Genomic DNA, 224,722 nt, shown 5'->3' with positions numbered 1-224,722 from the left:
CCATGATCTTCAAAAGTGCCTGCTGCACGCCCTCGCCCGATACGTCACGGGTGATCGACGGGTTGTCCGACTTGCGCGAGATTTTGTCGATCTCGTCGATATAGACGATGCCGCGCTGGGCGCGCTCGACATTGTAGTCGGCCGACTGCAACAGCTTCAGGATGATGTTCTCGACGTCCTCGCCGACATAACCGGCTTCGGTCAGCGTCGTCGCGTCGGCCATGGTGAAGGGGACGTCGATGATGCGGGCCAGCGTCTGCGCCAGCAGCGTCTTGCCGCAGCCGGTCGGGCCGATCAGCAGGATGTTCGACTTCGCCAGCTCGACATCGTTGTTCTTGCCGGCATGGGCGAGGCGCTTGTAGTGGTTGTGGACGGCCACCGACAGCACGCGCTTGGCGTAGGGCTGGCCGATGACGTAGTCGTCGAGAACCTTGAGGATTTCCTGCGGTGTCGGCACGCCCTCGCGCGACTTCACCATCGAGGTCTTGTTCTCTTCGCGGATGATGTCCATGCACAGTTCGACGCATTCGTCGCAGATGAACACCGTCGGCCCGGCGATCAGCTTGCGCACTTCGTGCTGGCTTTTGCCGCAAAACGAGCAATAAAGCGTGTTCTTGGAATCACCGCTGTTGTTGCCGACCTTGCTCATTTTCCTGTCCTTTCATGGCCGCCCGCCGATGGTCTGGTTGAAAGGGCGCATATTCAATCTATCGCGGGAATCCGCTGACGCCAGTGCCCCGGCTCCCGCAACGCATTCCGTACGAAACACAAATCGGAAAACGGGGCAATGATTCGAACAACCCCACGCAAAGCTAAGCCGTCGAAAATCAACATAGCCTTAACGTAGGCAATTGCACCCGTCGAGGGAACAGCCAATTGTGGCCGAAATGCCGCAAGCTGCGCCAAAAGCGCGTAATCCCGCCACTCATTGCCACCGCGGGGCCACCGCGGGACTATAAGGCAATACCTTCGACCGGCTCACGTGACGAAATGACCTTGTCGATGAGGCCGAAATCCCTGGCCTCGTCGGCAGTCATGAAATGGTCACGGTCGAGCGTTCTTTCAATCTCATCGTAGCTCTTGCCGGTGTGCTTGACGTAAACCTCGTTGAGGCGGCGCTTCAGCTTGATGATATCCTGGGCATGGCGCTCGATGTCGGAGGCCTGGCCCTGGAAGCCGCCGGAAGGCTGGTGGACCATGATGCGGGCATTCGGCGTAGCAAAGCGCATGTCCTTGTGGCCGGCAGTCAGGAGCAGCGAACCCATCGATGCGGCCTGGCCGATGCAGAGCGTCGACACGGCAGGCTTGATGAACTGCATGGTATCGTAGATCGCCATGCCGGAGGTGACGACGCCGCCGGGCGAGTTGATATAGAGGTTGATTTCTTTCTTCGGATTCTCCGCTTCGAGGAACAGCAGTTGCGCGCAGACCAGCGTCGCCATGCCGTCCTCAACCGGGCCGGTGATGAAAATGATGCGCTCCTTGAGGAGCCGCGAGAAAATGTCGTAGGCCCGCTCGCCGCGATTGGTCTGTTCGACCACCATCGGAACGAGGTTCATGTAGGTTTCGACGGGGTTCTTCATGGACTATCCCTTTTTGAGGATGGGATTCCGGCGCCGGAGATTTGCAATCGGGCAGAATCGGTTCTGGATCGTTATTGTGTAAATAGGATGCCGGCTCACCCTAGCGCAAGGCCGCCTCTCCTAGCCATCCGGTTAAGTCGAATCAAGGTTTCCAAAGCAAGTTTCGCCCGTCGCCGTGCCGGCAGCCCTCTCCTGCCGTCGGAAGGTCGCTCATACCTGGCACGCGTTTAGCGTTTTCTTAACCGCATCGCTTAACGAAAAGTGGTGAAACCGCTTTTTCCAGCCACGGCTTACCCTACAATTCAACGTTGAACTCGCTTCATGCAGTTCAAACAGGGGGAGTGCGATGATCAGGAAAGCTGCTTTCTTGGCCCTCACCGGCATCACCGTTCTCGGCATGGCGTTCGAAACGGCTGCCGGCGGACGCGCGGTCGAATGCTACGAGCAGGTCAACAGGCCGGCCGTCTACGACACAGTTTATGAGGACGTGCTCGTCAGCCCAGCCGGCCAGCAGGTGGAATACGAGGCGCCAATCTACGGAACGCGCGAGCGCGTGGTGCAGATCGCGCCGGCGCGCGTCAGCTACGAGATCGTGCCCGCCATCACCCGCATCATCTACCGCTCCGTGAGGGTTGCTGACGGCGGCTATTCCTGGGAATGGCGCATCATCAATGGCCGCAAGGTGCTGTGCAAGGTCAGGCACAAGGCGCGCTATGAACGCGTGGCCGAAATCGTCGTGGTTGAGCCGGAACGCCGGCGGCGCGTTGTCCTCCCCGCCGAATACGAGAGCGTCGCCGAAGAGGTTCTGGTGCGGCCGGAGCAGCGGCGCATCATCGACATTCCGGCGTCATATCAGACAGTGGCTCGCCGGGTGGTGGTCAGGGAGGGTTCGTCGAGCTGGCGGCGCGTGCATATTCCGAGGAATTGCCGATACTAGGCGCTCAGGGCGCCTCGGCCCTGAGCCATTTCTTCAGGCCGTCGACATCGCCATTGCCGACCCAGGCCGCAACCTTTCTGCCGACTGCCGCGCCGAACTTGTAGCCGTGGCCGGAGCAGGCCGAGACGACCAGGCATTTGCCTTTCTGGTGGGCCAGGAACTTCTCGTCGACGGTGAAGGTGTAGGCGCAGGTGACCACTTCGGTGACCTCATACTCCTCGATACGGGCAATCGGCGGCGAAAACAGGTTGCGGATCGCCTCGCCTTCGCCCGGCACCGGCTGGCGGTTCCAGTCGGCATCGCTAGTCGGCACCCTGTGCAGGCCCGAGCCGAATTTCATGCCGGCCCCACCTGTCGGCGGGATTGCATAGCCGTCGACGCTGCCGCCGATGTCGAGGACGACCGGCGCTGCCTGCCACGTTTCTTTCAAATCCGCCGGCGGTTCGACATAGGCGAGCGCGGTACGCCAGGTTTTCAGTTCGCCGTCCAGTTCCGGGAACAGTTTCAGGACCCAGGCGCCGGCAGCGACTCCGATCCAGTCGGCCTGCATCGTTTCGCCGCTCGCAAGCACGACCTGTCCGGCGTCGGCGTCGATTTCGGCGACCTTGCTGTTTTCGTAGACATTGGCGCCGTTCGCGCGCAGCCACCTGGCGAGGCCCGAAGCGATCTTGCGGCAGTGCAGCGCGCCGCCGTCCGGCGAAAAATATGCGTAGCGGAACGAACCGGGCTGCAGGAACGGCCAGCGTTCGACCGCAGCGTCCGGCTCGACCAATTCGAACGGATAATTTCCCGCTTCCATGCCCTCGCGGTATTCCTCCGCCTCATCTCCCGGCTCGCGCGAAATACAGATGAAGCCGCGCGGATCGAGATGGCTTTCACCGAGATCGGCCCACATCTCGTCCCACGCCTCATAGGCTTCGGTGATCAACCGGCCGTAGCCCGTTCCGGCCCGGTAGGCGCGGCGAATAATGCGATGGTGGTCGCCGGAGGCGGCGAGCGGATTGGGGATCGATCCCTGCTTGACGATCGAGACGAGGTGACCAGCCTTGACCAGCGACCACGCCGTCGAAAGCCCGGCAATGCCTGCACCGACCACGATCACATTCATGAAAACTGTCCTTCCGCAACCGCTTCGGCGGCTCACCTCACGGGAGGGCCAACATACGGTCTGGCACCAGACTGGCAAGCCGCGCTAATGATCTGGCATGACCGAATTGAAGCCGCCCTACCTTGCCTTTGATCCAGCCACGCGCAGCCTGCGGCTCGATCCACACGAGCCGGCCTTTTTCCAGAATCCATACGAAGCCTACGCCTTCCTGCACGGTGCATCGAACGCCTTCTTCTGGGAAGAATTTGGCTTCTGGTGCTTTGGCGGCTTCGACGACGTCAACCGTCTGCTGCGCGATCGCCGCTTCGGCCGCCAGAACCCGGCCGGCATTCCGGACAGCCGAGGCATCGGCCAGGACCGTACGCATCTCAGCGCATTCGACGGCGTCGAGGCCAATTCGATGCTGGAGCTGGAGCCGCCTGTCCACACACGGCTCAGAACGCTGGTCAACCGCGCCTTCGTCTCGCGCCAGGTCGAGCGGCTCAGGCCGCGCGTCGAGGCGCTGGCCAACGAATTGATCGACCGTTTCGAACCAGGAGAAGTCGACCTGCTGCCGGCGCTCGCCGCTCCCTTGCCGATCACCATCATTGCCGAGATGCTCGGCGTGCCGGTCGACATGGGGCCGCAGCTGCTCGACTGGTCGCATCGGATGGTCGCCATGTACATGCACGGCCGCACCCGCAAGACCGAAGAGACGGCCAATCGCGCGGCGCAGGACTTTTCGGATTTTTTGCGCGGCTACGTCGCCAAGCGACGAAAGAGGCCGGGCGAGGATCTTCTGTCGCTGCTGATTGCGGCACAGGAGGACGGCCAGAAACTGTCGGAGGACGAGCTGGTATCCTCGGCCATCCTTTTGCTCAATGCCGGCCATGAGGCAACTGTCCACCAGACCGGCAATGCGGTGCGCTCTATCCTTGCACAAGGCGGCGACCCACGACGCTTCTTCACCTCGCCGGAAGCAACAGCCGCGACGATCGAAGAGTGCCTGCGCTTCGACGCGCCGCTGCACATGTTCACGCGCTACGCCTATCAGAAGGTCGAGGCCGGGCCTGGTATCGTCGTCCAGCCGGGCGAGACGATCGGTCTGCTGCTCGGCATGGCCAATCACGACCCGGTGGCCTTTACCGAGCCCTTCGCCTTCAGGCCGGGCCGCGCCGACCAGAAGAACGTATCGTTCGGCGCCGGCATTCATTTCTGCATCGGCGCGCCGCTCGCCCGGCTCGAATTGCAGGTGTCGCTGAAAACCCTGTTCGACCGGCTACCGCAGTTGCATCTTGCCGAACAGCCGCGCTTGCGCGACACCTATCATTTCCATGGGCTGGAAACGCTCGCCGTGCGCTTTTGAGCATTCGGTCCGGCAGGCTCAGCCGCAGGGGTGATCAAAGCTTGATCACATACTCCTTGCGAGTCGTTTCAAGCACTTCCCAGCTGCCCTTAAAGCCCGGCCTCAGCACGAAGCTGTCGCCGGCCCTGACGGTGCGCGCATCGGCGCCGTCTTCGGCGATCACCGAAACCCCTGACAGGATGTGGCAGAACTCCCACTCATCATATTCGATGCGCCATTTGCCTGGCGTCGCTTCCCAGACGCCGGCATAGAGGCCGCCGTCCTGTTCCTCGACATTCCAGGTGCGGAATTTCGGATCGCCCGAAATCAGGCGATCCGGCGCCGGCGCGCCAAGTTCCGGTTGGACGGTGTCGACGTCGACGGAAAGAAATTTCGGCGCGGTCATGGCGATCAAACCTTGGCGAGAGCCTGTTCCAGATCGGCGACGATGTCGTTGACGTCCTCGATACCGACCGAAAGCCTGACTGTGTCCGGCCCTGCCCCCGCGTTGATCTTCTGCTCGTCGGAAAGCTGGCGATGCGTGGTCGATGCCGGGTGGATGACCAGCGACTTGGTGTCGCCGACATTGGCCAGGTGCGAGAACAATTCGAGCGCTTCGACGAATTTGATGCCCGCCGCATAGCCACCCTTCAACCCGAAGGTGAACACCGCGCCGGCGCCAAGCGGCGAGTACATCTTCTGCAGCGCATTGTTCTTGTCGCTGGGCAGGCCGGGATAGGACACCCAGGCGACCTTGGAATGGTTGGAAAGCCATCCGGCGACTGCGGCCGCATTGTCGCAGTGGCGCTGCATCCTCAGCGGCAAGGTTTCCAGGCCAGTCAGGATAAGGAATGCATTGAACGGCGAAATCGCCGCGCCGATGTCGCGCAGGCCGAGCACCCGGGCAGCGATGGCGAAGGCGAAATTGCCGAAGGTCTCGTGCAGGACCAGGCCGCCATATTCGGGGCGCGGCTCCGACAGCATCGGATATTTGCCCGACTTCGACCAATCGAACGTGCCGCCGTCGACGATGGCGCCGCCGATGGAATTGCCGTGACCGCCGATGAACTTGGTCAGCGAATGCACGACGATGTCGGCGCCATGCTCGATCGGCCGCAGCAGATAGGGCGAGGCCAGTGTGTTGTCGACGATCAGTGGCAGGCCGTGCTTGCGGGCAACGTCGCCGATCTTCTCGATGTCGACGAAGACGCCGCCCGGATTGGCCAGGCTTTCGATGAAGATTGCCTTGGTCCTGTCGTCGATCTGGCTCTCGAAGCTCGAGATGTCATTGGTGTCGGCCCAGCGCACCTGCCAGCCGAAATTTTTGAAGGCATGACCGAACTGGTTGATCGAGCCGCCGTAAAGCTTTGTCGCTGAAACGAAATTGTCGCCGGGCTGCATCAGATTGTGGAAGACCAGCACCTGCGCCGCATGGCCGGAGGCGACCGCAAGGCCTGCCGTGCCGCCTTCGAGTGCCGCGATGCGCTCTTCCAGCACCGCCTGTGTCGGGTTCATGATGCGGGTGTAGATGTTACCGAACGCCTTCAGCCCGAACAGCGAGGCGGCATGGTCGGCATCGTCGAAGACGAAGGAGGTGGTCTGGTAGATTGGAGTCGCTCGCGCGCCGGTCGCCGGATCCGGCTTGGCGCCGGCATGGACGGCGAGCGTGTTGAAACCGGGCGTGCGGGCCATCGAAAACCTCCCTTTGAACCTTCTGAAAAGCGCGCCGCATTCTTGGCGGAGCCCGGTTCCGAATGCAAAGAAGAAAATGCCCTTCCCCGTGATAACGGCGGGCGGGCTGGCGGAAAAATACGGCAGAACTGGAAGATTATTTCTGGCGAACGCCGAAACTCTGGAATCCCGGGCGCATCAGCGGTTTCTTCGACGACAAGACGCCGGAATTGACGCCGGTCCAGCCGATCTCGCCGGACAGCTTGCCGTATTCGATCTTCGGGCAACGGTTCATCACCACCTTGATGCCGGCGGCCTCGGCGCGCGCGGCGGCCTCGTCATTGCGCACACCAAGCTGCATCCAGATGACCTTCGGCAGCGGATCGAGCCGCAAGACCTCCTCGACGATGCCCGGCACTGCCACGGAGCCGCGAAAGACGTCGACCATGTCGATTGGCTCTGGAACATCGGCCAGCCTGGCATAGGTCATCCGCCCGAGGATTTCCTTGCCGGCCTGGCCCGGATTGATCGGGAACACCGAAAACCCCTTGCCGAGCAGATATTTCAGCACAAAGTAGCTCGGCCGCACGTCATTGGCCGACGCGCCGACCATGGCGATGGTCTTCACCGAATTGAGGATGCCGGCGATATAGGCGTTGTCGTAGGCGTCGTGGTTCATGCCTCGTCATACAGCGCTTCGGAGTGAGGTGCCAACAGCTGAGCAAGTGGCTTGCAATGGGCCAGAGGGGAACCTCGTCAGCCGGGCAGCGAGATCGTTCCGTCTTCCGCAATCGGAAAGGCCGGATTGTGCGCGACTTCCCAGACATGCCCGTCGGCATCGGCGAAATATCCATACCAGCCGCCCCAGAATGCGCGGCCAGCCGGCTTGACGATACGGCCGCCGGCTTTCTCGGCCATCGCCAGCACTGCATCGACCTCGGTGTCGGAGCGGGTGTTGTAGGCGAGATAGACGGCCGACGGCGCCTTGGAGAAGGTAAGGCCCGAATCCTCTTCGGCGCTTTGCCGCGGGAACAGGCCGAGAATGGCGCCGCCCATCTGGAAGAAGGCAACGCCCTCGGTGATCCCGGCATGGCGCTTCAGGCCCATCGCCTCGTAGAAGCGCACGGCGCGGTCGAGATCGTCCGTGGCGATGGTGATGATGGAGATGCGCGGTTCCATATCCGCCTCCTATTCCTCCGGCCATTCCGGCTTGCGCTTGCCGATGAAGGCGCCGATGCCCTCTTCCGCATCGCGCGCCAGCATGTTCTCGACCATGACGCGCCCGGTGTAATCATAGGCCTCGGCCAGCCCCATCTCGGCCTGCTCATAAAACGCTTCCTTGCCGATCTTGACGACCAAGGACGATTTGGAGGCAATGGTTTGCGCGTATTTGGTGACGATTTGATTCAGATATTCGCGCGGCACGACGCGGTTGACCAAGCCGAATTCCTTGGCGGTTGCCGCATCGATCGTCTCGCCGGTCAAAAGCATCTCCATGGCGTGCTTGCGCGAGACGTTGCGCGACAGCGCCACCATCGGTGTCGAGCAGAACAAGCCGATATTGACGCCAGGCGTGCAGAAGGTCGCCTCGTGCGAGGCGATGGCGAGGTCGCAGCTGGCGACCAGCTGCAATCCGGCCGCTGTCGCCAGGCCATCGACTTCGGCGATCACCGGCTTAGGATGGCGAACGATCGCCTGCATCAGTGAAGCGCACGCGGAAAACGTCTTTTCGAAGAAGGCCCTGCCGCGATCGGCATCGGCGCGGTGCGCGCTCAACTCCTTGAGGTCGTGCCCGGCGCAGAACACTTTGCCGGTCGCCCCAAGCACGATGACGCGGACGGATTTGTCGGCCTTGGCGCGGTCGAGTTCCGCTGTCAGCGCCGCCATCGTTGCAAGCGAAAGAGCGTTGGCCGGCGGATTGGCGAGCGTCAGGCGCAGCACGCCGTTGTCCAGCCTGGAGACGACCGGCCCTTCGGCAACGGCAGGCTTGATGGCGACGATTTCGGCCATGATCGTTTCCTCTGCGATTCCGGATCGGCGATGAACTAATCTAGTATGCCGTCTCGCTTCGTCCAACTCCCTCGTCCGCTTCTGCCCTAATGAATGGCCGTTGCCAGAAACGCCACGTCGCGTTCATACAAGCAGGGCGCAAACCGGGAGACTGAAATGCCTGCCCAAAGCAATCTCCAGCCGGTGCTGACGGCTGCCGAAATCAACACGCTGATGGCGATCGTTTTCCCGCAGCTCAACGACCAGTTCACCTTCTATGAGGCGTTGGAGGTGTTTCCAGGCGGTTGTATCGTGCGACTCAATGCCGACGAGCGCCATTTGCGCCCCGGCGGTACCGTGTCGGGTTCGGCGCTGTTCACGCTGGCCGACATAGGCGGCTATGTCTGCGTGCTATCGCATGCCGGACCGGATGCGCTTTCGGTCACCACCAGCCTCAACATCAATTTCGTCCGCAAGGCCGAAGCCGGGCCGATCGACGGCCATTGCCGCATCCTGAAGCTGGGCAAGAGCCTGATGGTGTTCGATATCGACATCGTCGCCGGCTCGGATGGACAGACCGTGGCGCACGCAACGGGCACCTATTCGATCCCGCCAAGGCGGGTACCGGCCTGATGCTTTCTATGAATTTTTTGTTGATGTGTATATATGTGCGCACAAGTGATCTTTGCTTGAGCGTGACAGCCGCAAAATCGTGAAGCGTCTCAAGGATGATGGTTTCGGGCTGGTCTCCGTACGCGGCTCGCATCACAAGTTTCGAAAGGGCGAGATCGTGTTGATCGTTCCGCATCCGGAGAAGGATCTACCAACCGGTGCAGCTCGCGCCATCGCCAAACAAGCGGGCTGGATTTAGGTGACCTGAAGCGTCTTGGAGGCTGAGATGAAGAACTATTTCGCGTTGGTCGATAAAGATCCCAACAGCGCGTTCGGCATTCGCTTTCCCGACATTCCCGGCTGCTTTTCAGCCGCGGACGAGGCGGAAGACATCGTTCCGAATGCAGTCGAAGCGTTGCAACTGTGGGCGGAGGACATGCCTGTTCCCGAACCGTCCAGCCATGAGGCGATCGTCGCGCTTGCGGATGTACGCAAAGCACTTGCTGAAGGAGGCTATCTGGTCTCGGTACCACTCATCGACGATGACAGCGCCGTCGTGAGGGCGAATGTAACTTTCGAGCGCGGCGTCTTGCGGGCGATCGACGCCGCAGCGCGCGACCGAGGCATAACGCGATCGGCATTCCTCTCCAGCGCAGCTCGCAAGGAAATCGAGGCAAAGCACTGAACTCACCTGACACAGGGCCAAAAATGGCGATGTGGTAAAATCATACCTTTAACTCAAATCCTTGTTTTCATTTAAGTTTATCTTCCAGCAATCATTTCATGCGCCTTGACGCGATAACCACCCTCCCCTATAAACCGTGACGAAGCAGCGGCCCGCAAAGGCCGCCGTTTTGTTATTGGCGACAGCAAGTGCCTTTTGCCAATCCAAGCAACAAGAAACGCCTTCCCTTGTCGTTCGTGAATGGGGGAAGGTCCGAACCGAAAGCAACAATCCATGGCAACCTTTTCGCAGAAGCCTGCGGATGTGGTGAAGAAGTGGGTGCTGATCGACGCCGAGGGTCTCGTCGTCGGCCGTCTCGCCACTGTCATCGCCAATCATCTTCGCGGCAAGCATAAGCCCACCTTCACCCCGCACGTCGACGACGGCGACAACGTCATCGTCATCAATGCCGACAAGGTGGTGTTCACCGGCAAGAAGTTCACCGACAAGGTCTATTACTGGCACACCGGCCACCCCGGCGGCGTCAAGGAGCGCACCGCGCGCCAGCTGCTCGAGGGCCGCTTTCCCGAGCGTGTCGTCGAAAAGGCCGTCGAACGCATGATCCCGCGCGGCCCGCTCGGCCGACGCCAGATGAAGAATCTCCGCGTCTATGCAGGCACGGAACATCCGCATGTCGCCCAGCAGCCCGTTGTCCTCGACGTGGCCAAGCTGAACGCCAAGAACAAGAAGGTTTCGTAAGATGGCTGAGCTTTCCTCGCTCGCAGAACTCGGAACTGCCACCGGCAACACCAACACCCAGCCGGCAGCACCCGTCCATGTCCAGAAGCTCGACAAATCGGGCCGCGCCTACGCCACCGGCAAGCGCAAGAACGCCATCGCGCGCGTCTGGGTGAAGCCCGGCTCCGGCAAGATCGTCGTCAACGACAAGGTGTTCGCCGAATATTTCGCGCGTCCGGTCCTGCAGATGATCCTCAACCAGCCGATCATCGCCGCCAACCGCGCCGGCCAGTACGACATCGTTGCCACCGTCATCGGCGGCGGCCTTTCCGGCCAGGCCGGTGCCGTGCGCCACGGCATCTCCAAGGCGCTGACCTATTACGAGCCGGCGCTGCGCGCAGTACTCAAGAAGGGCGGCTTCCTGACCCGCGACAGCCGCGTCGTCGAGCGCAAGAAGTACGGCAAGGCGAAGGCCCGCCGGAGCTTCCAGTTCTCCAAGCGCTAAGCGCTGCGCAATTACACGCTATCGAAAGGCCGCCTCCGGGCGGCCTTTTCCATGAATGGCGGCAACCAATCACCGGCGGCAGGCGCGGCTCGCTCGCATCGTGGCAGACTTCAGGCCTTGATGAAGTCGATAAACGCCCGGAGCGGCGCCGGCACGAGGCGCCGGCCGGGATAATAGAGGAACGGCCCGGAGAAGCTCTGCCACCAGGGCTCAAGCAGCGGCTCGAGCGCCCCGCTCTCGAAATGAGGGCGTAGCCAATCCTCGAACAGGCTGATGATGCCGGTGCCGGCGATGGCTGCATCGACTTTGAGGTCCGTCGCCCCGCCCAGGGTCACGAGAAGCGGCCCCGTCGGGTCGACCCGCACCACCTCGCCGTCGCGCTCGAATTCCCACGGCGGCATCGCACGGCTGGCAAAGCGGCCGCGCAGGCAGGCGTGGCCGAGCAGGTCGCTCGGGTGTTGCGGCCGGCCATGACGATCCAGGTAGGCAGGGCTGGCGGCGGTGGCGAAACGCTGCACGCGCGGTCCGATCGGCACGGCGATCATGTCCTGCTCCAGGCGCTCGTCGTAGCGGATGCCGGCGTCGCAGCCGGCCGCCAGCACATCGACGAAGCTTTCCTCAGCGATCACCTCCAGCCGGATGCCGGGATAGGCGGCAAGGAACCGCGGGACGATGCTGGGCAGGACCAGCCGCGCCGCGCTGACCGGCACGTTGAGGCGCAACAAGCCAGCCGGCCTGTCGCGAAAGCCGTTCACCACGTCGAGAGCCGACTCCACCTCGGTCAAGGCTGGACCGAGCCGCGCCAGCAGGCCTTCGCCGGCCTCCGTCAGGACGACGCTGCGGGTCGTCCTGTTGAGCAGCCTGACACCGAGCTGCGTCTCGAGGCGGCGCACGGCCTCGCTCAAGCCCGACGCGCTGCCGCCGCTGGCGCGGGCGCCATCGCGAAAACCCTTGGCGCGCGCCACGGCCACGAAAGCGTTCAGATCCCCGAGATCGATCTTCATTGTTCGTCATTCCGCACAGCCTGTGCGGATTGTACCCAATTATCATGGGATCGGACAGCGTCTATCTGTGCGCCATCCCTGAAGGAGAAAGACCATGTCCAGTATCGACCAGTCCGGCACATTCATCCTCGGCGACCGCAAAGTCAGACGGCTCGGCTACGGCGCCATGCAGCTCGCAGGGCCCGGCGTCTTCGGCCCACCAAAGGACCACGACGCGGCATTGGCCGTACTGCGCGAAGCCGTTGCACAAGGCGTCAACCACATCGACACCAGCGACTTCTATGGCCCGCACGTGACCAACCTGTTGATCCGCGAAGCGCTCGCACCTTATCCTGACGACTTCGTTATAGTCACCAAGATCGGCGCCCGGCGCGGCCAGGGCGGATCGTGGCTGCCGGCCTTCTCGGCCCAAGAACTCACCCAGGCGGTGCACGACAATCTGCACAATCTCGGGCTCGACGTGCTGGAGGCGGTCAACCTTCGGATCATGTTCGACGCGCATGGCCCCGCCGACGGGTCGATCGAGGCGCCGCTTGCGACGCTCGCCGAGCTTCAGCGACAGGGCCTCGTGCGCCACATCGGGCTGAGCAACGTCACCGCTGCGCAGATCGCCGAAGGCCGCAGGATTTGCAAGATCGTCTGCGTGCAGAATCAGTACAATCTGGCGCATCGGGGCGACGATGCCTTGATTGACGATCTCGCCCGCGACGGCATCGCCTATGTGCCGTTCTTCCCGCTTGGCGGCTTCAATCCGTTGCAGTCGTCGACCTTGTCCAAGGTCGCCGCACGCCTCGGCGCCACGCCCATGCAGGTCGCGCTCGCCTGGCTGCTTCGCCGCGCGCCCAACATTCTTCTGATCCCAGGCACGTCTTCCGTCGCGCATCTCAGGGAGAACCTCGCCGCGGGCGATCTCGCGTTGCCCGAAGATGCGATCGAGGAACTGGACAGTATCGCCGGCAATGTCCCCGCTCACGCGTAGCGCCGCAATCGCTCTGGTTCGTGCCCGGCGTTAGTTAATGCTGGCCGTATTCGCCGGCTCGGCCGGGCGCTTCTCACCGGCGTAGGGCACGCGAAAACCGTTCGCCGCCAGCCAACCGATGGCCGCCTTCGGTTCGTCGGTCTGGATGATGGTGGCGCCGCGCTCGACCCAGAAGCCATAAGTCTCGCGCGGCAGGCCGGCCGCAACCGCCAGCTCGTCGCCGCGACCGCCGGCGAGGAAGCCGCCCGGCTTGTTGACGATGGCATAGGTGTCGGCCCAGATGTGCCAGTCGCCCCTCACCGCCAGCGCGCGCATGCGCGGGCTGAACAGCGGGCCGCCGGTCTCCGTCAGCGTCTCTGATCCCATGCGCCAGTTGATCATCTCGACTGCGCGCATCGGGAAGGCCCGGCTCAGTTCCTCGGCAAACATGGCGTCGCGAACCGCGTCATCGGCAATGATCGGCATGAACTGGAAGCCGCTGCCGATCTCGGCCATGGCAGCCTTGACCCTGGCGATCCTCTCCGCATTCCACAGGTTCTCTTTGACGATCACCTGTTCGGCCATGCCGAGATCGCGGGCGACGGCGACCATGCCGGCGAGGCTTCCGGTGTCGAGCTTGTTGTCGAGGTTGACGAGAATCCTGTCCCTGGTCGCCACCAGCATCTCGCGCAACGTCGAGACCGTCTCGCCCGTAACGGCGCCGGTGCCTTCGATCACCAATCGGCAGGTCTTGAGTTCGGCCAATGTGCGGTTGACCACCTCGCCCTTGCAGGTCGTGGTGCGGTCAAGCCAGCTGTCATGCATGACGACGAATTCTCCGTCCTTCGAGCGCCTGATGTCGACCTCGACGATTTCGGCGCCCATTGCGATCGACGCCTCGACGGCGGCGATCGAGTTTTCGGGATAGAGCGTCTTGCCGGCCTGCATGCCGCCGGCGCGGTGCGCGGCCACCATCACATGGTCGCGCCATTGGTTGGCGTGCTCGAAACGGTCGAGAATCTGCCTGGCGCGCGTTTCACCCGCCGATGCCTGGCCAAGGGAGACCGCCAGCGCCGCGGAAAGCAGAAGGCTCAGCCAAATTGTTCGCATGAGACAAGTCGTTCGCACGAGAATCGCTCCGTACCGGGATCGCACCCCGGTTAAGCGATGCCCGTGACAGGCAGGTGAACGAAGCCGGCTTCGCAAACGCAGGAAAATCAGATCAATGCCGGCCGAAGCAGCCGTTGGCGGCTACTTTCGGTTATTTACCAGGCAATCTCCGGGCCGGCCATGCGGGGTTCGCCTGGCGAGCAAGGATTTGTGACCGGATCGAATGGCCGTGATCCTCCGCAGGGGTCGCAATTCTGAGAATTATGTCCAATAAGGTTGCGCGTCGACGCACAGGAGATCGCTTCATGCCGCCAAGGACCATCGATCACGCCTTCACCACCCGCTCCAGGACAGGCGCGTCGTTCGAGCCGACCTATGCCGGCGCGCTGTCGTTCATGCGGCGCAAATATTCGAAGGACGTGAAGGGCGCCGATGCGGTGGTGTGGGGCATTCCCTTCGATGCGGCGGTCACCAATCGGCCGGGCGCGCGTTTCGGACCACAGGGGATTCGCCGCGCCTCGGCCATCCTCGACAACGATCCGCAATATCCGTTTTCGCGCGACCTGTTCGAACATCTCGCCGTGGTCGATTATGGCGACTGCCTGCTCGACAGCGGCAACCACCAGAAGACGCCTGCTACAATCGAGCGCGAAGCGGCGAAGATCCTGAAATCCGGCGCCTTCCTGCTATCGCTCGGCGGCGACCATTTCGTCACCTGGCCGCTGCTCAAGGCGCATGCCGCCATCCACGGCCCGTTGGCCCTGGTGCAGTTCGACGCACATCAGGACACCTGGCCCGACGACGGCAAGCGCATCGATCACGGCTCCTTCGTCGGCCGTGCGGTCAAGGAGGGCATCATCGATCCCGACCGCTCGATCCAGATCGGCATCCGCACCCATGCACCCGACACGTTCGGCATCAAGATCCTATATGGCCATGAAGTGGAGGAAATGCGGGCGTCCGATATCGCCTATGCCATCGTCGACCGTACGGGCGGCAAGAAGACCTACGTCACTTTCGACATCGATTGTCTGGATCCGGCTTTTGCGCCCGGCACGGGAACGCCGGTCGCGGGAGGCCCGTCTTCGGCAAAGATCCTGTCGGTGCTGCGCCAGATCAACCAGGTCGATATCGTCGGCGCCGACGTCGTCGAGGTTGCGCCAGCCTATGATCACGCCGATATAACGGCAATTGCCGGCTCGATGGTGGCCATGCACTATCTCGGGCTGCTGGCGGAACGAAAGGCCCGGCTCGAGGACATGAACCAGAGCAACCACAGCGTTGCCGGATTGAATCAGGCAAGCGGCATATAGCTTTGAGATAACAGGAATTTTGGCAGGCAATGAGACCGAAAATCTTCATCGACGGCGAGCACGGCACCACCGGTTTGCAGATAAGGGCGCTGCTTGCCGAGCGCGGCGACCTGGAAATCATCTCCATCCCGGCCGAACGCCGCAAGGAAACGGCAGCGCGCGCCGAGTTCCTCAATGCCGCCGATGTAGCGATCCTCTGCCTACCGGACGCGGCCGCTAAGGAAAGCGTTTCGCTGATCGCCAATGACACCACCAAGGTGATCGACGCCTCGACGGCGCATCGCGTCGCCGAGGGCTGGGAATATGGTTTCGCCGAAATGGACAAGGAACAGGCGAAGAAGATCGCTTCGGCGAAGCGCGTCGCCAATCCGGGCTGCTGGCCGCAAGGACCGATCGCGACGCTGCGGCCGCTGGTTGCGGCGGGGCTGTTGCCGGCCAATTTTCCGGTCACCGTCAACGGCATTTCCGGCTATTCCGGCGGCGGCCGGCCGATGATCGAGGATTATGTCGCCAAGGGCGAGGATGCGCCGGAATTCCTGCCCTACGGGCTGACGCTGCAGCACAAGCACGTGCCTGAGCTCAGGACCTATGCCAAGCTTTCGCACGATCCGATCATGCAGCCGGCAGTCGGCAATTTCGCGCAAGGCATGATCACCGTGGTGCCGCTGCAACTCGGCGGCCTCGACCATGTGCCGACCGGCGCCGAGCTTCATGCGGCAATCGCCGATCATTTCGCTTCCATCGATGGCGGCGTGGTCGAGGTGGCGCCGTATCTGCATCAGGAACGCATGCCCGACATCGATCCGGAGATCTACAACGGCACCAACCGGATGAAGCTCTATGTCTTTGCCAATGATAACAGGGCGCAGGCGCTGCTGATTGCCGTCTACGACAATCTCGGCAAGGGCGCCTCTGGCGCCGCTGTGCAGAACATGGATCTGATGCTCGGCCTTTGAATGGATGCGCCGAGATTTCCAAAGCGCTGGAAGGTCGGCGCGCCGGAGCTCATTGCCGAAACGTTCAGTAGCCGCATCTGGAAAGTTGTTCGCGAGGACGGCTCACCGGCAATCGTCAAGGATCTAAAGCCTTTCGACGATGTGGAGGACGAGTTGCGTGGCGAGCATTTCCTCGCCTGGCGACGCGGCGAAGGCGCGGTGCGGCTGCTCGGCCGCGACGGCCACCGCATGCTGCTCGAATACGCCGGCGAAATCTCGCTGTCACAGATCATTGCGGATCAGGACGACAATGCCGCCACCGCCATCGCGGCCGAGGTGATGACAAGACTGGTCTCGCCGTCGAAGCACGCCGCCCCGCCGGACCTTCAGCCGTTGCGGAGACGGTTTTCCAGCCTGTTCAAAAAGGCGAAGGCCGATCGCGCCGCCGGCGAAAAGAGCCTGTATGTCGAAGCTGCCGAAATCGCGGAACGGCTGTTGTCCAATCCGCACGACGTACGGCCGCTGCATGGCGACCTGCATCACGACAACATCATGCACGGTCCACGCGGCTGGCTGGCAATCGATCCGAAGGGCGTCCTCGGCGACCCGGGTTTCGATGCCGCCAACATGTTCTACAACCCACTCGACCGAGATGATCTTTGCCTCGATCCGAGACGGATCGCCCATATGGCGCAAGTCTTTGGCGCTACGCTCGGCCAGACGGGGCCTGCCGTACTGGACCACGCCGTTGCCTATGGCTGCCTGTCGGCTGCATGGCACCATGAAGATCGCAATGCGGTCGACGAAAACCGCGAGCTGGCGATTGCCGCGGCAATCCGGCGGGTGCGGCTCAGCCTCTGAGAGCGATCTCGTGGGGCAGCGGGTAAGCGCCCTTGGTACCGCGCCAATGCGCGGCGGCGAAGCCCAGCAGAACCAGCGCGAATGCCTGATGCGTCAGGGCCATGTGCAGCGGCACCTGCATCAATAGGGTGCCGATGCCGATCGACGCCTGCACCACGACAATCAGGAACAGCAGCGTCGCGCGTCGGGCATGCGTCGTGCCCGGCAGACGCCGGCGTGTCGCAATCATGTGCCAGAGCGCGACCGCGAAGATCGTGTAGGCGCCGATCCGGTGGACGAACTGCACCGTCTTCGGATTTTCGAAGAAATTGCGCCACGCCGGCTCGAGCAGCAGCAGGTCGCCAGGGACCAGCTTGCCGTCCATCAGCGGCCAGGTGTTGTAGCTCAAGCCGGCGTCAAGCCCCGCGACCAGCCCGCCGAGATAGATCTGGACGAGCGCCAGCAGCACCAGAAAGCCGGCCAGACGTTGCGTCGAGCGGTCGGCGGCAGGTTCCGAGTGCGGCGCCAGCCCACGCGCGACAACCATGGTCGCCGTGAAGATCAGCGCCGCCAGCGTCAGATGCGTCGCCAGCCGGTATTGGCTGACCGAAACCCGGTCAACCAGGCCGGATGCCACCATCCACCAGCCTATCGCGCCCTGCAGCCCGCCGAGCAGGAGGATGCCCGACAATCTCGTGCCGAGGCCCCGCTCAATGCGGCGCGTCACCCAGAAGAACAGCAGCGGCAGGGCGAAGACCACGCCGACACTACGTGCCAGGATACGATGCACCCATTCCCACCAGAAGATCGACTTGAACGCCTCGATGCTCATGCCCTTGTTGAGTTCGGCATATTGCGGGATCTGCTGGTAGCGCAGGAACTCCTCCTGCCACTCGGAATCGTTGAGCGGCGGGATGACGCCGTGAATCGGCTGCCATTCGGTGATCGACAGGCCGGAATCGGTGAGCCTCGTAGCGCCGCCGACCACCACCAGCGCAAACAGCACGAGCAGCACGACATAGAGCCAACCGCGCACCAGTGCACGATTGCGAAGGTCTCGATCGCGGGCGGCGAAGGGCGCGTCGTCGGATATGGCAGCAGCCATGGGTTTGTCCCGGCAGTTGAAGTCGCGGATTGGTGAACCATCGCAACCCGGCTTGCAAGGCCGGGCGACGCGGCACGCCGTCGCGCCGTTTCTGGCGGGTTGCGCGCATTCGCCGTTCGGCCTAAGCGATAGCGATCAACGAGATCGCGCCATGCCCATTCGCCTGAAAAAGCTGATCGGAAGCTTCCTGCTGGTAGTGCTGGTCGTCGTCTATGCGCTGGTCGCCTCGATCGTCGCGGTCGCCCAACTGTCGCAGTCCGGGCCGCTGGCGCACTTCATCTTCTTCCTGCTGAGCGGGCTTTTGTGGGTGCTGCCGGCGATGGGCATCATCAAGTGGCTGATCCTCGAGCCGCGGCCGAAGGGCCGAGGCAACAGTTAAATCGTCACCACCGTCTTGCCAGCATTGGCCAGCGGCGTCGTCACGCCCGACAACATGGTTCGGATGTGGGCGATGCTCTGATAGCGGCCGTTGACTGAAATGCGCGGCAGGGCATGCAGGAACCCGGCATGCTCGGCGCGCAGTACGCCGTGGCGGGTCGTCACCGCCGACGCATAGCCGGCATCGCGGACAAGGCCCACTTCGCGGCGGCCGACTGCGCTGGCATGACCGTAGGGATAGGCGAAATGGCGCGGCTCCTCGCCGAGTTTGGCCTGCAATATGCGCTTGACGTCGCCGATCTCATGCCGCGCGTCGCTCTCGGAAAGCCGCTTCAGATTGCAATGATTGACGCTATGCGCGCCGATCGTCACCAACGGGTGCCTGGCCATGGTGCGGATCTCGTCCCAGTTCATCAGCGTGCTCGGGCGCGGACCGCCCAACTCGATGCCGTTCGAGCGCGCCAGATCGCGCAACACCGCACGCTGCTCACGCTCGCGCACCTTCAGCGTCAGATAGGCGTGCAGGCGCGCATTGGCCTGGACCTTTTTTCCCAGGTTCGAGCAGTCGATCGTCACCGGGCCGTCCGGCGTCGTCAGCTTCAGGCGATCGCGCGCATTAACGATATCCTCAACCACGTCCCACCACAGATCGGCAGCGCCGTCGATCAGTCCAGGCGCGACGTAGATGGTGATCGGCGCGCCGTGCTTCTCCAACACCGGCAGCGCCTCGGTCATGTTGTCTCGATAGGCGTCGTCGGCGGTGATCGTCGCGAACTGGCCGTCCTTGTCGCCCGCCTTGATGCGCTCGATCGCCTCGTCCAGCGTGACGAACCTGTAGCCGTTCGCCTTCATATCGGCGATCACGACATCGAGGAACCCAGGCGCGATGTTCAAGTGCCGGTTGACGCCATTCGGCTTTTCCGGCGTCGCGGTGACCCGATGCAGCATCAGGATGACGCCAAGGCCGCCGATAAACGGCTTGGCCAGCGGCGCTAGACCGGAATAGCGGGCGAGATTGAGCGCCAGTTTGCGAATTGCCTCGCCCCCGTCGATCATTCATTCACCTTTTGCGCCTAAGCTCATCAAGCATGGAATGCGCCTGCGCGGACCCCCAATCGCGACGAATACGCCCTAAGGATTGAGGTATGGTTGACGCCACCGCGTCATTTGACGGCAATCGGCTGGCAAGCAGCGAGGCGTCGCCGTATACCTCGCCGGCCGGCAAAGCCGGCTTGTCGATCTCGGTTGCCGATAGGGCGGCGCTGGCGGCGTACGCCGAATTCTGCCGTTCGGCGCTTTTTGCCCCGGCGCAGAGCGCAGGCTGGATCCTGAACTGGGCCGCACATACCGGCGCCGACGTTGTCGTTGCGACGCTGCGCGCCGACAACAGGCCGGTTTTCTCGTTGGCGCTGGAGGTCACTCGCAGTGGAGCGTTCCGCGTCGCCCGGTTCATGGGCGGCCGCCATGCCAACGGCAATTTTGCCGCCGCCGACCCGCAATGGCTGGCGAATGCCGATAACGCGGCGATCCGTTCTATGCTGGCTGCGATTGCCAAGGTGCGGCGTGATATCGATCTTGTTGCGCTAGAGCGGCTGCTGCCCGATCTCGACGGCGTTGCCAACCCGCTCTCCGCCTTGCCGCATTTTTCGAGCCCCAATCTGTCTCTGGCCGCCGGTCTTGTAGGAGGGTTTGATGCATTGCTCACCCGCGTGAGCGGCAAGCGCAGGCGCAAGAAGCATCGCTCGCAGGCGCGCAAATTCGGGGCCGTCGGCAGCCATTGCCGCATCGAGGCGAGGACTGCGGACGAGGTGAACAGGCTGCTCGACGCCTTTTTCGAGATGAAGGAATTCCGCTTCCGCAAGATGGGCATCGCCAATGTTTTCGGTGAAGCGGAGGTGCGTGCTTTTTTTCGCTCGCTGTTTACCGACGCGCTCCAAGAGGAAGATCCGTCCTTCGTGCTGCATGGGCTGGAAGTCGCCGGCAAGCTTCGTGCGGTCACCGGATCGAGCCGCTCGGGCAAGCGGCTGATCTGCGAATTCGGGGCGATCGCCGAGGACGAGCTCGCACACACCAGCCCCGGCGACTTCCTGTTCTTCGAGAACATCCAGGAAGCTTGCGAGGCGGGTTTTGAAATCTATGATTTCTCGGTCGGTGACGAACCCTACAAGCGATTGTGGTGCGATGTCGAAACGCAACATTTCGAGGCGCTGGTTCCGCTGACGCTGAAAGGTCGCGCGCTGGCGCTGGCGCTCAGGCACGGCGCAAGCCTGAAAGCATTCATCAAGCACAGCCCAATGGTCTGGAAGCTGACCAAGCTGCTGCGCCGCAAGGCCGTGGGCCAGACAGCACCGGCCGCAGGCGAAGACGACAGCTGATTTCGATTTGAGAAAAATGCCTCAGGCCGCCGAGCGCCGTCCCGGCATTGGCCCCGGCGCCACATGGCCGATTGGCGTGACCAGCGTCAGGTCGGGATAGCCGCTCTCGATGAGCGCGACTGCGGCTTGCGTCACCTGGTCGTCCGGCTCCAGCATGGAGAGCAGCACCTCGGTGCCCTCGCCCACCAGGCGGCTGATGCCTTGCGCGTCGGCCGGCCCGCATTCGACCACAACCAGATCATAGGCCGTGGTTAGCGACTGCATGATGATCGGCAGCCGGTCGGCGGCGCGCATGGCACGGACCGGATCGGCTGTGCCGACGGGAATCACGTGGCAGTCCGAGTAGAGATCGGGGTGGATCACATCGCTGAACTGCGCTTGCGAGGCGAGCAGATCGGTGATGCCCGGAAACAGCCCGCTGTCCAGCATCGGCCGCGAGGCAGCACCCGAAGCGGTGAGATCAAGCAGCAGCACGCGTAGCCCAGCGTCGGAGACTGCGCGCGCCACCAGCACCGCCGAGGCAGCCGCCTCGTCGCCTTCCGGTGACACGAATATGGCCCGGGCTGCACCGGTGGCGATCAGTTTTTCCGCGGCCTTGTCGATGTCGATCTCGCCGAGGATAGAACGTGCCGGTTCAATGTCTCCAGCGGCCATTTCAGAGTACTCCGGTTCGATTTTCTCGGCAGCCGCTTCCGCCACCGCGAGGGGTTCCGGCTCCACTTTGGTTTCAATGATACTGTCGTCGTCGGTCTCATCGATCTCGGCGACTGCCGGTTCGGACCGCGCAACCGGCGGGTCGGGCTCGGCCGATGCGCGTTCGGCCTGGACAGCCGGCATCGCAACCTGCTCGATGTGTTCGAAATGGGCACCGGCGGCCGGACGCATGGCACGGCCGGAAAACAGTTCCTGCAGCAACGTGACGATCGCCATGATGAGCAACGAGCCGACAAAGGCCGCGCCGACAATCGGACCAATCTTGGGGAAATAGGGTTCGGTCGGCGCCCGGGCCTCCGAAAATAGGCGAGCGTCAACAGGTAGGTAGTTGCGATCCTTGCGTGCGGCCGCCTGGAGATAGCTGGACGAGTAGAGATCGAGTTGCTGGCGCTTGGTCGCGGCATCGCGCTGCAGCGCATCGAGTTCCACCTGCTCTTCGCCGGCGCGGGCGGACGCGGCCTTCAGCGTGTTGACGTCGGCCACAAGTTGAGCCTCGCGCGCCTTCGCCGTCTCGGCCTGCGCCATCAGACCCTTCATGATCTTTTCCGCTTCGTTGCGGATCTGGCGGTCGAGATCGGCGAGTTGCGACCTCAGCGCCCGGATGCGCGGATGGTTGTCGAGCAAGGTGGTGGAAAGGTCGGCGATGTTGTTCTTGAGTTCGACTTGGCGCTCGCGCAGGCGCTGGATCAGTTCGGACGACAACACCTCCGGAACGGCATCCAGTGAGCCGCCACTGCGCAACGCCCTGCGCACGCTGTCGGCGGTCGCTTCCGCTGAAGCGCGGTTGGCGCGCACCCGTGACAATTCGCTCGACAATTCGGACAGCTGCTGGGTGGCAAGCACCGAATTGTTGCCGCCCATCAAAAGATCGGACTGGGCACGGAATGCGGCAACCTTGGCTTCCGCCTCCTTCACCCGATTCTGCAGATCCGCGATTTCCGGCGCCAGAAAGTCGGTGGCGGCGGAATTCGATTCGAGCTTGGCGTTGCCCTTGGAGGCGATATAGGCGTTTGCAATGGCGTTCGGGATCGCGGCGGCAAGCTGTGGATCCTCCGACGAGAACTCGATTGCTATCGCGCGGGTTTTTTCGACGCCATAGACGTTGAGCTTCTCATGCATTGCGTCCAGCACGCGCTCTTCCAGCGGGATCTCGAAGGGATCGCTTTTCAAGCCAACGAGGACAAGGGCGCGGCTCAGCGCCGACATCTTCAGCGCCTCGTCGAATTCGGGCAATTTTGCGAGGTTGAGCTTCGCCGCTACCTGCTTGAGGATGTCGGGGGACGAGATGATCTGGACCTCGGTGGCCACAGCCTCTTCGTCGGGAATCGACCGCTCGTTGCCGTTGGCCCCGGCTGGCCGCGTGAACTCCGATTCTCGAGGCCCGATCTCCAGCTTGGCTGCCGCCTTGTATTCGGGCGTTGCAAGCCAGGCGAGCGCAAAGGCCAGGCCGGTTACAACCAGCGCGACGACAAGGATGCGCAACCAGTTTCGCGCCAGGCTGGCGAAAAGCTGCCTGAGATCGATGTCGACATCTGCGGCCGCGGATTGAACGGACATGCATCCCTGCTCCGGTACTGAGTCAGCATGCACCGTAAACAACTATGGTAACTCAGCCGTTAATATCGCGGTAAGAACCTGTTAGGCTCTACTAACAAGCCGCAAACAAGAGGCTGAAAACGATCTGGATTTGTCGATCCGGCCCGTATCGGCCGTGCGCCTTTACCGGCCATTAACCCTAACAGGATGATAACCGAGCTCGATCGTTAAGGTTTGCCGCAGAGTCGCCGGCTATTCAAAGGTACGTGTCCGCTCATGAAAAGCACTGCTCCCCTTTTCCGCGCGCTGCTTGCCGTATCGATGCTTTCGGGCTGCTCCAGCTACCGGCCGACGCCGGCCGCATTCCATGAAGTTCTCGACCAGCCCTATCGCCTCGGCGCCGGCGACCGCGTCCGTGTCACAGTGTTCGAGCAGGAAGGATTGACCAACACCTACAGTGTCGACCAATCCGGCTATCTCTCGCTGCCGCTCGTCGGCAACGTGCCGGCGCGCGGCCACACCGCCCAGCAGCTCGAGGGCGAGATCGCCGAGAAACTGCGCCAGGGCTATTTGCGGGATCCTGACGTTTCTGTCGAAATCGATCGCTACCGACCGATCTTCGTCATGGGTGAAGTGGGTGCGGCGGGCCAGTATTCCTATGTTCCGGGCCTGACCGTTCAGAAGGCCGTCGCCATCGCCGGCGGGTTCACGCCACGCGCCAACCAGGAGAGCGTCGACATTACCCGCGACATCAACGGCAAGGTGATAACCGGACGCGTGGTGACCTCCGACCCGCTACTGCCCGGCGATACAGTTTATGTTCGCGAACGCCTGTTTTGATGTGCTGACCAAGTGGCGGACACACTCAGGATCGTCCACTGCTTTCGCTCACCGGTCGGAGGCATCTTCCGGCATGTGCGCGACCTGACCGAGGCTCAGGTCGCCGCCGGCCATGCCGTCGGCATCGTCTGCGATTCGACGACGGGCGGCGATTTCGAGGAACGGCTGTTCGAACAGATGAAGGGCAGCCTGGCGCTCGGCATTCACCGCACGCCGATGCAGCGGCATGTCGGGCCAGGCGATCTCGCCTCGGCCCGGCGCACCTATAGGATTATAAAAGAATTGCGGCCGGACGTGCTGCACGGGCATGGCGCCAAAGGTGGCGCCTATGCCCGTCTGTTCGGCTCATTGTTGCGGGTATCCAGGTCTCGCGTAGCCCGCCTTTATTCGCCGCATGGCGGCTCGCTTCACTATGACGAGACGACCGCCATGGGGAAGCTGTTCTTCGCGCTCGAGCGCTTCATGGCTCGCTTCACCGATTGCCTGCTGTTTGTTTCCGATTATGAGCGACGGACTTATCGCAGGAAGGTCGGCGAGCCGCCTATTCCGAACGCTCTCGTCCACAACGGCCTGCGCGCCGCCGAGTTCGAGCCGGTGCGGACCGAGCACAATGCGGTTGACCTCCTCTATATCGGCATGATGCGAGACCTCAAAGGCCCGGACATCTTCATCGATGCGCTGGGGCTTGCCGCAACACGGCTCGGCCACCCATTGAAGGCGCTGATGGTCGGCGACGGCGACGACCTGCCGCGCTACCGCGCCCAGGTGAGTCAGCGCGGCCTGGACGTCGGCTTCCTGGCGCCGATGCCGGCCAGGCTGGCCTTCACGCTGGCCAAGCTGGTCGTCGTTCCCTCGCGCGCGGAAGCTATGCCCTATATCGTTCTGGAAGCGCTCGCCGCCGGCAAGCCGATCATCGCGACGTCGGTCGGCGGCATACCGGAAATCTTCGACACCGGCTCGCCTGCCCTGATCCGGCCCGACCCGCGCGAACTTGGCGACAAGATAAGCGCCGCATTGGCCGATCTCGACACCTACAAAGGCGTAATGCCCGGCATCGCCGACCTCAAGGCACGATTCGGCGCCGATGTAATGGCCGCCGAAATCGAAAAGGCTTATTTCGCCGCGCTCAAAAAATAGAGCTGTGCGCATCGCCATTTGGCCGGAGCCATGGCATCAACCGGTTTCCACCGGGCTGCTCCTGGTGAAAGCGTCTCCAAAGCCATCTGTTGTTTCAAGGGTTTCTTAGCTCTCTTTTGCTATTCACCTGAGGGAAACCTGCGGACGCCCCATGAACGAAATCGACCCCGCGCGCCGTTTTTCGCTAGACGCGGTGCGCAAATTCGACGCCCCTGCCGAGAACAACACGGCCGGCGGCATGAACGACGTCGCCCGCCAGGTCGCCTCGCAATACCGGCGCGATACGATGTCGCCGATCATGGTGAGCGGCGTCCTGCGCATGGTGGAATTCGCGCTGCTGTTGGTGTCAGGTCTTGCCGTCTATTTCTACTACGTCGGCTTTTTCAACTATCTTGCCTGGCAATACTCCCTGACGATCGCCGCCACCTCGTTCCTCGCGGTCGTTCTGCTCGACGTCACCGACTGCTACCAGATCGTCGCGCTGATGCGGCCGATCGCCAATTTCGGCCGGCTCCTGCTGGTCTGGGCCGGAACGTTCGCCTTGATGGCGCTCACCGCCTTCACCATGAAAATGTCGGAAGACTATTCGCGCCTGCTCTTCGGCACGTGGTTTGTTGTTGGCTTCGTGCTGATCCTGGGTCTCCGCCTGGTGATGTCGAAGCTGATCCGGCGCTGGGCGCGCGATGGGCGGATGGAGCGCCGCGCCGTCATCGTCGGTGGCGGCAAGGCGGCGGAGGTACTGATCCGCTCGGTCGAAAGGCAGCCCTACAACGACATCCGCATCTGCGGCATCTTCGACGACCGCGGCGACAAGCGGTCGCCGCCGGTTGTAGCCGGTTATCCCAAGCTCGGCACAATTTCCGAACTCATCGAATTTGCCCGCATCGCGCGCATCGACATGCTGATCGTATCACTGCCGCTGACCGCCGAATCGCGCGTGCTGCAGTTATTGAAGAAGCTATGGGTGCTGCCGGTCGACATCCGGCTGTCGGCGCATTCGAACGCGCTGCAGTTCAGGCCGCGCGCCTATTCCTACATCGGTTCGGTGCCGATGCTCGATATCTTCGACAAGCCGATCAACGACTGGGATTCGGTCGCCAAGCGCGCCTTCGACATCGTCTTTTCGATCATCGGCATCATCGTGTTCTCGCCGGTGATGCTGGCGACCGCGATCGCAATCAAACTCGACAGCAAGGGGCCGGTGCTTTTCCACCAGAAGCGGCACGGCTTCAACAACGAGATCATCGAGGTCTATAAGTTCCGGTCGATGTACACCGACAAGGCGGACCCGACGGCGAAGCAGACCGTGACAAAGAACGATCCGCGGGTCACCCGCGTCGGCCGCTTCATCCGCAAGACCTCGATCGACGAATTGCCACAGTTCTTCAATTCGCTGTTCGGGTCGCTGTCGCTGGTGGGTCCGCGCCCGCACGCCATTGCCGCGCAGTCGCACAACCTCCTCTACAATGAGGTGGTCGACGGCTATTTCGCCCGTCACAAGGTCAAGCCCGGTGTGACCGGCTGGGCGCAGATCAATGGCTGGCGCGGCGAGATGGACACCAACGAGAAGATTCGCATGCGGACGGAATACGACCTCTATTACATCGAGAACTGGTCGCTCCTGTTCGACCTCAAAATCCTGTTCCTGACGCCGATCCGCCTGCTCAACACGGAAAACGCATATTGAGCGCGACCACCTATGAATTGCCGGCGGCGGCGGTCAACGCCAAGCTGATCGCACTGATTGCGTCAGGGGCGGTTTTCCTCGGCGTCTTCCTGTCCGGCTTCGTCATTGCCGAGCCGGCGCCGTACGACGTCTATATGATCGGGCTGATCATGGTGTGGCCCTTGTTCGGAATGCGCATACAGCGCGCGGGGGTGCCGCTTCTGGTGCTGCTGTTGATTATGAACATCGGCGGCATGATCTCGATGACGCAGATGTCGGACCTCGCCGGCACGCCGCTCTATCTCGCCGTCTCGCTGTTCCTGGCCTTAACCGCGGTTTTCTTCGCTTCGGTAACGGCGGTCCGGCCCAGTCTCTATCGGGTGATCTTCGTCGCCTATGTGGTGTCGGCGGTGCTGACTTCGCTGGTCGGCATAGCCGGCTATTTCCATGCCTTTCCGGGAGCCGAGATCTTCACCAAATACGACCGCGCCGCCGGCGCCTTCCAGGACCCGAACGTGTTCGGGCCGTTCCTGGTGCTGCCGGGCATCTACCTGCTCTATCTGCTGCTTACCGGCTCGGTCGCGCGCATGCCTCTATTGGCTGTGCCGCTGCTGATTATCACCGCCGGCATCTTCTTTTCCTTTTCGCGCGGCGCCTGGGGCATGTTCGCCGTTTCGGCGATCCTGCTAACCGGTGCCTTGTTCCTGCAGAGCGCCAGCGGCAAGTTCCGGCTGCGCGTGGTCGTCATGACCATCGCCGCCGTCGGACTGCTGGTCATCGCAATGATCGTCATCCTGCAACTGCCGGGCGTCGCCGAGATGTTCTCGAACCGCGCACAGCTTGAACAAAGCTACGACACCGCCCGCCTCGGCCGCTTCGCCCGCTACACGATCGGCTTCCAGATGGCACTGGAGCATCCGTTCGGCATCGGCCCGCTCGTCTTCGGCAAGATGCTCGGCGAGGACACGCACGACATCTGGCTGAAGATGCTGATGGATTACGGCTGGCTCGGCTTCGTGTCGTTCCTGACGCTGACGTGCTGGACGATCGCCGCCGGCTTCCGCATTCTGCTGCGCGACCGGCCGTGGCAGCCTTATCTTCTATGCGCCTACGTCGCCTTCATCGGCAATATCGGGCTCGGCACCTTCATCGACATCGACCACTGGCGCCATGTCTACCTGCTGCTTGGCTTGATCTGGGGTGCCATCGCGCTCGAGTACCGCCACCAGTGGCAGCTGCGGGCGGCGCAGCGACCGGCAATGTCCGTTGCCGTTGCTTCAGGCAGGACAGCAACCGAATTCGGTTGACCGGAGCCGGTCTATCACGATACATCGCGACCGGTCCGGAGTGTAGCGCAGCCCGGTAGCGCACTTGACTGGGGGTCAAGGGGTCGTCGGTTCGAATCCGGCCACTCCGACCATTAAAATCCAAAGGCTTAGCCAGTTTTCCCCCAAACTGGCTGTACAGACAATAGCCGCACTGCAGCCAGCGCAATGTACGCAGGCGCGTGATCTCATCGAAGAATCGATCATGATCACTCGTGCGCGAGGCACGGAGGCTGGCGGCTAGCCAGAAGCCCACCGAGAAACCGCGCGACAGTGGCTAGGCGACGTTTGCTGCGTACGCCAACCTTTATCGTGAGCCCGTATTCCAGCTTCAATAAGAAAAGGTCCCGCCGCACATGCCAGAACGGCGGGACTCGATCAGGCGCCTTGCATCAGGCAGGGGTGACTCGGGGGTTTGGGCATGCCCGGTGCGCGCGGATCGTAGTGAACCCTAGGCCCATCAGCTGCAATGCGTCCACCAACCGTCGGTTGGAAAGAACTAATTCAATCCCGATGGCTGGCCTGGCCTGGCCTGAACAGGCGCGCTCAAGGCTCAGTCTCTCCCCGGGGAAGAGCTTTTTGATCAGGACAATCAGGATAGGGCAATTCTTCACACGGAGAGGGCCTGTGGCCAACTCTGCCATAATGTTCCGCGAGTTTTGCGAAACCGTAGGCGAAGGCGAAGAGAAGCGCGAGGATAACCGCTATTCGGACGGCCATGCCGTATTGTAGCAGGATCCTGGCATTGGAGCGCGCGGCGTTTTGGTACGTTTGAATGTTGAGTTCGAAAAAGGTTGGCTTTATTTGAATTGCCGTCGTCCGCAGTTGCAAGGGCGAGCGGACGCTACGAAGATGCCACGCGCTTTCGCCCTTAGGGGAGAGATGCAATGTCGCTTCAAGGGGTTGCCTGTCCTGCCGAGCTGACCATGTTGACCAAGGCACTTGATGCCCGATGCCGTGAACTAGGCCTCGCTGACGGCGATCCAGGCAGAGAAGTGCTCGGCCGCAGGGTGATGGATTTGTTCGAAAGTGGTCAGCTCAGCGCCGAAGACCTGAGACTGGCTCTGAGCGGCGAGATCTTTAACGCCAAAAATCCTCCGGCCGGAGCCAGTGGGCTTTGATACGGCAAGCGGCTATCCGCGCAGCCATTTGAATTACTGGGCCAGCGTGTGAACAAATGTGACTTGGCCGCTGGTGCCAGACGGGCTAACTTTGCCCATCGAACGAACGAGGAGAATGATCATGAAGACATTCCTCGCAATAGCCGCGGCACTGACCATGTCCATATCAGTTGCCTCTGCGGATTGCCCCGCGCATTCAAAGGTCCAGGCATCGGTCGACACGCAGACGACAGCGAGCGTCGAGAAGGCCGATATGTCGACTGCCACGGACGCTCAGACGATCAAGAAAGACGAGCCACAGAAGACCGAGTAGCGGTAACACTCAGCGGATCCCACGACCCGGATAAATGGCTACTGGCACACATCCACCCACTCGGCGTCGACGAGTTCGGCCAGGCGTTGCGGGCTGAGCCGTACGGCGGCATTCGTCGCGCCTGCCGCCGGGACGACCTCGTCAAAGGCGCGCAGCGAGATGTCGCAGTAAACCGGGAGCGGCGCCGGTAGGCCGAATGGGCACACCCCGCCGACGGGATGACCGGTCGCGGCAAGCACCTGTTCGGCATCCAGCATTCGCGCCTTGCCACCGAACCGGTCCTTGAATTTGCGATTGTCCAGCCTGGAGATCCCGCTGGCCACGATCAGCATCGTCTGGTCGCCGGCGCGCAAGCAGATCGTCTTGGCAATCTGCGCTGGCGCTACGCCATGCGCTTCGGCGGCCAGAGGCACTGTCGCCGAGCTGGCTTCCGTGACGATAACGTCGATGTCGGGCGCGTGTGCGTCGAAAAAGGCGCGAACGGATTCGAGGCTCATCTCCGGCAATTTCCGTCTGGCGTCGCCGTGGCGGCCGGCAAGTCCACTACGTGGGTGAAAAAACGAAGCCCGCCAGGGCGACCCATGGCGAGCTCGTGGAATAAAAGCATGACACGTCGCTACGACACGGATCGCCTTTTGGCAGGCAACACGGCTTCGTCAAACAGAGCGCTTTCCGGAAGTTGAAGCGCGGAGGCAATACGCCGACGTTTCGAAGGATCGGCATCCTTGCCGCTTTCGATGTCGGCAATCTCATAGGCTGCCAGCCCGCACGCCAAGGACAGCTCTTCGATGCTGTATCCACGGGCTTCCCGGGCGGTGCGGACGGCACTGCGTTCAGGCGTAACCGCGCTCGCCGCCAGGTCGGAGTAAGGTTCGCGTTTTGCTATTTGGGGCATTGGCAACTCCGTGGGATGAAAGAGTTAGATCAAATCATGTTGTTGCCTGAGACGATCGGGAGAATGCCCGCTCGCCGGTGATTTGCCAAGCATCAAAGATAGCGTCACGGCATCGTGAACCGACGCCGGAATCAATGGCGGATGCCGGTGCGCCGACATCCGGCCGGATCGTCGGCAGACACAGTTCGGAAACAAAATTCTACAGGCCGGAAAAACTGCCGAAAAACTCCAAGGCGATAGTCCCAACCGCACCGATCGGGTCACCGACCTGAATCGGTGACGCTTAAATTCCGCCTGCGCAAAAAGGAAACGATGTCATGAACAAGCCTCTTCTCTCCGCCCTTGGACTTGCAATCGCACTTGCCCTCTCGATGCCGATCATCGGCGCAACCAGCGCGAATGCAACGACGATGCACACCACCGTCAAGAAGCATCACCGCCATCACTACCATCACCGCGTCCACCACCACTATCGCCACCATCACAAGAAGGTTGTGGCGAAGAAGTACTGAAAACACCCTCGGTCGAACAACCGGCAATCAGGCGTTCTGGCCCTTGATCAAGGGCGGCACGCTTACCGGGTTTGCCGTGTCGGCGAAAAATGGCGGCGGTCCGCTGACCGCCGCCATTTGCTTATCTCAACGTGCCGATCTTGAACGCGCCCGCGGTGCTTGTTGCTGCCGGCCGCCGAGGAACAGACTGGCGACGAGCCCGACCACAACCAGTCCGACAGCGGCCGCCGTCGCCGGGTGATCTCGGGCGGTCTTCTCGATCGCCCGGCCTTGCCTTCTGATTGCCGGCAAGGCGTCGCCGAGGCGCTCAGTGATATCCGAATAATAATCCGATGCGGTATCGCGCCCGTCTTCGTAAAAGGCGCCGCCCCGCTTTAACACGGCTTTCTTCAAGGTGGCCAGTTCCCTGGTCAGGGCCGCGACCTGCTTGTTCAGATCGGTGTCGGAGATGCTCGAAAGCGATGGCATGACGTGCTTCCTTCATATGTAGAAGGAAGCCTAACGCATGACCCTGAAGACCGTTCCGGTCAGCCCGGCGGGCTCTAGCGAACCTGATCGAGCAGGCGCTTGCATTCCAGGAGGTCGAACAGCGCCTCCTGCAGCAATGCGCGATTGTCACGGGAAAGCTTTGACGTGTCCGGCGGAACCGGACCTTCCTCGTCGGTCTTGCCGATGCCGAAAAAACGACGGCTGGGTTTCACCCTCGGCTGGCCGACCAGCATTTCGTCGTCCGGGCCGCGCGGCTGCGCCGCTTGCGTCAGCGGTACCGTGTCGGCCTGTCGGCGCTGCGAGATCGCCTCGACCGCCGCCATGTCGCCATTGCCGACGGCGATCAGAAACTGGTTGCCGTTCTCGCGCAACAGCTTCTGCACGCCCTTGATTGTATAGCCCTGATCGTAGAGCATATGGCGAATACCCTTGATCAGTTCGACGTCCTGCGGACGGTAGTAGCGGCGGCCGCCGCCGCGCTTCATCGGCTTGATCTGGTTGAAACGCGTCTCCCAGAAGCGCAGCACGTGCTGCGGCAAATCCAGATCCTCCGCGACCTCGCTGATGGTGCGGAAAGCATCAGGGCTCTTGTCCATGGGCGAATCCTCACGCTAGAGCATGATCGCGAAGGCGGGAACCGGGTTCGGGGGACATTGCGCTTAACAAAGAGAGCAGCTTTCCGTCCCGCCGGAGCGGATCACACCCAAATACCGATCCGGCCTACCGAATCGCACCTTATTTCAGCGGTTTATGAAACAATATTCAAGCCCGGCGCAAAAGCAGGGCTCGTTTTTCAACCGAAGCCTGGGGCATGATTCTCGGCAAAGTGGATCGGGCGTCTACTTGCTGCCCTTGGCTTTGCTGTTTTGATGGGAGCGCAGGATACGGTTCTTCAGCACGTTCGACGACTTGAAGGTCATCACCCGGCGCGGCAGGATCGGCACTTCCTCACCGGTCTTGGGATTGCGCCCGATGCGCTCGTTTTTCGAGCGGACGTGGAAGGTCGCGAAGGACGACAGCTTCACCGTCTCGCCGCGAACGATCGCCTCGCAGATCTCATTCAGCACCGCCTCGACAAGCTCGGCCGATTCAGTACGCGACAGCCCAACCTTGCGGTAAACGGCTTCGGCGAGGTCGGCGCGCGTAAGTGTCTTTCCCCCCATACGAACCGTCCCATCAGCTCAAAAACATAAATCGATACAAGCAACGGCAGAACCTAAGTAATTGATCCGTCAAGGTCAAGGACCCGAACCCGATAGTTCGGCACTTACCAGCGGAGCAGGACGGCGCCCCAGGTGAAGCCGCCGCCCATCGCCTCAAGCAGCACCAGGTCACCCTTTTTGATGCGACCGTCGGCGACGGCCGCGGACAGTGCCAGCGGCACGGAAGCAGCGGAAGTATTACCGTGCAGATCGACGGTCACGACCACCTTCCGCTCCTCTATCCCGAGCTTTTTGGCCGAAGCGTCAATAATTCGTTTATTGGCTTGATGCGGCACGAACCAGTCGAGATCGGCGGCGCTGATGCCGGCCTGTGCGAACGTCGCCTCGATGACGTCGGTGATCATGCCGACCGCATGCTTGAACACTTCGCGGCCTTCCATCCTGAGGTGCCCGACCGTTCCGGTGGTCGACGGCCCACCGTCGACGAAAAGCTTGTCCTTGTGGATGCCGTCGGAGCGCAGGCTGGCCGCCAGAACGCCTCGGTCGGCGATGCCGCCTGCTCCCGTGCCTGCTTCCAGCACCATCGCGCCGGCGCCGTCGCCGAACAAAACGCAGGTCGAGCGGTCGTTCCAGTCGAGAATGCGCGAAAACGTTTCCGAGCCGATCACCAGCACCCGTCTGGCCAAGCCGCCGCGGATATAGAGGTCGGCGGTCGTCACTGCATAGACGAAGCCGGAGCAAACCGCCTGCAGGTCGAAGGCAAAACCGTGGTGCATGCCGAGCTTGTTCTGGATCTCGACCGCGGTCGCGGGAAAGGTGTTGTTGGGCGTCGAGGTCGCCAGCACGATCAGGTCGATGTCGTCCGCCATCAGGCCGGCGCTGTCGAGGGCTGCGCGCGCCGCCGCCTCGCCCAGCGAGGCCGTCGTCTCGTCGTCGGCCGCGATGTGGCGCTGGCGAATACCGGTGCGCTGGACGATCCACTCGTCCGACGTCTCGACCATGCCTTCGAAATCGGCATTCTTCATAATGCGGCGGGGCAGCGCGGCGCCCGTGCCGCGCACGACTGATCTGATCAATGCTCTTTCCTATTCCTTTGCGTCGATGACGACGTCGGATTTCCGGATTGTCTGGGCATTCGGATTGCGGGCATGGAACAGGTCGAGATCGGCTTCGATGCGGTCAAGCAGATTGTTGCGTACCATGTCGTAGCCAAGCTCGATCGCCGCCGCAAAGCCATCCGAATCAGCCCCGCCATGGCTTTTCACCACGATGCCGTTCAACCCGAGGAAGACGCCGCCATTGGAGCGGCCGACATCCATCTTCTCGCGCAGGCGATTGAAGGCGGTCTTCGCGAAGATATAGCCGATCCTGGCCATCAGCGTGCGGTTCATCGCCGCGCGCAGATACCCGGCGATCTGCCTGACCGTGCCTTCCGCCGTCTTCAGCGCGATGTTGCCGGCAAATCCTTCGGTAACGACGACGTCGACACTGCCCTTGCCGATATCGTCACCCTCGACAAAGCCATGGTAGTTCATCGAGGCCATGTTGGCCTCGCGAAGCATGCGGCCCGCCTCCTTAACCTCCTCCTGACCCTTGATCTCCTCGACGCCGACATTGAGCAGGCCGACGCTAGGCCGTTCGATGCCGAAAACCGAGCGCGCCATGCCGGTGCCCAGAATGGCAAAATCAACCAGTTGATGCGCATCCGCGCCGATAGTGGCGCCGACGTCCAGCACCACGCTTTCGCCGCGCAATGTCGGCCAGAGTGCTGCGATTGCCGGGCGATCGATGGTCGCCATGGTGCGAAGGCAGAACCTGGACATTGCCATCAGCGCCCCGGTATTGCCGGCTGAGATGCAGGCGTCGGCAGTGCCTGCCTTGACCGCCTCGACGGCCTTCCACATCGATGATTTCCAGCGGCCATGGCGCAGCGCCTGGCTCGGCTTGTCGTCCATCCGGACTGCGATCTCGCAGTGGATGAACTCGCTCACGTCCGCCAGCTTGGGGAATTTGGCGAGTTCGGGCCGTACCGCTTCTTCGCGCCCATAAATGACGAAGCGTATATCCGGACGGCGGGTGGCGACAGTCATGAGCGCCGGGATGACCACGCTTGGCCCGTGATCGCCGCCCATGGCATCGATGGAAATCCTGATCACGCGGTGTTCATCTCACGGTTGCTTGGCCAGCGGGCTTGCCAAGGTACGGGGCTCGCGAAGGTTCGGCGAAAATAACGGTTTTGGGCTGCCGCACAACCAACTTTTCTCAGATTGGATCAGCTATCAGGATTTTCCCAACAGTGATCTGAGCTTTTGCTGGAATTCATTCTCCACAGGCTCGGCATCGCCGGCGGCCTCCAGCGACACACCGGGCTTGCGCGGATAGGGATCGATCGCCAAGCCAAAGAACTGTTCGGCAAGCGCCCCGACGTCGATGGCGTCGCCGGAAAAGGTTTCCGGGCTGTCCGGCCCTTCGGCGTCGAGCAGGATCTCACCGCCGCCGTCGAAACCTTGCCGCCCGAGCTTGGATTGCTCCGGCAGGAACAGCGCTTCGACCGGCTCGTCGATATGCGCCTTGACCGGGTCGAGGGTGACGATGCAGGCCTGCGTTACATCGGCCTCGACATGGCCGCTGACTTTCACCCCGTTGCGCTTCCAAGGCTCGACCAGGAGTTCGGCGCGATAGTTTTCGACCGAAAGCAGCTCGTGCTCGGCGGCCAGCAGGGCGCGCTGCCCGGGGTCGGCATCGATCACCACCGGCAGCCCCTTTTTCGGCAGCCGAGCGACATTTGCCCGGAATGACACTGGGCTGTGGATATCAGGACGTTTCATCTTCGCCTCCACTTCGCCATCTTCATTCGGCCTGCCGCCGCTCAAGCGTTGGCCACCGGAAACACCACCGTGCCGGAAACGATCGATTCGGTCGGCTGTTCCGTGAGTTGCCTGGATGCATCGGCGGCATAGAGTGCCAGTTGCGACGCTTGCGGCCAGGCGCCGGCATCGGGCCTGACATTGCGGGCAAGGGCGGCGGCAAGTGCATCATGGTCATTTCGTTGCAGTGCATCGTCATAGGCTGCGGTGCGGCCGTAGAACATCTTCGCCAGTTTCCGCATGCGCTTCGGGACGCCGACGTCGCCAATGCCCAATTCCCGCAATGAATGTTCGACATCCATGAAGAACTCGTCGATCAGCACCTGCGCAACCTCTGCCGCCGCACCACCCTCGCCGCGCAACCGGTGCTGGAACAGGAACATGTGCAACGACAGCATCTCGAAGCGGCCGAGCGGCGTGTCCGGCACGTTCCAGGCGGAATAAAACACCGTTTGCCGCGCCGCCGCCACGATTTGTGCGTAAAGCGCCTCGGTGATGGCGCGGTTGGCATGTCGTTCGCGGCCAAAGAGGCGCTGGAACATTTGAGGGTGGTCTCCCGGGACCGTTTGTTGAAGTGGCCTTGTTGCATCGGCAAGCAAGCTGGTTTACCGGTTTTGCGGCCCAGCGCAAGTTGCGGCCAGCTTATGGAGTTGTAGTTGCGCGCGCTGAAATTCAAGTCGACTTTCCTGCCCAGGCCAGCCGGTGCGGTTTCGCTACTGGTGATCGCTGCGGCGCTTTCCGCCTGCAATTCGTCCAAGATGATCGGCGATCTCAATCCGAGCGAGACGCTGACGCAAGGCTACGTCATCGACCAGCAGGCGATCGACCTGGTGCCGGTCGGCTCAAGCCGCGAACAGGTGCTGCTGGCGCTCGGCACTCCCTCGACGAAGGCGACCTTCGATAACGAGGCCTTTTATTACATTTCTCAGACGCGCAAGCGCTATGTCGCCTTCGATAAGCCGCGGCTGGTCGACCAGCATGTGCTGGCGGTCTATTTTGGCGATGACGGGCGCGTCACCCAGATCGCCAATTACGGCTTGAAAGACGGCAAAGTGTTCGACTTCATCTCGCGCACCACACCGACCGGCGGCAAGGACCAGAACTTCCTCAGCCAGATCATCAGTGGCGCCAGCAAGCTGGCGCCTGGTGTTCCCGGCGCCAGCGGCGGCAGCACGCTCGGCGGCACCTGATCCACCCAGGGTGTCGGCTTCCTTCCGTTCCTTTCGCTTCCTGTAAGCGGCATATCTCAGGCAATGAAAAACCCGCGGGAGCGATCCCGCGGGTTTTTGTCTTAAGGTCGTAGCGACCGAGTTTAGCCGTGCGCGAGAACGGCCAGCAACAGCAGCGCGACGATGTTGGTGATCTTGATCGCCGGGTTGACCGCCGGGCCGGCAGTATCCTTGTAGGGGTCGCCGACCGTATCGCCGGTCACCGAAGCCTTGTGCGCTTCGGAGCCCTTCATATGCTTGACGCCGTCCTTGTCGACAAAACCATCTTCGAACGACTTCTTGGCGTTGTCCCAGGCACCGCCGCCGGAGGTCATCGAAATGGCAACGAAAAGTCCGTTGACGATGACGCCGAGCAGCGAGGCACCGAGCGCGGCAAAGGCGGATGCCTTCGAGCCGGAGATCAGGAGGACGCCGAAATAGACCACCAGCGGCGCCAGCACCGGCAACAATGACGGAACGATCATCTCCCGGATCGCTGCCTTGGTCAGAAGGTCGACGGCGCGCGCATAGTTCGGCTTCGAGGTGCCGGCCATGATGCCCGGATCCTCGCGGAACTGCTTGCGCACCTCCTGGACGATAGCACCCGCGGCGCGGCCGACGGCGGTCATGGCGATGCCGCCGAACAGATACGGGATCAGGCCGCCGAAGATCAGGCCGGCGACGACGTAAGGATTGGAGAGGTCGAAGGAGACGTCGCCCATGCCTTGGAAGTACGGGTATTTGTCGCCATTGGCGGCAAAGAACTTCAGGTCGTTAGAATAGGCCGCGAACAGCACCAGCGCGCCTAGGCCGGCCGAGCCGATGGCGTAGCCCTTGGTTACCGCCTTGGTGGTGTTGCCGACAGCGTCAAGCGCGTCGGTTGACTGGCGCACTTCCTTGGGCAGGCCGGCCATTTCGGCAATGCCACCGGCATTGTCCGTAACGGGGCCGAAGGCATCGAGCGCGACGATCATGCCGGCGAGGCCGAGCATCGTCGTCACCGCGATCGCCGTGCCGTAGAGGCCGGCAAGCTGGTATGTCGAGATGATGCCGCCGACGATGACGATCGCCGGCAACGCCGTCGCTTCCAGCGAGACCGCGAGGCCCTGGATGACGTTGGTGCCGTGACCGGTGACCGAGGCCTGGGCGATGGAGTTCACCGGACGCTTGTTGGTGCCGGTATAATATTCGGTGATCACCACGATGAGGCCGGTCACCGCAAGGCCGACGAGACCGCAGATGAACAGGTTCGTGCCGGTAATAGCCACGCCGGCGACGGTGCCGATCTCCCCCCAGCCGATACATGCCGAAGTGGCTACGGCAAGGCCGACAATCGACAGCAGCCCGGTGGCGATCAGGCCCTTGTAGAGCGCGCCCATGATCGAGCCGCTGGAACCAAGCTTGACGAAGAAGGTGCCGACGATCGAGGTGAGGATGCAGGCGCCGCAGATGGCCAGCGGATAGAGCATGGCCGCGCCGAGAACGGCGGTGCCACCGAAGAAGATGGCGGCCAGGACCATCGTGGCGACCACAGTCACTGCATAGGTCTCGAACAGGTCGGCCGCCATGCCGGCGCAATCGCCGACATTGTCGCCGACATTGTCGGCAATGGTGGCCGGATTGCGTGGATCGTCTTCGGGAATGCCGGCTTCAACCTTACCGACGAGATCCCCGCCGACGTCGGCGCCTTTAGTGAAGATGCCGCCGCCGAGACGGGCGAAGATCGAGATAAGCGAGGCGCCGAAGCCGAGCGAAACAAGCGAGTCGATGACGACGCGATCGTTTGGCTGCAGACCCATGAACTGGGTCAGGATCAGGTAGTAGATGGAGACGCCGAGAAGGGCCAGGCCAGCAACCAGCATGCCAGTGATGGCGCCCGACTTGAAGGCGATCTCGAGGCCGGCAGCGAGGCTGTTGGAAGCCGCCTGCGCGGTGCGCACATTGGCCCGCACCGAGACGTGCATGCCGATGAAGCCAGCGGCACCCGACAGAACGGCGCCGATCAGGAAGCCGATGGCGGCGGTAATCGAAAGCAGCCACCAGGCGAGCAGCAGGACCACGACACCGACGATGGCGATGGTGGTGTACTGGCGCGCCAGATAAGCCTGCGCGCCTTCGCGGATGGCCGCGGAAATTTCCTGCATGCGTGCATTGCCCTGATCGGCCGCGAGAACCGAACGTGTCGCCCAGATGGCGTAAAGGACTGAAAGCAGACCGCAGGCGATGACAGCTGAAATTATGGTCATTGCCGAATTTTCCTCGATTGGTGGCCCAAAAGAACCCCTCCCCGGGCCGTTGAGACAGGGGACGAATTTCCGCAACCGGAATCCGTCCCTTCGCAGCGGCTTATGCGAAACAGGGCTCGGAACGTCAAGATATTGTTCGGTTCTTGTCCGGCTTTCGCCCAAAAGATCCCGGGTTTCGTCCAAAAGGCTGGACGGCAGTACGCCTGTCGACACCGCCATCCGGTAAGATCGATTGAAATCGACGAAGGGCCGTCAAGCTTTGCGCGGGTCGCCGTCCGGCTGGACGACGAAGACCAGCACCACCAGCATGGTCAAGTAGAATTTGAACGCCGCCTCCTGACCATTCCATGTCGAAGACTGCCACATGGCAAACCACTCGCCGCCAACGACCATGAAACCGAAATACCAAACGAGGAAGCCCGTTGTGGCGGCAATGATGGCGAACTTCTTGGCATCGTTGAATGCCTGTCCGCTGGCGTTGCGCGCCTGCCAGAGTTGCCAGGCGGCGATCAGGTAGAGCAGGCAGGTCAGCGCCTCGCCAAGGATGATCAGCCAGTAGCCTGCCGTCCACAAGGCCGGGCTGGTGATCGAGCGGTACATCAGCGCATTGCCGGGAAAGGTCGTGTCCATACTCAGCACATGCTGGACAAAGGCGAAGTTTGAGCCGTAATCGGTGATGTTGCCAAAGGCGACGAGGAAGGCGAAAGCCGCCAGACACAAACACATGACGATCTTGGAGAAACGCGCGGTCATGGCAAGAACTCCTGCTGAAAGATCGGGGCATCGCACTCATCAATCGCCGAGTCCCGAAGATCGCGCAACGGGTGGCCCAGTGATCATCGTGCTCACAGCCATTGCGAGACATTATGCCGGCAAGCAAGACATTGCCGAGACTGTCGAAGCCCTCGATCTCGATAGCGATTGCGCTGTGGGCGACTTGGTCTCTGTGGTTGGAGCCGGGACACAGCACGATTTCGCCGTCATCCGCCGCCGCTGGATCGCCAGCGGGACGGGTATGGCACTCGAACTGACGCTTGATCATCCGGCGCGTTCGATCGGCCGCTGAAAGGAACGAAGCTCGCTCGGAGAGGCTTACTCCGCCTCGCGTCCCATGCGCCGCGCTGTGTAGCGCTCGATCGCCGACAGCCCGTCATAGATCAGTACGGCAAGGGCGGCGACGATCAGGCCGCCCTGCAGGATGAAGGCGAGGTTGTTCGACAGTAGGCCGGCGATGATCACCTCGCCCAATGTCCTCGCCGCGACTGTCGAGCCGATGGTCGCGGTGGCAAGGCTGATCACCACCGATAGCCGGATACCGCCGAGAATGATCGGCGCGCTGAGCGGCAGCTCGACCTTGACCAGCCTTTGCCAGCCAGTCATGCCGGCGCCACGCGCCGCCTCGACGACGTTGGCCGGCAGCGTCGTCAGGCCGGTCAGCGCGTTCTCGAAGATCGGCAGCAGGCCATAGAGAAACAGCGCAATCAGCGTCGGCTTTTCGCCGAAGCCGACCGCCGGCACGGCAAGCGCCAGGACCGCTACCGGTGGAAAGGTCTGGCCTATATTGACCAGGCTGCGCGACAGCGGCAGGAATTCGGCGCCGGCCGGCCTGGTGACCAGAATGGCGAGCGCGACCCCAACGATCGTCGCGGCAACCGTCGCGATCAGCACGGTCCGCAGATGCAGCAGCGTCAGCGTCAACAGGCTGCCCTGATTGTAGATTACCGGCGCATTGTTCTCTGTCAGCGGCTTCAGCAGCGGTTCGAACCAGCCGGGATTGGTGACGAAGGCGATAAGCAGCACCACCAGGGCAAGCCTGAGCAGTGATGGAAACCAAGCCTTTAAGCCAGCCTCTTTCATGCCGGTCTCGCCGCGCGCTTAACCAGCCCGTCCACCGTGACGCGGCCAAGCGGCTTGCCGTCGGTATCTGTCACCGGCAGCGCAGGGCGGCCCGACCACAGGAGTTCGGCGAGCGCGTCGCGCTGGCTGGCGTCACCGGGGATCGCCTCGCCTTCGGCGGTGCCGTTTTCCACCGCGTCGCGGACCCGGCCAAGCGACAACAGCCGGAACGGTTTTTCGCTGGCACCTACCAGGGTTTCGACAAACGCGCTGGCCGGTCTCGCCAGTATTTCGGCCGGCTCGGCATATTGCACCACTTTGCCGCCGTCCATCACGGCGATCTTGTCGCCCATGTGAACGGCCTCTTCCATGTCATGGGTGACCAGGATGATGGTGGTGCCGAAGCGCTTCTGGATTGCCAGCAGATCCTCCTGCGCCTTGTTGCGGATAATCGGATCGAGCGCCCCGAACGGCTCATCCATCAACAGCACGTTGGGTTCCGCGGCAAGCGCCCGAGCGACGCCGACGCGCTGCTGCTGGCCGCCGGAAAGCTCGTGCGGATAGCGTGGCCCGTAGTCTTGCGGGTCGAGCTGGTATAGCGTCATCAGCTCGTCGACGCGGGCCTTGATGCGGTTGGCGTCCCAGCCGAGCAATACCGGCACAGTGGCGATGTTCTGCGCCACCGTGCGATGCGGAAACAGGCCGTGGCCCTGGATGGCATAGCCTATGCTGCGGCGCAGCTCATAATCCGGCACCGAGCGGTTGTCGACGCCGTCGAGCTTGATCACGCCCGATGTCGGCTCGACCAGCCGGTTGATCATGCGAAGCAGCGTCGTCTTGCCGGAGCCGGAGGTGCCGACGATGACGGCGATGCTGCGCGGCTCGAGTACCATCGACACGTCGTTGACGACTGTCGTCTCGCCGTAGCGCTTGGTGATGCCTTCGATCTCGATCATGCCGTTTCAACCCTGCGCTTGCTGGCGCTCATTTCGATCACTGCATCGAGGATGATCGCGGCGGCGAAGGCCAGCGCCACCGTCGGCACGGCGCCGAGCAGCACCAGGTCCATCGCCGTCTGACCGACTCCCTGGAACACGAACACGCCAAAGCCGCCGCCGCCGATCAACGCGGCAATCGTGGCGAGGCCGATATTCTGCACCAGCACGATGCGGATGCCGGTGAGGATCACCGGGAAGGCGAGCGGAAACTCGACACCGAACAGCCGCTGGCGGTCGGTCATGCCCATGCCGCGCGCTGCGTCGTTGGCGGCACGCGGCACACCGGCAAGGCCGACCACGGTATTAGCCACCACCGGCAGCAGCGAATAGAGGAACAGGGCGACGAAAGCCGGCGCTGTGCCGATGCCGCGAATGCCGAGCGCGGCAGCACCCGGCACATGCGAAGCGACCCAGCCGAGCGGCGCGATCAAGAGGCCGAACAGCGCGATCGAAGGAATGGTCTGGATGATGTTCAGCACGTTGAGCACGCCGGCCCGCAATTTCTCGACGCGATGGCAGAGGATGCCGAGCGGCAGGCCGATAATCACCGCAGCCGCCAGCGAACCCAGCGCCAACGTCACGTGCTTGGAGCCTTCCGCCCAAAAACTATCGGAGCGATTGAAATATTCCTTGAGGATCGACAGGCTGTTCCAGCTTCCCGAGACGAGCAGCAGGCCGATTGCCGCTGCGGCGACAACAAGCACGCCGACCCGTGCCTGCGGCGACAGGTTCAGCCTTGTAAGCACGTCGGCGAGCAGAAGGGTGAAGGCGAAGATAAGCAGCCAGAATCCCGAAGCCGGCGAGATACGGGCGAAGGTGTTGCCGGCGGGCGTCAGGAAGCTGCCGGCAACGCCAATCAGCAGCGCCAGCGCCGCAAGTGCAACCACACTGGCGGCGAGGCGCAGAGCAAGCGGCGTTTTCAGCAGCGCAATGAGCGCCGCTGCGACAACAATCGCCATCAATAGCGGACCGACCGCCGCGGGCAAAGATTCGAGGATCGAGCGCGCCTCGCCGGGTACGATGCGATTGGCGCGGAAGGTGGCGAATGGCGCCGCGAAAGCCGCATAGGCCGATATCGCCGCGATGACCACGCCAAGCTTGTCGAACCGGATGCGCACGCCCTCCCCCATCGGCCGATCCGGCGCACCTTGAAGCGGAGCGCCGGAAATCGCCTTACTTCAGGAAGCCGTTCTTTTTCAAAAAGTCCTCAGCGACGCCCTTGACTGGCTCGCCGCCAACCTGCACGCGGCCATTCAACTCCTGCAGCGTAACGAGATCGAGCTTGGCGAAGACCGGCTTCAGCAGCGTCTCGATTTCGGGATGCTCCTTCAGCACCGCCTCCCGGATGATCGGCGCTGGCTGGTAGACCGGCTGCACACCCTTGTCGTCTTCAAGCACGACGAGGCCGGAGGGCGCGATGCCGCCGTCGGTGCCGTAGACCATGGCGGCGTTGGCGCCGTTGGTCTGGTTGGCCGCAGCGGCAATGGTCGCCGCGGTGTCGCCGCCCGACAGCGTGATCAACTGGTCCGGCTTCAGCGTGAAGCCATAGGTCTTCTGGAAAGCGGGCAGCGCGGCCTCCGAATTGACGAATTCGGCGGAGGCCGCCAGCACCACCTTGCCGCCGCCCAAGACATATTTGCCGAAGTCGGAAAGGGTGACGAGCTTATTGGTATCGGCGACCTCCTTGCGCAGGGCGATCGCCCAGGTGTTGTTGGCCGGTGACGGTGACAGCCAGACGATCTTGTTGGCGTCGTAGTCGAGCTTCTTGGCAGTCTCGTAGGCCTTGGCGGCGTCTTTCCACACCGGATCGTCGGCCTTCTCGAAGAAGAAGGCGGCGTTGCCGGTGTATTCCGGATAGATGTCGATCTCGCCGGCTGTAATCGCCTTGCGCACCACGGGCGTGCCGCCGAGCTGGATACGGTCGGTGGTCTGGATATTATTGGCGTTCAGCACCAGTTGGATGATATTGCCGAGCACGCCGCCCTCGGTGTCGATCTTCGACGACACCACCACCTGGGCACTCGCCGAGGCAAACGTAATTCCGAGCGCTAGTACAGCGCCGGCCAGAACCTTGATTGAAAACATCTCACAAATCCCTTGCTGTGAACCGGAATACGGCTGCCGCATATGAGCATGGCTTCGATGCCCCGTCGGGGTACACGGTTTCATAAGAGGGGGGATGGGCGCAATAATTTTGTTCGGATGTGAGTGAATCCGCTGCCGCGACGTCCCGACAGCGTGACGTCAGTTGGCCGCCCGCAAGCCCGTCATCTTCAACACGCCCAGTGCCACGAAGCACAGCGCGACGACCGGGAAAATCATCCAGTTCAGCATCTCCCAGCCCCAGGCATTGTAGACCGCGCCCGACATCAGCGAGGCGAAGGCGACGGAGCCGAACAGGACGAAATCGTGGAACCCCTGGACCTTGCCTTTTTCGGATGGCTGGTAGCTGTCGGCCACCATGGCAGTGGCACCGATGAAGCTGAAGTTCCAGCCAAGGCCGAGCAGGATCAGCGTCGTCCAGAACTGCCACAGTGCCAACCCCGACAGCGCGACTATGCCGCAGCCAATGAGCAGTACCAGGCCGATAGCCACGATCCGTTCAGCGCCAAAACGATGGATCAGCGACCCCGTGAAGAAGCTCGGCGCGAACATCGCCATGACGTGCCAGGAAATGCCGAGCGTGGCGTCGTCGGTCGAAAGGCCGCAGCCGACCATGGCCAGCGGCGCGCCGGTCATGACGAAGCTCATCAGTGCGTAGCTGCCGATGGCGCAAAACAACGCCGCGACGAAGCGTGGCCTGGTGACGATTTCTGAGAGCGGCCTGGCGTCGCCGTCGGAAATTTCCACCTTCTCGGTTGCCTTGGCTGGGATACGCAACAAAGAGAGAATGGCGGCGCCGACCGCCGCCAGCACCAGGATGGACGCAAACGAGCCGGCAAACTTCACCGGCGAGAACAGATCGCCGGTGAAGATGACGATCTGCGGCCCGAGTATGGCGGTGACGATGCCGCCGGCCAGCACGAAGGAGATAGCACGCGCCTTGAATTCAGGCGGAGCATTGTCGGCGGCGGCAAAGCGGAATTGCTGGACGAAGGCGCCCCCGATCCCGATCACGGCCAAGCCGAAAGCGAACAGCCAGAAGCTGGGATGAAACAGCGCCAGCGTGGCGATCAGGCCGCCAAGCGCTGTCACCGCCGTTCCGGTCATGAAGCCGTCGCGCTGGCCGAGCCGGCGGATGATCGCCGCGGCCGGCAGGGAACCGAGTGCCACGCCGACATTGAAGCCGGTGATCGGCGCGGTTGCCAGCGACTTGTCAGCGTCGAGCAGATACTGCCCGGCCAATCCGCCCATGGAAATGGCGATGGGTGCGGCCGAGCCAATGATCGCCTGCGAGGCTGCGAGGATGAAGGCGGTGCGACGCGCTTCCTTGCCCGCCTCAACGGCGACGACGGCGGTCATGAGGCGTCCTTGCCGCGGCCCTCGCCGCGCACCCGGCGCGACACGCGATCAAGCACGGCATTGACCAGTTTCGGCTCGTCGTCCTCGTAAAATGCCTTGGCGATGTCGACATACTCGGAGACGATGACCGCCACCGGCACGTCCTCGCGCTGCATCAGCTCGTAGACGCCGGCGCGCAATATGGCGCGCAATGTGGAATCGAGCCTCGATAGAGGCCAGTCCTCGGTCAGTGCCTGTCGGATGATCGGATCGATGGTCTTCTGGTGCTCGACGACGCCTGCAAGAATGGCGCGAAACCATTGCGCATCGGCTTCGCGATAGAGCGCGCCGTCGACTTCCTTTCCGAGCCTGAACGCCTCGTATTCGGCGGTGATCTCAAACACGCCGCTGCCGGCGACATCCATCTGGTAGAGCGCCTGTACAGCGGCCAGACGGGCTGCACCGCGCTTGTTGGCATGGCGACCCGCAGGCTGGCCGGGCGAAGCAGGTTCGCTCACGTTCGCTCTCCCAGCTGTTCCTTTAGAGCGATCATGGCCAGCGCCGCACGCGCCGCAAAGCCGCCCTTGTCGCCTTCCGAACGCCTGGCCCGTGTCCACGCCTGTTCGTCGTTTTCGGTGGTCAGGATGCCGTTGCCGATACAGACCGAATCCTGCACGGACAGGTCCATCAGGGCACGGCTGGATTCATTGGCGACGATCTCGAAATGATAGGTGTCGCCGCGGATGACTGTGCCGAGGGCGACGAAACCGTCATAGTTCGTCCCGCCCTCGGAGGCACCGTCGAGCGCGAAGGAAATCACGGCGGGGATTTCGAGCGAGCCAGGAACGGTGACGACATCGTATGTCGCGCCCGCTTCGTCGAGCGCACTGGTCGCGCCTTCGAGCAGCGCGTCGGCAAGATCGTCGTGAAAGCGCGCCTCGATGACAAGAAGGTGTGCCTTCTTCTTCGGACGGATGAACGCTTTGCCGTGTTGGGATGTGCCTGCCATAGATGTCTCCGGGGATCGCCGGTGACTTAGGCCGAAGCCGGTTTGATCGCAAGCGGAAGATTGCCGAAGGAACTTTCAAGGCCAACCCGGTGGCGGTGCATCAGGGAATGGGCTTTATGGACGACCGCCTCAAAGCCCCTCCTTCGCCGCCTCCATCAGCCGCGCGGCGTAGCGGGCCATGGTGTCGATCTCGAGATTGACCCAGTCGCCGACCTGGCGTTCGCCCCAGGTGGTGACGGTCAGCGAATGATGGATCAACAGCACGTCGAAGCGGGTGCCTTCGACCTTGTTGACGGTGAGCGAAGTGCCGTCGAGTGCGACGGAACCCTTGGGGGCGATGAATTTGGCAAGCCCGCGCGGTGCTTCCAGGGTAAAGCGCACGGCGTCACCCTCCTCCTTGCGGGCCACGATCTCGGCCATGCCATCGACATGGCCTGATACAATGTGGCCACCGAGTTCGTCGCCGATCTTCAGCGCCCGCTCCAGATTGATCCTCGTGCCGGATTTCCAGGCCATAGCTGTCGTCAGTCTGAGTGCTTCTTCCCAGGCCTCGACCTCGAACCACCGTGCGTTGGCGCCGTCTTCCGGCAGTCCCGTTACCGTCAGACAGACGCCGCCACAGGAAATCGAAGCGCCGATGGCAATGGTCCGCGGATCGTAGGCGGTGTCGATACGCAAACCGACGCCTTCCCTGAGCGGCTTCACGGCAGCGACGGTGCCGACATCGGTGACGATTCCGGTGAACATTAGTTTGGCCCCGTGAACATCAGTTCGGTCCTAGATGTCTCTTATCCATTCCGCATATGTGTCTTCGCCGAAACGCATGTTGCGCAATTTGCGAAATCCCGGCGGGATATTGTTGGCATCGATTGGCGATACAATGCCGCCCTCGCCGATCGCGTCCGGCCCCTGAAACAGCACGATACGATCGACCAGTTGTTCGTCGAGGAACGCCTTAGCCACCCTCGCCCCGCCCTCGACCAGGAGACTGGCCATGCCGAGCGCCGCCAGATCCTCGAGCAGTTCCGGCAGCGCAATATCGCCTTCATACGTCTCGATGCCGATAAAGCGAACGCCGGCGCGTTCAAGCGCGGCGCGCCGGTGCGGATCGGCCTCGGCGCAGGCAGCGATATAGAGCGGCACACGGTCGACGCCGGCGACCAGTTTCGAAGTCTCGGGTAGCCTGATCTGGCGGTCGAGCACGATGCGCGCCGGCGAACGGCTCTCCAGTCCCGGAAGCCTAACCGTCAGCGCCGGATCGTCCTCCAGTGCCGTGCCGATGCCGATCAATATGCCATCGGCTTCGGCGCGCGTCAGATAGACTTCGCGCCGGGCGATATCGCCGGTGATGGAGACCTGTCCCTCGCCTCTCACGCCGATCTTGTTGTCGCTTGAAAGCGCAAGCTTCAGGATCACTTCCGGGCGTTTTTTCAGAGATCGAATCAAATAGCCGGCCATCTGCTCCGCGGCATCGGCCGCCAGCACTTTTTCCACCACTTCGACCCCAGCGGCACGCAAGATTGCATAGCCCTTGCCGGAAACACGCGGGTCCGGATCGCTGGCAGCGCCGACCACACGCGCCACGCCGGCACTGACCAGGGCATTGGCGCAAGGCGGCGTGCGGCCGTGATGGGCGCAGGGCTCCAGCGTTACATAGGCGGTGGCGCCGCGCGCCAGTTCGCCGGCCTCTGCCAAAGCCTCGGTCTCGGCATGCGGCCGGCCGCCGACGGCGGTGACGCCGCTGCCGACGATCATCGGCCCGTTGCCGTCATCCCGTACGATCAGCGTGCCGACGGAAGGATTGGTCGAGGTCCGGCCGGCATTCTTGCGCGACAGCCTGAGGGCTGCCGCCATATAGCGGCGATCGAGGAGCTCTTGCTCAGCCGTGCTGCGTTCGGACCCTGCCATGCTCAGCTGGCGTCCTCTTCGCTCTTCAGCTCTTCGCCCCTGGGCTCGTCGGTTTTGAGCTCGTCGCCTTTGAGTTCGCCCAATACGTCGTGGAAATCCTTGGCCTCGCGGAAATTGCGGTAGACGGAGGCAAAGCGCACATAGGCGACATCATCGAGCGACTTAAGCGCCTCCATGACCAGCCGGCCGACTTCGCCAGAAGCCACTTCGGTCTCGCCCGAGCTTTCGAGCTGGCGCACGATGCCGGTCACGGCCCGGTCGATGCGCTCGGGATCGACATTGCGCTTGCGTACCGCGATCTCGACCGAGCGCAGCAGCTTGTCGCGGTCGAACGGCACCTTGCGTCCAGACTTCTTCACGACGACGAGATCGCGCAGCTGTACCCGCTCGAACGTGGTAAAACGGCCGCCGCAATCCGGGCAGACGCGCCGCCTGCGGATCGCCGCGCCGTCTTCGGCGGGGCGTGAATCCTTCACCTGCGTATCTTCGGACTGACAGTAGGGACAGCGCATGGAGGGCCTTCGGTTCGCGATTCTCGTGGAGCGAAAGGCTTAGAGGTTTTTGCCACGATGGCAAAGTATGGCCGATGACCGATCGCGCCTCAGAGATAGAGAGGGACGAGGAAAATTGCGAGAGTGGCAATCAGTTGGACGGCAATACGCCAATCAGGGAGCGACGTCGCCGGTCGGGAAGCCGCAGGACGTGCCGAGATAGCGATAGGCTTTGGTGAAGCCGTCCATCGATATGGTCGCGACCGGCTTGTCGGCGAAGCTGACATCGAGGGCGCTCGTACGGCGCATGGCACGCAGTATGGCAAGCGTGGTCTCGGGCTTGTTGTCCATCATCCACTGTCCGTCGGCGATAGGACGAAAACCAGCCTTGATCTTGTCGTTAACGTCGCGAAACACCGCCGGGACGTTGTCACCTTTGGGCAAGTCACTGTTTCTCACGGCGATGATGAGGCTCGGATAGCCTGCCGGTGGCAGTACGTCGCCATTCGAGATGGCCAGCGTAAGGGTGCCGCTGGTCCCGTTAGCGTCGAAAAAGACGGTCGAGGCGGCGCAGGTCTTGCGCACATCCTCACCGGTGTTGACCTCGTCCATCGTGGTGGACCACCTGCCGAAGGTCTCTGTCCTTGGCGCTGCCGGCGTCGGCTCGGTCTGCGCCAAGGCGAGGCCGGACAGCTGCAAAATGGCCGATGCCAGCAAGGCACCAAAGCCGGCGACACGGAAAGTTTGCATCATTGAGCTTCTCCGCAGGTGCCTTGCTGTCGCACCGGGATTGTCGCGCACATGGAGGACACTCGGCGTCGGTCAACCAAGATACGGGTAAAGCGGAAAACGATCCGTCAATGCCGCCACCTTGGTCTTCACAACTGCCTCGACGGCCGCATTGCCATCGTCGGAATTGGCGACTTTCAGTCCATCCAGCACCTCGGCGATCAGCTTGCCAATCTCGCGGAACTCAGCTTGGCCGAAGCCGCGCGTGGTGCCAGCCGGCGTGCCAAGCCGAACGCCCGAGGTGACGAAAGGCTTTTCGGGGTCGAAGGGGATGCCGTTCTTGTTGCAGGTGATGTTGGCGCGGCCAAGGGCAGCCTCGGCGCGCTTCCCGGTGGCGTTCTTGGGGCGCAGGTCGACCAACATCAGATGGTTGTCAGTGCCGCCGGAGACGATGTCGAGACCGGTTTCCTGCAGGCTGGAGGCCAGTGCCTTGGCATTGGCGACAACGCTCTCTGCATAGACCTTGAAGCTTGGCTTCAGCGCCTCGCCCAGGGCCACGGCCTTGGCCGCGATGACATGCATCAGCGGTCCGCCCTGCAGGCCGGGGAACACGGCCGAATTCATCTTCTTGGCAATGTCCTCGTCATTGCACAGGATCATGCCGCCGCGCGGGCCGCGCAGCGACTTGTGCGTCGTGGTGGTGACCACATGGGCATGCGGCAGCGGCGACGGATGCATGCCACCGGCGACCAGTCCGGCGATATGAGCCATATCGACCATCAGATAGGCGCCGATCGAATCGGCGATCTCGCGAAAACGCTTCCAGTCCCAGACACGTGAATAGGCTGTGCCGCCGGCCAGGATCAGCTTCGGCCTGGTCTCATGGGCGGTCTTCTCGATCGCGTCCATGTCGAGCAGATGATCGTCCCGGCGCACGCCATAGGAGACGACCTTGAACCATTTGCCGCTCATATTGACCGGCGAGCCATGCGTCAGGTGCCCGCCGGAATTGAGGTCGAGGCCCATAAAGGTGTCGCCGGGCTGCAGCAGCGCCAGGAACACCGCCTGGTTCATCTGGCTGCCGGAATTCGGCTGGACGTTGGCGAAGTTGCAGCCGAACAGCTTTTTCGCGCGTTCGATGGCCAGTTCCTCGGCGACATCGACGAATTGGCAGCCGCCATAGTAGCGCTTGCCCGGATAGCCCTCGGCATATTTGTTGGTCATGATCGACCCTTGCGCCTCGAGCACGGCGCGCGAGACGATGTTTTCCGAGGCAATCAGCTCGATCTCATGGCGCTGGCGACCGAGTTCGTTGCGGATCGCGCCGAAAATCTCGGGATCGGCATCGGCAAGCGTGGTTTCGAAGAAGGATTCGAATTTGTTCGACACTGCCGCTGCTGTTGCCATGGGCTGAAATCCTCAAGGTTCGGGGTCTGTCGCGCCATTAACACAGTTGCTTTCGGCCCGCCACGTTTGCTGCGCGAAATTTGCTGGCCGGATTGCGCCAGAGAGAGTGGCGGCCTCTATTTCCTTGCCCTGCTGAAGGGCCGGCAGGCTTCGGTGAGCGTGATCTCGGTGAACAGCGCCTGCGTCGTATGGTCGTTGATCTGGCCGGCGTGATGGCGCCGCGCACGCCGGCAACAGAGCCGGCGATCCGGACGCGCAGTCCGAACGGCTCGGCCTTGCGCTTGTGTAATCGCGCCGAGACGCGCGTCGCGATGTCGCCGACCCAGATCCACAGGAAGGGCAGCCGTCCGGCGATCGGCCCAGCGAAGCTTGTCGCGAAAGACCCGGCAACGAAAAAGGCCGCCCTTCCGGCGGCCTTTTGCAAATGAACTCAGCTGCTTAGAGCGCAGATGTGATCTGCAGCTCGTTGGCTCCGTCGAGGCCGTAAATGTCGTCACGAAACTGCACCACGCCCGGCCCTGTCGACCAGGCCGAGACGTAGAGAAAATAAACCGGCACCGGATTGGTAACCTGCACCGGCATGTTCTCCCCGGTCTTGATCGCCGCCTCGAAATGCTGGCGATCCCAGCCCGGTGTGTCGCGCAGAATCCAGGTGACGAGGTCGCGCACGTTCTGAACGCGCACGCAGCCAGAGGAATCGAAGCGCATCAGCTTGCCGAACAGGCTCTGCTGCGGCGTGTCGTGCATGTAGACGCCGTCCGGGCTGGGGAAATTGATCTTGACCGAGGCCATCGCGTTGCCGGAACCGGGATCCTGGCGGAAGCGATATTTTTCGGCATCGTCGGTCGACCAGTCGACCGTCATTGGGTCGACCTCGCTGCCGTCCGGCGCGAACAGGCGGATATGGCTATCCTTGAGATAGTTGGGGTCCTTCCGCATCAGCGGAATGATGTCCTTGCGCACGATCGAGACCGGCGCGTTCCAGTACGGATTGACGATGATTTCGTTGATCTTGGAATTGACGATCGGCGTCTGGCGATCGATCTTGCCGACGATTGCGGTGTGGCGCAGCACAACGCGGTCGTTCTCGACAGCCTCGATCTGCGCCGCCGGGATGTCGACCAGCACATAGCGGTTGCCAAGCGTGCCGGCCCGCTCACGCAGCCGTTGCAGATTGGTCTGCAGCTGACCAAGCCGAACCGGCGCCGACACGTTCATTGCCGCGAAAGTATATTTGCCGGTGGTTCCGTCGGCCGGCAAGCCGTGACGCAACTGGAAGCGCTTGAGCGCCGAGTCGACGTAAGAATCGAACGCTTCCGAGAGCCCGGCGCTCTGCGCCAGATCGCCCGATATCATCAAGCGCCTGCGCAGCGGCACCACATCGGGATCCTCGACGCCAAGCTGCAGCTTCTTGGTGTCTGGAACCTGCTCCCAGCCGCCTTGCGCGACGATATTCTGATACTGCATGATCGCCTGCTCGGTGAAGGACACCGTCTGCAGGCTGAAGATCGGCAGCGTCGAGGCAACCTTGCCGCCTTCGCTGGCACGCGCATCGAATTGGTCGTCCCAATTGCCACGCGCCGAGGATTTCAGGATATCCCCGATCACATCCTGTGCACCGGCGCGGCCGGCGACCATTGCGGCTGCGAGCGCGGAGGCTCCTGAAAGAAAGAAACGGCGGCTGGTTCTCATGGATGGTCCAGACATTCTTGCTACAATTCAACCCACCGGGCGGTCTCGCCCGCACTCTAGAGTTGGCTTCTTAACAATTAGCCAACCATGGCCCGCATCACTTCGGTGTAAAAACACATGGGTGTAAAAACACATGGAAGTGACTTGAGCACAGGACAAATGCACGGCTTTGGCCCAGCATCACCCGCATCTTCGGTTCCATTCGAATATGGCGGCAACGTGGCTGTTGCTCGAATTTGGATCGGCCGGCCTGACGAAACGGCAAGACCGGTGCTTTTCGGCACCGGTCTTTGGTCTGCTCCGCGGCAGCACTTCCGTGGTCCAGCTTCAGATCTTGCTGCGGCGGGTGCGATTACATCCGATAGGCGATGGTATCGTTCCAGAACCGATCCAGCCGCTGCAGGGCGCGGTTCATCTGCTTGAACTCTTCCGTGTTGATGCCGCCGACCTGCTCGATCGAGCCGACATGGCGTTCGTAAAGGCCGGCGACGACTTCCGCCACCTCATTGCCCTTCGGCGTCAGTGAAACCCGCACCGAACGGCGGTCGATGCGCGAGCGCTGGTGGTTGATGAAGCCGAGATCGACCAGCTTCTTTAGATTGTAGGAGACATTCGAGCCGAGATAATAGCCGCGCGAGCGCAGTTCGCCGGCGGTCAGCTCCGAATTGCCGATGTTGAACAGCAGCAGCGCCTGGATGGCGTTGATGTCGGAGCGACCGTTGCGGTCGAATTCGTCCTTGATCACATCAAGCAGACGGCGATGCAGCCGCTCGACCAGCTGCAGCGATTCCATGTACAGCGAACGGATCGCCTCGCGGCGGTCATCGGATACGTTGGCGGTCTTCGCCGCCGGACGCGAATTGATCATTGTCTTTGCCTCTCGTTTGTCGCCCGGTGATTTTTTGTTCTTCACCTTGATCGCGACACTATCGAATACTCATAAAATTCGACTTAAACGCCAAGGCTAACAAGAGCTTACCGGTAAGGGGTTTCGAAAGAGGCTTAACGGACGGTCACCCGAGCAAGGATGATTAACCTAAAGATTTAGCCAACGATCCTGGCCGGAATTGCTATCGCCGGGCTTGCCGCTTCTGGATCCAGATCACCACGCGGAACACTATGTAGAGCAGCGCAACCGCAAGGTGCGAGGCGACGATCAGCGGCCGGCGGCCGAACAAGTCGGGGAAGCCAGCATACATGACGCACTCGGTCACCGCGCAGATGAACCAGATCACCGGCCCCCAGGACGCCAGCATCCACAGGCCGGCGGCAGCGAATGGAAAAAACACTGCCAGCACCACCGCCGCCACCTGCCAGTGCACCGGCATCAGATCGAAGCGCCACAACTGGCCGGGGTAAACGCCGATCAGCCGGATCCAGTACAAGATGCCGAACAGCAGACAGTAGCCGGCGATAACGCGCTGGAACCAGGCGAAGATGACCTCGATCGTCGATGGCTGCAGCACCACGCGTCTCGAGGCGGCCTCGCTCACAGCTTCAGTTCCCGTTCGCCGAGCGGTGCGAAATAGGCATCGACGTCGGCGGCGCTGACGTCATCGATGCCTGCCGGCCGCCATTGCGGCGTCGAGCCTTTATCGATGATGGCGGCGCGGATACCTTCATAGAAGTCGTGCCCGACAAGCATGCGGTTGAGGATACGGAACTCCATTTTCATGCACTCGTCCATCGACAACGTCTGCCCGGCGCTGATCTGGCGCCACGCGACATGCAGGCTGGTCGGTGAACGTGTGCGGATGGTGGCCAGCGTCTTTGCCGCGAACTCGTCGGCGATGGCTGCCCGCTCCAGGCTGGCGACCATATCGGCCAGTGACGGCTGCGCGAAATGCCGAGCGATGGCTTCCAGCGTCGGCCTGTCTGTCTCGCGTTTGGCCGGGACGAAGCAGCCGCGCAGCACCGATTCCGGGTCGCCGCTTGCCGCCAGCCGGTCGAGAAAGCCGGCCTGGTCCTCCGCCCTGATCGTATGGGTGGCGAGGCCCGACCACAAAGCATCGCCATAGCGGATGCGGTTGCCGGTCAGCGCCAGATACATGCCGAAGCTGCCGCCGAGATCCGGCAACAGATGGCTGGCGCCGACATCGGGGAAAAAGCCGATGCCGACCTCTGGCATGGCAAATTGCGCGTTCTCGGTCAGCACCCGCTGCGAGCCATGGAAGGAGATGCCGACGCCGCCGCCCATGACGATGCCGTCGATCAGCGCGACATAGGGTTTCTTGAAACGGGCGATGCGGGCGTTCAGCCGGTACTCGTCGGCGAAGAACTCGACCGGCGGTTTTCCAGCCCGGCCGGCTTCGTAGATGTGGAGGATGTCGCCGCCCGCCGAAAATGCCCTGCCCTCGGCCTTGACGACGACGACGTCGACACCATCGTCGCGTTCCCAGCTGCGCAGCGCCTTGTCCAGCGCCTTGACCATGCGGTGGGTTACGGCATTGAGCGCCTGCGGCCGCGTCAGCGTGACGACGCCGGCCCTGCCCAACCTTTCGAAGCGAATCTCGTCGCCTCCGCCAAAATCCATCGCCAGAGAATCCCTCCCGCGCCCGCCGGGAGTGAAGTGCTAATGCGTGGCGCATAGCCACGTCAATGGCAGCGCCAATCCCGCCTGCTGGCCCGTGGCCGCAGCCGGTGCTAATGCTGGCGCTTTGAACTGGAACGTTGGACCATGCCTTGGTTGCCACGCCTTGCTGTTGTGGTGGTCGGCCTAATCGCTGCGAACACTCCTCCCGTATCGGCCGAAACCGTGGATAGTCTCTACCAATCGCAGACCATCGTCACCGGCCAGGGCGAGGTCAATCGCCAGATCGGTTTCAAGACATGTCTGGATGCGGTGCTGGTCCGTGTCTCGGGTGATCAGCGGCTGGCGAAAAAACCTGAGATGGCGGCGCTGCGCGACAAGGCCGGCAGCTTCGTTGCCGAATTCCGCTACCACGACCGCCTTGAAGGCATTCCGGTCCATGACGAACAAGGCACTCACGACCGGCCGCATGATCTCACCTGCCTGTACAAGCCCGACGTCATCGATCCGGTGCTTGCCGCGCTTGGCAGCAAGCCATGGCTTGCCGAGCGGCCACGCCTGGCGATTTTTCTGGCGGCGGAGCAAGGCACAAGGCATTTCGCGCTGACTGCCGACGACCAGCGCGGGGCGGCGATGCGCGAATCCTTCGTTAATGCCACCGGTCCGCTGGTCATGCGGATTGTGTTTCCCGAAGCGTCGCTGCTGTCGGCCTCGAAGCTTGACGACCGGGCCCTGCGCCATGCCGATATGGCGACGCTGGACCAGCTTGCCCGAAAGGCCGGCGCCGATCAGGCGCTCGCCGGCAGCCTGATCTGGAGCGACAAGGAGTTGGGCTGGATCGCCGATTGGCGGCTTGCCATGAACGGCAAGGCTTATAAATGGCAAGTGCGCGGTGTCAGCTTCGACGAGGCATTCCGCGTCGCCATGCGGGGTGCTGCGCAGATTCTGTCGGGCAATGGTCAACCAGAATAACGCCCGACAGGACCGCTGGCACAATCGTGTCGCATTGGTCAGCAGCGAAGGCTCGTGGTAAAAGCCGCCCGGTCCGGAGTTTTGGCGATGAACAAATTCACACCTGCAAAGCCTGCCGGCGCGCGCAGCGTCGACGAGATCACCGGCAGCCGGCGGCTGCGGCGCATGCGCAAGGCCGATTGGTCGCGCCGCCTTGTCCAGGAGAACCGGCTCTCGGTCGACGATCTGATCTGGCCGATCTTCGTCGTCGACGGCAGACAAGTGCGCGAACCGATCGCCGCCATGCCCGGCGTGTTCCGCCTGTCGCTCGACCTCGCCGTCAAGGAGGCTGAGCGCGCGGCCAAGCTTGGCATTCCGGCGATCGCCACTTTCCCCAATGTGGAGCTCGGCCTGCGCGATCAGACCGGTTCGCACATCCTCGATCCGGAAAACATCATCAACCGCGCTACCCGCGCCATCAAGCGGGCGGTGCCGGAGATCGGCATCATCACCGACGCGGCGCTGGATCCGTTCACCTCGCATGGCCATGACGGCATCTTGCGCGAGGGCATTATCGTCAATGATGAAACGGTGGAGCAGGTGTCGGCGGCGGCCGTCATCCAGGCGGCGGCGGGGGCCGACATCATTGCCCCTTCGGACATGATGGACGGTCGGATCGGTGCCATCCGCGATGCGCTCGACGCCAATGGGTTTCAGGATGTAGCGATCATGTCCTATGCGACCAAGTTCGCATCCGCTTTTTACGGCCCCTATCGTGAGGCGGTCGGCACCGCCGGCCTGCTCAAGGGCGACAAGAAAACCTATTACATCGACCACGCCAATTCCGACGAAGCGGTGCGCGAGGCCGAGCAGGATCTAGCCGAAGGCGCCGACATGCTGATGGTCAAGCCCGGCCTGCCCTATCTCGACATCATCCGCCGGCTGAAGGACGAGTTGCAGATGCCAACCTTCGCCTATCAGGTCTCGGGCGAATATTCGATGATCAAGGCCGCCGCCGCCAATGGCTGGATCGACGGCGAAAAGGCGATGCTGGAATCGCTGCTCGCGTTCAAGCGCGCCGGCTGCGACGGGATTCTCACCTACTTTGCCCCCGAAGTAGCGGCGATGCTGAAGGGATAGGTGATCGCATCGTTTTGGGATTTTGGTGCATGGGATGGGGGCCTATGGTAAACCTTCGGGATTGGCCGAATCCTCCCTCCCCCTCGTCATCCTGGGGCGAGCAGGAGCGAAGCTCCGTCGCGGAGACCCCAGGATCCATGCCGTGACCTGGCGGCAGTGCTCCGGCGGATCGAAAACCGAACGCACCCATCCGGTTCTCCGAAAAAGTTCGAACCATTCCGGATTGGTCTTCTTGATCTCCATTCGCGTGGTTCGTCGTTCTGGGCCGCTGTGTTCTTCGGCCGATGTCACGGCATGGATCCTAGGGTCTGCGCCGCGTCGCTTCGCTCCTTGCTTCGCCCCAGGATGACGACGGGATGGTTGGTTATGGCCAATCGCCAGCGTTGGGAGATTGGCGGTTGTGGCCCAGCCGTTCATCGCTAGCCGGCGATCCAAAAACACCGCTTGCAAAATGCAATCAGTTAAGCTAACCCGATAACTGCTTGCATGTCACAATTGGTTATCGAGGAGGCTCTCATGTCCAAACTTCGCGTCAGCGCTTTCATCCTGTCGATCGACGGCTTCGGCGCCGGTCCCGACCAAGACCTGAAGAACCCGCTGGGTGTTGGCGGGGAAGCCCTGCACGGATGGATGTTTGGCACCCGCACTTTCCGCAAGATGGTCCTCGGCAAGGATGGCGGGACCACAGACACTGACGAGGCGTTCGCCGCACGCAGCTTCGAAAACGTCGGCGCATGGATCCTCGGCCGCAACATGTTTGGGCCAATCCGCGGCGAATGGCCGGATGACAGCTGGAAAGGCTGGTGGGGTGACAACCCGCCCTACCATGTGCCGGTCTTCGTGCTCACGCATCATCCGCGTGATCCGATTGTCATGAAGGGCGGCACGACCTTCTATTTCGTGACCGATGGCATCCACTCAGCGCTGCAAAAGGCGAAAGCAGCGGCTGACGGCAAGGACATAAGGCTCGGCGGCGGCGTCGCCACGATCCGGCAATATCTCCAGGAAAAGCTCATCGACGAATTGCATCTGGCGATCTCACCGGTCCTGCTGGGCGCCGGCGAGAACCTTTTTGCCGGCATCGACATGCCCAAGCTCGGCTATCGCTGCAGCGAGCAGGTCGCGACGCCGAAGGCCACGCATGTCATCATCGAGCGCACCTAGCTTGTTGCAGGGCGCCACAGAGCAGCGCCCTCCTCGCCGCTTTAGTCAGTACTTCTCCGGCACATACAGTTCGCGCGGCAGTACCTGGCGCTCGTATTCGGGATTGAAGACGCGCTCCGGCAGTGTGATTTCTTCGTGCGGCACCTCCTCATAAGGCATCTGCTTGAGGAGTTGGTCGATGCAGTTCAGCCGTCCCCGTTTCTTGTCGTTGCCCTCGACGATGAACCACGGGGCGCCACCCTTGCCCGCCGAGTCGCGGCCCTCGAAGACCACGACGAGCTTCTTCTTGTGATAGGCGACCCAGGACTGCAGCTTGATCAATTCGGATTGCAGCGTGATGAGATCGCGAAAATACTGCAGGCGGTCGATCGATGGCGGATGCGCATTCTTGTAGATCTTGGCGATCTCCATCGACAGCGCCGGCTCCGAGATTTCCAGCTCATAATCTTCGTCGAGCGTGTCGGCGAGTTCCGCTTCCAGCCAGTCCCTGGCCGGAGAATTCTGTTTTATCTCGGTCATTTGCGCTGCTCCGCTTACAGTCCTTGCCGGCCGCTGTCAGGCGCTCCGCCGCCCGGCCCGGCGGCCGGAAATCGAAGCGCTGAACCGATGTTAGTATAGGCCGGCAATGACGGTTTTTATTGCAGCCACTACTGCGCTGGCTGTGCGTTCAATCGGAAAGATGTGATCGAGCTTGCCCTGCGGAACTGGCGACAAGCGGAACGAATTATCCTACAAATGCCCGGTTCATTGGGGCTGTCGTTTGCAACGCCCTTTCCCGATAAATCGTGAGGATACGACATGGAATACCGCACTCTCGGCCGTTCCGGGCTGAAGGTTTCGACGCTGACCATGGGCACCATGACGTTCGGTGGCGGCGGCGCGTTTTCGGCGGTCGGCAAGACCGACCTCGACGAGGCGCGCCGGATGATCGACCTTTGCATCGATGCCGGCGTCAATGTCATCGACACCGCCAACGTCTATTCGAACGGCGTGTCGGAAGAGATCATCGGCGAGGCGCTCGGAGGCAAGCGCAAGGGCGACGTGCTGATCGCCTCCAAGGCGCGCATGCGGATCGGCAAAGGCCCCAACGATGAGGGCTTGTCGCGCTACCATCTGATCCGCGAATGCGAGAGGAGCCTGAAGCGCCTCAGGACCGATGTCATCGACATCTATTTCCTGCACGAGTGGGATGGCCTGACACCGCTTGAGGAAACCATCGCCGCGCTCGACACTCTGGTCGCGCAGGGCAAGGTCCGTTATGTCGGCTGCTCCAATTATTCCGGCTGGCAAGTGATGAAGGGGCTGGGGATCAGTGACCGTCATCACCAGCCGCGCTTCGTCACCCAGCAGATCCATTACACGTTGGAAGCGCGCGAGGCCGAGTATGAATTGTTGCCGATCTCGGTCGACCAGGGGCTCGGCGTGCTGGTCTGGAGCCCGCTTGCCGGCGGGTTGCTGTCCGGCAAATACCACCGTGACCAGCCGACCGCCCGCCAGCTCAGCGGCTGGTCGGAACCGCCGATCCGCGACGAGGACCGGCTGTGGCGGATCGTCGACGCGCTGATCGATATCGGCAAGAACCACGGCGTGTCGGCAGCGCAAGTGGCGCTTGCCTGGCTACTCGGCCGGCCCGCCGTCAGCTCGTTGGCGATCGGCGGACGAACCGAAGCGCATTTCAAAGACAATATCGCCGCTGCAAGCCTGGTGCTTGGCGATGAGGAGCGCACACGGCTCAACGCGGTCAGCAGGCCGCCCGTGCTCTATCCCTACTGGCACCAGCAGTTCACCGCAAAGGACCGGTTCGGTCCGGCCGATCTCGTCCTCGACCGCGATGGCGCCTGAAAACAGCCTGAAGCCAGGCTCCCGGACTGCGCCGAGATATGGAGCCGATCGTGCTCTGCGGTGTTGTGTTTGCGGCCCAATGCTCCTAGGCAAAGGCCAAGCACAATGAAAGGAACCGATATGGCACGAGCACCGAACTACGGTCAGGAGCGCAAGGAACGCGACCGGCAGAAGGCTGCCAAGAAGGCGGAAAAGCAGGCTGCCAAGGTCGCAGCCAAGGAGCGATCGAAGCCCGAGGGCGAGAGCGAGTCCCAAACCAAAACCGAAACGGCCGAGTGATGACACCCGGCCTGTCAGGCGGTCCGGGCCTCCGTCAAATCCCGCTATGCCTCAGGCGGGCGCCTTGTCGCTGACGAAGACGTTCACTTCACGAGCTGCGGCAATGAAGGCCCGTCTTGCGTTCATGGCCGGCTTGTCGCCGGCCAGCGCATCATGACAGGCCTGCAGCGCTTCGCGGTGCTTGGGACTGCGCTTGCCGGGCCAATTGTTGAGGAGGTAGTCGGAAGCCTCGCGGGCCGTACGCAAGAGCTGATTGCTTCCCGCCGCGCCCTTGACGGTCACGGGTGTGTCAAATCGGTTGTTTTCCATCGCCGCTCTTACGCCATCGGCATTTGCGAAGCGAGACCGAAAGTAGCATTCTTCGCTCATCTGCCCTTTTCGTGATCAATGGCAGCCGATCCTCACTCAAGCGACGACGGCAAATCCCCGGGCGCGGAGGCCACGCCGGTCGTTGCGCAGCGAGGTCACCAGCCGGTCGCGGCTGCCAATGATGTGGGCTGAAAGCAGGCGGGCGGCGCTATCGGCATCGCCGGCCCGCACCGCCGACAGAATGGCATGGTGTTCGGCCCAGGCACGGCCAAGTGCTGCCTCGTCGCGAACCTCGAGCCAGCGGGCGCGCGACAGGCGTGTCATCGCGTCGCGAACCGCTCTGAACAGGAACTCGTTGCCGGACAGACGCGCCAACTCGATATGAAAATCCATGCCGACGCGATGCCATTCCTCGCGCGGCGTCTTGTCGTCGCAAGAATCGAGCATCCCCTCAATGATTTCGACGGCACTCCTGTCCTGCAAGGTGCAAGTCAGCCTGAGCGCCGCGACCTCGACCGCCTCGCGGTAGACCGCGATCTGCTCCAGCTCAGCAAGATTGATGGGCGAGACCGTCCAGCCGCGGCCGTCGCGGCAAATCAGTCCTTCGGTCTCGAGCCGCAGCAATGCCGCCCTGACCGGCGTGCGCGAGGCTCCGAAACGGCTTTCGACCCAGCGCTCCGTCAGCCGCTCGCCCGGACCGATCTCGAGCCCGAGGATCATCTCGCGAAGCTGCCTTTCGACGTTTTGCATCTGCGACATTGGCGTTCCGTTTGTTGGAGCCGGTTCATTGGCTCTCTGTTCACCGACCATTTGTTGCCGATCACTTTGCAGGGGCCGCATTGACAGCGACCAGCCTTGCGTCCATGACGGATACCAATTTGGTATCCCAGAATGGGATCCGCAGCAAGTTTTCATGCAAACTGGCCGGACAGGACAGGACATGCCGCAAGACGCCACCCTCGCCACGCAAAACGTCCACTGGCGTCGCAATCTCGCCGTGTGTTTTGCCGGCTCGTTCAGCACGCTTGTAGCGATGACGCTGCTGTTGCCCTTCCTGCCGCTTTACGTCGAGCAGTTAGGCGCAGAGGGTCACGCGGCGATCGTCCAGTGGTCGGGCATTGCCTACGGCGCCACCTTCCTTGCTGCCGCGCTGGTTGCGCCCTTGTGGGGGCGGCTAGGCGACCGCTACGGCCGCAAACTGATGCTGGTGCGTGCAAGTTTCGGCATGGCGCTGTGCATGTCGCTGACCGGCATGGTGCAGACCGTCTGGCAATTGGTGCTCCTGCGCCTGCTGATCGGCTTTGCCGGCGGCTATTCTTCGGGCTCGACCATCCTGGTTGCCATGCAGACGCCGAAGGATCGCTCCGGCTGGGCGCTGGGCGTGCTGTCGGCCGGCATAACCGCCGGTGCTCTGGTCGGTCCGCTGCTCGGCGGCGCGCTGCCGCCGCTGATTGGAATCCGCGCCACATTCCTGCTCGCAGGCGGCGTCATTTTCCTGGCGTTTCTGGCAACCACCTTGCTGATCAAGGAGGCCCCTCGCCCGGTTGCCGTCAAGGCGGCGTCACAAGAAAAAGCGAGAGGCGGCTGGTCGCAGATTCCCGACAAGCGCCCCGTCGTCGCCATGCTGGCGACCGGCATGCTGTTGAGTTTTGCCACCATGTCGATTGAGCCGATCATCACCGTCTATGTCCAACAGCTCATCGAAGATCAGAGCCAGGTCACGCTGGTCTCCGGCATCGTCATGTCCGCGGCGGCGCTCGGCGCCATCCTGTCGGCGTCGCGGCTCGGCAAGCTCGCCGACCGTATCGGCCACTGGAACGTAATCGTTGCCGCACTCGCCGTCTCGGCGCTGCTCCTGATCCCGCAGGCCTTCGTTACGCAGGGCTGGCAACTCGTCGGCCTTCGCTTCCTGATGGGCCTGGCGCTTGGCGGTCTTTTGCCCTGCATCACGAGCGTCATCCGCCACAATGTGCCCGACGGCGTCGGCGGCAATGTGCTGGGCTTGTCGATCTCGGCGCAATATGTCGGGCAGGTTGCCGGACCGTTGCTCGGCGGCTTCGTCGGCGGCCATTTCGGTATGCGCTCGGTGTTTCTCGGCACATCCGTGCTGATGGCGGGCGGAGCGGCTTATAACCGGCTAGTCCAGTCGCGCCGCGAACGCGCCATGCTGGCGGAAGCCGGCGAATCCTGACACGGTTCGCCGCACTATCTCAGGCGGTCGCCAGGAATCGCGGAGGCGTGGAAATGAGCATGGCTGAACAGACGGCGGGCAGTCGCGTTCTGATTTTTGCCGGCGGCCTATGCGGCGGAACCGGCGTGGCTCTTTCGGCGGCGGCGGCACATCTCGGCGGCGCTTTCGTCGGTACGGCCGCATCCTTCCTGCTCATGCATGCGCCGGTCTTCCTTACCGTCGGGCTGCTCGGTGGCAACAGAATCCTGCGAACCGGAAGCCTCATCCTTCTCGTCGGGCTTCTGCTTTTCTCGGGAGATCTTTTGGCCCGCGACTTCCTTGGCTCGCGGCTGTTCCCGATGTCGGCGCCGATCGGCGGCACGTTGCTCATCGGCGGCTGGCTCGTGATGGCCGCCTCGGCGCTGGTACACCCGCGCCGCCATTGATGCGGCAACCAATGGCGGCCGCTGCTCTTCGCCAGCCGCGCTCGATCCACGAGCTCCGTCTTGCCAGCTCAGTCTCGCGGACGTTCGGGCCGGACTTGGCCGTCGCGCTTGGGCGTCTTGACAGTACGCCGTCGCTCCAGCCGTTCGGTGGCCGGCGAGATGCCCCAATAATTGCGATAGATGTCTTCGAACAGATGCTTGATCGGATGCATGGCTTAATGTCCTCTAGCTTTTTGAATCGATCCAATCCGCGGGCACAAAAACAGGCCGCCGATCAGCTCCCCTTGCGCCCTACGAGGAAACGCAGGTCGCGAATCCACGGACCGGTCCTGTCGCGCCCCTTACGGGCCTCCGCGCCCGAGCGGATGCTCCAGTCGTTCCGGTAAATGTCCTTGAACAGATAATTGACGGGGTGCATGGCGCTCTCCTCTTGTATCGATCCAATCTGCGGACAAAAACTGCTCTTGGATCGATTCAATAATACGCGTCACACCACAAATGTCAAGCAAAAATTTGAATCGATCCAAGGAAGATGTTAGTTAATTGCGATACTGCTGGACAGGAGTCCTGGAGACAAACAATGGCATCACTCACCGAAAGCGGCAGGAGACCCATCCGGCTGGCGGACATCGCCAAAGCCGCGGGCGTATCGCACGGCACTGCCTCCAATGTCTTCAGCCGTCCCGAAATCGTGCGCGAGGAAGTCCGCGAGCGGGTCAAGGCGGCGGCCGACGCCCTGGGCTACGCCGGCCCGGATCCCAAGGGCCGCCTGCTGCGCGCCGGCAAGGTCAATGCGATCGGCGTCGCCACAACCGAGCCGCTGTCTTATTTCTTCGACGACCCGTTTGCCCGCGTGATGATGGCCGGCATCTCGGAGGCCTGCGACGCCACCGGCGCGGGAATAGCCCTCGTGTCGGCTGGCAACGAGGAAAAACTTGCCTGGAATATCCAGAGCGCCCTCGTGGACGGCTTCATCCTGTTCTGCATCGAGGGCGGTCCGCGTCTCGTTGAGCTGACGCGCGAACGAAAGCTCCCCTTCGTCGCACTCGAGCTCGGCTCGCAGGACGACACGGTCTCCGCGATCAGTATCGACAATGTTGCCGGCGGCCGGCTCGCGGCGCGCCATCTGGCGGAACTTGGACATCGCCGCTTCGCCGTATTGTCGCTGGCCTTCGCCGACGACAGCACCGGTCTTGTCTCGCCCGAGCAGGTCCGGACGGCGTCCTATACCGGAACCCGTGATCGCCTCCTCGGCTATTTCGAAGAGCTTTCCCGGTTTGGTGTCGACACCGCCAAGGTGCCGGTCTACGAGACCGAAAACGATAAGGCGAGCACAAGGGCTGGCCTTGAAACCATCTTCGCCTCGGCGGAACCGCCGACCGCCATCCTGGCGATGTCGGACCGGATCGCAATGGTGGCATTGGAATGGCTCAACGCACGGGGCATCGCGGTTCCCCGCGATGTTTCCGTCGTCGGCTTCGACGGCGTGCCTGAAGCCGCAACTAGCGAGCCTCCGCTCACCACCATCGCCCAGCCGATCGCCGAGATCGGCCGCCGGGCAGCGCGAAGAATCCTCGACTTCGACGGCACGGTGCGGCGAGAAACGCTCGACGTCGAACTTGTCGTCAGGGAATCGTCCGGACCGCCGCCAAGTACAGGCTGACTGGGGCAGATCGGCACCAAATCTTATCTATTTGCCGCCATGGGACCGATGCCAAAGGATGGACGAACAGGCAACGCCTCGTTGCGGACCGGCTTGCCCTTGCCGGACCAGCCGATTGCGGACAGCCACTCCAGATAAAAGGCGAGCGCGAACTGCATGGCGATGCCGGCGGCGAGCAGCAGACTGTCATAGGCAATGCCGCCCGGGTTGATCAGCTTCATCACCTGCGCCGCCATGGCAATCACCGTGCCGGCAATGAAAACCGGCAGCGAGCGTTTGCCCAATATGGCGAGCGGATTGTCACGGCCGGTGCGGAACAGGTTCGAGACGAAAGGCAAGGCGACCACCAGATAGCTCATCGCCAGGATGTGCAGCAGCCGCGGCAACGACAGGAACGTCTTGTCGAAACCGGTCAGCACCACCGGCAGGTCGAGCCATGACACATGCCCCCACAGCGGGCTATGCACCCAGACGAGCGCCGTCAGCACATAGGCGGCCGCCGCGCCGACCAGCCACCGATTGACCGGGATGGTGCCGCCGCGCCGCACATGCAACACGCTGGCCATGCCGATATTGAACAGCAATTGCCATGACAGCGGATTGAGGAACCAGAACCCGGGCTCCGGGTAGTTCGGCGGCGCGATCTGGTAGATTCCGGCAACCAGCCAAAGGGCTGCGGACACGGCAAGCACGGCCAGTGGCCTGTAGCTGATGAACAGCAGGAAGGCCGGCGCCATCAACAGCAGCACCGCATAGACCGGCAGTATGTTGTTGTAACCGAGCTGATGGCCGAGCGTGACGATACCGACCAGGACTTGCGGCGGGTTCCTGACGAGCGGCTCGATGTTGATCAGCGTCAGAAGGTCCGGCCGTTTCGCAAACACCGCCGCTGCGCAGAAGATGGCCATGACCACCATCGTCGTGACGATGTGGGTGACATAGAGCACGCCGGCGCGGCGCCACATTTTCAGCGTTGCAATCAGCCGGTTTCCCGGCTGGAATTTGGTGCCGTAGGCAAGAGCGACGGACATGCCGGAGATCAGCACGAAGGCCTCGGCCGCATCCGAAAACCCGAAATTCTTGTAGGTCAGGGTTTCGAAAACTGTGCCCGGCACGTGGTCGATGAATATGGTCAGGAGGGCGAGTGCCCGGAACACGTCAATACGCGTATCGCGTTCCGGCGAAACTGGCATGGTCATCGATAAAAGGCCTTAAAGCTGGTTGTTCATGCGCGGTATGCGACCACCCGGGCGACCACCCGGCGCACACTGCTTCGAATCCCTCCCGCGGGGATTATATCGGCGAAGAAACGGACTGAAATGCGCCCGGTTCAATCAACTTTGGCGGAGCTTGAAAATATTTCGTTTTGAAGCCGGCAAATGAACGAAAACATCGTGAAAACAAAAGGATGCAACTATGTCCGAAAAACCTCCGGAAGATGACTTTTTGCGGCGTGACCTGCCATTTTTCTACCGCGTTTACAGGCCCGCAGCACCAACCGGAGAGTGCCTCTTTCTGCTGCATGGATCGGGTGTCGACGAGACGACTCTGGTGCCGCTGGGGCGCCAAGTCTCGCCGCACGCCACCTTGGTGGCGGTGCGTGGCCGGATCGCCCAGGAAGACGGTTTCCGCTGGTTCAGGCGGATTTCGCCGATACGATTCGAGCAGGACAGCATCCGCAAAGAGGCGGACGCTTTCGCTGACTTCATCCCCAAGGCCGCGAAACGCCACGACCTCGATCTCGCCCGAGCCTCCTTTATCGGCTACTCCAACGGCGCCAACCTGGTTTCAAGCGTGATGCTGCTGCATCCGCGGCTCATCGTCCAAGCGGCTTTGCTGCGCCCGATGCCGGTTCTGGACGAGGTGCCGCCGGCGGATCTCAGCAACGCACGGGTGGTAATCTTATCCGGCGCCGACGACCTGACTTACCGGCCCTTCGCACTCGCGCTGGTCGGACTGCTCAGCCGGCATGGCGCCAAAGTCGAGGCCCACACCGTCGCCTCCGGCCATGAAATCGGCAATCCGGACGCCGAGATCGTCAGGCGATGGCTGGCGGATCCTGCAGTCGCCGTTGCAGCGTCAGATCGATAAGCCTCGAAGCTAGCCTCGCCCCATGCGGTTCCAGGCGTCCAGCCCGGCGATCTTGTAGGCTTCGGCCAGCGTCGGATAGTTGAAGGTGTTGTTGACGAAGAAGTCGACGGTGCCGCCGAGATTGATCACCGCCTGGCCAATGTGGATGAGTTCGGTCGCGCCCTCGCCGACAATATGGGCGCCGAGCAGTCGGCGTGTTTCGATCGAAAACAGAAGCTTCAGGAAGCCGGTATTGACCCCCATGATGTGGCCGCGCGAGGTCTCGCGAAACCGCGCCACGCCGACCTCATAGGCTGCACCACCCTCGCGCACCTGCTCCTCGGACTGGCCGACTGTGGAGATTTCCGGCACGGCATATATGCCATAGGGAAAGGTTTCAGGCGGCGGCGGCAAGGGCACGCCGAAGGCATGGCAGGCGGCCACCCTGCCCTGCTCCATCGAAGTCGAGGCCAGGCTCGGAAAACCAATGACGTCGCCGGCGGCATAGATGTTGGGCGCGCTTGTCTGGAAGGTCTGCGGATCGACCCTGATGCGGCCTCGCGAATCAGCCTCGATGCCGACGGCGTCGAGCCCTAAATTGCCGACATTGCCGGTGCGTCCCGCGGCATAAAGCACGATCTCGGAACGTATGGTGCGGCCGTCGGCCAGCTTCACCTCAGCATAGTCGGGTTTCGAGGCGATCTCCTTGACGGCACTGCCCAATCGGATGGTCATGCCGCGGTCGCGCATCTGATGGATGAAGTCGTCGACGATCTCGCGGTCGACGAAATCCAACATGGTATTGCGCGGCTCGACCAGCGTCACCGGCACGTCGAGCGCCGAAAAGATCGTTGCATATTCGACGCCGATGACGCCGGCGCCGATCACCGTCAGCGTGCGTGGCAGGCGGTCGAGCTCCAGCATCTCGTCGCTGTCGAAGATCCGTGTCTTGTCGAACGGCACGTCGCGCGGCCGGTGCGGCCGGGTGCCGACCGCGATCAGCGCATGGGCGAAGCCAACCTCGCTGTAGTCGCCGGTGTCGGTGGTCAGGCTGACCTTGTTGGGGCCGAGGAATTTTGCCGCGGCACGTGCGCTCTTGACCGTGTTGCGCATGAACTGGTGCTGCAGTACCTCGACCTCATGGTCGAGCGTCTTATGCAGGCGCTCGACCAGATCGCCGACCGAAATGTCCTGCTTGACCCGGTAGCCGCGACCGTAAAAGCCGCGCTCGCGCCAGCCTGAGAGGTTGAGCACCGTCTCGCGCAACGTCTTCGACGGGATGGTGCCGGTATGCACCGACACGCCGCCGAGGCGCCGGCCTCTGTCGACCACCAGCACCGACTTGCCGAGCTTGGCCGACTGCACCGCGGCGCGGCGCCCGGATGGGCCGCTGCCGATGACCAGCATGTCATAGTCCATGTCGCCCCGTCCCCTCGGCTTGGCGCTTTTTGTTGCGCCGCAGCAAGCTAACGCTATCCGCGCCACAAATTCAACAAGTCACAGACGGCGCCAAGTGCTCCGTCACCATCTACATGGTGGACGGCTCGATCTTGATTCCGCCGCGAACCTTCACCATTTCATCAACAAGCGGCCCCGTGCATTAACCCGGGTTCGATTACGAGGAAATGACATGAACGCTCGCGTTCTCGACGGCGAAATCATCACCAACAGGCTCGAAGATATCAGCGCCTATGAGGGCGTGCGCACGCGGCGCATTCTCGCCTTCGTCATCGATTATTTCATCGTGGCGCTGCTCACCATTCCATTCGCGATCCTGGTGTTCCTGTTCGGGCTGTTGACGCTCGGCCTTGGCTGGATGCTGTTTTCCATTCTCGTGCCGGCCGTCGCCATCCTCTACATCTGGAACACGCTCGGCAGTAAAGACCAGGCCACCACCGGCATGAAGATAATGGGCATCCGGCTCGACCGACTCGACGGCGGCCCCATCGACGGGCTGACCGCCGTCGTGCATTCGGTGCTGTTTTGGGCCGGCAATGTCATCCTTTCGCCGCTAGTCCTGCTGGTGAGCCTGTTTTCCGATCGCAAGCGCACGCTGCACGACCTGCTGCTCGGCACCGTCGTCAGCCGCAGCGGCCGCTGAGCGCGGGCGCAGCCTTTGCGCACAAATGTGAAGACGTCCAATCAACCAGGCTTTCACAATCCTGTTGAATTTTTCGGCGTCCGCGCCAAAGGTAGAGCGATTCGCAGGAGTGTTTCCAAGGCTCGATGACGCAGCACCCGACCCAGTCGCCGCAGTTCTTTCTGACCGCGCCCTCGCCATGTCCCTATCTCGAGGGCCAGTTCGAGCGCAAGGTGTTCACACACCTGGTCGGCGACAAGGCCCCGGAGATGAACGATCTGTTGACGCAGGGTGGATTCAGGCGGTCGCAGAACATCGCTTACAGGCCGGCTTGCGAGACCTGCCGCGCCTGTGTGTCGGTGCGCATCCTGGCGCAGGAATTCACCGCCAGCCGAAACATGAAACGCGTCATACAGCATAATTCGGATCTGGTCGGCGCCATGCACGACGCCGAGCCCTCCACCGAGCAATATTCGCTGTTCCGCAGCTATCTCGACGCCCGCCACCGCCGTGGCGGCATGTCCGACATGACCGTGCTCGACTACGCCATGATGGTCGAGGATACCCATGTCGACACCAAGGTCATCGAATACCGTCGCCGCGGACCCGACAGCTTCATCACCGGCAAGGGCCAGGGCGAGCTGATCGCCGTAGCGCTCACCGACAAGATGGCCGATGGCCTGTCGATGGTCTATTCCTACTTCAACCCGGACTTCGAGGACCGCTCGCTCGGCACCTTCATGATCCTCGACCACATCGCCCGCGCCAGGGCGATGGGCCTGCCCCATGTCTACCTGGGTTACTGGGTCAACGGCTCGCGCAAGATGAATTATAAGATGCGCTTCCAGCCGCAGGAGCATCTCGGCCCGAAAGGTTGGGAACGCTACAATCACGAAGCGGTTTCGCGCTGATCTTCGCTTTCGGTATTCACTCTTAATTGTTTCGAGGAGGATGCCGCTGGGCTTCCGGCCGATCGGCTGGAAAACCGGCCGGGTCAATTTTGCGCCTCCAAGCCTACGCGAGAATTGCCGCATGTCTTCCCACAACGACCACCAGAGAGGCCTTCTGATCACCGCCATCGGCGGGCTGACGCTGACGGTCGACATTCCGCTGATCCGGCTCGCCGATGGCGAGGCATGGACGATCCTGCTGTTGCGCACCGGTACGACCTTGGTCGCCACGCTCATCATCTGGGCCGTCTGGCGCTCGCTGAGCGCAAAGGCGCCGCAGCTTATCCCGGGCTGGTCAGGGCTCATCGTTGCCGCCCTCTACGGGCTCGGCTCGATCGCCTTCATCACCGGCGTCTACAACACCTCGACCGCCAACCTCGTTTTCATCCTGGCCTTCACAACCATGTTCGCGGCCCTTTTGTCATGGCTGTTCCTGAAGGAGAGGCCACGGCCCCTGACGCTTGCAGCGCTGGCACTGATGATCGTCGGCGTGACGATCATTGTCGGCGATTCCGTTGGACCGGACATCTCTTCGGCGACCTGATGGCGCTATGCTCGGCTTTCATGATCGCAGCGGCCATTACTATCTCGCGCGCAAGCGGCAAGGATATGGGTTTCACGGCGCTGATCGGAGTGGTCCTGCCGCTGGCCGTCGCCGCCCTGATGGTTTCCAAGGTGGGTTTTCACGTCAACGCGCCATGGTGGATCGTTTTCAACGGTGCCGTCATCATGCCGATCTCGTTCTTCTGCCTCGCCAACGGCCCGAAATACATCTCCGGGCCGGAGGTGGCGATGTTCTACCTGCTTGAAACCGTGCTGGCACCGGTCTGGGTGTGGATGATCTTCGCCGAAGCGCCGTCGCGCAACAGCCTGATCGGCGGCGCGATCCTAATCATGACTTTGATCGGCCATTCGCTCTGGCAGTTGCACGAGGGGCGCAAACGCCGCGCCACGTTCGCCGTCAGTCACCCGGCCTGATTCTTTTTCGCGGCCGCGCGCTCGGCAACAATTTCGATCTGCGGCGGCGCGTCATCGTGCTCCGCCGGTTCGGCGGCAGCGAGTTCATCGGTCAGTTCCACTTCGCGCAGCCATTCGCGCCAGATTGCGACCAGCAGGGCCATCAGCACCGGGCCTATGAACAGTCCGAGAAAACCCATCGTCTTGACGCCGCCGATCAGGCCGAAAAAGGTTGGCAGGAAGGGCAGCTTTATCGGCCCGCCGACCAGCTTCGGGCGCAATGTCTTGTCGACGATGAAGAGTTCGACCGCGCCCCAGATGAACAGTGCCAGCCCGGCCATCGGCGAGCCGCTGGCAGCGAGATAGATCGAGACCAGCGTGAAGGACAGGGGCGCGCCGCCGGGGATCAGCGCCATGATGCCGGTCAGCGCGCCGAGCGTCACCGGCGACGGCACGCCGGCCAACCAGTAAGCGATACCCAGCACCAGCCCTTCGCCGATGGCGATAACAGTCATGCCGGTCACCGTCGAGGAGATCGTCGCCGGCACCACGCGTGAGATCCGTTCCCATCTGGCCGGCAGGATGCGTTCGCCGAGGCGATCGACCTGTCCGGCGAAATGCTCGCCGTCGCGATAGGCGAAGAACAGCGCGATCATCATGAACAGCAGCGTCAGCAAAAGGCCGAAGGCGCTGCCGCCCGCGGCAAGCACGCCGCGGTAGATGCTGCCGATATTGGCGCCGCTGATCAGCTGGATCAGTTCGCCGATACCGCCAGGGTGGCCAACGTTAACCGTCCATTGTTCATTGAGCCATTCGCCCACCACCGGCATGGTGGCGATCCAGTGCGGCGTCGGCGCACCGTAGCGGTTGGTCTCGATCGACCAGTTGACCCATTCGCGCACCTCATTGATGGCGTAGGTGCCGGCAAGCGCGATCGGCACCACCAGGAAGGTTAGGATGAACAAGATCGCAAGCGTCGCCGCGATCGTGCGGTTGCCGCCGACGCCGGCGAGCAGCCGTCGGTAGAGCGGCCAGCTGGCGAAGGCGATCACCAGGGCGGCAAGGACCGGAAACAGGAAGCCGTGGAAGAAGTAAACGCCAGCGGCAACGATCAGCACCAGGAGCCAGCGCGCCGCCGACAGCGGCGGAATGACAGCGGCCCTGAGCGGCGTCGACAGGCCAAACAGGCGCTGCTGCCGCTCCGGCTTCTGTATCCTGACTTCCTTCAAGCGCCCAATTCTCCCTGGCCCATAGCGTCGCTTATGCACTGATATAGTGCAGCAATCGTGACGACATTCCAAATGTTTGGGTGAAGCTGCTAATCTCCCCCCTTGAGGAGGAGATGGCCGGCAGGCCAGAGGGGGTCGCCGAGCGTGAGACGCCAGCCTCCTCTGTCTGCGATACGTGAGGCGCCAGTCTCCTCCGTCTGCGATAAGGGTCGTGTCTGGACGTTCCGACCCCCTCTGTCGCCTTCGGCGACATCTCCCCCTCAAGGGGGGAGATACCGCTTCACCCAAACTTCCCCGTGCGCGGGAACCCCTTCGGCACTATGCGGCCGGCCGAGGCGCGGGCGCCAATCCATTCGGCAAGCTCGTCACGCGATTTGGTAAAGGTGCGGTCTGCCGAATCCTGCCAGGACAGGCCGCTTGCGAGCGTGAAGGTCTTGAGGTCGAGGACGCCGCCGTCCTTGTACTTCTGCAGGCGCACGCCCTTGCCGCGCCCCATCTCCGGGATCTCGGCCAGCGGGAACACCAGCATCTTGCGGTTCTCGCCGACGATGGCGAGATGGTCGCCGGCGACGCTCACGCAGCGCTGGGCCTCGTCAGGCGCCTTGACGTTCATCACCTGCTTGCCCTTGCGGGTGTTGGCGACGACTTCTTCTTCCGGCACGATGAAACCGTTGCCGTCATGCGACACCAGCAGCAGCTTGCGCTTGGGATCGTGGACGAAGGCGGTGACGATATCCTGGTCGTTGTCCATGTCGACGATAATGCGGATCGGCTCGCCATGGCCACGCCCGCCGGGCAGCCGGTCGGCGCCGATCGTGTAGAACTTGCCGCCGGTGGTGAAGACCAGCACCTTGTCGGTGGTCTGGGCGTGGAAGGCGAGCTTGAGGCTGTCGCCTTCCTTGAAGGTCAAGGCCGAGTGGTCGGTCAGATGGCCTTTCATTGCCCTCAGCCAGCCCTTTTCCGAAACGACCACGGTGACCGGCTCGCGCTCGATCATGGCGTGGGCGATATCGGTCAGGTCATGCTCGGGTGCGTCGGCGAACTCGGTGCGGCGTTTGCCGATGTCGGTCTCGGGCCCGTATTTCTGGCGAACATTGGCGACTTCCCACTTGATCGTCGCCCACTGCTTGGCGTCGGACGCAAGCAGTGCCTCGATCTGCTTCTTCTCGCCGGTCAGGCCATTGAATTCCTCGCGGATTTCGAATTCCTCGAGCTTGCGCAGCGCCCTCAGCCGCATGTTGAGGATGGCTTCAGCCTGGGTGTCGGTGAGTGACCAGCGAGCCATCATCACTTGCTTGGGCTCGTCCTCCTCGCGGATGATCCTGATCACCTCGTCGATGTTGAGGTAGGCAATCAAATAGCCGGCGAGGATCTCCAGCCGCCTCTCGATCTCGCCGAGGCGGTGCTTGGAGCGGCGGATCAAGACGTCGCGGCGGTGCTCCAGCCATTCCTTGAGCACACCTTTCAGCGACAGCACGTTCGGCACCTTGCCGCGCGACAACACGTTCATGTTGAGCGGAAAGCGGCTTTCGAGCTCGGTCAGCTTGAACAGCGATTCCATCATGATGCCGGGATCGACCGAGCGGCTCTTCGGCACCAGCACGACGCGGATGTCCTCGGCGCTCTCGTCGCGGATATCCTCGAGCAGCGGCAGCTTGCGTGCCATCAAGAGCTCGGCAATCTTTTCGATCAGCCTGGCCTTCTGGACGCCATAGGGAATTTCGGTGACGACAATGTTCCAGGTGCCCCTGCCCTGATCCTCCTGGCTCCATTTCGCCCTGACGCGAAAGCCGCCGCGACCCGTTTCGTAGGCTTCGAGGATCGAGGCTCGGCTGTCGACGATGATGCCGCCGGTCGGGAAATCCGGCCCCTGGACGAAGTCCATCAGCTTGGTGACGGGCGCATCCGGATGATCGATCAGGTGAAGCGCGGCGTCGCAAAGCTCGGCCGCATTGTGCGGCGGAATCGAGGTCGCCATACCGACGGCAATGCCGGACGAGCCGTTGGCGAGCAGATTCGGGAAGGCGCCGGGCAGCACCGCCGGCTCCTCGTCTTCCTCGTTGTAGGTCGGGCGGAAATCGACCGCGTCCTCGGTGATGCCTTCCAAAAGCAGCGTCGACACTTCGGTCATGCGCGCTTCGGTGTAGCGCATGGCGGCGGCGTTATCGCCGTCGATATTGCCAAAATTACCCTGCCCGTCGACCAGCGGGTAGCGCATGGAAAAATCCTGGGCCAACCGCACCAACGCGTCGTAGATCGACTGGTCGCCATGCGGATGGAATTTGCCCATCACCTCGCCGACGATGCGGGCGCATTTGGCAAAACCCTGGTCGGGGTTGAGCCGCAACAAGCGCATGGCATGCATGATGCGACGATGCACCGGCTTCAATCCGTCGCGCACGTCCGGCAGCGCCCGATGCATGATGGTCGACAGCGCGTAGGCGAGATAGCGCTCTTCTAGCGCCTTCTTCAGATCGACCGGCTCGATATTGTCGCCGCCGCCACTCTCGGGCGGCAAAAGCCTTTTTCCCATGGGCTGCCACTAGCCGAGCGGGTGATTCGCGGCAAGAGGCACCGGTATGCCTCCTCCTAAAGTGCGTCGCGTTCGACCGGCCTCATGCGACGCTTTAGGTCCTTGTTTTGATGCATGTCGTCATCGCAAAACCGCAGCACACTTTGCGCGACGTCCATTATGCAACAGGAATTGGAAGCGTCGCGACGCCGGCCAACATCAACCCGTTACATCCTGCTTCTATCGCAAGCCTGATGGATCGGGTTTGCCTTTGGCCGCGATTTTCCATCATTGTGCCGAGGCCCGCCTTTTTCCGGTCCAGTTCGTCGCCGAATGGTGACGACGCGACGATTTGAAAAGAATTTCAAGACACTCTCAGGGGAGCTCTCGATGACGATCAGACACTCGACACTTATTAAAAGACTGGCTTTTTCGACCTTTTTGCTGGCGCTGCCGCTGAATGCGGCATTCGCCCAGGATACCGCGGTCGCCGACCGGCTGAAGGCTGCCCTCGCCGCCCAAGGTGTCGACCTCTCCTGGACCGGAGTAACCGGCGACACCTCCAGCATGGTTCTGCAAGGCGTAGCGGTCAAACCTGCGGCCGAAAAGGAGGCGCTCAAGATCGGCGACGTCAAGCTTGAAGGCGTGACCGAAGCCAATGGCGGCTATCAAATCGCGACCGTATCGACGTCGCCATTCGAGCACAGCGAAGATGGCGTCACGCTCAATCTCAGCCCTTTCGTCATCCACGACATGACGGTTCCGGCCGAAGGCGCAACCGGTCCGCTGGGCTCGCTGATGATGTACAAATCGGCCGAGCTCGACAACATGACAGTCAAAGTGGCTGACAAGACTGCGTTCTCGATGGACGGGCTTGCCATCGCAATCACGCCGCCGGCCGACGGCAAGGCCATGGCGTTTTCCGGCACCACGGAAAAATTCACTGCCGACCTGACACTGGTCGAAGATCCGAAGTCCAAGGAAGTCATCAACGCGCTCGGCTACCAGAACATAACAGGCAATCTGGAGATGGAAGGCACCTGGCAGCCTACCGACGGCAGGATGGACCTGTCGAAATACGAAATATCGGTCGACAATGCCGGCACGCTCGGCATGACCTTCGATCTCGGCGGCTACACGCTGGACGTCATCAAATCACTGCAGGAGATGCAGAAGAAGATGGCGGCGCAGCCCGAAGGCGCCGACAATTCGGCGCAAGGCATGGCCATGCTCGGGCTGCTGCAGCAGCTTTCGTTCAACAGCGCCTCGATCCGCTTCGACGACGATTCGCTGACCAAAAAGGTGCTCGATTATGCCGGCAAGCAGCAAGGCATGTCCGGCAAGGACATTGCCAACCAGGCCAAGGCGATCGTGCCCTTCGGCATGGCGCAGCTCAACAATCCGGAACTGACGGCGCAGGTGTCGGCTGCGGTCAATAAGTTCCTCGACGATCCGCAAAGCATCGAGGTCTCGGCCGAGCCGCCGGCGGCGGTGCCGTTCGCGCTGATCATGGCGGGCGCCATGTCCAACCCGCTCGACCTGCCGAAAACGCTTGGCGTGACGGTTACGGCAAACGAAGACTGACCGAGATCCCAAAGCAAAAGCCCGGCAGCGATGCCGGGCTTTTTTATGGATCAACAGCATCGGTTCGGAGCGTTTCCTAAAGCTCTTTCTTCGTCGCCACGACGCGCAGCGACAATTCGCGAAGCTGCTGCGGGCTGGCCTCCGACGGCGCGTTCATCAACAGGTCATAGGCCTGCTGGTTCATCGGGAACATCGTCACTTCGCGCAGGTTCCTGGCGCCGACAAGAAGCATGACGACGCGGTCGATGCCGGCCGCCATGCCGCCATGCGGCGGCGCGCCATACTGGAAGGCGCGGTAGAGGCCACCGAAGCGCTCCTCGACCGTCTCGCGGTCCAGCCCGACCGTCTCGAACGCCTTGACCATGGTTTCGGGCAGATGGTTGCGGATGCCGCCTGAGGCGATCTCGAAACCATTACAGACCATGTCGTACTGGAACGCCTTGATGCCGAGCAGATCCTCGCCGTTAAGCGCATCGATGCCACCTTGCGGCATCGAGAACGGATTGTGCGCGAAGTCGATCTTCTTCTCCTCCTCGTTCCATTCGAAGAACGGGAAGTCGACGATCCAGCACAGTTCGAAGCGATCACGGTCGACAAGATTGAGCTCCTCGCCGGCGCGGCTGCGCGCCGCACCCGCGAAGGAGACGAATTTCTTCGGGTCGCCGGCGACGAAGAAAGCGGCATCGCCATCGGCAAGGCCGAGTTGCAGGCGGATCGCCTCGGTGCGCTCCTCGCCGATGTTCTTGGCCAGCGGCCCGGCGCCTTCGAGCTTCTCGCCCTCCTTGCGCCAGAAGATGTAGCCGAGGCCGGGCTGGCCCTCGCCTTGCGCCCATGAGTTCATGCGGTCGCAAAAGGCGCGAGACCCGCCGGTCTTGGCCGGAATGGCCCAGACCTCGGCCTTCGGATCGTTGGCAAGGATGTTGGCGAATACCTTGAAGCCGGATTCGCGAAAATGATCCGAGACGGCCTGCATCTCGATCGGGTTGCGCAGGTCCGGCTTGTCGGTGCCGTATCTGCGCATGGCGACATCATAGGCGATGCGCGGAAACTTCTGCGTCACCGGCTTGCCGGCGGCAAAGGTCTCGAACACCCCCCGCATCACCGGCTCCATGGTGGTAAACACATCCTCCTGCTCGACGAAGCTCATCTCCATGTCGAGCTGGTAGAATTCACCCGGCAGACGGTCGGCGCGCGGGTCCTCGTCGCGGAAGCACGGCGCAATCTGGAAGTAGCGGTCGAAGCCGGACACCATGATCAGCTGCTTGTACTGCTGTGGTGCCTGTGGCAGCGCATAGAAAGTGCCGGGGTGGATGCGCGACGGCACCAGGAAGTCGCGCGCGCCTTCCGGCGATGAGGCGGTCAGGATTGGCGTCGAGAATTCGGTGAAGCCGACCTCGCCCATCAGCTTGCGCATCTCGGCGATGATTTTCGTCCGCGCCACGATGTTCTTGTGCAGCGTGTCGCGGCGCAGGTCGAGGAAGCGGTATTTGAGGCGGATGTCCTCCGGATAGTCCGGCTCGCCGAACACCGGCAACGGCAATTCCCTGGCCGCCGACAGCACTTCGATCTCGCGCGCGAAAATCTCGATCTCGCCGGTCGGCAAATTGGGGTTCACGGTGTCGGCGAGGCGCGCCTTGACCTCGCCGTCGACGCGGACGACCCATTCGCCACGCAAGGTCTCGGCGATCTTGAAGGCAGGCGAATCCGGATCGGCAACGATCTGGGTCAGACCGTAATGGTCGCGCAAATCGATGAACAGCAGTCCGCCATGGTCGCGCACGCGATGCACCCAACCCGACAGGCGAACGGTCGAGCCGACATCGACCTTCCTCAACTGGGCACAGGTATGGCTGCGGTAACGATGCATTGTCATTCTTAAAGTCCGGATGTTGGGTTACGGCCGAGGCATGATGGCCCAGCCTGAAAATTTGCGCGAAAAGCACATGAGAGGGTGCATTTGTCAAGGCAAGCGGCGCTTGGGGCATCTCTGGCCCGACCTTTAGGGTTGAAGCCTTTGGCGCCCATGGCGCGTTGCTGCAAAAAGTGTTTCTTGGGACGATCCCTTCGTCAAACGATTTGGAGACGCTTGATGCCAAAACGCACGCTCCCACCGGGTGTTGGGCCACACAATGGCCGCGAATTGGAAATGATGCTTCAGGGCGAGAAACCAATGGCCTTGTTCGCAGCGGAACCAGGCATGGACGCCGGCGATATTGGCGACGCGCTTTTCAAACCCTTTGTCGATGACGGCCATATTCTCAAATTCTCCTACATTGACCCTGGAACTTCTGTGGAAGAACGCCGCTACTGCCTGCCGACAGAGGAATGGCGCTGCAAGCTCAGCCTGTTGATCTCTCAAATGTGCCGCGACGGAGAAGCCTTTGACGTGTTCACAAGGAATGATTTAGCGAGGCTAGAAGGAACTCTTCTTGGCTACCCAAAGGACAGCATTGAAGCGTTCATCTCCCATGCAGGGTCGCTGAAATTCTAAATTCCAGAAACAGCTTAAGCCATTTTTGCCGGGTCGACGCTGATGCTGCCGGTCTTCATCGTCGTCAGACGAGAGGTTCACCACCCTCATCCCTTCACCCCGCCCGCCGTGAGGCCGGAGATGATCTTGCGCTGGAAGATCAGGACAAGGATGACGAGCGGCACGGTGACGATCACCGATGCGGCCATGATGTTGCCCCACGGGATCTCGAACTGCGAGCTGCCGGAGAGCAGCGCTATCGCCACCGGCACGGTTCGCTGCTCGTTGCTGGAGGTAAACGTCAGGGCGAACAGGAACTCGTTCCAAGCGCCGATGAAGGCGAGGAGCCCGGTGGTCGCCAGCGCCGGCCACATCAGCGGCAGGAAGACGCGGCTGATGATGATCCAGGGCGTGGCGCCATCGAGGATCGCCGCTTCCTCCAGCTCGATCGGCAGGTCGCGAACGAAGGCGGTGAGCACCCAGACGGTGAACGGCAAGGTGAAGATCATGTAGGACAAGATCAGCGCGAATGGCGAATTGTAGAGGCCGAAGATGCGGATTAGCTCGAAAAGCCCGGCAAGCACCGCCAATTGCGGGAACATCGAGACGGACAGGATGATGAGGAGCAGTGCCGAACGGCCTCTGAAGCGGATGCGCGCCAGCGCATAGGCGGCGGTGATGCCGAGGAACAGCGAAATGAAGACGACGGCGCTCGAGATGAACAGCGAGTTCACGAGATTGCGCAAAAAGGCCCCCTCGGTGAACACGGTCCTGTAGTTGCTAAAGGTAATCGCCGTCGGCCAATAGTCGATCTGGAAGAGCGCCGTCCCCGATTTCAGGCTGGTGATGATGGCGTAGTAGAACGGGAACACCGCGACAACAACGATAACGGCGACGAGGAGGTAGAAAGCCGTGCGCTTGACGATCCACATGGTCACTAGCCCCCCATGATCAATAGTCCTTGTCCAGTCTTATCCGGCCGAGCCAAAGAACGAGCATGGTCAGTAGAGCGAGGATAAGGAAGAGCAACGTCGAGGCGGCGGAACCGGAAGCGAATTTGTCGAACTCAAACAGGCTCTCGCGGGCAAACACCGACATCGACTTGGTGTGTATGTTGTTTGGCGTAAGCACGTAGATCAGATCGAAGATGCGCAGGGCATCGAGACCGCGAAAGATCATGGCCACCATCAACGCCGGTCGGATGAGCGGCAAGGTGATCTTCCAGAAAACTCTCCACGCGCCGACGCCGTCGAGCTTGGCGACCTCGTAGATTTCTTGTGGAAGCATCTGGAGGCCGGCGAGAATGAGAAGCGCCATGAACGGGGTCGCTTTCCAGATATCGACAACGAGGACGGCGACCATCGCCGTGTCGGCGCTGGCGGTCCAGGCGATTTTTGTACTGATCAGGCCGAGCTTGAGCAGGACGTCGTTGATGATGCCGAATTGGTCGTTGAGCATCCACTGCCACATTTTCGCCGAGACGATCGTCGGGATGGCCCAAGGGATTAGAATCGCGGCACGTACGATACCGCGGCCGCGAAACCTGGCGTTGAGCACCAGCGCGACGATCATGCCGAGCACCGTCTCGCAGGTCACCGAAATCACCGCGAAGCGCACGGTGTTCCAGACAGCGCGCCACCAGACCGGATCGGCGAGCAGCCCGTCGTAGATGACGCGGCCGCTCGGCATTTGCACGACGGAGAAATAGTTGGCGAAGCCAACCCAGCGGCGGGCTTCGAGGTCGGCGAGCGAGGCATCGGTGAAGCCGAAATAGATCGTGCGCATCAACGGCCAGCCGGCAACGGCGGCGAGCACGATGAGCATCGGGGCAAGCAGCAGCCATGCCGATCGCACACGCTGACGCGCCAGCAGCGAGCCTGAGTGCGGCGAGGTCACCAGGCGGTGCCTTTGAGCCTGGTCAAGGAGAACTCCAGATCGGCAAGGTTGTCGGCGGCCGTGCCCTCGCCGGAAATGGTGTTGTGGACGGCGGTCCAGAACTCGCTCGATGCCTCATTGTACCTGCTCTTGGCTTGGGCCGAGGGACGCGGCACCGCGTTGAGGACGACTTCCTTCCAGCGCGGAATCACCGGCTGGGCGCTGGCGATGTCGGCATCGTCATAGAGTGCCTGGATGGTCGGCAGATATGCCCCCTTCAAGGCGCGGTACTTCTGCATCTGCGGCGAGGCGATCCATTTGACCAGATCGATCGCTGCATCCGGGTTCTTCGAATATTTGGAAACCGCGAGATTCCAGCCGCCAAGCGTTGCTGCCGGGCGGGCGCCCTCGCCCGACCCCGGCGGCAGCGTGGTCACCTCGAACTTGCCTTTGATGGGGGAGCTTTCGCTGTTGCCAAGCGCGTAGGCGTAGGGCCAGTTGCGCATGAAGACGGCGTTGCCTGTCTGCCAGACTCCGCGCGACTCTTCTTCCTGATAGGCCAGAACGCCGGGCGGCGAGATGGTTCCCACCCAGCTCCTCGCCATTTCCAGCGCCGCAGCTGCTTGCGGATTGTTGATGGAGATCGTGCCATCCGGCTCGATAATCTGGCCGCCGCCGTTCGACTTCACCCATTCGAGTGCATCGCAGGTCAGCCCCTCATAGGCGTTGCCCTGGAAAACGAAGCCCCACATGTCCTTGCTGCCGGCGTCGCGCTCCTTGTCCATGACAAGCTTGGCGGTGTCGGCAAGCTCGGCCCAGCTGGCCGGGACCCTGGCGCCGTATTTGTCGAGGAGATCCTTGCGGTAGTAGAGCGCCGGAGCGTCGGTGAATATCGGCAAGGCGACCAGCTTGCGGTCCACGGTCTGCGATTTGATGATCGATGGGAAATGGGCGCCAACGACATCCTTGGTCGCTTCGGTCAGGTCGATGAACTGCCTTGCAAGCTGGGGGGCCCAGATGATGTCCGTTTGATAGACATCGACGTCGCTGCTTCCGGCGGCGAGCCAGAGCCGGTATTGGCCAAACTGGTCCGTCGCCGACGGAGGCAGCGGAACGACGCTAACCTTGTTGCCGGTCTTCTTCTCGTATTGATCGAGGATCTCGCGAAGGATTCTCTGGCCGTTGCCGGTATCGCCGGACACCATGGCGAGGTCGACAGCCCGCGCCGGCCCGGCCGCCAGAACTGCGGCCACGGCAAATGCCGCAGATGCGGAATGAAATTTCATGATGGCGGACCTCCCTTTGGAGCTTCAGGCCGGGCAGCAGAAACCACATCGATGCCCAACACCGTCTCCGCACACCGGCAGCTCACAAGACGCGTATTCGCCCACCAGCACTGAACTACAAAGATACGCCTTGGTTCCAACACGGAGGGTCCGCGCCACGCGGCAGCCCCGGCTGGCCCCAATGCCACAGGGAATTGCCGCTGGCATTGGCGAAGGCGATGGTTCAAGAAGGGATCAACGACAGGCTTTCCTTCATGTCTTCCATCCGCCCGCTGATCCCCCTTCTGATCGCCGCCGGCATCCTGCTCGGCGGCAACGGCCTGCAGAGCACGTTGATTGCGCTGCGTGGTGCGCAGGAGGGTTTTCCCGCTTCGTCGATCGGCCTGATTGGCACGTTCTATTTCGCCGGCTTTTTGCTTGGCTGCCTGGCCGTTACCCGCATCATGAAGTCCGTCGGCCATGTGCGCGCCTTTTCGGCACTGGCGGCGATCGCCTCGGCGGGGACGCTGCTTCTGGTGCTGGTCATCGATCCGGTGATGTGGTGCGCCGTGCGCTTTGCCGGCGGGTTCTGCTTTGCCGGCTTGTTCACAATCATGGAAGCCTGGCTGAATTCCGGCGTCACCAACACCGACCGGGCGCGGGTGCTTGCCATCTACCGGATGGTCGACATCGGCTCGGTGACGGGCGCCCAGTTCCTGATCCCGATCTTCGGCGCCGGCGGCTTTGCCATCTTCGCCATCATGTCGATCATGATCACGCTCTCGCTGGTGCCGGTGTCGCTCGGCGACCGTTCCAATCCTGCCCCGCCCGAAGAGGTCAAGCTCGATTTGGCCCGCGTCTGGCGGATCTCGCCGCTCGGCTGCTTCGGCTGTATCGCCGTCGGCGTCACGAACAGCGCTTTCCGCACCCTGTCGCCGGTCTATGCCGAGCAGATCGGCATGTCTGTCGCCGACGTCGTCACCTTCGTCAGCGTCGGCATTTTCGGCGGCGCCATCATCCAATACCCGCTCGGCTATCTCTCCGACCGCTGGGACCGGCGCTCGGTGCTGCTGATGACGACGTGCTGTGCGATGGTGGCGGCACTGGCCCTGGCGTTCGTAGCAGGCGGCAGCCCGTTCCTCAACTTCCTGCTCGTCTTCATCTTCGGCTGCTTCGCCATGCCGCTCTATTCGCTGTCGGCGGCGCATTCGAACGACCGCGCCGACAAGGGCGAGTTCGTGCTGATCAACGCAGCCTTGATGCTGTTTTATTCCTTCGGCGCCATCGGCGGGCCGTTCGCAGCCTCGACGGTGATGCAATTTTTCGGGCCGAGCGCGCTGTTCGTGTTCAGCGCCACCGTCTATGCGATCTTCGTGGCCGTCATCCTTTACCGGATGCAGGCGCGCTCCGCCGTGCCGGCCACCCATCGCAGCCGCTTTACGGCGCTGTTGCGCACTTCGACGGTTTTTGCCCGGTTGGCGAAGCGGAATGCCGATCCCGATGAACCCGCAAAGCCTGGATAGAGGTGCTTGCGCTTGACGAAAGCGCGCGCGGCTGAAATTGAAAGAGACCCTATCCCTTGCCAAAAGTGATTTGATGCACGTCATCACCACTCAGAAAGAACTCGAGACCGCTATTGCCGCTTTCGAAAAGGCGGAATTCGTCACCGTCGATACCGAATTCATTCGCGAAACGACCTTCTGGCCGATCCTGTGCCTGATCCAGATGGCAGCGCCCGGGGTGACGGCGCTGATCGATCCGCTGTCGCCCGACATCGACCTGAAACCGTTCTTCAGGCTGATGGCCAACGAGGCGATCGTCAAAGTCTTCCATGCGGCGCGGCAGGACATCGAAATCATTGTGCATCTCGGCGATCTGGTGCCGCATCCGGTGTTCGACACCCAGGTCGCGGCAATGGTCTGCGGCTTCGGCGACAGCGTTTCCTACGACCAGCTGGTGCAGCGCATCACCGGCGCGCGGCTCGACAAGTCCTCGCGCTTCACCGACTGGCGCCACCGTCCGCTGTCCGAAAAGCAGCTCGACTACGCGCTCGCCGACGTCACCCACCTGATCGAGGTCTACAAGCATCTCAGCGCCGAGCTGGTGCGGGAAAACCGCGCCCACTGGCTGAACGAGGAGATGGACGTGCTGACCTCGCGCGAGACCTACGATCCGCATCCCGAGGATGCCTGGAAGCGGCTCAAAATGCGGCTGCGCAAGCCGCAGGAACTGGCGATCGTGCAGGCGGTGGCGGCCTGGCGCGAACGCGAAGCGCGCGAGCGCGACGTGCCGCGCGGCCGGGTCCTCAAGGACGATGCGATCTACGAAGTGGCGCAGCAGGCGCCGCGCGACGCTGCGGCGCTGAGCAAGCTGCGCACCACGCCGAAGGGCTGGGAACGCTCTTCGACGGCGACGGCATTGCTTGGCGCAGTCAACGCTGCCCTTGCCCTGCCCAGGGAAGAGATGCCGAAGCTGCCGAAGAGCTTCCAGCCGCCGGAGGGGTCCAGCGCCGCGGCGGAGTTGCTGAAGGTGCTGCTGCGGATCGTTGCCGAAAGGGAAGGCGTCGCCTCGAAGGTACTCGCCTCCAGTGACGACATCGACCGCATCGCTGCCGAGGGCGAGGAAGCCGACGTGCCGGCATTGCAAGGCTGGCGGCGTGCCGTTTTCGGCGAGGCCGCGCTCAAGCTGGTGCGCGGCGAACTCGCCATCAGGTTCGACAAGCGCAAGATCGCGGTGTTCGATTTGTAGCCTTGAGCTTGCTCAGACTAAGCCGAGCAGATGCAGCGCCACCCATATCCAGCCAAGTGCGAGAACGACCGCGCCCAGGTAGAATGCCCTGCTGCGCAGGATTAGCCGATTGCTGGTCAAGTGGACCGATGCGTGAAGATAGCGGGAGACGACAAAGATCCAAATCAGTGCCAAAGTCAGATAATTGACGCCATTGGTCACGTGCAGCGTCAAGCATAAGACGTAGAAAAGCACCGGCAGTTCGAACTGGTTGCTCAGATTGTTGGCGACGGTGATACTGGACCCAGGCTCCGTCGAGCGCGTCTTGAACTGGCCGGTCTTGGCTTCGCCCGATCTGACCGCGCCATGGCGGCGCCGGCCCATTACGACATAGACGATATAGACCAGCAGCACCTGCGCCAGCATCGGCCAGAAGATCGCGGTCTGGTTCAAGACGCCCCCTGTCGTTGTCACCCAGCCTTCAAGGCCGTTTCTGAGCCATCAGAATGAAAGCCGCAATAACGGTTCCCGGTATCGCCAGCAGGGCGAATTTGGTGACGATCAGCGCCGAGGCGAAGGATAGCGAATCCGGATTGGCCGACAGAAAATCGGACAAAAGACGAGCCACGGCGATGTTCTGGGCATAGTCGGCGAGCGTGTAGGGCAGCACCAGCACAGCTGCGAATGTCGCCTGCGTTTGCGCAGGCAGTGCATGGAAATTCTTCAGCCGCCGGCCCGTGGCCAGGATCAGGCTGACCATCGTCAGCGACAGCAGCGCCGGAAACAGCAGGTCGAAGGTCAGGTAATGCCAGACGAGGATAATCTCGCTGCCGCGCCGGCCGAGAGCCGTTAGCCAGGCCATGCCCTCATCCGGAGTGAAACCGGCATAGCGCATGTCGAGCGACGGCAGACCGCCGCTCAATCGGCGAAAATAGAGGAACTCCATCGCCGTCATGATGATGAAAACCGCCACTGTGGCGACACAGAGTGCGGCCGCGTGGCGCGACAGCCGCAGGATCATTGCCGCCAGATTGCGCCAAGACGCATGACGGTCAGGCTCCGCCAGGATAATTCGGGCTTTCGCGGGTAATCGTGACGTCATGGGCGTGGCTTTCACGAAGTCCGGCATTGGATATCCGCACAAAAGTGGCGCGCTCGCGGAAATCGGCAAGGTCGCGGCCACCGACATAACCCATAGCGGCTTTCAGGCCGCCTGCAAGCTGGTGCAGCACGCCAGACACAGGTCCTTTGTACGGCACCTGCCCTTCGATGCCTTCCGGGACCAGTTTCAGCGTGTCGCGCACCTCGGCCTGGAAGTACCGATCGGCGGAGCCGCGCGCCATCGCGCCGACCGAACCCATGCCGCGATAGGCTTTGAAGGAGCGGCCCTGATGCAGATAGACCTCGCCGGGGCTCTCGTCGGTGCCGGCCAGCAGCGAGCCAATCATCGCCGCGCTGGCGCCGGCGGCCAGCGCCTTGGCGAGATCGCCCGAATATTTGATGCCGCCATCGGCAATAACCGAAACGCCCGATTTCTGCGCCGTCTCGACTGCCGACATGATTGCCGAGAGCTGCGGTACGCCGACGCCGGCGACGATGCGGGTGGTGCAGATGGAGCCTGGTCCGATGCCGACCTTGACCGCGTCGGCGCCGGCATCGATCAGCGCCAAGGTGCCTTCCGCGGTGGCGACGTTGCCGGCCAGGATGCGAACCGAGTTGGACAGCTTCTTGGCCCGCGTCACGGCATCCAGAACGCGCTGCGAATGACCGTGCGCGGTGTCGATCACCAGAAGGTCGACGCCGGCATCGATGAGGCGCTCGGCCCGCTCGAAACCGTCATCGCCGACACTGGTGGCGGCGGCGGCGCGCAAGCGCCCCTGCGCATCCTTGGTGGCGTGCGGGTTGAGCTGCGACTTCTCGATGTCCTTGACCGTGATCAGCCCGACGCAATTGCCGTCCCGATCGACCACAACCAGCTTCTCGATGCGGTGCTGATGGAGCAGCCGCTTGGCCTCGTCCTGATCGACGTTCTCCTTGACCGTGATCAGGTTCTCGCGGGTCATCAGCTCATAGACCTTTTGCGCCGGATCGGACGCGAAGCGGACGTCGCGGTTGGTCAGGATGCCGACGAGCCGGCCGACCGTGTGGCCGCCGGCGCCGCCGTTCTCGACCACCGGAATGCCCGAAATGCTGTAGGTGCGCATCAGGCCCAGCGCATCGGCAAGCGTCGCCTCGGGACCGATGGTGACAGGGTTGACCACCATGCCGGATTCGAATTTCTTCACCTGCCGCACCTGCTCGGCCTGTTCGGCCGGCGAGAAATTGCGGTGGATGACGCCAATGCCGCCGGCCTGGGCCATGGCGATGGCGAGCCGCGCCTCGGTAACCGTGTCCATGGCGGCCGACAGGATCGGCACGTTGAGGTCGATGTCGCCGGCGATGCGGGTGCGGATGTCGGTCTCTCCGGGCATGACCTCGGAATGACCCGGCTGCAGCAGCACGTCGTCAAAGGTCAGCGCCAATGCGCCGGTGGACGTCTCGATGATTTTTGCCATGGCCAGCCCTCGGAATGCAGGAAAGGCGCTCGCCCTGATGGACAGCGCCGACTCGTCTTCTTCCCTTTCAGGATTGGCGCTGGCTCGTAACACGTCCCGTCGCCGTTGAAAAGCCGATGGTTGTGTAGTGGCAAAGCTGCATTGCCGCAGGTGCTGCACGACTTGCGGTCGCACAAACGTGACGGCAAATTAATGCGACATCCGGGCCAAGGCATGATAACCGCCCTACGTATCGGTTTGGCCCCAAGGCCGGCAAGTAATCGCGACGCACATTTCAAGGCCGGATCCATCGTGAACCGCACCATTCCGCTTATCCTGGCGGTCGCTCTCTTCATGGAAAACATGGATTCGACCGTCATTGCGACATCATTGCCGGCGATCGCCATCGACATCCACAGCAGCCCGATCGCGCTCAAGCTGGCGCTGACCGCCTATCTGGCATCGCTGGCGATCTTCATTCCGATCAGCGGCTGGATGGCCGACCGCTTCGGCGCCAAGAATGTCTTCCGTGCCGCGATCGCCGTGTTCATCGTCGGTTCGGTCGCGTGCGCCATTTCCAATTCGCTGCCGGCTTTCGTGGTCTCACGCTTCCTGCAAGGCATTGGCGGCGCCATGATGACGCCGGTTGGGCGTCTGGTGCTGGTACGCGCGACGCCGAAAGGCGAACTCGTTGCCGCCATGTCGTGGCTGACCGTCCCGGCTCTGGTCGGCCCGCTGGTGGGCCCGCCGATAGGCGGCTTCATCACGACCTATTTTTCCTGGCACTGGATTTTTCTGATCAACGTGCCGATCGGGCTGATCGGGATCTGGCTGGCCACGCGTTTCCTGCCAAAGACCGACGCCGCGCAGACGCCGCCGCTCGATTTCACCGGTTTCGTGCTGAGCGGGTTGGCGGCATCGGGCATCGTGTTCGGCCTGTCGGTGGTCAGCCTGCCGGCTCTGCCGCCCGCTACCGGCTTTGTCACCGTAGCAGTCGGTCTGGCGTCGGCGGTGCTCTATCTGCTGCACGCGCGGCGCGCCAAGAATCCGCTGCTGGCGCTCGAGCTGTTTCGCAATCGGGTGTTCCGCTCGTCGGTGCTCGGCGGCGGACTGTTCCGCATCGGCATTGGTGCCGTACCTTTTCTTTTGCCGCTGATGTTCCAGATCGGTTTCGGGTTGACGCCGTTCCAGTCCGGCATGATCACCTTCGTCTCGGCGATCGGCGCCATAGGCATGAAATTCGTCACCGCGCTGATCTTCAGGGTCGCCGGCTTCCGCCGGGTGCTGATTTCAGGCTCGCTCATCGCTGCCGCGTCCATCGCCATCAACGGCCTGTTCACACCCGACACGCCCTATGGGCTGATCCTCGCCATGCTGCTCGCCGGGGGCTTCATCCGCTCGATGTTCTTCACCGGCATCAACGCGCTTGCCTACGCCGAGATTTCGGTCGCCGACACCAGCAAGGCGACGCCGATCACGGCGGTGTTCCAGCAGTTGGCGATCGCGCTCGGTGTGGCGCTGGCCGGCGGCATCCTGGAAGTGTCGACCACGATCCATGGCGGCCCGTTGACGCTGGCCGACTTTCACACCGCCTTCTTCATCGTGGCGGCGGTGTCGGCGGCGGCCTCGCTGTCGTTCATGCGGCTGGCGCCGGACGCCGGCAATGCCGTGTCTGGACATGGCCGGCTGACACCGCCAAAGACCCTGGAGCCGGTGAGCCCGCCGGGGAGTTGACCTTTCCTCGTGCTTACGGACGCCGGAGGGACAGCGCCCCCCTCTGGCCTGCCGGCCATCTCCCCCACGTGGGGGAGATGGACGTGATGTCGGTTTCACCAATCTCCAGCGTTGCAGGATTAGGCGGCGCGCCGAAGCTGCCAATCTCCCCCCTCGTGGGGGAGATGTCCGGCAGGACAGAGGGGGGCGCGAAGGACCGCTACAGAGCGATTTTCACGCCGTGCCGTTTCCGCCTTTAAAATCTTTCGCCAAGAGATAGAGCTCCACCGATTCGTCGCGCGAGGCCGGCGGCTTGACGTGATGGACCGAGCGGAAATTCCGCTTGAGTCTCGCCAGCAATTCGTTCTCGGCGCCGCCCTGAAACGTCTTGGCGAGGAAATGTCCGCCCGGCTTCAATACCGACAGCGCGAAATCGGCCGCCACCTCGCACAGATGCATGGTGCGGATGTGGTCGGTCCGCTTGTGGCCGGTGGTGGGTGCGGCCATGTCGGAGAGCACGATGTCCGGCTGACCGCCCAGCGTCTCGGCCAGCTTCTCAGGCGCCTGCGGATCGAGGAAATCCATCAGCAGCACCGGCGCGCCCGGCACCGCGTCCATCTCCAGGTAATCGATGCCGACGACGTTCGGGTGTTCCGCGGTAGATTTGGTACGTGCGGCGGCGACCTGGCACCAGCCGCCGGGTGCCGCACCAAGGTCGATCACCTTCATGCCGGGCTTGAGCAAATGGTGCTTGTCGTCGATCTCGATCAGCTTGTAGGCGGCGCGCGAGCGATAGCCGTCGGCCTTCGAGCGCTGGACATAGGGATCGTTGATGTGGCGCTGCAACCAACGGCGCGACGATTCCTTCAAGCCGCTTTTCTTCTTGATCTTCGTCTTCAGCACGCGAATGCCGGCGGAGCTCGGTCTTTCCGGTTTTTTGGTCATTGCTTGATTACTTGTTTGAGCATGATCTTGTCCGAAAACCGGCAGCCACTTTTCGGGATCATGCTCTGCCCCGCCCGCTGTTGCGCCAGACGCCGTCATCGGCCATCAACTCGCTCAGTATGCCCTCGCGCAGGCCGCGGTCGGCGACACGCAGCCGTTCGGACGGCCAGACGGCACGGATCGCCTCCAATATGGCGCAGCCGGCCAGAACCAGGTCGGCGCGGTCGGCGCCGATGCAAGGGTTGGCGACGCGCTGCTGGAAATCCCAGCCGACCAGCTTTTCGACCATGCGGTCGACGCTGTCGCGATCCATCCACAACCCGTCGACGCGGCGGCGGTCGTAACGTTCGAGATCGAGGTGGACGCCGGCCAGCGTCGTCACCGTGCCCGAGGTGCCGAGCAGATGGAATTTCGGGCTGGACAGGAGATGGCTCAGCCGGTCGCGCCCGTCGAAGGCGCGCAGCCGCATTGCGACATCCTCGACCATGGCGCCAAAGATCTCGCGCGTCACCGTGCGGCCGCCAAAACGCTCGGCCAGCGAGACGACGCCGACCGGCAGCGACGTCCACGACACGATGTGGTTGGCGAGCCTTGGCGAGCGCTGGCCGGTAAGGTCGATCAGCGCGATTTCGGACGAGCCGCCGCCGATGTCGAACAGCACGACGCCTTGCGTGTCGCGCTCGACCAGCGAGCCGCAGCCCGACACCGCCAGCCGCGCCTCGGTCTGGCGGTCGATGATCTCGAGCTTCAGGCCGGCCTCGCGCTCGACGCGTTCGAGGAACTCGACGCCGTTGGCGGCGGTGCGGCAGGCCTCGGTAGCGATCAGCCTGGCCTTCCTGACCTTGCGGTTGCGCAATTTGTCGCCGCAGATCTTCAGCGCCTCGACCGCGCGGTCCATTGCAGCCTCGCCAAGCCGGCCATTGGCGGTAAGGCCCTCGCCCAGCCTGACGATGCGCGAGAACGCATCGATGACGCGGAACTGGCCATGGCGCGTCGGCACCGCGACCAGCAGACGGCAATTGTTGGTGCCGAGGTCGAGCGCGGCAAACACCGGCAATTGCTGCAGCGGTGGCGGCGTGCGGGCACCTTGCCCCGGCCTTGGCAAGGCAGGAGGCAATTGCGCGATTGAAGCCGATTGCGCGATGGAGGACTGCGGCGCGATCGAAGCCGCCGGCTGGGGCTGGCGAGCGGTCGGGGCCCCGCCGGCGGCGGGCACCGAAGTGCCTGTTATCACCGGACGAGCCTCGTCGCGTGCGAAAACCTTGCGCCCGCGCCGCCGCTTGCGCCGCTTCTTGGGTTTGCCGTTCTGATGCGGGCCGTTCTGACCCTTGTGATCGTGGGACGTGTCGCCAGCCTGTCCATTGCCGGACCGGGGCTGCACCTGACGGCCGTAGCGTCCGGCGGCTGGGTTTGCCTGGCCGGATGGCGGCGGCGAACCCCTGGACACGCCCACTTCCGGCGCGCCAGCGCCGGCTTCGTGGTCTTCCACTGTCGTTCCTTCCGGCGCCGCGCGAACCGGAGACCGGACGCAGCAGGCGCTTTTACATGTTCAAGTTGCGGCCAGACTATCAGCGCCGGGCCGGATCACCAAGAGTGCAAGGGCCGAATTTTGCCGGGGGCATGAAGGGCGGCCACGTTGGGGATCCCTTCTCCCCTTCTTGTGGGAGAAGGAAAGACGCCAGCGCTACAGCGCGCCTTCCCGGTTGAATAGCCGGCTTCAATGAGGCATTTCTGAAATGAACCATTCGGGATAGCGGGCGGTTTTCCTGCTGCGAACCGGATAACGGGTACGGGCTGCAACGCATGATCGTCAGGCAATGAACTGGAGCCGCTATTTCTGGCCCGTCATCGGCGTCGCCGCGGTGGTGTTCTCGCTGTGGCTGTTGCTGCACGAATTGCGCGGCATCTCGCTCGACGACGTCTGGGACGGCATAGTCGCCATCCCGGCGCGCGGCTGGGTGCTCGCGGCGCTGAGCTCGGTCGTCGCCTATGCCTCGCTCGCCGGCTACGACCACATCGCGCTGCTGCATATCGGCAAGAAAGTATCGTGGCTGTTCGTCACCTTCTGCTCGTTCACCACCTACGCGCTGTCGCACAATATCGGCGGCTCGGTGTTTTCCGGTGCGGTGATCCGCTACCGCGCCTACGGCACCAAGGGCCTGTCCGGGCAGGATGTCGGCGTTCTGGTGGCGATCTGCTGGATCACCTTCGTGCTGTCGACGCTGTTCGTCTCAAGCATCGTCCTGCTGCTCGAGCCTGAGGTGATCGACCGGTTTTCCGGCACGCCGCATCACCGGCTGGCGCAGGCGGCCGGCCTTGCCATGCTGCTCGTGGTGGCGGCCTATGTCTTCGGCAGTTGGCTGCATCTGAGACCCCTGAGGATCGGCAGCTTTCAGCTGCACTACCCGGCGCTGCCGATCGTGGCGCGGCAATTGCTGGTCGGCCCGATCGAGCTGCTGGCGGCGGCGGCGATCATCTTCTTTGCCCTGCCCGCCACCGGCAATCCCGGTTATTTCGTCGTGCTCGGCGTTTTCCTGGTGTCGTTCTCGATCGCGCAGATCTCGCATGCGCCGGGCGGGCTCGGCGTGTTCGAGGTGGTGTTCCTTGCGGGCTTGTCGCATATGGACCAGGTCGGCGTACTGGCGGCGCTGCTGGTGTTCCGGCTGTTCTATCTGATCATCCCGCTGCTGATCGCGCTCGGCGTGGTGCTGTTTTTCGAGCACTCGCAATACAGCCGCAGCGAGAATTGAAGGCGCCGGAAGACGACGATTGAACGCCGACACAGGGTTGACTATTTTCCGGCGGCGGCTACAAGGGCCGCGCGGCTGTCTGGCGGCCCACCCTGCGCGACAAGCGCCTGCTGGGGAATAGGTTAACGGTAGACCCACGGACTCTGACTCCGTTAGTCCTGGTTCGAATCCAGGTTCCCCAGCCAACAAGCCAAATCAGAGACTTATGGCGATCGGGATTTTTCGTTTCCTGCGATTTCGTGCCGCGACACGCCACACTGTTAGCCGCTATCCAATTTGAACGACGGCAGGCGGCTGGTCCGCATCCGCTGCGGCTACTGCAAGAGCTCTGCAATTATTTCCCCGATGATCTGATCCAGATTTTTGGCGATGTGGACATCAACTCGCTGGCCTACCGAATGAAAATGCGAAGACGGCAAGGATCACGGCAGGCCGGAAGCGGAGCCATTTTCCGCGACCAAGCGCGAGGCTGTCGGCCTTCGTGTCCGCCGGCTGGGAATCAATCGTATTCCGGTATGGAGTGACGGATCGTAGGCAGGCTCTTGTGGCAAGACGGGGCCGCCCCGCTCGTATTCAAGCTCCTTCTGGCATCTTGTAAGGCTTGATGTATCCTCGACGTTCTAAATCGGCCCGGTCCTCGATATTGGCCCCGTAAAGCTGTTGTCGAAGGTCCGATGCCTGATCCGGCCATAGTTGTTCTGCAATTTGCATCTTGTGGAGCACCGAATAATCTCGGTATGGAGAAGGAAATCTGGTTAGCAATAGAAACATTGCGCCAAAAATACCGCAAATAAAGACATAGACAACGATTATCTTACTGTAAACTCCAAGAGATGACGCGATCCATATTTCCTTCATCAGAAGCATATTTATTGCGTACACGCATGCTATTACTACAATCAACAACATCAAATAAAAATATACGAAATATTTGGAAGCATCCGAATGAAAACCTGTAAACACCAGATGTGGTATATTCGATGGAAAGTATTTTCCGAGGGCAGTCTCTGGAATCAAAGCTGACTGCATAACATTGAGTATACCCCGAGGAAAAATCCGCTTGAGAAGGTGGGCTATAGCCCCGTCGACGATTGCTATGTTGGCCTGGAGGGTGGCCGCGTATATTCCGAGCGTGCTTGATATAGCGAGAAGAGATTCCGCAACACCTGGAGAGCTTTTAATAGAAATTCCATAGACGCTAACATCGGTTCCTAGGTGAAAGTAGTTCGCAACCAAAAAGGTAAAAAGTGATATATTTAAAATGGTGAATTTCCCACTTGACGACTTAAGATGATCCCTTCTGGCAACAAGCAAATCCAGCAACGATCGATCCAGCTTGCCGATATCATCGTCGTCTACAAGTTCGAGGTCGTGGTCAATGATCTGGGCAGGACTCAGCCAGCGTCGCGGGAACATCGCATTGTAGCGCTTGCGTTCCCGAAGCCAAAAACCGAGGCGAGCAAAAGGAAAGCTGCACCAGAACCAAATTCGGTTCCAGGTTCGCGTCAGGACCGCACGCCTTTCGCTGCGCTGCTCGATAAGTTCACAGTGTCCCCCCGGGCCTTCTGGTCAGGATGCAGTGCCGGCGTCACCCCCGCAAGGGCGGCCTCGCGATTCCCACGGTCTATATCAATTCCCGCTTCGGCACTGAATTACGGTGACAATGCACTTTTTACATGCCGCCGCCGCCGTGGCATGGTGCCCCTTACCGGCGTTCCCGGTCTGCCGCACCCCAGCGCCGCACGGGCGAGCCAAAGTGTTTTCACGTCCGGAGACTATGTATTCCACAAGAACTGCTCATCGAGGATTGCCGCGTCGCCGACGTCGCGCTTTTGCACCCGTGGGCCGAGAGTATCGCCGGGCAAATCGGCAAAAGCCGTGAGAACTCGGAAAACGAGGCACGCGGCGAAAAGAAATTAGTGCACCGTCACCGTAATTCCTAAAACCTCTCCGGCAACCCTTCTACTCCCCGAGAATGGACGTCGGCGGGCGTGCCGAGGTTATCGGATCGGCATGACGAAGGACGATCCTCCACGCGCCTTCCTCGCGCCGGAATATGGTGGTGACTCGAAGCGCAATTGGCACCAGTTTGTTGCCACCACCGACCTTGGATTGGAACCGCTCGACCTCGATGATGTATCCCAAGTCGGCAGTCGCATACTCCGAGATGCGCTCAAAGCCGATGGCCTTGCCCTGCCGGTAATTGGTGGCGGCCCGTTCCATGGTCTCAACGGCCTTCCTCCATCCCTTCGCCGGCGGGCCAAAGGGATTGGCAATAATGACGTCGTCCTGTCGCGAATAGAGGTTTTTCAGGGGCTCAGGATCGCCCTTTACGAAGGCATCCAGAGCCAGATGATCCTGCTCGATAAACTTCGTCAGGTCGGAGGCTAACATCTCAACATCGCCACATGACTAAAAAGAGAACTCTATCACGCGCTTCATCCGCCCTTCGCCTAGGCGTTCGCGCTGGTGTCCGGAGTATAGATCAGAATTACGGTGAGTGCACTTTTTACCGTCGCCCCCGGTCGCATGTGCACCTTGCCGGCGTTCCCGGTATGCCGCATCCCCAGCACCGTTCGGGCGAGCCAAAGTGTTTTCACGTCCGAAGACTATGTGTTCCACAAGAACTGCTCATCGAGTATTGCCGCGTCGCCGATGTCGCGGTTATCGATGCACCCGTGGGCGGAGCATCGCCGGGCAAATCGGCAAAGCCGTAAAACCCGGAAACACGAGGGCAGGCGGCGAAAAGAACATAGTGCACTGTCACCGTAATCGCCAATTTCGGAACGGGTTCGTAACGGCGTTTGAAGAAAAATAGATGCGCTCGCTTGCATCTGTTCCCCGGGATATCGCTGATCAACGAACCGATACAAAGTTCGATCGAATTACGGTGGCAGGGCACTTTTTGCCATGTCGTCCCCGCCGCATGGTGCACCTTGCCCGCGCTCCGGTCTGCCGCATCCCCCAGCACCGTATGGCGAGCCAAAGTGTTTTCACGCCCGAAGACCTTCTGCTCCACGGTCCTGGGGCTTGCATAGCCGATACCGTCAGCTGTGCCGCCGAGTGTGACGCGATGTCGATTGTCTCTAGCGCTCTGTTGAACCGCGCAATTGGTGCCAGCGCGAAAGTGCTAGCACCACGGGACGCACACCCTGTGTCCTCCCACGGTTCCAAGCTGAACCGGCGGAGGAGGCGAAGGCAATGGTGGCAGTGGCGGGAGGTTCGGCAAGTGTGCATTTGGGAGCGGCGGAAAGTTCGGTAACTGCACGTTGGGCAGTGGAAGATTTGGGATGTTCAGGATCGGGTTCCATGGCAGCCGCACTGGACCTCCGGGCCGGATCTCAAGCGGATTTCTGATGATGTTGGCCAAATCCCCGCCAATTCCAAGACTGATCAGGATTTGGTCCCGGGCGCGCGGCAGCAGAGCGTTGGGACCGCCGAAGGGCGTGCCACGCAGCAACCTACTGGCGTCGATGTGGGTTACTTGGTCGGGCAGGATTTCTGTCAGACCGCCGGAAAGATAAAACTCACCGGTATCGATGATGTCCTGAGCAGGCTGGAACCCCTGTTCGCAGTCTTGAAATCCGCCATAGATCTCGGAAATGGCTTGATCTCGTTGCGATGAAAGGTCGTTGATTATTTCAACAAAGTTGACGGTCTCGACATTGCCGTTCTGATCCGATTGAGGGAAGTTCTCCGGATCGAAACCTTTCATGCGAGCCGCAGCAGCCAGCTTAATGTAGTAGTCGATGGTGCGCTGATATTGTTCCCTGACGGCTTGGTCGGATCTACCGGCCGCCTCTCGGCATACGTCTGCGGCAATACATTGCCCGGAAAAAAAGGCAGATAGGGCGATTATGCCCACAACAAAACACTTCGACTGCATCTCAGCACCCGCCGAAAATTTTCTTCGGATCCTTAATTATGCAAGCCACATCCCCTCCGATCCCCAGACCCTTCAGGAGGTCGTCGCGCGCCTTCGGCAAAAAGGCATTAGGTCCGCCAAATGGCTTTCCAGCCAAGATTTCACTGACGTCGACATGCGTAAATCGAGGCGGCAGAATCGCGGAAAGCCCTCCTGTGGCAAAGAAAACGGCTGCATCTGTGACTTTCTGTGGCGTCTTGAGTCCCTGATTACATTGCTCTACGGCATCGTTGACCTGTTTGTAGGCCGCCGCCTTTCCTATAGCGGCTTTGCTGATGGCATCGATCAGATCGAGAGGTTCAACCCTGCCATCAGATAGCACAACCGGGTAATTTCTTGGATCAAACCCCTTTGCTTTTAAGCCATCCGCAATGCGCATCAACATGTCGATCTTTGGGTCGTAAATGTCGTTAATCTGCTTGTACCCCTGGTCTCCAGCCTGCACGCATACGTCGGAAGCTGCGCGCGCTGGACTACAAAACGTAGCGGCGGCCCAGACGGCTAATACAAACGAGGTGGATCTCCTGCGCATCACTTGCACCCCTTTGCGACGATTTTGATACCTAGACCGTTCAGGAACTTGATTACATCATTGTTTGGACCAGGACCGCATGACAGGTCGTTACCGGCATTTTTTAATATCTTCACGAGGTCATTGTTCGGGCCAGGGCCATTCTTTAGATCATTGATCATCGTAGTAACCGCCTTCACTATCTCATTATTTGGGCCGAACGGCTTATCCTTGGAGAGTTCCTTTGCGATCTGCGCAAGACCCAATATCAACAACGCCGTGGCCGGCTCGATATCCCCGCAAACCCCCTGCTCCGTACAGACTTGAGCAACTACCGCAAGTTCATCGGCCTTTACCATAGAGTCAACACAAAATACTGTTGGCAACAAAACATAAACCAATGCCCCTGCGATTTTCATTTCATTTTAACTCCGATTTCGATCATTATCCACTTCGGATCGGGCACATCAAGTTCATAGGACAGCCTGCCTGGGACTTCTCGACCAGTCTACGAAAGGTGATTGCGCCCCCCGCCGAACCAGCAACGAATGCTCGATCCCAAGTATTCTTCGAACACTCGCCAGGGCCGCCTCGTTCACTTCGATATACGCGACGATGTACCACTCGCCGTTTTCTTCCCTGGCCATGCCCATCGGCTCGGCGCGCCATTTCAGCGCGCCGTGGTGCGGCATGAAGTAGGTTTCCTGGACCCCGCCGACGGCGCTGAGGCCCTCGTCGAGAGCGTATTCCATCACGGCGCAGCACAGCTGCGTCAGCGTGCCCCTCAGTCCGGCAGTTCGCTTGTCGGGAACGACGAATGTGCGGGTCCATTCGGCCCAATCGGGACGCCTTGGGACGCCCGATTTTTCGCACATGTGAGAAAAAACCTCCGAGACCATGTGCGGCTCGCTCGTTGGGATCAATCGAGCCGAGGTCACCACGCGACCATCTTCAATACCAAGCAGGTAAGTCGCCGCGTCAGTATCGAATTGGTCTAGCTCGCGACCGTCCGGGCTCGGAGGGCGCCAATGTTTCTGGTGCACGAAGAAGTCGTGCCGCCGGCGCAGAAATTCGTCGAACTCGTTTTCGTAAAGATGCTTGTTGTGCGCATTGACTACGTGGGCCGTTATCATGGCGCGATCCCCCGATCGTTCTCGCAGGGATATTTGCAGCCGCGCTAATGTACGTCACCTGTCCGATAGGACAGTTGACGCGGCTAGTAGCAGGACGGTCGTCCTGCTCTAGCTCTTTGTTTCTTCGCATGATCTTATCCGAAAAATCTGCAACTTTTCGGGATCATGCTCTAGGGGTGGATCAGGCGCCGGCGCACCGCCTCGACGACCGCCTGCGTGGTCGTGGCGACGCCAAAAGCCTCGCGAGCGCGCGTTGAGTGCCATTTGACCGTACGCTCGGTCAGGCCGAGGATTTGGGATGTCTCCGACGAGGTCTTGCCGGCCGCGGCCCACAAGAGCACTTCTTTTTCGCGGTCGGTCAGCACGCCCTCATCGTCATCATCGTCATCCGCCAAGGCCTGGATCGACATGCCGGCGTAGACCGCCATGGTCACCAGTTGCACTTGATGGCGCGGCGACAGGGTGCAGGACTTCGCCGACGAGGCAAACGACAGCACGGATTGCCAATGGTGAATGCTGAGCATCGGCACGGCGAAGCCGCTCCAGATGCCGAACTCCGTCGCCTCGCCGGCAACGCGTCGAGAACCTTCCGTATCTGACCACTTTGCCGGAACTTCGGACCAAAGGAACGGCTTCAGGGTCTTTGCCGAGTAGATGCAAACACCATCGACGGCGGCGTGCTCGGCCTCGACATAGCGTTCGAACCAGCCGGCCGGCCAGCCATTCAGTTCAACCATCGGCGCAAGTTTCTGACCGCTGAGGGGCACACCGCTCAGGATAAGATGTTCGAAGCCGAGATTCCTCACGGTATCAAGAAGGTCGCTCAGCAGCGGCCCGGTTGCTGTATGGTTCCTGCAGCGTTCGACAAAGTCGAACACGTCTGAATCGATCATGACAGAGACCCCCGTCTCCACGCCCGAACACAAAGTTTAACTCAAATTAGCGACTTCGAATACTCCCAATAAGTGTTTCCGCCACGCAGGACGCGCGGACCATAATCAGCTAAATCAGCCCGATTGTGATCAGCAACACAGGACCCCAAGCATGACGCCAGCATTGCCGAAACGAAACGAGCCGTTCCGGGCCGGCGAAACCGCGCTGCTCTTGGTCGACGTGCAACGGGTCTGGCTGGAGCCGGGTGCTGATCCGGCGCATCCGGAGCTTCTGCTGGGCAACCGCTGGGCCGACAAGCATCAGCGTTAGACCAGGAGTGGAAATGCACGAAAAGCGTGCGCAGCCGCCCATTGCCACCGAAGATTGACGCTTGACCAGTGCCATCTTCTCCCGCAAATTCAGTCTCGCGGGGTTGAAATGCCTATCCGTCCGAGGGTGCTCGTGTTCCCTATCCTCTGGCAGTCGCAAGCGGATGTTGCAAGAAGACTCCTCGAGAGTTCCAGGTTCTACGGAAATCAAGCCTCAAGGAGACTTCCTTGGCCACTTTCGTCACTCAATCCACTTTCCAACGAGCTGGCAGCCAAATGGTGTGGTTTTGGAAGCTCGGAACAGGCGATGCCTACTGGGGGTACTCGGTACGTGCGGCGGTCGTCCTTCGCACGGCCACTTTGCGCTGGGAAAGCCTGTATACCTACATCGACGAGACAGGCCAGACCGAGGTAATACAGACGAACGTATCAGACGATATGCAAATAAGATTCGCGGCGATAAGTTCTCCCTGAGGAGCCAAGACATGCCAATAGCGCTTCACGCGGTATACGATTCTCGAGGCGTCATCATTGCCGCCTCACGAGTCGATCCCGACGATGACAAGTCGGCCCCGGCGCCAATCCCACAGCCGGGCGAGGGCAATTACTACGCGCTAATCCCGCTTGACGAAGCCCACGTCAAAATGCCGCTGGATCAGCTGTGCACAACGACTCGGGTCGACTTGCGACAGAAGCGGCTGATTGCCGAGGACCTTCACTCTCAAGCGTAAGTGTTCCTCGCCACCCTGCCTTAACCCACCCACATCTCGTAATCGGATACCAAGAGGTGCAGCGGTGCTGTGTCCTCGTCGATGTCCGCGAAGCGGCCGATCGGTTCGCGAAAAACGTTGTCGGTGAGATCGTCATTGACGGTCGAGACCTCGCCGATCAGCACGTCCTTGCCCTCGGCCCAGAAGGCGTGCCAGACGCCCGGCAGCAGCGTCACGCTCTGGCCTGGGTCGAGCTTCAGCAATCCACCCGCAGGCAGTCTGTGGATGGTTCCGTCGACAGGCACCGATACTTCGGCCTTCGGATCGATGCCGCCATCGCGGTCATGCATGAACAGCTCCAGCACCAGCTTGCCCCCGCCACGGTTGATGATGTCCTCGGCCTTGATGTTGTGGCGGTGCATCGGCGACAGCTGATCCTTGCGCGAGATCATGATCTTTTCGGCATAGAGCATGCCCATGCCCTTCTTCATGTCCTCGTAGCGGCCGTTGCGAACAGTGAACAGGAACAGGCCGAGCTCGTCGAACTTGCCCTGGCCGTAATCGGTGATGTCCCAGCCGAGCCGCGACGAGAAGATGGCCGCCGAATCCTGCCGGTGCGCCTTCATCTCTTCCGGGGTCCAGTAGGCGAAGGGCGGCATGATGTAGCCGAACGAACGGATGAAGGCGTCGGCGTCGCGGATGATGTCGTTGATGGCGGAGCGTTTCATGATCATGATCCCTTCTTCAGGCGGTGCCTACAGCGCATAACCGAACACCGATCCGGTGTCGACGTAAACCGCATTCTGGCCTCATGACATCGGCGACGATCAGGGCCATAAGTCCCGACAGATTCCCAAAGGTGACATTCCATGCGCAGCATAGACGACCTCGATACGCCGGCGATCCTGATCGACGCCCGCGCGCAGAAGCCAACATCGCCCGGGCGCAGGCCCATGCCGACCGGCACGGGCTGAAGCTCCGGCCGCACATCAAGACCCACAAGCTGCCCTACTGGGCGAAAAAGCAGGTCGCGGCCGGGGCCATCGGCATCACCTGCCAGAAGATCGGCGAGGCCGAAATCATGGCCGATGCCGGACTGACCGACATCTTTCTGCCCTACAATATCCTCGGGCGGGCCAAGCTGGAACGCCTCAAGGCGCTGCACGGCCGCATAACCCTGTCGGTGACAACGGACAGTATGGACACGCTGATGGGACTTGCCGCCACCTTTAACGATCCCGGCCACCGCCTGCCGGTGCTGGTCGAATGCGACACCGGCATGGGCCGCTGCGGTGTGCAGTCGGCCGGCGAGGCAGTCGCGCTGGCGAGCGAGATCGACAAGGTCCGGGGGCTCGTGTTTGGCGGCCTGATGACCTACCCGGGGGCGGGCCGCGCCGCCGAAACCGAGGCGTGGCTCGCCGATGCGCAGCAAGCACTTGCCACATCCGGCCTTGCTTGCGAGCGCATCTCCAGCGGCGGCACACCCGATATGTGGCGTTCCGGCGAGCATAGCGTCGTTACCGAATACCGGCCCGGCACCTACATCTATCTCGACCGCTACCAGGTCGCCAAAGGCGTCGGCAGCCTCGACGATTGCGCGCTGACCGTGCTGTCGACGGTGGTCAGCCACCCAACGCCGACACGCGCCATCCTCGACGCCGGCAGCAAGGCGCTCTCCAGCGATACGCTGGGGCTCGCCGATTTCGGCGAGCTGCTGGGCATTTCAGGCGCAAGGGTGACCAGCCTCAGCGAAGAACACGGCAACGTCACGCTGTCAGGCGGCGCCGAGCTTCGCATCGGCCAGCGCGTGCGCGTCGTACCCGACCATTGCTGCGTCGTCACCAACCTGTTCGACGAGGTGCATCTGATCGAAGGCGACAAGGTGATTGAGACGCTGCCGGTGGCAGCACGCGGGCGTATGGCTTGATCCTATCGGTTGGCTACCGTTCAGCCTGCCTCGCGGCAACCCGGCGCATCGAAATGACGCGGCGGCGTCGGATCTCGGTGCGCATCGCCGTCAGGTGCAGCGCGAAGAAAAGCACGGTGAAGCCGAGTGCCATCACCAGCAAGGGCCACAACAGGCTTGGATCAATCGTCGGCCCACCAAGACGGAACACCGACGCCGGCTGATGCAGCGTGTTCCACCAATCGACCGAGAATTTGATGATCGGGATGTTGATGAAGCCTACCAGCGTTATGATGGCCGCGGCCCAGGCGGCACGCCCGGCATCGTCTAGCGCGCGGGTCAGGGCGATAATGCCGAGATACATCAGGAACAGGATGAAAACCGAGGTCAGCCGGGCGTCCCACACCCACCAGGTGCCCCACATCGGCTTGCCCCAGATCGAACCGGTGATCAGCGCAAGGGCGGTGAAGACGGCGCCGATGGGTGCCGCCGATTTCAGCGCCACGTCGGCCAGCGGATGGCGCCAGACCAGCGTGCCCAGTGCCGAGACCGCCATCAGCGTGTAGCACATCATGGCAAGCCAGGCGAAAGGCACGTGGATATACATGATGCGAACGGTGATGCCCTGCTGGAAGTCCTCAGGCGCCGTGAAGCTCATATAGAGACCGACAGCGAGGACGACGGCGGCGACGCTCGCCAGCCACGGCACGACCTTGTCGGCAAGCCCGACGAACCGCGTCGGGTTGGCAATATCCATCCAGCCGGAGGGGCGTGAGGTCGTGTCGCTCATGCGGCCTTACATAGACCGCCGGCGGAGTTGCGGCAACCACAGCGGCGGTTCCCCTTGCGGGAGAAGGTGGATCGGCGCGTAGCGTCGAGCCGGACGAGGGGTGCTGGGCAGAGTGAGGCGCCAATGATCGCCGTGCGCCGAAGTCTAGATTTTGGATGAAGATTTGAGCCAAGCCGGAGCACCCCTCATCCGACCTCGCTGGCGAGGCCACCTTCTCCCGCAAGGGGAGAAGGCAAGCCGCGCTGCTCAGGCGGCTTCGTTCACCGGGCGGCTGAGGCGGCGAACCTCCTCGTCGTTGAGCAGGCCGCCGGCGCGCAGCAGGCTGGCGAAGCGACCGTTGCGCAGCGACAGTTCGGTGAACCCGCCCATCTCGACCACCCGGCCCTTGTCCATGAACACGACCAGATCGGCGTCGCGAACGGTGGTCAGACGGTGGGCGATGATGAAGGTGGTGCGGCCGCGCCGCAACTCGTCGATGGCGTCCTTGACGCGGTCTTCCGTCTCGACGTCGAGCGCGCTGGTCGCCTCGTCGAGAACCAGGATGGGCGCGTCCTTCAGCACGGCGCGGGCAATCGCGATGCGCTGGCGCTCGCCACCGGACAGCTGTCCGCCGCGTTCGCCGACGACGGTGTCGTAGCCCTCGCTCTTCGACAGGATGAAATCCTGCGCGGCGGCGGCATTGGCCGCGGCATGGACCTCGTCATAGGTCGCCTCCGCACGGCCGACGCGGATGTTGTCCTCGATCGAGCGGTTGAGCAGGCCGGCATCCTGGAACACGGTGGCGATCGAATGGCGCAGCGACTTGCGGGTCACCGTGCGGGTGTCGATGCCGTCGATCAGGATACGGCCGCTGGACGGGGTAAAGACGCGCTGCAGAAGGTTGATGAGCGTCGTCTTGCCGGCGCCCGTGGGGCCGACGATGGCGACCGTCTGGCCGGCCTGGACCTCGAACGACGCGTCGTCGACGCCCTGCCCCGAGTTGCCGAACTCGAAGCAGACATTCTCGAAACGCACGTGCCCCGTGACGTTGACGAGCTCGCGCAGCCCATCGGGCTCGGCGGCGTCGGATGCAGAGTCCTCGAGATGATAGAATTCCTCGAGCTTGGCGCGCGCCTCGGAAATCTGGTTGGCGAACGCCGACATCTGGTCGAGCCGGGCAATCAGCAGTGTGGCAAAGCCGGTAAAGGCGATGACGTCGCCGATGCGCAACTGGCCGTGCGTCACCAGATAGGCGCCAATCAAGAGCACCACCATCATCGAAATCGTCGACGACAGGCGGTGCAGCGCGTTGGCCATCGCCCACCAGTCGAGCACCGGATTCTGTGCGTCGAGCAGGTTCTTGACGTAGCGCTTCAGCGCCTCGGTCTCATGGCCGATGCGGTTGTAGCTCTGCAGGACGGCGACGTTGCTGACCGAGTCCGTCACATGCGCAAACACCTTGTGGTAGTGCCGCTCTACGGCCGCCTGGCCTTCCTTGGTGCGCCGCATCACCAGCCGTCCGATGCCGACATAGAGCGCGCCAAGCGCCAGCAGCACCATCGACATGCGGATATCCATACTGAGCGCGGTGGGCACCAGCAGAACCAGCGCAACCGCGGTCGACAGATGCTGCCGCATGAATTCGAGCCAGAGGCTGAACAGGGTCTCGACCGCGCGCAGGAGCGTGTGCAGGGAATTGGAGGTGCCGCGCTGATGATGCCAGGCAAGCGGCATGGTGATCACGCGCTCGAACGACTGGCAGAGAACCTCGCTGCGCCGCTGGTGGGCAAAGCGGTCGGCGCCGCGCGCTACCAGAACGAAGGCGATGATATTGAACGCGCCGAGACCGGCCCACATTGCGAGTGTCGCGAATACCGAGCCGCGGTCCGAAATGGCATCGATCACCCGGCCGAACATAATCGGCTCGAGAATGGCGATAATGGCAAGCGCGACATTCGCCCCGCAGATAAACGCAACGCGTTTCCTGTCGGCAGCGAGATAACCAAGGGCTCGCCAGTAGATTTGCAGAAGTGACACTTCAGCTACTCCGCCAATTATTTATGGTGCAGTGCGTCATTTTTTGACTCGTATCGGTTGACGCGTCGCAAAACAATGCTCGTCTACCTCTTCCGTTCCCATTCCGCGAACAAAAGATGACGACGCTTCGAAATTTGCCGTGATCGTCTAACAGTTTGAGATAAAAGGTGAAATGTCAGCGTTGCGGCAAAATCATGGCAACTGGAAAGCACTGCCACATTTTTAATCAGCAAGACCCCAGGCACGACGTCTAAAGTCGTGTGCAGGCATTCAGCAAGGTCAAACGCAAATATAACCGGTAGAGGCACTTGGAGCGCCCGCGCGTGCCCTGGGCAACCCTGAGCGACGCTCCAAGTCCTTGAATCTAGGTCGGTATTCTAACGACCACCTCGGCATTGTCTCCGGCTTTTGGCTCGAAGGACGAAGATTTGGTCTTCGTGCCATTCACTTCAAGTGAGATGGCCCGGGCCTTTTTGTCGCGGACGACGCGTACCTTGATCTCGGCGCCCAGCATCTTCAGGGTTGCCGAATAGCCGTCCCAATGGCTGGGAAGTCGCGGCGTGAACTGGAGGCGCTGTCCGCGGCGCTCTATGCCGAGAATGCTCTCGACCGCAGCGCGATAAAGCCAGCCCGCCGACCCGGTATACCAGGTCCAGCCGCCTCGGCCGCCCTTGTCTTGCCCGGAATAAACATCGGCCGCGACGACATAAGGTTCCACGCGGTAGCGCTCTGCCGCGGCTTCATCGAGCGCATGGTTGACCGGATTTAGCATCGAAAGGCAGCGGTAGGCATCGTCGGTGCGCCCCATCTCGGCGAGCGCAATGACGAACCATGTCGCGGCGTGCGTGTATTGGCCGCCGTTTTCACGGACCCCCGGCGGATAGCTCTTGATGTAGCCCGGGTCCTTTTCCGTCTTCGAGAAGGGCGGAGTGAACAGTTTGACGATCTTGAGCTCGTCGTCGACGAGCGCTTTCATCGCCTGCCCCATTGCCGTGGTCGACCGCGCCGGGTCGCCCTCGCCCGAAAGCACGCTCCAGGACTGGGCGATCGAGTCGATCTTGCACTCGTCCGACTTGCGCGAGCCGAGCGGCGTGCCGTCGTCGAAGCTGCCGCGCCGATACCACTCGCCATCCCAGGCGGTGCTTTCCAGCGCCCGCTTCAGCACCTCGGCGTGCTTCGTCCAGGCTTGCACGCGCTTTGCATCGCGCTCCGCCTTGGCGACATCGGCAAATTCGCCCAGCGTCTTCAGCAGGAACCAGCCCAGCCATACGCTCTCGCCCTTGCCGTGCTCGCCGACGCGGTTCATGCCGTCGTTCCAGTCGCCGCCGAGGATCAGCGGCAGCCCGGCCGGGCTGCTGCGCTTGACAGCAAGATCGAGCGCCCGCGCGCAGTGGTCGTAGAGCGAGGCTGTCTTCTTCGAGATTTCCGGGATGAAGAACGCATCGTGCTCGCCTTCGCCCAGCGCCTGCCCTTCGATGAAGGGCAGTTGCTCCTTCAGGATCGCGGTGTCACCGGTCACCAGCAGGTAGCGCGCGGTAGCGTGGGCCAGCCAGACCACGTCGTCAGAGATCATGGTGCGGACGCCGGCCTCGGTGCGCGGCAGCCACCAATGCTGCACGTCGCCTTCGGGAAATTGCCGCCGCGCCGCGTTGAGGATCTGATCGCGCGCCAGCTTGGGGTCGTGCGCCAGCAAAGCCAAGGTGTCCTGCAACTGATCGCGGAAGCCGAAGGCACCGCTCGCCTGATAGAACGCAGAGCGGGCACGGATGCGGCAGGCCAGGCTCTGATAGGGCAGCCAGTGATTGACCATGGCGTCGAGGGCCTTGTCCGGCGTCTCGACCTGGATGGTGTCGAGAAAACCGCGCCATGTGCGCTCGTTGTCGGCCAGCCGCTGATCGAAATCCCTGGAGCGATGGGTCTGCACCAGCGCGCTGGCCTCGTCGGGCGAGGCCGCGTCGCCGAGCAGCCAGAGCAGCGTGACGTCGCCACCGGCAGCGATGTCGATGTCGCGTGCGATGGCCGCGCAGGGATCGTCGCCGGCCTCTACGCGGCCCGACAGGTCGGCGCCGCTCAGCACCGCATGCGGAAACTCGCTCGTGCCTTGCCTGCCGATGAACTCGCCGCGGTCGGCGGTGACCGAATGCACCGCACCGTCGGCGGCCAGAAAGGCGATTCGCTCGCCGAAATCGAGTCCATAGGGATTTTGCGCCAGCAATGCGCCGGTTGCGGCATCCCTCGACGGAACGATGCTTGCAGCGGTGCGCGAGCGATGGCCGCCAAGAACCCATTCCGCATAGGCGTAGACGCGCAGCCGCATCGGCACCGAACCCGAATTCTGGATGCGCAGCCGCGATATCTTCACCGGATCGACGGGATCGACGACATGGGTCAGGTCCATCGACAGCGGCCCACGTTGTGAGCGGAACGTCGAAAAACCCTGCCCGTGCCAGGTTTCGTAGGTCATTGTCGGATCACGAACCACGGCAGCCATCGGCGAGAACGCCCTGCCACTGGCATGATCGTAGATATAGATGCCCTCGCCCGGCCGGTTGGTGACCGGATCGTTCGACCATGGCGTCAACTGATAGTCGCGACTGTTGCGGCTCCAGGTGAAGGCAGCGCCTTCAGCCGAAATGTGGAACCCGAACGATGGGTTGGAGATGACGTTGATCCACGGCTGCGGCGTCGTGCGCCGGCCGGCAAGACGCACGACGTAGTGGCGTCCGTCGCCGTCGAAGCCGCCGAAACCGTTCCATTGGTCGAGCCCGCTGCCGTCGACGCGGCCCTCGATCAGTGCCTGTGCGGCAGATGCTTGCGACGTCGGCACCGGCAAGGACGGCTCGCGAAGCGCGGCAAGGTCTGCCGGCTGGAGGGCGGCGTCCCGCGCCTGCAGTGCCGCGGCCTCGGCACGCTCGATCTGGTCGAAGATGGTGCCGTTGCGCGTATGCAGCACCACCCGAGCGACGGCGAGCAAGGTCCTGTAGGTCGTTTCCTCCATCAGATCGCGTCGCACCGCGAAGATGTGCTGGCGGGGTCCGAGTTCCTTGCCACGCAACCGGCTGTTTTCGCACAGCGTCTCCACCGCGCGCTGCAGGTCCTGCACGTAGGATGACGCCTGCTCGTTGACGACGACAAAATCGATCATCATGCCGCGGGCGCGCATGTATTCCTGGAAGCGAAGCGCCTGGGCGACGATCTCCAGATCGGCGACATCGGCGATCCTGACCAGGAAAATCGGAAAATCGCCGGATATGCTGGTCGGCCACAGGCTGGACTGCCTGCCGAGCCCGGAGACGATGGATTCGCCGGGAAGGCGCAGGAACGGGTCGGGATAGATCAGATAGCGCGCCAGCTTCTGCACATTGGCGGCGTCCGACAGACTGAGGCCAAGGTGCCGGGTCTGCACCTGCGAGCGCGTCCAGGCGAGCATCGCCTGGCGGGCGAAGCTTTCGGGATGGTCGAGCCGGGCGATGGCGGCATCCAATTCGGCGCGATGGGTACCGACGACGGTCCAGAAGGTCAGCGAAATCTTCTTGTTGGCCGGCACGCGCACCTGCCGGCGAAGCGATGCGATCGGATCCAGGGTGAAGCCGGAATGGCCGCCAAGCTTGGCGCCGGGATCAAAGGCAGCCGCCTCGGTGATGGTGCGGCCACGGCCGATGAAGGCGCGCCTGTCGGTTTCCGCCTCGGCGTCGCGCGCCGATCCAGACGGGTCGGTGACGAAATGCACCATGGTGACGTCGGGTTCATCCTTTTCGCGCTTGCGCCTGGTGGCGAAGATCGCGCCGTTGTTCGGCGCGATCTCGGTTTCCACGAACATCTTCGAAAAAGCCGGATGGGCATTATCGGAGGGCTCGGAGCCCAGCACCAGTTCCGCAAACGAGGTTACTTCGATATGCCGGTCGGCGGGGCCATCATTGTGGAGCGTCACCCGTCGGCCCTCACCATTGCCTTCCGAGATGACGATGCACTCGACTTCCGAACGCAGCGATCCAACCGATTTGACGAAGCTCGCCTTGTCGTCGGAAAACAGCGTCTGCGCCCGCTCGCCGGCGGCACGCTTCGGCTCGGCGGTGGCCGACCACCAGTCGCCGTTACTGGCGTCGCGCAGGAAAATATAGGAACCAAGGCGGTCCTCGGTCGGATCCGGCTGCCAGCGCGTAACGGCAAGGTCGCCCCAGCGGCTGTAGCCGGAGCCGGTGGCGGTGACCATGACCGAGTAGCGGCCATTGGACATGACACTGGTCGAGCGCAGCGCCCTGAGCGGATCGAGCACGATGCGGGTGTCCGGGCTTTCCAGCTCGGTCTCGTCCTTCGAACGCTCGTCGGCCTCGGTTCTGACGGTCGCAGTCGGGATGTCGCGCGGCGCCCTTTCCTGCAGCAGCAATTCGGCCGACTCGATCACCGGATCGCTGTGGAAACGATCGCGCAGGCGCCCTTCGAAGATCGCATCGGCAACTGCGGCAATCGACATGCCGGAGTGGTGGGCCATGTAGTTGAGCACGACGGCGTGGTCGGTGCCCTCGGGGACGCGTTGCGGTGTGAAATCCACCGCGTCGTAAAAGCCGTGCCGGCCCAACGCGCCCAGCCGCCTCAGCCTGGCCAGGTTCTGCACCGATTCATGCGGCGTGAACTGCGCTGCCAGCACGGTCGCGTAAGGCGCGATTACCGTATTTTGGCCAAGGCCGCGCTTCAGGCCGAGCCCGGGCACGCCGAAATTGGTGTACTGATAGGTCAGTTCACGGTCGCGGGCGTTGTAGGCCGCTTCCGAAATCCCCCAGGGAACGTTCTTCGAACGGCCATACTGGATCTGGCGCTTGATGATGAGCTTGCTGGTCTGGTTGAGAATGCTGCCTTGCGGTTCCTTCATCACCAGGGGCGGCATCAGATATTCGAACATCGAGCCGGACCAGGACATCAGTGCGCCCTGGAAGCCGATCTCGACGATCGGCCGGCCGAGCCGGAACCAGTGCTCGGTCGGCAAATCGCCCTTGGCGATGGCGAACAGGCTGGTCAGCCGCGCCTCGGAGGCCAAAAGATCGTAGCAGCTTTCGTCGAGCTGATGCTCCTCGACCCGGTAACCGATCGACAGGAGCTTGCGTTCGGGCCGCATCAGGAACGAGAAATCCATCTCGAAGGCGAAACGGCGCGTGCGCTCGCGCAAGGTCAGAAGCTTGGCCCGCAATGCAGCGACGGCGTTTTCGTCGCTGTGCGCGTCGTGCACATGCGCCTCGCAGGTGGCTTCGAGCCTGGCCGCCCAATCGGCGATGGTGTCGCTCTGGGTCGACGCGGCCTCGGTGTGGATGGCTGTCGCGAGCTTGCGTATCTCGCCGGCCAGGACGGCCAGGTTGATGGTACGGATCGACGCCATCTCCGGCTGCGCCTTGATCAATTCGACCGCCCGCCGCATGCCGTCGAGACGGTCGGCGAGCCGCTGGCGCAAGGGCCGCAATTGACGCCGGTCGTCGGGCAGTTCCTCAAGGCTTTCGTCGAGGATGGTGACAGTATCGAGGATGCCTTCGAAGTCGCCCTGCACATGCACCGACGGCGCTTCGGCCCATTCGGCGCAGGCTGCGGCCACAGCCACCAGATGGCCGGCGAGATTGCCGCTGTCGACTGCAGAAATGTAAAGCGGATAGAGCGGCTTCAACGTCGTGGTGTCGTACCAGTTGAAGAGATGACCGCGATCGCGCGGCATGCTCTCGATGGTCGACATGGTCGCGTCGATGCGGTTGACGGCGTCGGAGAGGCTGATCCAGCCGAAGTCGCGTGCCGAAATCACCGACAGCAGGTAAACGCCGATGTTGGTCGGCGAGGTGCGGGGCGCCACCACGGGGGCCGGGCTTTCCTGGAAATTATCCGGCGGCAGATGATGATGCTCGGCCGTCACGAAGGTCTCGAAATAGTGCCATGTACGCCGCGCCACGGTGCGCAGCGCGTGGATGTCGGCGGCCGATATGCGCAGGCGGTCCTCGGTTTCGGCCGAACGGCTGATCCAGCAGGCGATGGCGGGCGAGCCGATCCAGAACAAGGCGAAGAAGAAGGCGACGAAGGCGCCGGTGGAATCGGCCAGCACCGGGACGGCGAGGCCGACGACGCCGATGATCACGGCGCCGTACATGATGCTGTAGTAGGAGCCGAGATCGTTGTCGCTGCCCTTGTGTGCCTGCGAGGCGGTGCGCCATTCGAGCAGGTTCTGGCGGCTGACGAACAGGCGGTAAAGCGTGCGGATGATCGCGTCGCCCATCATCCAGGCAAGGTGTGCCATTAGGACGATCTTCAGCGCCACCAGGGCGGTACCGAAGGCAACGTCGCGTGCCAGTGCCGAGAAATGGCCGCGCGGCGTCTGATCGCCGCTCTTCGGCAGGATGGCGTTGACGATGTCGAAAGTGGGCGCCATGAACAGCGTGAGTATCAGCAGCGCCTGCCATTGCGCGGCCTGCGTGAAGGGCAGCAGCGTCCAGCCGGCGATCGCGGCCATCACCCAGAAGATCGGCGTCACCGAGCGGCGCAGATTGTCCACCATCTTCCAGCGCGACAGCGCCGGCACGTTTGAGCGCGGGCCAAGGATGAAGCCCAGAAGCTGCCAGTCGCCGCGTGCCCAGCGATGGTGGCGCGATGCGTCGACCGAATAGCGGGTCGGATAGTCCTCGACCAGTTCGACGTCGGTGACCAAAGCCGAGCGCGCCAGTGCGCCCTCGAGCAGATCATGGCTGAGGATGGTGTTTTCCTCGATGCGGCCCTTCAGCGCCGCCTCGAAGGCGTCGACGTGGTAAAGGCCCTTGCCCGTGAAGGAACCGTCGCCGAAGATGTCCTGGTAGAGGTCCGACACCGCAAAGACGTATGGATCGAGCCCGCGATTGGCGGAAAAGACACGCTGAAAGAACGATGCCTCGTCGCCGCTGGTCAGCGACGCGGTGATGCGCGGCTGCAGGATGGAATAACCTGCAGTAACCTCGCGCCGGGCGACATCGAAATGCGGACGGTTGAGCGGGTGGCAAAGCTTGCCGGCCAGCGCGGCGACGGCGTCGCGGGTGGTGCGGGTGTCGGCGTCCAGCGTCATCACGTGGACGACGCTCTCCGGCAATGGCACTTCCAACGGCAGGAAGGTGGTGTCGCTGTCGCCGCGCAGCAGAAGGTTCAATTCGTGCAGCTTGCCGCGCTTGCGCTCCCAGCCCATCCAGACGCCTTGCGATGCGTTGTAGAGCCGGCGCCGATGCAGCAGATAAAAGCGCGGCGCGCCTTCCGAGGGATAGCGGGCGTTCAGCCTGGCGATTTCGGCGCGGGCGAATTCGAGGATTTCGACATCCGCCGTATCGATCTCGGTCTTCGAGTCCGGCCAGTCGGAAAGCAGCGCGAAATAGACCTCACCCGCCGTATTGGCGAGGTGATGCACCTCGATGTTGCGGATGTTCTCCTCGACATCGTCGCGCGAGCCGATCAGCGACGGCACCACCACCAGCGTGCGCGCCTCGGGCGGCACACCGTGCCTGAAATCATAGCCGACGAGGCGCGTCGGTTTCAAAAACAGCGAGACGACGGTGTTGAAGAATGCGAGCGCGCCTTCGCTGGCCGGCACCGCGAACAGGGCCAGCATCAGGACGATCGACGGCACCGACAGGCCGAGATTGGCAAGCGCATTGCCGGAAACGACCAGAAGCAGGACCGTCAGCGCAAACACCGGCACGACGATGCCCAGCCATCCGGTCTTGCGGAACGTCCGGTTCAGCGTCTTGCCGATGGTCGGCCGGTAGCCGATCGACCGCTCGAGCTCCTGCCGGCGCGGGCCGACCAGAAAGAAGCCGACGTCGGTGTGAGCGATCGGACCGCTTTCGGAGTCCAGTGCATCGGCAGCATGGCCGGCGAGCTCGATCGCCCTTTCGGCAACGCGAAATTCGGAGAGGTCGGAACGGCGCGCCAGCTCCTCGATCGCAGTCCGGTATTGGTCGCGCGAAAAGAAATCGAGGGCGGCGAAATCGGTGCGTTCGCGCAGCAAGGTGTCGATGCGGCTGACGCCCTCGAACCACACCGTCCAGTCGACGTCGTTGATCAGGCGCAGGCCGCGGATGATGTTGCCGGTGGTCACGTTGCCGCTGGACAGCGTGTGGTGCTCGCTCAGGATGATCTCCTCGGCGTCGGAGCCGGTCCTTTCCAGCTCGCCCTCCAGCCATTCCAGCGCCCTGCCGGCATTTTGCGAGCCGTCACGCAGCCGGTAGAGCAACTGGGTGGCGAAGGTGGTGTCCTGCGCATGGGCGCTGTAGTGGGAAAGTATCGCCTGCCGGTCGGCGCTGTCGTCCGTCGCCAGCACACGGTCGGCGACCTCGTTGGCGATCTGGCGCAGTTCCCGCGTGCGATTGACGCGGACCGCGATCCGGCGAAGGTTCTCGATCAGGACGAAGCGCAGCAGCGACGGCAGCGCCCATAATTCGCCAATCTTCAGCGGCTCGACGGACTGGAAGCCTTCGACGATCGCCTTGAACATGGCCGACGAGACGGAACTGTCGGAATGCGCGACATAGGTCCACGCGACCGCCAGTGCGCGCGGCACGCTGGATCCGTCGGACAGTTTCAGCGTCGGCAACTGGCGATAGAAGCGGCGCGGCAGGTCGCGCTTGACCTGAAAAATGGTCTCCTCGACCAGGTAGTTGTTGTCGAGCAGCCACTGCGCCGCGGGCGTGATCGTTTCGCCCCTCGCCTGGGCAGCGTTGGTGGAACGGTAGACATCGAGAATCTTCCTGGCGCTGTCGCGGATGCGCGCCTGAAAATCGAAAGGCGTCAGACCGAACAAGTCCTTGGCATCGCCATTGGCAAGGGCTGCGCCCAACGCTCGGAGCCGATCTTCCGGCAGGAAATGGGAGCGTATCGGCTCGTCGGTGACAGCCGGGAAGCTGGCGCTCGTCTTTTCGATCTGTGCGAGATTGGTCTGGATATTCATCTAAGGTTCCGTGTTGGGGACGCAGTGCGGCGTCACCGCCACGGCAATGTCCCTAAAACCGGTCCAAATGCAATTGGTTGCATCGCAACACTTGGCCGAAAGTTTGTTTCCGCACCACGACAAGATGCCGTCTCTCGACAACTTCCAGGCGAGCACTATGAGCATCGTTTCGGCTTCTGATCGGCGGAAGATTCAGGCTTTTTCGTGATGCAGCGACCAGCTTACGCGATATTTGGCCGGCGTCACGATCATGTTTGGAAACAGTCGTTAATCGTTGCCGGCAATGCGGTCGATGCGGATCACGAACAGCCTGGCTGGCCGGACGGGGTCCAGGTGCAGTTCCGGCGCTTGCGCCCCGAGCAACAGCGCATCGAGCGGCCCCAATTGCATGGGCGCCGCGCCGGCCACGCTGAGTTCGCCGTCGACGCACAGAATAAGTGTTTCATCGGTTTCGGCCTGGATCTCAGTCGGAGCCGAAATCAGCAGCCGCTCAACCGTGTGGGTCGCCCGGGCGCGGCGGGTCATGACGTTGAGGTCGATGATCGGGCCGGCGATCAGCGTAGCTTGCGTCGGCACGTCGGCCGGAAAGGTAAGCGGGTCGGAAGCCTTGGTGATTTCGACCGGCGGCCGGCCGGCGATATCGAGGACCATGCCCTCGCCTTCCAGCAAGGCCAAGGTCCGGTCGACGCCAGCGAAGCCGGAGAACGGGCCGCTGCCCTCGACGCGCGCCATCGAGACACGCCAGTCGAAATCGTCGAGCCCGGCACCTGGCGGCGACACGACAATCTCCGTCGTCACCCCGCCGCCGTTCTTCCACGGCATCGACCGGTATTCGGCTGCCCGAAGGATGCGCAAGGCGCGGCTCAGTCCAAAATGCCGGGCAGGTTGAGCTGGTTTTCCCTGGCGCACTCGATCGCGATGTCGTAGCCGGCGTCGGCGTGGCGCATGACGCCGGTTGCCGGGTCGTTCCACAGAACCCGCTCCAGGCGCTTAGCCGCCTCGGGCGTGCCGTCGGCGACGATGACCATGCCGGCATGCTGGGAAAAGCCCATGCCGACGCCGCCGCCATGGTGCAGCGACACCCATGTGGCGCCGGACGCCGTGTTGAGCAAGGCATTGAGCAACGGCCAGTCGGAGACGGCATCCGAGCCGTCCTTCATCGCCTCCGTCTCGCGGTTCGGCGAGGCAACCGAGCCGGAATCGAGGTGATCGCGGCCGATGACCACCGGTGCCTTCAGTTCGCCCTTGGCGACCATCTCGTTGAAGGCGAGGCCGAGCCGATGGCGATCGCCGAGCCCAACCCAGCAAATGCGCGCCGGCAGGCCCTGGAAGGCGATGCGCTCGCGCGCCATGTCGAGCCAATTGTGCAGATGGGTGTTGCCGGGCGTGAGTTCGCGCACTTTGGCGTCGGTCTTGTAGATATCCTCGGGGTCGCCGGAAAGCGCTGCCCAGCGGAACGGGCCGATGCCGCGGCAAAACAGCGGACGGATATAGGCCGGCACGAAACCTGGGAAGGCAAAAGCATTCTCGAAGCCCTCCTCCTTCGCCACCTGGCGGATGTTGTTGCCGTAGTCGAGCGTCGGCACGCCGGCGTTCCAGAACGCCACCATCGCCTCGACGTGCTCGCGCATCGACGCGCGGGCAGCTCTTTCCACGGCCTTCGGGTCGCTGCTGCGCTTCTCGCGCCACTCGGCCAGCGACCAGCCCTTGGGCAGATAGCCGTTGAGCGGGTCATGCGCCGAGGTCTGGTCGGTGACGATGTCGGGGCGCACGCCGCGCCGCACCAGTTCCGGCAGGATGTCGGCGGTGTTGCCGACGAGGCCGACCGATTTCGCCTCACCGGCTTTGGTCCAGCGCTCGATCTTTTCCAGAGCCTCGTCGAGCGTGTCGGCGCGTTCGTCGACGTAGCGGGTGCGCAGCCGGAAATCGATGCGGTCGGGATCGCATTCGACGGCCAGGCAGCAGGCGCCGGCCATGACCGCGGCCAGCGGCTGGGCACCGCCCATGCCGCCAAGGCCGCCGGTCAGTATCCACTTGCCCCTGAGATTGCCGCCATAGTGCTGGCGGCCGGCCTCGACGAAGGTCTCATAGGTGCCCTGCACGATGCCTTGCGTGCCTATGTAGATCCACGAGCCGGCCGTCATCTGGCCGTACATCATCAGGCCCTTTCTATCGAGCTCGTTGAATTTCTCCCATGTCGCCCAGTGCGGCACCAGGTTGGAATTGGCGATCAGCACGCGCGGGGCGTCAGGATGAGTGCGGAACACGCCGACCGGCTTGCCCGATTGCACCAACAGCGTCTCGTCGTCGCCGAGCGTCTTCAGCGAGGCAACGATGCGGTCGAAATCGTTCCAGGTGCGCGCCGCCCGGCCGATGCCGCCATAAACGACCAGTTCATTGGGGTTCTCGGCAACATCGGGATCGAGATTGTTCATCAGCATGCGCAACGGCGCTTCCGTCAGCCAGGTGCGGGCGTTGAGCTCGCTGCCGCGCGGGCTGCGCACTTCACGGATGTTGTGGCGAGGATCGGTCATGATTGTCCCTTTCGAATGAAGCGCGCCGCGCGTCAGCGCTCGGCCCAGGCGATCGCGGTTTCCAGGATCTTTCTCAGCGTGACGCGGATTGGCGCCGCGAATTCGGCATCGTAAGGCACCGGCCAATTGCCGGGCATGCCCTTGCCTTCGGGCTCGCGCAGGTAGCCGCGGTTGGACAGCTCCATCTGCAGCGCGTGGACGTCGTTTTGCGGCTGGCCGAAATGGCGCGTGATCCAGCCGCCCTTGAAGCGGCCGTTGACGACGAAGCTCTCGCCGGTTTCGCCCAGAATCTGCCTGACTTTCTCCTGCAGCGTCGGATCGGCGCTCTTGCCGTCGTTGGTGCCGAGATTGAAGACCGGTAATTTGCCTTCGAATAGGCGCGGCAGCACCGAACGGATCGAATGGCAGTCATAGACGACGATCTTCCCATGCAAAGCGTGCAGCCTGTCGATCTCGGCATGCAGCGCGGCATGATAAGGCACGAAGAACTTCTCGCGGCGCTCGTCGATCTCCGACGGTCCCGGCTCTTCACCTTTGCGGTAGAGTGGATCGCCGTCAAATGTCTCGGTCGGACAGAGCCCAGTCGTCGTCTGGCCGGGATAGAGCGAGGCGCCGGACGGATCGCGGTTGACGTCGATGACGGTGCGCGAAATCGCCGTATGCACAACGGTCGCGCCGAGGTCTTCTGCGAAGTCATAAAGCTTGTCGATCCACCAGTCGGCGTCACGGCGGCCGAGCCAGGGCGAGATTAGCCGGCTGTCGAGGCCGGCGAGATCGATGCCGGTATGCGGGATCGAAACCAGCAAGGGTGCCGTGCCTTGGGTGACGGTGAGCCAGGAGGGCGAGGTCATCGGAAGTCTCCCCGTGACAGAACGCAACTCTGCGACCGTCTTTGAACACCGATCTCGCTTTTTGCTGGTTGCGACGTATTTTGTTCTTGCTTTGTGCCGGCAGCTATGCTAATAATTTGCTTATGGTGCTGATTCAGCCCGACGACCCGCCCTCGAGGCGGGTTTTTTGTTTCTGGCCGGACGCTGGCGGGCCAGCGCCGCCCTCTGTCCTGCCGGACATCTCCCCCTCCAGGCGGGAGATTGGCTATCATCTCTACTTTCGCCAATCTCGTAGGATGCAGAAAGGGCGCAGTCCGCGAAGCTGCCAATCTCCCCCCTGGAGGGGGAGATGTCCGGCAGGACAGAGGGGGGCGCGACGGAACACGACCCATCGCGGCGTAACGCAGCGATAACAGCGTCATGACGCAATCCCCGGCAGCTTCACCGCGCTTGCCGCTTCCACCACCGCACCGCTGCGTACCATGGCGATGGCCTTCTCCATGTCCGGGTGGAAGTGCCGGTCGTTGTCGAGATGCGGCACCTCTGCCCTGACCAGCCGGCGCACCGCCTCCAGTGCCGCGCTCGAGGCCAGAGGCGCATGGAAATCGCAGCCTTGCGCCGCGGCCAGCAATTCGATGCCGATGACGGCCGTCGCATTCTCGACCATGCCGATGAGCCGGCGCGCCCCATGCGCCGCCATCGAGACATGGTCTTCCTGGTTGGCCGAGGTCGGGATCGAATCGACGCTGGCCGGATAGGCTTTTTGCTTGTTTTCAGAAACCAGTGCCGCGGCCGTGACCTGAGGGATCATGAAACCGGAATTCAAACCCGGCTTGGGCGTGAGAAAAGCCGGCATGCCCGACAGCGCCGGGTCGACCAGCATGGCGATGCGCCGCTCCGACAGCGAGCCGATTTCGCAGACGGCGAGCGCGATCATGTCGGCGGCGAAGGCCACGGGCTCGGCGTGGAAATTGCCACCCGAAAGTGCGGAGTCGTCCTCGGCAAAGATCAGCGGATTGTCGGTGACGCCGTTGGCCTCGGTGGCGAGCGTGTCCGCGGCCTTGCGGAGCACGTCGAGTGCTGCGCCCATCACCTGCGGCTGGCAGCGCAGGCAATACGGATCCTGCACGCGCTCGTCGCCGACGCGGTGCGATTCACGGATGGCGCTGCCGGCCATCAAATTGCGCAACGCCTCGGCCGTCTCGATCTGGCCGCGATGTTTCCGGAGCAGATGGATGCGTGGATCGAACGGAGCGTCGGAGCCTTTGGCGGCATCGGTCGACAGCGCGCCGGCGACCAGTGCCGACTGGTAGAGCACCTCCGCTTCGAACAAAGCGGCAAGCGCATACGCGGTCGAGAACTGCGTGCCGTTGAGCAGCGCCAGGCCTTCCTTGGCGCCCAGTATCACCGGCTCCAGGCCGTGCGAAACGAAGGCGACCTTGGCGGGAAAGCGGCCATGCGGGGTAAAGCACTCGCCGACGCCGATCATCACCGCGGTCATGTGCGACAGCGGCGCAAGGTCGCCGGAAGCGCCAACCGAGCCTTGCGCCGGCACCACGGGAATAACGTCGTTGGCCAGCATCGCCTCAAGCAGTTCGATGGTCCGCGGGCGCACGCCGGAGGCGCCCTGTGCCAGGCTGGCCAGCTTCAGCGCCATCATCAGCCGGCAAATTGCGACGGGCATCGGCTCGCCGACGCCGGCGGCATGCGACAATACGATGTTTCGCTGCAGCGTTTCTAGGTCGGCGGCGGGGATGCGAACACTGGCCAGCTTGCCGAAGCCGGTGTTGATGCCATAGACCGGCTCGCCTTTGGCAACAATCCTGGCGACAGCCTCGGCGCTGGCCTTGATCTTCGGCCGGCAGGCATCGTCGAGCCTCAGTGCGGCGCCGCGATAGATGGCGCGCCAATCGGCCAGCGTGGCATTGCCTGGCCTTAGCTTGAGTTCGGTCATTGTCCCCTCCAGATACGGGCATGCAGCGGGTTGAAGCCCATGCGGTAGACGAGTTCGGCCGGGCGTTCGACGTCCCAGATCGCCAGATCGGCGGATTTTCCGGCCTCCAGCGTACCGGTCTGTCCAAGCAGCCCGAGCGCGCGGGCAGCCTCGCGCGTGACGCCGGCAAGGCATTCATCGACCGTCAGGCCGAACAACGTCGCCGCCATGTTCATGGTCAGCAGCAGCGAGGTCAGCGGCGACGTGCCGGGATTGTTATCGGTGGCAACGGCCATCCCGACGCCATGCTGGCGAAACAGGGCGATCGGCGGCTTCTTGGTCTCGCGGATGAAGTAGTAGGCGCCGGGCAGGATGGTCGCCACGGTTCCTGCTTTCGCCATCGCCACCGCACCGGCCTCGTCGGTATATTCGAGGTGGTCGGCCGACAGCGCACCATAGCGCGCCGCAAGTTCCGCGCCGTGCAGATTGGACAGCTGGTCCGCATGGAGCTTGACCGGCAGGCCCGCCGCCTTCGCGGCATCGAACACGCGGGCGATCTGCTCCGGCCAAAATGCAATGCCTTCGCAAAAACCGTCGACGGCATCGGCAAGGCCCTCGGCAGCGATGGCCGGCAAAATCTCGTTCGCGACAAGATCGATAAAGGCATCCTTGTCACCTTTTGCTTCGGGCGGCAGCGCATGGGCGCCGAGGAAAGTGGTCCTGACGGTCACCGGCCGCTCACCGCCCAGCCGTCGCGCGGCGCGCAGCGACTTCCTCTCGTTTTCGAGGTCGAGACCGTAGCCGGATTTGATCTCGACAGTGGTGACACCCTCGGCGATCAGCGCATCGAGGCGCGGCAGCGACTGGGCGACCAGCTCGTCCTCGCTGGTCGCGCGCAGTGCCTTGACCGAGGAAACGATGCCGCCGCCGGCCTTGGCAACCTCTTCATAGGTCGCGCCGGCCAGCCGCATCTCGAATTCATTGGCACGGTTGCCTGCGTGGACCAGATGAGTGTGGCAGTCGATCAGGCCAGGCGTGATCCAGCGGCCTTCGCAGTCGATCGCCTCGGCGTTTTCGCGGAGCGCTGCCGGCATGTCGGCTTCCGGCCCGGCATAGACAATCCGGCCATTGCGCACGGCGATTGCACCGTGCTCGACGACGCCTGACCCGGCGCTGCTATCGGCCATGGTCGCGAGGCGCGCATTGCGCCAGAGGCGAACCTCCCCTGCCCGGCTTTTGCTCTCTGCAGCCATCATCTTTTCCGTTTCAATCGGTGACGATTATGTATATACATATCAAAAGGCACTGCAAGCACTATCATCGCATGGCAGACCGGGATTTGGAGAAAAACGTGACGGCAATCTTCGCGGAACAGGCACTTCTGCCCGACGGCTGGCACAGCAATGTGCGGATCGTCATCTCCGACGGCAGGATCGCCGCGGTCGAGGCGAATACCTCGCTCCTGCCTGGCGACGAGCGCCAGGCCATCCTTCTGTCCGGCATGCCGAACCTGCACAGCCACGCCTTCCAGCGCGGCATGGCCGGGCTTGCTGAATTGCGCGGGCCTTCCGCCGACAGTTTCTGGAGCTGGCGCGAGGTGATGTACCGTTTCGCGCTGTCGATGACGCCGGACCAGGTTGAGGCGGTCGCGGCCCAGCTCTATGTCGAGATGCTGGAGGCCGGGTTCTCGCGCGTCGGCGAGTTTCACTATTTACACCACGACCGCGACGGCCGGCCCTATGCCAACATCGCCGAGATGGCGGAGCGCATCATTGCCGCAGCGTCCGAGACGGGCATCGGGCTGACGCTGTTGCCGGTGTTCTACGCGCATTCCTCTTTCGGCGGCGCTGCGCCAAATGAAGGCCAGCGGCGGTTCATCAACAATGTGAACCAGTTCTCGCGGCTTGTTGAGAAATGCCGCGAATCCGTTCGCAGCTTGAATCAAGGCGTTGTCGGCGTCGCACCGCACAGCCTGCGTGCCGTGACACCGGAGGAACTGGAAAACATCACGGTGATGGCGCCGGAGGGGCCCATCCACATCCACCTCGCCGAGCAGATGAAGGAGGTCGAGGACTGCCTTGCCTGGTCCGGGGCGCGGCCGGTCGAGTGGCTGCTTGCCAATGCCAAGGTCGACCGGCGCTGGTGTCTCATCCACGCCACCCACATGACCGACACAGAGACGGTGCAAATGGCGAAAAGCGGCGCCGTTGCCGGCCTTTGTCCGATCACCGAGGCCAATCTCGGCGACGGCACCTTTGCCGCGTCCTTGTTCATGCAGCATGGCGGCCGCTTTGGCATCGGCTCGGATTCAAACGTCCTGATCGGCCTGCCTGACGAGTTGCGGCAGCTCGAATATTCGCAGCGCCTCGCCCACCGCGCCCGCAACGTGCTGGCCGTCGCCGGCGGCTCGACCGGCCGTGCTTTGTTCGACGAAGCGCTCGATGGTGGCAGTGCCGCGCTGGGCGCCGGCCCCTCGCAGATCGCAGCAGGTGCCCCGGCCGATTTCGTCTCGCTCGACGGCAAGCATCCATCGCTGGCCGGCAAGACGGGCGATGCAATCCTTGACGCCTGGATTTTTGCCAACGGCACCAAGATCGATTGCGTCTGGGTGCATGGCAGGAAACTGGTCAGCGGCGGTATGCATGCCAAGCGCGATGCTATCGCTGAGCGGTTCCGCAAGGTGATGACGGCGCTTTCGGCATGAGCATGATCGCGACAACAAGCGCGGATTCTGGAAGCGCGGACGGCGGCGAGGTTCTTTCGCTGCACCAGCGCATCCTGTCGGACATCAGCGAACGGATCCTGTCGGGTGCCTGGGCGCCCGGCCACCGCATTCCGTTCGAGCATGAACTGACGGCCGAATACAATTGTTCGCGCATGACAGTGAACAAGGCGCTGTCGCAACTGGCCAAGGCCGGGCTGATCGAGCGCCGGCGTCGTTCGGGCAGCTTTGTCCGCCGGCCGCAATCGCAGGCGGCCGTTCTCGAAATCCACGACATCCGGATCGAGGTCGAGGCACTTGGCCTACCCTACCGCTATGAGCGCATGGCGCGAAGCAGAAGGCGCAGCAGCGCCGACGACCGCGCCCTGTTGGAACTCGACGTCGCCGGGCCGGTGCTGGCACTGGAATGCCTGCATTTCGCCGGCAAGCGGCCGTTTGCCCACGAGCAGCGGCTGATCAACCTGGCTGCCGTGCCGGAAGCCGCCGAAGAGGCGTTTTTCGAGACCGCGCCCGGTCCGTGGCTGATCGGGCGCGTGCCGTGGAGTGCCGCCGAGCATCGCATCCGCGCGGTTGCCGCCGAAAAGCACATCGCGGCGGCGCTCGACATCGAGACCGGCGCGCCGTGCCTGGTGATCGAGCGGCGGACATGGAGCGCCGAGCACCCCGTCACCCATGTCCGGTTCACCTATGCGGCAGAGAACCACACGCTGGTGGCGCGGTTCACGCCGTCGCAGGGGTGAGCTCCTAACCCTCCCCCTTGAGGGGAGGGTCGCGGAGCAAATTGCCGCGCGGCGGCATTTTGTGACGCGGGGTGGGGTCGGAGCAACCTCGCCGACCCCACCCCGTCTCGCAGTCTCCGCTTCGCTTCGACTACTCGCCGACCCTCCCCTCGAGGGGGAGGGTTAGAGCCGCATTCTCAAATCGCCGCGGTAACAATGATCTCGACCAGATATTCCGGTCCGGCAAGTTTCGCTTCGCCGGTGGCGCGGGCCGGCGTGTTGCCCTGCGGCACCCATTTGTCCCATTCCGCGTTCATCTCGGCAAAGGTGCTCATGTCGGCCAGCCAGATGATCGCCTGCAGGATCTTGGTTTTGTCGGTGCCGGCCTTGGCCAGCAATTCGTCGATCGCCGCCAGAATGTCCCTGGTCTGGGCACCGACGTTTCCGCCCGGCTTGCCGACCTGACCGGCCAGATAGACGGTGTTGCCGTGGATGACGATCTGGCTCATGCGCGGGCCTATATCGATGCGACGAATGCTCATTGGATATTCCTTCTCCTCTTGTCAGCTGCGCCTGTTTAGGGGCCGGGTTCGCCGGGAGCAAGGCCGCTCGAGCGGAACTTCTTGAGCCAAGCCAAAGCACACAACATGACGGCCCGGCCGCAATTCCGCCCGATTGGCTTGTTGACTAATGTAATAACATCACATATCGAATCCGCCCCTGCAGCACCGATCGTCGCCCCATGGATCGTCACATGAGCCAAACCTGCCTGACCTTCCGCGACCTGACGCTGGGCTACAACAGCCACCCTGCGGTCCACCACCTCAATGGTACGATCCGCAAGGGATCGCTGACGGCGGTCGTCGGCGCCAACGGCTCCGGCAAATCGACGCTGATGAAGGGCATCGTCGGCGTACTGAAGCCGATGGCCGGCGCGGTGATCCGGGCGCCCGGCGTGCGCGCCGCCTATCTTCCGCAGCAATCGGAGCTCGACCGCTCCTTTCCGGCCCGTGTCGTCGACCTGGTTTCACTTGGCCTGTGGCCGCGGCGCGGCATGCTCGGCCGTTATACGAGGGAAGATCGCGACTCAGTCAGCAAGGCGCTGATGGCCGTCGGCCTCGGCGGTTTCGAGAAGCGCCCGATCGACACGTTGTCGGGCGGCCAGCTGCAGCGCACGCTGTTTGCCCGCGTGCTGTTGCAGGATGCCGAGCTCATCCTGCTCGACGAGCCGTTCAACGCCGTCGATGCCAAGACGGTCGGTGACCTGATCGCGCTGATCAAGCGCTGGCACGGCGAGGAACGCACGATCATGGTTGTGGTCCACGATCTCGATCTGGTGCGGCAGAATTTCCCCGAAACACTGCTGCTGGCGCGCCAGCCGATCGCCTGGGGAGAGACCAGGGAGACGCTGCGGCCGGAGAATTTGTTGCGTGCGCGCCGCTTCCACGAGGCCTGGGAGGACAACGCGCCATGGTGTGAGCCCAGCGAGCATGATCACCAGCACAGTGGCCACGAACACGGCCATGACCATGACCATCATCACGGCCCCGGGCCGAGGGCGGCGTGATGGACGTGCTCTACGGTCTGTTCGTCGCTCCGTTCGCCGACTACGCCTTCATGCAGCGGGCGCTCGCCGGTTCAATGATGCTGTCGCTCGGCGCCTGCCCGGTCGGCGTGTTCCTGATGCTACGGCGCATGAGCCTGTCCGGCGACGCCATGGCGCATGCCATCCTGCCGGGTGCCGCCGCCGGCTTCCTGTTTTATGGCCTGGAAATCCTGCCGATGACTATCGGCGGACTGATCGCCGGTATCATCGTGGCGCTCGGCGCCGGCGCCGTCTCGCGCTTCACCATTCAGCGCGAGGACGCCTCGATGGCGGCCTTCTATCTGATTTCGCTGGCCATCGGCGTGCTTATGGTGTCGATCCGCGGTTCCAGCGTCGATCTCATGCATGTGCTGTTCGGCACCGTATTGGCGCTCAACAACGAGGCGCTGACGCTGATCGGCGGCATCGTCGTGGTGACGCTGGCCAGCCTCGCCATCTTCTGGCGGGCGCTGGTCGCGGAATGCCTCGACCCTTTGTTCCTGCGCTCGGTCAGCCGGATGGGCAGCCCGGTACATTTCATCTTTCTCGGCCTCGTCGTGCTCAATCTCGTCGGTGGTTTCCAGGCGCTCGGCACCTTGCTGTCGGTCGGGCTGATGATGCTGCCGGCGGCGGCGGCCCGCTTTTGGACGTCGCGCGTCGAGCCGATGTGCGTGTTGGCCACAGTGATCGGCTTTGCCTCCTGCATTGCCGGGCTGCTGTTGTCCTACCATGCGTCACTGCCCTCCGGCCCGGCCATCATCCTGTCCGCCGGCGTCGTCTATTTCGCCTCGATCCTGTTCGGCACGCGCGGCATCCTGCGCGCCCGCATCGTCCATCACCGCCACAGAACTGCCTGATCCCAACAAGGAGAAACTGTCCATGCTGAAATCGATCCGCGCCGCGTTGGCCGTGAGCGTTATAACATTAACCGCCCTTGGCGCTTCGTCGGCCTTTGCTGAGCCGTTGAAAGTGGTCGCCAGCTTCACGATCATCGCCGATTTCGCCAAGAATGTCGGCGGCGACCGCATCGATCTGACCACCATCGTCGGGCCGGACGGCGACGCCCACGTCTACGAGCCGAGCCCCGCCGATGCGGTGGCCATGGCCAAGGCCGACATCGTGCTGGTCAACGGCCTGCATTTCGAAGGTTTTCTGCAGCGCCTGGTCGACGCCAGCGCTACCAACGCTTCGATTGCCGTGCTGACCAAGGGGGTCACGCCGATCAATTTCAAACCCGAATTCGCCGAGGCCGACGCCGCCGAAGGCGCGGAAACCGACGGCGGCAAGACGGTCACCGATCCGCACGCCTTCCAGTCAATCGCCAACGCCAAGATCTATGTGAAGAACATCGCCGACGCCTTTTGCACGGCCGACGCTGCGGGTTGCGACAGCTACAAGGCCAATGCAGCCGCCTATACGCAAAAGCTCGATACGCTCGAGGGCGAAGTGCAGGCGGCGATCCAGTCGATCCCGCAAGAGAAGCGCGTCGTCATCACCTCGCATGATGCCTTCGGCTATTTCGAGAAGGCCTATGGCTTGACCTTCCTGGCCCCGGAAGGCGTGTCGACCGAGTCGGAGCCTTCCGCCGCCGACGTGGCCAAGCTGGTCAGCCAGGTGAAGCAGGACAAGGCGGCGGCGATCTTCGTCGAGAACATCACCAATCCGCGGCTGATCGAGCAGATCGCCAGCGAGACCGGCATCAAAGTGGGCGGCACACTCTATTCCGATGCGCTGTCGCAGCCCGACGGCCCGGCCGGCACCTATGTCGACCTGATGCACAACAACATCGCCCAGATCAAAGGCGCGATCCTCGGCAGCTGAGCCGACCGATCTGGTTCATCCAGCCGGGCTGGCGCATGATGCGTCCTGGCGATGTACCGCGTTAGCCCGGCTGGATTTCCGGCATCGAAATCTCTATCTGCGCGGATGGATTTCTTTTCGCGTGGATTGCCGACCGGGTCAGGGAGTGGCAAGACTGCCGCTAACCAGATTGCGAGGACACCGCCATGGAATACCGTCAGATCAGCGAGGACTATTCGGTCTCGGGCCAGATCCAGCCCGAGGACGTCGCGACCATCAAGGCCGCCGGCTTCAAAAGTGTGATCTGCAACCGGCCGGACGATGAGCAGCCCGGCCAGCCATCGGCCGACACTGTCAAAGCGGCGGTCGAGGGCGCCGGGCTCGCCTTCCGCTACATCCCCGTTATCAGCGGCCAGATCACGGCCGAGAATGTCGAGGACCAGGCCGAGGCGCTTGAGGAACTCGAAGGCCCGGTCTTCGCCTACTGCCGGTCCGGCGCCCGCTGCACCAATCTTTATGGGCTGATCCAGCAGTCGAAGGGGTGAACGTTCGCGCCCCTCAAATCGGCAGCGCGCCGGTTTCCTTCAGCGTCTCCAGCACGATCGCCGTCTTCACATGCTGCACGGATTCGTGCGGCAGCAGCACGCTGTTGACGAATTCCGACAGCGACTTCAGATCGGGCGTCACCACTTTCAATATATAATCCATCTCGCCGGTCAGCGCATGCGCTTCCTGCACCTGCGGCAGCCGCGCCACCAATTCGCCGAAACGCCGCGCATTGTCGCGGTTGTGAGTGGCGAGCGTCACCGAGATGACGTTCACAAGGGAAAAACCGAGCTTGTCGCGGTCGAGCACCGCCCGGTAGCCCTTGATGTAGCCGTCCTCCTCCAGCCGCTGGCGACGCCGCGAGCATTGCGACGCCGACAGGTTCACCCGTTCTGACAGATCGTTGTTGGTCAGCCGTGCATCGCCCTGCAGCAGAGCCATTATCTTGCGGTCAAACTGGTCGATGCGCGCCTCATCCATGGGTTTCTCTCCATACATGCACAATTCACGCATTACCTGATCATTTCAAGCGTTTGAATGCAAGCACCATGCACTGCGTCCTTGCTATCGTTAGGTTAAGATGGCCTTTCCAGGCCAAACAGCTTTGGAGGACATTGCCATGGGTCCCTTTCCGCACGACGCACCGCCCGCCAAGATCAGCAAAACCAATCCCGCCGGTACCGACGGCTTCGAATTCGTCGAATTCGCGCATTCCGAGCCGGGAAAGCTCGCCGAGCTTTTCACCCGTATGGGCTATGTGCCGGTGGCCAAGCATCGCAGCAAGAACATCACCGTCTGGCGGCAGGGCGACATCAATTATGTCGTCAATGCCGAACCCGGCTCGCATGCCATGAAATTCGTCGACAAGCACGGCCCTTGCGCCGCCTCGATGGCGTGGCGGGTGGTCGATGCCAGGCATGCCTTCGATCACGCGGTGGCCAGGGGCGCGACGCCCTATGAAGGCAACGACAAGACGCTCGATGTGCCGGCGATCGTCGGTATCGGCGGATCGCTGCTCTATTTCATCGAAATCTACGGCGAGAAGGGCTCGGCCTATGACGCCGAGTTCGACTGGCTGGGCGAGCGCGATCCCAGGCCGGGAGGCGTCGGCTTCTATTATCTCGACCACCTCACCCACAATGTCTATCGCGGCCAGATGGACAAATGGTGGGATTTCTACCGCGACCTGTTCGGTTTCAAGCAGATCCATTTCTTCGACATCGACGGCAAGATCACCGGCCTGGTCAGCCGCGCCATCACCTCGCCCTGCGGCAAGATCCGCATCCCGCTGAACGAGTCCAAGGACGAGACCAGCCAGATCGCCGAATATCTGAAAAAGTATAATGGCGAAGGCATCCAGCACATCGCCGTCGGCACCGATAACATTTACGACGCCACCGACAGGCTGGCCGAAAACGGCCTGAAGTTCATGCCAGGCCCGCCGGAGACCTATTACGACATGTCCTTTGCCCGCGTGAACGGCCATGAAGAGCCGATCGAGCGCATGAAAAAGCACGGCATCCTGATCGACGGCGAAGGCGTGGTCGATGGCGGCACGACCAAGATCCTGCTGCAGATTTTTTCGAAAACCGTCATCGGCCCGATCTTCTTCGAGTTCATCCAGAGGAAGGGCGACGAAGGCTTTGGCGAGGGCAATTTCCGCGCTTTGTTCGAATCGATCGAGCAGGACCAGATCAAGCGCGGCGTGCTGAAGGTGGACGGCAAGGCAGCGTAGCCAGCTCGGCCGAGGTGTCTTGTGGTTTGATCAATTATGACCTAAATTATGGTCATAAAGGATCGAGTCATGAATGTTTCTATTGCCGAAGCCAAGGCCAAATTGTCGGAACTCGTCAGCCGCGCGGAAGCCGGCGAGGAGATCGTGCTCACACGCCACGGCAAGGTGGCGGCGCGTATCGTAGCTCCGGCAGTGGCCGAACCCCTGCCGCGGATCGGCGCGTTGAAGGGCAAGATCTGGATTGCGGACGATTTTGATGAACTCGGTCCCGAGTGGGATGAGTACGTGAAATGACGGTCGGCCCGTTTCTCGCCGACACACACATCATCCTCTGGTCGATTTCGGACGATCGCCGTCTCAGCGAGCACCACCGCGTTATTCTGGCTTCGGAAGCGGTGGTGTTCGCGAGCGCGGCAAGCGTCTGGGAAATCGCCATCAAACGTTCGATCAGAAAACTTAATGCGCCGGACGATCTGCCAACGCTGCTTCCAAGGATGCAATTTCAGCCGCTCGCCGTAACCTTCCAGCACGCGAACGCCGTCGGCGGCCTACCCCACCACCATGGTGATCCGTTCGACAGGCTTCTGATTGCGCAGGCGCAAGTGGAGAACCTCACCATCCTGACATCCGACCCGCATTTCGCCCGTTACGATGTAGCTTTGGCATGATTATCCAAGCAGTTGGTCTCGCAAGCCCAGCCGCTCAACCTCCGCTTTCCTGAGTTTCACATCGTAATCAAGGAAGAACTCGTCGAGTTGCGGCGGTTTCACCGAGGTGCCGGACAGCATCGCGTGCACCTGGCCGCGATGATGGATGTCGTGGATGAAGAGATGGGCGAGCAGGTCGCCGATCCGTTCCGGTATCATGCCGTCCTCGCGCCGGTCGGTGAGAACGCGGCGCTCGAGATCGTCCGCCAACAGGCGGTCGCAAAAGGCGATCAGCCGCCGGTCGGCCTCCGCCTGTGCAACAAAAAGCGCCTTGGCATCATTGAACGGCACAAAATCGTCATGGGCGGCGGCGCCGACGCCGCTCTCTTCGAGAAAATCGAGATAGAGGTGATCGACCGCGAGAATGTGGTTCAGCGTTGCCTTGATCGATGGGAAGAAGCTTATCCTTTCAGCCTCGAATTCGCCGGGCTCAAGCTGCAGCACGGCACGATAGAGCCGGTCGTTCGACCAGAGATTGTTGGCTGCCATGCGGCGGAAATGGTTCAGCAGGTCCATGACTTCACGCCGCTGACCGGACCAAAGACAGGCCTGCCCACATTAGCAGAAATCCAGCGAGAACAATCAGCAGAAGCCGGATCATGTGCCGCCGCATGGCTTGCGTTTCCTGGTCCAGCGCGACATTCGTGTTGGTGACGGTGTGAAACATCATCGCCTTGCGCGGAAAGCCGCTGCGGTTGGTCAGGCCGGGCGAGCGCGCCTCGATGCGGTAGCTCAGTCTGATTGCCTGGATGAAGATCGCCAGCATGACAAGGGCCCAGACACCGCACAGCAGGTAGAATGTCTCGCCCGTCATTCTCTTGCCCCCTCGTATTTCTCGACCTTCTGCTCGATGGCACCGAAGATCGAATGCCCGCCCCTGTCCTTCATCTCGATGCGCACGGTATCGCCAAAGCGCAGGAAGGGCGTTTTCGGTTCGCCAGTCTCAATAGTCTCGATCATCCGCAACTCGGCGATACAGGAATAGCCGGCGCCGCCTGCCGAGACAGGCTTGCCCGGCCCGCCGTCAAGCTTGTTGGAGACGGTGCCCGAACCGATGATGGTGCCGGCGGCCAGCGGCCGCGTTTTTGCGGCGTGAACAATCAGCGCCGGAAAGTCGAAGGTCATGTCGATGCCGGCGTTCGCCCGGCCGAACGGTTTGCCGTTGAGATCGACCAGCAGCGGCAGGGCGACCTTGCCGCCGTCCCAGGCGTCGCCCAGTTCCTCCGGCGTCACCGCAACCGGCGAAAAGGCCGATGACGGTTTTGACTGGTAGAAGCCGAACCCCTTGGCAAGCTCGGGTCCAGTCAGGCCGCGCAGCGTCACATCGTTGACCAGCATGACCAAGCGGATCGCTGCCCGCGCCTCTTCGAGGCTTGCGCCCATCGGCACATCGTCAACTATGACCGCGACCTCTCCTTCCATGTCGATGCCAGGGGTCTCGTCGGTCATGCGGATTGGGTCCCGCGGTGCGAGGAAAGCGTCCGAGCCGCCTTGGTAGATCAGCGGATCGGTCCAGAAGCTTGCCGGCATCTCGGCGCCGCGCGCCTTCCGCACCAGCTCGACATGGTTCACATAGGCCGAGCCATCGGCCCACTGGTAGGCGCGCGGCAGCGGCGAATGGGCGTCGTGCTCGTGAAAGCGAGCCGACGGCACCGCATTATTCTCCAGCGATTCAGCCATGGCAGCGAGATGCGGCGCGATCCGAAGCCAGTCGTCAAGCACGGCCTGCAGCGTCCGCACCAGAAACGAAGCATCGGTGAACCGCGTCAGGTCGCGCGAGACGACGACAAGCTTTCCGTCGCGCGTCCCATCCTTCAATGTGGCAAGCTTCATGCGGTTTCCTCTCCTGGCGCAGCTTTGGTGCTGCTTTGCTTTTTTGTTCTACGCATGATCTCTTCCGATAACCGGTTTCCACTTTTCGGGATCATGCTCCAGCCCCACAACAAGGCCGTCGCGTGCGATCGTCAAGTCGCCGGCCCATGTTTTCCTGACGGCGGCAGTCCAGTCGGCCTCGTCGATCTCGGGATCGTCGGCGGGAATGAGATGGTTGAGGACCAGTCTTTTGACGCCTGCGCCGCTGGCGATGCGGCCCGCTTCCTCGGCAAAGCTATGGCTGGCAAGCAGGTGTTCCCTCAGCCTTGCGCCGTTGCCGGTCTTCGCGACCAGCCGCTCGATACCCACTTCCAGCATGGCCTCGTGGACCAGTATGTCGGCGCCTTGGGCGAAATCCGCCAATGGCGGAAAGAACGCAGTATCCGACGAAAAGACGACGCCTTGCCCCGCATGATCGAAGCGCAGCGCAAAGCAGTCCGTCACCGGCGGGTGGTCGACGCGCAGCGCCGATATTTTGAGACCGCGCTCTTGCGCCACCTGGCCTTCACCAAACTCGACGATCGAAACCAGGTCGCGGAGATCCGGCCTGCCTTCATCGGCGATGCGGATCTCGATGTCGAACTCCATCGCCTGGCAAAAGCGCTGCCAATAGTAGCCGGTGCCGGGCGGGCCGAATACGGTGACCTTTGTTGCCAGGCCGGCCGTCCATGCAGTGTGGATCAACGGTCCGAGTTCCAGCACATGGTCGGAATGCAAATGCGTGATGAAGATCAGTTCGAGCGCCTTCAGGCTGATGCCGGCACCGGTCAGCCCGCGCGTTACGCCCAGCCCGCAATCGACGACGATGGTGCGGCCGCCAATCTCCAGCAGTGACGAACTCGGCCACGGCCCGCCCGGCCGCAGCGCGGGACCACCCTTCGAGCCAAGAAGCACCAGACGATCCGTCACGCGACGGCGCTCAAGACCAGTCGCCCTCGGGCGTGCCGTTGAAGCGCTTCTTCAGGCCGGCCCAGCAGTCGATGTAATTGTCCTGCCGGGTTTCGAGCTCGGCGCCATAGCGGGTCACCATCTGCGGAAAGCGTGTCTCGAACATGAAGGCCATGGTGTTGTCGAGCTTGACCGGTTTCAGCTCCGCGCGCGAGGCTTTTTCGAAGCCAGATGCATCGGGTCCGTGAGCCAGCATCATGTTGTGCAGACTGATGCCGCCGGGCACGAAGCCCTCTTCCTTGGCATCGTACTGACCATGTATGAGGCCCATGAACTCGCTCATGATGTTGCGGTGATACCAGGGCGGCCGGAAAGTGTTTTCCGCCACAAGCCAGCGCGGCGGGAAGATGACGAAATCGATATTGGCGGTGCCTTCCTCGCCGCTCGGCGCGGTCAGCACGGTGAAGATCGACGGATCGGGGTGGTCGAACAGGATCGCACCGACCGGCGAGAAGGTCGCAAGATCATATTTGTAGGGCGAATAATTGCCGTGCCACGCCACCACATCCAGCGGCGAATGGTCGATCTCGGTGACATGGAACTGACCACACCATTTCGCGATCAGCCGGCACGGTGTCTCCTTGTCCTCGAACCAGGCACAGGGCGTCTTGAAATCGCGCGGATTGGCCAGGCAATTGGCGCCGATCGGGCCACGATCCGGCAGCGTCAGCTTGGCGCCGTAATTCTCGCAGACATAACCGCGCACTTGCGGATCCACCAGTTCGACCTTGAACACCAGGCCGCGCGGCAGCACGGCGATCTCGCCCGGCCTGAGTTCGATGACGCCCATCTCGGTGACGAAGCGCAAGGCTCCAACCTGGGGCACGACCAGCAACTCGCCGTCGGCATTGAAGAAATGGTCGTCGGCCATCGAACGGTTGGCGACATAGACATGTGCCGCCATGCCGGTCTGGCCAAGCACGTCGCCGGCGGTGGTGATCGAGCGCATGCCGGCAATGAAATCGGTCGGCTCGGTCGGCATGGGTACCGGGCTCCAGCGATATTGGCCGAGCGCGAGCTGGTGGTCGCCGACGTTCGGCGCGCTTTTCCACAGCGGATAATTCGTGGCCTTGAAGCGGCCGGTGTGCCTGACGCTCGGCCTTATCCGATAAAGCCAGGAGCGTTCATTGGTGCCGCGCGGCGCGGTGAAGGGAGAGCCGGAAAGCTGCTCGGCATAGAGGCCGTAGGCCGGCCGTTGCGGCGAGTTTCGCCCCTGCGGCAGCGAGCCCGGCAGAGTCTCGGTCTCGAAGTCGTTGCCGAAACCCGGCATGTAGGAATAGGCCATGGAATCCTCCCGAATTCATAGTCCCGGAGCATCGTCTACGCGAAGAGATGCTCCGAGTTGACCAGATTGGTTTCATTTGTAACCATTGAAAATGTAACCATCAATGGTGATTTCGGCGCGAGCCGCCAGCCAGCTCAGTCAAGGCCAAAATGGAACCGGAAATCCTCGAACTCGAATCCTTCCTGCCTTACCGGCTCTATCGGCTTGCCGATGCCGTCAGCCGCGAATTCTCAAGGGTCTACAAGGACCGCCACGGCCTCACCCGGCCCGAATGGCGCACGCTGGCCGGGCTCGGCCAGCACGGCACCATGACTGCGACGGAACTCGGCGAACAATCGGCCATGCACAAGACCAAGGTTTCGCGCGCGGTCGCCGAACTCGAGCGGCGGCGCTGGCTCAGCCGGACGCCGGACGAAAAGGACCGCCGTGTCGAGCGTCTGGCGCTGACCAAGGCTGGCGTCGCCGCCTATCGCGAGATGGTGCCGCTGGCGAAGGCGTTCGAGCGGGAGTTGCTGGCAAAGCTGAGCGCCGGCGAGCGCGCAGCCATCACCAACGGACTGGCTGCGATCGAGACCAGCTTGGTCTCGAGTAAGGATTAGCGCCGGAATGACCGCTTTCCACCCCTTACCCGATATCCGGGATTTTTCGAGTGAGTGACCAATCTCGAGCAACAAACTCGATGGTTTCGTCTCGAAAGTAGAACAAGAAATGCCGTGAACTCGGACTGTCTGGCGACAAAACCTCCCAGTCGAGCTCGTTGATTGCGCGGTCGTCACCGATCACCTCATAGAACTCCCCCCATTTTGGAGCCTGATTGCTGTAACGGCTTTTACCCGCAAACCACGCGTGATCGTTTGTGGCGTCCCATCGCCAACGGCTACAGCCAACGAAGCGAAGCGTTCCCATCTCCCCCTCTCCAGCGTCGTAAGCCCAGGGGTTCAAAAGAAAGGTAAGTTGAACTGTGTTGCCGTCGACGGTCAGCTCTACGTTAGGAGCATTGGGCTCGGCGTTCCAGTCAGGGTTCAGATGCCGGAAGGACAACTCGATCATGTAACTTTCTACCTGCGGCTACCGCCAGCGGCCCCTTGATTGCGTTTTGAGGCCAATGCCTACCAGTCCATGACCACCTTGCCGGAATTGCCGCTCTTCATCGCTTCGAAGCCGGAGATGTAGTCGTCGATGCCGATGCGGTGGGTGATCAGGCCGCTGACATCGAGAGGACCCTGCACCAGCGCAATCATCTTGTACCAAGTCTCGAACATCTCGCGGCCGTAGATCCCCTTCAGATGCAGCATCTTGAAGATGACCTTGTTCCAGTCGATCTCGAAGCCGGTGGGCGCGATTCCGAGAATCGCGATCTTGCCGCCATTGTTCATGGTATCGATCATGTCGCGGAATGCCGGTGCGGCACCGGACATTTCAAGACCGACGTCAAAACCCTCGGTCATGCCGAGCGCCGGCATGATATCGCGCAGCTTTTCTTTCGAGGCGTCAACGACATGCTGGACGCCGAGCTTTTTTGCCAGTGCCAGGCGCACCGGGTTGATGTCGGTGATGACCACTTTCCGCGCGCCGACGCATTGCGCCACCAATGCGCCCATGATGCCGATCGGCCCGGCGCCGGTGACCAGCACGTCCTCGCCGACGAGGTCGAAAGATAGTGCGGTGTGAACCGCATTGCCCAGGGGATCGAAGATCGCGGCGATCTCGTCCGGCACGTCGTCGGGGATCGGCACGACATTGTGCTGCGGGATAGCCAGATATTCGCCGAAGGCGCCGGGGCGATTGACGCCGACGCCGAGCGTGTTGCGGCAAAGATGCCCCCTGCCCGCGCGGCAGTTGCGGCAATGGCCGCAGACGATGTGACCCTCGCCCGAAACGCGCTGGCCGACTTTGTATTCGGTCACCGCCGCGCCGAAATCGGCGACCGTACCAACGAATTCATGCCCGGTCACCATCGGCACCGGCACGGTCTTTTGCGCCCACTGGTCCCAATTGTAGATGTGGACGTCGGTCCCGCAGATCGCGGTCTTCCTGATCTTGATCAGCACGTCGTTGGGGCCGATTTCCGGCACCGGCACCTCTTCCATCCAGATGCCCGGCTCGGCCTTGGCTTTGACGAGGGCCTTCATCATGTTGGACATCAGACGCTCCTCAAAAATCTTGCCTGTCTGGACGGATCGGCTGCATCAGGCGGCCGCCTCCAGGATTTTCTTCAGCCGCAGCAAATCTCGATCGGTCGAGCGCCGGACGGCCAAAGCCACGAACGGGGCAACCAGACGGGAAAAGCCGGTTGGCGCGCCGCGGTTCCTGAGCGCCATATGGGTACGGCCTTCGCCAGCATCCCGCCACGCATAACTCGTTTCCATGGGAAACGGCCCTTCGGCGGTTCGCATTACAAGCCGTTCGCCCTGCACGAGCTCGACGATTTCGTAGGTGTAAACAAGCCGTCTTCCGAGGAACTGCGCCACAAATGCAATTCTCGATCCTGCCCGGGCCGGTCGGGGCGTTTTCCATTCCACCGATTGGATATTGACGTACCAGCGCGGAACGTTGTCCGGATCGGCGGAAAAGTCGGCGACGACCGCGCGTGGCCTGGCGATCTCGATCTTGCTCGTCACGTCGATCGTCATGGCCGGCTTCCTGCGATAGGGTCAACCGATTACCCCCAGCTCTTTTCCGACGTCGCCAAATGCTGCCACGGCGCGGTCGATATCGGCGCTGGAATGGGCGGCAGACATCTGTGTGCGAATGCGCGCCTGGCCCTTCGGCACCACCGGGAAGGAGAAGCCGATGACATAGATGCCGCGCTTGAGCATGCGCGCGGCCATTTCCTGCGCCAGCGTCGCGTCGCCCAACATCACCGGGATGATCGGATGGTCGGCGCCGGCCAGTGTAAAGCCGAGCCTGCCCATCTCGGAGCGAAACCGCGCTGCGTTGGCATATAGGTGCTGACGCAACGCATCGCCATTGCGGATCATCTCGAACACCCGGATCGAAGCGCCGGCGATCGCCGGCATCAGCGTGTTGGAGAACAGATAGGGCCGCGAGCGCTGGCGCAGCCAGTCGACCACCTGCTTCTTGCCCGACGTGTAGCCGCCCGACGCGCCGCCCAACGCCTTGCCGAGCGTGCCGGTGATGATGTCCACCCTGCCCTCGACGCCACAATGTTCGGCCGAGCCACGGCCATTCCTGCCGACGAAACCAACTGCATGGCTGTCGTCGACCATGACCATTGCGTCATATTTGTCGGCGAGGTCGCAGACGCCCTTCAGATTGGCGATGATGCCATCCATAGAGAACACGCCGTCGGTGGCGATCAACCTGAACCGACAGTCGCGCGCCTCTTTCAACCGCGCTTCGAGATCGGCCATGTCGTTGTTGGCGTAGCGGAAACGCTTTGCCTTCGACAGCCGTACCCCGTCGATGATCGAAGCGTGGTTCAGCGCATCGGAGATGACCGCATCCTCTTCGCCGAGCAGCGTCTCGAACAGGCCGCCATTGGCGTCGAAGCAGGAGCCGTAGAGGATGGTGTCCTCCATGCCGAGGAAATCAGAAATGGTCGCCTCGAGCTGCTTGTGTTCTTCCTGCGTGCCGCAGATGAAGCGCACCGATGCCATGCCGTAGCCGTAGCGGTCGAGTGCCTGCTTGGCCGCCTCGCGCAGTTCGGCGCTATCGGCGAGGCCGAGATAATTATTGGCGCAGAAATTCAGCACCTTCTCGCCGCCCACCTCGATCTCGGCCGATTGGGTCGAGGTTATCACCCGCTCGGATTTATAGAGACCTGCCGATTTCAGCCCTTCAAGCTCGCTGTCGATGTGGGAGAGGAATGCTGCGGTCATGATCAGGCCCTGTTGAGATCGATGAGGACTGTCGCGCCGCGCGGACGAAAAATCCATCGCAAAAGCGACCGCTTCGGTGGCGGCAATGGCACGGCAGAGGCCACGATGTTCAAATGCGGAGGTGCTGCGAAAGATTGCAATAACCACTTCGCGGATTTCCCGCCACGGTCACCGCTGTCGGCCTGTTGCCGTCCTAACCTGTTAACACTTTGAAGCCAAAGGTTGTCGCACAAGAATTCGTTGGCGAGAGGGCCGACTCAGAAAATGTCGCAGCAGCCGGTGCACGCCGTTTCAGGCAGGCTCACACTCCTCATCAAATCCGGCTACTGGCTGGCTCTGCTGATCATCGCCGCCATGGTCGTGGCCTCCTTCATCCTGCTGCAACAGATGATGGCGGCCCAGCAACACAACCAGGCGCTGCTCGATGTGGTCAGCACACAAAAAGCCCTGTCGCAACGCATCGTCTTCCTTGCCGGCGCGACCGGTACCGCCTCACGCGACCAGCAGCCGGCCCTGATCAGCGCGCTCAAGCAAGCGACGGTAGAGTTCGAGAAGAACTACGATCTGCTGCTCGAACGGACCGCCGCCGATCCGGCGTCGCCGGCAAGGTTCGATCCCAAATCGATCGAGAGCGTGCTTTTCGCCAAGCCGTTCCATCTCGACTATTTCTCGGTCGGGCTTATCGCCAACGGCGAACGCCTGATCTCGTCATTCGAATCGCGGCTCAACATGGCCGGCAATGGTGGCTACAAAGGTGGAGAGGAGCGCGTCAACCTGAACGCTTCCGTTGCCAACGCAACATTGTCGGGCTATGCCGCACTTGGCCAGCGCATCAGCGCCTTTGCAGACCGCCGATCCGAAACACTTCTCGAGCTTAACCGCACATTGTTCTACTCGACCATCGGCGTCATCGTGCTGGTGGCGCTTTTCATTTTCAGGCCGATGTCGAACGCCATCCTGCGCAGGACGCGTGAGCTGGTCGATGCGCGCAATTCCATGGCCTTTATTGCCGTGCATGACGGGCTGACCGGCCTGCACAACCGCACCTTCCTGACCGAGCATTTCGATACGTTGATCAATGCCGCGCAGCGACAGCGTGAACGGGTTGCCGTGGTGCAGTTCGATCTCGACCGGTTCAAGCAGATCAACGACACGTTCGGCCACGCCGCCGGCGATTATGTGCTGGTGACGGCTGCGCAACGCATGCGTGATTCGTGCCGTACGTCGGATCTCAACGTGCGTCTCGGAGGCGATGAATTCGTCGTCGTCCTCAACGACGCCGGCAGCACCGAGGACATCGATATCGTCGCCAGGCGCATGCTGGCCAAACTCAATGAACCGGTCATATTCCGAGGCACGACGATCCACCCGGGCGTAAGTGCGGGGATTGCGGTCTATCCTGTCGACGCCGACAATGCGCAGGATCTGCTCGTCCATGCCGATCTGGCGTTGTATTCCGCCAAGAAGCAGGGCGGCGGCAGTTTGTCGTTCTTCTCCGATGAACTGAGGCGCGAACTCGACAACCGAAAGCAGCTCGAGCTCGACATCAGGGTCGCCATCTCGGAGAAGGCGTTCGAAGTCTATTTCCAGCCGCAGGTGTCGCTGTCGGACGGCACCATCAGTGGCATCGAAGCTTTGGCTCGCTGGAGGCATGCCGAACGCGGCATGATCGCGCCGGGCGAGTTCATTCCAATCGCGGAAAAATGCGGCTTGATGTCCGAGATTGGCCGCATCGTCATTGCCAAGGCGATCAACGAAGCAGCTGAATGGAACCGCGCAGGCATCGCCTTCGGACGGATCGCCGTCAACGTGTCCGGTTCGGAGCTGCGCGAGACAGATTTCGAAGTCTTCCTGTTCGGGACGCTGGAAAGGACCGGCCTGCCCGCGCACAAACTATCGCTGGAGATCGTCGAATCCGTCATTCTCGACGACGAGAAGACCGGTATCGCGGCAAAGCTGCGGCACATCCGCGCCGCCGGCATCCATCTTGAGCTCGATGATTTCGGCACCGGTTACGCATCGCTCAGCCATGTCAATCCAAACGAGATCGACCGGCTGAAGATCGACCGCCGCTTCGTCCAGAACATCAACGAGAACAGCGGCAACACAAAGATCGTGCGTGCCCTCACCGAGCTCGCCCGCGGTCTCGGCATCTCGATCGTTGCCGAGGGCGCCGAAACCGAAGCCGAGCTCGACTCGCTGATGGCGATCGGCTGCGACCAGGTGCAAGGATATTCCATCGCTTTCCCGATGCCGCCGGACAGGGTGCGTGAATGGCTGGTGGCACGGACGCCGAAAAAGGCCAGGCTGACAGTGCTGCAGGGCAGCCGGGCGTAGATCCGTCATGGTTCGGCCTTGCGAACCGACCTGATGGGCCGAGGCGGAAGGTCATCCTCATCACCGGGAAATGCTGCCAGCAATTGTCCAAAGCTGGGCACACGCGCCAGTTTTTCATAGTCCTGGAACGACAGAATGACCGCCTGCTTGCGGCCACGCCGGGTGATGACGGCCGGTTCTCCCGCGATGACCTGATCGAGCACCGCCGAGAGTTTAGCCCTGGCATCCTTCAGCGAAATTCGCGCATGGCGTCTGCCTAGCCTATTTCTAGCTCTCGACATTGGCCCGCAGCGCAGCCAGCATCTGTGCAAACTCCGCCAGCCTGTCGTCGGACAGCCCTTTCCGCAGCCGTTTGTCGAAGGCTAACGCGGCCGTGCGCAATTTCAGGAACAACGCCTCTCCGGCCTGGGTCAGCTCCACCTGGTGAACCCGGCGGTTCTCGGGATCGCGGCGGCGCATCAGCAGGCCCTGCGTCTCCATGGCGTTGAGATGGTGGGTCAGCGTTGCGCCCCGAATGCCGATCATGCCGGCGAGCTCGCGTTGGTTGGCCAGCTCCCGCGACTTGACCGACAGCAAAGTGACCCAGACCGGCAGCGTGCCGCCGGCTTCGACCAAGGCAGCGTCGAAAGCCTGCGCGACCAGCTTGGCGGTGCGGGCGAGATTCATCCCGATCGGCGGGCGGTCAAAGGGCGTCATGATCCTACACTAGAACAAGGGCAAAGCCGATGGAACCGGCTCGAGCTTATGCGTTGACATCTAATCATTTGATATCTATCAATATGCCTGGCGGCGGGCAAGAGAGGAAATGCGGTCATGCAATATGTCTACATCATCGTCCTCGGCCTTCACGTCATGGCGGGTGTGTTCTGGGCCGGCACCACCATCGCGGTTGCCCGCGAACCGGAGATCAGGGCGGAACGTTTCTTCCGGCCGCAAATGGGCGCGGCCGGCGTGGTTTTCCTCACAGGCTTGCTGCTGTGGTATTTCTTCCACAACGGCTCTTTCGGCTCGATGGAGAAGGTGTTGGCGCTCGGCATCTTGACTGCCTTGATTGCCGCCGCGGTTCAGGGCGCTCTGGTGGGTTCCGCCAGCAGGCAGTTGTCCGGCGCTGATGCGGCGAAGCAAACCCAGTTGCGCGCCAAGATGACAAAAGGCGAACGCATCGCCGGCGGCCTGCTGGTCATCACCGTGTTCTGCATGGCCACCGCCAGGATGTTTTGAACGTCCTGCCGCAATCGCAAGATCGTACGGTGCCCGGCGATGGCCGGCGGCGTGCGCGGCGCGCAGCCCGGACCAAAGTACCGTGGTGGCTCTCCGTACAGAGGTTCGGCTGCGCGCCACCAATCAATCCAAAATATTCCTCAGATCCGCAAGCCGAACCTGATGCCGTCATAGATTGCGGCATGGATGTTACGCGAGGCAACTGCGTCGCCGATGCGGAAGAGCACGAAGCCACTTTGCGGATTGCGCACGGGAAAGATGTCGCCGCCATTGACCAGTTTTTCGTAATCGATCGCGCCGGCGTTCTTCGACAGCGGCTTCAGCGCCAGATAGAGATCGTCGAGTGGCAGCGTGCCATGCTCGACCACCACCTGGTCCACGCGCCGCTCGCCGCGCCAGTCATCGGCGAAGTCGGAGGCGAGCTCGGCGATCAGCTGGTTGCCTTCGCGCCGCACAGAACGCAGCCGTGTGTTGATGGTCACCGTGACACCCTTTTCCTGGAAGGCGCGCATGTAGGGCACATGATTCATGCCGCCCATTTCCGGAGCGAAGAAGCGCTCTGGTGAAACCAGCTCCAGCCTGGCGCCGCTATTGGCGATCAGTTCGGCGGCACCCATGCCCTGATGGCCGCCATTGTCGTCATAGAGCAGCACGTTCTCGGCCGGCTTGACGCTGCCGGCCATGATGTCCCAGCTCGAGGTGACGAGATCGTCGCCCGCTGTCAGAGGCGGGTTCTGCGGCAGGCCGCCGGTGGCGATCACCACCACGTCCGGCGACAGCGCCAGCACGTCGTCCGTCTCCGCCCAGGTATCGTAGCGGATCTCGACACCGAGCCGGTCGAGTTCGGCCAGGCGCCAGTCGATGATGCCGATCAATTCCTTGCGGCGCGGGTTTTGCGTTGCCAGCCGCACCTGGCCGCCGGCCTGGCTCGATGCTTCCAGCACCGTCACCTGGTGCCCACGTTCGGCGGCGACGCGCGCCGCCTCCAGCCCGCCGCCGCCGGCGCCGACGACGACCACCTTCCGCTTCGGTCCCTCGGTTTTCGGAATAATATGCGGTATCGACGCCTCGCGGCCCGTTGCCGCATTGTGGATGCACAGCGCCTCGCCGCCCTCATAGATGCGGTCGAGGCAATAGGTGGCGCCGACGCAAGGCCGGATCTCGTGCTCGCGGCCCTCCATCACTTTTTTGACGATATGCGGGTCGGCAATGTGGGCACGCGTCATGCCGACCATGTCGAGCTTGCCGGTGGCGATGGCGTGACGCGCGGTGGCGACGTCGGAAATCCGCGCCGCATGGAAGGTCGGGAATTTCGTCGCCGCCCTGATCTCGCCGGCAAAGTCGAGATGCGGCGACGAGCGCATGCCGGTCACCGGGATGACCTTGGTCAGCGCGGCATCGGTCTCAATCGAGCCACGGATGATGTTGAGGAAATCGACCTTGCCGGATCCGGCCAGCCGCCTGGCGATTTCGACGCCCTCCTGTTTCGAAAGGCCTTTCTCGAAATCCTCGTCGGCGACCATGCGGATGCCGACGACGAACTTTTCGCCGACCGCGGCACGCACCGCATCGAGCACCATGCCGGTGAAGCGTAGCCGGTTGTCGAGCGAGCCGCCGAAATCGTCGTCGCGCTGGTTGGTGGCCGGCGACCAGAAGCCGTCCATCAGGTGGCCGTAGGCCTCGAATTCGATGCCATCGAGGCCGGCAGCCTGGCAGCGCTGGGCGGCAGCGGCATAGTCGGCGACGATGCGCTCGATGTCCCAGTCCTCGACAGTCTTGGGAAAGGCGCGATGGGCCGGTTCGCGCACCGGCGAAGCCGACAGGACTGGCAGCCAGTCGGCCTTGTTCCAACCGGTGCGGCGGCCGAGATGGGTGATCTGGATCATCACCTTGCAATCATGCTCGTGGCAGGCGTCGGTCAGCTCGGCGAGCCAAGGCACGATGCGGTCGTCATAGACATGCAGATTGCCAAAAGCGGCCGGGCTGTCGCGCGAGACGATCGCCGAACCGGCGGTCATGGTCAGCGCCATGCCGCCCTTGGCCTTTTCGGCATGGTAGAGCCGGTACCGCTCCTTCGGCATGCCGTCCTCTGAATAGGCCGGCTCATGGCTGGTCGACATCACCCGGTTCTTCAGCGTCAGATGCTTGAGCCGATAGGGCTGGAGGAGCGGGTCGTTGCTAGTCATCGTCTTCCTGCTGTTTCAAATTGTGCTAATGAGCGGCAAATTTTTGTTTTTACGCATGTCGCTGTCCCAAAATCGCTGCGCAGTTTTGGGCGACATGCAGCAAGGAACCTGCTCATGACCGATACGAAAAACCTCACCCAGCTCGGCACCAACGTCGAGGCGCCACAGAGCCCTGAAGCGGCCGTCCTGGAAACCGTGCCGTTTTCGCGCGGCGACGGCCCGCCCGCCATCGTTCGCTTCACCTGCCCGGAATTCACCTCGCTCTGCCCGGTCACCGGCCAGCCGGACTTCGCCCATATCGTCATCGACTACGCACCCGATGCGCTGCTGGTGGAATCGAAGTCGCTCAAGCTGTTCATGACCTCGTTTCGCAACCACGGCGCCTTCCATGAAGAATGCACCGTCATGATCGGTCGCCGTATCATCGCCGCGACAAAGCCATTGTGGTTGCGCATCGGCGGCTACTGGTATCCGCGCGGCGGCATTCCGATCGACGTGTTCTGGCAAACCGGCGCGCCGCCGGAAGGTGTGTGGCTGCCCGACACCGGCGTCGCCCCCTATCGCGGGCGCGGCTAATCGGACGGAGCGGCTCATCTGATCCCGGTCCGGCACAGGTTGGTCTCCAGGAAAGGCATCACGGCGTCGCGGTACCGCTGTTGGTCATAGCGATAGAGATCAACATGCCGCGCGCCGTCGAACCAGACCAGCTTTGCGTGAGCGCCGGCCGCATCTTTCAACGCCAGTGTCTGGCTGCGAGCGACAAACGGATCCGAATTGCCTGCTAGCAGCAAGATCGGCCGATCAATCGTGCCGATGCGATCGACCGGCCTGACATCATCTACCCCGAAGCCAAGGCGGAGCTGCATCTGCGCCAAGAGGACGGTCGCCTGTACGTCGCGTAACATAGGCAAGGGCGCTCGCAACGCCGTGGTTTCCAGCAAAGTCGCGTAGAGCTGCTCCAGGACATAGGCATCGGCATGCTCCTGCTGAGCGCCAAACACAAAAGCAGCCGCGCCGAGCGACGAACCGATGGCCGCCACCTTGCGACCAGCGAAGCGTTGCCGCGCAAAGGCGAGGATGCGACTGGCGTCCTGCCGTTCGATGTAACCAAAGCCTCTGAAATCGCCGCCGCTTTCGCCATGTCCCGACAGATCGAACAGCACGATCGAGTAGCCGCTTTCGAAAAGCAGCTTCGCTCTTGGAACCATGGCCAGCTTGTTTGAACCGCGTCCGTGTAACAGCACGATTGTTCCGCAACTGTCCTGCCGATCCGCCACCCAACCGGCAAGGTCGGGCGCGCCCTCCTGCTTCAGAACGCTGCGCTCCACCGGTAACCCCACAGGCAGCGTGAAGCTTTGCTGAGGCACGCGGGCCACCGCGCGGCTTCCTGCCTCCCAGCTGACAGCGCAGGCCAGGACGCAAACCGCCGCGAATAAAGCAACCACGACAGGACCTCTTCTCATCGATCGGTCACGTGCACTTCGCATCAGTTGAGCGGCAGCCGCCGGTAGCGGCTGGGATTGTTCGGATCGCTGAAATGGTGCATCGGCCCATGTTCGGCGAAGTGGCCCGCCCAGCGCTTCATCGAAGCCGGATCGAGTTCGACGCCCAGGCCATGCCCCTCCGGCACACGCACCGTATTGCCGGTCTGCCGGAATGGGCCGTCCTTGATGACATCGCCGATCTGCCAGCGAAACAGCGACTGCGATGCTTCGGTGATCCACGGTGTCGCCGCCACGACGTGCAAATAAGCCGATGTCATGATGCCGAGATCGTTCGAATAGCACCAGAACCCCTTGCCCATCGCCTCACAGGCGGCGATGAATTTCAGAGTTTTCGACAATCCGCCGAGTGCTGCGAAATTGCAGACGAAGTAATCCGGCGCACCGAGCGCGACTGCCCGCCTGAGATCCGGGATGTGCGTGGAGAACGGAATGCGCGAATGCTGGCGCAGCGCCGCCATCTCCTCGAAGGTCGCGACCGGATCCTCGTAATTGCGGATGTTGAACGGCTCGATCTCGCGCAGTACCCAGCGCGCTGTGGTTAGCGACCACTGCATGTTGGAATCGAGTTTGATCTGCGCCTTGTCGCCAAGCGCCTCGCGCAGCATGCGCACTGTCCTGATCTCGAGCTCGGGATCGCCCATGATCAGCTTGCCCTCGAAGATCGTCGAGCCGTGCCGTTCTCGCATGCCGAGACAGTAGTCGACGATCGCTTCGGCGGTCATCTCGCCGCCGGCTCCGCCTTGAGCGGGGCGAAAGGCGAAATATTCCGAAAACGGAATGTCCTTGCGCACCGCGCCGCCGAGCAGCTTATAGAGCGGCATACCGAAGACCTTGCCTCTTATATCCCACAGCGCCAGTTCGACGGCGCCGAACGCCACCGTGGCTGCGTTCTCGCCGGTGTTGGCGGTGATCTGCCAGGGCGGCACACAGCGCGCCTCGCAGTCGGCGATGTCGAGCGGATCGGCGCCAATCAGCGCCGGCGCGATCTCGGCCTTGATCACCTCGCCGAAATGCCACCATGGCGCCTCGCCCAGTCCGACCACGCCTTCGTCCGTCTCGACCTCGATGATCGATTTCGAGGCGCCGCCGTAGAGACCAGCGGTCCACCAGAACGGAGCATCGAGCGGGACGTTGACGTGGGTGACGCGGATGTTGGTGATCTTCATCGGTTCCGTTCTCACTCACACTGGTATTGGCTTAGCGCCCATTCGCCGGTCACCGAGAGAAGGTCCGATATCTTCCAGTCGCCGTCGACTTTCCTGAATTTCCACTCCAGCCGGTGCGGGTTGCCGGCGACGACGAAGGCGACGACGACCTTGGCCTCGTCGCCCTTGATCGCTTCGATGGTCTTCAGGCTTTTGTCGATCTCCGCCTTGTCGTATTCGGAATTGTCGAGCGCCATGTTGGGATCGAGGCATTCGCCCTGCCCCGACTTCCGCAGCGCGTCGCTCTTGTCGAGCACCGACTTTGCCGGGTCGGCGAAATGGCCCCGCTGAGCCGGATCGACCTCGAGCCCGGCATGCTCGTAGAACGGCTTCACCACCGCGGTCGGCGAGCCCGGCTGCACGGGTGCGGCCGGCGCGTTTTCTGCCGGCGGCAAAACTGCCTTCGGCGGTGCCGCACTGTCGGCCGGCGCGTTTGCGGGCGGCGCGCCGAACAGGCCCTGAGCGGCGGCGCTGCTCAATCCGGTCAGCAGGCACGCAGTCGCCAAAAGCCAGGGATGGCAGCGGAGCACGGCATCACTCCGGCGACTGCCCGGCCAGGCATTCGAGCGCACTCAGCGTCCAACCGCTGGTCTTCGAGGTGATGTCTGCGACCTTCCACTGGCCGTCGATCTTCTTCAACGACCAGACCATTTCGCGTTTGGAATCATTCCCTTCCGGAAAAAGGTTGAAGGTCGCCGTCACCTCGGCGCTGTCGCCATCCAGCGTTTCGGCCAGCGTCAGTGTCTTGGCCACGGTCTTTTCGTCATAGTCCTGCGCATCGAGACCAGGGGCGAAGTCGATGCAGGGAACTTCATCCGGATGGTTCTTTGCCGCACTGTCGTTCAGTTCGAACAGTTTCGTCACCGGTGCGGTGAAGCGGTCGCGATATTGCGCATCGGCCTCGAATTTGACCGACGGGACATAAAAGAACTTCACGGCATTGGCAGCAGGGCCGGCAAACGCGGCCGCCGGCAAGGCCATCGAAAGCGCGGCAACAAAAAGTGGCAGTTTCATGGGTGTCCCCGATTGTTCACTGACGGAAGCTATCAGTACCACGCATCTTGCCCGTCGGCTTTCTTGCGGTCCATGAAATCCTGCAACGCGTCCTCTGCTGGCAACTCAGGCGTTCAGCCAGACGTTCTGGAGATCCATCTCGAAGGTTTGGTGCACACCGTAGTTCTTCACCTTCTCGTTCATGTGGCTGAACAGCTTCTGCCAAAACGGCTGAATGATGACGCCCGAATCCTGCAGGATCTGCTCGATGTCCTTCATGACCTCGCGGCGCTTCTCGACGTCGATGAGCGAGAGAGCCTGCTTGAGCTTGGCGTCAAAATCAGGGTTCGAGTAGCCGGTTTCGTTCCAGGCCTCGCCGGTGCGATAGCCGAGCGCCAACACCTGGACGCCAAGCGGGCGCATGTACCAGATGGTCATGGAATAAGGATATTTCGTCCAGTCGTTCCAGAAGGTCGAACCCGGCAGCACCGTGCGCTTCACTTTGATCCCGGCATCGCGCAACTGGCCGGCAATCGCGTCGCCGGTGTTCTTTTGCCAATCGTCCTCGACGGTGATCAGTTCATGCTCGAAGTCGGCCTGCCCGGCCTCCGCCATCAGCTTCTTGGCGCCCGCGGCGTCGCGTGTCTTCTTGGGCAGCGCGTAGTATTCCGGATGAATCGGGCTGACGTGGTGATTTTCACCGACGGTGCCTCGCCCGGCATAGCCAAGTTCGAGCACCGCATTGTTGTCGACGGCCATCTGGAGGGCGTTGCGGACCCGCTTGTCATCGTAGGGTTTGTGCGTGATGTTGGTGCGGGCAACGAGCGTGGTCGCTGTCGCGACCTCCGATTTCACCAGCCCCATCTTGTCGAGGATGTCTATGAAGTCGGCAGGCGTCTCGAAGTTGAGATCGATTTCGCCGGAGTCGAATGCATTTATCGAGGCGTTGAAATCGGTTCCGTAGTCGATGAATTCGACGCCGTTGAGAAGCGCTTCACCGCCCCACCATTTGCCATTTTCACGACGTTTGACGACCGCTTTCTGGCCGACCGCATAAGACACCAGCTCGAACGGCCCGGTGCCAACCGGCTTCTCGATCGGATTGGCGCCGTCGGCGTCGAAGTTGCGATGGACCACCAGCGCCGGATAGTCAGTGAAGTTCGGGATCAGCGAGATGTCCGGTTCGTTCAGCTTCAGCTTCACCGTGTTGTCGTCGACCTTGGTGATCGCCCCTTCCCTGGCCTTGCCGGTCTTTGCATCGATCAGCGCACCGACGCGCGCGGCCATCGAATTGCCGGCTGCAGCCTTCTCGCACCAGCGCGTCAGATTGTAGACCACATCTTCGGCGCTAAAAGCATCGCCGTTGTTCCAGGCGATGCCCTTGCGAACATGCAGCACATATTCGGTGGCGTCGTCGTTGACCTCCCAGCTTTCGAGCAGAACCGGCTCGAATGTAAACTGGCGGGTGTAGCGGACAAGCGGCTCCAGCCAGCAGCGTGAAATGTTCGCAAGTTCCACCCAGTCGTAGGTGCGCGGATCCTTCTGTGCCTTCACCGACATCGAAACGTGGAGCGTGCCGCCTTTCTTCGGCTCTTCAGCCAAAGCCCGCTGCGGCACGGCAAGGCCGATCATGCCGTAGGCAAAGGCCGTCGATGCGCCGAAGGCGCTTGCCAGAGCCAGAAACTCGCGCCGATCCACACGACCTGCACGAGCCTCGCTGGCCATCGCTTCGATGGCGCTCGGTACGCGATCACCGTTGCTTCTGAAGAGTGTCATTTTTTCCTCCGTTATGGTTCCCATCGGGTCTTCGCCCGTTATCAACTAACGCTGTCCGGCAGTTTCTCCTCGCGCCGCGCAATCAAATCTTTGAGACCATCGGCGATGCCCTCGTCGAGCTTCGGCTCCTCGTAATCGGCGAGCATGTTGCGCGCTTTCTCGCGGCCGCGGGTGTCGTGGTCCTTTGCTCCTTCCGCCTTCCACTGTTCGAACGAATTGAAGTCCATGATGCTCGGTATGAAGAAGGCGGACTCGAAATGTTCGAGCGTGTGCTGGGTGCCGAGGAAATGGCCCTGCGGTCCGACCTCGCGGATAGCCGCCATAGCCTCCTTGAAATCGTCGAATGGCAGCCCGCCAGCATATTTGTACCAGCCGACAAGCTGCTCGCAGTCGGTAGCAAATTTCGAATAGCCGCAGGTCAGGCCGGCCTCGAGCCAGCCGGCGGAGTGCCAGATGTAGTTGGCGCCGGCAAGGATGGCGGCATGCATCAGCATGTTCGCCTCGTAGCCCGCCTGGGCGTCGTTCAGCTTCGAGCCGACATGGAAACCGGACGTGCGCCACGGCAGCCGATACTTCCGCGCCAGCGCGCCCATGAGATACATCATCTGGGCCGCCTCCGGCGTGCCGCCCATGGGAGCGCCGGTCTTCATGTCGACCGTCACCATGAACTGTCCGTAGATCTGCGGCGAACCCGGACGCAATAGCTGTGTGAACGCGACGCCCGCCAGCGCTTCGGCGTTGACCTGCGCGACCGCACCGACGGCAGAGGCCGAAGTCGAGGCGCCGCAAAGGGCGAAGGGCGCGAGGATCAGCGGCTGGTTATGGCGCGCATAGACTTTCATCGCGTCCAGCATGGTGGCATCCCAGACCAGCGGCGAATTGCAGTTGGTGATCGCCACCAGCACCGGGTTGTCGCGGACATAGTCCTCGCCGAACACGATGCCCGCCATCGCCATCGTGTCTTCGGCCCGATCCCTGGACGTCACGATGCCCATGAACGGCTTGTCGGAGTGCTTCAGCGCCGAATGGATGATGTGGAGGTGACGTTTCGGCACTGGAATTTCCATCGGCTCGCAGATGATCGAGCTCGACGAATGCAGCGCCGGCGCCATGTAGGCGAGCTTGTGGAAATTATTGAGGTCGGCGAGTGTTCCGTAGCGCCTGTTGTTGTCGAGGTCGCGCACGTAAGGCGCGCCATACATCGGCACGAAGATGGAGTTGTTGCCACCCACACGTACCGAACGCTGGGGATTCCTCGCATTGAGCGTAAATTCCGACGGGACCTTCGAGATGAGCTCCATCAGCAGGGCGCGGTCGATGCGGACCCTTGTCTCCGAGACATCGGCGCCCGCCGCCTTCCACAGTGCGATCGCCTCGTCGTCGCGGAACTCGCATCCCACCTCTTCGAGGATCGAGAGCGATTCCTGGTGGATCAGCTCCACCGCCTCGTCCGGAACCATCTGATACACCGGAATCTTGCGAACCAGGGTCGGAAATGACGCAACGGGTGCGCCTCGCAGCGCCTTGCGCCCCAGGCGGCCGCCCGCGCGACGATTGGTATGTTCGCTCACTTCAACGGCCGGTGCGTTCATGGAGGCTCCATCTTCCTGTCTCGACCAATCTAGCCAGACAAAATGCAGCTGTGACGCTGGAAAATCCTGATCTCTTGTATAAGGTCAGCTTATGCGAAGCTTGCGCCACCTGCTGCCGTCGGCGGGCAGCCTGATCGTTTTCGAGGCCGCCGGGCGGCTGTCGAGCTTTACCGCCGCCGGACGGGAGCTCGGCATGACGCAGGCTGCCGTGTCCTATGCGATCCGCGGGCTCGAAGAACAGCTCGGCGCCAAACTCTTTCAGCGCCGTCACCGGCAAGTCAGCCTTACCGAGGCCGGCGACCGCTTCCATGCCGACGTCTCGCTCGGCCTGTCGCACATCCGCAAGTCGGCGGAGGATCTGCGCCAGATCGCCGTCGGCGCGCATGTGACGCTCGCCGCCTCGACCGCCTTCGCCTCATTCTGGATGATGCCGCGCCTGCAGCAGTTTCGCGACGAATTGCCGGGCATCGACCTGCGCATCCAGACCGCCGACCGCGATCTCGACATCATCGCCGAGGACATCCCGCTCGGCGTCCGCGGCGGCGAGCCCAGGGAATGGCCGGATTATCATTCCCTGCCGCTGGCCGATGAAGTGATATTCCCCGTTGCCGGCGCGAGTTATGTGGCCCGGTTCGGGCTGCCCGAGCGTGTCGCGGACCTTCAATCGCACCGCCTCATCCATCTCGAAGAGCCGTTTCGCGAGGCCGCGAGCTGGGACGAATGGTTCGCCTCGGCCGGTGTCGACATCGCCGATGCCGGACGTGGCTTGCGCATCAACGACTATGCGCTGGTGATCCAGGCAGTCATGGAAGGGCAAGGCATCGCGCTCGGCTGGGGTCACCTCGCCGAGCGGCTGCTGGCATCAGGGCTGCTGGTGCGCGTCACCGGCCACACGATGACGACCGGCAAGGGCTTTCACGTCATCTGGTCGAGGAACCGCGAGCTCAGCGACAACGCCCGCAAGGTGCGGGACTGGCTGGCGGCGCAGGCGTGATGCCGATAAATGCCCGGTCAAACCGTCACGACGATCTTGCCGAATTGTTCGTTCGCTTCGAGATAACGATGCGCCTCGACGATCTGGTCGAACGGAAAGGTTCTGGCGATTGCCGGCTTCAGCGAACCCGAGCTCAGTCCGTCAAGGATGAACGCCTTGGCGGCCTGCAGCCGGACCGGATCGCGCACGATCTCATGCATGAGATAACCGCGCAGCGTCAGTGTCTTTGCCAGCACTGCAGGCAGCGGAAAGGGTGTCGGGTCGAGGCTCAAGCCGCCATATTCGATGAGAATGCCACCCGGTGCCATCGCTGCCGTCAGAGGCTCGAAAATCGGACCGCCGACGGCGTCGAACACCACGCGCACGCCGTCCGGGCCGGCGATTTCCTTGAGCCTGGCCTCCAGATCTTCTTCCGCCGAAGCGATGACGTGGGCCGCGCCGAACGCAACCAAAGCCCGCTTCTTGGCGGACGTCCGCGTGACCGCGATCGGGGTCGCGCCAACCAGGTTGGCGATCTGGATCGCCGCAAGTCCGACACTGCTCGAGGCCGCGGTGATAACGACAACGTCGTCCCGGCCAAGTTGGGCAATGTCGATCAGCGCACCATAGGCCGTGAGATATTGCATCCACGCGGCGGCCGCCTCTTCCCAGCTCAGCGCCGGCGGGTGCTTGACGACGAGCTCGGCGGGGTATGTGGCAATCTCACCATAGGCAGGCCAGCGTACCATCGACAATGGCGGCACGATGCTGACGGCATCGCCCGGCGCAACACCGCTCACGCCTTCGCCGACCACCTCGACGACACCCGCCGCCTCAAGCCCAAGACCCGAAGGTAAGGGCGCAGTCTGGATATATCTGCCTGAACGTAGCAGCGCCTCGGCCCGGTTGAGACCCAACGCCTTGACACGGATCTGGACCTCGCCTCGCCCGGGCGCAGGCATGTCGACATTCTCGATGCGCAGAACCTCGGGACCACCAAGCTCATGAAAACGAACGACACGCGCCATCGGTCACAACTCCAAAATATTTGAACTGAATCAGCTATGCCAGCGGCGGCCAGGCGGATAAATAGCCGCTTGAGTAGATCAGCAGAAACTGTAGGTTTTGAATATGGATCGCCTTACGAGCATGGCCGTGTTCGTCAAAGCCGTCGACCTGGGCTCGTTCGCGGCCGCGGCGGCCGCTCTCGATCTGTCCGGGCCGATGGTCGGCAAGCATGTCCGGTTTCTCGAGGAGCGCCTGAGCGTGCGCCTCATCAACCGGACCACGCGCCGCCAAAGCCTGACGGATTTCGGGCGCGCCTATTACGAACGCTGCCGGCTGGTGCTTGCCGAAGCGGAGGCCGCGGATGCACTCGCTGCCGACCAGCTTGCCGAACCGCGCGGAAAGCTGCGCGTGCTCATGCCGGTGCATTTCGGCCGGCGCTGCGTTGCCCCGATCCTGTTCGGGCTTGCGCAGCAATATCCGGCGCTGGAACTTGACCTGTCGTTCAGCGACAGCCTCGCCGACCTCGCCGAGGACGGCTGCGATCTTGCCATTAGAACGGGCGACCTGGAGGACCAGGCCGGGGTAATGGCGCGTCGCATCGCGCGCCAGCACATGGTCGTCTGCGCGTCGCCGTCCTATCTCGACCGGCACGGCCAGCCGCAGGAAATAGATGACCTCGGCAGCCATCACGCGATCATCTACCGCCGTTCCGGGCGCGCCGTTCAGCCGTGGCTGTTTCCGCGCAACGGCCAGCCCGCGATGGAGATCCGGCCCGTCAGCAGATTGCGGCTCGACGATCTCGATGCCATTGCCGATGCCGCGGCCGCCGGCATGGGGCTCGCCTGGCTGCCGTACTGGCTGGTTCGCCAGCGCATCCAGGCGGGCGCGCTTGTCCTGCTATTGCCGGAACAATCCCGGTTTCTCTACGACGTTCATGCCCTTTGGTTGCAGACGCCTCATTTGCCGATGAAAGTCCGCCTTGCCGTCGATGCACTGGCAGCAGCGCTGCCCAAGCTCATGAGTTGAACGCGCGCTCGCGGTCAGCTGCGTGGATTCCGCAATTCTACCCTCCCGCATCGGCCACGAATCCGCCTATAGTGCTGCCATGCCCATCCGCCAGCTTTCCGAAACGATGATCAACCAGATCGCCGCCGGCGAAGTCATCGAGCGTCCGGCAAGCGTGGTCAAGGAACTGGTCGAGAACGCGCTCGATGCCGGCGCTACCAGAGTCGAGATCGTCACCGCCGGCGGCGGGCTGAACCTGATCCGCGTCAGCGATGACGGCTCGGGCATTCCGGAAAAGGAACTGGCGCTGGCGATCGCGCGCCATTGCACCTCCAAGCTCGCCGACGACATTCACGACATCCGCTCGCTCGGCTTTCGCGGCGAGGCCTTGCCTTCGATCGGCTCGGTGGCGCGGCTGTCGATCCGCTCGCGCACCGCGTCCAGTGAAAACGCCGCCGAGATCGGCATCGACGGCGGTCGCGTCTCCGCCGTCAGGCCGGCCGCCGCCAATCGCGGCACCACGGTCGAGGTGCGCGACCTGTTCTTCGCCACGCCGGCGCGGCTCAAATTCATGAAGGGCGAGCGCGCCGAAAGCTCGGCCATCGGCGACGTGGTCAAGCGCATCGCCATCGCCTTCCCCGCCGTGCGCTTCACCCTGGCCGGCCCGGACCGCTCGACGCTGGAACTGCCGGCGACCGACGACAGCCCGGAAGGCCGGCTGCGCCGGGTGGCACAGGTGATGGGCGCCGACTTTCCGGACAATGCGATCGCCATCGACGCGATGCGGGACGGCGTGCATCTCGCCGGCCATGTCTCGGTCCCCTCCTTCACCCGCGCCAACGCGCTACAGCAATACGCCTATGTCAACGGCCGCCCGGTGCGTGACAAATTGATCGCCGGCGCCATTCGCGGCGCCTTCGCCGACGTGCTGCCGCGCGACCGCCATGCCGTCACGGTGCTGTTTCTGACGCTCGATCCGGCGATCGTCGACGTCAACGTCCACCCGGCCAAGGCAGACGTGCGCTTCCGCGACCCGGGGCTGGTGCGCGGGCTGATCGTCGGCGCCATCCGTGAAGCACTGGCCCATGCCGGCATCCGCGCCGCCACCACGGGGGCCGCCGGGATGATGGCGGCGTTCCGGCCAGGCGCGACATCCTATGCGCATGGCGGGCCGGCCAACGGTCACCGCAGTTACGAGGCCGCCTATCGGGCCTCAGGCTTTGCCGGGTTCGATCTTGCCCGTTCGCCGCAGCGGCCGCTCGATATGGGCTCTGCAAATGGCGGCTTCGCCGAGGACGAGCAGGCGGCCTTCGACGCCGGCCCACTGCACAGTGCCGACGCGCGCGCCGGACAGGAACAGGCGGCAGAGACGCTGCTCGGCACGGCATTGGGCGCGGCGCGCGCACAAGTGCATGAGAACTACATCGTCGCCCAGACCAGGGATTCGCTCGTCATCGTCGACCAGCATGCGGCGCATGAGCGGCTGGTCTACGAGGCCTTGAAAAATGCGCTGCACTCACGCGCGGTGCCGTCACAGATGTTGCTGCTGCCCGAGATCGTCGATCTGTCGGAGGAAGATGCCGAGCGGCTCGCCATGCACTCCGAGACGCTGGCCCGCTTCGGCCTCGGCATCGAGCGCTTCGGCCCCGGTGCCGTCGCGGTGCGCGAGACGCCGTCGATGCTTGGTGAGACCAACGTCCAGCAGCTGGTGCGCGACCTCGCCGACGAGATCGCCGACAACGATACGGTCGACACGCTGAAGGAGCGGCTGGACAAAATAGCCGCGACCATGGCCTGCCACGGCTCGGTGCGTTCCGGCCGTCTGCTCAAGCCCGAAGAGATGAACGCGCTGCTGCGCCAGATGGAGGCGACGCCCGGCTCCGGCACCTGCAACCACGGCCGCCCCACCTACATCGAGCTGAAGCTGTCGGATATCGAGAGGCTGTTCGGCAGGCGGTAAGCCTTACCCTGCGCAATGCCAAGCGGGCACCCGCTCAGTTCACCAATTTATGATACTTCTTGGTTTTGCGAGAGAAAACATAGTCCATCGTGAGACCGGCGCCGCCGCCGCGAAAGTTTACAGAAATAATCTCGACGGTTTTTTCCGTGTGTTTTTGAACGTTCATGTGGATTGGTGTCATCAGCATACCCGCGTCGCAATCTTCGTCATCGAAAGCGATCTCTTGAACGACTTTCTTGCTGCGCTTGCTGATGACTAGCAACTTTTCCATGCAAATGCCGGCGTCGGTTTTCGCGTAGATTCCCGCAAATCTATCGGTGGCGGTCTGCGCCCAGAACGGGATCTCAACGGTTCCATCAATCTTCCCGTCGCCGGTATCGTCCAGGCTCGCAACTTTCTTGAGCGTAACGGGATGTTTGTCCGCACCCTTGCTCCATGCCCCCGTTGCACCGCTTTCACCAATGTCCAGAGAAAATGGGCATCCAGTAGTGTCGACGGGCGTTTTCGATCCCATGACCAGGACCCGGTCGAATTCCTTGTCGTCCGCAACCTCGCAAAGGGACACGCTGGTGCCGTTGATCTTGCCGTACACGGCTATCGGGCTTTGCTTCGCGTCGTAGAAATAGCTCCCCTCGACCGTAATCCCGCTGCCGAAACTGTCATTCCTCTGCAGCGACAGGTGGACTGGGTTAGGCCCGATGAAACCTTCGTAATTTTCGACCTGATACCAACCCGCGGCGGCTTTTTGGCTGAGCAGCAACACGAAAAAAACTGCGGAGATAAACTGCATTCCCATGTCGACCCTTACTGCGCTTCGCCAACGCGATCAACATAGACACCCGCCTGGCTCGTGTCTGCATCGCAATGGCCGTCAGTAGCCGGTTTGAGTCGACAAAAGGCCTCAACCATCTGATTCATCTCTTCAAATTCACCACGATGACGCCACCAAGTGCCAGCGCGCCGCCGATGATGCCGAGCAGCGTCGGCACTTCGCCCAGCCAGAAGAAGCCGATCAGCGTCGCGACCGGCGACACCAGGTAGAGGAAATTGGAAGCGCGCGCGGCGGGCAGCCGGGAAAGTGCTGTTGCCCACGCGGCATAGGCGATGAGGCTGGGCACGATGCCAAGAAAGATGACCGCGCCGAGCCCGGCGGTGTCGGCGACCGCCGCTTGCGCCAGACCACTCGGCAGGAAGGGGGACAGGCAGAGCGCGCCAAGCACCATGTTCGAGGCAGAGATCGTCAGCGGGTGGTGGCGACCAAACAGCGGCTTCTGGACGATGGTGTTGACGGCCGAGCACAATGCCGAGCCGAGGACAAGCAGCGCACCACTGTTGAAATGCAGCCCTTGCCCCTCGCCCATGGCGATGATGCCGATACCGGCGAAGGACAGGAATGTGCCGGCCCAGGCCAGGCCCGAGAAGCGTTCGCCGAGCAGCGCCATGGCCATGATGGCGGTGAAGATCGGGCTGACATTGATGATGAAGCCGGCCGCACCGGCCGAAACGGTCAGTTCGCCGAAATTGAGCATCACCGTGTACAGCGCGACGAAGACGGCACCACCGAAGACAAAGCGCCAGAGTTCATCGAGCCTGGGCAGTGCCGGCCGCTTGACAGCGAGGAAGATCGCCGCCGGAACCGCGGCGATGGCAAAGCGCAGCGCGCCAAGTTCCAGCGGCCCGAAAGCGGCAAGGCCGGCGCGGATCGCCGGAAAGGCGGAGGCCCAGCCGACCACCGTCAGCGCCACCGCGATGGCAGCCGTGGCATCCATGCGCTGTGTCGTATTCAACGTGCCGGTGTAAGCGCTCATCTGGGTGTCCTCGCGATCCAATGCCATGAAGTAGAGAAACGCTATTGCGGGTCGGTTGACAAACGAACAAATCGAGGATCACCTGTGACTATGGATCACAGCTTAGAGCCGATGCTGCCGCTCGAAACGCTGCGCGCCTTCGACGCCGCGGCTCGGACCGGCAGCTTTTCGGCTGCGGCCGAGAAGCTCAATATCACCCATGGCGCCGTCAGCCGGCAGATCGCCAAGCTCGAGGGTTGGCTCGGGCTGAAAGTCTTCGATCGCGGCGCGCGCGGCGTCTCGCTGACCGTCGAAGGCAACCGCCTGCATCTGCGCACCACCGAAGCCTTCGCCCTGATCGCCAGCAATTCGGATCGCTGGGTTGAGCCGCGCGGCACGGCGGTGGTTCGGCTGACCTCGATCCCCTCGGTCAGCGGGCTGTGGCTGATGCCGCGCATGGCGGCGCTGGAGAACCACCCGTCCAAGCTGCGCATCATGCTCGACGTCGACATCCGCCAGGGCGATCTTGCCGACGAAGGCATCGACCTGTCGATCCGCTGCGGGCGCGGCCGCATTCCGGGCCGGATCTCGGTGCAGCTTTTCGAAGAATATGTGTTCCCGGTCGCCTCGCCGGAATTGGCCAGGGAGATCGGCCGCGGAGATCCTGCCCGGCTGCTCGAATTTGCGGTGATCAACGATTCCGACGCTTCGGCCTGGCGCGCCTGGTTTGCGGCGCAGGAGATGGACTATCGGCCGCGGCCGCACGACCGCCGTTTCGAGGACTACAACCTCGTGCTCGACGCCGCCGCGCACGGGCTCGGCATTGCACTGGCACGTCCGCCGTTGACGGTGGACCAATTGAAGTCGGGCCGCATCGTCGCCGTCGACGAACGCAGCGTTCTCAGCCCGATATCCTACTGGCTCGACCGGCCGCTGGGGCGGCCGCGCGCAGCCGCCGCCGAACTCGCCCGGCGTATCGCCGTCCAGGCAGGGCTGCCAGCGGAGAAGATCGAGCAGTTTATCACGGCCGAGGAATGAGATGCCTGAGACGCGTCGCGTTCGACCGGCCTCATGCGACGTGCTTCAGGTTCTTGTGTTTATGCATGTCGCGCAAAACCGCCGCACACTTTTGCGCGACATGCAGTGGCATCCGCTTTGCCGGCTTGTTCGAGCAAGTGTCACCAGAAACAGAACCAGGCAAGGCCAACCAAGCTTGACCTCGCCGCAATTTGTGGCGATGACATCGGCATGAATTTCGGCACCACCCCATGATGAACCGTTTCGAAGGTCCCGGCGGCAAGGAAGCCCGCATCCGCTATCTCGACGGCGACTTCCAGGTGACCAGCCCCGGCGCCTTCGTGCGCTGCGCGGTGACCGGCGAGAGCATCCCGCTCGACGAGCTCAAATACTGGAGTGTCGCCAGGCAGGAACCCTATGTGAACGCCGCCGCCTCGCTGCGCCGCGAGATCGAAGCGCATCCGGAACTGCGCCGCCGACGCTAGTCCAGCGCAAATGGGGAGTCGCCCCGTTGCGACCCTGCGCCCTCTGCCGCCGCGTCAGGCCGGCAACACCGAAACTTTAGAGCCTATCTTGAAATAAAAAACCCGCCTCGGGCTCGAAGGCGGGTCACCGGCGAATCATCACCATGCCGAAATTAGTAGCATAGCTGCCGGCACAAAGCAAGAACAAAATACGCTCGACCGGCGGAAAGCTGCAAATTCCAGTCCTACATCGCCTCGGTGCTCAAGCTGCTGGTCAGCCCCTCAGCCTGCGCTGCCGCCAGGCATCCAGCGTCTCGTCGATAATGCGCTGCGGCACGTGGTCAAGCTCGAACACAGTGTCGATCTTCAGCACATCGAGCCCGTCGAGGAATTCCGGCGGTGCTGCGCCGTGACGCAGGCGGGCAGCGTCCTTGGCGGTGGTAATGAGGCCAAGCCCGGCTTTACGTGCTGTCGCCGCCAATTCGGCAAGCTCGTCCGCACTGTAGAAATGATGGTCTGGAAATGGTCGGGTCAGCGCAAGCTCGCCCCCGGCCTCGCCTACGGTGTCGAAAAACCTGTCGGGATGACCGATGCCGGCGAACGCCAGGAACCGCCTGCCGGCCAGCGTCACCTTGCTGCTCGGCACGGTATGCGCCTCGAAGATCGGCCTGCCGGCGCGCGCTGCCTGGCGCACAACCGTATCGGCCGCGGTGCCCTCGCCCATTTTCAGCAAGGCGCTGGTGAAGACCAATTGGTCGACGATGTTTGCCCGCAGCGGCCCACCGGGGATGACGCGGCCATTGCCGATGCCATGGCGCGCGTCGACGACGACGAGCGCATAGTCGATGTGGATGCGCGCGCTCTGAAAACCGTCATCCATGATCAGGAAATCGCAGCCGAGCTTCTCCAGCAGAAGCCTGGCGCCGGCGGCCCGGTTCGGCGTCACCGCGACCGGCGCGTGTTCGGCCAGAAGCAGCGGCTCGTCGCCGACATGCTTGGCGGCGTCGTGGTGCGGATCGACGATATGCGGCTGCGCGAAGGAGCCGCCATGGCCGCGTGACAGGAAACCCGGATTGAGCTGCATGCGCCGGGCCTGCTCGGCCAATGCGATGGCCACCGGCGTCTTGCCGGTGCCGCCGACGGTGAAGTTGCCGACGCAGAGCACCGGCGCCTCGACCTTTTCGCGCGGTGCATGCCGCATGCGGCGACCGGCGACAAGCGCATAGATGGCGGAGAGCGGCGACAGCGCCGTGACCCGCCAGTCGGGCTCTTCCCACCAGAAGGGCGGCGCTTCCGAGGTCACGTCAGCGCCCGTTCGCGCCCTTCAGGCGCGACTTGACGACCAGCGGCTGGATATAGGGCTCGAGCGACCTGAGCGTATGTGCCAGCGCACCGCGCATCTCGTCGACGGTCGCCGCGCCCGCCGCCATCATCTCATGGCGGGCCGCCTCGTTGGTCAAAAGGAAATTGACGGCGCCGGCCAGCATATCGCGGTCGCGCACCAGCTTGGCGCCGCCGCTATCGAGCAGGCGCTGATAGGCCTCGCGAAAATTCTGGACATTGCGGCCGGCAAGCACCGCCGTCTCCAGCATGGCCGGTTCCAGCGGGTTCTGACCGCCCTCGGAAGTCAGCGAACGGCCGACAAAGGCGATTTCCGTCAGCCTCAGATAAAGCCCCATCTCGCCGATCGTGTCGCCGAGCAGAATATCGGTGTCGGCGGTGATTCTGTCGCCCTTGCTGCGCTGCGCCAGCTTCAGGCCCATGCCGGAAATCTGGGCCGCCAGCTGCCCGGCGCGATCGGGATGGCGCGGCACGATGATCGTCAAAAGCCCGTGGTGGCGCTTGTGCAGCATGGCGTGGACTTCGGCGGCGACCGCCTCTTCGCCATCATGGGTCGAGATCGCCGCCCAGGTCGGGCGACCGCCGATCTGGCGTTTCAGCGCCGCCAGTGCCCGCTCGTCGGCCGGCGGCGGCGCGGTGTCGACCTTGAGATTGCCGGACACGGTGACCGGCCGGGCGCCGAGCGAAAGGAAGCGCTCGCCATCGAGATCCGATTGGGCAACGACATGGGCGAGATTTTCGAACAATGCTTCGGCAATGTTGGCGCGCTTCTTCCAGGATTTGAAAGAGCGGTCGGACAGCCTGCCGTTGACCAGAACCTGCGGCACGCGGCGGGCGCCGAGTTCCAGGATGGTCATCGGCCAGATCTCCGATTCGGCGATGATCGCCAGGTCCGGCTGCCAATGGTCGAGGAAGCGGCTGACCGCCGGCTTGAGGTCGAGCGGCACATATTGGTGGATGATGCGGTCGCCCAGCCGTTCTTCGGCGACCTGCGCCGAGGTGACCGTGCCTGTGGTCAGCACGATGTTGACGCCGTAATCGAGAATGCTCTCGACCAGCGGCACGACGGCGATGGTCTCGCCGACGCTGGCTGCATGGATCCAGATCACCGGGCCTTCGGGGCGCTCGCGTCCGGCGACGCCGTAGCGTTCACGCCGGCGAATGCGGTCCTCCTTGCCTCTGGATGTGCGCCAGGCGACGTAAGGTCCGACCAGCGGGTAGGCGGCCGCCCCGGCGAAACGGTATGCCGTCAGGAAGGCGCGCGCCCAGCGCATACTCATTTCGAACCGTCCACAAGGCGATAGGCCTCGGCGGTCGCGGCATTGAGCGAGGCCGTGACCTCCTGGCGCTTGCGTTCCATTTCCGCGGCGTCGGCGTTGGCCGGTACGAAGACTGGCGTGCCGACGACGATCGAGGAGCGGCCGAAGGGCAAGTTGATCGTCGTCTTGTCCCAGCTGCCCTCGATCACCTTGCGGCGGCTGGTGGCTATCGCGGCAGGCAGGATCGGCCGGCCGGACAGCCGCGCCAAGAGGACGACACCCAGCCCCGCATCGCGCGGCGTGCCGTGGGGAATATCAGCAATCATGGCGACATTCTTGCCGGTGGCGAGCGACTTTTTGAGGGCGATGAGCGCCTTGGCCCCGCCCTTGTCGAGATGCCTTGCGCTTTCGCGCCCGCCAGAGCCGCGCACCGCCTCGATGCCGAATTTCTCGACCATCAGCGCGTTGAGCTCGGCATCGGCGCTGCGCGACACCATGGCAACCAGCGGCCGTCCCTTGGGATAATAGGCCGGGGTCAGCAAATGCTGGCCGTGCCAGAGCGCGATGATGCCAGGCTCGAGCTGCGCATAGGCGCCGCCGGAAAACTTGGCCGATCCGTCGACCATGCGGTTGGTCAAGCGGACAAGGCGGACGAAATACGCAAACAGCGCGGCAAGCGCATTCTTGACGAATCGCGACTGCGCCAGCGGTTCGCGGATCTTGCGCCAGAACGTCTTCGGCTTGCGACGTCTGACCGCCGACCGCGGGGCTGATCGCTTGACCGCTTCATGGTTCATTGATGTCAACCGACAGCCTTGTTTTCGGGGTCGAGCAGGCGGTGCAGGTGAACGACGAAATAGCGCATATGGGCATTGTCTACGCTGGCTTGGGCCTTGGCCTTCCAGACGGCGTGCGCCGATTGGTAGTCCGGATAAATGCCGACGATGTCGAGCGCGTCGAGATCGCGGAATTCGGTGCCGCCCAGCTTCTTGAGTTCGCCGCCGAACACCAGGTGCAAAAGCTGTTTCTTTCCGTCTTCAGCGGCCATGTCGATCCTTCACATATCGTGAGTTTGGGACAGGTCTAGACCAAAGCCGCCGACTTTGGAACTATTGATAATGTTCAATTGTCCAGCCCGGCGATGACGCCGGCGAGCACGGCGAGGAGTTCGCCGCTGCCGGCGGCGAGCGGTCCGTGACGGATCACTTCGCCGGCATAGAGCGGCGCGCGGCCGTGCCGATCGAGCACGGCGCCGCCTGCCTCGCGCAGGATGAGATCGGCCGCGGCGATGTCCCAGTCATGCGCGTTGGCCTTGACGAAGGTGGCATCGAGCTGGCCGCCGGCGATCATCGCCAGCCGGTAGGCGAGCGACGGAATATAGGGCACCCGCTTCAGCCGTTTGTGCCATTTCGCCGGCAGCAGGTCGATCATCGGCTTCGGTCCGGCGATTTCGGCCGTTTCCGCCGGCGGACGCACGCTGATGCGCTTGCCATTCAGGAACGCGCCCTCGCCGGGCAGCGCCCAATAGATTTCGCCCTTCGCCGGGCAGTCGAGCACGCCGGCAAGCGTGCGGCCGTTCTCGACCACCGCGACGCTGACGCACCATGTGGGCAAGCCCTCGAGGAAGCCGCGCGTGCCGTCGATCGGATCGACGACGAAGGTGCGGCGCGCGATAAGCCTTACCGGGTCGTCGACGGTTTCCTCCGACAGCCAGCCATAGTCCGGCCGGGCCGCCAGCAAGGTTTCGCGCAGATATTTGTCGGCGGCGTGATCGGCTTCGCTGACCGGCGAGGTGCCGCCCTTCATCCACACCTGCGGATTGTTGTTGAAGTACTGCATGGCGATGAGCCCTGCTTCGCGGGCAGCGTCGCGCAGCAGCTGCAGGTCTTCAGTAGCGCCGGCCGAGACGGCCGGATCAAGCTCCGGCAAGGGTCATTCCTTCGATCAAAAGCGTGGGCGCGGCAGTGCCGAAGTTGCGGTCGAGATCGCTCGCCGGAACCATGTTGAGGAACATGGTTTTCAAATTGGAGGCGATGGTCACCTCGGCGACGGGATAGGCCAGCTCGCCGTTTTCGATCCAGAAGCCGGAAGCGCCGCGGCTATATTCGCCCGTCACCATGTCGACGCCCTGGCCGAACACTTCGGTGACGTAGAAGCCGGTCTTGAGCGACTTGATCAGGTCTTCCGGCGTCCGTTCGCCAGGCTCGATTGCGAGATTGGTCGATGACGGCGAGACGGACGAGCCGCTGCGCGAGCCGCGCCCATTTGTGACAAGGCCCAGTTCCCGCGCTGCCGAGGTCGACAGGAACCAGTGGTTGAGCACGCCCTTGTCGACCATGAACAGTTTTTCGCCCTCGACGCCTTCGCCGTCGAACGGGCGCGAGGCCTGGCCGCGGCGCCGGAGCGGCTCGTCGGTGACGGTAATTGCGGCCGAAGCCACCTTCTTGCCCATCATGTCGCGCAGAAAGCTGGTCTTGCGCGCCACTGCGGCGCCATTGACGGCACCGGCGAGATGGCCGGCAATGCCGCGCGCCACGCGCGGATCGAACACCACGTCGACCGGCCCGGTCGCAGCCTTGCGCGCGCCAATACGGCGTACGGCGCGCTCGCCGGCCTTGCGGCCGATGTCTTCCGGCGCGTCGAGATCGGAAAAATGCTGGCGCGAAGAGAATTCGTAATCGCGCTCCATGCCGGTGCCCTCGCCGGCGATCACGCTGGTCGAGCGCGAAAAGCGCGACGCGACATAATGGCCGACAAACCCATGCGAAGTGGCGAGCACAAGACCGCCCAGCCCGGCACTGGCGCTACTGCCGGCCGAATTGGTGACGCCCCTGACGGCAAGCGCCGCCGCCTCGGCGGCAAGGGCTGCTTCCTTCAACTGGTCGGCCGATACCTGAGTGGCGTCGAACAGATCGAGGTCGCGCGGCGTCTTGACCAGCAAGGCCGGATCGGCGAGACCCTGATAGGGATCTTCGGGCGACACTTTGGCCATGGCGACGGCACGCTCGGCCAGCATATTGGGGTCGGAGGCCGCCGTTGCCGAAACGCTCGCTACCCGCTTGCCGACGAAGACACGCAGCGAGACGTCTTCGCTCTCGGACGCCTCTGTGCCTTCGACCTTGCCGAGCCGCACCGACACGCCGGTCGAACGGCCGCGCACCGCAACCGCATCGGCGGCATCGGCGCCTGCCCGTTTGGCAGCCTCGACCAGGGCTGCGACGCGATCGGTCAGTTTCGCTGCGTCGAGCGTATCGGTCATGCGCATTATCCTGTTATTTCCGGCCGGCTGAAGGGCAGCCGTTGCTGCACCATCTATTGTCCCGGTGCGGCTTCTGCAATGGGAGAAGCGGACAATGGGGGGCATCCAGCGCCCAAACAGGGCCGCAGGCGCTAGGTGGATGAGCGGCGAGCCGAGATCGACAATCCCTCAGGGACCAGCCACCGGCGTCCAGATCACGTCGTCGACCCTGAGCGCGCCGGTGGCGAGCATTACCAGCCGGTCGAAGCCGAGCGCGGCGCCGCTCGCCTGCGGCATGATGGCGAGCGCGGCGAGGAAATCCTCGTCGATCGGGTAGCGTTCGCCATAGACGCGCTGCTTCTCGTCCATCTCGGCGGCAAAGCGCCGGCGCTGCTCGGCCGGATCGGTCAATTCGCCAAAGGCGTTGGCGAGCTCGATGCCGCAGCAATAGAGCTCGAAGCGCTCGGCGGTGCGTGGATCGTCGGCGCTCGGCCGGGCCAATGCCGCCTCCGAGATCGGGTAGCCGTAGAGGATTGTGGCACATCCCTGCCCCAGCGCCGGTTCGATTTTTTCGACCATCACCCGGCTGAACAGGTCGGCCCAATTGTCGTCGGGCGCGGTCCGCAATTCGGCCTGGACCAGGGCGGCATGCAAGCCCTCGCGGTCGGTGCTGCCGTCCGCTGCTACCGTCGCCAGCAGATCGATGCCGGCATGGCGCATGAAGGCTTCGGCGACGCTCAACCGTTCCGGCTCGGCAAACGGGTCGGCCTGTCGGCCGCGGAAGCTAAAACGCGTCGCTCCAGCCCGTTCGGCCGCCAGCGCGACAAGCTCGGCGCAATCGCGCATCAGGCTCTCATAGGTCTCGCCGACCCGGTACCATTCGAGCATGGTGAACTCAGGATGGTGCAAGGGGCCGCGCTCGCGGTTGCGCCACACAGCCCCGAGGCTGAAGATGCGCTCTTCGCCGGCGGCAAGCAGCTTCTTGCAGGCGAATTCCGGCGAGGTATGGAGATAGAGCGGGTGGCGCTGCCCGTCCGGCCCGATCGCCTCGGTGGCAAAGGCCGACAGGTGCGCTTCATTGCCAGGCGAGACCTGCAGGGCCGATGTCTCCACCTCGACGAAGTCGCGGCGGGCGAACCAGTCGCGCATGCCGGCGGCAATGGCATTGCGCAGGATCAGCCGCGGCCGGCGGTCGGCGTGGACATGCGGCGTCCACCACGGCGAAGCGGCGGTCATCGGCTTCAGGGGAATTGCACAGAGGGCTGGCGATTGCGGCCAAGATGCGCTAGGCCGCACGCAACGGCCTCTCCAGCCGATTTGCGCCAACAAATTTTATCAGGATGGAAACCCGTGAAGGTCATCGCCAGCTCCTTACGCAAAGGCAACGTCGTCGAAAAGGACGGCAAGCTTTATGTGATCCTCTTTGCCGAAAACATTCATCCTGGCAAGGGTACGCCGGTCACCCAGCTCGACATGCGGCGCATCTCCGACGGGGTAAAGGTTTCCGAGCGTTATCGCACCACCGAGCAGGTCGAGCGCGCCTATGTCGAGGAGCGCGAGCACACGTTCCTCTATCGCGACGGCGAAGGCTTTCACTTCATGAACCCGGAGACCTATGATCAGGTCGCGGTGCCGGAAAGCGTGGTCGGCGACATGGCGCCTTATCTGGTGGAAGGGATGCCGGTGCAGATCTCGCAATACAACAACATCGCCATCTCGCTGGTGCTGCCGCAGCGTGCCACTTTCGAGGTGGTCGAGACCGAGCCGGTGACCAAGGGCCAGACGGCATCCTCATCCTACAAGCCGGCAACGCTGTCCAACGGCGTGCGCACCCTGGTGCCACCACACATCAGCGCCGGCACCCGCGTGGTGGTGATGACGGCCGATGGCGCCTATGTCGAGCGCGCGAAGGATTGAGGCGCGAAGCTCGCCGAAAGCGTCGCGGCGGCCGGTCATCGTCTACCGCTTTGTGCCAGGGGCTTTCGAGTATTGGGACGCTGCACGCAGACCGAAGCGTCAACGCCCCAGCCAGTTCCTTCCTATTGCATGACGCCAGCGGGCAATCTCCGAGCCTCGAGCAATGCCGACCGTCCTTTTCGCCAGGTGCCAGGTGGAATGCCGACGAACTTTTTGAAGGCGCGATTGAAGGCGGCTTCCGACTCGTAGCCGACCTCGGCACCCGCCTGCGCGATGCTCATTCCGGGCCGTTCGAGCAGACGTCCCGCCAGTTGCAGACGCCAGCGGGCAAGATAGTGCATTGGCGAGACCCCGACATAGTGGGTAAAGCGGCTCGCAAACGCCGTGCGTGAGAGTCCCACTTCGCGGGCGAGCCGGTCCAATGTCCATTCCTCCCTGGGGCGAGCATGAATAAGCCGGAGCGCCTCGCCGACATGTGGATCCCGTAGGCCTGACAGCCAGCCGCGCGAATCGTCGGGGAGGGTCTCGAGATGACGGCGGATGATCTCGACAAACATCAGCTCGCTCAGCTTGGCGAGGATCGTTTCACAGCCCGCCCGCCCACTGCCACCTTCTGCCAGCGCCAGCCGAAAAAGGTCGATAACCCAGCTGCTTCCATCGGCGGGCTTGCGGGCACACAGGATGGCCGGCAATGCGGCGAGGAGAGGATTGAAGGGACGCGCATCGCACCCAAGATACCCGCAAATGAACCGGGTCCGCTCGTCTCCCCCGCCCCCATGGATGACCGCGAACGGCAGGCTCTCGTCTATCGGCCGATAATACATCGCCATATTGGGTTCGCCCCGCGCCCCGGGTGAGGAGCTCAAGACGTTCGGAACACCACCGGGGAAGACAACGACATCACCGGCGTTCACCAGCACCGGGGGCACCGAATCGTCTGCCAGCGCGGCCCAGCACGACCCCGACATCACGGCATGAAAAGAAATGATGTGCTCTGCCTCCGGCATGACGGCGGCGGCAATGTCGGCAGTGCCCGGCGACTCGCCAACCCAGGGAGAACTGGCGTCGACGTCGAAATAGATCGCACCGGAGAGACGAACGGCCCGGAGCACATCGGAAAGGACATCCATGCACTACACCTCCGGAAACGATCGGCTACTCCCTTTGACAACGAGTTTTTCCGCCAGGCATCTCGAACTATCCGGCAATATGGCCGCCCGAGCAACCATCCATCCGGTCTAATCCTACCCTGAACGATCGGGCAACAGAAATGGACGATGTGACATTTGCGGGAACAGCGGACGGGATTAGCGTTTCGTCGGCCGGCCGACAGGTCCAATAACAGGGAGGAATGTCATGAACGATGAAGACATCACCAAATTCGCAGCAAGCCTGCGAGGCGAAGTCATCCGCGCCGGCGACGCCGGCTATGACGAGGCCCGCAAGCTCTACAACGGCATGATCGACAAGCGGCCGCTGATCATCGCCCGCTGTGTCGACGTCGCCGACGTGATCACAGCGGTGAATTTCGGCCGCGACAACAATTTGCTGGTTGCGGTACGTGGGGGCGGCCATAACGGACCAGGATTGGGGAGTTGCGACGACGGTCTGGTGATCGACCTGTCGGCGATGAACGGTGTGCGCGTCGATCCGGATGCCCGCACGGCGCGGGTAGGCGCGGGCTGCACTCAGGGCGACGTCGACCATGCCACCCATGCCTTCGGCCTGGCGGTACCGGCGGGCATCATCTCGACCACCGGGGTCGCCGGACTGACGCTGAGCGGCGGCCACGGCTATCTGACGCGCAAATATGGCCTGACCATCGACAATCTGGTCGAGGCCGATGTCGTGCTTGCCGATGGAAGCTTCGTCACCGCAAGCAAGGAGCGGAACCCCAACCTGTTCTGGGCGCTTCGCGGCGGCGGCGGCAATTTCGGCATCGTCACCAGCTTTGTGTTCAAGCTCCACCAGGTCAGCATGGTCTTTGCGGGGCCGATCGCATGGGATCAGCGCCACGCCCGCACCATCATGCAGCATTACCGCGAGTTCCTGCCGAACGCGCCCGAAGAACTCGGGATCTTTCTCGGGCTCAAGACCGTCCTCTCGAGCGCACCCTTCCCGGAAGAGTTTTGGGGAAAGCGGATGTGCCTGCTGATGTGCTGCTACAACGGCCCAGAGGAAAAGGGCAAAGAGGCGCTGGCCCCGCTGCTCGGTGCGCTGCCCGCGCCCTGGTTCAACTGGATGGGAACGATGCCCTATCCCGCGGTGCAGAGCATGTTCGATGGGCTCTACCCGAAGGGAATGCAGTGGTACTGGCGAGGCGATTTCGTCAAGACGCTGTCCGACGAGGCGATCGACGCCCATCTCGAGCAGGCGGCGAAGACGCCGAGCGAGCTATCGCTCATGCATCTCTATCCGATCGACGGCGCGGTCCATCGCGTCGGCAAAGACGAGACACCCTGGAATTACCGTGATGCAACCTGGTCGATGGTCATCGCCGGGATCGATCCGGACCCACAGAAAGCCGGGCCGGTGACCCGCTGGACCAAGGCCTACTGGGAGGCCGTGCATCCGTTCGATCTGGGTGGCGCCTACCTGAACTTCATGATGGATGACGAGGGCGAAGGAAGGCTCAAGGCGGCTTATGGCGACAATTATGAGCGCCTGGCCTCGCTGAAGAAGAAATACGACCCAAACAACCTCTTCCGGGTGAACCAAAACATCCGGCCGGCTGCTTGACGGCGGCGACCGGCCAGATCGGCCTCCGCACTGAAGCGCGTCGCGCTGAAACGGGTTCAGTCGACGCGCTTAAGCCCGCTGGGTATTTCGTCGAATCCAGTCAAGCTGTTCGACACGATCGTTCGAATCCCGATACCGCGCCGGTGTACTCGGCCCTTGAGAATCCTTCAGCCTTCGGCAACATGGCGGCAAGGCTGAGAGCATGAGGATGAGCAAGGTCATTTCCGCCGCATCACGGCGTTCGCCGCGCAAGACACCGATGGCGCTGACCGAGGCGCTGGTCGCCCGCACTTTGCGTGCGGTCGAGGATGCCGGGCCGACGCCGGGCATGGTCTACATGACCGATGCCGATTACGCGCGCATTCGCGACGAGGTGTTGGCCGGCGCGCCGGCCGGGCCGGTGAAGCTGTTCGCCTATGGCTCGCTGCTGTGGAAGCCGGCCGGCGAGGTCAGGGGCGGCGAACGGGCCGTGGCGACGGGCTGGCATCGTTCGTTCTGTTTTACGGTGCAGCGCTTCAGGGGCACCGTCGAGCAGCCCGGCCTGATGATGGCGCTCGACCGCGGCGGCCAATGCCAGGGCATGGTGTTCGAGATCGCCGAGCCCGTGGCGGCCAATCTCGAAGCGCTGCTGCGCCGCGAGATGACCATCCTGCCCTCCGTCAACGTGCCGCGCTGGCTGCAGGTCAGGACAGCCGACGGCATGGGCCAAGCGCTTGGTTTCGTTGTCGATCGCGCCAATCCGCGCTATGCCGGCAAACTCGACAAGCGAGCGATAGCGGCGACCCTGGCCAACGCCGTCGGCCATTGGGGTTCGGGCGCCGAATATCTGTTCGAGACCATTCGCCATCTCGACGCCTGTGGCATCCGCGACCGCAATCTCTGGCAGCTGCAGGAACTTGTGGCCGAGGAGATCGGTCGGGCGCTGCCGTCGGGCTTCATTTGTCCCTGAGCCAGACCAGCATCTCGCCTGGGTCGCGGTTGTCCCAGGCGAAATACGGCACGGCGGTGACTTTTGCCTCCTCGACCGCCGGCGGTTCGGTGCGGTAGAGCCCCTCTTGCCAGTTTTCGAAAGCCTCCTTTTTGGCGATCGCCGAAAGTGTCACGACACCGCCCAAAAGGTTCGGCTGCTGATGCGCCTCGATGTCGGCCGTTCGCGGCAGGGCGATGCGGTGCAGCTGGCTGGAATTGTCGGTCTCCTCGACGCAATAGATCAGCGGCCCGCGTGCCAGTGCGACGCGGCCGATATCCTGCCGCACCTGCGGGTTGGCGTATAGACGGTCGACCGCCATTTCGAGGTCGAGCTCGACGCGGTCGCCTTTGCGCCATTCGCGGCGGACCGCGGCATAACCGTCGCTGGTGACAGCAGCCAGATCGACATCGGCGTCGTTCACCTTGAGCGTTGCCTTGCGGCACCAGCCCGGCAGGCGCAGATGCAAGGTGAACGCGGTCGGCAATTCCGGTTCGACGGAGATCGAGATAGCACCGTCCCAAGGATAATTGCTGGTCTGGCTCACCTCTATTTGCCGGCCCGCGATATCGAAACGAGCCGTGCCGTTTCCATAGAGATGGACGGCAAGTGCGTCGTCCGACAGGCCATAGAAATAGCTGCCGATCGAGGCGACCATACGCCCGACATTGGGCGGGCAGCACGGGCAGCGATGCCATTTCCAGCGGTGGTGGGCGCCGCGGCTCTCCAGCGGATTTTCGTAGAAGAACAGCGAGCCGTCGAGCGACAGGCCCGAGATCGAGCCGTTGTAGAGCGCCCGCTCCATGATGTCGGCATAGCGCGCATTGGGACCCATGCCGAGCATGCGGCTCGCCCAGAACACCAGGCCGACCGAAGCACAGGTCTCGGCATAGGCGGTGTCGTTGGGCAGGTCGTAGTCGGCGGTGAAACCCTCATTGTGCGAGGACGGCCCGAGGCCGCCGGTGACGTAGAGGTTCTTGGTCATGAGATCGTCCCACAGCCGGTCGAGCGCCACCCGTAGCGTGTCGTCGCCATATTCGGTGGCGATGTCGGCCATGCCCGAATAGAGATACATCGCCCGCACCGCATGGCCGACGACCTTGTCCTGCTCGCGTACCGGTTTGTGCGACTGGTTGTATTCGTAGGTCTTGAAATGATACGCCTTGGGGTCGGCGCCGCGGGCGCGCGCCTCCTCGTCGAAATAATGCGGCTCAAGTCCCCGCTGGTCGATGAAGTATCTGGCTAGCTCCATGTATTTGCGCTCGCCGGTCACCCGCGCCAGCTTGACCAGCGCCAGCTCGATCTCCTCGTGGCCGCAATAGCCCTTCTTCTTGCCGGGCTCGGGACCGAACGTCTCGGCGATATGGTCGACGTAACGGCACATGATGTCGAGCAGCTTGCGCTTGCCGGTGGCCTGGTAGTAGGCGACGGCGCCTTCGATCAGATGGCCGGCGCAATAGAGCTCGTGGCAGTCGCGCAGATTGGTCCAGCGCAGGCCGGGCTGGATGCGTTGGTACCAGCTCGACAGATAGCCGTCGGGCTGCTGCAGCTTGCCGTACATATCGATGACGGCGTCGATCTTCTTCTCCAGCTCCTCGTTGCGGCGACGGTAGAGCGAATAGGCGGCGGTCTCGATGGTCTTGCCCCAATCCGAGTCCCAGAACATCTGGGTGGTCACCGTCGAGCCGGTGAACTCGTTGCCGGCGGTGGCGGCCTCGTCCGGCGAGGGTGAGTGGAACGGGATGACGACGCCCGGCGACGGCCGGTCCGGATCGATCTGCTCGAGCATGCGCGCCTCGACGCAGCGGTCGTAGAGGATGCCGGCGGTCTTCGAGGCGACGGCATCGACGCGGTCGCCCCAGAAGCCGCGCACGTCGACCTGCGGCACCGGCAGCGGGCGGAAGGCGAGTTTCGGCTTGACGCCCTGACTGGCGGATTGCGATGCGGTCATCAATTTACTCCGGTTCGGTTCGATTGGTCACTTCACGGCCCCTGCCATCAGGCCGCGGATGTAGAAGCGCTGCAGCAGCAGGAAAAGCACGAGGCACGGCACCATCATCACGGTGACGCCGGCCTGCACGGCACCCCAGTCGATGGCGCCGAAGCGGCCGGACTGGAGTGCGGTCATCATGATCGGCAGCGTGAATTTGGACTGGTCGGTCATCAGCACGAGCGCTGCCAAGAACTCGTTCCAGGCCCCGAGGAAGGCGAACAGCGCGATGGTGACGATGCCCGGCCAGACCAGCGGCAGCATCACCCTCAAGAGCATGGTGACATTGTTGGCGCCGTCCATGCGCGCGGCCTCCTCGATCTCGCGCGGCACCGCGTCGAAGGCGTTGCGCATCATGAAGATCGAGAACGGCAGCTGCAGCGTGACATAGACGCAGACCAGCCCGGTCAGCGTGTTGTGCAGGCCGATTTTTGTCAGCACCAGAAAGATCGGCGTCAGGATCGATTGGAACGGGATCATGATCGTCGACAGGATGACGACGAAGAGCAGGTTCTTCAGCGGAAAACGAAAGCGCGAGAAACCGTAGCCGGCGAGCACGCTGACGATCACCGACAGCACCACGGTCATGACCGAGACGTAGATGCTGTTTTGCGCCGGCAGCCAGAGGCCATCGCCGAAGGTGTTGAGCGTGGCGTAGTTCTCGAGCGAGATGCCGCTGGTCGGCCAGGGCGGCAGCGGCGGCTGGCGTGCCTCCTGCGCCGGCTTGAAGGCCGAAAGCACCGTCCAGGCGATCGGCGCCAGGAACAGAATGGAGGCGATGATGCCGGTCGAGTGCTCGGCAATCTGCATGCCGATGCGGCGTTTGCGGCTCCTGGCCTGCGCCATCAGTCGACCCCCTCGGGCTGGCGCAGCAGCCGCAGCTGGATGAGGCTGAGCGCCACCAGGATGACCAGCAGGACCATCGAAAGTGCCGCGCCATAGCCGAGCTTGAACGACACGAAGGACTGGTTGAAGATCCAGTAGACGGCGGTCAGCGTCTGGTTGCGCGGGCCGCCGCGCAGGATGATGTAGAACTGGTCGAAGGCGAGGATCGAGCCGGCCACCGACAGGATCAGCGCCAGCGCCAGCGTGCGGCGCATCAAGGGCAAGGTGATCGCCCGGAACCGCGCGAATGGCCCTGCCCCGTCGATCATCGCCGCTTCCTGCAGATCCGGCGGGATCGATTGCAGGCCGGTCATCAGGATGATCATGGTAAAGCCCGCCACCTTCCACACCACCATGGCGATGATCGACCAGAAGGCTGGCTGGAAGGTCGCCAGCAGGTTGAATTTCTTCTCGGTCAGGCCAAGCTCGAAGGCGGCCGGGCTGAACAGGCCGGAATCGACATTGAGCAGCCATGACCACAAAAGGCTGGCCGAGGCGAAACCAATGACCGCCGGCATGAAGAAGGACGTGCGGTAGAAGCCGGTCAGCTGCCGCGGCCTTTCGATGAACAGCGCCAGCGGAAAGGCGACGGCGAAGATCGCGATCGTGACCACCACGGTGTAGTAGCCGGTGAACTTCAGCGCGTTCCAGAAGCGGGTGTCGCGCAGGATCGCCCAGTAATTGTCGAGCCCGACAAAGCTGTGCGCGCCCATCAGCGGCCAGTTGTGCAGCGACATCCAGGCCGTCATGCAAAGCGGCACGATGAAGAAGACGACGACAAGCGCCACGGCCGGCGCGACGTAGAGCAGGCCGATCCACTGCCGGCGGCCGGCGCCAACGAGTTTGCGGGGGCGCGTCGGGGCGGAGATTGCTGTGATGGTGGTCATGGCTGGCCGCTCGCCTTCCCTTCTCCCCTTGTGGGAGAAGGTGGATCGGCGCGCAGCGCCGAGACGGATGAGGGGTGTTGGACGGATCGCCGTGGGTGCCAAGCTGGAGCACCCCGCATCCGTCGCCTTCGGCGACACCTTCTCTCATAAGGGGAGAAGGGGGAGCCAGCATTGCAACGGCGTACTGTGATGGTGCTCATGCCTGTTGTTCCATTGGCGGGACGTCCCCCTCCCCCTTGAGGGGAGGGTCCGGCCGAAGGCCGGGGGTGGGGTCCTCCGCGAAGCGCGCCGACATCAAAAGAGCGTCGAGCACTGCCGCGATGACCCCACCCGGACCTGCGGTCCGACCTCCCCTCGAGGGGGAGGTTAAGGGGTTGCCGGGGGTGGGGTCTTCCGCGAAGCGCGCCGACATCAAAAGAACGTCGAGCACTGCCGCGATGACCCCACCCGGACCTGCGGTCCGACCTCCCCTCGAGGGGGAGGTTAAGGGGCTGCCGGGGGTGGGGTCCTCCGCGAAGCGCGCCGACATCAAAAGAGCGTCGAGCACTGCCGCGATGACCCCACCCGGACCTGCGGTCCGACCTCCCCTCGAGGGGGAGGTGGGCGCCGGCGCTTTACTTCTGCGGCGCCGAATCGATGATCGACTGCATGGTCTCCTGCGCGTTGGCGATGGCGCCGTCGACGTCTTCGCCGAAGAAGACCTCGTTCATCATCTGGTTCCACGGACCGTTGGCCGAATTGATCAGGTCATTGAACACCACCGAATAGGGCGTGCGGCCCTTGGCCATGGCTTCGGCGGCAACCTTGTAGCGTGGGTCGAGGTCTTTCAGCGCCTCATTGGCGATGTCGCCGCGCACCGGCAGGCTGCCGTATTTCGCCAGGATGGTCTGGCCTTCGAGCGAATAGGCGAAATCGAGGAACTCCTTCACCACCGCGACCTTGGTGGTGCCCTTGGTGACGACGAAATTGTCGCCGCCGGCAAACGACGACCAGCCGCCGTCCTTGCCGGGCAGGAAGGTGATGCCGTAGTCGATATCGGGATATTGCGTGTTAAGCGCGCCGATGGCGAAGGCGCCGGACGGCGAGAGACCGATATTGCCGGTGGCGAAGGCGGCAAAGAAGTTGGAGCCGGTGTCGGTCTGTGCGCCTGAAGGCACCAGGTCCTTCTTGACCATCGAACGGTAGAGGTCGATGGCGCCGCGCATCTGCGGCGTGTCCAGCGTCGCCTTGGAGCCGTCCTCCGTCAGGATGTCGCCGCCCGAGGCCCAGATCAGCGGCGTGAAGGTGAAGATGTTGCAGCCGCCGCAATTGCCGGAGAAATAGAAGCCCTTGATGTCGCCGCCGAGCGCGTTGACCTTTTCGGCGTCGCTCTCGATCTCGGCCCAGTTGGTCGGGCCCTTTTCCGGGTCGAGGCCGGCCTGCTTGAACAGCTTCTTGTTCCAGATCAGCACCGAGGAATCCGCCGAGAACGGCAGCCCGTAGATGCGGCCCTTATAGGTGCCGGTCTTGACATGCGCCGGCGACAGGCTGGCGAAATAGGGCAGCGATTTCGCCCAGTCGGTGATGTCCTCCAGCTGGCCGGCGGCGGCGAAGGACGGTGTGTAGATCAGGTCGAGCGAGAGTGCATCCGGCGCGGTGCCGCCGGCGGCGGCCGCGCCGTATTTCGGGATGATTTCGGCATTGGGGATGATGTCCAGCTTGATCTGGTTCTGATGCCCCTTGTTGAAGGCATCGACGATGCGCGGCATGAAGTTCGAGCCGTCGGCGCGAACCCAGATGTTGGCGGTGTCGGCGGCGGCCGGACCGACTGTCGCCAGCGTGCCGAAAATGCTCGCCGCGATGGCGAGCCCGGTAATGGTGGTTCTCATGCTTCTCCTCCACATGGTTTTAACTCGGCCGCGCCCCAGCGCTTTGCAATCGACACAGCCCGTTTCGTTTCAGCCGTCCGGCGGACGGCCGCATGACTGACGCACCACCAGCCGGCACGGCAGTTTTCTGATGCCCGGCAAAGCGGGTTCGCCGCCGACGAGCGAAAGCAGGGCAAGGCCGGCCTCGCGGCCAAGTGCTGCGAGATTCATGTCGACCGAGGTCAGCGGCGGCCGGGTCGCCTCGGCGACGATCTGCCAATTGTCGAAGCCGATGACGCCGACCTCGTCCGGCACGCCGATACCGCGCTCGCGCAAGGCGTCGATGACGCCGCGCGCGATCTGGTCGTTGCCGCAAAACACCGCGTCCGGTTTTTCGCGCGTGCCGTCAAACCCCTCGCCGTCGAACAGCGTCTTGACCGCCTCATGCCCCCAAGCCTCCGACCAGTAGCCGAGCAGCGGCTCCATGACCGGCAGGCCGTTCTCGGCCAGCACCGCGCGATAGGCCTCGGCGCGGGCATGCACCACGGCAAAACTCGCCGGACCGCTGACATGGGCGATGCGCCGCCGCCCAAGCCGGCAAAAGTGCTCGACCGCCAGCCGCGCCCCGCCGGCATCGTCGGAGACGAAGGCGATGGCGTTGGGATCGGGCTCGGTAAAGGCATAGATCGCCGGAATGCCGAGATTGGCGAGGTCGACCGGCAAATGGCGGTCGATGCGCTTGCCGGTGGCGATGATGCCGTCGACGCGCTTGTCGAGCATGGCATCGACATGCAGCTGGGCAAGGCGCGGGTCGTCCTCGACATTGCACAAAAACACCGAGACGCCGGCATCGACCAGCGCATCGGAAACGCCGGCCATCAGCGGCAGCGAAAAGCGGCCATAGGTGTCGTTGGTCAAAAGCCCGACGGTAAAGGAGCGCCGCCGCAACAGGCTCTGCGCCAGGCTGTTCGGGCGAAAGCCAAGCCGCTGCGCCGTCTCGCGAATCCGGGTCCGCGTCTCGGCCGTCATCCGCCCCTGCCCGTTGAGGGCCTTCGAGGCGGTGGCAACGCTGACGCCGGCAAGTGCCGCCACCTCACGCAAGGTGACGGGCTGCTTGGCGGGTGCTGGCTGCGCATCGGACGCCATGATTTCGATATCGATCCTCCCAGGTGGGAAAAGCTTTTCTCTTATGGCCCCTCAGGGTGCTGATTGGTGATGTCAGCGGATGGGAGGCGACTTGGGAAAAGGTTTTCTCAAGGGAGAGATTAGGACGAAGGATGTGGGGATGGCAAGGGGGAATGGCCGCTCAGCGGCACCGCGATCGAATAATCGCGGTGCCGCAGTCTAACCGTACGGCTAGCAACTCTCAGTCTGCGGATCGCACGCCTTGTTTTCCTTTTTCTGCGGCTTGGGCTTGGCCGCCTGCTCGGGCTCGGCTTGCTGCTGCTCGGCGGGCTGCTCCTTGGCTTTCTGCTTTTCAGGCTTAGCCGCCTGCTCGGGCTCGGCCTGCTGCTGCTCGGCGGCGGGCTGCTTCCTGGCCTTCGGCTTCTCAGGCTTGGCCGCCTGCTCGGGCTCGGCCTGCTGCTGCTCGGCGGCGGGCTGCTTCTTGGACTTCGGCTTCTCAGGCTTGGCCGCCTGTTCGGGCTCGGCCTGCTGCTCGGCGGCGGGCTGCTTCTTGGTCTTCTGCTTCTCAGGCTTGGCCGCCTGCGCGGGCTCAGTCTGCTGCTCGGCGGCGGGCTGCTTCTTGGTCTTCTGCTTCTCAGGCTTGGCCGCCTGTTCGGGCTCGGCCTGCTGCTGCTCGGCGGCTGGCTGCTTCTTGGTCTTCTGCTTCTCAGGCTTGGCCGCCTGTTCCGGCTCGCCCTGCTGCTGCTCGGCGGCGGGCTGCTCGCCGACCTTCGGCTTCTCAGGCTTGGCGGTTTCTTCGGGCTTGGCCTGCTCGGTCGATGCAGCACCTTCGGTCGGCTTCGATTTTCGGCCAGCCTGAACCTGCTTCACCTCCTCGATGTCTTTGAGCTTGGCTGGTTTGGCCTTAGGGTCGGCTTTCACCTCGCCCTCAAAGACAGCGACCGTATCGTTTTCCAGTTTGCCGGCCTGTTCGGGCGCGTCGGTCTTGCTGACCTTGACGGCAGTCACCTTCTGGTTCGTCTCCTTTTCGATCACATCGACATCAATGACTTTGTTGATCACGACGTTGTTCCGGATCGTCACGTCGCCGGCCGGCTCGGCCGCCTCCACGATGCGCACAAACTCCGGCTCATCACGGATAACGACGGTAGAAATGTCCGCGGCAAGGAATTCGCGGGTGGGGACCACAACCCAGTAATAATCCGGCGTCGTGTCGAAGGTCACCTCGATTGAAATCAAATCCGGATCACGGCGCGGCGGCAGCGGAGCCCAAATCATGTGCTCCCTGTCACGACGCCAACTCACCCATGCTGGCGCCCAGCGAGTGCCCGGAACCCAGTACCAGCCGATATCGTCGGCATAGCCCCACCGGCCGTAATGGTACGTCGCCCAGCCGAATGGCTCGTCGGATACCCACAGCCAGCCGTACTGCTCGGTGTAGACCCAATGTCCAAGCGTATACGGACGCCAATCGTCAGGCACATCAACCGGCACGAAAACGGTCGCTCCGTGATACGAGACCCAATCGCCGTAGGAAGACAGGTCTTCGTAGAATGTGCTGATCGAAACGGTGGTGGCAGCCCTTGCCTCTGACACAAGCGACAATGGCGCAATTGGGTTGGGAATCTCGACGACCGTGAGCAGAGAGGCGGCGCCGAGCATCAGTCGCACCGCATGTTGGGCAAGGACGCGTTTCATCGTAATCTTCCTCCGAAACAGATCGCCCTTCATCGTACAAACCCGCCGGCTGCCGGATTGTTCCATTTTGCCGATGCTATCCGCGTCCGCTGACGCAACGGCTTGGCATCGCACGATGATATTTGGGATCAGAGTTGCTGCATGAAGGCGGTGACCGTCACAAATGCGCGCCGAAGGCGCGGCGATAGGTCGTTGGTCAGCGGGCCCGACGGTAAGGGAGCCGCCGCAACAGGCTCTGCGCCAGGCTGTTCGGGCGAAAGCCAAGCCGCTGCGCCGTCTCGCGAATGCGGGTCCGGGTCTCGGGGGTCATCCGCCCCTGCCCGTTCAGCGCCTTCGAGACGGTGGCGACGCTGACGCCGGCGAGCGCGGCCACCTCACGCAAGGTGACGGGCGGCTTGGCGGGCGTTGGCTGGGCGTCGGAGGCCATGGTTCGGATATCGATCCTCCCATTTGAGAAAAGCTTTTCTCTTATGGCGCTGCGAGACGGTGAATGGTGAAGTCAGCGCGTGCGGGGCGAGTTGGGAAAAGGTTTTCTCAGAGGGAGATTAGCATAAAAAAGATAAAGGTAAATGCAAGAGGCATGGCTCCGGCTTAGATCGCTATTTTCCAATAGTGGAGCGCATCACACACCTCGTCGCGCGGGTAGTATTCACCGGCCGTCTTCAAATCCGATCGAATGCGTTCAAGCCGTCGGTCCGCGCTCTGTCGAATTCTGTCGCTGATCGGCGCCACGCCGAGCGGAGTGGAGGACGAGCCGTCGCGGGGCCAACTAGCCGGATAGGCACCCCAATCGGCCCAAGCGTTGATTGATGCGATTGAATGGGTCAGGCTGCTATGGTCGCAATGCCAGCCGTAGAAATTTCGTGCGCATATCCGCAGCATGGCCTTCACCTCCGGCATTGTATCTGTGAAAGCTTTCAAGGGCGTGGGTAGCAGCACCATGTTAGCGACGCAGGAATAAAAACGACGGTCCTGAACGACTGCATTTGATTCCTGGTACAGCGCGTCATCGACGCCCCAAATGTGGCAGCACGACCAGTTAGGGCGATCATCCGATCGAAACCCGAGCGCATGTGTCAGAGATTTGTTGGCGTAGACGTTTCCCTCTCGCTTGTGTTCGGAATGGCCTGACTGACGATTCTTGTTCATCTGAGGCTTCGACCAATTCTCCTTGTAGAAATAGGCGCGCCGCGCGTGTTCAGGATACCAGATAGGCAGAAGCCGGAACGTTACAGGATCTATCCAACGTGCTGTTCGCTCGATGAGGCGCATGACCTCACCTAGTTCTAGCTCCGCACGCAGCGCTGCGAGCCCGTCTGGCAATGTCGTGAAAGCTGAACCACCCCCGGCAGTATTCATTGAAGGCGGCTCCTCGAGCATTTGCGCCGCGCTTCTCCTAGGCTGAGAGCCGGAGGGCGGGGCAACTAGGTTTTTGCGACTATGAATTTTGCGCGTTCAAGCAATTCGTCAAATGTAATAATTTCTGGCTGACGAGTATGCCGGCGCAGGAGTTCGAACGATGCGAACTTCTCATGATTTATCCCTTGGTTGGTCCGGAACTCCGCCAAACTTCCGATAATCAGGTATGATCTAGGCTGATACGAATGCACAACCTCCCCAGTCGGGGCGCCCTGCTCATTTGTCGATCGAAGCACGGGACTTAGAGCAACGTTCTCAATGGTCTTTTGAACTGTCTTTTGGGCCTGCGCAATGCCCCCACTGAGCTCCCTAGACGCCTGCCAACAATCGCTGCGGTACTGATGTCTCTCGACTAGATCCGCCTTGGGAGTCTTGATCTCGACCAAGCAAAGAGAGCTGATGATCCCGGCTGTCTTCAAAACACCATCGGCGATCTTACCAGAGCCGGCGAAGTCGAAACCATGAACGGTCTGCTGCAACCGCTTGCCATCAAGCGGGCAATTAAACACGAAATCCAAACCGTATCCAAAGATCCAGGTATTCGCCTCAAAGAAATGCTGCCATATAGCTTCTAACCCGCCACCAATGCAATAATCTTGCCTATATCGTTCAATAATCGCTTCGTCGTGCAATAGGCTTTCGAAGATTGAAAGTTGAGCTTTTCGATATCCAACATTCACTAGGTCCGCAGACGTAATATGACCGTTGCGAACCGCTTCGGTAACTAATTCTTGACCCTCAGCGGTTGCGATGAGCGTTCGAAAGCTCCTCATCGTATCCGCATCCAATGCAGGATTGTCCGCCAACGGTATGCGACGCTCATTGAGAGAATTTAAATCAAGACCGGCCAAACCCTGCAAGAAGCCAATCAGCCCGACAAAGAATGAGAAGGAAAATCTGATGCCTTCAGCCTGTTCAACGTACCCGGCGCGCGCAAAGTACTGAAAGCGCTTCATCTCAATGTACTTGATGGCACCTCCATGCTCGGACCTCACGAACGTGAGAGTCGTTTTGATCTTATTGCGCGTTGGGATGGGATGATCGGCCTCAACCGACAAAGGCAATCCATCGACGTCGGACGACACCACGGTAAAAAACTTCCCCGCACCGTTCCGGAAGGCATGCGTGTAGAGATGATCCAGGCGATGGCGATCGATTATCTCCGCCTCTGGGGCGTCCGTAGCACTAGAATCCATGTTCTTAGTTGGCTCCAAAATGAGCTCGGGCGACAAAAGGCTACTCAATATGCTCGATGAATGTGATGGTACTGCCGCCACCGTTCAGGGTGTCGAATATCTCCAATTTGGAACGGTTGAGGAGATCGCGCCAGATAATCTCCATATCGCCGAACGCATCTTTGACGAACTGCTCGTTGAGTTGGCTTTGCCAATCGGCCGTCAAATAGCCCCGCTTCTCGAGCTCTTCATGAGTCGTGATGATCTCCTTGTCATTCTGCAACTCGATTGGCTTGCCAGGGGCCAAGGTGTCTCGAAAATTCTTTAGAGCGCGTACCGTCTTGTAAGGCCTGGTTTGTTCGTCAAATGCTACGCCGAGTTGCTTGGTGACCATTTTGACCTTCGTCAGGTACGGAGCTCTCTCATCCCATTTGGGAATGAGTTTATACCCGAGAAAGTTGATCTTCGCCTCGAGAGCGAAAGCTATCATTGTAAGGCAGGCCATCATTTCGAGCGCGACGCCTTCGCGATCATCATTCTTCAACCGCTCTGCGATGCGGTTGTTGAAATAGTAGGCTGCGTTTGCAAGATCGTTGTGAACGAAGAAATGGCGATGTTCTCGTAGCCTCACTTTTATCTTGTTCATATTATCGCCCCATACTCTTTAGTTATCATCGAGGACAATGAGCGCTCCGGCAAGCCCCGCACGTCGTAACGACTCATTGCTTAAAGCAATGCCCGCGGTGCCATTGTAGGAAATGAGGATGAGGGCGTTCAAATTGTCGGCCCGGCGAAAGCGCGCGGCGAGTCTTGTTTATGAACGCCTGCACGCTGTCGAGGTCGTTGACCTGGCGCGAAATCAGGATTTCCAGATCGTCGGAAAGGCTGATCAATCCGCGATCGAACATCCAGTGCGCGGTACCGGACAGTGCGATCCCATTGTTGATGATATCAGGACCAGTGGCTTCAACCGGTCGAATATGCGCGGCGGAGACCTCCGCTCGGCCGCCACCATTTATCAACTTGAGTCCCGTAATCGCGCAGCGTTCGTCATAGGCCCGCAAGACGGTGCGGCGGAAAATACGATCCCGTACGATTCGCGAGCCAATGTAACTCACGCGGTCGCGGCTCTGCTCGAACTCGAACGGCGCCTGCTCATCCTTAAAGCCGAACGACGTCCCGATCTCATCAACGCGCGGCAGCAACGACTCATTGTTGTCCAGGCCCAGATCGATAATCCGGTTGAAGTCACTTGGACCGATTGGGCGGACGGCAGATTGGGCGCGACCGGAAATCCGCCCTTCGTCGTTGAGTACACTCTTCTCCACGATGCCATTCGTCCCGTTAAACGGAACAGGATTGATGAAGTCGAGATAGGTTCCGGGCTCAATCAGAGCGAGGTACATATCAGGCGTCACAGGATCGGGGATGACCTGTTGGACCTTGGCTACGGCGAAATACCCGCGGCTGTCTTCTACCTTGCTGGGCTCATAGTAGATGATCCAGTCGCCGACGCATGCTTCAACGCGGCGCAGATACTGGCTAGGAAACTGGTATTGCTCAGCGGGGCGGTCGTTGTAGATCGAATCTGACCGGTGAATGAAGACCCCGAATCCCATGATCTTTTTACAATTCGTTCTTTGGAGATATCTGCCTCAGATGTAATACCAATCCGATCTTGGGAGCGTAGTCCAGGCCGGAGAAGCTTTTCCCCAAAGTATCGGTCTTTGGAAGCGAATAGGAAAAAGCTCCTCTGATCCGCCCTTTCTCGCTGCTGCGAACTTCTTGATCCAGCCACAAGCCCAAATTGCTGGATTTGGCAGCCCAGGAGGCGTAGGCTTGGTTTTTGGTTCAGCAATGGAACAGAGACTAGCCGCAATTCTGGCTGCCGATATGGCGGGCTACAGCCGGCTAATGGAGGCCGACGAATCCGGCACGCTCGCACGCCTTCGGACCCATCGCATAGAACTGGTCGATCCCGCCATCGCCAAGAACAAGGGCCGGATCATCAAGACCACCGGAGACGGCATGCTCGTTGAGTTCCAGAGCGTGACCGATGCCGTGAAATGCGCCGTGGAAATCCAACAGCGCATGAAACGGCGCAATTCGGATGTGCCGCAAGAACGGCGTATCGAGTTCAGGATCGGCATAAATCTCGGCGACATCATTTTCGACGATGAGGACATTTTCGGCGACGGCGTCAATATTGCGTCGCGCATCGAGCAACTCGCCGACGTCGGCGGTATCTGCGTGACCGCAGCGGTGGCGACCCAAATTGCCGACCGTCTCGAAATTGCCATGGAGGACCTGGGCGAGAAGACGTTGAAGAACATCAGCCGCCCGGTTCGCCTCTATCGCATCGGGCTTGACAGTCCTGTCCTGCCGGAAGTCGAGGCAAAGCGATCCATCTCGAAACCTTCGATAGTGGTGCTGCCATTCACCAACATGAGCGGCGACCCCGAGCAGGAATTTTTCGCGGACGGACTGACCGAGGACATCATCACCGAACTGTCCCGCCACCATGAGTTGTTCGTCATCTCGCGCAATTCCAGCTTCGTCTACAAGAACCGCGCGGTGAATGTGCGCGAGGTGGCCGAGAAACTCGACGTCCAATACCTGGTGGAGGGAAGCGTCCGCAAGATCGGCGAGAGGGTGCGCGTGACGGTTCAGCTCATCGACACCGCGAATGACGCTCATATCTGGGCAGACAAGTATGACCGGAAGCTGGTCGACATATTCGCGATTCAGGATGAGGTGACGGCGGCGATCGCAGCCACGCTGCCCGGTCGTGTCGAGGCGGCTCAGCGCGACCAGCTCGCGCGGGCGAAACCTGCAAACATGGCCGCGTATGAGTGCGTGCTTGCTGCCAAGGTGCTGCATCACCGAAGCACGATTGCGGATAATGAACGCGCGCGAACCTTGATAGAAAGGGCCGTCGCGCTCGACCCCGATTATGCCCATGCCCATGCCTGGCGGGCCTGCATTCTTGGCCAGGCCTGGGTCCATAACTGGTGCGAAGACAGGGATGCCGTCTGGAACAGCATTATGGCGGCGCTGGACAGGGCACTGGCGCTGGACAACAACGATGCCGATGTCCACCGCATTCTCGCGGCAGTGAACGTGAACAACAATGAGCTGACCACAGCGCGCTACCATCAGGAGCGGGCGCTGGCCCTCAATCCCAATTACGACCTCGTGGTGGTGCAGCAAGGCGAGTTGTTGACGTGGCTGGGCAGGCCGGAAGAGGGAATTGAATGGATCCGCAAGGCCATGCAGTTGAACCCACACCACCCGGAGAGGTTCTGGAGCCATCTGGGAAAGGCGCATTTCGCCGCGCGCCAGTATGGCGAGGCGATCGAAGCTTTCATGCATCTGTCAACCATGGACGCGGCTCAGCACGCTTTCGCCGCTGCCTGCTACGGCTGGCTCGGCGACGAAATCGCTGCCGCGGCGCATCTCGGCAAGATCAGAACGCTCGATCCCCAATTCGACCTCGATTCATTCATCGCCACCCTGCACTATGCCCAGGAGTCCGATGTGCAGCACATCCGCGAAGGACTGCTGAAAGCCGGTATTGGCAAGCTGTAGGCAGCCCGTAATTGCAGGCCGGAGAAGCTTTTCCCACAGTATCGGTCTTTGGAAGCGAATGGGGAAAGCCCTCCCCCTGAAAAGGCGCCGCGCTAGTTGACGGTGCAGTTCGCACAAGACCCGCACGGCCGTCCCGATAGAAGGAACCCGCCATGAGAAAACTCATCATCACGGAATTCATCAGCGTCGATGGCATTGCCGAGGTCGAGAAGCTGCCGAGCGTGGCCTGGAACGATGAGATGCAAAAGTTCAAGGAGGACGAGCTTGCCGACAGTGGCGCCATGCTGTTGGGGCGCACGACCTATGAGATTTTTGCCGGCTCGTGGCCCAAGGAGACCGGAGACTTCGCCGACCGGTTCAACGCGCTGCCGAAATATATCGCCTCGACCAGCTTGCAGGCGCTCGACTGGCAGCCGGCCGAGCTGCTGACTGGCGCGTTGCCGGACGCGGTCAGAGGGCTGAAGCAAGGCAGCGGCGGCAACATCTATGTGCATGGCAGCCTCAGCGTCGCGCAGGAATTGCTGCGCAACGGCCTGGTCGACCGCATCAGGCTGCTCAGCTACCCCGGTGCCGTCGGCCAGGGCAAGCTGCTGTTCCCGCCCGGCGCGCAATTGCCGCTCGAGCTGATCTCGGCCACGCAATTCAGCAACGGCGTGGTGGCGCTGGAGTATGCGGCCGGGACGGCGTGATCAGCCAAATCTTCCCCCCTCGAGGGGGAGATGCCCGGCAGGGCAGAGGGGGTCGGTTCGACCGGGCGCGGTTCCTCTCTTTCGACAGTGGCGCATTGCGCGAGACGACCCCCTCTGTCGCCTTCGGCGACATCTCCCCCTCAAGGGGGGAGATTGGCAGCTTCCCTACACCTTCCGCCGCCTGCCCGCGACCGCAGCGTCTTCCCTCGCCTTCAGCGCCTTCTCCACCTCGCGCTTCAGCTCGTCCTTGATCGCAACCGTCTCGGCCATCAGCGCCTCGACCTTCATGAAGTCGAGCACCCGGTATTTCGACACTGCCGGCCGGACCAATATGTCGGGCCGGCTCTGGTTCAGCTTGCTGGCGATGATCGACTGCATCATCAGCTGCGTGGCGCCGAACATCAGGTCGACGGAGGTCGGGAATTTGCGGCCGGCCTCGGTCGGCGCGCCGACCACGTCGACGGCAATGATGATGTCGGCGTCGAGCTCGATCAGGTCGAATGGCACGGGATTGTAGATGCCGCCGTCGATCAGCATCCTGCCGTCGCGCATCACCGGGCGGAACACCGCCGGAATCGCCGCCGAGGCGGCCAGCGCCGAAGGCAGTTCGCCTTCGGCCAACACCGCGAGCTTGTGGCCATAAAAATCCGTTGCCGTCACCTTCAGCGGAATTTTGAGTTCGGCGAAGGTCTCGGGAATGGCATCGGGCAGGAACGCCTTGAGGATGCGCTCGACATTGAACTGGCTGACCCGCAGGCCGCCCTGCATTGCCTCGGCAAAAGTGCCGGGCCGCGCCCGCCACATGCGCGTCGCCACCTCCGCGCGCCGGCCGAGGATCGAGCGCGCATAGTCGTGGATGTCCTTGCCGGTCATACCCGAGGCCATGCCGGCGCCCATGATGGCGCCGATCGACGAGCCGGCGATTGCCGCCGGCCTGATGCCCAGCTCGTCCAGCGCCTCGATAACATGGATATGCGCCAGCCCGCGCGCGCCGCCGCCGCCAAAGGCGATGCCGAAGCTAGGGCTCATCCCTTGTTGGCCGCGCCCAGCTTCGGCCCGACCACCATGACGGCCGGCTCGGCGGAGAGCAGCTTTTTCGCCACCGCCTTCACCTGGTCCTGCGTCACCGCGTTGATCAGGGCGGCGCGGCGCTGCATGTAGTCGATGCCGAGCTTGCCGAGCTGGATCTCGACCAGCGTTGAGGCGATCGCGCCCGAGGAATTCAGATTGTTGATGGCATAGGCGCCGATCATGTATTTCTTGGTCGCCGCCAGCTCGGCTTCGGTCGGCCCCTCGTCGGCCATACGCTTGACCACGTCGCGCACCACGGCCAGCGTCTCGGCCGCCCTGTCGGCGCGGGTCGAGGTGGTGATGGACAGCGCCTCGGAATGCTGGTGGTCGACGAGGTCGGAGCTGACGCTGTAGGCCAGGCCGCGCTTTTCGCGCACCTCGTCGAACAGCCGCGAGGTGAAGGTGCCGCCGCCGAGGATCTCGTTCATCAGCACCGCGGCGAAAAAGTCCGGCGCATTCCGCTTCACGCCGGGATAGGCGAGCTGCAGCGAGGCCTGCGGCTGGTCGTACACGACCTCGAGCTGCTGGCCGAGCTTCAGGTCGATGTCGGGAACGGGCGTCAGCGCCTGCTTTTCCGGCAAACTGCCGAACACCAGGTCGAGCTTCTGCTTCAGCGTCTCGGCATCGATGGCGCCGACCACCGCGACATGCAGGCCGTCGCGGGCGAAATTTGCTTTGTGGAAGGCGCTGAGATCGGCCGGGGTGATCGTCGCGATGCTTTGCCTGGTGCCCTGGTCGGGCCGCGCATAGGGATGCCTGCCGTAGATCGCGTCCAGCCATTTGCGTTGGGCGAGCGTATCGGGATCGCGCTCGCTGGCGATGATGCCGGACAGGATTTGCGCGCGGATGCGGTCGATCGGCACCTGGTCGAAGCGCGGCTGGTTGACCGCCACGCGCAGCAGGTCGAAGGCGCCGTCGCGCTGGTCGGCCAGCATGCGCATCGAACCGTAGATGCCGTCGCGCTGCGCATCGAAGCTCATCTCGGCGCCGACCTCGTCAAGCTTGATCTGGAAGGCCTCGCTGTCGAGGTTGCCGGCACCTTCGTCGAACAGGCCGCTCATCAGATTGGCAAGCCCTTCCTTACCGGGCGGATCCTGCGTCGCGCCGCCATCGAAAACGAAGCGGATGGCGACGATCGGCACCGAATAATCCTCCACCAGCCAGGCGGTAATGCCCTTCGGCGAGGTCACCTCCTGGATGTTCATGGCGGCGCGAGCGGAAAGCGCCGGCAAGACGAGGAAGACGAGGGAGAGGAATAGGGTCGCTAGAAGCGGGCCGGCTCCCCTTGTGGGAGAAGGAGAGGAGCCCACGAGGAGAGAAGACAAAGCGGGACCGTGCTGGTTCATCATCAAATCAATTCCCAGCCTGGGTTTGCGGCAGAAGATAACCGGTCGTTGCGTGGTCGAGATTGAGATAGCGGGCAGCGACTTCCTTGACCTGGTCGGCGGTGACCTTGCGGATGCGGTCCGGCCATTGCTGAACGTCCTGGACGTTGCCGCCGGTGGCGAGCGTCGAGCCATAGATGTTGGCCATGTCCTCCTGCTTGTCGCGGGCAAAGATCATCGAGCGTACGAAACGGTCCTTGGATTTTTCCAGCTCGTCGCTGGTGACGCCGTCTTTGGCGATGCGGGCGATCTCGGCGTCGACCGCGGCCTCGACGTCGGCAAGCTTGGCATCGCCGCGCGGCGCGCCGTAGACGGTGAAATTGGTGTCGTCGAGCATGGTGCCCTGGAAGAAGGCGCCGGCCGTCGCGGCGATGCCTTGCCTGACGACAAGCTCCTGGTAGAGCCGGCTGCGGTTGCCGCCGCCGAGGATTTCGGACAGCACGTCGAGCGCTTCGGCTTCGCCGGGCTTTGCCGTGTGATAGGACGGGACCACCCATTGCGTGGTAAAGCTCGGCACGCTGACGCGCCCGTCGGTCAGCGTCACCGTACGCCTGGTGTTCTGTTCCGGCTCGACCGGGCGGATGCGCGGCGGCAGATCCGGGCCGCGCGCGACCTTGCCATAGGTCTTTTCGGCCAGCGCCTTGACTGTTTCCGGTTCGACATCGCCGGCAACCACCAGCACGGCGTTGTTGGGTGTATAATATTTATTGTAGAAGGCCATCGCGTCGGTGCGGTTCAGCTTCTCCATCTCCTGCATCCAGCCGATAACCGGAATGCGGTAGGGCTGGTTCTGCCACAGCGTGGCGTCGACTTCCTCGTCGAGCACCGCCTGGGGATTGCTATCGATGCGCGAGCGGCGCTCCTCGAGGATGACGTCGCGCTCCGTCTTGATGACATCGTCGTTGAGGATGAGATTGCGCATGCGGTCGGCCTCGAAGCCCATCATCTCACCGAGCGCCTGCGGCACCACCGTCTCGTGAAAGGCGGTGTAGTCGTAGGAGGTGAAGGCGTTGTCCGAGCCGCCGATGGCGGCGACGGCGCGGTCGAGCTCGCCCGCCGCATGGTTGCTGGTCGCCTTGAACATCAGATGCTCGAAGAAATGGGCGATGCCGGACTTGCCCGGCGGCTCGTCGGCGCTGCCGATCTTGTACCAGACCATATGGGTGACGATCGGGGCGCGGTGATCGGGGATGACGACGACCTCCATGCCGTTGTCGAGCAGGAAATCGGTCACGACGCCGTCGTCGGGATTGTTGCCCGCCAGAGCCGGCGCGGCCATCACCAGAGCCAGCCCCAAGAGCGTTCCGCGCAGCCATTCAGCCTGAAATGTCATAGATGGCTCCGGTTTGGTGGTGGGACGATAGGCGGGGTTGCTGGTCGAGGCAAAGCGAATTGTGCGTCATTTTGAAGGCGCCATCGCGGACACCGAATTCAGGCGGCCTCGATGAACCGGATGACCGTCTCGCCATAGTTGCGCTCATCGACAACCAAAAAGCCCGGCCCTGCCTCGAACGGCGCCGCCGCCGCTTCCTCGACGACGCAGAGCGCGCCGGGGGCGAGCCAGCCGCCGGCCTTGGCCGAGCGCAAGGCGCGTTCGCCAAGGCCTTTGCCATAGGGCGGATCGGCGAAGACCAGGCCGAATGCGGCGATGGTGCCCGCCTCGCCCAGGCCCGTCGCGTCGCGGCGGAATATCTTGGTGCGGCCGGTGAGGCCGAAGGCCTCGACATTGGTGCGGATCAGGCCGCGCCCCTCGGCGGATTCTTCGATGAAGACAGCGTAGGAGGCGCCGCGCGACAGCGCTTCGAGGCCGAGCGCACCGGTGCCGGCGAACAGGTCGAGGACGCGCGCGCCGTCCAGTCTTTCGGGAAAGCGATGCGCCAGCACGTTGAAGACCGCCTCACGCGTGCGGTCGGTCGTCGGGCGGATGGCAAAGGTGCGGGGCGTCGCCAGCGGACGCCCGCGAAACTCACCGCCGACGATCCGCATTGCTTCCCTTCGGGCCGCCGCGCGGCCGGTCGCCACCGCCATCCTGACGCTCGCCGCGTGGCTTGCCGAACGGCTTTGCACCGCTGCCTTGCGGCTTGCCGTAAGACGGCTTGAAAGAGGCCTTGCGCGCCTTGTTTTCTGCCGCCTTGGCGGCGTCTGCCTCCGCCCTGCCCTTGCCGATCGGCCGTGCGCCCGGCGCCATCCAGACATTGGCCTTGCGCTGGCCCGGCGGCTCGATCGGCCGCTGCTCGCGTTCGGACTTCTTCCCACCGAAGCCGCCACGCGGCTTGTCGCCACGGGGTTTGTCCCCGAAGTCGCTGCGTTCAGGTCTGGGGCCACGCTCGCCAAAGCTCTTTTTCGGCCCAAAGCTCCTGTCGGGGCTTGTCGACAGCTTGCCGAGCGCTTCGTCGCGGCTGCCTTCGCGACGCTTGCGGTTCTTGATCAGGCCGCCCTCGCCGATCGGCCGGCGTTCGCCGTCGCGGGTGAATTTCGGCCGCTCGGGCTCCTCCTCCCGCTCACGCCTGACCGGCTTGTTGGAAAATGGCTTGGTGATATCGGCGTCGAAATTGGCGCCGGACTCTTCGACCAGACGCTCGCCGAGTTGGTCGCGCAGCACACGGCCCTTGATCTCCAGCACATGGCCTTCCGGCAAATCATCGAGCTGGAACGGCCCGTAGGAAATGCGGATCAGCCGCGTCACGTCGAGACCGAGCGAGCCCAGGATGTTCCTGACCTCGCGGTTCTTGCCTTCGCGCAGGCCGAGTGTCAGCCAGGCGTTCGAGCCCTGCTCGCGGTCGAGCGTCGCTTCGATGGCGCCATAAAAGACTCCGTCAACGGCAAGGCCTTCGCGCAGGCCGGCAAGCGCGCTTTCCTCGACCTTGCCGTGGACGCGCACGCGGTAGCGCCTGAGCCAGCCGGTGGCCGGCAGTTCGAGGACGCGCGACAGGCCGCCATCATTGGTGAGCAGCAGGAGGCCTTCGGTGTTGATGTCGAGCCGGCCGATGGTCATCAGCCGCGGCAGCCCGGGGGGCAGCACATCGAAGACGGTCTTGCGGCCTTCGGGATCGCGGTTGGTGGTGACCACGCCGGCCGGTTTGTGGAACAGGAACAGCCTGGTGCGCTCGATCGGCGGGATCTCCATGCCGTCGAGATGGATGATGTCGCCGGGCATCACGTTGAAGGCCGGCGAGGACAACACCTTGCCATTGACCTTGACGCGACCGGCCGCAATCAGTTCCTCGGCGTCGCGGCGCGAGGCCAGGCCGGCACGCGCCAGCCGCTTGGCAATGCGTTCGCCGGCTTCTTCCGTTACCTCGACGCGACGCGGGCGCGGCTTGAAGCCGCCGTCCGACGCCGCCCGTGCCGTTTGTGCACCTTGCGGCCGATCGCCGCCAAAATCACGCTTAGGACGATCGCCGAAGTCACGCTTGGGACGGTCGAAGCGCCTTTCGCCGTGCTCGCCTTCGGCAGCGGCCGGCCGGTCGCCGCGCGGCGCGTAGGGCTTGCGCGGACCTTCGCGCTTCTCATAGGGCTTGCCCTCCGGACGCGGCCCTTTGCTGAACGGCCGGTCGCTGCCTTTGAAGTCGCGCTTCGGCCGTTCGCCTTCGGCCGCCGCTGGCCGGTCGCCGCGCGGTGCGTACGGCTTGCGTGAACCCTCGCGCTGTTCATAATGCTTGCCTTCCGGACGCGGCCCTTTGCTGAATGGCCGGTCGCCTTTGAAGTCGCGCTTCGGCCGTTCGCCTTCGGCCGCCGCCGGCCGGTCGCCGCGCGGAATGTAGGGTTTTTTGGCGCCGAAGGACGGCTTGCCGCCCTTGCCGGGAGCGCTATCGCGACCACGCGGCCCTGCCGGCTTCGGGCCGGCCTTGCGCGGGAATTTTTTGTTTTTGTCGTCCATGTGGCCTTTGCTCGTTTGCGCGGGTAGTAACAGGATCGCGCTCTAGTGGCGAGGAGATAATCGGAATGGAAACCGCGTGAAGCGGCAGGATTTCATGGCGCTGGCGCTGAAAGAAGCCGAAGCCGCCGCCCAGCGTGGCGAGGTGCCGGTTGGCGCGGTCGTCGTCGGCGGCGATACGGTCGTTGCGAGTGCCGGCAACCGCACCCGCGAGTTCGCCGATGCCACTGCCCATGCCGAGATGCTGGCGATCCGCGAGGCGTGCCGCAAGCTTTCCAGTGAGCGGCTCAGCGGCCACGATCTCTACGTGACGCTGGAGCCGTGCGCCATGTGCGCCGGCGCCATCTCCTTCGCCAGGCTGCGCCGCCTCTATTTCGGCGCTGCCGACGAGAAGGGCGGCGCAGTGGTCAACGGCGTTCGCTTCTTCACGTCACCAACCTGCCACCATGTGCCCGATATCTATCCGGGCATGGCCGAGAACGCTGCGGCAGCGCTGCTGAAAGACTTTTTTCGCGAGCGACGCGGACCCTGATTTTCCGGTCCGGCAGACGGTCCAAATCCAAGTCAGCCAGTCCAGCCAGCCGATCCAGGCAAGAACGTCTCTGGCACCGTCAGGCTACCAGGGCAGCCAGTCGAACATGCCGCCGCTCTTGCTCTTGGCGGCCGCCTCCTTCTTGAGGCGGCGTTCCTTCTTGTACTCATCCTCGCCGAGGTCATCCACCGGCGCGGTGGGGGCGGCGGCGCGGTATTGCACCGGCGGCTCGCTCAGATATCTACGAGTGGTCGGGTCGCCTTGTTTGCCCTCAGCCCGGCGGCGCATGATTTCCGCGGAGCGGGCCTTGTCCGAATCGGCCGGAGTCCAGGCTGGCGGGTGGCTCGAGCCCGACTGCTTCAGCGCGGCCTTAACCGACGCCGGATCCGTCTGCACGTCATCGATGACCTGCGCTTGGTAGGCCGGGTCGTCCTGATGCAGGGTGGCATCGGCGCGCAGGCGGGCACGGCGCTGCTCCGGCGATTCGGGCCATTCGGCACTCGCCGTCTCGATGCTTTCCTGCGGCGGCGGCAAGACTTCCTTCTGCCCTGGCCCCGGCTTCACCAGCGTGGGGCGCGGCTTGTAGTCGATACTCTCCTTGCGCTTGGGTGCGAAGGAAAAAGCCCCGGTGAGGTCGCCAGCCAGCTGCGCGCCCGCGGTCTTGTCGGTTCCGTAAGTGGGCGAGCCCATGCAGCCGGACAAAGCGAGGCCCGATACGACAAGCGGCGCCAGCAGCGCAACGCGCGCGTAAGTTCTCTCGGTCATGCCAAAAAGTCCCACTGTAGATAGCCTCTCGATTGCCGCCGGCCAAAGAAAGGTCCGGTCCCCATCGCCTATGCTCTTCCGACGGAATTCCGGCGACAATTTGTCGTCCGGAGTTTCGCGTGTTTACCTCAACCACTCGTTAAGGGCAACGCGCGGGGGCCGATCGGCCGCCCGCCGTGGCATTTGTGCACCGCCTTAAAGACGGCTCAAAGCCCTCAGCTCATGCAGAACCGCGGCGTCACGGGCCGAAACATCCGGGAATTCCGGATCTGAGCCGACATCGGCGGTGTAGCGCCAGGAGCGCGCACACTTCACCAGGCCGCGGTTCTCCGCCTTCTCGACGACCACGGCCACGCCCTTGATGTCGTCGAGGGTAAAGCTGCCCGCCGGCGCCTTGCCGTGCACGATTACCAGATCGCTGGTGATCGCCATCTCGGCCATGTCGACATCGGCGATCGCCGCTTCGAGCGCGGCATCATCGAGGGTGACGACCGGCACCGCTTCCAGCGAAGAGCCGATGACCTTCTGGGCGCGGGCGATTTCCAGCGCGCCGGTGACGACACGGCGGACCTGCCGCACCTTGCGCCACTTCTCCGCCAGCGCCTCGTCCTTCCAGTCCGCCGGGATTTTCGGGAACTGGTCGAGATGCACGGAGACCGCATCCGGATGACGGTCGAGCCAAGCCTCTTCCATAGTGAAGGGCAGCATCGGCGCCAGCCATTTCACCAGGCAGTCGAAAAGATGGCGCACCACCTGCACGGAAGCCTTGCGCTTCACGCTGGAAGGCGCTTCGCAGTAAAGCGCGTCCTTGCGGATGTCGAAATAGAAGGCCGACAGCTCGACCACCATGAAGTCGAGCAGCGCGCGGGTGATGCGCTTGAATTCGAACGCGTCGTAGCCCGAGCGTACGACTTCATCGAGTTCGGCGAGCCGGTGCAGCATCAGCCGCTCCAGCTCCGGCATCTTGTCCAGCGGCACCTCCTCGCCGTCGTCATGGGCGAGTGTGCCCAGCATCCAGCGGATGGTGTTGCGCAGCTTGCGGTAGGCGTCGATATTGGTCTGCAGCACGTTCTTGCCGAGCCGCTGGTCTTCCCAATAATCGGTCGTTACCACCCACAGCCGCAAGATGTCGGCGCCGGACTGCTTGATGACGTCCTGCGGCACGACGGTGTTGCCGAGCGATTTCGACATTTTCCGCCCCTCCTCATCCATGGTGAAGCCATGGGTGACGACGGTGTCATAGGGCGCCCTGCCCCTGGTGCCGCAGCTTTCGAGCAGCGAGGAGTGGAACCAGCCGCGATGCTGGTCGGAGCCTTCGAGATAGACGTCGGCCGGCCATTTCAGGTCCGGCCGGTCCTCGAGCGTGAAGGCATGCGTCGAGCCTGAATCGAACCAGACATCGAGGATGTCCATGACCTGCTGCCATTTCGAGGCATCGTGATTGCCGAGGAAACGCTCCTTGGCGCCGGCGGCGAACCAGGCGTCGGCGCCTTCTTTCTCGAAGGCGTCCATGATTCGCTGGTTGACTGCCTCGTCGCGCAGCACGTTGCCGTCGGCATCGGCAAAGACGGCGATCGGTACGCCCCAGGCGCGCTGACGCGACAGCACCCAGTCGGGGCGCTCCTCGATCATGGCGCGGATGCGGTTCTGGCCGGCGGCGGGCACGAAGCGGGTATCGTCGATGGCTTTCAGGGCGCGGCTGCGCAGCGTCGTGCCGTCGCCAAGCTCCTTGTCCATATAGACGAACCATTGCGGCGTGTTGCGGAAGATGATCGGCTTCTTCGAGCGCCAGGAATGCGGATAGGAGTGCTTCAGCCGGCCGCGCGCGAACAGCGCGTTGCGCTTGATCAACTCGTCGATGACGGCCCGGTTGGCGTTACCCTTCTTGCCATTGTCGTCGATGACGCGCGCCGCTCCATCCTCGCGGTCCGGGCCAAAACCCGGCGCGTCCTTGGTGAAGAAGCCGGCATCGTCGACGGTGAAGGGGATCGTGGTGTCGATGCCACGCTGGCGAAGACCAGAGGCGGCATCCATCCAGGCGTCGAAGTCTTCCCGGCCATGTCCCGGCGCGGTGTGGACGAAACCGGTGCCGGCATCGTCGGTGACATGATCGCCGGCGAGCATGGGGACGGGAAAATCGTAGCCGCCACCCAGACTTTTGAGGGGATGCGAAAGCGTCAGATTTTCAAGCTCTTCGGCGCCAACGTTGCGAAGCCGATTCAGGGTGACCTTGGCCTTCGCGGCAGCGTCGTCTGCAAGTTTCTGGGCAAAGATCAGCTTTTCGCCGGGCTGGGGACCAAAGGCGTTCTCGGCCGCCGTAACCTCGTAGAGACCATAGTTGATGCGCGGCGAGTAATTGACGGCGCGGTTGCCGGGGATTGTCCACGGCGTCGTCGTCCAGATGACGACGCTGGCATCAAGCAGATCGAGCGACGTCTGCGTCAGCTTGGGATCCAAGGCTGGCTGCCCATCCTCGATGTTGATGACCTGGCGAGCGAGGCTGACGACCGGAAACTTCGCCCAGATCGTGTCCGACTCATAGTCCTGATATTCGACCTCCGCCTCGGCCAGCGCGGTGCGCTCGACGACGCTCCACATCACCGGCTTTGAGCCGCGATAGAGCTGGCCGGACATGGCGAATTTCAGCAGCTCGCCGGCGATCCGCGCCTCGGCATGGAAAGCCATCGTCGTATAGGGATTGTCGAAGTCACCGACGACGCCGAGGCGCTGGAATTCGGAACCCTGCACCTTGATCCAGTGCGCCGCAAACTCACGGCATTCCTGCCGGAACTCGTTAACCGGCACCTCGTCCTTGTTCTTGCCCTTGGCGCGGTACTGCTCCTCGATCTTCCATTCGATTGGCAGGCCGTGGCAATCCCAACCGGGTACATAGTTCGAGTCATAGCCGCGCATCTGAAACGAGCGGATGATGACGTCCTTGAGGATCTTGTTCAGGGCATGGCCGATATGGATGTTGCCATTGGCGTAAGGCGGGCCGTCGTGCAGTACGTATTTTTCGCGGCCGGCTGCGTCTTCGCGCAACTTGCGGTAAAGGTCCATGTCCTGCCAGCGCTTGACCAGCAGTGGTTCCTTTTCCGGCAACCCGGCGCGCATCGGGAAATCCGTCTGCGGCAGGTAGAGCGTTTTGGAATAATCGATCGTCTCGGCGGTCTCGGTATCAGTCATTCGTCTGCCATATGCGTTGCCGGCGGCAAAAGAGCCCGGGCGTTGAAGTTCTTCGCTTTGACACATATCGTCTTTCCAACACCGGACCCACTTTTGGGCGATATGCGTTGATGATCTGGAAAAAGCGCGAGAGGCCGCGCGCAAGATTCCCGGCGGCTCCGGCAGCGGTCAAGCCGCCCGGAACACCGGGCCTGTAATTCGTATCGCAGTCGCGAGAAGGCGCGAAAAGCTCGTCATGGCTGGGCTTTTAACCGAGACAGGCGATATTGAAAAGCCCGAACTCTGATGCTTCCTTGCGTTAGGTGCCAATTGCGCATACATTTGTAGGCAAATGGCCTGCAGTACCAAGGAACAATTCATGTCGGTCGCAGCAAGGGCAATTCGCGCAACACACGACTTTTCCGTCCCTACCGACAAGATCGATCATCTGCGCAGTCTGGGTTTCAGTAGCGAAGAACTCTATCGTATCGTTGCCCCCCGCCGCACGCTGGCGCGTCGCAAGGAACATGCCGAGCCGCTTTCGCCAGCTGAATCCGACCGCGCCCTGCGCCTTGAACGCATCGCCGAGCAGGCGGATCGGGTATTCGGTAGCCATGAGAAAGCCCAGCGTTGGCTGAGAAGCGAGATCATAGCATTGGATGGTGCAAGGCCGATCGATCTCCTTGAGACAGAGACCGGCGCCCACGTCGTTTCCGAAGAGCTTATCCGTATCGACTTTGGCATGCTTGCCTGACGATGCGCATCTGGCGCATCTCCAATTTCGCGGATCTCTCGGGTCGTGGCGGAACGCTCGTTGATGGAAGATGGAACAGGCGCGGGATGCCCATCGTCTATTGCACCGACCACCCTTCGACGGCACTGCTGGAGATACTGGTGCATGCGACGCGCGAAACCGTTCCGGAAACCTACCAGCTTATCGAAATCGACGTTCCGGACGGAATAGAAATGACCGAACCGGTTATCCATGACGGCTGGGACAAGGACATGGAATCGACACGGCGACAGGGCACGGACTTTCTCTCGGCCAATCGTTACGCGCTCATGAAAATCCCTTCGATCATAATGCGTAAGGCAAACAACTATCTGCTCAACCCGACCCATGACGATGCGTCACGCATTACGATTGCGGGCCTATACCATTATCCGTTCGACAGCCGTTTGATCAAATGAGCCGACGCCCGCCCGCTCACATCGAGAAATCGAAGCGGTAGGTCGTCGACACGCCGATCGTGAACTGGTTGCGATCGCCGCGCTCCTTGACCAGGCTGGAATCGCCGGCCGGGCCCATTAGGCGGGAATATTCGCCGAACAGACTGGCCGTCATCGGCTCGGTCACCTTCCAGGTCACCCCGCCGCCCAGGCCCGCCGACTTCACCCCGCCACCGGGATGATATTCGCTGAGCCCCGAGGCCAGGGACTCCTCGGCATCAACGCCGTAATAGGCGTCGAAATAGTCCGATGAGGCGAATGAAACGCGCGGCCCGCCCGAAATCCTGACATCGGGCGTCACATCGTAAAAGGCGTCGGCGGCGATGTCGGCGACAAAGCCGTTATGGGCGCGAATGCCATGCCGCAATTCGGCGCGGGCACGCAGCCAATCCAAAGGATAGAATTCGAAGAAGCCGCCGGCCTCGCCGCCCCAGCGCACCGGGTCGAGGCCCTTCAACTCGTCGGCATCACCACCGTCGCGGGAAAACAGGAACTTGCCTGTCAGGCCGGCGCGGACGCCGCCATCGTCGATCAATGCCAACGAGATATTGTCGTTGCGCGAGGTGAAGCGCGCTGCGGGACCAGCCTTGCCGAGCGAGATGATCGGCGAGGCGCTGAGCAGGTACTTTTTGCCGCCTTCGAAATTCGGGGCAACCATGCCGGTGGCGCCGACCGTCAGGTACCAGTCTCCGGACATCCAGCCGAAGGTGCCCTCGCCTGCCTTGGCAACGCCGCAGGTGCCGAGCATGAATGCGGCCAAGACCGTCGGGACAGACCGCATCATTACTCCATACGTCGAACGCGTTGACGAACACTATCAGCCTTCATCCAAGCCATGGCGCCAGTTCGGTAAAATTTGACTTAATGTCCGTAACCTTGGCAGCGTTGGCCGGGCTGTTTTCCGCATTGCAGCGAATTGTACTGGCGCACCAAGATTCCAGATCAAGATGTTTGGAATGCGCCAGCAGCTGCTTCGGCAGGGGTTATAAATATTCGCGGGCAAACATCCCCGCGCTGTGAAGAGCGCGCCGACCGGCACCCAGCCCCGCATTCCAAACCGGCCAAGCGTGAATCATATGCGGCCAAATTTCGAGACGTACTTTGACGTCAGCCGCGCCAGCGGCTTCCGCGAGCCGAGTTGCGTCCGACAACAGCGTCTCGGCCGAACCGACTTGTATAAGCATTGGGGGAAATCCGCTCAGATCGGCGAACAAAGGCGAGATCAGCGGATCGCGCCGACCAACGCCATTGGGAACATAGGCGGTTGCCAGTTCCCCCAAATACGCCCGGTGGATGATAGGGTCGATTGCGTCCTTGGTTGATAGTGTCGCGCCGGACATCGAAAGGTCCGTCCAGGGCGAACACAGCCAAAGACATCGCGGCAACCGCTCGCCTGCCGTGCGCAATATACTGACCAGGCACAGGGTGAGGTTGCCGCCCGCACTGTCTCCCCCAACCACGGTGCGATCCGGCGCAATGCCTTGCCGCCTCAGAAAGCGCCATGCGGTGAGTGCGTCTTCATGTTGCGCAGGGAAAGGATGTTCCGGCGCGCGTCGATAGGCGATCGCGAGGGTGCGCATTCCCATTGCCCGACCTGCCTCGGTCACCATTCGACGATGACTTTTAAGAGAGCCGGAGCAGTAGCCGCCACCGTGGAAAAAGAGCAGAATCTTATCCCTGTTACTGCCAGGCGCCAGGGACCACTCTCCCTCGAGGCCATCGAAAACCACATGCTCGCATCGGATGTCCTCCGCGACCGGCCAGACCGAACCGACTTCGTCGAGCCGTGCCCGGCGTTCGTCCCAGCGGACCGTTCGTGGTTTTGACGTCAACAGCCTGCGGATGGCATTGATCTCCAGCAGATCGCGGTGTTCGTCCATATCGCTCATTTTGCTTCCCCAGCCTCATCGAGCGTAGAACACGGTATACAGCAGCAGCCGCACGTCATCGATAAAGGGCCAACGCCAGCGCTGGGAATTTTTCGTTACACTTGCGCCATGGCGAATACACGGGACGACGGGTCGCCCGTAAACCCGCTTGTCATCTTTTAGCGCTGGCCCACCCCTGCACACGATCGAATATTCCATCTGGTATTTGGCCGCTTCGGATAAAAAGCGAAAGTCTGGCAAGCGGATCGCTCGGGAGTGTGGCGCTCACACCCTGCTCGCTGGACGGGCAAGGCGATCGGCGCTACCTTTCGGAACAAAGAAGCTAGGCAACCTTGACGGAGAAGGGCAATGACCGTGCACAGCGATGCCATGAAAGACGCCATTGGCCAGACGCGGGCGAAGTGGGGATGGTTCGTCGCGCTCGGGGTGCTGCTGCTCATCTTCGGCGGCATTGCTTTCGGCAATCTGTTCATCGCAACCGTCGCCTCGGTTTATGTCGTCGGCTGGCTAATGCTGATGGCCGGCATTGTCGAGATCATCCATGCCTTCGGCGTGAAGACATGGGGACGCTTCTTCTATTGGCTGCTCAGCGGCCTTCTCTACGCCGTCGCCGGGTTCTTCGCCTTCTACAATCCGCTGCTGGCCTCGGCGGTGCTGACATTCCTCCTGGCGGTCGCGCTGCTTGCCTCAGGCGTGCTCAGGGCCTGGGTCGGCTACAGCCACCGGCCGCAGCCGGGCTGGGGCTGGGTGGTCACGGCCGGCGTCATCAGCGCGCTGGCGGGACTGGTCATCGCCATGGGCTGGCCGTTCAACAGCGTGTGGGTGCTCGGCCTGTTCCTGGCCGTCGACCTGATTTTCCAAGGCTGGACCTTCATTGCCGTCGGCCTGGCGCTGAAGAGATAAATTGTGATCGACCTGGCGGATTGCAGGATGCCGACAGGTAATGCTCGTCGTTCATTTCTATCGCATACCTTCGAGATTGGCTGAAAAATCTCCAGCTTCGTCATCCCAGGGCGAAGCAGGAGCGAAGCGACGCGGACGACGACGGCGCGGGTTGTCAAAACGCGATCGCGCGGTCCAGCCCGGAAAGCGGCCTGACGCCGGCGAGCAGTGCCTTGGCCTCGGCCTCGTCACGCTTCATCTGGGCGACCAGCGCGTCAAGCCCGTCGAACTTCACCTCCGAGCGCAGGTAGCCGAAGAAGGACACGGCACAAATCTCGCCATAGAGGTCGCCGGAAAAGTCGAAGACGAAGGTCTCCAGCAATGGCGCGCCATTGTCGTCGACCGTCGGCCGACGGCCGAAGCTGGCGACGCCATCATGAAGGGAACCGTCGGCGCGGCGGAAGCGGACGGCATAAATCCCTTCCTTGAGGGTGGCTTCCGGCGAAAGCCTCATGTTTGCGGTCGGAAAGCCGAGTGTCCGGCCGAGCTGCTGGCCGCCGATCACCTCCGCCTCGACGGTGAAACGGTAGCCGAGCAAGCCGGCGGCCTCGGCCACATTGCCCTCGCACAGCAGCGTGCGTATGCGGCTCGACGACACCACCTCGGCGCTTTCGTCGCGAAACGCATCGACCAGCGTGACGCCGAAGCCGTGGCGCTCGCCGGCAGCCATCAGATAGGCCGGACCGCCCTGGCGGTCCTTGCCGAAATGGAAATCGAAGCCGGTGACGGCGTGGCTTATGCCGAGGTTGCGCTCGAGCACGCCGGTGACGAAAGCCTCCGCCGACAAGGAGGCGAACTCGCGTGTGAACGGCTGCTCGACCAGCGCCGCAAAGCCCAGATGCGACAACAGCCGCGCCTTCATCGGCGGCGGTGTCAGCACGAACAACGGCATGTCCGGCCTGAAAACCTTTCGCGGATGCGGTACGAAGGTCAGCACCAGGGCGGGTACGCCGCGACGCTCCGCTTCGGCGCGCGCGCGTTCGAGCACCGCCTGGTGGCCGCGGTGGACGCCGTCGAAATTGCCGATAGCCACCACGCCGCCGCGCAGATGGGCCGGCAGCGGTGCGGTTGCGGAAATGCGTTCGAACATTGCCGTCATGGCTTGAACCTATTGCAGTCTGGGAATCACCGCGACCGGCCTGTAGCCGTATTTTTCCAGAAAGGCCGCGAGCCTGGCCGGATCCGGCTGCAGCGTCTCACCGTAATCGCGGGCATGGATGCCGCCCGATACGTAGAGCACGTCGAAGCCATTGTCGGCCGCGCCCTTGATGTCGGTCATCATGCCGTCGCCGATGGCCAGAACTTGCGAACGCTCGACCGGGCGGCCGAGAATGACGGCGACCTCCTTCATGGCGACGTCATAGACCGGCGCGTACGGCTTGCCGGCGATCAGCGTGCGTCCGCCAAGCTGTGCGTATTCGCGGGCCAAAGCGCCTGCGCACCAGATCATGCGTTCGCCGCGCTCGACGACGATGTCGGGATTGGCGCAGATGAAGGGCAGGTTCCTGGCACGCAGCCGCCGCAGAAGATCGGCATAATCTTCCGGCTTCTCCACCTCGTCGTCGAACAGGCCCGTGCAGACCACGCCGGATGCTTCGAACTCCTCGACGAGCTCGACGTCGAGGCCCTCATAGAGCGTGAAATCCCGATCGGCGCCTATATGGAAGATCTTTCGCGGCCCTTCGGCGATCAGATCGCGGGTAACGTCGCCGGACGTTACGACACGGTCGTAGGCGGCGGGAGGAACGCCGATGGCGTTCATCTGCGCCACCACGTCGGCGCTGCGGCGCGGCGAATTGGTGATCAGGACGACAGGTATTCTCGCCGCGCGAGCAGCGATCAGCGCGGCAGCCGCCGCCGGGAAATGCCATTCGCCATTATGCACGACGCCCCAGACGTCGCACAGTATGGCTGAATAGGCTCCCGACAAGTCTGCGAGCGAACCGATGATGTCGGGCGAATCCGCCATGCCGTTGTCCCTGTACCATGATGCTTGCAAGCGCCGCGACCGACGGTCCGTAGCGGCCGGCCCGGATTAACCGAAGCGCTTCGCCCTGTCACCAGCTTTCATTGTGTCCGCAAGATTGTCGTCCGGGAACTAAGGAGGCCCGGCGCACTGGCGCAAAGGCTCCTGCCCTCATGCCCTTGCGGATGATGGAAGCATGTGGTGAGTGTCCCCATCCGGAGATGCGCTCTTGCCTGAACCCGCCAACCACCTTGCCTTCGCGCTGGTCTGCCTCGGCATGGTGCTGACGCCCGGCCCGAACATGATCTATCTGATCTCGCGCTCGCTGTCGCAGGGGCCGAAGGCCGGGCTGATCTCGCTGGGCGGCGTGGCGCTCGGTTTCTTGTTCTATGTGCTGTCGGCGGCGTTCGGCATCACCGCGCTGCTGCTTGCCGTGCCCTTTGCCTATGACGTGCTGCGCCTTGCCGGCGCGCTCTATTTGCTTTGGCTCGCCTGGCAAGCGGTGAAGCCCGGCGGGCGCTCGCCCTTCCAGATCCGCGAACTGCCGAAAGACAGGCCGCGCAAGCTGTTCGCCATGGGCCTGATGACCAACCTACTCAACCCGAAGGTGGCAGTGCTCTATCTGTCGCTGCTGCCGCAATTCATCAGCCCCGGCAAGGGCCACGTGCTGTCGCAGCTTCTGGTGCTCGGTGCGACGCAGGTCGCGATCAGCCTGACCGTCAACGCCATCATCGCGGTGACGGCCGGCTCGATCGCGGTTTTCCTCGCCGGGCGGCCCTTATGGATGGTGATCCAGCGCTGGATGATGGGCACGGTGCTGACCGCGCTGGCCGTCAAGATGGCAACCGACGCGCAACGCTGATCGGTCCTACATCGGCCGCCTCACCTGCTCCGCCCGCTCCGGTTCGACCACCCTGCGATAAAGATGCCAGGTCGCGTGGCCAAGGATGGGCATGACGACGGCAAGCCCGGCAAATAGTGGGATCGAGCCGATGACCAGGAGCACGGCGACCATCAGGCCCCACAGCGCCATCTGCAGCGGGTTTGTCAGGACGGCGCGCGCCGACGTCTCGACTGCCGAGACCGCGCCGACATCGCGGTCGAGCAGCAGCGGAAAGGCGACGACGGTCGTCGCCAGCACGATCGCGGCGAAGACGAACCCGGCCAGGTTGCCGAGCAGGATCAGCGTCCAGCCCTTGCTGGTCGTCAGCACCTCGCGAATAAAGCCGGCAATAGACGCCGGAGGCTGATTGCCGTACAGGCTGGTGTAGATCGACTGCGCGGTGAACAGCCAGAGCAGGAACAGTACCAGCAGCATGATACCGATGACTGCAATCGCGGGGAGCGCCGGCGAATGGCGCACGTCGAGCGCATGCCACCAGGATGTGTCCATGCCGAACTCGCGCCGGCGGCTGATTTCGTAAAGGCCGATAGCCGCGAACGGACCGACCAAAGCGAAGCCGGACATCAGCGGATAGATGAGCTGGATGGCGTTCGAGCCCGAGGTCCACTGCGTCAGGATCAGGCCGACCACCGGATAGATCAGGCACAGGAACACATAATGCGACGGCTTGGCCCAGAAATCCTCGACGCCGAGACGGAGCGCATCAATCAGATCCTCGGTGCTGATGCGGCGCACCTTGGGCTGTACATGCATTCCACGTGCATCAGCCATGACATGAAAGCTGGCCATAACCTTTCTCCCGTGTGTCGGGGCGGTCACCGCCAGGATGGCCGCCCGCAGCTGCCACTTCAAGAACGGTGACATGATAGCCGATCTGGGCGTGCTTGTCGCCAGCGCCCGGCGCCGGGGCGCCGGGCGCTGAGCGAACAGTTACGCCGCGAAGCGATCGATCACCTCGCCCAGCGGCAAGTGACCAAAGCAAGCGCCTGACCCGGCGGGCTGTTCGCCAGCCTCGACAGCGAGCGCGTATTGCACGGCCGGATCGGCTTCGATGCGGCGGCGTAGCGCCGCCAGCTTTGGGTAAGCGGCGCCGTCGACGGCCTGGTGGAACTCCGCCCAGCGCGCCACGCCGATCAACGTGGTGTCGGCAAGCGTCAGCCGCTCGCCGATCAGGAAATCCGTGTCGAGGATCATCGCCTCAAGCTGGTTATGGCGGTTGGTAACGACCTTGCGGCCGAAATCACGCAAGGTCGCCAGCAGCACCGGTTCGGCCGACTCCATTTCATATGCCGCCCAGAGCGGGGTGAAGGCGGCGGTGAAGCCGGTGTTTATGAAAGCCACCAGCTGGTGCATCCTCGGCCTCCGGCGAGCGAGGATCGAAGCTGATACGGCGTTGCGTATCGCGGGCTTCGAGCCAGGCGGCAATCGCCATGGTCTCGGTAAGCACCCTGCTCTCCTCCGTGATCAACACCGGCGTTTCCTGACGGCCGTTGATGCTGGCATAGGCGTCGTTCTTCATCTCAGTGAGCATGTCGACACGACACAGGCGATAGGGTTGTCCGAGGCGTTCAAAAGCAGCGACAAGCCCCATCGAACTTCCCAGCGGGAAGCCGTAAAGGAGAATAGGTTCCATTTCTTTGTCTCTTCCATGTTAGGGGTCACGCTGCGCAGCGAAACTTGACCCTAAACGCTGGTCGCCCCATGTAAATTAGGCACTATTCTGTAACCAGGTCCCCGCCATGAAAGATGTCGTCTCACGCTGCCCGATCGAGGAGACCATGCGTGTGCTCAGCGGTCGTTGGCCCACCTTGCTGCTCTATTATCTCAAGGATGGTACCAAGCGCTTCAGCGATTTGAGGCGTGACAACCCGGCAGTGTCGCACCGCATCCTGGCGCTGGAACTGCGCAAGCTGGAGGAAGCCGGGATCGTGCGGCGAACGGCGCATGCCGGCTATCCGCTACACGTGGATTACGACCTCACGGAGCCCGGCCGCAAGCTTGTGCCGCTTATCGACGCCCTGGGCGACTGGTGGGAACATACCGAAGACGATCGGGCCGGCCAGGTTTCATCGACCCCGGAAACCAAACTCGTGGCGGCGGAATAGCCGACCGGCGATCACCGCATCGCAAAGAACTGCCGGCGAGAGCCCAGCGCGCGCCAAGCCGTTCATACATTAGATCCCGCAAGACCAAGTGGCCAGCTTATGGGGCGCGCCATTGTGGCCGGCCAAACCGGGCAAGGCGCGGGCCATCCAGCACCAACTCCTGTAGCATAGCTCGCCAATCCCGATTCACCTGACCCGCCGTTCGATCTAGATCGGCTGACCGTGCTGGATGGCCGTCGCTTTCGATTCTGACGTGAATGAAGAAGCTACTTATCCTCTTGAAGTTTCTCCTGAGACTTTGCCATTTGATCGTCCCCAAGTTCCATATTGTGCATCGTTGCAATCAACCATTCATCATGATCCCGCGTCGCCACTACGCTGATTAATCCGCGCCGACGCGGCCATTCGTTTCCCATCGGATCGAGCGCGCCAGTCATGGACCACCGCAGGTCGAGCGTGGCAACATCAGGGCGAACAAGCCTGTTCCGCACGCTTTCGGCGGATAGGTGGCTGTGCTTGAACATTTTCTCAAAAATTGGGGCATGGAACTGCTCGATCTTGTCACGTCCAGTCGCCTGCATACCGAAGACGTTCGTAAATTCGGCATCTGCCGCGAATACGGCGGCAAAGGCGCGAGCATCGTGACGATTCCAAGCTTCGATCAGCCTGTGCGCGACACTTTCCACCCCTTCGGTTCGGACGTTGCCGGTAGCCATGCTGACCTCCTGTCATATGGTTCGGTTGCCATACTATATGGGTACCATATAAGTTTGGAAAGATGGATAATCAGCCATACACGCAGTCTCTGCTTCTCTATGCTTATCAATCGTCGGCGAGCGCTTTGGTCCAGGTTCTCCGGGAGAGCGGCCATTCGGCAATCAAGCCCAAACACGGCGCTGTATTCGCCAACATCGACGCGGAAGGAACCCGACCCAGCATCCTCGCGGAGCGAGCGGGCATTGGCAAAGCATCGATGGGTGAGTTGATCGATGAACTGGAGCGCCTCGGTTATGTTCGGCGCTCGCATGATCCGAACGACCGACGGGCCAAATTAATCGTTGCAACTGACGCGGCGCTTGCGGTTATCCGGATCGTCCACGATTTCAATCAGCGTCTCGAAGACCAATACCGGAGGCTGCTTGGTGCTCAGGCGTACGAATCGCTCCGGTCGTCACTGCAAGCGATATCCCCCAGAGAAAATTTGCAACCGAGGATACCTCGCCAGCGCTCGTGAAGCCGCAGAGATTGGGCAAAGAAACTGTCTGTCCGTGAATGCCCGACTGGTATCGAGCCGGAAACCATCATCACGCATTTTCACCGCCCTGCCCGGCAAAAGCCATGATCGCGCTTATGTCAGGCGGGCATGACCGTTATGAAAATCGAAAATTATGGGGCCCAACCAAGCCTAAGCAGGCGCGTGCTGCTCAGAGCTGCCGGCCTTGGCGCTCTTGCCGGGCTCGTCGCCTGCGCCACCGTGCTGCCCACTGGCGAAGCCGCCGGTGTCTCTGCCTCCGCCGCTGGCACGCTGGCCGGCATCCGCGCTTCGGCGGGTCTCGGGCCGCTTGTCCCCGATGCGCAGCTCGAGCAGGCAGCGCTGCAGCAGGCCGGCTATATGGCGCGCGGCCGCCGAATGAACCACACCACCGGCTGGGGCAAGGACTTTGCCTCGCGCGTCAAAGACAATGGCATTGCCGGCGCTGCCGCCGAAAACATCGCCGAAGGCCGCTTCGACCAACAGAAGCTGTTTGATATCTGGGTGCATTCGCCAGGCCACCGCCGCAACATGCTCGACCCGCGCTTCACCCGCTTCGGTCTCGCTTACGTGCGCGACGGCCGCGACAGCACGCTTCGCTACTGGTGCCTTGTGCTCGGCAGATAACATCCGCCATTTGGTCGGCGGAAGCCTGCTGGCGACCGATCCGTCAGTCTTTGCGGCCGCCGCCGAGCAATTCCTCGATGTCCTGCGCGCAAACCGGCCTGCTGAAATGATAGCCCTGCATTTCGTCGCAATTGTTCCTGCGCAGGAAAGCAACCTGATCATCTGTCTCAACGCCCTCGGCGATGACCCTCAGGTTGAGATTTTGCCCCAATGAAATCACCGCGCTGGCCACGGCCTGATCGTTCTCGTCGGCGGCGAGATCCTTGATGAAGGACTTGTCGATCTTCAGCCGCGCCACGGGAAAGGTCTTCAGTGCGCTGAGGCTGGAATAGCCGGTGCCGAAATCATCGATCGAGATCTGGACACCCAGGCTTTGCAGAGCGTTCATGGTGGCGACCGCCAGCTCGATATCCTGCATGATCAGGCTCTCGGTCACCTCCAGCTCGAGATACCTGGGCTCCAGGCCGCTGTCCTTCAGCGCGCTGACGATGCGATCGATCAGGTTGCGCTCCCTGAATTGCCGCGCCGACACATTCACGCAAACGGTCAAGGGCGGCAGTCCCGCGTCTTGCCAGGCTTTGTTCTGCCGGCACGCCTCATGCAGAACCCAGTCGCCGATCGGTACGATCAGACCTGTCTCCTCGGCGGTCGGGATGAACATCGTCGGCATTACCGTGCCAAGCGTTGGATGGTTCCAGCGTATCAGCGCCTCGACCGCAAAAACCCGACCTGACCGAAGGTCCACTTGCGGCTGGTAGAGCAGCGTGAATTCCGAACGCGCCAAGGCGTTTCGCAACTCTTCCTGAAGCACGAATTTTTCATGCGCCCTGGTGTTGAACTCCGGAGCGTAAAACTGGAAATTGTCGCGGCCGAACTCCTTGGCGCGATACATGGCCGCATCGGCATTTGCCAGCAGCGTATCGGGATCCGTTCCATCCTTGGGATAGTTGGCAATGCCGATGCTGGCCGTCGCCCGCACCAGATGTGCTCCGAGCCGAACCGGCTCGGCGAGTGCAGCCCTGAGCTTTTGCAACGTCTCGGAAACGAGATCGACGTTCGCCGGCTGGTCGAACAGCACGATGACGAATTCGTCACCGCCAAGCCGCACGACGGTATCGGTCGCCCTTACGCAGTCGACCATGCGGCTAGCGACGGTCTTCAGAAGCTCGTCGCCGGCATTGTGGCCGAGCGTGTCGTTGATGAATTTGAAATTGTCCAGATCGATGAACACCACCGTCACCCAGCGATCGTATCGCTGGGCGTACAAGACCGCCTGTGAAAGCCGATCCTCCAACAAGGCGCGATTGGGAAGCCCGGTCAGCACGTCATGGTTGGCCATGAAGTGGATCCGGTCTTCCGCCTGTTTGCGTTCGATGGCGATCCCGGCGATGCGCGTGGTGAAATCGATGAGGCGAGTCTCGGCCTCGGTCGGTTCGCGCACCGTCATCGAATACATCGCAAAGACGCCAAGCACGGCGCCCTGATGCGACAGGATCGGGGTCGACCAGCATGAACGCAAACCGTGCGGCCGCGCGAGTTCGCGATAATCCTGCCAAAGCGGATCGTGCATGATGTCAGCGACGATCACCGGCTCGCGCCGATAGACTGCGGTTCCGCAAGACCCTGCTCCGGGGCCGACCGCGGCGCCGTCGACGGCGTCGGTGTAGTCTCTCGCCAGGCTGGGCGCGGCGGCGTGACGCAAGTGGCTGCCATCCTTGTCGAGCAGCAAGACCGAACCGAATATCCCCGCCAGTTGGGATTCGACCAGACGCATGAGCCGCTCGAGCACATCTTCGAGGGGAGCGCTCTTTGCGATCATCTCGAGGATATGCGCCTGCCCGTCGCGCAGGATTTCGGCCTGCTTGCGCGCAGTGATGTCGCGGGCAATGCCGACGAGGCCGAAAATGTTGTTTTGAACGTTGCGCAACGGCAGTTTCGTCGACAGGAACCATTTTCCGGTGCCTGACGCATCGATGACGAACTCTTCCTCGTCGATCATCGGTTGTCCGTCGCGCATCAGTTGCTGCTCGATATGGCGAAACTTCTGCGCAAGTTCCGGCGCATGAAGGTCGAAGTCGCTCAGACCGATCATGTCGCTCGTACTGTCCCGACCGCTATCGGACGCAATGGCTCGGTTCGCGACGACGAAGCGGCTCTCGGTGTCCTTCACCCACATGTAGTCAGGCACCAGGTCGATCAGCGTCTGCAAGGAGATACGCTCGTCAACGACCAAGCGATTGGCGCTGAGCTCGCTGATGTCCTCGTGCGTGGCCACCCAGCCGCCGTCAGGCATCGGTTGATGGCAGACCTGAATTGTCCGGCCATCGGCGAGCTCGGCTGTCCAGTTCCCCGAAGCCGTGCCCGAATTGACTGCCCGGGCCAACCCCAGATAGGCGTCCGCATTCATTGCCGAGGTCCCGACAGCGACGCGCCGCTCGACGATTTCGCGCAGCGCCACACCCGGCTGCAATTGCTCCGGTGCAAGGCGATAGATTTCCGCGTAGCGTCGGTTGCACAGGATCAGCCGTTCATCGGCGTCAAAGAAACAGATACCTTGCGAGATGTTCTCTATCGCGGTCTGGAACCGCAGTGCCTGGTCCTGAAGTGCCGCAATCGTGGCACGAAGTTCGCGCTCGAGGACTTCGTACGAGGTAGTCGCCAGTTTTGCCAGCGTCGTCAGATCGGCGGACTCGGGCGCTGCGGCGATTTGCCTGGATGATTTCGTGGCCAAACACAATTCCTCCCGCTGATGCTTGAGGCAAGCAGTGGAGGCTCGCCTTCAACCCAAAAGCGAGTGCATATTGGTCCGGATATACTAATGGCAGGTGAACCTGGCTTAACGCCACGCGACCGGGACAGCCAACGGAAGCCTCGTGCCGGTCGCGGTTGCCGTAAGCCCTGAGGCTTAGTCCATATGCGCGGCAGGCGCCCCACCGGCGGGCGGCGCGGCCTTTGGCTTGCGCAGCAGGAAAACAAACGGAATGGCAAGCAGCGTCATCATCATCAGCAGCTTGAAGTCATTGACGTAGGAGATCATCATCGCCTGGACATTGACCATGCGATCCATCAGCGACAGCGCCGTCGGATCGCCGCCCGCCGCTGCCGGCGATGCCGCCCAGAGGTTGGGATTGAACGGGTTGATGTAGGCCGAAAGCTCGGCATGGTTGATCTGCGTGTTGCGTACCAGCAAAACCGTCACCACCGACACGCCGATCGACGAGCCAAGATTGCGCACCAGGCTGAACAACGCCGTGGCATCGGTGCGGAAGCGTGCGTCGAGCGTGGCGAAGGCTACGGTCGAGAGCGGCACGAACACCATGCCCATTCCCAGGCCCTGGATGACGCCGGAACTGAGGATCAGCCAGTCGTCCATCTGCGGCGAGAAGCTGGACATCGTGTAGAGCGACTGCGCGGTCAGCAGGAAGCCGATGACGACGAGGATCCTGGCATCGATCCTGTGCATGATCCGCCCGACGAACAGCATCGCGATCATCGTGCCGACACCACGCGGCCCCAGGACAATGCCGATGGTGAGGGTCGGATAGCCGAAGATGGTCGACAGCATTGGCGGCAGCAGCGACATGCTCGCCAAGATGAGCACGCCCATGACAAAGATGAACGCCAGCCCGGTGACGAAATTGCGATCGAGGAAGATCTTCGGGTCGATAAAGGGGTGCTCGGCCGTCAATGTATGAATGGTGAACACCCAGAAGCCGGTGATGGAAAGACCGAGCTCGATCCATATCTCGATCGAGGAAAACCAGTCGACCTCGCCGCCGCGATCGAGCATCAGCTGCAGCGCGCCGACACCGAGCGAGAGCATGGTGAAGCCGAAGAAATCGAAGCTGCGCACCCGCCGGGCGACGCTGGGAAGATACGCCGCCATGCCGAGGAAGGCGATGATGCCGACCGGCAGGTTGATGAAGAACACCCAGCGCCAGTTGAAGTTCTCGGTCAGCCAGCCACCCAGCGTCGGGCCAAGGATCGGTCCCAGCATGATGCCGGCGCCCCAGATGGCCATGGCTTGGCCGTGGCGTTCCCTAGGGTTGATGTCGAGCAGGAAGGTCTGCGACAGCGGCACGATGGCGGCGCCGAACACGCCTTGCATGAGCCGGAACAAAACGATGGTCTCCAGGCTCCAGGCGATGCCGCACAGCATGGAGAAGACGGTGAAGCCGACCACGGCCGTCAGGAACAACTCCTTGCGACCGAAGCGGTCGGCAAGCCAGCCGGTCACCGGCGTCATGATCGCGGCGGCAACGATGTAGGAGGTCAGCACCCAGTTGATGTTGTCGGGGGAGGCGCCGAGATCGCCGGTCATGGTCGGCAGCGCAACGTTGGCGATCGTCGTGTCGAGCGCCTGCATGATCGTCGCAAGCATGAGCGCGACTGTGATCAGGCCGCGGTGCGGTACTTCGCGAAAGGATTCTGGGCTGCTCATGACGTCAAACTTCCAGCAGGTAACAAAAACGTGTACATTGGGTTTCCGGACGGCGAGGCCCTCGCTGCAGAGAGACCCTCATCGCGGTGGGACGCGAGCATCGATGTGGGGGTTACATCAACTGAGCGTCTCGACAAGCGGGCGCCTGCCGCCCGGAAACCTGAGGACCGAAGATCCTGCGCGGAGTTGCTCAGGCAGGCTACAGCGCAGCCCGTTTACGCATTCAACTTTTCCTGCGCCTCCTTCGGACCAATCCTGCATCCATCTCGCCGTTTGCTATGCGGCCGCTGTTCGGCCTCCTTACTTGGCCTCGCCTGCCGTGGCGCCGCGGAAAATGCTCGGCAGCCCGCGGGAAACGCCGGTGTCCACCGTGACCGTAGCGCTCATGCCGGTGCGCAGCGCCGCCTTGGCGTCGGCATCGGCCAGTTCCAGGCGGACCGGAATGCGCTGTGTGACCTTGACCCAGTTGCCGGTGGCGTTCTGCGCAGGCAGCAGCGAGAACTCGGCCCCGGTGCCGGCGCCGATCGCCTTGACGGTGGCTTCGAAGGTCTTGCCCGGATAGGTATCGACTACGATTTCGGCCTTCTGGCCTGGCTTCATGTTGGTGAGCTGGGTTTCCTTGAAATTGGCGTCGACCCAGGTGTCGCCGGTCTCGACCAGCGAAAACAGCGGCGTGCCCGAACCGACATACTGGCCGACCTTGAACGAAGCGGCCTGGCTGATGATGCCGTCGGCAGGCGCCTTGACCTTGGTCTGGACCAGATCGTAGGCCGCCTTGTCGCGTGCGGCGAGCGCCGCCATTACTGTCGGATGCTTGTCGGTTTCGATGTCGGGATTGCCGCCAAGTGCCGCCTTGGCGCTGACGATCCCCTGCTGGGCTACGGCCAGCTGCTGCTTGGCCTTGTCGAGGTCGTTCTTGGCTTCGTCCAGCGACGACTTGGCGTTGATGCCCTTCTGGGCAAGGTCGGCGGCGCGGTCATATTGCGACTGCGCGTACTGGACCTGGCTTTCGTCGGACTTCTCCTGCGCCAGCGCCTGGCTGTAGGCCGCACGCAGTTGCTCGACATTGAGCCGCGCGCCGGCCACCGCCGCGTCGGCCTGGGCCAACGCGATCCGGTAGGGCTCGGAATCGATGGCGAACAACACATCGCCCTGCTTGACAGACTGGTTGTCGAAAATGTCGACCTGAACGATGCGGCCCGCCGTATCGGCGGCAATCGACACCTTGGCCTGCTGCAGATTGGCGTTCTCGGTCTCCTGATAGCGGCCGCCGGTCACCCAGACATAGCTGCCGCCGGCGATCAACGCAGCGGGCAGCACAAACATCAAAAGGAAGCGGCCGGCACGGCGCTTCTTCTTCGGCACCACCGGCGCCGGAGCTACCTGCGGAGCGACCGTTACCGGAGCTGCCGCCGGCTTGGCGGGAGCTTCCATCTCCAACTTGGCCGCATTCTCATCTAGTTTGGCTACCGCGTTCATGCTGCTGCGCCTTCCGTATTCTTCACTTTTTCCGAGGGCGGCGTCTCACCATCTGCAAGATTCTGCACCATTATCTCCAGCGCCTTGACCAGGACGCGGCGATCTTCCGGCGAAACGCCGACGAGCGATTCCTCATAGACCTCGCCGGCAAGGCTCTTGACGTGGGCGTAGGCCGCGTTCGCCTTGGCGGTCGGGAAAATCATGCGCACTCGCCTGTCGGTTGCGTCGGGACGGCGCTCGATCCAGCCGCCCTCCTCCATTCGATCGACAAGACGCGAGACGCTGATCGGCTCGATTTCGAGAAGCTCGGCAAGCCGCGCCTGCGCGACACCCGCCTCCTTGGCGACACGTACCAGAAGCCGCCATTGCGCCGAAGAAAGGCCGAAACCACTGGCGCGCGCCTCGAAGCGCTTGCGCATCAGGCGCTGCACGTCGTGGATCAAAAAGCCCAATCTGTCGATGCCGTCGGAAACCATGAGCGACATATATAATAAGCGTGCTCATAATTCAAGGAGCCCGATTGTGCCAGAGGGTGACAAATGTGCATTGCAGTCAGTGCAGGGCGATCGTGGTTAGCGATTGCTGAAAGTCTGATGCGGTGGCCAGACCTAGGGAAAACCGGCCCTGCTCCAAGATCTGGCGTTAATGCGAGCAGTTTCCGCGCTGCGCCTTTGTTGCATGGAAGCGTCGCTTCAGGGGACGCATCCGAATACTCGCCGATGCACCATTTCACTTGGCTACAGCGTGGCTGCAGCATTTCCTGAAGCCCGAGGCCGACTTTCCACGCGCGAAATGCCCGGTACCGAAAACAGGTCGGTCGCCAAAACATCGGAAAATTTTCAGAATCCTATCGAGATTTCAGCGCTCGAAAAGCCGAATGAAAGCGTGCTGGTAACGGACCTATTGACCCACGTTTTCGCGAAGGCGCCCGGCCCCGTCTCCAGCCAAGGATCATTGCCGGCTATCGCGCCCGTTCCGGCGCCGGCCGCCAAACGGAAGGAGACAACATGACTGCCGCATCCAACAGCAGGTTGAAACGTGGCGTCGTCGGCGTATGGCTCGCGGCGCTCGCCTGCGCCGCCGCCGTCACCTGGTACGCCGCCAAAGGCGAGGCCGCGAGCGCAAGGCCGGGCGCTCCGGAAGCGAAGTTGGTCAAGGCCGTGACGGTCAAACCGGCGCCGCAGGTGGATAGCCGCACCGCCATCGGCGAGATACGTCCGCGGCTCGAAAGCGATCTCGGTTTTCGCGTCTCGGGTAAGCTCGTAGAACGCCTCGCCGAGATCGGCGCGACGGTGAAGAAGGGCGAAGTGCTCGCCCGCATCGAAGACCAGGACTATCGCAATCGGCTCGCCAGCGCCGAAGCCGATGTCGCAGCGGCGCAGGCCGTGATTGTCGAGGCAAGCGCTGCCGAGGCCCGCATCGGCGCGCTGCTCGCCAAGGGTTTTACGACGCGCGCCAATTATGACGCGACGCTGAAGAATCTGCGCTCGGCACAGGCCAAGCTGAAATCGGCGAACATCGCCTTCGAGATGGCCAGGGACCAGCTCGGCTACGCTGAACTGCATGCGGAGTTCGACGGCATCGTCACTGCCACCGGCGCAGAAGCCGGCCAGTCCGTCAATGTCGGGCAAATGGTGGTGCGCGTTGCCGATCCCCAGAGCCGCGACGCGGTGTTCTCGATCGCGGAAGCCGCCTTCGCCAACGCGCCCCACGGCAAGCGGCTGCCGCAGGTCACCGTCTCACTGCTCAGCAATCCGGCGATCACGGCTGTCGGCAGCATCCGTGAAATTGCGCCCATGGCCGATGCAGCGACCCGCACCTTCCAGGTGAAGGTCGCTATCGAGAATGCGCCCGACGAAATGCGCTTCGGCGCAAGCGTCGCTGGCCGAGCCGACATTGGCGGCACATCAGTCATAGTGCTGCCAGGCAGCGCGCTGTTTGACAAGGACGGCAAGCCGGCCGTTTGGGTCGTGTCCGCCTCGTCGGCGGTGGAGCTCAAGCCGGTCTCGGTTGCCCGCTACGAGACCGACCGCATCGTGATCAGCGAAGGACTTGTCCAGGGCGACCTCGTCGTCACCGCCGGCGTAAACCGGCTGCGGGAACACGAGAAAGTTCGTACCGTTGGGGGAGAAGGAAAATGACCATGTCCAAGACACAGGTCCTGATTGCCGGCGCCGGCCCGACCGGCCTGACGCTTGCGCTCTGGCTGACCAGGCTGGGCGTCCCAGTGCGCATCTTCGACACGGCCGTGGCTCCCGGTGAGACCTCGCGGGCGCTTGCCGTGCAGGCGCGCACGTTGGAATTCCACCGCCAGATCGGCATCGTCGAGGATGTCCTTGCCGAAGGCATCCGGCTCGAGCGGCTCACCGTGCATACGCCGGCGGGCGTCGCAGCTCGGCTGCCGCTGTCCGACTTCGGCCGCGGCATCAGTCCCTATTCCTTCGCCTTCGCGCTGCCGCAGGACATCCATGAGCGCCTGCTGATCACGCATCTGGAGCGCGCCGGCGTCGAGGTCGAGCGCGGCACGGAGCTCCTCGCTTTCCAGGACAGGGGCGAAGCTGTCATCGCCACGCTGAGCAAGAATGGCCGGACCGAAACCGTCAGCGCCGCCTATCTCGCGGGCTGCGACGGCGCCCGCAGCGCGGTGCGCCACGGGCTTAACATCGGCTTCCCCGGAGGCACCTACGAACAGTCTTTCTATGTGGCCGACGTGAAGGGCAGCGGCGACATCACCCGCAACGGCATGGACACGACAATCAGCACCTATGGCTTCGCGATCGTCATGCCTGTCCGGCAGTCCGGTTCTGTCAGGCTGATCGGCATCGTGCCGAAGGCGCATGAGGCCGACGAGACGGTTACCTTCGAGGCGATCCGCGCTGATATCGAACGCGACACCGGTGTCAAGGTCCACGAGGTCAACTGGTTCTCGACCTACCGCGTCCATCATCGCGTCGCCGAACGTTTCCGTGCCGGCCGCGTGTTCCTCGCAGGCGATGCCGGCCACATCCACAGCCCGGCCGGCGGCCAGGGTATGAACACGGGGATGGGCGATGCGGTGAACCTCGCCTGGAAGCTCGCGGCGGTAGTACAGCGCCGGGCCGATCCGCGCCTGCTCGACAGCTACGAGCCGGAACGTATCGCCTTTGCTCGCAAGCTGATCGAAAGCACCGACCAGGCGTTCCGCATCGCCACCAGCCGCTCTCGGCTCGTGGGGTTGTTCCGGCGCTACCTAATGCCGAAGATCCTGAACATCGCGCTGCACACCTCGTTCGGCTCGCGCGCCTTCTTCGGCGTGATCTCGCAGGCAGCGATCCAGTATCGCGCCGGGCCGATCAGCGCGGGCATAGCGGGAAAGGTCAGCGGCGGCGACCGCCTGCCCTACGTCGTCCGTGCCAACGGCGACAATTTCGATCCGCTGCGGTCGCTCGACTGGCAGGTCCATATCTATGGCGAGCTCAACTGCGATTTCCGGGCGATGCTCGCGCCGAGCGGCATCCCGATCCACGCCTTCGCCTGGTCGGACGCGGCCGCAAAAGCCGGCCTGCAGCGCGACGCAGCCTACCTGGTGAGACCGGACGGCCATGTCGCCCTCGCCTCGCCGGTGCAGGAGGCAGCCACCTTCCAGCGCTATCTCGCCGGCCTCGCCATAAGGCCGAGGACGGCAGAGCGTGCGCCCTACCGTGTGCTGGGCACCATGCACAGCCTGGCCTGAATTGCCACAGCGCCCGCCCCGGGTTGGCGCTGACCGAACCCCAACCGTCACTTGTTTCGGCTGTCGGCAAGCCGCCGGCGGAACGCGCCCTTGCGCGCACTGAGAGGGATTTGCATCATGACCAGCTTCAACCTTTCCGAATGGGCGCTGCGCCACAAGAGCTTCGTCATCTACCTAATGATCGCGGCCGCGCTCGCCGGCATCTTTGCGTATACCGGCCTTGGCCGCGAGGAGGATCCGCCCTTCACCATCAAGACCATGGTGGTGAAGACGATGTGGCCGGGCGCCACGACCAGCGATACGGTCGAGCAGATCACCGACCGCATCGAGAAGAAGCTCGAGGAGCTTCCCAACCTCGACTACGTCAAGAGCTACACCAAGCCCGGCGAATCCGTGGTGTTCGTGAACCTGAAGGACACGGTCGCCGCCGACCAGGTGCAGCCGCTCTGGTACCAGGTGCGCAAGAAGCTCGACGACATCAAGCCCACCCTGCCGCCAGGCGTGCAGGGACCGTCCTACAATGACGAGTTCGGCGACACCTATTCGCTGATCTACGCGCTCACCTCCGACAGCCTCAGCCATCGCGAGCTGAAGGATCTCGCCACCAGCCTGCGCGCCGGGTTGCTCACGGTGAAGGATGTCGCCAAGGTCGACCTGATCGGCCAGCAGGACGAGAAGATCTATCTCGAATTCTCGACTCAGAAGGTGGCAGCACTCGGCCTCGATGTCGGCACGCTGTCGCAGGCGCTGCAGGCGCAGAATGCGCTGACGCCGAGCGGCACGGTCGACGCCGGCCCGGAGCGGATCGCCATCCGCGTCTCCGGCAGCTTCACCTCCGAGGAAAGCCTGAAGGCGATCAACTTCTACGCCAACGGCCATTATTTCCGGCTGGGCGACGTCGCCGAGGTCAAGCGCGCCTATTCCGACCCGCCGCAGCCGATGTTCCGCTTCAACGGCAAGCCGTCGGTCGGCATTGCTATCTCGATGACCGCGGGCGGCGACGCGCTGGCGCTGGGCGAGAACGTCAAGGAGAAGATGCATGAGATGGAGGCCGAACTGCCGCTCGGCGCCGAGCTCGGCCTGGTCGCGGACCAGTCGCAAGTGGTGGAAGAATCCGTCGGCGAGTTCACCAAGAGCCTTGGCGAGGCGATAGCCATCGTGCTTGCCGTCTCGCTGCTGGCGCTCGGCTGGCGTCCCGGCGTCGTGGTGGCTATCGCCATCCCGCTGGTTCTGGCGATCACCTTCGTCATCATGGAGTATTTCGGCATCTCGCTGCAGCGCATCTCGCTCGGCGCGCTGATCATCGCGCTCGGCCTCCTGGTCGATGATGCGATGATTGCGGTCGAAATGATGATCTCACGCATGGAGGAAGGCTACGACAAGATCTCGGCCGCCACCTATGCCTACACTTCGACCGCCTTCCCGATGCTCACCGGCACCCTGGTGACGATCGCCGGCTTCGTGCCGGTCGGCTTTGCCAAGAGCGGCGCCGGCGAATACTGCTTCTCGCTGTTTGCGGTCGTGGCGATCGCGCTGGTCGTCTCCTGGGTGGTGGCGGTGCTGTTCACGCCGCTCACCGGCGTGGCGCTCTTGCCCGATCGAATCGAGGGCCATGGCAGCCATCGGCCGTCGCGCATTGCTCGCGGCTTCCAGACATTGCTCGAAATGGCGATGCGGGCGAAGTGGCTGGTGCTGTCGGCGACCGCCGGGCTGTTTGCGCTTTCGGTCGTAGCCATGGGCTTCGTCGGCCAGGAGTTCTTCCCGAAGTCCGACCGGCCCGAGGTCATGGTCGATCTCACCCTCCCGCGCACCGCTTCGATCAAGGCGACGGACGCGGTCGTGGAGCGCGTCGAGAAGCTGCTTGCCGCCGATCCGGACATCGACCACTGGAGCTTCTATGTCGGCCAGGGCGCGGTGCGGTTTTACCTGCCGCTCGACGCGCAACTCGCCAACGACTTCTTCGCCCAAGCCGTGGTGGTCACCAAGGGCCACGCCGTGCGCCAGGCGGTCATCGACCGGTTGGAGAGGCAGCTGTCGACCGGCTTCGATGACGTCATGGTCCGCGTCACGCCGCTGGAGCTCGGCCCGCCGGTCGGCTGGCCGCTGAAGTTCCGCGTCAGCGGTCCAGACCCGCACACCACGCGCAGCCTGGCGCAGCGGTTCGCGCAGGTGTTGGGCAGCGACGCTTCCGTACGCAACATCAACTACGACTGGAACGAGCCGGCCAAGGTCATCAAGGTCGATGTCGACCAGGACCGGGCGCGCGCGCTGGGCATCTCCTCGCAGCAGCTCTCCGAGACGATCAACGCCGTGTTGTCCGGCTCGAAGATCACGCAGATGCGCGACGACACCTACCTCGTCGACATCGTGGCCCGCGCGGTGGACTCCGAACGCGCCAGCATCGACACGCTACGCGGCCTGACCATCAGCGCTTCGGGCGGACGCCGGGTGCCGCTCGAGCAGGTGGCGAAGCTCACTTACCAGACCGAGCCGCCGCTGATCTGGCGCCGCGGCCGCCTGCCGACCGTGACGGTGCAGGCCGACGTCGCGCCGGGCGAAAATGCCACGTCCGTGTCGCGGCGGCTGGAGAGCGCCATCGCCGCCTTCAAGGCGGAACTGCCGGCGCGCTACAGCGTCGAGCAGGGCGGTGTGATCGAGGACAGCGCCAAGGCGCAGGCCAGCATCTTCGTGGTCTTCCCGCTGATGCTGTTCATCATGGCGACCGTGCTGATGGTGCTGTTGATGAGCTTCCAGCGCCTGGTGCTGGTGCTGCTCACCGCTCCGCTTGGGATCATCGGCGTTGCCGGCGCACTACTGCTCTCCGGAGCACCGATGGGCTTCGTCGCGATCCTCGGCGTGATGTCGCTGATCGGCATGGTGATCCGCAACTCGGTGATCCTCATCGCGCAGATCGACCAGCACATCGCCGCCGGCGAGGAGCCATGGGCCGCAGTGATCAGCGCCACCACACATCGCTTAAGGCCTATCCTGCTCACGGCGGCGGCCGCCATCCTCGGCATGATCCCGATCGCGCCGACCGTGTTCTGGGGACCGATGGCCTATGCGGTGATGGGCGGCCTGATGGTGGCGACCGTGCTGACGCTGGTCTTCCTGCCGACGCTCTACGTCACGTGGTTCGGCATCAAGGCGCCGGCGCAAACCATCCCGGCGGCGCAGCCCATCGGGGCGATCGCCGAACCGCAGCCGCTGGCCGCCTGAGGCGGCGAGCATCCGATAGAAGCCACGGCGGAGGAACCGCCGTGGCAGGCGCTCCGCAACATTCAAAACTGAAAGGAAACGAAGATGCCCCTCGCTTTCGGAAACCTTCTCATCCGCTTCAACGCCGGCTTCTTGATCCTGGCATCGGCAGGTGGCCTGGCCACCGACATCGCCGGCTCCTTCTTCGGGCGCGGCGCCGAGGCCGTCCTGCTCGCCGACGCCCCGGGCGTCGGTATCGGCTTCATCGAGGCGCACGGCCTTGCCCTCATCATCGGGCTGACCATGTGGCGCATCGCCTATTCCGTGAACTGGCATACCTTCCTGGCGGCCGTTCACGCACTGCTCGGAACCGCAAACCTCTTGTTCTGGCAGTTCTTCATCGCCTCCGACGTGCTCATCGTCGGTTACGCGACGACCGCGGCGCACTGGCTGTTCGTGGTTGCTCACCTGGCGGCGATGACGGGTTCGACCCGGCTTGCCGCTTCCTCCTCCCACTGACCTTCGACCAAACATCAGGAGAAACGACAATGCCCATGAAATCCGTGAAGAAATTCCACTCTGCGGCTGCGTTGCTCGCAATCGCGCTTGCCGCTATCGAAATCGTCGGCAGCGCCGTGCCGGCGCTGTCGCTGGTCAGCCAGGCCGAAGCCCGCATCGGCGCGCCCTGGACACCACGCAGCGCCGCGGGCGTTGCGCGCCGCACCACCACTTGGCGCGTGCTGAGACACACCACCGCCTGGGTTGCCAGGCTGCCGGCTGGCTGCGTCCGCACCAAGGTCAACGGCTTCGATGTTTGGCGCTGCGGCGGCACCTATTACCGGGCCTATCAGGGCCGCTACATCGTGGTCGTTGTCGATTGAGGCGCCTCGGGGGCATACTCGCCGAGGGCAAGCCTGACGCCCTCGGCGAGATGCTCGGCGTCGGCCCGGCTTTCGAACGGCACGCCGCGCAGCGCATAGTCGAGCGGCGAGAAAGGATCGCCCTCCTTAATGAGGGCGATCTGCCGCCGCGCCTTCTCCATTTCGCCCATCTGCGCGTAGCAGGCGGCCAGCCTCGTGCGGATCCAGGGCGCCGGACGCGTTGCGAGTTCCAATGCTTCCGCCGCCTCGCGGTACTCCCCCATCATGTAGAGCGCGAGCGCGCGGTCGAACTGGTACCAGTGCGGATGCAGCGGATCGATGCGGATGCCGCGCGCCAGCCAGGTCAGAGCTTCGAGCGGCCGGCCGCGCATGGTGAGCAGCATGCCCATCTGCTCGATGCTATCGGCATCGCAAGGGTTGAGCTGCAGCGCGATGCGCATGTGGTGCTCGGCCGCCACGTGGTCGCGCATATAAAGGCGGATCAACGACTGCACGCGGTGCCCGGTCGGCTGGTCGGGCGACAGAGCCAGGCCCTTGTCAGCAAGGTCGCGCGCGTTTTCCAGAACGGCGTCGCTGGCGCGTCCGAACTCTCCATCCAGCGAGCGCGCCAGGGCGAGATAGGAGTAGGCCAGCCCGTAATTCGGATCCTTGGCGATCGCTGCCTCGAACAATGCCTCGGCGCCGCGCTGGTCGGTCTGGGCCGGATCGCGCAGCAGCGCGAAACCGCGCAGTAGAAGTTCATAGGCGGCGAGGCTGGTCACCGGCTTGCGTGAAGCCTGCTCCAGTCCGGCGTTGGTGACCCGCGTGACAAGGCGGCTGACGATCTGCTCGATGATCTCGCGCTCGATCGCGAACAGGCCGGCGCCCTGCGACTGGTAGCGCTCGCCCCAGAGCTGGGTCGCGGTGGCGATATCGACAAGGCTGACCGCCACCACGACCTGGTCGCCCTTTCGGCGAAGCGATCCCTCGACCAGGTAGTCGGCGCCGATGCGGGCGCGGATCTGGGGCCACTCGGTGTGGCCGAAGGAAGCGAAGGAGAAGCTCGAATTGCGCGCCAGAACCGTCACGGTGCCGAAGCGCGCCACACCATTGATTAGGTCCTCGGCAAAACCGTCGACCATCGCCTCGTCGGCGGGATCGCCGCTCTCGTTGCGAAAGCGCACCACGGCCATAATCGGCTGGCTGCTGATCTCGGGCGCGGCTTCCGCCTCCGCGGCAAGCATGTAGCCCCGTTTCGAGACTGTGCGCACCATCTCGTCGCCCAGTACCTTGCGGATTTCGCGGATCGACTGGGTAAGCGAATCCTCGGTGACGTAAACGCCCGGCCACACCACATCCATCAATTCCGATTTCGGCACGACGCGCCCCATATTGCGGGCGAGATGCGAAAGCACTGCGTAAGCTTTTGGACGCAGGAACAGCGGCTCTTTAACGCCGCGCAGCGTTCCCTTGGCCAGATCCAGCGTGAACCCGCCAAATCGAAAAACCTGATCGGCCGTCGCGATCGCCACCGGGATATCCCTCCCTGACATCGCGCATTGAGATGCCAGACGGACGCTGCGTCAAGAGCCATCGGCATGAGCAGCATTGTTGCGCGGTAGCCATCGCTGCTAGATCGGCGCTTCCGGGTCGCGGTTCGTCCATTGAATGGATGAGCGGGTATTGCAGCAGATCGGCGGCGCGCTCGATCTGTCGGTCGCCTCCTGCGAGCAGATCCGGGCTGCATACCGGAAAGAATGCGTCCCGAAAAATTTCCTGCGCGGGAACATCCCGCGGCATCCTGTTCTGGCGGCTTACGGCGAGAATTATCCGAGGCTGGCCGCCTAAAAAACAAGTATGACCCCACCAATCTCTTTCGCTTGAACCAAAACATTAAGCCTGCGACCTGAGCGACCGCCGGAGGCCGATGCTCGAAATTCTGCGGCGCTGCTATAACTCCAAATTCCAGTTCTGGCCGACCAGGTCCTTGCCGAAGGAATGGTGGCGCTCCTCGTCGGTCAGCTTGAACCCGGCAGCCTCGTAGATGCGGCGCGCCGAGGTGAGCACGTCATTGGTCCACAGCGTCAGTGTTCTGTAACCCTTGGTTCGAGCAAAGCCGATGCATTCCTCGACCAGCCGCCTGCCGATGCCGAGGCCGCGCGCCGAAGGCTCGACATAGAGCAGGCGCAACTTCGCCACCGCGTCCGACTGGTGCACGACGAAGACCGAGCCGACGACCTCCCCTTCCCGCTCGGCGATCCAGCTGTGTTCCCATTTCGGATCAAAGGATTTGACGAAGGCACCGAGGATTTCGGCGACCAGCGCTTCATAGGTTTCGTCCCAGCCATATTCCTGCGCGTAGAGCAGGCCCTGGCGATGGATGATCCAGCCGATGTCGCCGACTTGCAGAGACCGCAGCATATAGGGAATTTTGGGCTCGGCACTTCCGCCCAGCAGACGCTGCACCGTCTGCATGGCCCTGACCAGCCTGTCCTGTTCGGCCGCCGAAAGCCGTTCGAGCAAAGTCGCGACCTGTTCGTGCGAACCCTGGTTCAGCGGCGCGAAGGCCTGCCGCCCGGCCTTGGTCAGCGCGATCGACGAGCGCCGCGCATCCGCCTCGATCGTGGCACGCTCGACCAGATCACGCTCCTCGAACTTCTTCAGCAGCCGGCTGAGATAACCGGCATCGAGGCCGAGATCGCGCCCAAGATCGGTGGCGGTCAGCCCGTCGCGATGCGCCAGCTCATAGAGCACCCGGGCTTCGGTCAGCGAGAAGTCGCTTTTCAGCAAGCCTTCCTCGAGCAACCCGATCTGGCGGGTGTAGAAGCGGTTGAAGGCCCGCACCGCGTCGATCCGCTCCTTGCCTGGGTGATGATGAATGGTCATGGCATCCTCCTGCCTGGCAAGATCAGCCATTTAGTTGACTTAGTCAAGTATCCGTTTGAAGCAATCGTCCTGAGGATGCTCACCGGGCGTCTTGACTCGCGCGAGCTGCCAGCCTATTTCAGCGCCACGTTAGCACTCCCCCAAGATGAGTGCTAACCACATGTCCGGCGCCGCCGGACGGAGGAACTGTTCTCACCATTCTCATCGAGGAATAAAAAATGGCAAAGTCGAAGTTCCGCCCGCTTCATGACCGCGTGGTCGTTCGTCGGGTCGAATCCGAATCCAAGACCGCGGGCGGGATCATCATCCCCGATACGGCTAAGGAAAAGCCGCAGGAAGGCGAGATCATCGCCGTCGGTTCCGGCGCCCGCGACGAAGCCGGCAAGCTCGTCCCGCTGGACGTCAAGGCCGGCGACCGCATCCTGTTCGGCAAGTGGTCGGGCACCGAAGTCAAGCTCAATGGCGAAGACCTTCTGATCATGAAGGAATCCGACATTATGGGCATCATCGGCTGAATATCGGCCTCACCCTCATTTAAATCTTCGGGCTTAATCCAAGCCCCTGCCAGGAGCTAAAAATGGCTGCCAAAGACGTAAAATTCTCCCGCGACGCTCGTGAGCGCATGCTGCGCGGCGTCAACATCCTCGCCGACGCGGTGAAGGTCACGCTCGGCCCCAAGGGCCGCAACGTCGTCATCGACAAGTCGTTCGGCGCACCGCGCATCACCAAGGACGGCGTTACCGTCGCCAAGGAAATCGAGCTTGAAGACAAGTTCGAGAACATGGGCGCGCAGATGGTCCGCGAAGTTGCTTCGAAGACCAACGACATCGCCGGCGACGGCACCACGACCGCGACCGTTCTGGCGCAGTCGATCGTCCAGGAAGGCCACAAGGCGGTTGCCGCCGGCATGAACCCGATGGACCTCAAGCGCGGCATCGACCTCGCCGTCGCCGACGTCGTCGCGACGCTGATCAAGAACGCCAAGAAGATCAAGACCTCGGAAGAGGTTGCCCAGGTCGGCACCATCGCCGGCAATGGCGATGTTTCGGTCGGCTCGATGATCGCTGAAGCGATGCAGAAGGTCGGCAATGAGGGCGTCATTACCGTCGAGGAGGCCAAGACCGCCGAGACCGAGCTCGAAGTCGTCGAAGGCATGCAGTTCGACCGCGGCTATCTCTCGCCCTACTTCGTCACCAACGCCGAAAAGATGGTTGCGGATCTGGAAGACGCCTACATCCTCCTCCACGAGAAGAAGCTCTCCAACCTGCAGGCCATGCTGCCGATCCTCGAGGCTGTCGTGCAGACCTCGAAGCCGCTGGTCATCATCTCCGAAGACGTCGAAGGTGAGGCCCTTGCCACGCTGGTCGTCAACAAGCTGCGTGGCGGCCTGAAGATCGCTGCCGTCAAGGCGCCGGGCTTCGGCGACCGCCGCAAGGCCATGCTGGAAGACATCGCCATTCTCACCGGTGGCCAGGTCATCTCCGAAGACCTCGGCATCAAGCTCGAGAATGTCGGCCTCAACATGCTCGGCCGCGCCAAGAAGGTGTCGATCTCCAAGGAGAACACCACCATCGTCGACGGCGCCGGCAAGAAGGCCGAGATCCAGGGCC

217 protein-coding genes, 2 tRNA genes and 4 pseudogenes (1 of these 223 cut by a window edge) are annotated in these 224,722 nt (G+C 62.6%); 85 read left to right on the top strand and 138 right to left on the bottom strand.

Translation table 11 applies throughout. The features are described from left to right. Together clpX and NMG46_RS10555 are read right to left on the bottom strand one after the other, a co-directional pair. Positions 1–649, bottom strand: partial view of an ATP-dependent Clp protease ATP-binding subunit ClpX gene (clpX, locus tag NMG46_RS10560; protein ID WP_006332719.1) — the 5' portion only. It extends 626 nt beyond the left edge of the window; the window shows 649 of its 1,275 coding nt (coding positions 1–649); its start codon is at positions 647–649; the stop codon falls past the left edge of the window. A gap of 304 nt (positions 650–953) precedes the next feature. Continuing rightward, positions 954–1,583, bottom strand: coding sequence for an ATP-dependent Clp protease proteolytic subunit (locus NMG46_RS10555; RefSeq protein ID WP_254817601.1), 630 nt, complete (start codon positions 1,581–1,583; stop codon positions 954–956). A gap of 346 nt (positions 1,584–1,929) precedes the next feature. On the opposite strand from NMG46_RS10555, the gene NMG46_RS10550 reads away from it, so the two are divergent. Beyond that, on the top strand, positions 1,930–2,520 hold the full coding sequence (locus tag NMG46_RS10550) for a hypothetical protein (protein WP_254817600.1): 591 nt from the start codon (positions 1,930–1,932) through the stop codon (positions 2,518–2,520). Between the two features lie 4 nt (positions 2,521–2,524). Here the strand turns inward: NMG46_RS10550 and NMG46_RS10545 are convergent, their stop codons facing one another. Beyond that, on the bottom strand, positions 2,525–3,628 hold the full coding sequence (locus NMG46_RS10545) for an FAD-binding oxidoreductase (protein ID WP_254817599.1): 1,104 nt from the start codon (positions 3,626–3,628) through the stop codon (positions 2,525–2,527). A gap of 97 nt (positions 3,629–3,725) precedes the next feature. Here NMG46_RS10545 and NMG46_RS10540 point away from each other — a divergent pair, with 97 nt between their 5' ends. Continuing rightward, positions 3,726–4,973, top strand: a complete 1,248-nt coding sequence (locus tag NMG46_RS10540; RefSeq protein ID WP_254817598.1) for a cytochrome P450 — start codon at positions 3,726–3,728, stop codon at positions 4,971–4,973. 34 nt (positions 4,974–5,007) lie between these two features. Here the strand turns inward: NMG46_RS10540 and NMG46_RS10535 are convergent, their stop codons facing one another. The 5 genes from NMG46_RS10535 to NMG46_RS10515 form a co-directional block, all read right to left on the bottom strand. Further along, positions 5,008–5,358, bottom strand: a complete 351-nt coding sequence (locus tag NMG46_RS10535; RefSeq protein WP_254817597.1) for a cupin domain-containing protein — start codon at positions 5,356–5,358, stop codon at positions 5,008–5,010. Between the two features lie 5 nt (positions 5,359–5,363). Next, complete coding sequence (locus NMG46_RS10530) at positions 5,364–6,644, bottom strand: O-acetylhomoserine aminocarboxypropyltransferase (protein WP_254817596.1); 1,281 nt, start codon at positions 6,642–6,644, stop codon at positions 5,364–5,366. Between the two features lie 136 nt (positions 6,645–6,780). After that, positions 6,781–7,302, bottom strand: a complete 522-nt coding sequence (locus tag NMG46_RS10525) for a CoA-binding protein (protein ID WP_254817595.1) — start codon at positions 7,300–7,302, stop codon at positions 6,781–6,783. Between the two features lie 77 nt (positions 7,303–7,379). Then, complete coding sequence (locus NMG46_RS10520; protein ID WP_254817594.1) at positions 7,380–7,802, bottom strand: VOC family protein; 423 nt, start codon at positions 7,800–7,802, stop codon at positions 7,380–7,382. Positions 7,803–7,811: 9 nt separating this feature from the next. Next, positions 7,812–8,633 (bottom strand): enoyl-CoA hydratase, encoded by an 822-nt coding sequence (locus tag NMG46_RS10515; RefSeq protein ID WP_254817593.1) that lies wholly within the window; start codon positions 8,631–8,633, stop codon positions 7,812–7,814. 156 nt (positions 8,634–8,789) lie between these two features. Here NMG46_RS10515 and NMG46_RS10510 point away from each other — a divergent pair, with 156 nt between their 5' ends. The 5 genes from NMG46_RS10510 (at position 8,790) to rpsI (ending at position 11,131) form a co-directional block, all read left to right on the top strand. Further along, the gene (locus NMG46_RS10510) at positions 8,790–9,245 is read left to right on the top strand and encodes a PaaI family thioesterase (protein ID WP_254817592.1); all 456 of its coding nucleotides are present in this window, start codon (positions 8,790–8,792) and stop codon (positions 9,243–9,245) included. Positions 9,246–9,297: 52 nt separating this feature from the next. Further along, the gene (locus NMG46_RS10505; protein WP_254817591.1) at positions 9,298–9,483 is read left to right on the top strand and encodes a type II toxin-antitoxin system HicA family toxin; all 186 of its coding nucleotides are present in this window, start codon (positions 9,298–9,300) and stop codon (positions 9,481–9,483) included. Between the two features lie 27 nt (positions 9,484–9,510). Then, a complete protein-coding gene (locus tag NMG46_RS10500; RefSeq protein WP_254817590.1) occupies positions 9,511–9,909 on the top strand; it encodes a type II toxin-antitoxin system HicB family antitoxin in 399 nt (132 codons plus the stop codon). A gap of 273 nt (positions 9,910–10,182) precedes the next feature. After that, a complete protein-coding gene (rplM, locus tag NMG46_RS10495) occupies positions 10,183–10,647 on the top strand; it encodes a 50S ribosomal protein L13 (RefSeq protein WP_023674645.1) in 465 nt (154 codons plus the stop codon). Position 10,648: 1 nt separating this feature from the next. Next, positions 10,649–11,131, top strand: coding sequence for a 30S ribosomal protein S9 (rpsI, locus tag NMG46_RS10490; RefSeq protein WP_023717316.1), 483 nt, complete (start codon positions 10,649–10,651; stop codon positions 11,129–11,131). Positions 11,132–11,241: 110 nt separating this feature from the next. On the opposite strand, the gene NMG46_RS10485 is transcribed toward rpsI, so the two are convergent. Further along, positions 11,242–12,135: a LysR family transcriptional regulator gene (locus tag NMG46_RS10485; protein WP_254817589.1), complete on the bottom strand. Its 894-nt coding sequence runs from the start codon at positions 12,133–12,135 to the stop codon at positions 11,242–11,244. A 94-nt stretch (positions 12,136–12,229) separates the two neighbouring features. Between NMG46_RS10485 and NMG46_RS10480 the strand changes: the two genes are divergently transcribed. Next, the gene (locus tag NMG46_RS10480; protein ID WP_254817588.1) at positions 12,230–13,114 is read left to right on the top strand and encodes an aldo/keto reductase family oxidoreductase; all 885 of its coding nucleotides are present in this window, start codon (positions 12,230–12,232) and stop codon (positions 13,112–13,114) included. Between the two features lie 30 nt (positions 13,115–13,144). On the opposite strand, the gene NMG46_RS10475 is transcribed toward NMG46_RS10480, so the two are convergent. After that, positions 13,145–14,203 carry a glycerophosphodiester phosphodiesterase family protein gene (locus tag NMG46_RS10475; RefSeq protein WP_254817587.1) on the bottom strand — a complete coding sequence of 353 codons (1,059 nt, stop codon included), beginning with the start codon at positions 14,201–14,203 and terminating at the stop codon, positions 13,145–13,147. A gap of 305 nt (positions 14,204–14,508) precedes the next feature. Here NMG46_RS10475 and speB point away from each other — a divergent pair, with 305 nt between their 5' ends. The 3 genes from speB to NMG46_RS10460 are packed head-to-tail and all read left to right on the top strand — an operon-like array spanning position 14,509 to position 17,312. Next, complete coding sequence (speB, locus tag NMG46_RS10470; RefSeq protein WP_254817586.1) at positions 14,509–15,516, top strand: agmatinase; 1,008 nt, start codon at positions 14,509–14,511, stop codon at positions 15,514–15,516. A 29-nt stretch (positions 15,517–15,545) separates the two neighbouring features. Next, entirely contained in the window at positions 15,546–16,472 is a 927-nt protein-coding gene (gene argC, locus NMG46_RS10465; RefSeq protein WP_254817585.1) for an N-acetyl-gamma-glutamyl-phosphate reductase, read from the top strand. After that, positions 16,473–17,312, top strand: a complete 840-nt coding sequence (locus NMG46_RS10460; RefSeq protein WP_254817584.1) for an aminoglycoside phosphotransferase family protein — start codon at positions 16,473–16,475, stop codon at positions 17,310–17,312. Here NMG46_RS10460 and NMG46_RS10455 read toward each other — a convergent pair. Then, complete coding sequence (locus NMG46_RS10455) at positions 17,302–18,396, bottom strand: COX15/CtaA family protein (RefSeq protein WP_254817583.1); 1,095 nt, start codon at positions 18,394–18,396, stop codon at positions 17,302–17,304. The two genes, NMG46_RS10460 and NMG46_RS10455, sit on opposite strands and share 11 nt — an antisense overlap. Before the next feature lie 151 nt (positions 18,397–18,547). Here NMG46_RS10455 and NMG46_RS10450 point away from each other — a divergent pair, with 151 nt between their 5' ends. After that, on the top strand, positions 18,548–18,775 hold the full coding sequence (locus NMG46_RS10450; protein WP_254817582.1) for a DUF2842 domain-containing protein: 228 nt from the start codon (positions 18,548–18,550) through the stop codon (positions 18,773–18,775). Here NMG46_RS10450 and NMG46_RS10445 read toward each other — a convergent pair. Continuing rightward, complete coding sequence (locus NMG46_RS10445) at positions 18,772–19,830, bottom strand: polysaccharide deacetylase family protein (protein WP_254817581.1); 1,059 nt, start codon at positions 19,828–19,830, stop codon at positions 18,772–18,774. The two genes, NMG46_RS10450 and NMG46_RS10445, sit on opposite strands and share 4 nt — an antisense overlap. A gap of 89 nt (positions 19,831–19,919) precedes the next feature. Between NMG46_RS10445 and NMG46_RS10440 the strand changes: the two genes are divergently transcribed. Beyond that, on the top strand, positions 19,920–21,149 hold the full coding sequence (locus NMG46_RS10440; RefSeq protein ID WP_254817580.1) for a GNAT family N-acetyltransferase: 1,230 nt from the start codon (positions 19,920–19,922) through the stop codon (positions 21,147–21,149). Between the two features lie 21 nt (positions 21,150–21,170). Here the strand turns inward: NMG46_RS10440 and NMG46_RS10435 are convergent, their stop codons facing one another. Next, complete coding sequence (locus NMG46_RS10435; RefSeq protein ID WP_254817579.1) at positions 21,171–23,420, bottom strand: exopolysaccharide transport family protein; 2,250 nt, start codon at positions 23,418–23,420, stop codon at positions 21,171–21,173. Between the two features lie 255 nt (positions 23,421–23,675). On the opposite strand from NMG46_RS10435, the gene NMG46_RS10430 reads away from it, so the two are divergent. From NMG46_RS10430 to NMG46_RS10400, 7 genes are all read left to right on the top strand, one after another. Next, the gene (locus NMG46_RS10430; RefSeq protein ID WP_254817578.1) at positions 23,676–24,239 is read left to right on the top strand and encodes a polysaccharide biosynthesis/export family protein; all 564 of its coding nucleotides are present in this window, start codon (positions 23,676–23,678) and stop codon (positions 24,237–24,239) included. A 12-nt stretch (positions 24,240–24,251) separates the two neighbouring features. Further along, a complete protein-coding gene (locus NMG46_RS10425) occupies positions 24,252–25,376 on the top strand; it encodes a glycosyltransferase family 4 protein (RefSeq protein WP_254817577.1) in 1,125 nt (374 codons plus the stop codon). Positions 25,377–25,527: 151 nt separating this feature from the next. Continuing rightward, complete coding sequence (locus NMG46_RS10420) at positions 25,528–27,063, top strand: undecaprenyl-phosphate glucose phosphotransferase (protein WP_254817576.1); 1,536 nt, start codon at positions 25,528–25,530, stop codon at positions 27,061–27,063. Beyond that, positions 27,060–28,349 carry an O-antigen ligase gene (locus NMG46_RS10415; protein ID WP_254817575.1) on the top strand — a complete coding sequence of 430 codons (1,290 nt, stop codon included), beginning with the start codon at positions 27,060–27,062 and terminating at the stop codon, positions 28,347–28,349. Before NMG46_RS10420 ends, NMG46_RS10415 begins: the two co-directional genes overlap by 4 nt. Positions 28,350–28,385: 36 nt before the next feature. Beyond that, a tRNA-Pro gene (locus NMG46_RS10410) sits at positions 28,386–28,462 on the top strand. Between the two features lie 831 nt (positions 28,463–29,293). Continuing rightward, on the top strand, positions 29,294–29,488 hold the full coding sequence (locus tag NMG46_RS10405; RefSeq protein WP_254817574.1) for a hypothetical protein: 195 nt from the start codon (positions 29,294–29,296) through the stop codon (positions 29,486–29,488). A gap of 121 nt (positions 29,489–29,609) precedes the next feature. Beyond that, on the top strand, positions 29,610–29,801 hold the full coding sequence (locus tag NMG46_RS10400; RefSeq protein WP_254817573.1) for a hypothetical protein: 192 nt from the start codon (positions 29,610–29,612) through the stop codon (positions 29,799–29,801). A 38-nt stretch (positions 29,802–29,839) separates the two neighbouring features. Here the strand turns inward: NMG46_RS10400 and NMG46_RS10395 are convergent, their stop codons facing one another. Both NMG46_RS10395 and NMG46_RS10390 read right to left on the bottom strand, forming a co-directional pair. Next, the gene (locus tag NMG46_RS10395) at positions 29,840–30,298 is read right to left on the bottom strand and encodes a YbaK/EbsC family protein (protein ID WP_254817572.1); all 459 of its coding nucleotides are present in this window, start codon (positions 30,296–30,298) and stop codon (positions 29,840–29,842) included. Positions 30,299–30,417: 119 nt separating this feature from the next. Continuing rightward, positions 30,418–30,696, bottom strand: coding sequence for a helix-turn-helix domain-containing protein (locus tag NMG46_RS10390; protein WP_254817571.1), 279 nt, complete (start codon positions 30,694–30,696; stop codon positions 30,418–30,420). 317 nt (positions 30,697–31,013) lie between these two features. Between NMG46_RS10390 and NMG46_RS10385 the strand changes: the two genes are divergently transcribed. Next, the gene (locus NMG46_RS10385) at positions 31,014–31,208 is read left to right on the top strand and encodes a hypothetical protein (RefSeq protein ID WP_254817570.1); all 195 of its coding nucleotides are present in this window, start codon (positions 31,014–31,016) and stop codon (positions 31,206–31,208) included. Positions 31,209–31,334: 126 nt separating this feature from the next. On the opposite strand, the gene NMG46_RS10380 is transcribed toward NMG46_RS10385, so the two are convergent. From NMG46_RS10380 to NMG46_RS10350, 7 genes are all read right to left on the bottom strand, one after another. Next, positions 31,335–31,676 (bottom strand): hypothetical protein, encoded by a 342-nt coding sequence (locus NMG46_RS10380; RefSeq protein WP_254817569.1) that lies wholly within the window; start codon positions 31,674–31,676, stop codon positions 31,335–31,337. Positions 31,677–31,750: 74 nt separating this feature from the next. Beyond that, on the bottom strand, positions 31,751–32,293 hold the full coding sequence (locus NMG46_RS10375; RefSeq protein ID WP_254817568.1) for a MerR family transcriptional regulator: 543 nt from the start codon (positions 32,291–32,293) through the stop codon (positions 31,751–31,753). Between the two features lie 243 nt (positions 32,294–32,536). After that, complete coding sequence (locus NMG46_RS10370; RefSeq protein WP_023717292.1) at positions 32,537–32,860, bottom strand: integration host factor subunit alpha; 324 nt, start codon at positions 32,858–32,860, stop codon at positions 32,537–32,539. 104 nt (positions 32,861–32,964) lie between these two features. Beyond that, positions 32,965–33,936: a beta-ketoacyl-ACP synthase III gene (locus NMG46_RS10365; protein ID WP_254817567.1), complete on the bottom strand. Its 972-nt coding sequence runs from the start codon at positions 33,934–33,936 to the stop codon at positions 32,965–32,967. Between the two features lie 9 nt (positions 33,937–33,945). Beyond that, positions 33,946–35,016: a phosphate acyltransferase PlsX gene (gene plsX, locus NMG46_RS10360; RefSeq protein WP_254817566.1), complete on the bottom strand. Its 1,071-nt coding sequence runs from the start codon at positions 35,014–35,016 to the stop codon at positions 33,946–33,948. Positions 35,017–35,139: 123 nt separating this feature from the next. Beyond that, positions 35,140–35,688: a DUF177 domain-containing protein gene (locus NMG46_RS10355; protein ID WP_254817565.1), complete on the bottom strand. Its 549-nt coding sequence runs from the start codon at positions 35,686–35,688 to the stop codon at positions 35,140–35,142. A gap of 41 nt (positions 35,689–35,729) precedes the next feature. Continuing rightward, positions 35,730–36,269 carry a ubiquinol-cytochrome C chaperone family protein gene (locus tag NMG46_RS10350; RefSeq protein WP_254817564.1) on the bottom strand — a complete coding sequence of 180 codons (540 nt, stop codon included), beginning with the start codon at positions 36,267–36,269 and terminating at the stop codon, positions 35,730–35,732. Between the two features lie 114 nt (positions 36,270–36,383). On the opposite strand from NMG46_RS10350, the gene NMG46_RS10345 reads away from it, so the two are divergent. Next, on the top strand, positions 36,384–36,917 hold the full coding sequence (locus NMG46_RS10345) for an outer membrane protein assembly factor BamE (RefSeq protein ID WP_254817563.1): 534 nt from the start codon (positions 36,384–36,386) through the stop codon (positions 36,915–36,917). A gap of 122 nt (positions 36,918–37,039) precedes the next feature. On the opposite strand, the gene NMG46_RS10340 is transcribed toward NMG46_RS10345, so the two are convergent. Together NMG46_RS10340 and NMG46_RS10335 are read right to left on the bottom strand one after the other, a co-directional pair. Further along, positions 37,040–39,181: a sodium-translocating pyrophosphatase gene (locus NMG46_RS10340; RefSeq protein ID WP_254817562.1), complete on the bottom strand. Its 2,142-nt coding sequence runs from the start codon at positions 39,179–39,181 to the stop codon at positions 37,040–37,042. A gap of 252 nt (positions 39,182–39,433) precedes the next feature. After that, positions 39,434–39,934 carry a DUF2165 family protein gene (locus NMG46_RS10335; protein ID WP_254817561.1) on the bottom strand — a complete coding sequence of 167 codons (501 nt, stop codon included), beginning with the start codon at positions 39,932–39,934 and terminating at the stop codon, positions 39,434–39,436. A 79-nt stretch (positions 39,935–40,013) separates the two neighbouring features. Here NMG46_RS10335 and NMG46_RS10330 point away from each other — a divergent pair, with 79 nt between their 5' ends. Further along, positions 40,014–40,247, top strand: coding sequence for a hypothetical protein (locus NMG46_RS10330; protein ID WP_254817560.1), 234 nt, complete (start codon positions 40,014–40,016; stop codon positions 40,245–40,247). A 26-nt stretch (positions 40,248–40,273) separates the two neighbouring features. On the opposite strand, the gene NMG46_RS10325 is transcribed toward NMG46_RS10330, so the two are convergent. From NMG46_RS10325 to glyA, 12 genes are all read right to left on the bottom strand, one after another. After that, positions 40,274–41,038 (bottom strand): ABC transporter permease, encoded by a 765-nt coding sequence (locus tag NMG46_RS10325; RefSeq protein ID WP_254817559.1) that lies wholly within the window; start codon positions 41,036–41,038, stop codon positions 40,274–40,276. Next, entirely contained in the window at positions 41,035–41,973 is a 939-nt protein-coding gene (locus NMG46_RS10320) for an ABC transporter ATP-binding protein (RefSeq protein WP_254817558.1), read from the bottom strand. Before NMG46_RS10320 ends, NMG46_RS10325 begins: the two co-directional genes overlap by 4 nt. Further along, positions 41,970–43,145, bottom strand: coding sequence for an ABC transporter permease (locus NMG46_RS10315; RefSeq protein ID WP_254817557.1), 1,176 nt, complete (start codon positions 43,143–43,145; stop codon positions 41,970–41,972). Before NMG46_RS10315 ends, NMG46_RS10320 begins: the two co-directional genes overlap by 4 nt. A 43-nt stretch (positions 43,146–43,188) precedes the next feature. After that, positions 43,189–44,100 carry an ABC transporter substrate-binding protein gene (locus NMG46_RS10310; RefSeq protein WP_254817556.1) on the bottom strand — a complete coding sequence of 304 codons (912 nt, stop codon included), beginning with the start codon at positions 44,098–44,100 and terminating at the stop codon, positions 43,189–43,191. A gap of 159 nt (positions 44,101–44,259) precedes the next feature. Then, positions 44,260–45,477 carry an MFS transporter gene (locus NMG46_RS10305; RefSeq protein ID WP_254817555.1) on the bottom strand — a complete coding sequence of 406 codons (1,218 nt, stop codon included), beginning with the start codon at positions 45,475–45,477 and terminating at the stop codon, positions 44,260–44,262. Then, positions 45,474–45,974, bottom strand: coding sequence for a transcription antitermination factor NusB (nusB, locus tag NMG46_RS10300; RefSeq protein ID WP_254817554.1), 501 nt, complete (start codon positions 45,972–45,974; stop codon positions 45,474–45,476). Before nusB ends, NMG46_RS10305 begins: the two co-directional genes overlap by 4 nt. Then, positions 45,971–46,465 carry a 6,7-dimethyl-8-ribityllumazine synthase gene (gene ribH, locus NMG46_RS10295; RefSeq protein ID WP_254817553.1) on the bottom strand — a complete coding sequence of 165 codons (495 nt, stop codon included), beginning with the start codon at positions 46,463–46,465 and terminating at the stop codon, positions 45,971–45,973. Before ribH ends, nusB begins: the two co-directional genes overlap by 4 nt. 129 nt (positions 46,466–46,594) lie before the next feature. Then, on the bottom strand, positions 46,595–47,212 hold the full coding sequence (locus NMG46_RS10290; RefSeq protein ID WP_254817552.1) for a riboflavin synthase: 618 nt from the start codon (positions 47,210–47,212) through the stop codon (positions 46,595–46,597). Positions 47,213–47,242: 30 nt separating this feature from the next. After that, the gene (ribD, locus tag NMG46_RS10285; RefSeq protein ID WP_254817551.1) at positions 47,243–48,373 is read right to left on the bottom strand and encodes a bifunctional diaminohydroxyphosphoribosylaminopyrimidine deaminase/5-amino-6-(5-phosphoribosylamino)uracil reductase RibD; all 1,131 of its coding nucleotides are present in this window, start codon (positions 48,371–48,373) and stop codon (positions 47,243–47,245) included. Between the two features lie 2 nt (positions 48,374–48,375). Next, on the bottom strand, positions 48,376–48,885 hold the full coding sequence (nrdR, locus tag NMG46_RS10280; protein WP_023674492.1) for a transcriptional regulator NrdR: 510 nt from the start codon (positions 48,883–48,885) through the stop codon (positions 48,376–48,378). A 153-nt stretch (positions 48,886–49,038) separates the two neighbouring features. Beyond that, entirely contained in the window at positions 49,039–49,617 is a 579-nt protein-coding gene (locus NMG46_RS10275) for a hypothetical protein (protein ID WP_254817550.1), read from the bottom strand. A gap of 69 nt (positions 49,618–49,686) precedes the next feature. After that, positions 49,687–51,000, bottom strand: coding sequence for a serine hydroxymethyltransferase (glyA, locus tag NMG46_RS10270; RefSeq protein WP_254817549.1), 1,314 nt, complete (start codon positions 50,998–51,000; stop codon positions 49,687–49,689). Positions 51,001–51,188: 188 nt separating this feature from the next. On the opposite strand from glyA, the gene NMG46_RS10265 reads away from it, so the two are divergent. Further along, positions 51,189–51,428: a hypothetical protein gene (locus tag NMG46_RS10265; RefSeq protein WP_254817548.1), complete on the top strand. Its 240-nt coding sequence runs from the start codon at positions 51,189–51,191 to the stop codon at positions 51,426–51,428. A gap of 10 nt (positions 51,429–51,438) precedes the next feature. Here NMG46_RS10265 and NMG46_RS10260 read toward each other — a convergent pair whose 3' ends face one another. The 4 genes from NMG46_RS10260 to NMG46_RS10245 form a co-directional block, all read right to left on the bottom strand. Continuing rightward, entirely contained in the window at positions 51,439–52,692 is a 1,254-nt protein-coding gene (locus NMG46_RS10260; RefSeq protein WP_254817547.1) for a murein L,D-transpeptidase, read from the bottom strand. Positions 52,693–53,044: 352 nt separating this feature from the next. Beyond that, entirely contained in the window at positions 53,045–53,560 is a 516-nt protein-coding gene (locus tag NMG46_RS10255; RefSeq protein ID WP_023674486.1) for a MarR family winged helix-turn-helix transcriptional regulator, read from the bottom strand. Positions 53,561–53,762: 202 nt separating this feature from the next. Beyond that, positions 53,763–54,185, bottom strand: a complete 423-nt coding sequence (locus NMG46_RS10250) for a DUF6163 family protein (RefSeq protein ID WP_254817546.1) — start codon at positions 54,183–54,185, stop codon at positions 53,763–53,765. Continuing rightward, complete coding sequence (locus tag NMG46_RS10245; protein ID WP_254817545.1) at positions 54,182–55,225, bottom strand: enoyl-CoA hydratase/isomerase family protein; 1,044 nt, start codon at positions 55,223–55,225, stop codon at positions 54,182–54,184. Before NMG46_RS10245 ends, NMG46_RS10250 begins: the two co-directional genes overlap by 4 nt. 144 nt (positions 55,226–55,369) lie before the next feature. Between NMG46_RS10245 and NMG46_RS10240 the strand changes: the two genes are divergently transcribed. The 3 genes from NMG46_RS10240 (at position 55,370) to NMG46_RS10230 (ending at position 58,477) form a co-directional block, all read left to right on the top strand. Beyond that, positions 55,370–56,194 carry a DUF2066 domain-containing protein gene (locus tag NMG46_RS10240; protein WP_254817544.1) on the top strand — a complete coding sequence of 275 codons (825 nt, stop codon included), beginning with the start codon at positions 55,370–55,372 and terminating at the stop codon, positions 56,192–56,194. 87 nt (positions 56,195–56,281) lie between these two features. After that, on the top strand, positions 56,282–57,313 hold the full coding sequence (gene hemB / locus NMG46_RS10235; protein WP_254817543.1) for a porphobilinogen synthase: 1,032 nt from the start codon (positions 56,282–56,284) through the stop codon (positions 57,311–57,313). Positions 57,314–57,829: 516 nt separating this feature from the next. Then, a complete protein-coding gene (locus NMG46_RS10230; protein WP_254817542.1) occupies positions 57,830–58,477 on the top strand; it encodes a dihydrofolate reductase family protein in 648 nt (215 codons plus the stop codon). A gap of 45 nt (positions 58,478–58,522) precedes the next feature. On the opposite strand, the gene NMG46_RS10225 is transcribed toward NMG46_RS10230, so the two are convergent. Beyond that, complete coding sequence (locus NMG46_RS10225; protein WP_254817541.1) at positions 58,523–58,996, bottom strand: hypothetical protein; 474 nt, start codon at positions 58,994–58,996, stop codon at positions 58,523–58,525. A gap of 279 nt (positions 58,997–59,275) precedes the next feature. Here NMG46_RS10225 and NMG46_RS10220 point away from each other — a divergent pair, with 279 nt between their 5' ends. Together NMG46_RS10220 and NMG46_RS10215 are read left to right on the top strand one after the other, a co-directional pair. Continuing rightward, on the top strand, positions 59,276–60,319 hold the full coding sequence (locus NMG46_RS10220) for an aldo/keto reductase (RefSeq protein ID WP_254817540.1): 1,044 nt from the start codon (positions 59,276–59,278) through the stop codon (positions 60,317–60,319). Positions 60,320–60,439: 120 nt separating this feature from the next. Further along, complete coding sequence (locus NMG46_RS10215) at positions 60,440–60,598, top strand: hypothetical protein (protein WP_254817539.1); 159 nt, start codon at positions 60,440–60,442, stop codon at positions 60,596–60,598. Positions 60,599–60,649: 51 nt separating this feature from the next. Here NMG46_RS10215 and NMG46_RS10210 read toward each other — a convergent pair whose 3' ends face one another. Together NMG46_RS10210 and NMG46_RS10205 are read right to left on the bottom strand one after the other, a co-directional pair. After that, entirely contained in the window at positions 60,650–60,907 is a 258-nt protein-coding gene (locus NMG46_RS10210) for a DUF982 domain-containing protein (protein WP_023674477.1), read from the bottom strand. 96 nt (positions 60,908–61,003) lie between these two features. Next, positions 61,004–61,666 carry a GntR family transcriptional regulator gene (locus NMG46_RS10205; RefSeq protein ID WP_254817538.1) on the bottom strand — a complete coding sequence of 221 codons (663 nt, stop codon included), beginning with the start codon at positions 61,664–61,666 and terminating at the stop codon, positions 61,004–61,006. Positions 61,667–61,847: 181 nt separating this feature from the next. Here NMG46_RS10205 and NMG46_RS10200 point away from each other — a divergent pair, with 181 nt between their 5' ends. After that, positions 61,848–63,098, top strand: coding sequence for a multidrug efflux MFS transporter (locus tag NMG46_RS10200; RefSeq protein ID WP_254817537.1), 1,251 nt, complete (start codon positions 61,848–61,850; stop codon positions 63,096–63,098). A gap of 53 nt (positions 63,099–63,151) precedes the next feature. Continuing rightward, positions 63,152–63,523 carry a DUF423 domain-containing protein gene (locus NMG46_RS10195; RefSeq protein ID WP_254817536.1) on the top strand — a complete coding sequence of 124 codons (372 nt, stop codon included), beginning with the start codon at positions 63,152–63,154 and terminating at the stop codon, positions 63,521–63,523. Positions 63,524–63,591: 68 nt separating this feature from the next. Here the strand turns inward: NMG46_RS10195 and NMG46_RS10190 are convergent, their stop codons facing one another. Next, complete coding sequence (locus NMG46_RS10190) at positions 63,592–63,735, bottom strand: hypothetical protein (RefSeq protein ID WP_254817535.1); 144 nt, start codon at positions 63,733–63,735, stop codon at positions 63,592–63,594. Positions 63,736–63,797: 62 nt separating this feature from the next. Next, positions 63,798–63,941, bottom strand: a complete 144-nt coding sequence (locus NMG46_RS10185) for a hypothetical protein (protein WP_254817534.1) — start codon at positions 63,939–63,941, stop codon at positions 63,798–63,800. Positions 63,942–64,103: 162 nt separating this feature from the next. Here NMG46_RS10185 and NMG46_RS10180 point away from each other — a divergent pair, with 162 nt between their 5' ends. Beyond that, complete coding sequence (locus NMG46_RS10180) at positions 64,104–65,186, top strand: LacI family DNA-binding transcriptional regulator (RefSeq protein WP_254817533.1); 1,083 nt, start codon at positions 64,104–64,106, stop codon at positions 65,184–65,186. A gap of 23 nt (positions 65,187–65,209) precedes the next feature. Here the strand turns inward: NMG46_RS10180 and NMG46_RS10175 are convergent, their stop codons facing one another. Continuing rightward, entirely contained in the window at positions 65,210–66,385 is a 1,176-nt protein-coding gene (locus tag NMG46_RS10175; RefSeq protein WP_254817532.1) for an OpgC family protein, read from the bottom strand. A 217-nt stretch (positions 66,386–66,602) separates the two neighbouring features. Here NMG46_RS10175 and NMG46_RS10170 point away from each other — a divergent pair, with 217 nt between their 5' ends. Then, on the top strand, positions 66,603–67,277 hold the full coding sequence (locus tag NMG46_RS10170) for an alpha/beta hydrolase (RefSeq protein ID WP_254817531.1): 675 nt from the start codon (positions 66,603–66,605) through the stop codon (positions 67,275–67,277). A 9-nt stretch (positions 67,278–67,286) separates the two neighbouring features. Here the strand turns inward: NMG46_RS10170 and sthA are convergent, their stop codons facing one another. After that, entirely contained in the window at positions 67,287–68,675 is a 1,389-nt protein-coding gene (gene sthA, locus NMG46_RS10165) for a Si-specific NAD(P)(+) transhydrogenase (RefSeq protein WP_254817530.1), read from the bottom strand. Between the two features lie 211 nt (positions 68,676–68,886). Here sthA and NMG46_RS10160 point away from each other — a divergent pair, with 211 nt between their 5' ends. From NMG46_RS10160 to NMG46_RS10150, 3 genes and pseudogenes are all read left to right on the top strand, one after another. Beyond that, positions 68,887–69,357, top strand: a complete 471-nt coding sequence (locus NMG46_RS10160; RefSeq protein ID WP_254817529.1) for an RDD family protein — start codon at positions 68,887–68,889, stop codon at positions 69,355–69,357. 125 nt (positions 69,358–69,482) lie between these two features. Beyond that, complete coding sequence (locus tag NMG46_RS10155) at positions 69,483–70,247, top strand: arginyltransferase (protein WP_023717252.1); 765 nt, start codon at positions 69,483–69,485, stop codon at positions 70,245–70,247. Between the two features lie 121 nt (positions 70,248–70,368). Next, positions 70,369–71,264, top strand: a pseudogene (locus NMG46_RS10150) (DMT family transporter). On the opposite strand, the gene NMG46_RS10145 reads toward NMG46_RS10150, so the two are convergent. Beyond that, complete coding sequence (locus NMG46_RS10145) at positions 71,252–72,472, bottom strand: AI-2E family transporter (RefSeq protein WP_254817528.1); 1,221 nt, start codon at positions 72,470–72,472, stop codon at positions 71,252–71,254. The pseudogene NMG46_RS10150 and the gene NMG46_RS10145 sit on opposite strands and share 13 nt — an antisense overlap. 280 nt (positions 72,473–72,752) lie before the next feature. After that, the gene (gene parC, locus NMG46_RS10140) at positions 72,753–75,005 is read right to left on the bottom strand and encodes a DNA topoisomerase IV subunit A (protein WP_254817527.1); all 2,253 of its coding nucleotides are present in this window, start codon (positions 75,003–75,005) and stop codon (positions 72,753–72,755) included. A 369-nt stretch (positions 75,006–75,374) separates the two neighbouring features. Between parC and NMG46_RS10135 the strand changes: the two genes are divergently transcribed. Further along, positions 75,375–76,568, top strand: coding sequence for a hypothetical protein (locus NMG46_RS10135; RefSeq protein WP_254817526.1), 1,194 nt, complete (start codon positions 75,375–75,377; stop codon positions 76,566–76,568). Between the two features lie 76 nt (positions 76,569–76,644). Here the strand turns inward: NMG46_RS10135 and aspS are convergent, their stop codons facing one another. Continuing rightward, positions 76,645–78,435 carry an aspartate--tRNA ligase gene (aspS, locus tag NMG46_RS10130; RefSeq protein WP_254817727.1) on the bottom strand — a complete coding sequence of 597 codons (1,791 nt, stop codon included), beginning with the start codon at positions 78,433–78,435 and terminating at the stop codon, positions 76,645–76,647. 222 nt (positions 78,436–78,657) lie between these two features. Here aspS and NMG46_RS10125 point away from each other — a divergent pair, with 222 nt between their 5' ends. Next, positions 78,658–79,059, top strand: coding sequence for a hemin receptor (locus NMG46_RS10125; protein ID WP_254817525.1), 402 nt, complete (start codon positions 78,658–78,660; stop codon positions 79,057–79,059). Between the two features lie 86 nt (positions 79,060–79,145). Here the strand turns inward: NMG46_RS10125 and NMG46_RS10120 are convergent, their stop codons facing one another. The 3 genes from NMG46_RS10120 to NMG46_RS10110 form a co-directional block, all read right to left on the bottom strand. After that, entirely contained in the window at positions 79,146–79,970 is an 825-nt protein-coding gene (locus NMG46_RS10120) for a carbohydrate ABC transporter permease (RefSeq protein WP_254817524.1), read from the bottom strand. Positions 79,971–79,989: 19 nt separating this feature from the next. After that, a complete protein-coding gene (locus NMG46_RS10115) occupies positions 79,990–80,862 on the bottom strand; it encodes a carbohydrate ABC transporter permease (RefSeq protein ID WP_254817726.1) in 873 nt (290 codons plus the stop codon). 68 nt (positions 80,863–80,930) lie between these two features. Then, a complete protein-coding gene (locus NMG46_RS10110; RefSeq protein ID WP_254817523.1) occupies positions 80,931–82,199 on the bottom strand; it encodes an ABC transporter substrate-binding protein in 1,269 nt (422 codons plus the stop codon). Between the two features lie 254 nt (positions 82,200–82,453). On the opposite strand from NMG46_RS10110, the gene NMG46_RS10105 reads away from it, so the two are divergent. Together NMG46_RS10105 and rnd are read left to right on the top strand one after the other, a co-directional pair. After that, entirely contained in the window at positions 82,454–83,701 is a 1,248-nt protein-coding gene (locus NMG46_RS10105) for an MFS transporter (protein ID WP_254817522.1), read from the top strand. A gap of 73 nt (positions 83,702–83,774) precedes the next feature. Further along, complete coding sequence (gene rnd / locus NMG46_RS10100; RefSeq protein ID WP_254817521.1) at positions 83,775–84,926, top strand: ribonuclease D; 1,152 nt, start codon at positions 83,775–83,777, stop codon at positions 84,924–84,926. Positions 84,927–84,938: 12 nt separating this feature from the next. Here rnd and NMG46_RS10095 read toward each other — a convergent pair whose 3' ends face one another. The 3 genes from NMG46_RS10095 to guaB are packed head-to-tail and all read right to left on the bottom strand — an operon-like array spanning position 84,939 to position 87,460. Then, positions 84,939–85,358: an MAPEG family protein gene (locus NMG46_RS10095; protein WP_254817520.1), complete on the bottom strand. Its 420-nt coding sequence runs from the start codon at positions 85,356–85,358 to the stop codon at positions 84,939–84,941. 28 nt (positions 85,359–85,386) lie between these two features. After that, a complete protein-coding gene (locus NMG46_RS10090) occupies positions 85,387–85,926 on the bottom strand; it encodes a hypothetical protein (protein ID WP_254817519.1) in 540 nt (179 codons plus the stop codon). Between the two features lie 31 nt (positions 85,927–85,957). Then, positions 85,958–87,460: an IMP dehydrogenase gene (gene guaB, locus NMG46_RS10085; RefSeq protein WP_254817518.1), complete on the bottom strand. Its 1,503-nt coding sequence runs from the start codon at positions 87,458–87,460 to the stop codon at positions 85,958–85,960. Positions 87,461–87,751: 291 nt separating this feature from the next. Here guaB and NMG46_RS10080 point away from each other — a divergent pair, with 291 nt between their 5' ends. After that, positions 87,752–89,173, top strand: coding sequence for an MFS transporter (locus NMG46_RS10080; RefSeq protein ID WP_254817517.1), 1,422 nt, complete (start codon positions 87,752–87,754; stop codon positions 89,171–89,173). Between the two features lie 213 nt (positions 89,174–89,386). Here NMG46_RS10080 and NMG46_RS10075 read toward each other — a convergent pair whose 3' ends face one another. Next, positions 89,387–90,097: an RlmE family RNA methyltransferase gene (locus NMG46_RS10075; RefSeq protein WP_254817516.1), complete on the bottom strand. Its 711-nt coding sequence runs from the start codon at positions 90,095–90,097 to the stop codon at positions 89,387–89,389. A gap of 58 nt (positions 90,098–90,155) precedes the next feature. Beyond that, on the bottom strand, positions 90,156–91,586 hold the full coding sequence (locus NMG46_RS10070) for a Ppx/GppA phosphatase family protein (protein WP_254817515.1): 1,431 nt from the start codon (positions 91,584–91,586) through the stop codon (positions 90,156–90,158). Between the two features lie 328 nt (positions 91,587–91,914). Here NMG46_RS10070 and NMG46_RS10065 point away from each other — a divergent pair, with 328 nt between their 5' ends. Then, complete coding sequence (locus NMG46_RS10065) at positions 91,915–92,847, top strand: lysylphosphatidylglycerol synthase domain-containing protein (RefSeq protein WP_254817514.1); 933 nt, start codon at positions 91,915–91,917, stop codon at positions 92,845–92,847. Between the two features lie 111 nt (positions 92,848–92,958). Then, positions 92,959–93,032, top strand: a tRNA-Gln gene (locus NMG46_RS10060). 388 nt (positions 93,033–93,420) lie between these two features. On the opposite strand, the gene NMG46_RS10055 is transcribed toward NMG46_RS10060, so the two are convergent. The 8 genes from NMG46_RS10055 to NMG46_RS10020 form a co-directional block, all read right to left on the bottom strand. Continuing rightward, entirely contained in the window at positions 93,421–94,263 is an 843-nt protein-coding gene (locus tag NMG46_RS10055; protein ID WP_254817513.1) for a hypothetical protein, read from the bottom strand. A gap of 546 nt (positions 94,264–94,809) precedes the next feature. Continuing rightward, positions 94,810–95,241 (bottom strand): DUF4440 domain-containing protein, encoded by a 432-nt coding sequence (locus NMG46_RS10050; protein ID WP_254817512.1) that lies wholly within the window; start codon positions 95,239–95,241, stop codon positions 94,810–94,812. A 202-nt stretch (positions 95,242–95,443) separates the two neighbouring features. Continuing rightward, complete coding sequence (locus tag NMG46_RS10045; protein WP_254817511.1) at positions 95,444–95,866, bottom strand: hypothetical protein; 423 nt, start codon at positions 95,864–95,866, stop codon at positions 95,444–95,446. Positions 95,867–95,977: 111 nt separating this feature from the next. Beyond that, on the bottom strand, positions 95,978–96,733 hold the full coding sequence (locus NMG46_RS10040; protein WP_254817510.1) for a hypothetical protein: 756 nt from the start codon (positions 96,731–96,733) through the stop codon (positions 95,978–95,980). 1 nt (position 96,734) lies between these two features. Beyond that, positions 96,735–97,304 carry a hypothetical protein gene (locus NMG46_RS10035; RefSeq protein ID WP_254817509.1) on the bottom strand — a complete coding sequence of 190 codons (570 nt, stop codon included), beginning with the start codon at positions 97,302–97,304 and terminating at the stop codon, positions 96,735–96,737. After that, positions 97,304–97,702 (bottom strand): hypothetical protein, encoded by a 399-nt coding sequence (locus NMG46_RS10030; protein ID WP_254817508.1) that lies wholly within the window; start codon positions 97,700–97,702, stop codon positions 97,304–97,306. Before NMG46_RS10030 ends, NMG46_RS10035 begins: the two co-directional genes overlap by 1 nt. A gap of 54 nt (positions 97,703–97,756) precedes the next feature. Next, positions 97,757–98,416, bottom strand: coding sequence for an acyl-homoserine-lactone synthase (locus NMG46_RS10025; protein WP_254817507.1), 660 nt, complete (start codon positions 98,414–98,416; stop codon positions 97,757–97,759). A gap of 170 nt (positions 98,417–98,586) precedes the next feature. Further along, positions 98,587–99,309 (bottom strand): LuxR family transcriptional regulator, encoded by a 723-nt coding sequence (locus NMG46_RS10020; RefSeq protein ID WP_254817506.1) that lies wholly within the window; start codon positions 99,307–99,309, stop codon positions 98,587–98,589. A gap of 151 nt (positions 99,310–99,460) precedes the next feature. On the opposite strand from NMG46_RS10020, the gene NMG46_RS10015 reads away from it, so the two are divergent. Further along, on the top strand, positions 99,461–99,619 hold the full coding sequence (locus NMG46_RS10015) for a hypothetical protein (RefSeq protein WP_254817505.1): 159 nt from the start codon (positions 99,461–99,463) through the stop codon (positions 99,617–99,619). A 750-nt stretch (positions 99,620–100,369) separates the two neighbouring features. Here NMG46_RS10015 and NMG46_RS10010 read toward each other — a convergent pair. Then, entirely contained in the window at positions 100,370–101,056 is a 687-nt protein-coding gene (locus NMG46_RS10010) for a D-lyxose/D-mannose family sugar isomerase (RefSeq protein ID WP_254817504.1), read from the bottom strand. A gap of 141 nt (positions 101,057–101,197) precedes the next feature. On the opposite strand from NMG46_RS10010, the pseudogene NMG46_RS10005 reads away from it, so the two are divergent. Next, positions 101,198–102,255 (top strand): annotated as a pseudogene (locus tag NMG46_RS10005) (D-TA family PLP-dependent enzyme). 13 nt (positions 102,256–102,268) lie between these two features. On the opposite strand, the gene NMG46_RS10000 reads toward NMG46_RS10005, so the two are convergent. The 8 genes from NMG46_RS10000 to hutI all read right to left on the bottom strand — a co-directional run bounded on the left by NMG46_RS10000 (position 102,269) and on the right by hutI (position 120,525). Then, on the bottom strand, positions 102,269–103,024 hold the full coding sequence (locus tag NMG46_RS10000; protein ID WP_254817503.1) for a heme ABC transporter permease: 756 nt from the start codon (positions 103,022–103,024) through the stop codon (positions 102,269–102,271). 246 nt (positions 103,025–103,270) lie between these two features. Beyond that, entirely contained in the window at positions 103,271–105,040 is a 1,770-nt protein-coding gene (locus tag NMG46_RS09995; RefSeq protein ID WP_254817502.1) for a glucan ABC transporter ATP-binding protein/ permease, read from the bottom strand. A gap of 364 nt (positions 105,041–105,404) precedes the next feature. Next, the gene (locus NMG46_RS09990; RefSeq protein ID WP_254817501.1) at positions 105,405–113,975 is read right to left on the bottom strand and encodes a glucoamylase family protein; all 8,571 of its coding nucleotides are present in this window, start codon (positions 113,973–113,975) and stop codon (positions 105,405–105,407) included. 267 nt (positions 113,976–114,242) lie between these two features. Further along, the gene (locus tag NMG46_RS09985; RefSeq protein WP_254817500.1) at positions 114,243–114,830 is read right to left on the bottom strand and encodes a HutD family protein; all 588 of its coding nucleotides are present in this window, start codon (positions 114,828–114,830) and stop codon (positions 114,243–114,245) included. 8 nt (positions 114,831–114,838) lie between these two features. Further along, on the bottom strand, positions 114,839–116,509 hold the full coding sequence (hutU, locus tag NMG46_RS09980; protein ID WP_254817499.1) for a urocanate hydratase: 1,671 nt from the start codon (positions 116,507–116,509) through the stop codon (positions 114,839–114,841). Positions 116,510–116,541: 32 nt separating this feature from the next. Beyond that, on the bottom strand, positions 116,542–117,360 hold the full coding sequence (gene hutG, locus NMG46_RS09975) for an N-formylglutamate deformylase (RefSeq protein WP_254817498.1): 819 nt from the start codon (positions 117,358–117,360) through the stop codon (positions 116,542–116,544). Between the two features lie 397 nt (positions 117,361–117,757). Further along, positions 117,758–119,293 (bottom strand): histidine ammonia-lyase, encoded by a 1,536-nt coding sequence (gene hutH, locus NMG46_RS09970; RefSeq protein ID WP_254817497.1) that lies wholly within the window; start codon positions 119,291–119,293, stop codon positions 117,758–117,760. Further along, a complete protein-coding gene (gene hutI, locus NMG46_RS09965) occupies positions 119,290–120,525 on the bottom strand; it encodes an imidazolonepropionase (RefSeq protein ID WP_254817496.1) in 1,236 nt (411 codons plus the stop codon). The genes hutH and hutI overlap by 4 nt, the downstream gene beginning before the upstream one ends. Positions 120,526–120,623: 98 nt before the next feature. Here hutI and NMG46_RS09960 point away from each other — a divergent pair, with 98 nt between their 5' ends. Then, complete coding sequence (locus NMG46_RS09960) at positions 120,624–121,976, top strand: formimidoylglutamate deiminase (RefSeq protein WP_254817495.1); 1,353 nt, start codon at positions 120,624–120,626, stop codon at positions 121,974–121,976. Next, entirely contained in the window at positions 121,973–122,734 is a 762-nt protein-coding gene (gene hutC / locus NMG46_RS09955) for a histidine utilization repressor (RefSeq protein WP_254817494.1), read from the top strand. Before NMG46_RS09960 ends, hutC begins: the two co-directional genes overlap by 4 nt. A gap of 176 nt (positions 122,735–122,910) precedes the next feature. Here hutC and NMG46_RS09950 read toward each other — a convergent pair whose 3' ends face one another. Beyond that, positions 122,911–123,255, bottom strand: a complete 345-nt coding sequence (locus tag NMG46_RS09950; protein ID WP_254817493.1) for a RidA family protein — start codon at positions 123,253–123,255, stop codon at positions 122,911–122,913. A gap of 212 nt (positions 123,256–123,467) precedes the next feature. Here NMG46_RS09950 and aztA point away from each other — a divergent pair, with 212 nt between their 5' ends. The 4 genes from aztA (at position 123,468) to NMG46_RS09930 (ending at position 126,643) form a co-directional block, all read left to right on the top strand. Next, positions 123,468–124,280: a zinc ABC transporter ATP-binding protein AztA gene (gene aztA / locus NMG46_RS09945; RefSeq protein ID WP_254817492.1), complete on the top strand. Its 813-nt coding sequence runs from the start codon at positions 123,468–123,470 to the stop codon at positions 124,278–124,280. Further along, positions 124,280–125,155 carry a zinc ABC transporter permease AztB gene (gene aztB / locus NMG46_RS09940; protein WP_254817491.1) on the top strand — a complete coding sequence of 292 codons (876 nt, stop codon included), beginning with the start codon at positions 124,280–124,282 and terminating at the stop codon, positions 125,153–125,155. Before aztA ends, aztB begins: the two co-directional genes overlap by 1 nt. Before the next feature lie 22 nt (positions 125,156–125,177). Next, the gene (aztC, locus tag NMG46_RS09935) at positions 125,178–126,119 is read left to right on the top strand and encodes a zinc ABC transporter substrate-binding protein AztC (protein WP_254817490.1); all 942 of its coding nucleotides are present in this window, start codon (positions 125,178–125,180) and stop codon (positions 126,117–126,119) included. A 185-nt stretch (positions 126,120–126,304) separates the two neighbouring features. Beyond that, positions 126,305–126,643 carry a TIGR01244 family sulfur transferase gene (locus NMG46_RS09930; RefSeq protein WP_254817489.1) on the top strand — a complete coding sequence of 113 codons (339 nt, stop codon included), beginning with the start codon at positions 126,305–126,307 and terminating at the stop codon, positions 126,641–126,643. Between the two features lie 13 nt (positions 126,644–126,656). On the opposite strand, the gene NMG46_RS09925 is transcribed toward NMG46_RS09930, so the two are convergent. Further along, the gene (locus tag NMG46_RS09925) at positions 126,657–127,124 is read right to left on the bottom strand and encodes an Lrp/AsnC family transcriptional regulator (RefSeq protein WP_254817488.1); all 468 of its coding nucleotides are present in this window, start codon (positions 127,122–127,124) and stop codon (positions 126,657–126,659) included. Between the two features lie 139 nt (positions 127,125–127,263). Between NMG46_RS09925 and hppD the strand changes: the two genes are divergently transcribed. The 3 genes from hppD to NMG46_RS09910 all read left to right on the top strand — a co-directional run bounded on the left by hppD (position 127,264) and on the right by NMG46_RS09910 (position 129,047). Next, a complete protein-coding gene (gene hppD / locus NMG46_RS09920; RefSeq protein WP_254817487.1) occupies positions 127,264–128,379 on the top strand; it encodes a 4-hydroxyphenylpyruvate dioxygenase in 1,116 nt (371 codons plus the stop codon). Between the two features lie 69 nt (positions 128,380–128,448). Continuing rightward, the gene (locus tag NMG46_RS09915) at positions 128,449–128,673 is read left to right on the top strand and encodes a type II toxin-antitoxin system Phd/YefM family antitoxin (RefSeq protein WP_254817725.1); all 225 of its coding nucleotides are present in this window, start codon (positions 128,449–128,451) and stop codon (positions 128,671–128,673) included. After that, positions 128,670–129,047: a type II toxin-antitoxin system VapC family toxin gene (locus NMG46_RS09910; RefSeq protein WP_254817486.1), complete on the top strand. Its 378-nt coding sequence runs from the start codon at positions 128,670–128,672 to the stop codon at positions 129,045–129,047. The genes NMG46_RS09915 and NMG46_RS09910 overlap by 4 nt, the downstream gene beginning before the upstream one ends. Here NMG46_RS09910 and NMG46_RS09905 read toward each other — a convergent pair whose 3' ends face one another. From NMG46_RS09905 to hmgA, 5 genes are read right to left on the bottom strand one after another with little or no spacing between them, the layout of a single operon-like run. Beyond that, on the bottom strand, positions 129,048–129,602 hold the full coding sequence (locus NMG46_RS09905; RefSeq protein WP_254817485.1) for a DinB family protein: 555 nt from the start codon (positions 129,600–129,602) through the stop codon (positions 129,048–129,050). It abuts the gene before it with no gap. Positions 129,603–129,606: 4 nt separating this feature from the next. Then, a complete protein-coding gene (locus NMG46_RS09900; RefSeq protein WP_254817484.1) occupies positions 129,607–129,900 on the bottom strand; it encodes a hypothetical protein in 294 nt (97 codons plus the stop codon). After that, complete coding sequence (locus NMG46_RS09895; protein WP_254817483.1) at positions 129,897–130,919, bottom strand: fumarylacetoacetate hydrolase family protein; 1,023 nt, start codon at positions 130,917–130,919, stop codon at positions 129,897–129,899. Before NMG46_RS09895 ends, NMG46_RS09900 begins: the two co-directional genes overlap by 4 nt. Positions 130,920–130,967: 48 nt before the next feature. After that, a complete protein-coding gene (locus tag NMG46_RS09890; RefSeq protein WP_254817482.1) occupies positions 130,968–131,867 on the bottom strand; it encodes an MBL fold metallo-hydrolase in 900 nt (299 codons plus the stop codon). Positions 131,868–131,877: 10 nt separating this feature from the next. Next, entirely contained in the window at positions 131,878–133,191 is a 1,314-nt protein-coding gene (gene hmgA, locus NMG46_RS09885; protein WP_254817481.1) for a homogentisate 1,2-dioxygenase, read from the bottom strand. Positions 133,192–133,340: 149 nt separating this feature from the next. On the opposite strand from hmgA, the gene NMG46_RS09880 reads away from it, so the two are divergent. Then, complete coding sequence (locus tag NMG46_RS09880) at positions 133,341–133,790, top strand: MarR family winged helix-turn-helix transcriptional regulator (RefSeq protein ID WP_254817480.1); 450 nt, start codon at positions 133,341–133,343, stop codon at positions 133,788–133,790. 25 nt (positions 133,791–133,815) lie between these two features. Here NMG46_RS09880 and NMG46_RS09875 read toward each other — a convergent pair whose 3' ends face one another. From NMG46_RS09875 to NMG46_RS09860, 4 genes are read right to left on the bottom strand one after another with little or no spacing between them, the layout of a single operon-like run. Then, positions 133,816–134,241 (bottom strand): hypothetical protein, encoded by a 426-nt coding sequence (locus NMG46_RS09875; RefSeq protein ID WP_254817479.1) that lies wholly within the window; start codon positions 134,239–134,241, stop codon positions 133,816–133,818. Between the two features lie 59 nt (positions 134,242–134,300). Continuing rightward, positions 134,301–135,335 carry an L-threonine 3-dehydrogenase gene (tdh, locus tag NMG46_RS09870; protein WP_254817478.1) on the bottom strand — a complete coding sequence of 345 codons (1,035 nt, stop codon included), beginning with the start codon at positions 135,333–135,335 and terminating at the stop codon, positions 134,301–134,303. 45 nt (positions 135,336–135,380) lie between these two features. Continuing rightward, positions 135,381–135,824 (bottom strand): SRPBCC family protein, encoded by a 444-nt coding sequence (locus tag NMG46_RS09865; RefSeq protein WP_254817477.1) that lies wholly within the window; start codon positions 135,822–135,824, stop codon positions 135,381–135,383. A gap of 21 nt (positions 135,825–135,845) precedes the next feature. After that, complete coding sequence (locus NMG46_RS09860) at positions 135,846–137,033, bottom strand: glycine C-acetyltransferase (RefSeq protein ID WP_254817476.1); 1,188 nt, start codon at positions 137,031–137,033, stop codon at positions 135,846–135,848. 264 nt (positions 137,034–137,297) lie between these two features. Between NMG46_RS09860 and NMG46_RS09855 the strand changes: the two genes are divergently transcribed. Further along, on the top strand, positions 137,298–139,370 hold the full coding sequence (locus NMG46_RS09855; protein ID WP_254817475.1) for a bifunctional diguanylate cyclase/phosphodiesterase: 2,073 nt from the start codon (positions 137,298–137,300) through the stop codon (positions 139,368–139,370). Between the two features lie 5 nt (positions 139,371–139,375). Here NMG46_RS09855 and NMG46_RS09850 read toward each other — a convergent pair whose 3' ends face one another. Both NMG46_RS09850 and NMG46_RS09845 read right to left on the bottom strand, forming a co-directional pair. After that, the gene (locus NMG46_RS09850; protein ID WP_254817474.1) at positions 139,376–139,651 is read right to left on the bottom strand and encodes a type II toxin-antitoxin system Phd/YefM family antitoxin; all 276 of its coding nucleotides are present in this window, start codon (positions 139,649–139,651) and stop codon (positions 139,376–139,378) included. Further along, positions 139,638–140,066: a MarR family winged helix-turn-helix transcriptional regulator gene (locus tag NMG46_RS09845; RefSeq protein WP_254817473.1), complete on the bottom strand. Its 429-nt coding sequence runs from the start codon at positions 140,064–140,066 to the stop codon at positions 139,638–139,640. Before NMG46_RS09845 ends, NMG46_RS09850 begins: the two co-directional genes overlap by 14 nt. A gap of 117 nt (positions 140,067–140,183) precedes the next feature. Here NMG46_RS09845 and NMG46_RS09840 point away from each other — a divergent pair, with 117 nt between their 5' ends. Further along, positions 140,184–140,591 (top strand): hypothetical protein, encoded by a 408-nt coding sequence (locus tag NMG46_RS09840; RefSeq protein WP_254817472.1) that lies wholly within the window; start codon positions 140,184–140,186, stop codon positions 140,589–140,591. A gap of 140 nt (positions 140,592–140,731) precedes the next feature. On the opposite strand, the gene NMG46_RS09835 is transcribed toward NMG46_RS09840, so the two are convergent. Then, on the bottom strand, positions 140,732–142,777 hold the full coding sequence (locus tag NMG46_RS09835; protein ID WP_254817471.1) for an FAD-dependent oxidoreductase: 2,046 nt from the start codon (positions 142,775–142,777) through the stop codon (positions 140,732–140,734). A gap of 114 nt (positions 142,778–142,891) precedes the next feature. Here NMG46_RS09835 and queF point away from each other — a divergent pair, with 114 nt between their 5' ends. Beyond that, positions 142,892–143,353, top strand: a complete 462-nt coding sequence (queF, locus tag NMG46_RS09830) for a preQ(1) synthase (protein WP_023674394.1) — start codon at positions 142,892–142,894, stop codon at positions 143,351–143,353. Between the two features lie 14 nt (positions 143,354–143,367). On the opposite strand, the gene NMG46_RS09825 is transcribed toward queF, so the two are convergent. The 6 genes from NMG46_RS09825 to NMG46_RS09800 all read right to left on the bottom strand — a co-directional run bounded on the left by NMG46_RS09825 (position 143,368) and on the right by NMG46_RS09800 (position 149,848). Further along, positions 143,368–144,153, bottom strand: coding sequence for an alpha/beta hydrolase (locus NMG46_RS09825; RefSeq protein WP_254817470.1), 786 nt, complete (start codon positions 144,151–144,153; stop codon positions 143,368–143,370). A 110-nt stretch (positions 144,154–144,263) separates the two neighbouring features. Beyond that, positions 144,264–145,448, bottom strand: coding sequence for a mandelate racemase/muconate lactonizing enzyme family protein (locus NMG46_RS09820; protein WP_254817469.1), 1,185 nt, complete (start codon positions 145,446–145,448; stop codon positions 144,264–144,266). 11 nt (positions 145,449–145,459) lie between these two features. Beyond that, complete coding sequence (locus tag NMG46_RS09815; protein ID WP_254817468.1) at positions 145,460–146,017, bottom strand: hypothetical protein; 558 nt, start codon at positions 146,015–146,017, stop codon at positions 145,460–145,462. A 4-nt stretch (positions 146,018–146,021) separates the two neighbouring features. Then, entirely contained in the window at positions 146,022–146,501 is a 480-nt protein-coding gene (locus tag NMG46_RS09810) for a DUF3828 domain-containing protein (RefSeq protein WP_254817467.1), read from the bottom strand. Between the two features lie 105 nt (positions 146,502–146,606). After that, the gene (locus NMG46_RS09805; protein WP_254817466.1) at positions 146,607–148,256 is read right to left on the bottom strand and encodes an ABC transporter substrate-binding protein; all 1,650 of its coding nucleotides are present in this window, start codon (positions 148,254–148,256) and stop codon (positions 146,607–146,609) included. 41 nt (positions 148,257–148,297) lie between these two features. Then, positions 148,298–149,848: a trimethylamine methyltransferase family protein gene (locus tag NMG46_RS09800; RefSeq protein WP_254817465.1), complete on the bottom strand. Its 1,551-nt coding sequence runs from the start codon at positions 149,846–149,848 to the stop codon at positions 148,298–148,300. A gap of 91 nt (positions 149,849–149,939) precedes the next feature. On the opposite strand from NMG46_RS09800, the gene NMG46_RS09795 reads away from it, so the two are divergent. Then, on the top strand, positions 149,940–150,842 hold the full coding sequence (locus tag NMG46_RS09795) for a LysR substrate-binding domain-containing protein (RefSeq protein WP_254817464.1): 903 nt from the start codon (positions 149,940–149,942) through the stop codon (positions 150,840–150,842). Between the two features lie 17 nt (positions 150,843–150,859). Here NMG46_RS09795 and NMG46_RS09790 read toward each other — a convergent pair whose 3' ends face one another. Next, positions 150,860–151,849: a zinc-dependent alcohol dehydrogenase family protein gene (locus NMG46_RS09790; protein ID WP_254817463.1), complete on the bottom strand. Its 990-nt coding sequence runs from the start codon at positions 151,847–151,849 to the stop codon at positions 150,860–150,862. A gap of 103 nt (positions 151,850–151,952) precedes the next feature. Here NMG46_RS09790 and NMG46_RS09785 point away from each other — a divergent pair, with 103 nt between their 5' ends. Beyond that, complete coding sequence (locus tag NMG46_RS09785; protein WP_254817462.1) at positions 151,953–152,855, top strand: LysR family transcriptional regulator; 903 nt, start codon at positions 151,953–151,955, stop codon at positions 152,853–152,855. Between the two features lie 79 nt (positions 152,856–152,934). Continuing rightward, the gene (mutL, locus tag NMG46_RS09780; RefSeq protein WP_254817724.1) at positions 152,935–154,794 is read left to right on the top strand and encodes a DNA mismatch repair endonuclease MutL; all 1,860 of its coding nucleotides are present in this window, start codon (positions 152,935–152,937) and stop codon (positions 154,792–154,794) included. A 34-nt stretch (positions 154,795–154,828) separates the two neighbouring features. On the opposite strand, the gene NMG46_RS09775 is transcribed toward mutL, so the two are convergent. Next, the gene (locus NMG46_RS09775) at positions 154,829–155,584 is read right to left on the bottom strand and encodes a hypothetical protein (RefSeq protein ID WP_254817461.1); all 756 of its coding nucleotides are present in this window, start codon (positions 155,582–155,584) and stop codon (positions 154,829–154,831) included. A 124-nt stretch (positions 155,585–155,708) separates the two neighbouring features. Then, a complete protein-coding gene (locus NMG46_RS09770) occupies positions 155,709–156,602 on the bottom strand; it encodes a DMT family transporter (protein ID WP_254817460.1) in 894 nt (297 codons plus the stop codon). 90 nt (positions 156,603–156,692) lie between these two features. On the opposite strand from NMG46_RS09770, the gene NMG46_RS09765 reads away from it, so the two are divergent. Both NMG46_RS09765 and NMG46_RS09760 read left to right on the top strand, forming a co-directional pair. Further along, complete coding sequence (locus NMG46_RS09765; RefSeq protein ID WP_254817459.1) at positions 156,693–157,619, top strand: LysR family transcriptional regulator; 927 nt, start codon at positions 156,693–156,695, stop codon at positions 157,617–157,619. Between the two features lie 230 nt (positions 157,620–157,849). Beyond that, entirely contained in the window at positions 157,850–158,083 is a 234-nt protein-coding gene (locus NMG46_RS09760) for a DUF2093 domain-containing protein (protein WP_031211156.1), read from the top strand. Positions 158,084–158,336: 253 nt separating this feature from the next. Here NMG46_RS09760 and lpxK read toward each other — a convergent pair whose 3' ends face one another. The 7 genes from lpxK to epmA form a co-directional block, all read right to left on the bottom strand. Then, on the bottom strand, positions 158,337–159,365 hold the full coding sequence (gene lpxK, locus NMG46_RS09755; RefSeq protein WP_254817458.1) for a tetraacyldisaccharide 4'-kinase: 1,029 nt from the start codon (positions 159,363–159,365) through the stop codon (positions 158,337–158,339). A 1-nt stretch (position 159,366) separates the two neighbouring features. Further along, complete coding sequence (gene waaA / locus NMG46_RS09750) at positions 159,367–160,683, bottom strand: lipid IV(A) 3-deoxy-D-manno-octulosonic acid transferase (RefSeq protein ID WP_254817457.1); 1,317 nt, start codon at positions 160,681–160,683, stop codon at positions 159,367–159,369. Further along, entirely contained in the window at positions 160,680–161,459 is a 780-nt protein-coding gene (locus tag NMG46_RS09745; RefSeq protein ID WP_023717166.1) for a lysophospholipid acyltransferase family protein, read from the bottom strand. The genes waaA and NMG46_RS09745 overlap by 4 nt, the downstream gene beginning before the upstream one ends. A gap of 5 nt (positions 161,460–161,464) precedes the next feature. After that, positions 161,465–161,710 (bottom strand): DUF4170 domain-containing protein, encoded by a 246-nt coding sequence (locus NMG46_RS09740; protein WP_023674378.1) that lies wholly within the window; start codon positions 161,708–161,710, stop codon positions 161,465–161,467. Positions 161,711–161,784: 74 nt separating this feature from the next. Beyond that, positions 161,785–162,591 carry a 3'(2'),5'-bisphosphate nucleotidase CysQ gene (locus NMG46_RS09735; RefSeq protein ID WP_254817456.1) on the bottom strand — a complete coding sequence of 269 codons (807 nt, stop codon included), beginning with the start codon at positions 162,589–162,591 and terminating at the stop codon, positions 161,785–161,787. Beyond that, a complete protein-coding gene (locus NMG46_RS09730) occupies positions 162,578–163,921 on the bottom strand; it encodes a TldD/PmbA family protein (protein ID WP_254817455.1) in 1,344 nt (447 codons plus the stop codon). Before NMG46_RS09730 ends, NMG46_RS09735 begins: the two co-directional genes overlap by 14 nt. Before the next feature lie 168 nt (positions 163,922–164,089). Next, a complete protein-coding gene (gene epmA / locus NMG46_RS09725) occupies positions 164,090–165,136 on the bottom strand; it encodes an EF-P lysine aminoacylase EpmA (RefSeq protein WP_254817454.1) in 1,047 nt (348 codons plus the stop codon). A gap of 114 nt (positions 165,137–165,250) precedes the next feature. On the opposite strand from epmA, the gene efp reads away from it, so the two are divergent. Beyond that, positions 165,251–165,817 carry an elongation factor P gene (efp, locus tag NMG46_RS09720; RefSeq protein ID WP_023674374.1) on the top strand — a complete coding sequence of 189 codons (567 nt, stop codon included), beginning with the start codon at positions 165,251–165,253 and terminating at the stop codon, positions 165,815–165,817. Positions 165,818–165,939: 122 nt separating this feature from the next. Here the strand turns inward: efp and NMG46_RS09715 are convergent, their stop codons facing one another. Further along, entirely contained in the window at positions 165,940–166,947 is a 1,008-nt protein-coding gene (locus NMG46_RS09715; protein ID WP_254817453.1) for an AraC family transcriptional regulator, read from the bottom strand. 226 nt (positions 166,948–167,173) lie between these two features. Between NMG46_RS09715 and NMG46_RS09710 the strand changes: the two genes are divergently transcribed. Both NMG46_RS09710 and NMG46_RS09705 read left to right on the top strand, forming a co-directional pair. Further along, positions 167,174–168,556 carry an FAD-binding oxidoreductase gene (locus NMG46_RS09710; protein ID WP_254817452.1) on the top strand — a complete coding sequence of 461 codons (1,383 nt, stop codon included), beginning with the start codon at positions 167,174–167,176 and terminating at the stop codon, positions 168,554–168,556. A 208-nt stretch (positions 168,557–168,764) separates the two neighbouring features. After that, entirely contained in the window at positions 168,765–169,505 is a 741-nt protein-coding gene (locus NMG46_RS09705; protein WP_254817451.1) for a gamma-glutamylcyclotransferase, read from the top strand. Here NMG46_RS09705 and NMG46_RS09700 read toward each other — a convergent pair. From NMG46_RS09700 to NMG46_RS09650, 11 genes and pseudogenes are all read right to left on the bottom strand, one after another. Further along, positions 169,492–171,474 (bottom strand): glycoside hydrolase family 127 protein, encoded by a 1,983-nt coding sequence (locus tag NMG46_RS09700; RefSeq protein ID WP_254817450.1) that lies wholly within the window; start codon positions 171,472–171,474, stop codon positions 169,492–169,494. The genes NMG46_RS09705 and NMG46_RS09700 overlap by 14 nt on opposite strands. Positions 171,475–171,501: 27 nt before the next feature. Further along, a complete protein-coding gene (locus NMG46_RS09695; RefSeq protein ID WP_254817449.1) occupies positions 171,502–172,359 on the bottom strand; it encodes a carbohydrate ABC transporter permease in 858 nt (285 codons plus the stop codon). After that, a complete protein-coding gene (locus tag NMG46_RS09690; protein ID WP_254817448.1) occupies positions 172,359–173,285 on the bottom strand; it encodes a carbohydrate ABC transporter permease in 927 nt (308 codons plus the stop codon). Before NMG46_RS09690 ends, NMG46_RS09695 begins: the two co-directional genes overlap by 1 nt. 614 nt (positions 173,286–173,899) lie before the next feature. Next, entirely contained in the window at positions 173,900–175,153 is a 1,254-nt protein-coding gene (locus tag NMG46_RS09685; protein WP_254817447.1) for a sugar ABC transporter substrate-binding protein, read from the bottom strand. Between the two features lie 69 nt (positions 175,154–175,222). Next, positions 175,223–176,278, bottom strand: a complete 1,056-nt coding sequence (locus NMG46_RS09680; protein WP_254817446.1) for a LacI family DNA-binding transcriptional regulator — start codon at positions 176,276–176,278, stop codon at positions 175,223–175,225. A gap of 210 nt (positions 176,279–176,488) precedes the next feature. After that, positions 176,489–177,988, bottom strand: coding sequence for a DUF6600 domain-containing protein (locus NMG46_RS09675; protein WP_254817445.1), 1,500 nt, complete (start codon positions 177,986–177,988; stop codon positions 176,489–176,491). Between the two features lie 187 nt (positions 177,989–178,175). Then, a pseudogene (locus NMG46_RS09670) lies at positions 178,176–178,382 on the bottom strand (LacI family DNA-binding transcriptional regulator); the annotation flags it as partial. Between the two features lie 164 nt (positions 178,383–178,546). Beyond that, positions 178,547–179,335 (bottom strand): hypothetical protein, encoded by a 789-nt coding sequence (locus NMG46_RS09665; protein WP_254817444.1) that lies wholly within the window; start codon positions 179,333–179,335, stop codon positions 178,547–178,549. 44 nt (positions 179,336–179,379) lie between these two features. Continuing rightward, a complete protein-coding gene (locus NMG46_RS09660) occupies positions 179,380–180,570 on the bottom strand; it encodes a Shedu immune nuclease family protein (protein ID WP_254817443.1) in 1,191 nt (396 codons plus the stop codon). Positions 180,571–180,610: 40 nt separating this feature from the next. Further along, entirely contained in the window at positions 180,611–181,195 is a 585-nt protein-coding gene (locus NMG46_RS09655; RefSeq protein ID WP_254817442.1) for a hypothetical protein, read from the bottom strand. Positions 181,196–181,268: 73 nt separating this feature from the next. Continuing rightward, positions 181,269–182,168 carry an HNH endonuclease gene (locus NMG46_RS09650; protein WP_254817441.1) on the bottom strand — a complete coding sequence of 300 codons (900 nt, stop codon included), beginning with the start codon at positions 182,166–182,168 and terminating at the stop codon, positions 181,269–181,271. 238 nt (positions 182,169–182,406) lie between these two features. Between NMG46_RS09650 and NMG46_RS09645 the strand changes: the two genes are divergently transcribed. Further along, on the top strand, positions 182,407–184,137 hold the full coding sequence (locus tag NMG46_RS09645) for an adenylate/guanylate cyclase domain-containing protein (protein WP_254817440.1): 1,731 nt from the start codon (positions 182,407–182,409) through the stop codon (positions 184,135–184,137). 152 nt (positions 184,138–184,289) lie between these two features. Beyond that, on the top strand, positions 184,290–184,826 hold the full coding sequence (locus NMG46_RS09640) for a dihydrofolate reductase family protein (RefSeq protein ID WP_254817439.1): 537 nt from the start codon (positions 184,290–184,292) through the stop codon (positions 184,824–184,826). A 165-nt stretch (positions 184,827–184,991) separates the two neighbouring features. On the opposite strand, the gene NMG46_RS09635 is transcribed toward NMG46_RS09640, so the two are convergent. The 5 genes from NMG46_RS09635 to NMG46_RS09615 form a co-directional block, all read right to left on the bottom strand. Continuing rightward, entirely contained in the window at positions 184,992–185,855 is an 864-nt protein-coding gene (locus tag NMG46_RS09635) for a patatin-like phospholipase family protein (protein WP_254817438.1), read from the bottom strand. Continuing rightward, entirely contained in the window at positions 185,852–187,102 is a 1,251-nt protein-coding gene (locus NMG46_RS09630; protein ID WP_368389290.1) for a M16 family metallopeptidase, read from the bottom strand. The genes NMG46_RS09635 and NMG46_RS09630 overlap by 4 nt, the downstream gene beginning before the upstream one ends. Before the next feature lie 148 nt (positions 187,103–187,250). Then, the gene (locus NMG46_RS09625) at positions 187,251–188,615 is read right to left on the bottom strand and encodes a pitrilysin family protein (RefSeq protein ID WP_254817436.1); all 1,365 of its coding nucleotides are present in this window, start codon (positions 188,613–188,615) and stop codon (positions 187,251–187,253) included. A gap of 98 nt (positions 188,616–188,713) precedes the next feature. Beyond that, entirely contained in the window at positions 188,714–189,268 is a 555-nt protein-coding gene (rsmD, locus tag NMG46_RS09620) for a 16S rRNA (guanine(966)-N(2))-methyltransferase RsmD (protein WP_254817435.1), read from the bottom strand. Then, positions 189,249–191,162, bottom strand: coding sequence for a pseudouridine synthase (locus tag NMG46_RS09615; RefSeq protein WP_254817434.1), 1,914 nt, complete (start codon positions 191,160–191,162; stop codon positions 189,249–189,251). The genes rsmD and NMG46_RS09615 overlap by 20 nt, the downstream gene beginning before the upstream one ends. Positions 191,163–191,238: 76 nt before the next feature. On the opposite strand from NMG46_RS09615, the gene NMG46_RS09610 reads away from it, so the two are divergent. After that, the gene (locus NMG46_RS09610; RefSeq protein ID WP_254817433.1) at positions 191,239–191,691 is read left to right on the top strand and encodes a nucleoside deaminase; all 453 of its coding nucleotides are present in this window, start codon (positions 191,239–191,241) and stop codon (positions 191,689–191,691) included. An 84-nt stretch (positions 191,692–191,775) separates the two neighbouring features. Here NMG46_RS09610 and NMG46_RS09605 read toward each other — a convergent pair whose 3' ends face one another. Further along, on the bottom strand, positions 191,776–192,456 hold the full coding sequence (locus tag NMG46_RS09605; RefSeq protein ID WP_254817432.1) for a hypothetical protein: 681 nt from the start codon (positions 192,454–192,456) through the stop codon (positions 191,776–191,778). A 195-nt stretch (positions 192,457–192,651) separates the two neighbouring features. Then, positions 192,652–195,642, bottom strand: coding sequence for an isoleucine--tRNA ligase (ileS, locus tag NMG46_RS09600; protein ID WP_254817431.1), 2,991 nt, complete (start codon positions 195,640–195,642; stop codon positions 192,652–192,654). Positions 195,643–196,000: 358 nt separating this feature from the next. Here ileS and NMG46_RS09595 point away from each other — a divergent pair, with 358 nt between their 5' ends. Further along, positions 196,001–196,375 carry an antitoxin Xre/MbcA/ParS toxin-binding domain-containing protein gene (locus tag NMG46_RS09595; protein ID WP_254817430.1) on the top strand — a complete coding sequence of 125 codons (375 nt, stop codon included), beginning with the start codon at positions 196,001–196,003 and terminating at the stop codon, positions 196,373–196,375. A gap of 2 nt (positions 196,376–196,377) precedes the next feature. Then, positions 196,378–196,812 carry an RES family NAD+ phosphorylase gene (locus NMG46_RS09590; protein ID WP_254817429.1) on the top strand — a complete coding sequence of 145 codons (435 nt, stop codon included), beginning with the start codon at positions 196,378–196,380 and terminating at the stop codon, positions 196,810–196,812. 16 nt (positions 196,813–196,828) lie between these two features. Here the strand turns inward: NMG46_RS09590 and NMG46_RS09585 are convergent, their stop codons facing one another. Together NMG46_RS09585 and NMG46_RS09580 are read right to left on the bottom strand one after the other, a co-directional pair. Then, positions 196,829–197,632, bottom strand: a complete 804-nt coding sequence (locus tag NMG46_RS09585) for a MipA/OmpV family protein (protein WP_254817428.1) — start codon at positions 197,630–197,632, stop codon at positions 196,829–196,831. Between the two features lie 202 nt (positions 197,633–197,834). Next, the gene (locus NMG46_RS09580) at positions 197,835–198,740 is read right to left on the bottom strand and encodes an alpha/beta hydrolase (protein WP_254817427.1); all 906 of its coding nucleotides are present in this window, start codon (positions 198,738–198,740) and stop codon (positions 197,835–197,837) included. Positions 198,741–199,088: 348 nt separating this feature from the next. On the opposite strand from NMG46_RS09580, the gene NMG46_RS09575 reads away from it, so the two are divergent. Next, the gene (locus NMG46_RS09575; RefSeq protein WP_254817426.1) at positions 199,089–199,643 is read left to right on the top strand and encodes an HdeD family acid-resistance protein; all 555 of its coding nucleotides are present in this window, start codon (positions 199,089–199,091) and stop codon (positions 199,641–199,643) included. Positions 199,644–199,797: 154 nt separating this feature from the next. Here NMG46_RS09575 and NMG46_RS09570 read toward each other — a convergent pair whose 3' ends face one another. Together NMG46_RS09570 and NMG46_RS09565 are read right to left on the bottom strand one after the other, a co-directional pair. Next, positions 199,798–200,781, bottom strand: coding sequence for a bifunctional riboflavin kinase/FAD synthetase (locus NMG46_RS09570; protein ID WP_254817425.1), 984 nt, complete (start codon positions 200,779–200,781; stop codon positions 199,798–199,800). Positions 200,782–200,790: 9 nt separating this feature from the next. Then, complete coding sequence (locus NMG46_RS09565; protein ID WP_254817424.1) at positions 200,791–201,651, bottom strand: TIGR01459 family HAD-type hydrolase; 861 nt, start codon at positions 201,649–201,651, stop codon at positions 200,791–200,793. Between the two features lie 226 nt (positions 201,652–201,877). On the opposite strand from NMG46_RS09565, the gene NMG46_RS09560 reads away from it, so the two are divergent. Next, positions 201,878–202,510, top strand: a complete 633-nt coding sequence (locus NMG46_RS09560; RefSeq protein WP_254817423.1) for a LysE family translocator — start codon at positions 201,878–201,880, stop codon at positions 202,508–202,510. Positions 202,511–202,516: 6 nt separating this feature from the next. On the opposite strand, the gene NMG46_RS09555 is transcribed toward NMG46_RS09560, so the two are convergent. From NMG46_RS09555 to NMG46_RS29880, 3 genes are all read right to left on the bottom strand, one after another. Beyond that, complete coding sequence (locus NMG46_RS09555; protein WP_254817422.1) at positions 202,517–203,341, bottom strand: DUF2189 domain-containing protein; 825 nt, start codon at positions 203,339–203,341, stop codon at positions 202,517–202,519. A gap of 141 nt (positions 203,342–203,482) precedes the next feature. Beyond that, positions 203,483–203,893 carry a glutathione binding-like protein gene (locus tag NMG46_RS29885; RefSeq protein ID WP_368389289.1) on the bottom strand — a complete coding sequence of 137 codons (411 nt, stop codon included), beginning with the start codon at positions 203,891–203,893 and terminating at the stop codon, positions 203,483–203,485. After that, a complete protein-coding gene (locus tag NMG46_RS29880) occupies positions 203,835–204,143 on the bottom strand; it encodes a glutathione S-transferase N-terminal domain-containing protein (protein ID WP_368389288.1) in 309 nt (102 codons plus the stop codon). The genes NMG46_RS29885 and NMG46_RS29880 overlap by 59 nt, the downstream gene beginning before the upstream one ends. A 148-nt stretch (positions 204,144–204,291) precedes the next feature. On the opposite strand from NMG46_RS29880, the gene NMG46_RS09545 reads away from it, so the two are divergent. Continuing rightward, positions 204,292–204,657 carry a helix-turn-helix domain-containing protein gene (locus NMG46_RS09545; RefSeq protein WP_254817421.1) on the top strand — a complete coding sequence of 122 codons (366 nt, stop codon included), beginning with the start codon at positions 204,292–204,294 and terminating at the stop codon, positions 204,655–204,657. A gap of 266 nt (positions 204,658–204,923) precedes the next feature. On the opposite strand, the gene NMG46_RS09540 is transcribed toward NMG46_RS09545, so the two are convergent. Then, the gene (locus NMG46_RS09540) at positions 204,924–205,373 is read right to left on the bottom strand and encodes an SgcJ/EcaC family oxidoreductase (protein WP_254817420.1); all 450 of its coding nucleotides are present in this window, start codon (positions 205,371–205,373) and stop codon (positions 204,924–204,926) included. Between the two features lie 62 nt (positions 205,374–205,435). Here NMG46_RS09540 and NMG46_RS09535 point away from each other — a divergent pair, with 62 nt between their 5' ends. Continuing rightward, positions 205,436–205,891, top strand: coding sequence for a MarR family winged helix-turn-helix transcriptional regulator (locus NMG46_RS09535; protein WP_254817419.1), 456 nt, complete (start codon positions 205,436–205,438; stop codon positions 205,889–205,891). A 129-nt stretch (positions 205,892–206,020) separates the two neighbouring features. Next, entirely contained in the window at positions 206,021–206,536 is a 516-nt protein-coding gene (locus NMG46_RS09530) for a CAP domain-containing protein (RefSeq protein ID WP_254817418.1), read from the top strand. A gap of 43 nt (positions 206,537–206,579) precedes the next feature. On the opposite strand, the gene NMG46_RS09525 is transcribed toward NMG46_RS09530, so the two are convergent. From NMG46_RS09525 to NMG46_RS09510, 4 genes are all read right to left on the bottom strand, one after another. Beyond that, positions 206,580–209,267 carry an EAL domain-containing protein gene (locus NMG46_RS09525; RefSeq protein WP_254817417.1) on the bottom strand — a complete coding sequence of 896 codons (2,688 nt, stop codon included), beginning with the start codon at positions 209,265–209,267 and terminating at the stop codon, positions 206,580–206,582. A 174-nt stretch (positions 209,268–209,441) separates the two neighbouring features. Next, complete coding sequence (locus tag NMG46_RS09520) at positions 209,442–210,977, bottom strand: DHA2 family efflux MFS transporter permease subunit (protein WP_254817416.1); 1,536 nt, start codon at positions 210,975–210,977, stop codon at positions 209,442–209,444. 300 nt (positions 210,978–211,277) lie between these two features. Continuing rightward, positions 211,278–212,456 (bottom strand): HlyD family secretion protein, encoded by a 1,179-nt coding sequence (locus NMG46_RS09515; protein ID WP_254817415.1) that lies wholly within the window; start codon positions 212,454–212,456, stop codon positions 211,278–211,280. Beyond that, a complete protein-coding gene (locus tag NMG46_RS09510) occupies positions 212,453–212,932 on the bottom strand; it encodes a MarR family winged helix-turn-helix transcriptional regulator (RefSeq protein ID WP_254817723.1) in 480 nt (159 codons plus the stop codon). Before NMG46_RS09510 ends, NMG46_RS09515 begins: the two co-directional genes overlap by 4 nt. Before the next feature lie 531 nt (positions 212,933–213,463). Here NMG46_RS09510 and NMG46_RS09505 point away from each other — a divergent pair. From NMG46_RS09505 to NMG46_RS09485, 5 genes are all read left to right on the top strand, one after another. Next, positions 213,464–214,597, top strand: coding sequence for an efflux RND transporter periplasmic adaptor subunit (locus NMG46_RS09505; protein ID WP_254817414.1), 1,134 nt, complete (start codon positions 213,464–213,466; stop codon positions 214,595–214,597). A gap of 2 nt (positions 214,598–214,599) precedes the next feature. Continuing rightward, complete coding sequence (locus NMG46_RS09500; RefSeq protein WP_254817413.1) at positions 214,600–216,168, top strand: FAD-dependent monooxygenase; 1,569 nt, start codon at positions 214,600–214,602, stop codon at positions 216,166–216,168. Positions 216,169–216,285: 117 nt separating this feature from the next. Then, positions 216,286–219,387: an efflux RND transporter permease subunit gene (locus tag NMG46_RS09495; RefSeq protein ID WP_302895060.1), complete on the top strand. Its 3,102-nt coding sequence runs from the start codon at positions 216,286–216,288 to the stop codon at positions 219,385–219,387. An 84-nt stretch (positions 219,388–219,471) separates the two neighbouring features. Beyond that, positions 219,472–219,885, top strand: a complete 414-nt coding sequence (locus NMG46_RS09490; RefSeq protein ID WP_254817412.1) for a hypothetical protein — start codon at positions 219,472–219,474, stop codon at positions 219,883–219,885. Between the two features lie 29 nt (positions 219,886–219,914). Further along, a complete protein-coding gene (locus NMG46_RS09485; protein WP_254817411.1) occupies positions 219,915–220,247 on the top strand; it encodes a hypothetical protein in 333 nt (110 codons plus the stop codon). Here the strand turns inward: NMG46_RS09485 and NMG46_RS09480 are convergent. Continuing rightward, entirely contained in the window at positions 220,223–221,758 is a 1,536-nt protein-coding gene (locus NMG46_RS09480) for a winged helix-turn-helix domain-containing protein (protein ID WP_254817410.1), read from the bottom strand. The genes NMG46_RS09485 and NMG46_RS09480 overlap by 25 nt on opposite strands. Before the next feature lie 151 nt (positions 221,759–221,909). On the opposite strand from NMG46_RS09480, the gene NMG46_RS09475 reads away from it, so the two are divergent. Both NMG46_RS09475 and NMG46_RS29875 read left to right on the top strand, forming a co-directional pair. Beyond that, on the top strand, positions 221,910–222,074 hold the full coding sequence (locus tag NMG46_RS09475) for a hypothetical protein (RefSeq protein ID WP_254817409.1): 165 nt from the start codon (positions 221,910–221,912) through the stop codon (positions 222,072–222,074). 17 nt (positions 222,075–222,091) lie between these two features. After that, positions 222,092–222,136, top strand: a pseudogene (locus tag NMG46_RS29875) (hypothetical protein); the annotation flags it as partial. 40 nt (positions 222,137–222,176) lie between these two features. On the opposite strand, the gene NMG46_RS09470 reads toward NMG46_RS29875, so the two are convergent. After that, positions 222,177–223,112 carry a helix-turn-helix domain-containing GNAT family N-acetyltransferase gene (locus NMG46_RS09470; protein WP_254817408.1) on the bottom strand — a complete coding sequence of 312 codons (936 nt, stop codon included), beginning with the start codon at positions 223,110–223,112 and terminating at the stop codon, positions 222,177–222,179. 218 nt (positions 223,113–223,330) lie between these two features. Here NMG46_RS09470 and groES point away from each other — a divergent pair, with 218 nt between their 5' ends. After that, the gene (groES, locus tag NMG46_RS09465; RefSeq protein ID WP_006203049.1) at positions 223,331–223,627 is read left to right on the top strand and encodes a co-chaperone GroES; all 297 of its coding nucleotides are present in this window, start codon (positions 223,331–223,333) and stop codon (positions 223,625–223,627) included. Positions 223,628–223,689: 62 nt separating this feature from the next. After that, the coding region (gene groEL / locus NMG46_RS09460) for a chaperonin GroEL (RefSeq protein WP_254817407.1) at positions 223,690–224,722 on the top strand (1,033 nt) is incomplete at its 3' end.

This window comes from Mesorhizobium sp. LMG 17147, assembly GCF_024297145.1.
Lineage (GTDB): Bacteria > Pseudomonadota > Alphaproteobacteria > Rhizobiales > Rhizobiaceae > Mesorhizobium.
The sequence above is the reverse complement of the archived record's forward strand: the minus strand, read 5'-3'. Positions and strand labels throughout refer to the sequence as shown.

Bases quoted from the DNA above. Each gene is read 5' to 3' on its own strand.
- NMG46_RS10170 (WP_254817531.1), top strand. From the start codon at position 66,603: ATGTCCGAAAAACCTCCGGAAGATGACTTTTTGCGGCGTGACCTGCCA.
- NMG46_RS09840 (WP_254817472.1), top strand. From the start codon at position 140,184: ATGCAATATGTCTACATCATCGTCCTCGGCCTTCACGTCATGGCGGGT.
- NMG46_RS10200 (WP_254817537.1), top strand. From the start codon at position 61,848: ATGCCGCAAGACGCCACCCTCGCCACGCAAAACGTCCACTGGCGTCGC.
- waaA (WP_254817457.1), bottom strand. From the start codon at position 160,683: ATGAGTATGCGCTGGGCGCGCGCCTTCCTGACGGCATACCGTTTCGCC.
- NMG46_RS09485 (WP_254817411.1), top strand. From the start codon at position 219,915: ATGCCCATGAAATCCGTGAAGAAATTCCACTCTGCGGCTGCGTTGCTC.
- NMG46_RS09910 (WP_254817486.1), top strand. From the start codon at position 128,670: ATGACGGTCGGCCCGTTTCTCGCCGACACACACATCATCCTCTGGTCG.
- aspS (WP_254817727.1), bottom strand. From the start codon at position 78,435: ATGCATCGTTACCGCAGCCATACCTGTGCCCAGTTGAGGAAGGTCGAT.
- NMG46_RS10390 (WP_254817571.1), bottom strand. From the start codon at position 30,696: ATGCCCCAAATAGCAAAACGCGAACCTTACTCCGACCTGGCGGCGAGC.
- NMG46_RS10010 (WP_254817504.1), bottom strand. From the start codon at position 101,056: ATGAAACGCTCCGCCATCAACGACATCATCCGCGACGCCGACGCCTTC.
- NMG46_RS09685 (WP_254817447.1), bottom strand. From the start codon at position 175,153: ATGAGAACCACCATTACCGGGCTCGCCATCGCGGCGAGCATTTTCGGC.
- NMG46_RS10125 (WP_254817525.1), top strand. From the start codon at position 78,658: ATGCCAAAACGCACGCTCCCACCGGGTGTTGGGCCACACAATGGCCGC.
- NMG46_RS10445 (WP_254817581.1), bottom strand. From the start codon at position 19,830: ATGATCGACGGGGGCGAGGCAATTCGCAAACTGGCGCTCAATCTCGCC.
- glyA (WP_254817549.1), bottom strand. From the start codon at position 51,000: ATGGCAACAGCAGCGGCAGTGTCGAACAAATTCGAATCCTTCTTCGAA.
- hutC (WP_254817494.1), top strand. From the start codon at position 121,973: ATGAGCATGATCGCGACAACAAGCGCGGATTCTGGAAGCGCGGACGGC.
- NMG46_RS09835 (WP_254817471.1), bottom strand. From the start codon at position 142,777: ATGACTAGCAACGACCCGCTCCTCCAGCCCTATCGGCTCAAGCATCTG.
- NMG46_RS09580 (WP_254817427.1), bottom strand. From the start codon at position 198,740: ATGAGCGATATGGACGAACACCGCGATCTGCTGGAGATCAATGCCATC.
- NMG46_RS10160 (WP_254817529.1), top strand. From the start codon at position 68,887: ATGAACGCTCGCGTTCTCGACGGCGAAATCATCACCAACAGGCTCGAA.
- NMG46_RS10540 (WP_254817598.1), top strand. From the start codon at position 3,726: ATGACCGAATTGAAGCCGCCCTACCTTGCCTTTGATCCAGCCACGCGC.
- NMG46_RS09650 (WP_254817441.1), bottom strand. From the start codon at position 182,168: ATGGGATTCGGGGTCTTCATTCACCGGTCAGATTCGATCTACAACGAC.
- NMG46_RS10485 (WP_254817589.1), bottom strand. From the start codon at position 12,135: ATGAAGATCGATCTCGGGGATCTGAACGCTTTCGTGGCCGTGGCGCGC.
- aztA (WP_254817492.1), top strand. From the start codon at position 123,468: ATGAGCCAAACCTGCCTGACCTTCCGCGACCTGACGCTGGGCTACAAC.
- NMG46_RS10220 (WP_254817540.1), top strand. From the start codon at position 59,276: ATGGAATACCGCACTCTCGGCCGTTCCGGGCTGAAGGTTTCGACGCTG.
- NMG46_RS10090 (WP_254817519.1), bottom strand. From the start codon at position 85,926: ATGATCCTGCGGCTGTCGCGCCACGCGGCCGCACTCTGTGTCGCCACA.
- NMG46_RS10460 (WP_254817584.1), top strand. From the start codon at position 16,473: ATGGATGCGCCGAGATTTCCAAAGCGCTGGAAGGTCGGCGCGCCGGAG.
- speB (WP_254817586.1), top strand. From the start codon at position 14,509: ATGCCGCCAAGGACCATCGATCACGCCTTCACCACCCGCTCCAGGACA.
- NMG46_RS09530 (WP_254817418.1), top strand. From the start codon at position 206,021: ATGACCGTTATGAAAATCGAAAATTATGGGGCCCAACCAAGCCTAAGC.
- ribH (WP_254817553.1), bottom strand. From the start codon at position 46,465: ATGGCAGGCACATCCCAACACGGCAAAGCGTTCATCCGTCCGAAGAAG.
- NMG46_RS09660 (WP_254817443.1), bottom strand. From the start codon at position 180,570: ATGGATTCTAGTGCTACGGACGCCCCAGAGGCGGAGATAATCGATCGC.
- NMG46_RS10275 (WP_254817550.1), bottom strand. From the start codon at position 49,617: ATGATGCAAACTTTCCGTGTCGCCGGCTTTGGTGCCTTGCTGGCATCG.
- NMG46_RS09585 (WP_254817428.1), bottom strand. From the start codon at position 197,632: ATGCGGTCTGTCCCGACGGTCTTGGCCGCATTCATGCTCGGCACCTGC.
- NMG46_RS10480 (WP_254817588.1), top strand. From the start codon at position 12,230: ATGTCCAGTATCGACCAGTCCGGCACATTCATCCTCGGCGACCGCAAA.
- NMG46_RS10395 (WP_254817572.1), bottom strand. From the start codon at position 30,298: ATGAGCCTCGAATCCGTTCGCGCCTTTTTCGACGCACACGCGCCCGAC.
- NMG46_RS09990 (WP_254817501.1), bottom strand. From the start codon at position 113,975: ATGAATATCCAGACCAATCTCGCACAGATCGAAAAGACGAGCGCCAGC.
- NMG46_RS10355 (WP_254817565.1), bottom strand. From the start codon at position 35,688: ATGAAACGTCCTGATATCCACAGCCCAGTGTCATTCCGGGCAAATGTC.
- NMG46_RS09745 (WP_023717166.1), bottom strand. From the start codon at position 161,459: ATGAACCATGAAGCGGTCAAGCGATCAGCCCCGCGGTCGGCGGTCAGA.
- NMG46_RS09555 (WP_254817422.1), bottom strand. From the start codon at position 203,341: ATGGCCAGCTTTCATGTCATGGCTGATGCACGTGGAATGCATGTACAG.
- NMG46_RS09640 (WP_254817439.1), top strand. From the start codon at position 184,290: ATGAGAAAACTCATCATCACGGAATTCATCAGCGTCGATGGCATTGCC.
- NMG46_RS09570 (WP_254817425.1), bottom strand. From the start codon at position 200,781: ATGACGGCAATGTTCGAACGCATTTCCGCAACCGCACCGCTGCCGGCC.
- NMG46_RS10245 (WP_254817545.1), bottom strand. From the start codon at position 55,225: ATGGATTTTGGCGGAGGCGACGAGATTCGCTTCGAAAGGTTGGGCAGG.
- NMG46_RS10380 (WP_254817569.1), bottom strand. From the start codon at position 31,676: ATGCCATCGCTTTCGAGCATCTCCGACACCGATCTGAACAAGCAGGTC.
- hutU (WP_254817499.1), bottom strand. From the start codon at position 116,509: ATGACCGATCCTCGCCACAACATCCGTGAAGTGCGCAGCCCGCGCGGC.
- NMG46_RS10500 (WP_254817590.1), top strand. From the start codon at position 9,511: ATGAAGAACTATTTCGCGTTGGTCGATAAAGATCCCAACAGCGCGTTC.
- NMG46_RS10290 (WP_254817552.1), bottom strand. From the start codon at position 47,212: ATGTTCACCGGAATCGTCACCGATGTCGGCACCGTCGCTGCCGTGAAG.
- ileS (WP_254817431.1), bottom strand. From the start codon at position 195,642: ATGACTGATACCGAGACCGCCGAGACGATCGATTATTCCAAAACGCTC.
- NMG46_RS09785 (WP_254817462.1), top strand. From the start codon at position 151,953: ATGGATCGCCTTACGAGCATGGCCGTGTTCGTCAAAGCCGTCGACCTG.
- NMG46_RS09675 (WP_254817445.1), bottom strand. From the start codon at position 177,988: ATGAAGGGCGATCTGTTTCGGAGGAAGATTACGATGAAACGCGTCCTT.
- NMG46_RS10110 (WP_254817523.1), bottom strand. From the start codon at position 82,199: ATGAAATTTCATTCCGCATCTGCGGCATTTGCCGTGGCCGCAGTTCTG.
- NMG46_RS10135 (WP_254817526.1), top strand. From the start codon at position 75,375: ATGACGATCAGACACTCGACACTTATTAAAAGACTGGCTTTTTCGACC.
- NMG46_RS09470 (WP_254817408.1), bottom strand. From the start codon at position 223,112: ATGACCATTCATCATCACCCAGGCAAGGAGCGGATCGACGCGGTGCGG.
- NMG46_RS10450 (WP_254817582.1), top strand. From the start codon at position 18,548: ATGCCCATTCGCCTGAAAAAGCTGATCGGAAGCTTCCTGCTGGTAGTG.
- NMG46_RS09730 (WP_254817455.1), bottom strand. From the start codon at position 163,921: ATGACCGATACGCTCGACGCAGCGAAACTGACCGATCGCGTCGCAGCC.
- NMG46_RS09855 (WP_254817475.1), top strand. From the start codon at position 137,298: ATGTCGCAGCAGCCGGTGCACGCCGTTTCAGGCAGGCTCACACTCCTC.
- NMG46_RS09925 (WP_254817488.1), bottom strand. From the start codon at position 127,124: ATGGATGAGGCGCGCATCGACCAGTTTGACCGCAAGATAATGGCTCTG.
- NMG46_RS10230 (WP_254817542.1), top strand. From the start codon at position 57,830: ATGTCCAAACTTCGCGTCAGCGCTTTCATCCTGTCGATCGACGGCTTC.
- sthA (WP_254817530.1), bottom strand. From the start codon at position 68,675: ATGGACTATGACATGCTGGTCATCGGCAGCGGCCCATCCGGGCGCCGC.
- NMG46_RS10430 (WP_254817578.1), top strand. From the start codon at position 23,676: ATGAAAAGCACTGCTCCCCTTTTCCGCGCGCTGCTTGCCGTATCGATG.
- ribD (WP_254817551.1), bottom strand. From the start codon at position 48,373: ATGGCAGGGTCCGAACGCAGCACGGCTGAGCAAGAGCTCCTCGATCGC.
- NMG46_RS10035 (WP_254817509.1), bottom strand. From the start codon at position 97,304: ATGCGCAGGAGATCCACCTCGTTTGTATTAGCCGTCTGGGCCGCCGCT.
- NMG46_RS10115 (WP_254817726.1), bottom strand. From the start codon at position 80,862: ATGCTCATCGTGCTCGCCGCCGTTGCCGGCTGGCCGTTGATGCGCACG.
- hutG (WP_254817498.1), bottom strand. From the start codon at position 117,360: ATGACCTCGCCCTCCTGGCTCACCGTCACCCAAGGCACGGCACCCTTG.
- NMG46_RS09765 (WP_254817459.1), top strand. From the start codon at position 156,693: ATGGATCACAGCTTAGAGCCGATGCTGCCGCTCGAAACGCTGCGCGCC.
- NMG46_RS10000 (WP_254817503.1), bottom strand. From the start codon at position 103,024: ATGAGCGACACGACCTCACGCCCCTCCGGCTGGATGGATATTGCCAAC.
- NMG46_RS10260 (WP_254817547.1), bottom strand. From the start codon at position 52,692: ATGAGAACCAGCCGCCGTTTCTTTCTTTCAGGAGCCTCCGCGCTCGCA.
- NMG46_RS09705 (WP_254817451.1), top strand. From the start codon at position 168,765: ATGAGCAAGGTCATTTCCGCCGCATCACGGCGTTCGCCGCGCAAGACA.
- NMG46_RS10015 (WP_254817505.1), top strand. From the start codon at position 99,461: ATGACGCCAGCATTGCCGAAACGAAACGAGCCGTTCCGGGCCGGCGAA.
- NMG46_RS09880 (WP_254817480.1), top strand. From the start codon at position 133,341: ATGGAACCGGAAATCCTCGAACTCGAATCCTTCCTGCCTTACCGGCTC.
- NMG46_RS10400 (WP_254817573.1), top strand. From the start codon at position 29,610: ATGAAGACATTCCTCGCAATAGCCGCGGCACTGACCATGTCCATATCA.
- NMG46_RS10315 (WP_254817557.1), bottom strand. From the start codon at position 43,145: ATGGGGGAGGGCGTGCGCATCCGGTTCGACAAGCTTGGCGTGGTCATC.
- NMG46_RS09930 (WP_254817489.1), top strand. From the start codon at position 126,305: ATGGAATACCGTCAGATCAGCGAGGACTATTCGGTCTCGGGCCAGATC.
- NMG46_RS10520 (WP_254817594.1), bottom strand. From the start codon at position 7,802: ATGGAACCGCGCATCTCCATCATCACCATCGCCACGGACGATCTCGAC.
- NMG46_RS09740 (WP_023674378.1), bottom strand. From the start codon at position 161,710: ATGGCCGCTGAAGACGGAAAGAAACAGCTTTTGCACCTGGTGTTCGGC.
- NMG46_RS09605 (WP_254817432.1), bottom strand. From the start codon at position 192,456: ATGACCGAGAGAACTTACGCGCGCGTTGCGCTGCTGGCGCCGCTTGTC.
- rplM (WP_023674645.1), top strand. From the start codon at position 10,183: ATGGCAACCTTTTCGCAGAAGCCTGCGGATGTGGTGAAGAAGTGGGTG.
- NMG46_RS09575 (WP_254817426.1), top strand. From the start codon at position 199,089: ATGACCGTGCACAGCGATGCCATGAAAGACGCCATTGGCCAGACGCGG.
- NMG46_RS09510 (WP_254817723.1), bottom strand. From the start codon at position 212,932: ATGGTTTCCGACGGCATCGACAGATTGGGCTTTTTGATCCACGACGTG.
- rnd (WP_254817521.1), top strand. From the start codon at position 83,775: ATGCACGTCATCACCACTCAGAAAGAACTCGAGACCGCTATTGCCGCT.
- epmA (WP_254817454.1), bottom strand. From the start codon at position 165,136: ATGACCGCCGCTTCGCCGTGGTGGACGCCGCATGTCCACGCCGACCGC.
- NMG46_RS09710 (WP_254817452.1), top strand. From the start codon at position 167,174: ATGAACGATGAAGACATCACCAAATTCGCAGCAAGCCTGCGAGGCGAA.
- NMG46_RS09805 (WP_254817466.1), bottom strand. From the start codon at position 148,256: ATGACACTCTTCAGAAGCAACGGTGATCGCGTACCGAGCGCCATCGAA.
- NMG46_RS09905 (WP_254817485.1), bottom strand. From the start codon at position 129,602: ATGGACCTGCTGAACCATTTCCGCCGCATGGCAGCCAACAATCTCTGG.
- NMG46_RS10530 (WP_254817596.1), bottom strand. From the start codon at position 6,644: ATGGCCCGCACGCCCGGTTTCAACACGCTCGCCGTCCATGCCGGCGCC.
- NMG46_RS10190 (WP_254817535.1), bottom strand. From the start codon at position 63,735: ATGCATCCGATCAAGCATCTGTTCGAAGACATCTATCGCAATTATTGG.
- NMG46_RS10455 (WP_254817583.1), bottom strand. From the start codon at position 18,396: ATGGCTGCTGCCATATCCGACGACGCGCCCTTCGCCGCCCGCGATCGA.
- NMG46_RS10155 (WP_023717252.1), top strand. From the start codon at position 69,483: ATGACGCAGCACCCGACCCAGTCGCCGCAGTTCTTTCTGACCGCGCCC.
- NMG46_RS09545 (WP_254817421.1), top strand. From the start codon at position 204,292: ATGAAAGATGTCGTCTCACGCTGCCCGATCGAGGAGACCATGCGTGTG.
- NMG46_RS10205 (WP_254817538.1), bottom strand. From the start codon at position 61,666: ATGTCGCAGATGCAAAACGTCGAAAGGCAGCTTCGCGAGATGATCCTC.
- NMG46_RS10025 (WP_254817507.1), bottom strand. From the start codon at position 98,416: ATGATAACGGCCCACGTAGTCAATGCGCACAACAAGCATCTTTACGAA.
- NMG46_RS10385 (WP_254817570.1), top strand. From the start codon at position 31,014: ATGAACAAGCCTCTTCTCTCCGCCCTTGGACTTGCAATCGCACTTGCC.
- NMG46_RS09540 (WP_254817420.1), bottom strand. From the start codon at position 205,373: ATGGCTACCGGCAACGTCCGAACCGAAGGGGTGGAAAGTGTCGCGCAC.
- NMG46_RS09790 (WP_254817463.1), bottom strand. From the start codon at position 151,849: ATGGCGCGTGTCGTTCGTTTTCATGAGCTTGGTGGTCCCGAGGTTCTG.
- NMG46_RS10405 (WP_254817574.1), top strand. From the start codon at position 29,294: ATGTTGACCAAGGCACTTGATGCCCGATGCCGTGAACTAGGCCTCGCT.
- NMG46_RS10065 (WP_254817514.1), top strand. From the start codon at position 91,915: ATGAACTGGAGCCGCTATTTCTGGCCCGTCATCGGCGTCGCCGCGGTG.
- NMG46_RS09860 (WP_254817476.1), bottom strand. From the start codon at position 137,033: ATGACCGCAGCATTCCTCTCCCACATCGACAGCGAGCTTGAAGGGCTG.
- NMG46_RS10350 (WP_254817564.1), bottom strand. From the start codon at position 36,269: ATGTTCCAGCGCCTCTTTGGCCGCGAACGACATGCCAACCGCGCCATC.
- NMG46_RS10215 (WP_254817539.1), top strand. From the start codon at position 60,440: ATGGCACGAGCACCGAACTACGGTCAGGAGCGCAAGGAACGCGACCGG.
- NMG46_RS09500 (WP_254817413.1), top strand. From the start codon at position 214,600: ATGTCCAAGACACAGGTCCTGATTGCCGGCGCCGGCCCGACCGGCCTG.
- NMG46_RS10240 (WP_254817544.1), top strand. From the start codon at position 55,370: ATGCCTTGGTTGCCACGCCTTGCTGTTGTGGTGGTCGGCCTAATCGCT.
- NMG46_RS09695 (WP_254817449.1), bottom strand. From the start codon at position 172,359: ATGGCGCAGGCCAGGAGCCGCAAACGCCGCATCGGCATGCAGATTGCC.
- NMG46_RS10020 (WP_254817506.1), bottom strand. From the start codon at position 99,309: ATGATCGATTCAGACGTGTTCGACTTTGTCGAACGCTGCAGGAACCAT.
- NMG46_RS10420 (WP_254817576.1), top strand. From the start codon at position 25,528: ATGAACGAAATCGACCCCGCGCGCCGTTTTTCGCTAGACGCGGTGCGC.
- NMG46_RS09590 (WP_254817429.1), top strand. From the start codon at position 196,378: ATGCGCATCTGGCGCATCTCCAATTTCGCGGATCTCTCGGGTCGTGGC.
- aztC (WP_254817490.1), top strand. From the start codon at position 125,178: ATGCTGAAATCGATCCGCGCCGCGTTGGCCGTGAGCGTTATAACATTA.
- NMG46_RS09565 (WP_254817424.1), bottom strand. From the start codon at position 201,651: ATGGCGGATTCGCCCGACATCATCGGTTCGCTCGCAGACTTGTCGGGA.
- NMG46_RS10105 (WP_254817522.1), top strand. From the start codon at position 82,454: ATGTCTTCCATCCGCCCGCTGATCCCCCTTCTGATCGCCGCCGGCATC.
- NMG46_RS10555 (WP_254817601.1), bottom strand. From the start codon at position 1,583: ATGAAGAACCCCGTCGAAACCTACATGAACCTCGTTCCGATGGTGGTC.
- NMG46_RS09690 (WP_254817448.1), bottom strand. From the start codon at position 173,285: ATGACCACCATCACAGCAATCTCCGCCCCGACGCGCCCCCGCAAACTC.
- NMG46_RS10515 (WP_254817593.1), bottom strand. From the start codon at position 8,633: ATGGCCGAAATCGTCGCCATCAAGCCTGCCGTTGCCGAAGGGCCGGTC.
- hemB (WP_254817543.1), top strand. From the start codon at position 56,282: ATGAACAAATTCACACCTGCAAAGCCTGCCGGCGCGCGCAGCGTCGAC.
- NMG46_RS09845 (WP_254817473.1), bottom strand. From the start codon at position 140,066: ATGACGCCCTTTGACCGCCCGCCGATCGGGATGAATCTCGCCCGCACC.
- NMG46_RS10370 (WP_023717292.1), bottom strand. From the start codon at position 32,860: ATGGGGGGAAAGACACTTACGCGCGCCGACCTCGCCGAAGCCGTTTAC.
- NMG46_RS10175 (WP_254817532.1), bottom strand. From the start codon at position 66,385: ATGACCATGCCAGTTTCGCCGGAACGCGATACGCGTATTGACGTGTTC.
- NMG46_RS10310 (WP_254817556.1), bottom strand. From the start codon at position 44,100: ATGTTTTCAATCAAGGTTCTGGCCGGCGCTGTACTAGCGCTCGGAATT.
- NMG46_RS09810 (WP_254817467.1), bottom strand. From the start codon at position 146,501: ATGAAACTGCCACTTTTTGTTGCCGCGCTTTCGATGGCCTTGCCGGCG.
- NMG46_RS09700 (WP_254817450.1), bottom strand. From the start codon at position 171,474: ATGACCGCATCGCAATCCGCCAGTCAGGGCGTCAAGCCGAAACTCGCC.
- NMG46_RS10375 (WP_254817568.1), bottom strand. From the start codon at position 32,293: ATGGACAAGAGCCCTGATGCTTTCCGCACCATCAGCGAGGTCGCGGAG.
- NMG46_RS09715 (WP_254817453.1), bottom strand. From the start codon at position 166,947: ATGGATGTCCTTTCCGATGTGCTCCGGGCCGTTCGTCTCTCCGGTGCG.
- NMG46_RS09865 (WP_254817477.1), bottom strand. From the start codon at position 135,824: ATGACGATCGACGTGACGAGCAAGATCGAGATCGCCAGGCCACGCGCG.
- NMG46_RS29880 (WP_368389288.1), bottom strand. From the start codon at position 204,143: ATGGGGCTTGTCGCTGCTTTTGAACGCCTCGGACAACCCTATCGCCTG.
- aztB (WP_254817491.1), top strand. From the start codon at position 124,280: ATGGACGTGCTCTACGGTCTGTTCGTCGCTCCGTTCGCCGACTACGCC.
- hutH (WP_254817497.1), bottom strand. From the start codon at position 119,293: ATGACCGAACTCAAGCTAAGGCCAGGCAATGCCACGCTGGCCGATTGG.
- NMG46_RS09515 (WP_254817415.1), bottom strand. From the start codon at position 212,456: ATGAACGCGGTAGCCAAACTAGATGAGAATGCGGCCAAGTTGGAGATG.
- NMG46_RS10180 (WP_254817533.1), top strand. From the start codon at position 64,104: ATGGCATCACTCACCGAAAGCGGCAGGAGACCCATCCGGCTGGCGGAC.
- NMG46_RS09800 (WP_254817465.1), bottom strand. From the start codon at position 149,848: ATGAACGCACCGGCCGTTGAAGTGAGCGAACATACCAATCGTCGCGCG.
- NMG46_RS10305 (WP_254817555.1), bottom strand. From the start codon at position 45,477: ATGACCGCCGTCGTCGCCGTTGAGGCGGGCAAGGAAGCGCGTCGCACC.
- NMG46_RS09490 (WP_254817412.1), top strand. From the start codon at position 219,472: ATGCCCCTCGCTTTCGGAAACCTTCTCATCCGCTTCAACGCCGGCTTC.
- NMG46_RS09770 (WP_254817460.1), bottom strand. From the start codon at position 156,602: ATGAGCGCTTACACCGGCACGTTGAATACGACACAGCGCATGGATGCC.
- queF (WP_023674394.1), top strand. From the start codon at position 142,892: ATGACCGATACGAAAAACCTCACCCAGCTCGGCACCAACGTCGAGGCG.
- NMG46_RS10550 (WP_254817600.1), top strand. From the start codon at position 1,930: ATGATCAGGAAAGCTGCTTTCTTGGCCCTCACCGGCATCACCGTTCTC.
- NMG46_RS10255 (WP_023674486.1), bottom strand. From the start codon at position 53,560: ATGATCAATTCGCGTCCGGCGGCGAAGACCGCCAACGTATCCGATGAC.
- NMG46_RS09775 (WP_254817461.1), bottom strand. From the start codon at position 155,584: ATGCAGTTTATCTCCGCAGTTTTTTTCGTGTTGCTGCTCAGCCAAAAA.
- NMG46_RS09895 (WP_254817483.1), bottom strand. From the start codon at position 130,919: ATGAAGCTTGCCACATTGAAGGATGGGACGCGCGACGGAAAGCTTGTC.
- NMG46_RS09820 (WP_254817469.1), bottom strand. From the start codon at position 145,448: ATGAAGATCACCAACATCCGCGTCACCCACGTCAACGTCCCGCTCGAT.
- NMG46_RS09630 (WP_368389290.1), bottom strand. From the start codon at position 187,102: ATGAACATCCAGGAGGTGACCTCGCCGAAGGGCATTACCGCCTGGCTG.
- NMG46_RS09495 (WP_302895060.1), top strand. From the start codon at position 216,286: ATGACCAGCTTCAACCTTTCCGAATGGGCGCTGCGCCACAAGAGCTTC.
- NMG46_RS09850 (WP_254817474.1), bottom strand. From the start codon at position 139,651: ATGTCGAGAGCTAGAAATAGGCTAGGCAGACGCCATGCGCGAATTTCG.
- NMG46_RS10030 (WP_254817508.1), bottom strand. From the start codon at position 97,702: ATGAAAATCGCAGGGGCATTGGTTTATGTTTTGTTGCCAACAGTATTT.
- NMG46_RS09665 (WP_254817444.1), bottom strand. From the start codon at position 179,335: ATGCTCGAGGAGCCGCCTTCAATGAATACTGCCGGGGGTGGTTCAGCT.
- NMG46_RS10340 (WP_254817562.1), bottom strand. From the start codon at position 39,181: ATGACCATAATTTCAGCTGTCATCGCCTGCGGTCTGCTTTCAGTCCTT.
- NMG46_RS10195 (WP_254817536.1), top strand. From the start codon at position 63,152: ATGAGCATGGCTGAACAGACGGCGGGCAGTCGCGTTCTGATTTTTGCC.
- rpsI (WP_023717316.1), top strand. From the start codon at position 10,649: ATGGCTGAGCTTTCCTCGCTCGCAGAACTCGGAACTGCCACCGGCAAC.
- rsmD (WP_254817435.1), bottom strand. From the start codon at position 189,268: ATGCGGATCGTCGGCGGTGAGTTTCGCGGGCGTCCGCTGGCGACGCCC.
- NMG46_RS09680 (WP_254817446.1), bottom strand. From the start codon at position 176,278: ATGGCGTCCGATGCGCAGCCAGCACCCGCCAAGCAGCCCGTCACCTTG.
- NMG46_RS09625 (WP_254817436.1), bottom strand. From the start codon at position 188,615: ATGACATTTCAGGCTGAATGGCTGCGCGGAACGCTCTTGGGGCTGGCT.
- NMG46_RS10435 (WP_254817579.1), bottom strand. From the start codon at position 23,420: ATGTCCGTTCAATCCGCGGCCGCAGATGTCGACATCGATCTCAGGCAG.
- NMG46_RS10440 (WP_254817580.1), top strand. From the start codon at position 19,920: ATGGTTGACGCCACCGCGTCATTTGACGGCAATCGGCTGGCAAGCAGC.
- NMG46_RS10320 (WP_254817558.1), bottom strand. From the start codon at position 41,973: ATGATCGAGATCGAAGGCATCACCAAGCGCTACGGCGAGACGACAGTC.
- argC (WP_254817585.1), top strand. From the start codon at position 15,546: ATGAGACCGAAAATCTTCATCGACGGCGAGCACGGCACCACCGGTTTG.
- NMG46_RS10210 (WP_023674477.1), bottom strand. From the start codon at position 60,907: ATGGAAAACAACCGATTTGACACACCCGTGACCGTCAAGGGCGCGGCG.
- hutI (WP_254817496.1), bottom strand. From the start codon at position 120,525: ATGGCTGCAGAGAGCAAAAGCCGGGCAGGGGAGGTTCGCCTCTGGCGC.
- mutL (WP_254817724.1), top strand. From the start codon at position 152,935: ATGCCCATCCGCCAGCTTTCCGAAACGATGATCAACCAGATCGCCGCC.
- NMG46_RS10055 (WP_254817513.1), bottom strand. From the start codon at position 94,263: ATGTTCCCGCGACGCTGGCTGAGTCCTGCCCAGATCATTGACCACGAC.
- NMG46_RS09635 (WP_254817438.1), bottom strand. From the start codon at position 185,855: ATGAGCCCTAGCTTCGGCATCGCCTTTGGCGGCGGCGGCGCGCGCGGG.
- NMG46_RS10545 (WP_254817599.1), bottom strand. From the start codon at position 3,628: ATGAATGTGATCGTGGTCGGTGCAGGCATTGCCGGGCTTTCGACGGCG.
- NMG46_RS09535 (WP_254817419.1), top strand. From the start codon at position 205,436: ATGGATAATCAGCCATACACGCAGTCTCTGCTTCTCTATGCTTATCAA.
- hppD (WP_254817487.1), top strand. From the start codon at position 127,264: ATGGGTCCCTTTCCGCACGACGCACCGCCCGCCAAGATCAGCAAAACC.
- NMG46_RS10525 (WP_254817595.1), bottom strand. From the start codon at position 7,302: ATGAACCACGACGCCTACGACAACGCCTATATCGCCGGCATCCTCAAT.
- NMG46_RS09615 (WP_254817434.1), bottom strand. From the start codon at position 191,162: ATGGACGACAAAAACAAAAAATTCCCGCGCAAGGCCGGCCCGAAGCCG.
- NMG46_RS10325 (WP_254817559.1), bottom strand. From the start codon at position 41,038: ATGAAAGAGGCTGGCTTAAAGGCTTGGTTTCCATCACTGCTCAGGCTT.
- NMG46_RS10120 (WP_254817524.1), bottom strand. From the start codon at position 79,970: ATGTGGATCGTCAAGCGCACGGCTTTCTACCTCCTCGTCGCCGTTATC.
- NMG46_RS09900 (WP_254817484.1), bottom strand. From the start codon at position 129,900: ATGACGGGCGAGACATTCTACCTGCTGTGCGGTGTCTGGGCCCTTGTC.
- NMG46_RS10040 (WP_254817510.1), bottom strand. From the start codon at position 96,733: ATGCAGTCGAAGTGTTTTGTTGTGGGCATAATCGCCCTATCTGCCTTT.
- groES (WP_006203049.1), top strand. From the start codon at position 223,331: ATGGCAAAGTCGAAGTTCCGCCCGCTTCATGACCGCGTGGTCGTTCGT.
- guaB (WP_254817518.1), bottom strand. From the start codon at position 87,460: ATGGCAAAAATCATCGAGACGTCCACCGGCGCATTGGCGCTGACCTTT.
- NMG46_RS10335 (WP_254817561.1), bottom strand. From the start codon at position 39,934: ATGACCGCGCGTTTCTCCAAGATCGTCATGTGTTTGTGTCTGGCGGCT.
- NMG46_RS09760 (WP_031211156.1), top strand. From the start codon at position 157,850: ATGATGAACCGTTTCGAAGGTCCCGGCGGCAAGGAAGCCCGCATCCGC.
- nrdR (WP_023674492.1), bottom strand. From the start codon at position 48,885: ATGCGCTGTCCCTACTGTCAGTCCGAAGATACGCAGGTGAAGGATTCA.
- NMG46_RS10050 (WP_254817512.1), bottom strand. From the start codon at position 95,241: ATGTTAGCCTCCGACCTGACGAAGTTTATCGAGCAGGATCATCTGGCT.
- NMG46_RS10225 (WP_254817541.1), bottom strand. From the start codon at position 58,996: ATGACCGAGATAAAACAGAATTCTCCGGCCAGGGACTGGCTGGAAGCG.
- NMG46_RS10535 (WP_254817597.1), bottom strand. From the start codon at position 5,358: ATGACCGCGCCGAAATTTCTTTCCGTCGACGTCGACACCGTCCAACCG.
- NMG46_RS09655 (WP_254817442.1), bottom strand. From the start codon at position 181,195: ATGAACAAGATAAAAGTGAGGCTACGAGAACATCGCCATTTCTTCGTT.
- NMG46_RS10475 (WP_254817587.1), bottom strand. From the start codon at position 14,203: ATGCGAACAATTTGGCTGAGCCTTCTGCTTTCCGCGGCGCTGGCGGTC.
- NMG46_RS09915 (WP_254817725.1), top strand. From the start codon at position 128,449: ATGAATGTTTCTATTGCCGAAGCCAAGGCCAAATTGTCGGAACTCGTC.
- NMG46_RS09520 (WP_254817416.1), bottom strand. From the start codon at position 210,977: ATGAGCAGCCCAGAATCCTTTCGCGAAGTACCGCACCGCGGCCTGATC.
- NMG46_RS09595 (WP_254817430.1), top strand. From the start codon at position 196,001: ATGTCGGTCGCAGCAAGGGCAATTCGCGCAACACACGACTTTTCCGTC.
- parC (WP_254817527.1), bottom strand. From the start codon at position 75,005: ATGGGAAAAAGGCTTTTGCCGCCCGAGAGTGGCGGCGGCGACAATATC.
- NMG46_RS10185 (WP_254817534.1), bottom strand. From the start codon at position 63,941: ATGCACCCCGTCAATTATCTGTTCAAGGACATTTACCGGAACGACTGG.
- NMG46_RS10075 (WP_254817516.1), bottom strand. From the start codon at position 90,097: ATGACCAAAAAACCGGAAAGACCGAGCTCCGCCGGCATTCGCGTGCTG.
- NMG46_RS10510 (WP_254817592.1), top strand. From the start codon at position 8,790: ATGCCTGCCCAAAGCAATCTCCAGCCGGTGCTGACGGCTGCCGAAATC.
- NMG46_RS10265 (WP_254817548.1), top strand. From the start codon at position 51,189: ATGGTCGTTGATCTGGCCGGCGTGATGGCGCCGCGCACGCCGGCAACA.
- NMG46_RS09875 (WP_254817479.1), bottom strand. From the start codon at position 134,241: ATGATCGAGTTGTCCTTCCGGCATCTGAACCCTGACTGGAACGCCGAG.
- NMG46_RS09950 (WP_254817493.1), bottom strand. From the start codon at position 123,255: ATGAGCATTCGTCGCATCGATATAGGCCCGCGCATGAGCCAGATCGTC.
- NMG46_RS09505 (WP_254817414.1), top strand. From the start codon at position 213,464: ATGACTGCCGCATCCAACAGCAGGTTGAAACGTGGCGTCGTCGGCGTA.
- hmgA (WP_254817481.1), bottom strand. From the start codon at position 133,191: ATGGCCTATTCCTACATGCCGGGTTTCGGCAACGACTTCGAGACCGAG.
- tdh (WP_254817478.1), bottom strand. From the start codon at position 135,335: ATGTCCAACATGATGAAGGCCCTCGTCAAAGCCAAGGCCGAGCCGGGC.
- NMG46_RS09645 (WP_254817440.1), top strand. From the start codon at position 182,407: ATGGAACAGAGACTAGCCGCAATTCTGGCTGCCGATATGGCGGGCTAC.
- NMG46_RS09795 (WP_254817464.1), top strand. From the start codon at position 149,940: ATGCGAAGCTTGCGCCACCTGCTGCCGTCGGCGGGCAGCCTGATCGTT.